Genomic DNA, 178,287 nt, shown 5'->3' on the forward strand with positions numbered 1-178,287 from the left:
CTTCGATGAATCGCTTCATGCCGTGACCCGTTCAGCCGCGTTGCCACAACTTAGGCGATCACCTCAGGCAATCAAGCTGTTTTCACACAGCCTCGGTCGTTCGCGTCAGTTCGCGCAAGGACATAGCGGACGCGCAACCGCGCAACCCGACTGCGATGCACTGGCAGCACGGGTTGTCGCTTGTATACGTCCGGACAGGGCTTCTCCGCATCGAGAAGCAATCCCTCGTAGTGAAAGCGCCGGAACTCGCCGATTCGTCGCGGTCTTGCACCGTCCCGGCCTGACACCCTCCGGCATTGGTGCGGTCTCGGGCTGCCGTACGAGAATGGACAACACTGTCCTCATTCCTGTCCTACTGCATGTCCCGTCGATTCAATGCAATTCGCCAATCCGACGAGGTTTGGCCAGCCATCGAAGCCGTGCTACTTCCCCTCGGGTTCGTCCGGACGGGGCATGTATTCCATCGTCGCTCGGACACGGACCTTGTGCCTCGGCTGGAAGCGATGGCGTTCCGCTTCGAATACAACTTTCGAACCTGCTGGATGCACGCTACCGTGAAGATGCCAGCCTTCATCGAGCTGCTGCATGGCGTCCGGGAGTTTGCATACCGGCCCGAGCTCGCGTGGCAGGTGCCGGACCATGCCAGCCATGTGGCGTGCATGGTGCGGATGTCCGAGATGGGGGCTCAAGGTTCGCCCTTGCACGAGGGCGTTTGCTGGCGGGAAGATGGTCGGCTGCAGCGGCGGCGGCGAACCCCCGGGGCAGTATTGGGTGAGGCGTTCGCCTCCATTGCCCGAGAATATGCGTTGCCGTTGTTCGATCGTCGCCTGACCGTGCAGGGGCTGGCCGGGGCCGCCGATTCTCCAGCGTATCCGAAGAGCGGCGTGGGCGGTGCGTGGTCGCTGGCCGCGCGGCTGGCCCTGCGCGACCTTGACGGCGCGGCGAGGGCCTTCCGGGCGCATCCCTATTCGCTCGGAGACGACTTCTCTCGCGTTGCGGCTGCGAAGGCTTGGCTGATGCGCCAAGGTGTTGAAGTGAGTGACGTAATGTGGTCCGCGGACGCTGCCGATGCCGCCTACCACTGGCAAGCCCAGGCATGGCTCAACGGTGAGGTGGTGCGCTAACCTGATGTCTTGGCTACTTCGCCGCTTAGACCGCCAGCGCCTTACCTCCCAGCTGTGAACTCGCCGTCTGCTCTCGGGCACGCAACCATGGGATCTGACTTCGTCATAGCAGGGCGTCAGTTGAGCTGAGGTTCGCTCTCGCTCGCGGCCGAACCTCGATTGGTGTCGCCGATGCCCAATCGCTTGACTGAACGTTCGGCCGCGTTCCCGAGCGCAGCAGTGTCCGCATTGCAGCAGCGAGCGGCCGGTGGATGGTCCGAAGCGACCGACCGCAACTGCTGCACAGCCGTCAGTGGGAACTCCTCAGTGAACGACAAGCTTGTGTATCTCGAACGCCTCAGCAGTCAGCGTAGCGAACTGCGTAGATTCCGGAGCCCGAAAGCAGCGCTTTAGAGGAGAACACCCCGATGCATCATTGGGGTGTGGGCCGACAGATCGGCCACATTCTTCTCTACCGCGTCGAGTGGCGGCATCAGGTTGTCGTGCGGTGCATTCACGGTGGTCGGGAACTGCGGCAGGGCGGGCAGACGCACACCTTGCCATCGCCACCAATGCAGGGGCCGCGCGACTCAGCCGCGCTTCAGCAGCCCGCTAGGGCAACGCGTCGCGCGTCGCGAAGATGCTTGCCATTTCCGCCGCGTTCCGGGTTCCCCAGGTGCACAGCGGGACGATCGCCTCGGCCAGGCTGCGACCGAGCGGGGTCAGCGTGTAGTCCACGCGCGGCGGCACCTCTTTGTAGTCGTTGCGCGCCAGCACCCGGTTGGCCTCCAGGTCCTTCAACTGCTGGATCAGCACCTTGTCGCTGACGCCCTGGGTCAGGCGCTTGAGTTCGCCGTAGCGCTTCGGGCCGTCGCGCAGGAAGAACAGGATCAGCGGCTTCCACTTGCCCGAGATGACGCGCAACGTCGCATTGAGCCCGCAGCCGGTGTCGCAGATGTCTTCAGAGGGCGTCGTCATTCTTTGGTACTTACCAAAAAGTGCATACTTGTCCTTAGGTTATCAGAACTCCATAGTTGTCCTCAGGCAAGCATTTCCCTCGCTTCCCTGCCATCGCAACTACGGATTCATGACATGACCAGACTGAATGGAAAGACCGCCGTGATCACCGGCGGCGCCACCGGCATCGGCCGCGCTGCGGCCAAGCGCTTCATCGACGAGGGCGCCTTCGTCTTCATCTTCGGCCGCCGGCAGGAAGCGCTGGCCGCCGCGGTGGCCGACCTGGGGCCCAACGCCCGCGCAGTGACGGGCTCGGTCTCCGACGAGGCCGACCTCGACCGGCTCTACGCGGCGGTGAAGGCCGAGCGCGGAACCCTCGACATCGTCTTCGCCAATGCCGGTGCGGGTAGCCCGCTGCCGCTCGGCCAGATCACCGCCGAGCACATCGACGACACCTTCGACACCAACGTGAAGGGCTCGATCTTCACGGTGCAGAAGGCGCTGCCGCTGATGGGCCCGGGCGGCTCGATCATCCTGACCGGATCGAGCGCCGGCACCACGGGCGCGCCGGCCTTCAGCGCCTACAGCGCGAGCAAGGCAGCGGTGCGCAACCTCGCGCGCACCTGGGCGGAGGACCTGAAGGGCACCGGCATCCGGGTCAACGTGCTGTCGCCCGGCGCGACGGCGACCGAACTCGCGAAGCAAGCGCTGGGCGAGGAGGGGCAGAAGGCCTACGGCGCGATGACCCCGCTCCAGCGCATGGCCGATCCGGCGGAGATCGCAGCGGCGGCGGCCTTTCTGGCGTCGCCGGACAGCAGCTTCATGACGGCCAGCGAGCTCGCCGTCGACGGCGGCCTGGCGCAACTCTGACGCGCTGCGCCTGGCCGAAGCGACGTCACGTGCGCTTGAACGTGCTCTCGATCGCCTGCACGGCCGCGCGCACGTGCGGCAGCTTGCGCAGATCGCGGTGGTAGGCGAGGTAGAAGGACTGGCTCGGACCGACGGTCTCGGCCTCGATGCGCACCAGGCCTTCATGGCGCGGATCCCGCTCCAGCATCGCCGCGATGCCGACGCCCTGTCGCACCGCTTCGTCGAGCGCTTCCATCGAACTGGATCGGAACGGAAAGCGCACCGCGCCGAGCGACCGCATCCACTGCTCGTGCGGCAGGCCTTTCCAGCGCGCATCGAGCCCGATGAAGTCCTGCGTCGCCGCGTCCTCGCGGACGAGCCGGCGCGTCGGCAGGCGGCGGCGCACATAGTCCGGCGCGGCATACAGCGCGAAGCGCAGCGTGGCCAGGTGCTTCTCCACCAGCACGTTCGAGGTCGAGCGCACGAGGCGCACGCCGATGTCCGCTTCGCGCTTGGCCAGGTCGGCCATGCGGTTCTCGCCCACCAGCTCGATGTGCACTGGCGGATCCGAGTGTCGGAACGGAAGCAGCGCCTGGGCGGCGGTTCGGGCCATGCCGTCCGGCACCGACACGCGCAGCGTGCTCGCCGAACGCTGGTCACGTTGCCGGGCATCCAGGCCGTGCGCCAGCTCTTCCGCCAGCCGCACCAATCGCAATGCAGCAGGTTCCAGCAAGGTGCCCGACTGCGCGCGGTGCACGAGCCTCTCGCCGAGCGCGGCCTCCAGCGCGTCGAGTCGTCGGCCTGTCGTCGAGGTCGACAAACCCAGGGACCGACCCGCGGCCAGCAGGCTGCCCTCGCGGTGTACGGCGAGCAGAACGCGCAGATCGTCCCAGGACAGGTTTTCCATGATCGGGCATCAGTTTACCGATGGTGCCCGTATTCAGAACACGAACCGCTTCGTACAGTGAGTCCATGGACATCCTCGTCATTGGCGCCGGACGCATCGGCAGCACCTTTGCCTCCCACCTGGCACTCGCCGGCCACCATGTCACCGTCGTCGCGCGCGGCGCGCGGCTCGAAACGCTGCGGCATGACGGTGCCATCGTCATGGTCGACGGCCGCCGCGCGCCGGTGCGCGTGGCCGACGCGCTCGATCCTGCCGTGCCTCATGACCTGGTCATCGTCACCGTGATGGAGTCGCAGGTCGACGTGCTGCTGCCATCTCTCGCGCTCAGCGCGGCCCGAACGGTGCTGCTGATGTTCAACACCTTCCGCGGCACGGCGCCGTATCGGGATGCGATCGGGTCGGCGCGCTTCGCGTTCGGATTCCCCACCATGACGGCCTTCCTGGTCGAGGGGCGCCTGCGGTGTCGCGTCGTGGGGGCTGGCCTGGTGACGACGGTGTCGAGTCCGGCCTGCGCCGAGGTGTTCCGCGCGGCCGGCCTGCCGGCCGCCGTGGAGGCCGACATGGATGGCTTCCTGCGCAGCCACGTGGCCTTCGTGGTGCCGCTGCTCGTCGCCGGGCTGTGGACCTGGAAGCGCGCTGACGGCCTGAGCTGGCACGAGGCGCGGCGGCTGGTGGGCGCCTGGGGCGAGGGCTTCGCGCTGGTGCGCGATCTCGGGCATCGGCTGGTGCCGCGCATCGTGGCCATGGTCTCGGCGATGCCGGCGCCCTTGCTGACGGCCCTGCTGTGGGCCTTCAGTCGCACCGCCGATGCTCGCAATGTCGGCGAGTTCGGGCCGGCTGAAACGCGCTGGCTGATCGATGCGATGGCAGGAGTGGCGCCGGGCCGCACGGCGCGGCTGCGCTCGGTGCGGCCCTGAGGGACGGCGTCCCCGTCTGGCTACGCACCGCGCCTGCATACCGGAGGTGCGCGACAAGCTGAACTCGACCTCGAAGCAGTTCGCATTGCCAGCGCCAACAGGGGCGCGGAACGCATGCCTCGGTTGGCAGGCAGGCGTGGTGTACGCCACGCTGCGCAACAGTTCGATGTCTCCAGGTCGACCATGTCGGCGCACTTCGCCGTCCTGAAAGAGGTCGACCTGGTGCATTCCGAGCTGCAGGGCGAGCTTGCATCGGTGCTGACCCACTTGCGTGAGACGGGCTTGACCTGAGCGTCGCTTGCACGCAGCGGAATTTCAGCGCACGGCGATTCCGGTCAGGGCGCAGAGGCGGACTTGTTCGTTCGACCGGTGCTGTCCTGCGTGCCGTGGCCCGCGTCGATGATGCGCGCCTTGAGGTCCGCCGCCAGATCGTGGTCGGCGTCCTGGTCGAGGATCACGTCGAGGATTTGCATCGCAATGCCGGCGCGGCGATCTTCGATGGCACGAGACGCGAGGTCGAGCATCTGCGTCATCCACACGCTCTCGTCGGCGGCAAGGCAGGGCGCCTCCGCGGCGGCGTCCGACAGCAACAGCTTGGCGGCCAGCCGCCGGCCGAGTTCCGCCGGCGACCGGTCGCGGAGGCTGCCTTCGATCCGGGTTGTGGGCGTGATCAGCACATACGTCAGTGTCAAGCTTGCGTCCCGGCGCATCAGGCGGGCGAACAGGATGTGCGCTGCAGGACTGCGGGTGCCGATCGCAGCCGCTATCGCGTCCGGCGATGCGGCGAGGGCGCCGTCAGCGCCTGCCTTGGCCTCGGCGTCGGACATGCGCTTCAGCCGTGAGTGCACGGCCAGGGCGTAGCCGAGGACGTCCAGTGAGTACCCGAGTTCACGATCATCGCCGTCGGCGCCCGGCTTCCCCCCCGACAGCGGCACGATCGCCAGCAGGCGCTCCGGCGCTGCGTACAGGGCGGGCAGCAGTGCCGCGGCGATGTCGTCATCGGCCTCCGCGTGCGCATCGGCCCGCAGTTGGTAGCCTTTGCGATAGACGGTATGGACCCGTACCGCGTGCGTCTTGCCGCGCCGCATCGCCTGCCGGATCTTGGTGATTGCTTGCGCGACCACTTCTGGCGACACCATCGCCCTGCGCCACACCGTGTCGAGGAGTTCGTCCAGGGTCACCACGCGATGACGATTGCGGTACAGATGCACGAGCACGTCGAACGGTCTTGGCTCGAGTGTCTGGCGCCGTCCGTCGACCCACAGTTCCCGGCGTTCCACGTCAAGCACGCACTGGGAGAATCGATACTCCCGACGCATCACGCCGTTGGGGGGCGCCATCGGCATCGGGTGTTCGCGCCGCGGATCGATGGGCACCGCTGACAGCTCCCGTCCGAGCCGGCGGAAGAGAGGCAGCGCGGCTGGCGCAGTTGCCAGCCGCGCAAGCAATGTCTCGGCTTCAGGTTCCTGCCGGTGCCAGCGTGCGAGCAACGCTCTTGGGTAGAGCAGGTTCGCGGTGGTGGTCTCGTCCTGCAGGTGGGCCTGTGCGTCTGCGCGCTCGAGTTCAGCCTGTGCGGCGGCCAGGCGCCCACAGCGCACGAGAGCCTCGACGAGCCATGGCAGCAGGGGCGCCTCGCCGGCGCGATTGCCTTGTTCGCGGCATTCGGCAGCCGCGCGCAGGAAACAGTCGGCCGCCTCGTCGACGCGACCGGCTGCCGTGGCGGCATGCCCGTGGGCCTGCCACAGATAGCCGGCGTCCTGCATCCGGTCCGGCTGCGGCAGAAGCGACAGCAGCTCCGCCGCGGCATCCGGACGGCCTTGCAGACGATGGAGCAGGCAGTGAATGTTGACCACCGTGCTCAACAGGCCCACATCGACCTCGATCGCCAGCGCGGTGGCGGTGGCCTCCTCCGCACACTCGCGCGCCTCGTCAAGGCGGTCCGCGTACACCAGTTCGCCCGCAAGGTTGAGGCACACGCTCACCAGCGCGGTGTTGGCATTCAGCCTGCGGGCTGCGTTCGCAAGTTTTCTGTTCCAGCGGATGGACTGCTCGGCGTGGCCGGACAGCGAGGTCATGATCGCCCGCAGCCACAGCACGGTCAGCAATCCCCACTGGCTGCCGATGCGCGTGAAGATTGCCTGGGCCTCGTCAAGCCGTGCCTGAACGGAATGCAGCTCGCCGAGGCGGCATTCGACGGATGCCAGCAGCGTCAAGGCGTACCCCTGCCAGTGCGGCGGCATGCAGGCGCGGCCCAGCACGAGGCCGTGCTCCAGACTCTGCGCCGCCTCCCGCAATCGGCCTTTCACGTGGAGCAGCGTCCCGAGATGCTGTTGCCCCTGCGCTTCGAGGCACCGGTCCTGGCCGCGTCTCGCGGTCTCCAGCAACCGGGCCGCGGTGCGAAGCCCGTCATCGCTGCCGCAGACGGCCTGTGCACGCAGCAACTCCAGGTCGAGCCCGGGAAATTCCGGCTCCAGTTGCTGGAGCAGCGCTAGGGCCCGCAGCGCCGCAGGGTGTCGGCTCATCGCAGCGTAGTGCTTGGCACGCGCGAACAATTCGATCGACAGCGGCGAGCAGCCGCTCATCCCATGGGCTGAGGCTCGGCGCTTGCCATCGCCCAGCACCGTCTGCCGCAAGGCCGCGATGGCGGGCAGCACGAGCCCAGCCGGATCGGCAGCGTGGATCGCAATGACGCTCTTCTTGTCCTGGTTGTGGACGTTCAGCTCGAGCGCGAGTTCGCCGCCAGCGAGCCTCAGTGAGCCGACCACGGCACAGTGCGCGCCAGCGGCGCGCAACATCTGCAGCATGCGGACCTGCCCCTCGGGCCAGGACGTTTCCAGCGACAGTGCGTCCTGAACCTGGATGCGTCTGTCGATCGACAGGCCGTGCGCGATGCAGGCGACCAGGCCGTGTGTTGCCCAGTGCAGGCTCGGCCGCCCGGTGTGATTGCGCAGCGGGCCGATGATCACCGAGGGGACGCTCTCGCGCGGCAGCTCCACCGCAGCGGGCTGCGATGCCGGTGCCGAGGGGATGTCGAAGATGTAGCCGACCCGCGGGATCGAGCGGATGATCGGTTGCGGCCCGTCGTCGCCGATGGCCCGGCGGGCCGCGCGGATCGCCTGCCGAAGTGCGCCTTCGGATACCGCCCCCTCGGGACGCAGCGCAGCCGCCAGCTCTTCCTTCGTGACCACTCGGTGGCGGAAACGGGCCAGCCGCTCCAGCACGCGCCACGCCCGAGGCTCCACCTTGACCGCCTCCCCGTCGCGAAGCAGGCGCCCTCCGAGCAGGTCGAGCGACCCGCCGGGCAGCGTGATGACCACCTCGCTCATCGCGCCGGTGCGCGCCCATGAGGGCGTCGCGCTGCAATCGGTCGCAGGGGGGCAGGTCGGGACCCAGGAAGGAAGAGGCTGTGCATCGTCGGCGTCCGGTTTTGAGGCCTCCGCGGCACGGCGCGGCGTCGGTGCCGCCATCGTCGGGCCGCGGCGCGGACCTGCTTGCCGGCAGAAGCCGATGGCATGAATTGTTGCTTGTTGCACACGCAGGTCGTCGGCCTCGGCGGCTGCGTCAGTAACAGTTCTTTTCTGCGCCCGGTCCGTAACGGTTCGATCAGGAATGCGGGCCGACCTGTGTCGAGACTGCAGCGCCATGAACCATTCACACTTCACTTCGCGGCAGCGCGTCGACGCGCCCTTGCCCGAGTCGTTTCCCCTCGTGACCCGGATGCTGCAGGCAGAGCTTGCGGATGTGGTGCCAACCGCGACACGTTGCCTGTCGGCTGGCCTCGTGGCGCTGCTGGTGGGCTGCGGTGGAGGCAACGGAGGCGACACCACCTCGGCCACGTCTGCGCCGCCTGCCGCACCTGCGCCCGCGCCTGCGCCTGCACCTGCACCTGCACCTGCACCTGCACCTGCACCTGCACCTGCGCCTGCGCCTGCGCCTGCGCCTGCACCTGCGCCTGCGCCTGCGCCTGCACCTGCGCCTGCGCCTGCACCAGCGCCCGCGCCTGCACCTGCACCAGCGCCAGCGCCAGCGCCAGCACCAGCACCAGCGCCTGCACCAGCACCAGCGCCTGCACCCGCGGCCACCGTGCCGGCGGCAGTGGGAAGCGTGAAGGCGACCGACGCCGGTGCCCAGGTGACCGTCAGCTGGGCCGCCGTGTCCGGAGCCACCGCGTACCGGGTCTACCGGTCGACGACGCAGGGCCAGCGAGGCACGCTGATCGGCTCGACGTCCTCGACGAGCCTGGCCGACAGCACCGTCGTCAGCGGCACGACGTACTACTTCGTGGTGACGGCCTCGAACGCCACCGGGGAAGGTGCGGCCTCCGCCGCGGCGTCCGTGACCCACGGCACCGCCTGGACCAACGCAAAGTTCGGCGGCGGCGGCTACGTCACCGGTCTCGTCTTTCATCCCACGTCCGCGAACGTTCTCTATGCGCGGACCGACGTCGGCGGCGCCTACCGCTGGAACCAGGCCACGATGGCGTGGGTGCCGATCACCGACGGCTTCAGTGGCGCCGAGGGCTTCCACCACGGCGTCGAAAGCATGGCGCTGGATCCGAACAACGATCAGCTCGTCTACATGGTCACCGGCATGTACAACTCGGCGGATGCCACCGCCCGGCTGTACCGCTCCAGCGATCGCGGCGACCATTGGGCCCACGTCGACCTGCCGTTCTCCGCCGGCGGCAACAACACCGGCCGGGCCATCGGCGAACGCCTGACGGTCGACCCCAACAAGCCCTCGACGCTGTTCTTCGGCTCGCGCACGGCCGGCCTTTGGAAGAGCACGGACTCCGGCACCACCTGGGCCCAGGTCACCGGCCTGTCGACGACCAAGATGACGGCCGACCAGATCAGCACCGCCGGCGGTCACGCGATGGGCGTCGAGGGGATCGCCTACGACACCGGGACCAAGGGCACGGGCACGGCGACCCAGGCCGTGTATGCCGCCATCGCGCCGGACTACGTCAGCGTCGCAGGCCTGAGCTCGAACCTGTACAAGTCCACCAACGGCGGAACCTCGTGGACCGCGGTCCCGACGCCGGTATCGGGCTACCACATCCCGCACATCGTGCGCGCCGCCGATGGCGTGTTCTATGTGGCCTTCACCAAGGGCACGGGGCCGGGTGACGGCGGACCCGCTCGCCTGTACAAGTTCGACGGCAGCACCTGGACCCTGCTCGCCGGCAACAGCTCGGCCGGCTACGGCGGTGTGTCGGTCTTCGGCGCCGGCTCGACCACGCGCATTGCGCTGGGCGTGAGCGGCACCTGGGGCAACTACAGCGGCATGCAGATCGTGCAGCTGTCGGACGACGGCGGCAAGACCTGGCGCGAGATCGAAGCGGGGATGCCCGGGCAGACCGCTTCAGGCTGGGTCGACGATGTCGAGATCGACCCGTCCAACCGCGACCACGTCCTGCACGTCCACGGCGGCGGCATCGTGGAGACCCGCAACGCTTCCTCTGCCACGCCGAGCTGGGCCGCCGCGGTGGACGGCCTGGAGGAGACCTGTGCCCTGGCGCTGGCCACGCCGCCGGCCGGAGCGCCCTACCTGGTGACCTACAGCTCGGGCGACGTCGGCACCTGGGTCTACACGGACCTGACGAAGAAGCCGACGCAGGGCCCGTACAACACGTGGAGCAACGGCAACTCCTCCGACGTGGCGTGGTCCGATCCGCTCTACATCGCCGGCGTCGGCGTGTTGAACGGAAGCAGCAGCGGAGGAACCGGCTTCTGGTCGGGCGACGGTGGCAAGACCTGGGCGACCTTTGCCTCATTCGCTGCCGGCGGCGTGGCCAACACGAGCGAAGCGTCGAACATCGCTGTCACCGCGCGCAACAAGGCCGTGTGGGCGCCGGCCGATTCGGTGCCCTCGTACACCACCGACAACGGCGCAAGCTGGACGGCCACCAACCTGCCGGCGCTGACCGTCATCGGCGGATTCCCTCGCAGCTACCGCCTGGCGGCGGACCGCAGGAACCCGAACAAGGTCTATGCCTACGACTCGGGCGGTGCGTGGTGGGGCACGCCGGGCAAGGTCTACGTCTCGACCGATGGCGGCCGCAACTTCACGCTGAGCCCGGGCTCGGTGTCGGCCAACCTGCGCGCCAATCCCTTCGGGACGACGTCGATGGCGGTCAACCCCAACGCCGAGGGCGACCTCTGGCTGGCTGACGGCAACGCCGTGTATCACTCGGTGGATTCGGGCGCGAACTGGACGAAGCTCAGCACCTTCGCGTCGGTCTGGGGCAGTCGTGACCCCGGTCAGTGGCCCGAGGTGCAGGGCGCCAGCGTGCTGGCATTGGGCAAGGCCAGGGCGGGCGCCGCGTACTCGGCCGCGGTCTACGTGGTGGGTGCGATGAACGGCGCGTGGGGCGTGTACCGCTCCGACGACGCCGGCGCCAGCTGGCAGCGCTTCAACGACGATGCGCACCAGTTCGGCGGCATCAACCTGATGGCGGCCGATCAGAATCTCTACGGGCGGGTCTACACCGCCGGCGGCTGCCGAGGCTTGTTCTACAGCAACTGAACGCATGCGGGCGATGACGGAGGTGCCGCAGTCACGTGCACATGCGCATCCCGCCGCATTGCTGGACATGGCGGGGTCGCGTTGCTGGCGATCGAAAAGCAATTGTCAATGTTGCGGATGCTTCCGAAAAGCAAGGCCGAGAAACTCTGACCTGGCCTGCAGTGCAACGAGGGGCTTCCTTGTCGGGGGGACGCGACTTGAAAAGTACCAGCATGGAGCCGCTGTTGACGGGTGCGAGATTCGATCGCGCCTTGCGAGGGACCGACAAGGTCCGGGCTGCGTTGGCCGGCAAGCGGATCCGGCCCGCTGCGCAGGGGGCAACCCCGGACCAGGCGCGCGGAGCACTGTTCGCCGCCGTCGCCGAAGGCCGCCCCATCCTGTCGACGACCACCCGGGTCCCTGTCGCACGCGAGTCCGAGCTCGGGGTGAAGTCGGCCCTGCTGGATGGCCTGTCCCGGGCCTTCAGACCGCGCGAGACCGCCAGTGCCCAGGTGGGGCGGAACGGCAGGCGCGACACCCTGGCCGTTCGCGAACTCCTGCGCCGCTGGGCGAGCGGGCGGCATGTCGTCAGCATCACCGACTTGCATGTCCGCGGCACGAGGCTCGAGCGCGACATCGACACCGCCGAACTTTCACGATTCAACCTGTTGCCGCTCGGCACGGACGGCATGCGGCGCCAGGAGATGATGACGCTGGTGGTCAGCTCGCGCGGCAACGTCACCGACTCGCATTCCGACGACCCCGACGGAAGCAATCATTGCTTTGTCGGCCGCAAGCTCTGGCTGGCCTGGGACACCTTCGAAGGCCGAAGGGCGGGCCTGCAAGATTGCTCGCGCGACGAGATCGACCAGAATGCCCGCTTCGACCTGGCCGCATTCGCCTCGTTGAAGAGCGCCAGCTGGTGGACGGTGTCGCCCGGAGAGACGCTGTTCCTGCCCGGCCGGCTCTCGCATCGGGTCGTGACCCTGGAGTCCTACCTTGGCATCGGCAGCTTCTATTGCACACCGGCTTCGGGCCTTGAAAACCTGAGTCGCTGGTACCACCACGGGGCCTTGTGGTCGCTGGACGATCCTGACGGCGAGAACCGCGACCTGGTCGACGACATCGCGATGGCATTGACGCGCAAATTGCGGGTCGTGCGACGGCAGACCCGGCGGAGCCAGGAGCGTTGGGGCCTGGACTGCTGCGCTCTCGGGCTGTCGCAGTGGCAGCGACGGTGGTCCCCGGCGCGGCGCAGCAAGCTCCTCGCAAGCCATCCCCATTTCGCTGAACTGGTCGAGGAGATGCAATCCGTCGCCGAAGCCCGTGACACGGGACTCGCGTCAGAGCGGACAGCCGGCACAGCCTGGGCCGGACGCAGTCGCTGAGATCGGGGCATGGCGGCGCTGCGCGCCGGGCCCGCCGTCAATCCAGCGGCAACGCGATGCCTCGCTGCGCAAAGACTTCCTTCGCGGCCGCCAGTCCGTTGAGTGCCGCCGGAAAGCCGGCATAGACCGACATCTGCATCAGCACTTCCACCAGCTCCTGCGGCGTGCAGCCCACATGCAGCGCAGCGTGCAGATGCACGCGCAGCTGCGGGCCGGCGGTGCCCATCGCGCAGAGCGCCGCCACCGTTGCGATCTCGCGCTCGCGCAGGCCGAGGCCGGGGCGCGAGTAGATGTCGCCGAACGGAAACTCCAGCACATACGTGGCGAAGTCCGGGAACGATTGAGCGAGCCCGTCGACCACCGCCATTCCCGCTTCGCCGTCGACGGCGCCGAGTTGCGCCACCCCGCGCAGGTACCGATCAGATTTCGCTTGCATGCCGTTTCCCCGGTTGATGTGAAGGCCTCACTGTAGGAACGCAGTCGCTCATCGTGAAAGACTTGTTTGGTGATACCTTTTCGGTATGAAGAGACGTCTTGATTCGCGCTCGATCGAGCAATTCGTTGCCGTGGCGACCTCGCTCAGCTTCCGGCAGGCTGCCGAGTCGCTGCACATCTCGCAGCCGCCCCTGAGCCGCGCCATCCGCGAGATGGAAGAGCGGCTGGGCGCGCGTCTGTTCGTTCGCGACACCCGCGGCGTTGCACTCACGGAAGCCGGCAAGCGCCTGCTGCCGCTGGCCAGCCGCATGCTTCGGCTGATGGACGAAGCCGAGGCCGCCGTGGCCCAGGCCGATGAACCCTCGCAGCTTCGTGTCGGATTCACGTCGGCCGTCGAGCCCGGCTGGTTCACGGCACTGGCGTCGCGCCTGGGCGCGGCCCGACCGGGGCTCTCGGTGGCGAGCGTTTCCGACAGTTCGCCCCGGCTGGTGCGCGCGCTTCGCAACCACCGGCTGGACGCCGCCTTCATTGCCTTGCCCACCGAAGCGCAGGGCTTGCACGTGACCCCGCTGGAGCGCCAGCGCATGGTGCTCGGCATCGCCGCATCGCATCCGCTGGCCCGCAGGCGCACGATCGGCCTGGTGGAACTCGGTCGCGAGCCGGTCTTCCTGTTCGAGCGCGCGCGGCAACCGGCGTTCTTCGATCACTGCCAGCGCGTGTTCGCGCGCCACGGCTACACGCCGAACGTCGTGAAAGAGCCCACCGACCACCACGTGCTGTTGTCGGGCGTCGCGAGCGGTCGTGCGATGGCGCTGCTGCCCGAATCGTTCATGTCGCTGAAGAGGGCCGGCGTGCGCTATCGGGCATTGAAGGAAGGGGACGAACTGGGCGTGGGCATCGGGCTCGCGGTGCCTGCCGCGTCGTCGGTGTTTCGTGCGCCGCTGCTTGCGTGCGCCGAGGCGGCGAAGGACCACTGACGGCTTTTGCGCCAATTGCCTCAGTCGACGTCGAAATCCGTGGCCCGGCTGACGGACTCCCAGTCCTTCATGTCTTTCAGCAATGCCTCGGCATGCGCGCGCACGGCCTCGACAGCGTCGCCGCCGAGTTGCAGCCGCAAGGGCGTTCGCTCGGCGGCCAGCGCCTGCTCGATCGCCGCGGCCGCCTTGCGCGGATCGCCTGCCTGCGTGTTGTGCATGGTGCGGGCGAATTCGCGCGTGGCGCCGACCACCGACTGGTACGCCTCCATCGCCGGCAGGTGGCGCATGCCCGAGCCCGCGAGCTGCGTGCGGAATTGCCCGGGTTCGACGATCAGCACCTTCACGCCGAACGGGGCCATCTCCTGCGCCAGCGCTTCGCTCGCGCCTTCGAGTGCGAACTTCGATGCCGAGTAGGCACTGAAACCGGCGAACGACAACTGGCCGCCGAGGCTCGAGATGTTGACGATCGCACCCGACCGTTGCCGGCGCAGCACCGGCAGCGCGGCGCGCATGACCGCCATCGCGCCGAAGAAGTTGGTGTCCATCAGCGCGCGAAGTTCGGCGTCCGACGTTTCCTCGAGTGCGCCGACGGCGCCGTAGCCCGCGTTGTTGACCAGCACGTCGATGCGCTCGAACCGTTTCACCGCGGCCTCGATCGCGGCCTCGGCGGCCCCGGGCACGTCGACGTCGAGCGCGACGGCCAGCACGCGGTCGGGCGCCTTGGCGACGAGGTCGGCCAGGCTGTCGGTCCGGCGCGCGGTGGCCACGACCCGATGACCGCTTGCCAGCGCGTGCTCGGCGAAAGCGCGGCCGAAGCCGGAGGAGGTGCCGGTGATGAACCATGTCTGGGGGTGGTGCGTCATGTCGATGCCTTTCGATGCTGGGGGTTGATGCGGCCCTGTGGCGCATGCAGCAACTGTCGTCGCACGGCATTGACCGATCAAGGCGAACAGATCGAATGGGTTGTTCGATATGCTGCATGAATGGATCGAACGCTTCTCGCCCATCTGCCCATCGTCCTGGCGGTCCACCGCCGAGGCGGATTCGCCGCGGCGGCCAACGAGCTGGGCATGAGCACGTCGGCCGTCAGCCACGCGGTGAAGAGCGTCGAAGAGCGGCTCGGGCAGCCGGTGTTCGCACGCACGACGCGCAGCGTGCGCCTCACCGAGGCCGGGACCGCGTTGGTCGACGTGCTCGGGCCCGCGCTCGCTGAAATTTCGACGGCCGTCGATGGCATCGGTGCGGCGCGCGGCACGGTCGGCGGGACGTTGCGGATCAATGCGCCGCGCACCGCGCTGCCGATCGCCGTCACGCCGCTGCTTCAGGAGATGGGCCGCCGCCATCCCGGACTGACGGTCGAGATCACGTGCGACGAAGGCCTCGCCGACATCGTCGCCGGGGGATACGACGCCGGCATCCGGCTCGGCCACACCGTCGCGCAGGACATGGTCGCGGTCCGCCTGACGCCGCCCTTCAAGGCCATCATGGTGGCGTCGCCCGGCTATCTTTCAGCACGCGGCGAGCCCGGCGCGTTGGAAGACCTGGCCGACCACAACTGCATCGGCTATCGCTTCGTGACCTCGGGTGCCGTCTACGACTGGGACCTGCGCGGCCGTGGGGGCGACGTGGCCGTCTCGGTGAATGGGACGGTGCGCGTCACCGACGCGCTCTGCGCGAAGGAACTCGCGCTGGCGGATGTCGGAATCGCGTACCTCTTTGAACCCCTGGTCCGTGCCGAACTGCAGGCGGGGTCGCTGCGGCAGCTTCTGCCGCGAACGGCCATCGAAGAGCCCGGCCTGTTCCTGTACTTCCCGCGCCGCGCGGCGCAGGCCCCCAAGCTGCGCGCCTTCATCGATCTGGCGCGTGAGCTGCTGGCATCGCGACGATAGTCCCTCGCCTTTTGCACCGGCTGAACGGCGACTGTCGTCCGGCTGCGAACCGCTGCGCCGATCGTCTCCCGACGGCGACCTCCCAGGGTTTTCACGATGGACCGTGCGCACATCGGCGGGGCCTCCCGGATGTGCCTTTCCGCCATTGAGTCCCCGGGCAGGCCCGCCAAGACTGGAGCGACAAGAAACAGGAGACACCCATGAGACAGCCCCGGTCCGGCCATCGACTTCTGCCGCTGTTCGTCCTGTCGCTGCTGCTGGCGGGATGCGGCGGTGGCGACAGCGGCGGTGGTGGCGACGCGCCGCCCCCGCCACCGACGTCCACCCCGCTCGCCTGCGCGCAGCTCGAAGGCACCGCCATTCCCGCCAGCGCGATCGGCCTGCCGACCGCCGGCGCCAACGTCGTCTCGGCCACCGTCGTCGCTCCCAGCGGCACCGCGCCGAAGGCGATTCCCGAGCATTGCCTCGTCGTCGCGAAGATCTCGCCGGTCGACCCCACCGCGCCGGACATCCGCTTCAACCTCGCGCTGCCCACCACCTGGAACCACAAGGCGGTGATGTTCGGCGGCGGCGGCTTCGACGGCAGCATCCCCGCGGTGACCGGCAATGTGCCGGTCGGCCCGACCGACCAGCCCAACCCGCTGGGCCGCGGCTATGCCACCTTTGCCAGCGACTCCGGGCACCAGGCCAATGCCTTCGGCTCGCAGGACGGCTCGTTCGCGCTCAACGACGAAGCGGCGGACAACTTCGGCGGCGACGCGATCAAGAAGACGCGCGACGCCGCCGCCTTCCTGATCAAGGCGCGCTATGCGGTCGCGTCGATCAGCAAGGCCTACTTCGCCGGCGGGTCCACCGGCGGACGCGAGGCGCTGGCCGCCATCACCCGCTGGCCCGCCGACTGGGACGGCGCGATCTCGCTGTACCCGGCGTGGAACGACGCCGCCGCGCTGCTGCACGGCCAGCGCGTCAGCCGCGCACTCTCCAGGCCCGGCGCGTATCCGAACCCCGCGAAGCGCGCGCTGGTCTACGCCGCGGCGATGCAGGCCTGCGACGGCCTCGACGGCGTGGTCGACGGCCTCATCAGCAACCAGCAGCGCTGCAACGCGGTGTTCGATCCGGCAACCGCCAGCGTGAACGGCAACCCGCTGCGCTGCCCCGATGGCGCAGAGGCCGGCGACAGCTGCCTGTCCGACGCGCAGATCAGCGCACTGAAGGTGATGAACACCGATTCGCACTTCAACTTCGCGCTGGCCAGCGGCGAGACGCACTACCCCGGCTCCAACGTCTGGGGCGCCGACCTCGGCATCGCCACCAACCCGTCGCCGCTGCAGCCGACGGTCACCTTCCTGGCGCTCGGCACCGCGGCGCCGGCCACGCCGATGCCGCGCAACTCGCCGTACATCGGCACCTTGCTCGACCAGTGGATCAAGTACTCGGTGACACGCGACGCCGGCTACGACTCGTTGTCGTTCGACCCGGAGAACCCCGGCCCGTGGGCCGGCCGCGTCAGCCAGCTGAGCACGCTGCTCGACACCCGCGTCGACCTCGATGCGTTCGCGGCCAAGGGCGGCAAGCTGCTGCTGGCGCATGGCGTGGCCGACATCCTGGTCAGCACCCGCGCCACCGAGGAGTACTACCAGCGCCTGCAGGCCCGCATGGGCCCGTCGGCGGTCGACACCTTCGTGCGCTACTACGAGATCCCCGGGCTCGGCCATGCGGTCAGCACGGCCTTCAATGCCGCGTGGGATTCATTGACCGCGCTCGAGCACTGGGCCGAGGACGGCACCGCTCCGAGCGCCCCGGTGGTGGCCGACACCGCCGGCGTGCCCGGCCGCACCCGGCCGCTGTGCGACTACCCTGCGTGGCCGCGCTACAACGGCACCGGAGACGTCAACATGGCCGCCTCGTTCACCTGCGCCAACCGCGAAGCCGCATCGCCGACGCAGCGCAGCACATCGCTCGGCGACGTGATCGGCACCGACCATTCGGCCACCAGCGGCACCTACGCGTGGAAGGGCATTCCGTATGCGAAGCCGCCGGTCGGCGAACTGCGCTGGAAGGCGCCGGCCGATCTCGACGCCTGGACCTCGCCGAAGGCCACGCAGCAGTTCGGCAACGCCTGCGCGTCGTTCGGCCGCCTCTACGGCCCGGGCTCGAACAACAGGTACGACGCGACCATCGGCACCACCCTCGGCCAGCCGGTCGGGTCCGAAGACTGCCTCTACCTGAACATCTGGCGCCCGACCTCCGGTGCGACGAACCTGCCGGTGATCGTGTTCGTGCACGGCGGCAGCAACGTCACCGGCTACACCGCCGACCCGGTCTACGACGGCGCGGCGCTGGCCCGCACCGCCAACGCGGTGGTCGTCACGGTGAACTACCGCCTCGGCCTGTTCGGCTTCATCAACCTGGCGCAACTGAAGACCGGCGACGCGCTCGACGACTCCGGCAACTTCGCGCTGCTCGACATCGTGCAGGCGCTGAAGTTCGTCAACCGCAACGTCGCGGCCTTCGGCGGCAACCCGGGCAACGTCACGCTGATGGGCCAGTCGGCGGGCGCGGTCAACGTCTATGCGCTGATGACCTCGCCGCTCGTCGTGCAGGCGAATCCGGCGCTGGTGCACCGCGTGCTGCCGATCAGCGGCGGCATCTCGCGGGCCAGCGAGCTGCCGGCCGGCAGCGTCGCGACGCTGGCGTCGCCGACGGACTTCCGCAACCAGGCCGAATTCCTGGTCGCGAACCTGGTGCTGGCCGACGGCCTCGCCGCCGACCTCACGGCGGCCTACGGCTACGTCGCGTCGCGCACGCCGGAGCAGGTCGCGACCTACCTGCGGGGCAAGAGCGCCGCCGCCATCATCGACACGGTGACCGGCAAGCTCGCACCGGTGGGCGCCTCGGGCTCCGGGCCGATCGCCGACGGCAACGTGCTGCCGGCCAGCCCGATCGCGGCGATCCAGGCCGGCCAGTACCTGAAGGTGCCGGTGCTCGCCGGCAACACGCGCGACGAAGGCAAGCTGTTCCCGACGCTGCTGCCGCTGGCCGGCGGCACCGGAAGCGGGCGCCTGCTCGACGACGCCACCGTGTTCTCGATCGCGTTCAACTACCAGCCGAACGGCCCGGCGACGACGACGCTTGCGCAATGGATCCCGCCGTCGTACCTGCCGGTGGATGCGCCGGTCACCGGCTTCACCGCGCGCGCCGACCAGTTGAACAGGATCTTCTTCCTGAACAGCCGCGACAACGTGCTGGCCGCGCTGCAGTCGCAGCAGAACCCGATCTGGTACTACCGCTTCGACTGGGACGAGATGCCGGCCCCGTTCAACGAGATCTACGGTGCCGCGCATGCGTTCGACCTGCCGTTCGCGTTCGGCAACTTCGGGCCGTCGCTGTATGCCAACTTCACGAACACCACCGCCAACGCGCCGGGCCGGCTGGCGCTGTCGGACGCGATGATGCGCAGCATCGGCGCTTTCGCGCGCAACGGCGATCCGAACAACACCGCGCTGGGCATGGCCTGGCCGCAGTGGCCGGCGACGCTGGTGTTCGACGCCTCGCCGGCCGCGAAGCAGATCAGCGTGCAATGACGGGCGGGGGCGCCCTCAGGCCGAGGGCGCGCTCAGGTGCCACAGCCGCAGCGCGATGTGGATCTCCAGTGCGCGCGAGGCCTGGCCCCAGTGCCCGAGCAGCGTCTCGATGGTGGCCAGGCGCTGCCGCACCGTGTTGACGTGGATGCCCAGCCGCTGCGCGGTGGTCTTCGCGTTCTGGTTGTGGTCGAAGTAGCACAGCAGGGTCGGCGCCAGTTCGGCGTTGCGCTTGCGGTCCAGCGAGATCAGCGGGCCGATGGTGGCCTGCAGGAAGCTGTCGAGGCTGGACTGGTCGTGGGTCTCGAACAGTGTCGAGTACAGCGCCAGTTCGTTCTGGTTGACGATCTGGCCCTGCACGCCGATGCGCCGCAGCACCGGCAGCGCGCGGCCCAGCGTCGCGTACAGCGCCGGGATCTCGGCCGGCCCGCCGATCGGGCGCGACAGCACGCCGCGGTGCGCGGCGCGAAGCTCGCCGCGCGCCCACGCCGAGACGGCTTGCCGCGCGTCGAGCGCGCCGGTGGCGCCGCACAGGATCACCAGCGTGCCGTCGAGGTCGTCGACCAGCGCATTGGCCAGCGGCCGCGTCGTCCTGAAGCGCCGCGCGGCATACGCGGCGCTCGGGCCGTCCACCTCCACCAGCATCAGCGCCAGCGGGCGCGACAGGTCCACGCCGTGGTGGTCGGCGCGGCCCATCAGCTCGCTCAGCTCGCCCTGGCGCGGCCACACCAGCGAGCGCAGCAGGTCCGACGCGTCATGGCTCTTCGACGCCTCGAGGCGCTGGCGCGACAACAGCACCACGCCGATCACGCTGGCGCTGCGCTCGAAGGTGCGGATTGCGATCTCTTCCAGCGTACCGCCGTGGAACAGCAGCGCAGCGCCGAGGAGGTCGTCGCCGCCGATCACCGGCATCACGCGGCAGGATTCGTCGTCCTGCTGCCAGGCCAGCACCGAGCGCCCGGTCTCGCGGCTCTGGCGCAGCGCGCGCGCCACCTCGGCGCTGCGCGGGCCGTGCGGCGCGTGGCCTGAAGCGCCGGGGCCCGCATACCCCGGCGCCGCGGCCGCGCTGACCGCCTGCGAGGCCTCGTCCAGCACCAGCACGCTGCCGCCCAGCAGGCGCGCGACCGATTCGCACAGCGTCGACAGCGACGCGCCGCGCGCCAGCAGCGAGGTCAGCTGCTCGTGCGCGTCGGTCGCGGCCTGGATGCTGCGCACATGCCGCTCCAGCTCGGCGCGGGCCTGGTCCGCATCGCGCAGCGCCGCGTTGGCGCGCTCGAAATCGCGGGCATTCTTCAGCGCCACCGCGCCGTGCGTGGCCAGCGTGCACAGGATCGCGATGCTCTGCGCGGTGTGCAGCCGGTGGTAGCGGTCGGCGACGAACAACAGCCCGGTCACCTCGCCGTCCCAGACCAGCGGCACGCCCACCAGCGCGGCGATGCCTTCGTCCTGGAACGCGGCGTCGAGTGCGGCGTCGTGCTCGAAGCGCGCATCGTGCAGGTAGTCGGGCGTCATGAAGGGCAGGCGCGTCGACATCACGACGCTGGCCACGCCGCGGTCGTGCCGCGCCACCATGCCGGAGGTGGCCTGCTGCATCGCGCCGTCGGCGGCCAGCACGTGGAACTCGCCGCGGTCGGTGTCGTAGATCGACAGCCACGCGATGTCGGAGCCCAGCAGGTTGCGCGCCCGTTGCACCAGCGCGGCCAGCAGGCTCTGCAGGTCGAGCCGGCTCGACAGGGCCTGCGCCGAGTCGATCACCGCCAGCATGCCGCGCTCGCGCTGCTGCTGCAGTTCGAGCCGGTTGCGGATCGCCATTGCCATGCGCACCGTCTCGGCCAGCATGGACTTGGCCGCGATGTCGTCCGGCAGCGCCTCGACCTCGGCCAGGCGGCGTGCGAAATCGTCGGCCGGCGCGCCCTGGTGGAGCAGGTGGATCAGCTCCGCGACCCGCTGGCCGGCGCCGTCAACGAAGGGCGGGGCAACGCTCCTCATGGCTTGTCTCCTGGGTACTGCATGTGCGCGGTGGTCGGCGTCTGTGTGCCCACAGGCTACCAGAGGGGCGTGCGCCGAAGCGGGGCGGCCGGGGGCCGCGAAAGACACTGAATCCGGCCGCCGGGTGTGCGCGCCGCACATAGGCCGCGGGCCGCATCGCCGGGAGACTGCCGCCATTCACGCACGGAGCGCACAGAGCGCACAGAGGACCTGCATGCCCCTTCTCGATTCGCTTCGACCCGCGCCGAACCTGCGCGTCCTGGTGACGGCCGGCGCCAACGGCATCGGTGCCGCCATCGCGCGGGCCTTCCACGAGGCGGGGGCGCGGGTGCATGTCTGCGACATCGACCGCAGCGCGCTGGACCGCCTGTCGACCGAGCTGCCGGGCGTCACCGGCAGCATGGCCGATGCGTCGGTGCCGGCCGACGTGGACCTGGTGTTCGACGACGTGCGGGGCGCGTTCGGCGGGCTCGACGTGCTGGTCAACAACGCCGGCATCGCCGGCCCGACCGGACCGGTCGAAGACATCGACGGCGCCGGCTGGGAGCGAACCCTGGCGGTCAACCTGAACAGCCAGTACTACTTCGCGCGGCGCGCGGTGCCGATGCTGAAGCGTTCGTCGGCCGGGCCGTGCCTGATCTCGATGGGCTCGGTGGCGGGCCGACTGGGCTACCCCTACCGCACGCCGTATGCCGCGAGCAAATGGGCCATCGTCGGCCTGACCAAGTCGCTGGCGATCGAGCTCGGCCCGCACGACATCCGCGTCAACGCGATCCTGCCCGGCACCGTCGAGGGCGAGCGCATGAGCGGCGTGATCGCGGCGCGGGCGGCCGCGGTCGGCATCGGCGTCGACGAGATGCGCCAGCAGTACCTGAACAAGATCTCGCTGCGCCGCATGGTGAGCGCCGACGACGTCGCCGCGCTCGCACTGTTCCTGTGTTCGCCGGCCGCCCGCAACCTGACCGGTCAGGCCATCAGCATCGACGGCAACGTCGAGTACCTCTAGACCCCGAATTCCCGTCGACAAAAGAACCCAAGGAGACAAGAGATGACCGTTGTTCGATTCGCTATTCCGATGTTCGCGCTGCTGGCCGGCGCCGCGCAGGCCGCCCCGGTCAAGATCGGCGTGCTGGAGACGCTGTCCGGCCCGCAGGCCTCCACCGGCCAGGCCTACCGCGCCGCGGTGCGCTACGCGGTCGACAAGCTGAATGCGGCCGGCGGCTGGAACGGCCAGCCGGTGCAGCTGCTGGAGTACGACAACCAGGGCGGCCCGGCCGGCGCGTCCGACAAGCTGAAGGCCGCGGCCGCCGACGGCGTGCAGATCGTCGTGCAGGGCGGCTCGTCGGCGATCGGCGGCCAGATCACCGAAGACGTGCGCAAGCACAACCTGCGCAACCCGGGCAAGGAGATCGTCTACATCAACGTCGGCGCCGAGGCGCTGGAGCTGACCGGCGAGAAGTGCAACTTCCACCACTTCCGCTTCGCCGGCAACGCGCAGGTGCGCACCAAGGCGCTGGTGCAGGCGATGAAGCAGGGGCAGGCGCTGGGCACCAAGGTCTATGCGATCAACCAGAACTACTCGTGGGGCCAGGACATGGAGCGCGCCATCGTCGACAACGCTGGTGCCGGCGGGTACCAGGTCGTCGAGAAGACGCTGCACGACGTCAACAAGATCCAGGACTTCGCGCCCTACGTCGCGAAGATCGGCGCGTCGGGCGCCGACACGGTGATCACCGGCAACTGGTCGAACGACCTGCTGCTGATGATGAAGGCGTCGAAGGCGGCCGGGCTCAAGGTGCGCTTCGGCACGGTGTACCTCGACCAGGTGGGCAACATCGCGAATGCCGGCGAGCAGGCGGTCGGCCACTTCGTCGTGCAGGCCTTCAACGCCGAGGCCGCCGGCGCGGACGGCGACCGCTTCATGGCCGACTACAAGGCGAAGAGCGGCCACTGGCCGGTCGCGACCGAGCCGCAGACGGTGTTCGGGCTGGAGATGGTGGCCGACGCGCTGAAGCGCACGAAGCCGGTGAACGACGCGCTCGACGTCAACGCGCTCGCTCGCGCGCTCGAGACCACGCGGCTGAAGACGCCGATGGGCGAGGCCAGCATGCGCGCCGCCGACCACCAGGTGCTGCTGCCGCTGGTGGTGTCGGTGGTGGCGAAGGACGCGAAGTACAAGGCCGACGACACGGAGCTGGGCTTCAAGCCGGTGAAGGTCTTCACTGCCGAGCAGGCCGCGGTGCCGGCGCAGGCCGCCTGCAAGATGCAGCGCCCCGGCTGAGGCGATGGGATCCGCGGTGGACACCCTCGTCTTTTCATTGTTGAACGGCACGGTCTACGGCCTGCTGCTGTTCATGGTCTCGGCCGGGCTGACGCTGGTGTTCGGGATGATGGGCGTGCTGAACTTCGCCCACGCCTCGTTCTACATGCTCGGCGCGTATTTCGCGTACACGCTGCAGGGCCTCGTCGGCTTCGGCCCGGCGGTGGTGGCGGCCACGCTGTTGTCGGGCGCGGTCGGCTTGGTGGTCGAGCGCTGTTTCCTGCGGCGCGTGCACCACCACGGCCATGCGCACGAACTGCTGCTGACCTTCGGGCTGTCGTTCATCATCGCCGAGGCGATCAAGCTGTTCTTCGGCAACCACCCGGTGGACTACCGCATTCCGCCGGCGCTCGACGTCGCCGCGTTCACGCTCGGCCGCCAGCAGTACCCGGCCTACCGCGTGCTGATGGCGGCGGTGGCGCTGGCGATGTTCGGCGTCCTGTGGCTGCTGCTGACGCGCACGCGCATCGGCATCGTCGTGCGGGCGGCGATCCACAAGCCGCGCATGGCGCAGGCGTTGGGCCACAACGTGCAGCTGGTGTTCATGGGCGTGTTCGGTGTCGGCGCGGCGCTGGCCGGGCTGGCCGGTGCGATCGCCGGCGCCTTCTACACCACCAACCCGAACATGGCGCTCGAAGTGGGCGTGATGGCCTTCGTCGTCGTGGTCGTCGGCGGGCTCGGCTCGCTCGGCGGCGCGATGCTGGCATCGCTGCTGATCGGCATCGTCACCTCGCTGGCGGTCGGCGTGGACCGCAGCCTCGCCGACCTGCTGGCCGTCGTCGGCGCCGGCGCGTGGGCCGAAGGCATCGGCGGCTTGCTGACGCTGAAGCTGTCGAGCCTCGCCGCGACGCTGCCGTTCGCATTGATGCTGCTGATCCTGCTGGTCCGGCCGAGCGGGCTGATGGGCGAGAAGGCCTGACGCGATGCGCACGACCTTCTCCCTCCTCGCGGCCGGCATCGCGCTGCTGGCGGCACTGCCGGCGCTGCTGCCCGCCGGGCTGCTGATCGCGTCGATCCAGATGCTCGTCGCCGCGCTGTTCGCCAGCGCCTACGGCATGCTGAGCGGCCGCGCCGGCATGCTGTCGTTCGGGCACGCCGCCTACTTCGGCATCGGCGCGTTCGCGACGGTGCATGCGATGAATGCGCTCGGCGGCACCGGGCTGCTGCCGACGCCGCTGATGCCGCTGGTCGGCGCCGCGGCCGGCCTGGCCGTCGGCATCGTCGCCGGCTGGTTCGCGACGCAGCGCAGCGGCACCAGCTTCGCGATGATCACGCTGGCCATCGCCGAGCTGCTGCACGCGCTGGCGCCGCAGCTGAAGGGCCTGTTCGGTGGCGAGTCCGGCCTGTCGACGATGCGGGCGCCGGCCTGGGGCCTCGGCTTCGGCTCGACGGTGCAGGTCTACTACCTGACCCTCGCGTGGGTGCTGCTGTGCCTCGGGCTGCTGTACTTCCACAGCCGCACGCCGGCCGGCCGCCTGATGCTGGCGCTGCGCGAGAACGGGCATCGGCTGCGCTTCCTCGGCTACGACGTGCACGGCCTGGGGGTGTCGGCCTTCGCGATCTCGGCGATGTTCTCCGGCGTGGCCGGCGCGCTGCAGGCGCTCGGCAACGAGGCCGCGAACTACGCGGTGTTCGATGCCGGCGTGTCGGCCGGCGTGGTGCTGAACAGCACCATCGGCGGGGTCGGCAGCTTCCTCGGCCCGGCACTCGGCGCCGCGCTGATGACCTTCTTCGGCTACGCGGCATCCGATGCGACGCAATCGTGGCTGCTGTACCAGGGCGTGCTGTTCGTGCTGGTGATGATGTTCGCGCCAGCGGGCCTGGCCGGGCTGGTCGCCGCGGGCGCGCGCCTGGTCGAGCGGCGCGGCTGGCGGACGGCGGCATCGGTCGCGCTGCTGGCGGCCGGCGCGACCGTGCTGCTGGGGGCGGGCGGCGTGTTCATCGTCGAGATGCTGCAGCGGCTGTGCTCGCAGGACTACCGCGCGCTGGCGCAAGCGGCCGCGGAGCTGCCGGCGGTCCGCCTGCTGGAGCGGCCCTGGTCGCCGACGGCGCTGTCGACGTGGATGCTGCCGGCGGGACTGCTCGCGTGCGGCACGGTGCTGGCCGTCGTCGCACGGCGCCGCGTCGGGAGCGCGACATGACGAACGACCGCACCGTCATCCCGATCCTCAGTCTTCGCGGCCTGCGCAAATCCTTCGGCGCGGCCGAGATCATCCGCGGCGTCGACCTCGACCTGCGCGCCGGCGAACGCCACGCGCTGATCGGACCGAACGGCGCCGGCAAGTCGACACTGTTCCACCTGATCTCCGGCAACCTGCGGCCGAGTGCCGGCGAGATCGTGCTCGGCGGACAGTCCATCGGCGGCTGGTCGCCGGAGCGCGTGAACCGCCACGGGCTGGCCCGCTCGTTCCAGATCACCAACATCTTCCCGAAGCTGAGCGTGTTCGAGAACGTGCGCATCGCGGTGATGCAGCGCCACCGGCTGCAGTACAACGCCTGGCGCCGCATCGAGCGCATCGGCGCCCTTCGCGAAGAGACCGAGCGGCTGCTCGAACAGGTGCGCCTGCAGCACCAGGCCGCGACGCTCGGCGGCGAGATGACCTACTCGGCGCAGCGCTCGCTCGAACTCGCGATGACGCTGGCCTCGAACCCGCAGGTGGTGCTGCTCGACGAGCCGATGGCCGGCATGTCGAGCGAGGAGACGCAGTACACCGCCGAGCTGATCCGCGAGGTGACGGCCGGCCGCACGCTGCTGCTGGTGGAGCACGACATGGACGTGGTGTTCTCGCTCGGCGAGCGCGTCAGCGTGCTGGTCTACGGCCAGGTCATCGCGACCGGCACGCCGGACGAGATCCGCCGCCACGACGGCGTGCGCGAAGCCTACCTGGGCGAGGAGCACGCCGCATGAGACACCCTGTGTCAACCCCCCACCGTTTGAAGCAGAGCCCTGGCAGCACGAAGGTCCTCCAGTGAGCGGAGCCATCCAACCCTTGCTGCACGTGGACGGCCTGCATGCGCACTACGGCAAGAGCCACGTGCTGCGCGGCGTGACGCTGCAGGTCGGCCGCGGCGAGGTGGTCAGCCTGCTGGGCCGCAACGGCTCGGGCCGCTCGACGACGCTGAAGGCGATGATGGGCCTGGTGCCGCCGAGCGCCGGCCGGGTCGAACTCGGCGGCCGCGCGCTGGCCGGTGCGCCGCCGCATGCCATCTGCCGCGCGGGGCTGGCCTACGTGCCGGAAGAACGCGAGGTGTTCGCCAACCTCACCGTCGACGAGAACCTGCGCATGGGCCAGCAGCCGCCGGTGGCCGGCGCGGTGCGCTGGAGCATCCCGCAGATGTTCGACTGGTTCCCGCGCCTGAAGGAACGCCGCGGCACCAAGGCCGGCAGCCTGTCGGGTGGCGAACAGCAGATGCTGACGATCTGCCGCTCGCTGCTCGGCAATCCGCTCGCGATCCTGATCGACGAGCCGACCGAAGGCCTGGCGCCGAAGATCGTCGCGCAGGTCGCCGAGTGCATCCAGGACATGCGGCGGCAGGGCGTCTCGGTCGTGCTGGTGGAGCAGAAGCTCGCGATCGCGCTGAAGGTCTCGACCCGCGTGTGCGTGATGGGCCACGGCCACATCGTCTTCGAAGGCAGCCCGGCGCAACTGCTGGCCGACCGCGAGATGCAGCAGCAGTGGCTCGCGGTCTGACTCAACCCACCCCAGGAGATCCCGTGGCAATCCCCCCAGACAAGGTCATCATCAGCTGCGCCGTGACCGGCTCGGTGCACACGCCGACGATGTCGCCGCACCTGCCGCTGACGCCGGACCAGATCGCCGAGCAGGCGATCGAGGCGGCCGAGGCCGGCGCGGCCGTCCTGCACCTGCATGCGCGCGACCCGCGCGATGGCCGGCCGACGCCGGACCCGGCGGTGTTCGACCAGTTCGTGCCGCGCATCCGCGCCGCGACCGATGCGGTGATCAACATCACCACCGGCGGCAGCACGCGCATGACGCTGCAGGAGCGCCTGGCCTACCCGTTGCAGGCCCGGCCGGAGATGTGCTCGCTGAACATGGGCTCGATGAACTTCTCGATCCACCCGATGGCGCGCAAATACAGCGAGTGGCGCCACGACTGGGAGAAGCCGCACGTCGAGGGCATGGAGGACCTGATCTTCCGCAACACCTTCGCCGACATCAAGCACATCCTGAAGGTGCTGGGGCAGGACGCCGGAACACGCTTCGAGTTCGAGTGCTACGACGTCGGCCACCTCTACACGCTGGCGCACTTCGTCGACGAAGGGCTGGTCGACGGGCCGCTGTTCATCCAATGCATCTTCGGCATCCTCGGCGGCGTGGGGGCCGACCCGGAGAACCTGTTCACGATGCGCGCGACGGCCGACCGGCTGTTCGGCCGCAAGCACTACCGCTTCTCGGTGCTGGGCGCCGGCCGCCACCAGATGCCGTTGCTGACGATGGCCGCGGTGATGGGCGGCAACGTGCGCGTCGGCCTCGAAGACAGCCTGTACCTGGAGCGCGGCCGGTTGGCGCGCTCGTGCGCCGAGCAGGTGCGCAAGATCCGCCGGATTCTCGAAGAGCTGTCGCTCGACGTCGCGACGCCGGCCGAGGTGCGCACGATGCTGGCGCTGAAGGGCAGCGACGCCACGTCGATCCGATTCACCCGCAACCAACCCCGAAGGGACCCATGAAGAAGCGTTTGCAAGACAAGGTGGCCATCGTGACCGGCGCCGGCGGCGGGCTCGGGCGCACCCATGCGCTGGAGCTGGCACGCCATGGCGCGCGGGTGGTCGTCAACGACCTCGCGGGGCGCGACGACGGTGCCGCGGCCCAGGCGGTGGCCGACGAGATCCGGCGGCGCGGCGGCGAGGCGCTGGTCCAGCTCGGCGACGTGACGCAGCCCGCCGACATGCAGGCGATGGCCGACGCCGCGGTGGCCCGGTGGGGGCGCATCGACATCCTGGTGAACAACGCCGGCATCCTGCGCGACAAGAGCTTCGCGAAGATGTCGCTCGACGACTTCAGGCTGGTGCTGGACGTGCACCTGATGGGCGCCGTCAATGCCACCAAGGCGGTGTGGGCGCAGATGCAGGCGCAGCGCTACGGCCGCATCGTGATGACGACCTCGTCGAGCGGCCTGTACGGCAACTTCGGCCAGTCGAACTACGGCGCCGCGAAGATGGCGCTGGTGGGATTGATGCAGACGCTGGCGCTGGAAGGCGCGAAGTACGGCGTGCAGGTCAATTGCCTCGCGCCGACCGCCGCGACGGCGATGACCGAAGGCGTGCTGCCGCCGGACGCGCTGGTCCGGCTGACCGCCGAGCGCGTCAGCCCGGCGCTGCTCGCGCTGGTGGGCGACGAGGCGCCGTCGCGCATGATCCTGCTGGCAGGGGCCGGCAGCTTCGAGAGCGCGAACATCACGATGACGCAGGGCGTGTACCTGGACGATGCGCACGACGTGGCCGAGCGGCTGTGCGAGCGGCTGGACGAAGTCACCGCGCGCGCCGACGAGATCGTGCCGGCGTCGGGCTGGGAGCAGTACCGGCTGGAGCTGGCGAAGGCGGTGGCCGTCGTCCAGCAGTGATCGCAGCGCACCGGTCGACGTTGCCGCGGGCAGCGCGGGCACAATCCCGGCTCCGTGGATGGAGCGCGCGAACGATGACCGAGCATGCGGTGGTGATCGCCGGCGGCGGCCCGACCGGGCTGATGCTGGCAGGCGAGCTGGCGCTGGCCGGCGTGGACGTCGTCGTCGTCGAGCGCCGGCCCGACCAGCAACTCTCCGGCGCGCGTGCGCTGGGCATCTCCGCGCGCACGATCGAAGTCCTCGACCAGCGCGGCATCGCGGACCGGTTCCTCGCGGCGGGGCAGGTCGCGCAGCTGACCGGCTTCGCCGTCACCCGGCTGGACATCAGCGACTTCCCGACCCGCCACCCCTATGGGCTGGCGCTGCGCCAGAAGCACATCGAGCGCCTGCTCGCCGACTGGGTCGCAGAGCTCGAGGTGCCGATCCTTTACGGCTGCGACATCACCGGGTTCGTGCAGCACGACGCCGCGGTCGACGTCGCGCTGGCCGACGGCCGGTCGCTGCGGGCGCAGTATCTCGTCGGATGCGACGGCGGGCGCAGCCTGGTGCGCAAGACCGCCGGCATCGACTTCCCCGGCTGGGATGCGACCACCAGCAACCTCCTCGCGGAAGTCGAGATGACGGAAACGCCGCCGTACGGTGTGCACCGGTCGCCGGCGGGCACGTACGCCTTCGGCCGCTCGGAGTACGAGCTCAAGGATGGCGAGATCCACTACAAGGAGGTCGGCCCGATCGGGGTCATGGTCACCGAAGCGGACGCGAATGCCCGCACCGAGCCGACGCTGCGCGACCTGAAGGAACGGCTCGTCGCGGCATGCGGCACCGACTACGGCGTGCACAGCCCGACCTGGATTTCCAGGTTCACCGACATGACGCGGCAGGCCGCGGCCTATCGCAGCGCGCGCGTGCTGCTCGCCGGCGACGCCGCGCACATCCACTCGCCGATCGGCGGGCTGGGCCTCAACACCGGCCTGCAGGATGCGGTGAACCTCGGCTGGAAGCTGGCGCAGGTGGTCCGGGGCACGTCGCCGGACAGCCTGCTCGACACCTACCACGCCGAGCGCCACCCGGTGGGCGCGCGCGTGCTCCGGGCCACGATGGCGCAGGTGGCGCTGCACCGCGAGGACGCCCGCTCGCTGGCAGCGCGCGCGATCGTCGGCGAGCTCCTCGCGATGGACGAGCCGCGCCGGCGGATCGCCGCGGAGATGTCCGGCCTGGACATCCGCTACGACCTCGGCAGCGGCCACCCGCTGCTCGGGCGCCGCATGCCCGACCTCGAGCTGGTCGCCGCGGCCGGCCCGCGGCGGGTCTTCACGCTGCTGCACGGGGCCCGGCCCGTGTTGCTCAACCTCGGCGAGCCGGGTCGTTTCGACATCGCTGCGTGGGCCGGGCGGGTGCAACGGGTCGACGCGACCTGCGCCGGACCGTGGGAGCTTCCGGTCCTCGGGCGCGTCGCGGCGCCAGGTGCGGTGTTGATCCGGCCCGACGGCCATGTGGCCTGGGTTGGCGATGCCGCCAGCGACGCCGCCAGCGACGGGCTCGCCGGCGCGCTGACCACCTGGTTCGGGCCGCCTTCGCCACCGCCGTTGAATTTCTGACCTGCCCGCCGCGCGGCGTCGAGGCCCCGCCACGGTAGGTTTTCCCGGGGTGGCCATCAGGGCCACGGCTTGCGCCGCGCCGGTCTTTTCGCCTTCAATCGAGCTTCGATCCACCACCGGGAGAGGCGATGAAACAGGCGATGAAGACAGCGACGATGTCGGCCCTGCTGCTGTCGGCCGGCATGGCCGCCACGGCACAGGCCCACGAGACCTCCGCCGACTTCCGGCTCGATCCGGTGGTCGGCCTGTCGAGCAGCGGGAGTCCGGCGCCGGGCAGCGTCGGCGAGTGGCTGACGCCCAATGCCTACACCGGCTACACGACCGTCTACTACACCTGGGCCGATGGCAGCAAATCGACCAACCAGGACAGCTACACCGCGGCCGGGCTGCCGCTCGCGACGAGGAGCGGCGACCCCTTCGGCCCGCGGCGCGACCAGACCATGCCGGCGCTGGCCGCCGATTCGCCGTCGGCCCACTCGCTGGTCGAACCGGGCCACATGCTGGCCGGCGTGACGCGAGAGCACCCGTGGGACGAGTCCAACGCCAGCGTCACGTGGGAGCGCACGTTCTCGCTGCTGCCCAACACGTCCATCACCTTCTCGGGCACCGCGACCCTCGACGCCGACCAGGCGACCACGAAGAAAACCACCTTCGAGGCCAAGCCCAACCTGAACCCGCAGTACGCGAACCGCGGCGTGCTGTCGTTCCGCAGCTCGCTCGAAGACGGGTGGTCGATCAACGGCATCAGCTTCATCGCCCGCATCATGAATTTCGACCCGCGGCTGCCGGCCGGATCGCCGTCGCTCGGGCGCGTCGGTTCGGTGGACGACTTCGCGTACAGCAGCGACGAGCAGGGCCACCTGTCGCTGACCCTCTTCAACCATTCCAACGAGCTGATGTTCACCAGCCTGTCGATCGGGGTGTTCGCGGTGGCGCCGTTCATCTCGCCGATTCCCGAGCCGGCCGCCTGGTCGGCGATGCTGCTGGGACTGGGCGTGCTGGGCTGGCGCCGCAGGGCTTCGGCCGCCGCGCACAACGCTTCGATCGCCACCGTCGCCGGAGGTGCCGCATGAAGACCCGCCTCTTGCTCATCGTGCTGGCCGCCGTCGGGCTGGCCGGCGCGGCCCAGGCCCAGAACGTCGCCGCCGACTTCCAGCTCGACCCGATCACCGGGCTGTCCATCGACAGCAGTTCGCCGGCCGGCACCGTCGGGCACTGGATCACGCCGAACCGCTTCTCCGGGTCGGCGACCGCCATCCACTACTGGGCCGACCAGTCGACCTCCTTCCGCGAGAACTCGTTCTCGTCGGGCGCCCTCGTCGGCAGCGTCGTCGGCACCCAGCCGTTCGGCAACTACAGCCGGGGCGTGGATCCGGTGGCCGCCGACGCACCGTCGGCCCATGTGGCGGTGGAGCCCGGGCACCTGCATGCCGACGTGTCGCGCCAGAAGAATTCTGACTGGGCCGAGGCGTCTGTCAATTGGCAACGGGCCTTCACGCTCAACCCGAACAGCTCGATCACGCTGTCCGGACTGCTGACGCTCGACTCGTCGGTACCACTCGCGCCGACGGTGAACTACAGCACCTCGCCGAACCCGCTGGACACCATCGCGAACTCGGCCTGGCTCACGTTTCGCGACAACGCGAGCCTGGGCTGGATCAACGGCATCGGCATCATCGCGAACATCCTGAACCAGGACCCGAGGGACTTCCACGCGCCTTTCCTCGGCCGCGCGCCGGGGCCGGACGACTTCGCGTACAGCACCGATCCGGACGGACATCTTTCGCTGACGATCTTCAACCGATCCAACCAGTCGATGTTCGGCAGCTTCGAGGTGTCGCTGCTGGCGTCGGCGATCGAGGTGCCCGGCATCCCCGAACCGAGCACCTGGCTGGCGATGCTGGTCGGCCTGGCCGTGCTGGGGTGGCGCAGCCGGTCGACGGCCTCAGGCGTGCGGTGACGGCGCGAAACGCATCAGCGCATCGATGAACGCCCGCGGCGCTTCGAGCGGCGCGAGCTCGCCGCAATCGGCCAGCACCGCGGCCGTGAGTTCGCGCACGCCGGCCCGGCGCAGGCCGGGCAGGTAGTCGTCGGGCGAGCGGCCGTCGGCGTCGCCGCGCAGGTAGAGCAGCGGCGTCTCGATGGCCTTCGGGCGTGCGTTGTGCTTCGCATCGGCGGCGAGCGCGCGGTACCAGTCGAAACCGGCCTTCAACGCTTCGGGGCGCGCATAGGCCGCGGCGAAGCGCTCGCGGTACGCGTCGGTCACCGCGCTGGCGTGGCCGGCCAGCAGGTCGGAGAAGTAATCGAAGTAGGGCCGCTGCCGTCCCTGCACCATCGTTTCGGGCAGCTCGGGAATCGCGTGGAAGGCGAAGTGCCAGATGCGCGGATCGGCCAGCAGCTTTTCCCACGGGTCGAGCCCGGGGACGACGGTGTTCGTGACGACCGCGCCGCGGATGCGCCGGCCGTGGTCGCGCGCCGCGGCGAACGCGATCATGCCGCCGACGTCGATGCCGGCGACGACGATGTCGCGCGCACCCGCGCGCTCGGCGGCGGCGAGCAGCACGTCGGCGAGCACCGTCTTCTCGGCCGAGCCCGGCGCACCGCGCGACTCGCCGATCGCGGGCAGGTCGGGCGCGAGCACGAAGAAGCGCTCGGCCAGCGCATCGATCACCGGCTCGTACAACGCGTGCGAGTGGGGCCAGCCGTGCAGCAGCAACAGCGCCGGACGGCTCGCGATGCCGGCCAGTCGCATTGCGATCTCGACGCCGTGGTCCGCGAGTTCGATCTTTTCCATCGTCTCCTCCGGAGCTTGCCCCGGCTCGGGGCAATCCGCATGCCCGGTCTCAGGGCTGGCGCGGTGGTGAACGCTGCGCCAGGTGCCGGTACACCGTGCTGCGGTGGACGCCCAGGCGCCTGGCCGCCGCCGCGACGCTGCCGCCGCAGGCCGACAGCGTCTGGTCGATGGTGTTCTCGACGACGTCCGACAGTGCGGGTTCCACCTCGATCTGGACGACGCGGTGCGGGAGTTCCTGCGTCGATGCGGCCGCCGACAGGAAGCGCTCCGGCAGCTGGGCCACGCCGATGGTGTCGCCGTCATCGGCCAGTGCGACCACGCCGCGCAGCACGCTGTTGAGCTCCCGGATGTTGCCGGCCCATGCCTGCGCATCCAGCAGGTCCAGGGCCTCGCGGTCCAGCGCCAGGTGCCTGGTCCGCGCCAGGGCGTCGAAGAGGCGCTCGATGAGTGCGCGGCGATCGTGTCGATCGCGCAATGCCGGCACTGCGACGCGGTAGCCGTCGACGCGGTAGAGCAGGTCGGCCCGGAAGCTGCCCGCCGCACTCATCTGCTGCAGGTCGCGGTGGGTCGCGCAGACCAGGTCGAAATCGACGCGCTGGCCCGGGCCGCCGCCGAGCGGCATCACGATGCGCTCTTCGAGGACCCGCAGCAGCCGGGTCTGCAGCAGCAGCGGCATGTCGCCGATCTCGTCGAGGAACAGCACGCCGCCCGATGCCTCGCGGATGCGCCCCGGCATGCCGCGGCGGCGCGCGCCGGTGAAGGCGCCGGCTTCGTAGCCGAACAGTTCGGCCTCGATCAGGCTCTCCGGAAGCGCCGCGCAGTTGACCGCGACGAACGGCCCCTTGCTGCGCCGCGAGGCCTGGTGGAGCGCGCGCGCAAACACCTCCTTGCCGCTGCCGGTCTCGCCGGTGACGAGCACCGGCAGGCCGTCGTCGAGCACCTTGCAGGCGCGCGCCAGCAGCGGTGCGGTGTCGTCCGCCACGCGCGGCCGCTCGGCGCCCGACGCGGCCGGCGGGCGACCCGGTGCGTACCGGATGCCCGCGCGGGCGCTGCGCTCCACCGTGGCCGCCATCTGCCGCCCACCGGGCAGCGTCAGCAGGCCCGCGCGGCCTTCGAGCTGCGGCCAGCGCCGGCCGATCAGCGCGTCGACCGAGCGGTCGATCAGCCCATCCCATGCGGCACCGAGCAGCCCGAGCGCGACGCGGTTGGCCGCGACGATCCGGCCGTCGTCGATGACGACCAGCCCCTCGCGCGCCGTACCGAGCAGGCCGGGCCGGGGATGGAAGCGCAGCAGGTGGCCGCGCGCCTGTGCCAGCATCAGCCGGTGCTCGACCTGCTGCGTCGCCATGCGGACCAGGCCGAGGGCGTGGTCGTTGACCTGCGCGGCATCGCCGGAAATGTCGATGACGCCGGCGATCTCGCCGCGGCCGGTGAAGATCGGCGAGGCCGCGCAACCGATCGCGCCGTTCTGCGGCAGGAAGTGCTCGCCGCCCAGCACCATCAGCGACTGGCGCTCCAGCAGCGCGGTGCCGATGGCGTTGGTGCCGCGGCTCGTCTCCGACCAGTCGACGCCGGGCGCGAGCGCGATGCGCTGGGCCTTCGGCAGGAACTCGGGGCTGCCGATCTCTTCGAGGATCAGCCCCGCGGCGTCGGTCAGGATCACGATGCAGCCGGTGCCAAGCGCCTGCTCGGCCAGCCCGTCGAGCTCGGGCTGGGCGCAGGCCAGCACCTGCATCGCCTGCTCGCGGCGCTCGCGCAGTTGCGGCAGCACCAGCGGTTGCGGCTCGGCACCGGCGGGGCCGACGTCCTGGCAGCGCCGCCACGAGCGCGAGATGTGCGGCGCCAGGCCTTCGTCGCCCGACAGCGCCTGTCCCTGCATGAAGAACCGGTCGCGGGCGTGCTCGACCCGCAACGCAAGCGCCTGCGCTTCTTTCATGCCTGTCTCCGTGTAGGGTGGGCGTGTCGCAGCACGCGACATGTCGCGCGACATCGTCGCACGGATGTGTCGCAGATCGCGAAACCCGACCTGCGCGTCCGGTTGTGGACGCGGCGGCGGCGACTGCGCCACCGCGGCTGCCACCCCCGGTGCGGCGGCGGGTTCGGGTAAGCACCGAGCCGATCGGGTACGTGCGTTGCAAGCCATGCGCTGCGGCACTGCAGTGGGCGGTGCCGACCCCCCAAGATCGGAGACGCAAGATGGACAAGCTCGACCCTGGCAAATTCGGCACCCCGGTGGCCTTCAAGAAGCGCTACGGCAACTACATCGGCGGCGAGTGGACGGCACCGTCCGGCCGGCAGTACTTCGAGAACATCACGCCGGTGACCGGCCAGGCGTTCTGCGAGATCCCGCGCTCGACCGCCGAAGACATCGAGCGCGCGCTGGACGCCGCGCACAAGGCCAAGGCGGCCTGGGGCAAGACCTCGACGACGGAGCGCGCCAACCTGCTGAACAAGATCGCCGACCGCATGGAGGCCAACCTGCCGATGCTGGCCGCGGCCGAGACCTGGGACAACGGCAAACCGATCCGCGAGACCACCGCGGCCGACCTGCCGCTCGCGATCGATCACTTCCGCTATTTCGCGTCGGCGATCCGCGCGCAGGAAGGCGGCATCAGCCAGATCGACAACGACACGGTGGCGTACCACTTCCACGAGCCGATCGGCGTGGTCGGCCAGATCATCCCGTGGAACTTCCCGATCCTGATGGCAGTGTGGAAGCTGGCGCCCGCGCTGGCGGCCGGCAACTGCGTGGTGCTGAAGCCGGCCGAGCAGACGCCGGTCTCGATGCTGGTGCTGCTGGAGACGGTGGCCGACCTGCTGCCGGCCGGCGTGCTGAACGTCGTCAACGGCTTCGGGCTGGAGGCGGGCAAGCCGCTCGCGTCGAGCAACCGCATCGGCAAGATCGCGTTCACCGGCGAGACCACCACCGGCCGGCTGATCTCGCAGTACGCGAGCCAGAACCTGATCCCGGTGACGCTGGAGCTGGGCGGCAAGTCGCCCAACGTGTTCTTCGCCGACGTGATGGAGAAGGACGATGCCTTCTTCGACAAGGCGCTCGAAGGCTTCGCGATGTTCGCGCTGAACCAGGGCGAGGTCTGCACCTGCCCGTCGCGCGCGCTGGTGCAGGACTCGATCTACGACCGCTTCATGGAGCGCGCGGTGAAGCGCGTGGCCGCGATCAAGCAGGGCAGCCCGCTCGACCCGTCGACGATGATCGGCGCGCAGGCGTCGAGCGAGCAGCTGGAGAAGATCCTCTCGTACCTCGACATCGGCCGGCAGGAAGGCGCCAAGGTGCTGATCGGCGGCGAGCGCAACATGCTGCCCGGTCCGCTGGAAGGCGGCTACTACGTGAAGCCGACCATCTTCGAAGGCCACAACAAGATGCGCATCTTCCAGGAGGAAATCTTCGGGCCGGTGGTGTCGGTCACGCGCTTCAAGGACGAGGAAGAGGCGCTGTCGATTGCCAACGACACGCTGTACGGGCTGGGCGCCGGCGTCTGGAGCCGCGACATGAACACCGCCTTCCGCATGGGACGCGGCATCCAGGCCGGGCGGGTGTGGACCAACTGCTACCACCATTACCCGGCGCATGCGGCCTTCGGCGGCTACAAGCAATCGGGCATCGGTCGCGAGAACCACAAGATGATGCTCGACCACTACCAGCAGACCAAGAACCTGCTGGTGAACTACAGCGAGCACAAGCTCGGCTTCTTCTGAGCGGGAAGCCCGAGATGGACACCGGGATGCAGCACGAGGTCTTGCGCGTGACCGCCACCGAGGCGGCGCTCGCGCTGATCGAGCGGCTGCGGGTCAAGCACGGCCCGCTGATGTTCCACCAGTCGGGCGGTTGCTGCGATGGCAGCGCGCCGATGTGCTACCCGCAAGGGGAGTTCATCGTCGGTGACTACGACCGCCTGCTGGGGCACATCGGCGGCATGCCCTTCTACATCAGCGGGCCGCAGTTCGAGTACTGGCAGCACACGCAGCTGATCATCGACGTGGTGCCCGGGCGCGGCGGCATGTTCTCGGTCGAGGGGCCGGAGGGCGTGCGCTTCCTGACCCGCTCGCGCCTCTTCACCGACGAGGAGTGGGCGCGACTGCGCTGAGGAGCTCGACCAGGCCGGCGGGGGCGCGCTCGCCGAGGCACAGGTCGAGCGTGATGCGCGCCTCGGCGGCCGCCGAGGCGCTGCGCGGGAACAGCGCGGCTTCGTACGCGGCGAGGGCGGCCTCGATGCGGCCGGGGTGCGCGGCGATCGCCAGGCCGAGCTCGGCGCCGTCGAACATCGCCAGGTTCGCGCCGTCGCCGGACGGCGCCATCAGGTGCCCGGCGTCGCCGAGCAGCGTCACGCCGGGCACGCGCGGCCAGCGGTGCCCGTCCGGCAGCGCGTGGATCCGGCGCGGCACCGGCGCGGTCTCGCCGCCGGTGATCAACGCGGTGAGTTCGGGCGCCCAGCCATCGAACTCGGCCGCGATGCGGGCGGTCGCGGTGGCGGCGTCGCCGAAGTCGATGCCGGCGATCCAATCGGCGCTGCACTGCAGCGCGGCGTAGGTGTGCAGCACGCCGCCCGCCTCGCGGTGCGCGATGATCCCCCGGCCCGGAACGAGCGCATACATCGCGCCGCCACCGACCGCGCGGGCGGCGGCGGGGTGCCGGGTGTCGGCGTCCTGCAGCCAGGTCTCGACGAAGGTCACGCCGACGTACTCGGGCCGGGCGTCCGACAGCAGCGGGCGCACCTTCGACCAGGCGCCGTCGGCGCCGACCAGCAGGTCGGTGACCACGGTCGCGCCGTCGTCGAAGCGCAGCTGGTGCCGGCCATCGCCGAGCGGCGAGACGGCGGCGAGTTTCCTGCCCCACCGGACCGTGCCGGCGGGCAACGAGTCGAGCAGGATGCGGCGCAGGTCGCCGCGCAGCACCTCGGGGCGCTGGCCGCTGCCGTCGTCGGGGGCGTCGAGCAGCACCGCGCCCTGCGGGTCGAGCACGCGCGCTGCCTCGCCGCCCGGGTGGATGATCGCGCGGAACTCGGCCATCAGGCCGGCCGCTTCGAGCGCGCGCTGGCCGTCGTGCGCGTGGATGTCGAGCTGGCCGCCCTGCGTGCGCGCCTCGGCCGAGGGCTCTGCTTCGCAGACCGTGGCATGGATGCCGTGGACGTGCAGCACGCGTGCGAGGGTGAGGCCGCCGAGGCCGGCACCGATGATCGTGACGGAGGTCGTCATCGCTTTTTCCTTTGAGAATCAATTGGAACGTCGTTCCATTCGCGCATGTTGGAACATTGTTCCAATCATGTCAAGATGGCGCCCATGGCCACCAGGACACCCCGTGCCGAACGGCGCACCGATGCACTGTCGAAGGAGCGGATCGTCGACGCCGCGATCGAGATCCTCGACCGCGACGGCGAGAACGCGCTGACCTTCCGCGCGCTCGCGGCGCGACTGGCCACCGGCAGTGGCGCGATCTACTGGCATGTCGCGAACAAGGGCGAACTGCTCGCGGCGATCACCGGCGACGTGATCGCCCGTGCGCTGGCCGGCGTGGTCGACCACGCCGACCCTCGGCAGGCGATCCGCGCGCTGGCCGTCGGGCTGTTCGATGCGATCGACGCGCATCCGTGGGTCGGCACCCAGCTTTCGCGCGAGCCGTGGCAGTCCGCGATGGTGCAGATCTGCGAAGGCGTCGGCGGCCAGCTGCAGGCGCTCGGCGTGCCCGAGCGGGCGCAGTTCGACGCCGGCGCGGTGCTGGTGAACTACATCCTCGGTGTCGCCGGCCAGAACGCCGCGAACGCCCGCGCGCACACGCCCGGCACCGACCGGGCGGCGTTCCTCGGCAGCGTCGCCGAGCGCTGGGCCGCGCTGGATCCGGCCGAGTACCCGTTCATGCACCGGGTGGCCGCTCAGCTGCCCGGGCACGACGACCGCGAGCAGTTCCTCGTCGGCATCGACCTGATCCTCGCCGGCATCGCCACGCTGCGGTGAGCGGGCGAGGCACCCGCCCGGGGCTCAGCCGGGCGTTGTCGTCGATGCGGGCCGGACCTCTGGCGAGAGCGTCGGGTCGACGGCTTCGAGGCTCGCCGCCAGCCCGTCGACCATCAGGTCCACCTCGGCCGGCGTCACGGTGAGCGACGGCATGAAGCGCAGCACCGACGGCCGTGGCGCGTTGAGCAGCAGCCCGGTGTTGGCGGCAGTGCCGCCCAGCATCAGCTGCTCGCGCGCGTGGGCGACGACGGCCGCGGCGACGGGCCGGCCGAGGTCCAGCGCGCGCAGCAGCCCGATGCCGCGGGCCTCGCCCAGCCCGTGCTGCGCCGACAGCGCCTGCAGCCGCGCGCCCAGGTGCTCGCCGCTGGCGCGCACGCCGGCCAGGAAGCCGTCGGCCAGCACCGCCTGCAGCACCGCGAGGCCGACCGCGCAGGTCAGCGGGTTGCCATTGAAGGTGCCGCCCTGGTCGCCATGGACGAACACGCAGGCGTGTTGCCGGGCCAGCAGTGCACCGATCGGCACGCCGCCGCCCAGGCCCTTGGCCAGCGTGGCGATGTCCGGCACGACGCCGAAGTGCTGGTAGCCGAACAGCGTGCCGAGGCGGCCGATGCCGGTCTGCACCTCGTCGAAGATCAGCAGCAACCCGTGTTGGTCGCACAGCGCGCGCAGGCCCTGCAGGAAGGCCGGCGTGGCCGCGTTGACGCCGCTTTCGCCCTGCACCGGCTCGAGCAGGATGGCCACGGTGTCGGTGCCGACCAGCGCCTGCACCGACGCCAGGTCGTTGAGCACCGCCTTCGGGAAGCCCGGCACCTGCGGCGCGAAGAGGCGGTCCCAGCCCGGCTTGCCCGACGCCGACATCGTGGCCAGCGTGCGGCCGTGGAAGGCATCGCGGAAGGTGATGATCTCGTGGGCGCCGCCCTTGTGCAGTTGCCCCCACTTGCGCGCCAGCTTGATCGCGCCCTCATTGGCCTCGGCACCACCGTTCGTGAAGAACACCTGGTCGAAGTCGCTGTGCTCGCACAGCAGGTCGGCCAGCGCATTCGCGGGCTGGTTGTGGAAGGCGGGGCTCGGCGTCAGCAGCAACGCCGACTGCCGCGCCAGCGCGTCGCGGATGCAGGCCGGCGCATGGCCGAGCGTGTTGACGGCCCAGCCCTGCACGAAGTCGAGGTGGCGCCGGCCGCGGTCGTCCCACAGCCAGCTGCCGTCGCCGCGCACGAACGACGGCGCGGGCCGGGCGGTGATGTCCATCAGGTGGGTCATGCGGCTTGCTCCAGAAGGTCATCGGCGTCGATCGTCGGCGTCTCGTCCAGCCCCAGCATCAGCGACAGGTTCTGCACCGCGGCGCCCGAAGCGCCCTTGCCGAGGTTGTCGAACACGGCGGTGAGCAGCAGCTGGCCTTCGGCATCGTTGCCGAACACCGCCAGCTGCAGGTCGTTGCTGCCGTTGAGCGCTTGCGGGTCCAGACCGGTCATCGCCTGCGTGCGCTCGGCGTCCAGCACCTGCACATGGCGGTGATCGCGGTAGCGCTGCGCCAGCAGCTCGCGCACCGCCTGCGCCGTGAGCGGCCGCTGCAGCATCGACGCGTGCAGCGGGATGGTCAGCGCGATGCCCTGCCGGAACGCGCCGTACGACGGCACGAAGAACGGCCGGCCGTGCAAGCCCGCATGCTGCCGGATCTCCGGCAGGTGCTTGTGCTGCAACGCCAGGCCGTAGGTCTGGAACGGCAGCGCGGCGGCGGCGCCCGGGCCTTCGTGGGCGTCGATGCCCGCGCGCCCGCGCCCCGAGTAGCCGGAGACGGCGTGGATGCTCAGCGGCGCGTCGGCGCGCAGCACGCCGGCCTCGACCAGCGGGCGCAGCAGCGCTACGGCACCGGTCGGGTAGCAGCCCGGGTTGCTGACGAACCGCGCGTCGGCGATGCGGCCGGCCTGTGGCGGCGACATCTCGGGAAAGCCGTAGGCCCAGGCCGCGTCGGTGCGGTGCGCCGACGACGCATCGATCACCCGCACGCGTGGGTTGCGGATGCTGGCCACCGCCTGGCGCGCCGCGTCGTCGGGCAGGCACAGCACGGCGACGTCGCAGTCGTTGATGGCGGCTGCGCGTGCGGCGGGGTCCTTGCGCAGCGCGTGCGGCAGCGTGACGAGCGCGATGTCGCGTCGCCCGGACAGCCGCGCCAGGATCTGCAGGCCGGTGGTGCCTTGGTCGCCGTCGATGAAAACGCTCGCGCGCATGGGGTGCTCCTGGAGTGAGGAGCGGAGCATGCGGCGGAGCTAAAGATTGGTAAAGTTGAATGTCATGAAGCAGAAGTTCAGAAAACCTGAAGGACCATGAGAGAGCTGAAGCTCGACCAGCTGCGCACGCTGGTGACCATCGCCGAGCTCGGCTCGTTTGCCGCCGCGGCGCGCGCGCTGCACCTGGCCGCGCCGACCGTCAGCCTGCATGTGGCCGAACTCGAGTCGCGCCTCGGCGCGCCGCTGCTGCTGCGCCAGCGCCAGCGCGTGGTGGCCACCGGCATCGGCGAGGGGCTGGTCGAGCGCGCGCGCCGCCTGCTGGTCGATGTGGACGCGGCGCTCGACGAGGTGGCCCACCAGGTCGAAGGCCGCGCCGGCCGCGTGCGGCTGGGCGCCTCCACCGGCGCGCTGGCCTGGCTGCTGCCGCAGGCGCTGGAGACGATGGGCCGGGACCACCCCGGCATCGACGTGCAGGTCGCGGTGCTGACGTCGCAGGAGGCCTTGTCGCGCCTGCAGGGCGGCACGCTCGACATCGGCCTGGTGGCGTTGCCGCAGGCGGCCGTCCCCGGGCTGCAGATCGTGCCGTGGCGCCGCGACCCGGTGATGGCCTTCGTGCCGCGCACCTGGACGCTGCCGCGCGCGATCACGCCGATCTGGCTCGCGGCGCGCCCGCTGATCCTCAACGACGCCACCACCCGCCTGCACCGCATGACGATGGACTGGTTCGCCGCCGCGGGCGAGCAGCCGCAGGCGCGCATCGAGCTGAACTACAACGACGCGATCAAGAGCCTGGTGGCGGCCGGCTATGGCGCCGCGCTGTTGCCGCGCGAGGAGGGCGCGGCCGCGGTGGACGAGCGCATTGCGATCGCGCCGCTCACGCCGCGCCTGTGGCGCCCGCTGGGCCTCGCGCACCGGGCCGGCAGGCCGGAGCCGGCGACGCGGCACATGCTCGACGCGCTGGCGGCGATCCGGCAGCGCTAGGGTCGTCCGCTGCGTCGGACAGCAGATCGCACAGCCGACGGAGAGCGTCAGGCCGGCAGCGCGCGTTCGGTGGTGTCCAGGCGGAACACCGACACCGCACTGACCAGCCGCGCGGCCTGCTGCTTCAGGCTCTCCGCGGCGGCGGCCGATTCCTCGACCAGCGCCGCGTTCTGCTGCGTCACCTGGTCGAGCTGCAACACCGCGTCGTTGACCTGGCCGATGCCGATAGTCTGCTCCTCGGTGGCGCTGCTGATCTCCGACAGCATGTCGTTGACGCGGCGCACCTGCGCGACGATCTCGGTCATCGTGCGGCCGGCGTCGCCGACCAACTGGCCGCCGGTCGCGACCTTGCCCGAGCTGTCACCGATCAGTGCCTTGATCTCGCGGGCCGCCTGCGCGCTGCGCTGTGCGAGCGTGCGCACTTCGCCGGCCACCACTGCGAAGCCGCGGCCCTGTTCGCCGGCCCGCGCCGCCTCCACCGCGGCATTGAGCGCGAGGATGTTGGTCTGGAACGCAATGCCGTCGATCGCGCCGGTGATGTCGGCGATCTTGCGGCTGGCTTCGGCGATCTCGGCCATCGTGTGCACGACCCGCTCGACCGCCTCGCCACCCTCGGCGGCCACGCGGCGTGCCGCGTCGGCCACCTCGCTGGCGGTGCGGGCGGTGTCGGCGTTGTTGCGGACGGTGCCGGTCAGCTGTTCCATCGAGGCCGCCGTCTGCTGCAGGTTCGACGCCTGTTCTTCGGTGCGCTGGCTCAGGTCCTGGTTGCCCATCGCGATCTGGCCCGATCCGGTCGCGATGCCGTCGCTGCTCTGCCGCACCTCGGCGACGATGCGCAGCAGGCTGGCATTCATCGCCTTCAGCGCCTGCAGCAACTGGCCGGTCTCGTCCGTCGTGTCGACGTGGATGTCGGAGCTCAGGTCACCGGAAGCGACCCTCTGGGCCACTTGCACTGCACGGCCGATCGGACGCGTGATCGAGCGCGTGACGATCCAGGCCATCAGCATGGCGAGACCGATGGCCGTGGCGCCGAGCGCCAGCATCACCATCTGGCCCATGCGATACGCCCGGTTGCCTTCTTCGCCGGCCGCCTTGAACTGGTTGCCCAGCTCGGCAAGCAGCGTATCGATCGCCGATTGGTAGCCGTGCTGGTCCTTGCGCATCTTGCCGAGCGCCAGATCGACGGCGGCGTCGTGGTCGCCTGCGGCCAGCAGATCCTTGAACGCCTGTTGATCGGCGACGAAGGCCGTTCGATATTCCTTCAAGTCGGCGAGGACGCGCCGCGTGTCGGGTGCCTGCAATGTGCGATCGAGCTTGTCGACGGACTCGGCGATACGCGCCTGTGCCGCGGCAATGTCGGCGGCGGTCTTGCGCAGGCTCTGCGGGTCCTTGTCGATCAGCATCGCGCGCACGTTGCGCACGATGGCATTGACATCGTTCTTGATGTCGACCGCGAGCAGCACCTTCGGGTAGCGGTTGTCCACGACCAGGTTCAGCTGGTCGCGCAGGTCGGTCAGCCGTTGCAGGCCGGCGCCGACGACGGCCGCGAGCAGCACGAGCACGAAGGCGAAGGCCACCGCGAGGCGCACGCCGATCTTGAGATTGAGAAAGCTCTTCATTGACGGCTCCATCGGGGTGGCCCGAATCGCACGGCGCCATGCCGTGCTATCGGCCGCCGCGGAGCTCGCTTGAGTACGGATGCATCGCTCAAGTTTGGGTTTCGGCCGCCATCACCGCTCGGTCGACCGGCGCACCGTCAGTTCACTGAACCCCGTCGCCGCATCGTGCTCGCGGGCCAAGGTGCCCCGCGGCAGCAGCGCCAGCAGGATCTCCGCGGTGGTCCGGACCACGTTGCCCTGGCCCACGTGGCCGCCGCAGACGCGGCCCGACGCATCCGAGACCGACATGTGCAGGTGCACGCCCGAACGCGTCAGGCTGCCTGACAGCGACACGATCTCCAGCGGGCCGGCGATCGTGGCTTCCGCCGGCTTTCCGGCGTAGCGGAGCCTGGCATCGATCAGGCTGCCGATGCCGCAAACGACGAAGGCGGAATCCGTGCCGGCCTGGTGCAGCGCCGCTTCCAGCTCAGCGCGAAGGTCAGCGCCGGGACGGAGTCGAAGGGGCAGGAATTGCATGGATGCCGCAGGTGGTGGAAGCTGCGGGGCAGCATAGCCCGATCGGCTCGGCTCGCACCGGCGGCCGCCCGCTTTCTTCATTCACCGAGGCCACACCACCATGCTTGAAGGTTCCTGTCTCTGCCGCGCAGTCCGATGGCGCTTCGAAGGCCAGCCCGACGGCGCGACCGCCTGCAACTGCACCGCCTGCCGTCGCTACGGCGTGCTCTGGGCGTACGACTTCGAAGGCGAGGGCATCACGGTGTCCGGCACCACCCAGTCCTATGCGCGAGGGAGGGCGCTGGAGTTCCACTTCTGCCCGTCCTGCGGCTGCATCGCCTTCTGGCGCGGCTTGCAGACCGATCCGCAAGGCCGCCGCCGCATCGCCGTCAACCTGCGCCTGGCCGAGCCCGAGACCGTGGCGCGGATCCCGATCGATCACTTCGACGGTCTCGACTCCTTCGACGACCTGCCGCGCGACGGCAAGTGTGTCGCCGACTACTGGTTCTAGGGGCCGCTGCCGGGCCTACAGCTTGGTGCCGCCGCTGGCGTCGACGACCTGCCCGGTGGTCCATGCGCCGTCCGGCCCGGCGAGGAAGGCCACCACGCCGGCGATGTGCGCCGGCTGGCCGATGCCGGGCAGGGCCTGCACCTGCGCCAGCGTTTCCTTGCCGCCCGGGCCGTGGATCCAGGCGCTCATGCGGGTGTCGATGGCACCGGGGGCGACCACGTTGACGGTGATGCCCCGCGGCGCCAGCTCGGCCGCCAGTTGAAGGGTCAGCGCATCGACGAAGCCCTTGCTGGCCGAGTAGGCGGTGATGCCCGGGAAGGCGATGCGCGTCGCCGCGGTGCCGATGTTGACGATGCGTCCGCCGTCGGGCATCAGCGGCACCACGCCCTGCGTGACGAAGAACAGGCTGCGCATGTTCACGCCGACGAGCGTCTCGAACGCCTCCGCGCGCGTTTCGGCCAGCCCTGCGAACAGCGCGACGCCGGCGTTGTTGACCAGGATGTCGATGCGCGGCAGTTGCAGCGCCGCGAGGCGCTCGACCAGTTGCCGGCCGCCGTCGACCGAGGCCAAGTCGGCCTGCAGCAGGTGCGCGGTTTGACCGGCGTCGCGCAACGATGCGGCCAGCGCCTCGGCTTCAGCCCGGCCGCTGCCGTAGTGCAGCACCAGCTCGGCACCGTCGGCGGCCAGCCGTCGTGCGATGGCGGCGCCGATGCCGCGCGAGGCCCCGGTGACCAGGGCGATTTTTCCTTCGAGGGATCTGCTCATGATGTTCTCCAAATAGACCAATTGGTCAATAATGATGGAAAGAAAGGCCGCTTCTGCGGCCGCAGGGGATGGGGCGGGGGCTCACGCCATGTCGAGGACCCCGAACGTGAGCGCGACGAGGCGCTCCATCTGGGCGCGGCTGCGTCCGGCGCGCGCGGCGACGCGCAGGCCGCTGACCAGCGCGATCAGCACTTCGGCCAGCTCGGCCGACGATGCCGTGCTGCGGATCGAGCCGTCGCGCTGCCCGCGCTCCACCGTCGAGCGCAGCAGTTCGTGGGTCGCTTGCCAGCGGCTCGTCAATGCCCAGGTCAACGGTGCTTCGTCCAGGCCTTCGAGCAGGCCGCCGGTCACGATGCAGGCCTTCTGCGCCGGGTCGTCGCTGGCGCAGCTCTGCACCATGGCATCGAACTGGAGCGCGAGCGCCGCGCGCCCGTCCTTCGCGGCCTGCATCGCCGCGGCGACATGCGCGCCGCGCTGCACTGCGCAGTCGATGGCCTGCAGGTACATGGCCTGCTTGTCGCCGAAAGTGTTGTAGAGGCTCTGCTTGCCCAGGCCGGTGGCTTCCTGCAGCAGCGCCAGGCTGGTGCCGGTGTAGCCGTGCGTGCTGAAGACGTCGGTCAGGCGATCCAGGACTTCGGGTTCGGAGAAGTGGCGTTCGCGGGGCATGGCCGATTCTAAGCGATATTTGACTGATCGGTCAATGTCGAGGGCGGATCGCTCGCTCCCGCGGGCAGCCGGGCTGCCCGGCGGGGGCATCACCTTCTGGATGGCGTGGACAGGGCTTGCGCGAAGCCCGCAAGTGACCTTGAATGCCCACCGGACCATTGAGGGAAGGACCGAAGGCCATGACAGTCAGGCGGATGGACAACGTCTTGATCGTTGTCGACGATCTCGAAGCGGTGAAGGCGTTCTTCCTGGCGCTGGGCCTCCAGCTCGAGGGCGAGACCACGGTCGAAGGGCCTTCCGTCGGCAGCCTCATCGGGCTGGGGGACGTCCGCGCCACCCTCGCGATGCTGCGGACTCCCGACGGGCAGGGCATTGAACTGGACAAGTTCCACACGCCGGACGCCGTCAGGTTCGGGCCGGTGGATGCGCCGGTGAACACCCTGGGTCTTCGGCGCATCATGTTTTCCGTCGACGACCTGGACGCCGTCGTGGCGCAGATGCAGGCCCATGGCGCCGAACTCATCGGCCGGATGCAGTACGGGAACGCGTACCGGCTCGCCTACATCCGCGGGCCCGAAGGCATCATCGTCGGGCTCGCCGCGCAACTCGACCCGGCACGGTCCGCGTCGCCCGGCGAGTGAGGATCGCGGGCGCAGGGAGCAGGGCGTCGATCGGCCTTCCCGTCATGCGGCCGCGCCGGGCAGGGCGGGCGGCTGCACCCGCAGCGCCTCGCGCAAGGCCAACGCGCCCTTGCCGACGAAGTAGAGCACCAGCACGTGGAAGCCGACCGGCAGCCAGTCGGCCGCGGCCAGGTACAGCAGCGCGTCGAGTGCGTACACGGTGCCGCCGACGTAGAAGGCCCGCAGGCTGCCGCGCTGTGCCACCAGGCCCATCGCGAAGAAGAAGGCCAGCACCAGTGCGTCGAGCACCAGGCCGGCGACCGGCAGCCCGGAGAACATCGCGTCGATGACGTTGGTGATGCCCAGGCCGACGACGAAATGGGTGTCGCTGCCCGAATGCTGCATCCCGACATTCACCGCCGACAGCCCGGCGATCCACCAGAACCAGCGCGCGCCCGCCTGCACGAGCGGCATCGATTCGGCCAGCGCACGCGGTGTCGGTGCCACGACAGCGGTGGCGACAGGTGCAGGGGCGCAGGCCACGGCGGGCGTGGCGGTGGGATCGGTCATCGGGTCCTCCTCGTGTGGGTTGTCGATTAGAACAGCGGCCGAACGTCGTGAGGGTGGAGCCTGCGAAGCGCAGAGGCTTCGCCCCTTTTTGACATCACCAAGGAGAACCCCGTGACAAAGATGATCCTCGTGAGCCTGCCGGTCACCGACCTGGGCGCTTCGGTCGCCTTCTACAAGGCGCTGGGATTTGCGCAGAACCCGCAGTTCAGCGACGACACCGCCGCCTACCTGGTGTGGAGCGAGACGATCCACGCGATGCTGCTCACCCAGGCCAAGTGGCGCAGCTTCACCGATCGACCGATCTCGCCGGCCGGCACCAGCCAGGTGATGCTCGCGCTGTCGCTGGACAGTCGGGAGGCCGTCGACCGGATGAACCAGGCCGCAGCCGAACACGGCGGCCAGGCCGACGTGAACCCGGTGCAGGACCATGGCGCGATGTACGGCCGCGACCTGGCGGATCCCGACGGACACCTGTGGGGCGCGCTCTGGATGGACCCGGCCGCGATGCCCGCAACCTGACCACGCCCGGGGGCGCGCCGTCGGCCCGCGATGTGCGCAGTGACTCCTGCTTTTGCAACCGGTTTGAATTGGTATCTTTGAGAAACCGAGGTAGGAATACCAATCCAGTACCAGCACACTCTCTCCCTGGTTTTTGTGATGCATCTCAACCGGAGATCAGAGAGATGAAGAAAACACTGGGAATGAGCATGGTTGCCGTCGCGATCGGCAGCCTGTGGGGACAGGTCCAGGCCGCGTCGGCCCACGACGTGCAGGGGGCGTGGAGCAGCGACGTGCAGCTGGCGCAGTCCAGCGCGCCCGCCTGGCGCGAAGGCGTCACCTACACCGTCGGCACGGTGGTGAGCTATGGCGGGCGCGACTATGTCGCACTCGTCACGCACACCGCGTGGGCCGGCACCAACTGGACACCGGCGACCACGCCGTCGCTGTGGTCGCCGACGAACGGCAGCGCGCCGGCCCCGGCGCCCGCCCCGTCGCCTGCACCCGCACCCGCACCGGCACCGAGCCCCGCGCCCGCACCGGCTCCCGCGCCGAACCCCGGCGGCACCTGCTACCTCGCGTGGGTGTCCGGCACCGCCTACACCAGCGGCGCGACCGTCAGCTACAACGGCGTGAACTACAAGGCCAACTACTGGACGCAGAACAACAACCCGGCGTCCAGCAGCGGCCCCGCCGGCAGCGGCCAACCGTGGACGGCCGTCGGCAACTGCGCCAGTGCCCCGGCGCCCGCGCCTGCGCCGGCTCCGTCGCCCGCACCGGCGCCCGCGCCAGCCCCCGCACCGTCGCCGGCTCCCGCGCCCGCACCGGCACCGGCGCCCGCGCCGGCCCCGGCACCTGCGCCGGGCGGCCGCCAGGTCGGCTCGTACTTCACGCAGTGGGGCGTGTACGGCCGCGGTTATGAAGTCGCCGACATGATCTCGTCGGGCTCGGCCAGCTCGATGACCTTCGTGAACTACGCGTTCGCGAACATCTACCAGAAGAATGGCGGCTACGAGTGCGCGCAAGGCATCGACAAGCTCGAGCCGGGTGCGACGAACCCGAACGATCCGAGCGCCGGCACCGGTGGCGACGCCTGGGCCGACTACGGCCGCACGCCGCTGCGCCTGGTGGGTGCCGCACCCACGTGGGATTCGAAGCTGGCCGGCTCCTTCAACGAACTGAAGGGCCTGAAGGCGAAGTACCCGAACCTGAAGGTGCTGATCTCGCTCGGCGGCTGGACGTGGTCGAAGTGGTTCTCCGCCGCGTCGCAGACCGACGCGCTGCGCAAGCAGCTGGTGAGTTCCTGCCTGAACATCTACATCAAGGGCAACCTGCCGGCGTACAGCGGCCGGGGTGGCGACGGCGTGCTGGCCGGCGTGTTCGACGGCATCGACATCGACTGGGAATTCCCGGCCGTGATCGGGCAGCCGTACAACACCGTGAGCGCGGCGGACCGCCACAACTTCACGCTGCTGATGAAGGAGTTCCGCACCCAGCTCGACGCGATCAACGGCAAGCACTACCTGCTGACTGCGGCGCTCGGCTCGGGCAAGGACAAGATCGACGCCACCGAACCGGGCCAGTACGGGCAGTACATGGACTGGGTCAACCTGATGAGCTACGACTTCCACGGCGGGTTCGAGCCGCAAGGTCCGACCGACTTCCAGTCGAACCTCTATCCGGATGCGTCGGGCCCGAACTACTACGATCCGTTGAAGCCGGGCGTGCGCTCCGTCGCGTCGTACTACAACATCGACGAAGCGGTGGGCATCCTGCTGCAGTCCGGCATGCCGGCGGGCAAGATCAACCTCGGCATTCCGTTCTACGGCCGCGGTTGGACGGGCGTGCCGAACGTCAACAACGGGCTGTACCAGAAGGCCACGTCGCCGGCACGCGGCACCTACGAGGCGGGCATCGAGGACTACAAGGTCCTGAAGAGCGCCCCGGGCACGGTGTATGTGCACCCGGTGACGAAGCAGAGCTACAAGTTCGACGGCACGAACTTCTGGAGCTACGACACGCCGGAAGTCATCCAGACCAAGATCAACTACCTGAAGTCCAAGGGTCTGGGCGGCATCTTCAGCTGGTCGCTGGACGGCGACTTGAATGGCGAGCTGATGAAGGCCACCGCGGCCGCGAAGTAAGCCACGCCGCCGTCGCGCACCCGCATGGGTGTGCGACGCGTTCGTCGAAAGGCCTGCCCTCATGGGGCAGGCCTTTTTCTTTTGGGCCGCCCATCGAGTCGGTTGGAGACAACACCCTGATACACACGAAAGTCCGGACTTACCCTCAGGCGCCCGCCCATCAGGAGTGATCAAATCGCTCGCCTGACTGGAATCGGTTCCACTTTTCGAGGCCTACGGCAGTACGAGTCTTGCAAAGGGACACAGGCATCGATCCGGCGGGCTCATAGATTGGGATGACTTGCCACGCGTGCGGCCTCGCCACGGGCTGCGGTGCACGTGCGGAAGCAGACAACACCTTCAAGGAGAAGAGCACATGCAGTGGAGTACCCGACAGGTCGTCGCGATGGCCGCGATGCTGGGCGCCTTTGGCGCCACGGCAGACGCAGCGACCCTTCGCGCCGTCGCCAACAACAACTTCGTCAGCGCCACCGCGACAGGGACCTCGTTCCTGAACGCGACGGCGCCCGTCGCCAGCACCTGGGAAGACTTCGACGTCATCCGCAACGGCAACGGCACGGTCTCGTTCCGGGCCACCATCAGCGGCAACATCGTGTCCGCCGACATGGGCCTGGGCGCGCCGAACACCAACCGGCTGATCTCGAACCGCGGGGCCATCAACGCGTGGGAGCAGTTCACGCTCGAGGCGCAGGCCAACGGCACGGTCGCGATCCGCTCGGCGACCACCGGCCTCTACGTCAGCGCCGACCTGAACCGCGGCGGCTTCCTGGTCGCCGACCGTCCCACGGTGCAGGCCTGGGAGCAGTTCGTGCTGTCGGACACCAGCACGCCGCCGACCAATCCGCCGACGAACCCGCCGACCGGCACGACGCCCGACTTCGGCCCGAACGTGCACGTCTTCAACCCGTCGACGCCGAACCTGCAGGGGCAGATCAACGACATCTACAACGCGCAGCAGCCGAACCACTTCGGCCCGCGCCGCGATGCGATCCTGCTGACGCCGGGCACCTACAACAACCTGCGGATCCCGGTGGGCTTCTACACGCAGGTGCTGGGCCTGGGCAGCCACCCCGACCAGGTGCACGTCAACGGCGACCTGCGCTCCAACGCCTTCCTCGACGGCGACAACGCGACGCAGAACTTCTGGCGCGGCGCCGAGAACTTCTCGGTCACGCCCAGCCAGGGCATCGGCAACAACACGATGCAGTGGGCCGTCTCGCAGGCGATCCCGTTCCGCCGCATGCACGTGCGCGGCAACATCAAGCTGAACCAGAACAACGGCTGGTCGAGCGGCGGCTGGTTCTCCGACGTGCTGGTCGACGGCAACGTCAACTCGGCGTCGCAGCAGCAATGGATCTCGCGCAACAGCCAGTGGGGCAGCTGGAGCGGCTCGAACTGGAACATGGTGTTCGTCGGCGTGCCGAACGCACCGGCCGGCAACTTCCCGACGCAGGGCCAGCGGTACACCAAGATCGCGCAGACGCCGGTCATCCGCGAGAAGCCGTACCTGTTCATCGATGCCAACGGCAGCTATGCGGTGCGCCTGCCTGCGCTGAGCACCAACAGCGCCGGCATCAGCTGGAGCAACGGCGCCACCACGCCGGGCACCACGCTACCGATCAGCAGCTTCTTCATCGCGAAGCCGAGCGACAGCGCCGCCACCCTCAACGCGCAGCTGGCGGCGGGCAAGCACATCCTGTTCACGCCCGGCACCTACGTGCTGACGCAGACGCTGCAGGTGAACAACCCCAACACGGTGATCCTGGGTCTGGGCTTTGCCACGCTGCGGTCCGACAACGGGCAGCCGCTGATCAAGACGGCCGACGTGGACGGCCTCACGATCTCGGGCCTGTTCCTGGACGCGGGCCGTGCCGAATCGGGCGTGCTGATGGAGGTCGGCCCGAACGGTGCAAGCGCCAGCCATGCGGCCAACCCGATCGCGCTGCACGACCTGTTCTTCCGCATCGGCGGCGCGGCGGCCGGCCGGGTCGGCATCGCGTTGAGCATCAACGCCAGCAACACGATCGTCGACCACACCTGGCTGTGGCGTGCCGACCATGGCGACGGCGTCAGCTGGACCGACAACCCGTCGGCCAACGGCCTGTGGGTGAACGGCAACGACGTGACCATCTACGGCCTGTTCGTCGAGCACTTCCAGCAGCACCAGGTGGTGTGGAACGGCAACGGCGGGCGCGTGTACTTCTACCAGTCGGAGATCCCGTACGACCCGCCGAGCCAGTCGGCCTGGAACAGCACGACCGGCCGCGGCTGGGCGTCGTACAAGGTGTCGAACAACGTGACCAGCCATGAGGCCTGGGGCCTGGGCATCTACAGCGTGTTCACGAATGGCGGCATCCTGCTCGACCGCGCCATCGAGGTGCCGACCACGTCGGGGGTGCGCTTCCACGACATGATCTCGGTCTGCCTGGGCGGCAACGGCGGCATCGTCCACGTCATCAACAACACCGGCTCGCAGACCGGCTGCAATGCGTCGTTCACGCCGACGGTGACGACCTTCCCGTAACCCGACGTTCGTCCGCGAAACGAGCCCCCGGCGCAAGCCGGGGGCTTTTGTTTTTGGGCCTTACGTTTGATGACAGACGGGCAGATCTCCGGAATGCCGCGGTCATCACTGGCTTGCCGACGTCTCCCAGAATCGCGCCACTTTCGGGTGGACCCGAATTCACACAAGGGGATGAGGATGAAGAAGATGAATCGCATGACGATCGTCGCCGCCGCGGCGACGGTGGTGGGCAGCACGCTGGCCGCACCGGCCTTCGCGGCCGACTGGCCGAGCGGCTACACCTTCTGCGCCAGCGAGCGCACCAACTGCGCGGTGGGCTCCAAGCCGCGCCAGGTGTCGTACGGCGCGCAAGGCAAGTGGGTCGTGAAGGCGAAGTCGGGCACGATCGCCTGCACCAATGCGACCTTCGGCGACCCGATCGTCGGCAAGAAGAAGGCCTGCGCCCTCGGCCCGCTGGTGGCGGCCCCCGCGCCGGCTCCGGCTCCGGCGCCCACGCCCGCGCCAGCGCCAGCGCCGACGCCTGCACCGGCTCCCGCGCCCACGCCCGCACCAGCTCCCGCGCCCGCACCGGCGCCGGCGCCGGGGGTGGTCGATCCAGGCAGCACGCTGACCACCTGGGCGGCGCCCGGCGCCACGCCGAAGCCCGCCGTCACGCCCGGCACCTGGCGCGCCGGCGGCCCGAACCCGGACCAAGCCAACTTCCGCCTCGTCAAGGAGTCGGCCCACTTCGCGTTCTATTCCGACGAAGCGGTCTCCGATGCCGACCTGACCCTCGCGGCCGACACGCTGGAGAACACCGTCTGGCAGAACCTGTTCAACACGAACCTGGTGATGCCCGAGCCGTTCTTCGACAAGGCGGACAAGATCAAGCCGGCGATCCACATCCATTCCGACTGGGGTCTGACCGGCGGCGCGTGGGTCGACAACCAGCGCGGGCTGCACCTGGGCATGTGGATCGCCCCGGCCGCGCTGAAGGACCACTGGGGCCTGACGCACGAGTTCACGCACGGCTGGCAGTCGTGGGCCGGCAACAACGGCGGGCTGGCCTGCAACCAGTCGAACACCTGCGGCTGGCTGTTCGAGAGCCACGCGAACTTCACGCCGCACCAGCTGCCCGAGTACCAGGGCAACGCGCACTGCTCGGAGATGCTGCCGAACGCGCCGCACCTGTACCTGGGCTCCACGCGCGACCGCTACTGCAACTGGCAGTTCATGGAGTTCCTGAAGGGCAAGTACGGTCCTGGCGCGGTCACGCAGATCTGGACCACCAGCGGCGCCGATCCGCTGACCAACATCCAGAAGTCGCGCGGCTGGACGCTGCCGCAGCTCAACGACTTCATCGGCGAGTGGGCGATGCACAACGTGGTGTGGGACTACAAGGCCACGCCCGACACCTTCCGCAGCACCTACGGCAACATCACGCTGACCGACAAGGCCGAGCGGCTGCACCGGCTGATGCCGCTGGAGGCGCTGGACACCAGCTGGGGGAGCAACCGCCGCTTCGCGTCGCCGTTCTACGGTGCACCGCAGCGCTTCGGCTACAACGTCGTGCGGCTGTACCCGACCAACGGGGCGAGCACCGTGACGGTGAAGTTCCGCGGCATCAACCAGGCGGGCTCGGACGCCGACTTCCGCTGGGGGCTGGTGGCCACCAACACGCAGTTCACGTCGGCGCGCTACAGCGCGCTGCAGAAGGGGCTGGACGCCGACCTGACCTTCAAGGTGAATGCCGGCGAGCCGCTGTTCATGGTGGTGGCGGCGACGCCGTCGGCGTTCAAGACGGTGGTGTGGGACCAGGCCTACGAAACCATCTGGCGCTACCCGTACATGGTCGAGCTCGCGAACGCCTGGCCGCAGGGCTTCCAGAACGGGCAGCGCGATGCCTGCCCGTCGGGCACGCTGCGCCACGCCAACGGCGGCGGCTGCGCGCCCACCAGCACCGCGGCCAGCGTGTACGTCGGCCCCTACGCCACCATCCTGCCGGGCGGCAGCGCCAGCGGCAATGCACGCATCGAAGACCAAGCCATCGTCGCGAACGGCTCGGTCACCGGCGGCACCGTCGGCGGCCTCAGCGTGATCGGCGTGACCGGCAGCCCGTGGGGCAACAACAGCTTCTCGGTGTCGGGCTCGGCGCAGGTGCGCACCACGTTCTACCCGCTCGGCTTCTTCGAGCCGAACCAGGGTGCGTCGGGCAGCCTGAACCTGCATGGCGACGTGGAGTACCGCGGCGCCGGGCTGAACCTCGGCGCTGGCAACCGCTCGGGGTTCGTCGATGCGACGTCCACCGTCGGCTCGGCCACCGACGTCAACACGAAGACGACGCTGACCTGGCGGCCGTGAATCAAACACGAGCCCGTCAGACCAGAAGCATGAGCTCAAACCCCGTTCGCCCTGAGCTTGTCGAAGGCCCTGCGCGCAGGGAGCCAGGGCTTCGACAGGCTCAGCCCGAACGGAGTGGGGCTCAGCCCGAACGGAGTGGGGCTCAGCCCGAACGGGAGTGGGGCCCTGCCCGAACAAGGAGTACGACGTGATCCGTTTCGAGAAGCTGGCCATCTGCATGGCCATCGCCGGGCTCTGCGCGCCGGCTGTCGACGCCGCGAGCCCGGTGACGCTGACCTACGTGGTCAACAACCAGTGGGGCTCGGGTTACTGCGCGACGCTGCGGGTCACCAACCCGAACAGCGAGGCCGTGCAGTGGAGCGGCGCGCTGACGGTGCCGGGGCAGGTCGGCAACCTCTGGAACGGCGTGTGGAAGCAGACCGGCTCGAGCCTCGCCGTGAGCGGGGTCGAGTGGAACAAGTCGCTGGCAGGCAAGGCGACGAATGAGTCGGTCGGTTTCTGCGCGACCTCGGCGGCGGCGCCGACCCCAGCCCCTGCGCCAGCGCCGACACCCGCTCCCGCCCCGGCGCCTGCTCCCGCCCCAGCGCCGGCACCTGCACCGGCACCTGCACCTGCACCTGCACCGGCACCTGCACCGGCACCGGCACCGGCACCTGCGCCGCCCACCGGCCCGGTCGCCGGCTCACGCCAGGTCGAGCGGCTCGACCGCGGCGTCGTCGCGGTCGCCACCGGCCACGGCGTCTTCGTCAGCTGGCGCATGCTGGGCACCGAGGCCGACAGCGTCGCCTACAACCTGTACCGCAATGGCAGCAAGCTGAACGCGAGCCCGATCGCCACCAGCACCAATTACGTCGATGCCGGCGGCGGTGCCAGCGCGACGTACAGCGTGGCCGCCATCGTCAACGGCGTCGAGCAGGCGCGCAGCAGCGCCACCGCGACCTGGCCGCAGCAGTACCTGACGGTCAAGCTGCAGCGCCCGGCCGGCGGCACCACGCCCGACGGCATCGCCTACGACTACAGCCCGAACGACGTCGGCGTCGGCGATGTCGATGGCGACGGCGACTACGAGCTGATCGTCAAGTGGGACCCGTCCAACTCGAAGGACAACTCCCAGTCCGGCTACACCGGCAACGTGTTCGTCGACGCCTACAAGCTCGACGGCACACGGCTGTGGCGCATCGACCTCGGCCGCAACATCCGCGCCGGTGCGCACTACACGCAGTTCATCGTCTACGACCTCGATGGCGACGGCCGCGCCGAGCTCGCGATGAAGACCGGCGACGGCACCATCGACGGCACCGGTGCCGTGATCGGCAGCGCCACCGCCGACCACCGCAACAGCACCGGCTACATCCTGGGCGGCCCCGAATACCTGACGGTCTTCAATGGCCTGACCGGCAAGGCGATGGCGAGCACCGCCTACCTGCCGGCGCGCGGCGCGGTGTCGAGCTGGGGCGACAGCTACGGCAACCGCGTCGACCGCTTCCTGGCCGGCGTGGCCTACCTGGACGGCCAGCGGCCGAGCCTGGTGATGAGCCGCGGCTACTACACCCGCGCGGTGATCGCTGCATGGGACTGGCGCGACGGCAAGCTCGCGTCGCGCTGGATCTTCGACTCCAACACCGCCGGCAACTCGGCGTACCGGGGGCAGGGCGCGCACAGCCTGGTGATCGCCGACGTGAACGGCGACGGCAAGGACGACATCGTGTTCGGCGCCGCCGCGATCGATTCGAGCGGCAAGGGCCTGTACTCGACCGGCCTCGGCCACGGCGATGCGCTGCACGTCGGCGACTTCGACCCGGCGCGCCCGGGCAAGGAGGTGATGATGGTCCACGAGGAGCCGGGCCACTACGGCGCGCACGGCGTCGAGATGCACGACGCGGCCACCGGCAAGATCCTGTGGAGCCTGCCGGGCGGCGGTGTCGACGTGGGACGCGGCGTCGCGATGGACGTCGATGCGCGCTATCCCGGCGCCGAAAGCTGGGCCACGGTGGGCGGCCTGACCAGCGCGAAGGGCGAGTCGATCTCGGTGCGCCGCCCGTCACGCGTCAACTTCGGCGTCTGGTGGGACGGCGACCTGCTGCGCGAACTGCTCGACGGCACGACCATCGACAAGTGGAATCCGGCGACCGAGAAGCTCGACCGCCTGCTGACGGCGTCGAACGACGGCGCCGCGTCGAACAACACCACGAAGGCGACGCCCAACCTGTCGGCTGACCTGTTCGGCGACTGGCGCGAAGAGGTGATCTGGCGCAATGCCGACAACACCGAACTGATGATCTTCACGACGACGATCCCGAGCACCGAGCGGCTGCGCACGTTGATGCACGACACCCAGTACCGATCGGCGATCGCGAACCAGAACTCGGCCTACAACCAGCCGCCGAACCCCAGCTTCTTCCTCGGGGCCGGCATGGGCAAGCCGGCGCAGCCGAAGGTGTACACGCCGGTCGCGAAGTGATGATCAGCTGAGGATCACTGCGTCGTCGCGGCGGACTCGTTGGCCGTCGGGCCGGCGTAGATGCCGGCATCGTCCGCCGGTGCCGCGGGCGCGGTGTCGGCGACCAGGCCGCCCGACGCGGCGAAGGCGCCGGTGTCGGGGGCGTTGGTCCCGAGCATCGGCGTCAGGCACAGCACGAGGGCGAGCACGCCGGATCCGGCGGCGATCGCGATGAAGCGGCGGGTGAGGTCGTTGGAGGTTTGCATGGTGGGCTCCCTGTTGATGAAGCCCGCAAGGATGCCGACGCGCCGTATCAGCGATGTATCTGCGCCGTTTCAATCGTTGCAGCACATCTGCCGTTACTGAACCCTCGATTGCAGACCTCACTGCCAGGCGCTGCACGGCATCACTGCGCCACGTGGCTGCCGAGCCCGTCGAAGGTGTCGATCGGGAAGCCGGCCCATTCGACGCTCGGGTCCCACGCCGCCGGCGCGCCGGCCGGCACGCTGCCGTGAACGATGCCCGGCTTGCGGCGCAGCGTGCGGTCGAGCGTCGACAGCGTGCCGCCGGTCCACGCGGTGCCCGGGTCGAAGCCGACCTGGCCGAATGCATCGACCACCGTGCCCGATCTCTCGAGCGTCACCGCGTCGTCGCCGTTGAAGTTGGCGACTCCATGCTTCACCGCACCCGGCAGCGTGACGCTGGTCGTGAACGCGGTGTTGATCAGCAGCAGCGTCTTGCCCGACTCCAGCGTGCCGGTCAGCGCCAGCGAACTGGTCGGCGCGACCGCGCCGTTCGCATAGAGCCGCACCGTGTAGGCGGTCAGGTCCACCGTGCCGGCGGTCGGGTTGTAGATCTCCAGCGCCTTGTTGTTGCTGCTGCCTTCGACGTACTCGCTGAAGAACAGCTCCGGCGTGTCGCCGCTGCTCGGCGCGGCGCTGACCACCACCGTGCCGCTGCGCTCGGCGGTCAGGCCGCCCGCGTCGCTCAGCACCAGCTTCAGCGTGAAGCTGCCGGCCGCCGCATAGGTGTGGGCCAGCGTCGTGACGCCGACCGCCGGCGCCTCGGTCGTGCCGTCGCCCCAGTCGACCGACAGCGCGCTGCCGTTGGTCGCCGCGATGCCGGTGATGCTGGCGGCGGTGCCTGCCACCGCGCTGCCGGGCAACGTCGCGGCGAGTGCCGGCACCACCACCGGCGCATCGGCGGTCAGCGTCAGGCCGACCAGCACCGGGTCGTGGTCCGACGAGCGGTACGGGGTCGCGGCATAGCGGTCGTCGGTCTTGAACTCGGTGTTGTAGTCGAGCACCGTCGGCTCGTCGGCGTTGACGTGCCACACGGCGATGCCGTTCACCTGCGCACCCAGCGTCTCGCTCGCGAAGGCATGGTCGAGCGCGCCCGATTCGCCGTTGAACACATAGCTGTAGCGGGCGTCTTCCGGCAGCCGCTTCAGCAGCGCCTCGAAGCCGCCGCCCTCCAGGCTCTTGACCGGGTCCTCGTTCAGGTACGAGTTGAAGTCGCCGACCATCAGCACGTCGGACTCGCCCGAGGCGTCGATCAGCCCGTTGACCCACTTCTGCAGCGCCAGCGCCTGGCGGAAGCGCGAGACGTTCCAGCAGCCCTGGCCCTTGTCGGCATCCAGGTCGTCCACCGAGGCCGGGCACGAGCCCTTGCTCTTCAGGTGGTTGACCACCAGCCAGAAGCCGCCGTGGTTGTCGACCGCGGCGAAGCGCTGCGCGACCGGCGGGCGCAGGCCGCCGTCGACCGCGAAGTCCGGATCGGTCGGAACGACCGCGTTGCCGATCGGCGTCACGCGGGCCGGCTTGTAGATCATCGCGACGGTGATCGCATCGGTGCCCGGCTTGCCGGCGTCGATCCACGCGTAGGTGTTGGCGCCGAGCTTCGCGTTGACCGCGCCGACCAGGTCGGCGAGCGCGGCGGTGCCGTTGTTCTCGATCTCCATCAGCCCGAGTGCATCGGCGTTCAGCCCGACGATGGTCTCGACCAGCTTCGCGCGCTGGCGGGTCAGTTCTTCCGCGGTGTTGGCACCGCGCTGGCCGAGCGTCGTGAAGTAGTTCAGCACGTTCAGGCTGCCGGCGCGCAGCGTGCCGCCGACGGCCGCCGGTGCGGCAGGGCGCGGGTTGGCCGCGGTGAAGGCGGGGGCGGCGACCGGGTGGATGTGGAAGGCATCGGCGGTCCAGGTGACCACGCCGCGCACGCCGGCCACGGTGTCGCCGACGCGGCGCGTGCCGGTGCTGTCGGCGGCCGACAGGTAGGGGATCGGCGTCGGGTTCTGGATGCCGGCGCCGTCGTCCAGCACGATCTTCGCGAGCGCATTGGCGGCGTTCACCTCATCGCGCGTCGCGCTGCCCGGGTGGTTGTTGGCCTGGAACAGCCGGCCGCCGGTGGACAGCACCAGCTCGCCGTAGCGGCCGAGGTTGTAGACCTCCGACACCGTCAGCGTCTGCTTGAATTCGACCAGCATGCCTTCGACCGCTTCGAGGTCGGTGGCGCTGGCCAGCGGCAGCGTGACCTCGCGCGCGGCGATGGCCGGGCCGGCGCCGCAGGTGCTGATCGCGGTGACGGTGGCGAGTTCGGTGAGCCGTTCGGGATCGGTGCTGCCGCTCTTGAACTCGCTGACGGTGCCGCTCGCCTGCACGTAGTCGCCGACCTTCACGTCGGCGCCGCCGGGCGCGTAGACGAACAGGCCTTCGGAGGTCTTCGGGTCGGCATCGGCGACCGGTTGCTGGATGAAGAAGCCCTTCAGCTGGTCGTCACCCTGGAAGTCGGCGGTGACGACGCCGCGCACCGTGACCGCCTGGCCGTCGAACGGGCTCAGTGCGCCGGGGCCTTGCACCGCGGTGATGTCGCGCAGCGTGGTCGGCGCGGCCGGGCAGTCGGGCAGCGTGGTGACCGGCGGATTGCCGCCGCCACCGCCCGGGGCCGGCGAGTCGTCACCACCGCCGCCGCCGCAGGCCGACAACGCGGCCAGCAGGCCGACGATCACGCCGGAGGTCCATGAAGCGTGCCACCTGGAATTCGACATGCAAGTTCTCCCTGTTCACGGAACTTCCGTCCGCAAATTTCGACAAGCAATCCGGCCGACGGGCCGGTCCGGCAAAGCCGCGCAGGTTGACGCGCCGGCGTGTCAGCGTCGTGACACGGGCCGGCGTTGCAAGTTCAGGTCCATGCTTTTGCTGCCAAGCGCACTGCCACCGCGAGTGCCAGGGTCACTGCCAGCGCAGCGTCCAGATGAAGTCCAGCGAGTTGTCCAGCCCCGACTGCGCGCGCAGCGTGAAGCGCTGGGCGATGCGGTAGATCAGCTGCCAGTTGCCGGTGGTCGCGTTCAGGCTGCGTTCGTAGCCGACGTACCAGCGCCGCGACAGCTGCTTGCCGAGCGACACCACCGTCTCGCGCACGTCGGTTGCGCTGTTCGTGTTCTGCGACACCGACAGGTCGTCGATGCCCAGCACCTTCAGCGGGTCGGCGCCGCCGCCTTCGCCGGCCAGCAGCGCCAGCGCCGCGCGCTGCAGCAGCGCGGTGTCGGCCTTGCCCAGCCCGTCGCTGGCGCGGCCGAGCAGCATCCACGACAACTTGTCGATCTCGGACAGGTCCGGCTCGGAGAACAGCCGCACGCGCGGCGTCAATGCGGTGCCGGTGATCGCGACGCCGACCCGCACGTCCAGGTTCGGCCGGGTCGCCTCGATGTCGAGCCGGGGGTTCTCCGGCGTGCCGCTGAAGGTGATGATGCCGCGGTCGATCGTCAGCTTCTGGCCGTAGGCGTTGTAGGTGCCGTCGACCGCGCGCACGCTGCCGTTCAGCGCCAGCTTGCCGCCCGGCGTCGTCAGCTTCAGCTCGCCTTCGAGCCGGGTGTCGATGCCGCGCCCGCGCAGCCGCAGCGCGTCGCCCAGGTTCACCGTCAGGTCGACCGCGACGTTGCGGTTGCTCGGCGCGGCGGCCGGCCCGCTGGCCTCGAGGGCGGCCGTGCGGTTGACCACCACGACGTCGCCCGACAGGCTGGGCGCGTTCGCCAGGCTGAAATCGAACAAACCTTCGTCGACCTTGAAGCTGCCGTCGACCTTCAGGTTGTCGCGGTCGAGATCCACCTGTGCGCGGCCGGTGGTGACGATGCGCCGGTCGACCCGGCCCAGCAGCTGGAAGCGCTCGGCCACCAGCGTCATCTGCGCATGCGGCTTCTCGCCGAACTCGGCGTTGCCGGTCAGCTTGACGGTGCCGTTGCCGGCCCGCGCCTGGAAGGTGTTGATCTTCGCGTTGTCGCCCTGCAGCGCGATGTCGACCTCGCCGTCGGTCACGTTGACGCCCTGCAGGATGTTGCGCGCCGACAGGTCGGAGCCCTTCATGTGGCCGGTGTACTCGATCGCGCCGAAGCGCCCGCCGATGGTGGCGGTGGTGCCGAGCTTGCCGCCCAGGCGCCAGCCGGTGGGCACCCATGCACCCCAGGTGCCGAGGTTCGCGACCTGGGCCTCGAGCACGCCTTGCACCGGCGCGTCGGGCTCGGGCCAGGCGCGCTTCGGCGAGGTGCGCACGACGATCGCGCCGGCCGCCACGCCGAGCTGGTTGCCGGCCAGGCCCTGCGTGAAGTTCCAGACGCCGTCCTGCGCGCTCAGGCCGAGCCGCAGGTCGGTCAGGCCGAGCGGCTGCGTGCCGGTCTCGTCGGTCACCGACAGGTCGCCGCGCACCCGTTCGAGCACGATGTCGGCGCTGAACTCGGCGGCCTGGTGCACGACGATCCTGCCGCCGATCTGCAAGTCGCCGCCCCAGCCGAAATCCGGCTGCAGCCGACGCAGCAGCGGCGCGATCGCGACCGGTTGCAGCTCGGCCTGCACGTCGAGCTGCTGGGTCTGCACGCCTTGGCCGGCCTGCCAGCGGATGGCGTCCCAGCGCAGCCCGGCGCCGAGGATGTCGGCCCGCCCGGCCGACACGCTGGCCCAGGGCGCGTCGCCGGCCTGCACCTCGACGTCGACGTTCTGCGCCAGCAGCCAGGGCGCGCTGCCGGGCTGGTTGCTGCGCACCTCGGCCTGCTGCAGCGTGCCCTTCCAGTTCAGCGGGGTCGACGGCTTGCCGGCGGTGCTGCCGATGGAAGGGCGCAGCGACGAGCCGTCGAACGGCGCGCCGCTCAGGCTGCCGCGCGCGGCCAGCAGCACCAGCGTGCGGCCGGTGGGGGCCGCCGGGGCGGAGGCGGCAGACGCAGCGGACGCAGCCGAGGCGGCCGAGGCGGCCGCGAGAGGCGCGCTGGCGGCCCGCGCGGCCGGCGGCGGCTGCACGTTGTCGACCCAGGCCGGCGGCAGGGCCTTCAGCTCGGTGCGCCAGTTCAGCGTGTGCGCGCGGGCCGTGCCCTGCAACTGCAGCCGGCTGCTGTCGAGGCCCTGGCCGCGCCAGGCGCCCTGGGCGATGTCGGCGGCGAGTTCCAGCGGCGCGTCGGCGCTGGTGCCGGCCTGCCAGCGCAGCTCGGCCTGGCCGACCGCCAGCGCGCCGGCGCGCAGCTTCGCGACCGTGGCCTTGCCCTGCGTCTTCACGTCGGGCCAGCGGCCGGTCAGCTCGGCCTCGCCGTTGAAGCTGCCGTTCAGCCCGTCGAGCAGCCCCGACGCCTGCGCGCCCGGCAGCAGCTTCAGCAGCGGCTGCAGGCGCGCCAGCACCGGCGCGCGGGCGTCGACATGCCAGCGGTCGGCGGCGCCCCGTGCATCGGTGGCGAGCGCGCCTTCGGCGTTCAGCGCGTTGCCGCTGGCATCGAGCTTCACGGTCGCGGCGAACGGCGCTCCGGCGCTCGGGTGGTGCAGCGCAATGTCGCCGCTGAGCGGCACGCCGGCCAGCACGCTGTTGCCGATCACCGCGCTCAGGTCGCCGCGCAGCGCGGCCAGCCGGTCGAGCAACGTGGCGCCGCGCGGGGCCGGCGCGGTCACGCTGTCGGGCACCGTCAGCGCCAGCTCGCCCTTCACGTTCAACCGGTGCGGCCCGAGGTGCCAGCTCGATTCGGGCGGGCCGGGGAACCAGGCCGCCGGGTCGAAGTCGACCAGCGCGCCCTTGGCCTTGCCCTGCCATTGCCCCGTGCCGCGCTCGGCGCCGCCGCTCAGCGTGGCCTGCGCGGCGCCGGCGCTGGCGCGCAGTTCGCGCAGCTCGATGCGCTGCTCGTCGCCTTGCGCATCGACCTTCAGCTGCACCGCGCGCGCCGGCTGCAGCAGCTGGCCCTTCAGGTCGACCAGCGCCTTGAAGCTCGGCGGCCGCGCGCTGCCGTCGGGCAGCGGCGGGTGGGTCTGGCCGGACAGGCTGACCGGCCCGCCGATCGTCATCGCCGGCAGGTTCGGGTCGAGCTCCGCCGGCGCGACCTTGTCGAGCGTCGCGTTCAGCTCGAAGTTGCCGCCGTCGATGCGGCCGGTGCCGCTGATGCTGCCGGCCGGTTTGACGCTGCCGGCCAGCAGCGCCTCGAATGCGGCGAGCTCGAACTGCCGCGGCTGGTCGGCGCGACCGCGCAGGTCGATGCTGAGCTGGCGCAACGGCAGCCGTTGTTCGTCCCAGCGGCCGGGCTTGTCGTTGCGCAGCGTGCCGCGCGCGGCCAGGCCGCCCTTGCCGCCTTGCGCATCGGTCGGTGCGATCGCGATGTTGCCGCTCAGCGCGGTGACCGGTGCGTTCGTCAGCAGCGCTGACAGGTCGAGCGCCTGCGTGCTGGCATCGACCTGCGGCAGCGGCCACGGATCGGCCGGCGCGACGATGGCGGTGGCGTCGAGCGACTGACCCTGCGCGCGCAGCACGGCCTGGGCACTGAAGCGTGCGAGCGGGCCTTTGGCCGACAGGTTCGCGCGCCAGTCGTTGCTGAGCGTCTTCGCCCACGCCGGCAGCGGCGGCAGCGCGGCATCGCTGCCGCTGCCCTGCACGCCGTCGAGCTGCAGCTCGAGCGGCAGGTCGCCGTCGGTGCCGATCTGCGCATGGCCGGTGATCTTCATCGCATCGAGCCGCAGCGTCGCAGCGCTGACGCGGTGCAGCCTGCCGCGTTCGGCGCCGAGTTCGATCTTCGCGGCGATCTCGCGCAGCGGATGCGTTTCCAGGCCCGGCACCAGCAGCGACCCGACCGTCAGCTGGTCGACGTACAGCTCCACCGGCGAGCGCAGCGAGCGCGGCAGGCGCGTCGGCGTGCTGCTGTCGCCCGGGCCGACCTGCACCGTGACGCGCTCGGCCGACATCGAATCGGCATGCACCGCGGCCCAGCTGCGCGGGTAGGGCGTGAACGACAGCGACAGCCCGCGCCAGCGCAGCGCGTCGATCACGATGCGGTCGTGTTCGCCGAGCACGACGACGACCTGCTTCGCGCTGAAATCGCCGACCAGCGACCCGCGCGGCTCGCTGACCTGCAGCAGCGGCAGCGCGCGCACGACGTTGCCGAGCAGCCAGGCGGTGCCGCTTTCGCTGCCGGCGGCCCACAGCGCGGTGCCGACCAGCGCGGCCGGCAGCGCGACCAGCAGCACGAAGCCGGCGATCAGCAACACCGTCCACCAGCGCCGCCGCCGCCCGAGCGGACCCCGTGGAACCGGCTCCGCCGGGCCACTGGGGGCGCCCCCTGGAGGGGGAGGACGCGCAGCGTCTTCGGGGGTGGGTGTCATGACGTCAGAAGGCAATGCCGACGCTCAAATGGAGGCGGTTTTCGTCGACGGCCTGGCCGTGCGCATAGTCGATGCGCAGCGGCCCGACCGGGCTGCGCCAGCGCAGGCCGACGCCGTAGCCGTAGACCGAGTTCACATGGCCCCAGGTGTCGGACGCGTTGCCGCCGTCGGCGAACACCGCCCACCACAGCGAGGGCATGCGCGGCGAGATCGGGCGCGCGATCTCGACGCTGCTGGTCAGCAGGAAGCGGCCGCCGTAGAGCTCGCCGTCCTTGGTCACCCCGAGCGACCGGTAGGCGTAGCCGCGCACCGAGTCGTCGCCGCCGGCGCGGAACAGCAGCGCATCGGGGATGCCGACGTCGGGCTTCGCGAACACGCCGCCGGCCTCGACGCGGGCCTGTCCGTACCAGCGCTGGCCGAGCGGCCAGTAGCCGGTCAGGCGGCCGTAGGTGCGGCCGAACGGGCCGTTGCTGGCGAAGTTGTTCACCGCATAGCCACCGGCCGCCTGGATCGACGCGGTCAGGCCCTTGGTGGGCAGCAGGATGCTGTCGACGTCGCGCCAGACCCAGTTGTAGTTCTGCGAGACCGCGCGGCTGTCCTGTTCGGCGGTGTCGTTGGTCAGCTTGGAGTCCAGCACCTCGACGAAGATCAGCCGCTCGATGTGCTCGGTGTCGAGCGAGCGGCCGACCCGCACGCGTGAGTTCAGCGTGATCGCGCCGGCCGAATCGAGCCGCGAGACGCTGGTGGCGATCAGGTTGCGGTACTGGCCGTCGGTGGGGTTCGACGTCAGGTCGGCGTCCCACGAGCGCAGGTCGCGGCCGAGCTCGAGCTTGTTGTGCAGCTGCGCGTTGAAGCCGAACGGCCGGCGGTGCCGGTGCTCGAAGGTGAAGCGCCCGCCGGTGTTGTCGCTGTAGCCGATGCCGAAGGTGGCCTGCTGCAGCGGTTGCTCGCGCACCCGCACGGTGACCGGCGTCGCGGCGGCCTTGCTTTCGTCGGGATCGATCTCGACCGAGACGCCTTCGAACAGCCCGAGCTTGCCGAGGCGCTCCTGGAAATCGAGGATGCGCTTCTCGGTGTAGGGCGTGCCGGGCCCGAAGTCGGCGAGGTTGCGGATCGCGCCTTCGTCGTAGCGCTGCAGGCCTTCGATGCGGATCTCGCCGAGGTGGAACAGCGGGCCGCTGTCGAGCACCGCGGTGATGCTGGCCTTCTGCGTCGACGCGTCGACGCGCGCCTCGGTGCTCTTCCATTGCGCGGCCGGGTAGCCGTCGGCGCGCAGCCGGGCCGCCGTCTCGTTCTTCGCCTCGCTCCACAGGGCCTGGCGGAACGGGCGGCCGAGCTTCAGCGGCCACTGGTCTTCGAGGCGGTCGAGGGTTTCGCGCGCGGCCGGGTCCTTCGAATCGAGGCCCTTCTTCAGCTCGCCTTCGATCTGCAGGTCCCAATGGTCGACGCGGGTGCGCGGGCCGGCCTGCAGCACCAGCTTGATGACCGGCAGGCCTTCGGCGGTCTCGCTGCGCTCGACGGTGGCCTCGGCGTTGAAGTAGCCCTCGGTCTCGACGAGCGTCCTGGCCTGGGCCGGTGCGGCGGCGGCGAGGCGGTCGAGCTCGGCGCGGGTGATGCCTTCCTGTGTCGACGACTGGAAGCGGCCGAGGTCGAGGTAGGTGGCGAGCAGCGTCTTCAGGTCGTCGGGGGCGTCGACCACGAGCCGGTAGGCGGCGAAGGCCGGCGCGGACGCGGCGCCTGCCGGTGCGGCCGCGGATTCGGGCGTCTTCGCGTCATCGCCTTCGGGCTTGAAGATCGCACAGCCCGACAAGGAGATCGTCAACAGGGACAGCGCGAGCCACCTCATTTGCTCAGCAGCCGCATGGCCCCTTCCAGGCCCTGCAGCGTGAGCGGGAACATGCGCTGGTTCATCAGCTGGGCGACGATCGAGATGCTCTGGCGATAGCCCCAGACGCCTTGCGGTTCGGGGTTGATCCATGCGAATTTCGGGAAGGCATGCGTGAGGCGTTGCAGCCATTCGGCGCCGGCTTCCTCGTTGTTGTATTCGACGCTGCCGCCGGGCTGCAGGATCTCGTAGGGGCTCATCGTCGCGTCGCCGACGAAGATCAGCTTGTAGTCCTTGTTGTACTTGCGGATCAGGTCCCAGGTCGGGAACTTCTCGCTGTAGCGGCGGCGGTTGTTCTTCCACATGAAGTCGTAGACGCAGTTGTGGAAGTAGTAGAACTCCAGGTGTTTGAACTCCGCCTTGGCGGCGCTGAACACCTCTTCGACGCGGTGGATGTGTTCGTCCATCGTGCCGCCGACGTCCATCAGCAGCAGCACCTTCACCTTGTTGTGCCGCTCGGGCACCATCTTGATGTCGAGGTAGCCGGCGTTGGCGGCGGTCGAGCGGATGGTGTCGTCGAGGTCGAGCTCTTCGTCGGAGCCTTCGCGAGCGAAGCGGCGCAGCCGGCGCAGCGCGACCTTGATGTTGCGGGTGCCGAGTTCGAGCGAGTCGTCGTAGTCCTTGAACTGGCGCTGGTCCCAGACCTTCACCGCGCTCTTGTTGCGGGTCTTGTCCTGCCCGATGCGCACGCCTTGCGGGTTGTAGCCGAAGGCGCCGAACGGGCTGGTGCCGCCGGTGCCGATCATGCGGTTGCCGCCTTCGTGGCGCTCCTTCTGTTCCTCGAAGCGTTTCTTCAGCGTTTCCATCAGCTCGTCCCAGCCCATCTTCTCGATGGCGGCCTTGTCCTCGGGGCTGAGTTCGAGTTCGAACTTCTTCTGCAGCCAGTCGAGCGGGATGTCCTGCGTGAAATCGGTGAGCAGCTCGACGCCCTTGAAGTAGGCGGCGAAGGCGCGGTCGAACTTGTCGAAGTTGGCTTCGTCCTTGACGAGCGTGGTACGGGCGAGCAGGTAGAACTTGTCGATGGTGGGGCCGCCGCCGTCCGCGTCGTCGCCATCGATCACACCGGCCTGCAGGGCTTCGAGCAAGGTCAGGTATTCCTTGACGGAGACCTTCAGCTTGGCGGCGCGCAGTGTGAAGAAGAAGTTGGTCAGCATGGCGGGCTGGGAACGGCGTGCCTCGTATTGTGACTTCGTCCGCGCGCACCGTCCGCGTGCGCATACCCCATTGTTGCGGTGCGGCATTCCGGTTGTCCTACGGAGGCTTCGCGCATCATGTCCGGGCCGACACCCCTTGCCTGGCCTTGTGACATGAAGTTTCCGGCGCGCAAGCGAATCCTGATGACGATCCTGATGGCGGGCGGCACCGCGGCCGCGTGGGCCGCGCCGCCGGTGCCGTGCCGCGTCGCGCCGTTCGCCGACGCCGGCGTGTCCGACCGCGAGGCCTTGCTGGCGAAGCGGTGCGGCGGCGACAACATCGACTGGAAGATCGAGACCCCGCGCGCGAACCCGACCGACGTCGGGCCGAGCCAGCTGCGCTCGCGGGTCGAGACCAGCACCACCGAAACGCTGGGCAGTGGCTTGAAGACCTCGTTGCGGATGAGCTGGGCCGGCCTGCGCACCGAGACCGAACCGGGCCTGCGCACCGAGCAGGCGATCGTCGCGGCCGGCGCGCAGGTGCGGCTGGCCGACAGCTGGGCCTTGCAGATGAACCTGGGGCGCGACGTGGCGGGCGTGCCGCGCAACCGCGCCACGTTGTCGAGCGTGTGGCAGCCGCTGCGCAGCGGGACGCTCTATGCCGAATGGGTCGGTACCGGGCCGTCGGCGAGCGAGACCGAGGTCAACCGGGTCGGGGCCCGGTGGTGGCTGGTGCCGCGGCGGCTGTCGTTCGATCTCGGCACCGCGCAGCGGCCGGGGGTGCCGGGGTGGGAGGATCCCCGGTTTGCGGTCACCTGGGATATTTCGAATCTTCTGCGCTGAAGCTACTTCTTGTCGTGAGACGAGAGCCACCCGAAGAACTCCGAATACCAGAGCTTGCTGTTGCGCGGCTTCAGGATCCAGTGGTTCTCGTCCGGGAACCACACGAGCCGCGAGTCGACGCCCCGCGCCTTCAGCGTGTTGTAGTACGCCAGCCCCTGCTGGTCGGGCACCCGGAAGTCGAGCGCCCCGTGGATCACCAGCGTCGGCGTCTTCATGTTCTTCGCGAACGCATGCGGGCTCTGCGAGTTGACCTTGGCCGGGTCGTCCCAGTACCAGGCGCCCAGTTCCTTCGCATGCCAGGTGTAGGCGTCGTCGCTGAACATCGCGGTCCAGTCGAAGCAGCCGGCGTGGCACACATAGGCCTGGTAGCGGCCCGGCTTCACGTGGCCGTTCATCCACGCCACCATGTAGCCGCCATAGCTGCCGCCGGTCGCGAAGACGCGGCCGCGGTCGATGTACGGCGCCTTCAGCATCAGGTCGGTCGTCGCCTCCACGTCCTGCAGCTCCAGCTCGCCCCAGCGGTGCGTGATGCTGTCGAGGAAGCCGTAGCCGAAGCCGCTCGAGCCGTGGTAGTTCACGCAGGCGACCACGTAGCCCTGCGCCGCGAACACATGCGTGTTCCAGCGGTAGTGGAAGGTGTCGCCGGCCGCCGCGTGCGGGCCGCCATGGATGCTGTGCAGCAGCGGGTACTTCTTCTTCGGGTCGAACCCCGGCGGGTAGATCACCCACGCCTGGATCTCGTCGCCCTGCGCACCCTTCAGCCGCACGTCTTCGTACCTGCCCAGCCGGATCGGCTTCAGCAGGTCGTCGTTGAAGCGTTCCAGGCGCTGCGGCGCGTCGGTGGTGCCGTCGATGCCCGCACGGTGCACATGCACCCGCGCGGGATGGTCCATCGCGTCGGCGGCGGTCACGACCACGTCGCCCGCCACGTCGAAGCCCTGCACCCAGCCGCCTTGCGCCACCACCGCGGCAGTGCGCGTCGCGACGTCGAAGCGCCACAGGTGGCAGCGGCCCTGGTCTTCGGCGGTGAAGAAGAGGGCGTCGCCGTCGGCCGACCAGCGGATCGGCGCGTTCACCGCGTGGTCCCACGCCGCGCTCAGCACCTGCTGCTTCACCGGCGCGTCGACGCCGCGCTGCAGCACCGCCGCATGGTCGGGCATCGTGTGGCGCTTGCCCTGGTGGCTCGCGAGGAATGCGATGCGCTTGCCGTCGGGGCTGTAGCGCGGGGCCTCGAAGTCCCACGCCTTGTCCTGCGCGATCACCTCGATGCGGCCGCTGCGCACCGCCACCTCGGCCAGCGACTTGCAGTTGTCCAGCCGCTTCTCCGGCGCCGGGTCGAACGCGAACGCGATGTGGCGGCCGTCGGGCGAGATGTCGAACGAATGCGCGTCGGGGTCGTCGCGCTGCAGCTGATAGCCGCTGCCTTCGAACAGGTCGCGCACCCGGCCGCTCTCGACATCGAGCACCAGCACGTGCGCCACGCGGCCCATCGGCAGGTTGCGGTCCCAGTAACGGTACTGCGCCTCGCTCGTCACGTAGGCGGTTTCCTTGCGGTCCTTGAAGGCCTGGTGGCGCTTGGCCTGCGCCGCGCTGCCGCGAGCATCGGGCCACACCCACGAGACGAACGCGATGCGCTTGCCATCGGGGAACCACTTGAAGGCGTCGACCCCCGGCGCGAAATCGCTGACGCGGCGCGCCTCGCCGCCATCGGGCGCGATCACGTACAGCTGCGGCGTGTCGTCCTTCTTGCCCTGCTGCTCGCGGCGCGCGATGAACGCGATGCGCTCGCCGGTCGGCGACCACGCCGGCTGGCCGTCCTTCTCGCCGGCCTGCGTCAGCCGGCGCGGCTCGCCGCCGAAGGTCGACAGCAGCCACAGCGCCGAGGTGCCCTTGTTGTCCTCCATCGAGTAGCTGCCGACCGAACAGACCGCCTGCGCGCCGTCGGGCGACAAGGCGAGTCCGCCGACGCGCTGCAGCGCCCACAGGTCATCGATGCTCAGGGTGCGGTGTCGGGCCATGTCAGGGGCCGCCTCGTGAGCGGCGTTCGTGGAAAAACGGGATCGCGCGAATCGACGTTCAGCGCGCGCGGGCCGGCCGGAGGCGTCCCTCGGCCAGCGTCATCGGTTGTGCTTCTGCATGAAGACGAGCTTCTCGAACAGCGACACGTCCTGCTCGTTCTTCAGCAGCGCGCCCACCAGCGGCGGCAGGCTGACCTTCTCGTCCTTGCTCTGCAGCACCTCGAGCGGGATGTCCTCGGCCACCAGCAGCTTCAGCCAGTCGAGCAGCTCGCTGGTGCTCGGCTTCTTCTTCAGGCCCGGCAGGTTGCGCACCTCGTAGAAGTTGCGCAGCGCGGCGGCCAGCAGCTCTTTCTTCAGCGACGGGAAATGCACCTCGACGATGCGCTTCATCGTGTCGGCGTCGGGGAAGCGGATGTAATGGAAGAAGCAGCGGCGCAGGAACGCGTCGGGCAGCTCCTTCTCGTTGTTCGACGTGATGAACACCAGCGGCCGGTGCTTCGCCCGGATCAGCTCGCGCGTCTCGTAGACGTAGAACTCCATCCGGTCGATCTCGCGCAGCAGGTCGTTCGGGAACTCGATGTCGGCCTTGTCGATCTCGTCGATCAGCAGCACCACCGGCTGCTCGGCGGTGAAGGCCTGCCACAGCACGCCCTTGACGATGTAGTTGTGGATGTCGTGCACCCGCGCCCCACCGTCGACGTCGGCGAGCTGGCTGTCGCGCAGGCGACTCACCGCGTCGTATTCGTACAAACCCTGCTGCGCTTTCGTCGTGCTCTTGATGTGCCACTGCAGCAGCGGCATGCCCAGCGATTGCGCGACCTCCTCGGCCAGCATCGTCTTGCCGGTGCCGGGCTCGCCCTTGATCAGCAGCGGCCGCTTCAGCGTGGCGGCGGCGTTGACGGCGAGCATCAGGTCGTCGGTCGCAACGTAGTTGTCAGAGCCTTTGAACTTCATGCGGCGCAGGGTTGGAAGGGGTGCGGGCCAGTATAAGGCGGGCCCTATAATCGCCCGCGGTTCGAAGACAAGCCCTCGCCAACTTCAAAAAAGCTGCCATGACAAAGCTGGTTTCCCTGATGAGTCTGACGAAGAATCTGACGAAACTGATCCCGGCGATCGCTGCCTCCCTGGTGCTGGCCGGCACCGCCGCGGCGCAGGACGCGAAGGCCGGCGATGCCAAGGCCGGCGATGTCAAGGCCGGCGATGTCAAGGCCGGCGAGAAGAAGGCCGCGATGTGCATCGGCTGCCACGGCATCCCCGGCTACCAGGCGAGCTTCCCCGAAGTGCACAAGGTGCCGATGATCGCGGGGCAGGGCGCCAAGTACATCGTCGCCGCGCTCGGCGAGTACAAGAAGGGCGAGCGCAAGCACCCGACGATGCGCGCGATCGCGGCGCCGCTGTCCGACCAGGACATGGCCGACCTCGCCGCCTTCTACGAACAGCTCCCGAAAGAGCAACCCAAGCTGGCCGAGAAGGTCGATGCCGATCCGCAGGTGGCCGAGCTGCTGAAGAAAGGCAACTGCGTGTCGTGCCACGGCGAGAACTTCAGCAAGCCGATCGACGGCAGCTACCCGAAGCTTGCCGGCCAGCATGCCGACTACCTGTTCGTCGCGCTGAAGGCCTACCAGACCAACGGCAACCCGCAGATCGGCCGCAGCAACGCGATCATGGTCGGCCAGGTCAAGCAGTTCTCGCATGCCGAGCTGAAGACGCTGGCGCAGTACCTGGCCTCGCTGCCGAGCGAACTGCACACGGTGCCGCAATCGCGCTTCCGCTGAGCCACCTCCCCCGCCTGCAAAACGCCGCTGCCACCCAGCGGCGTTTTTCTTTGGGAGCCCGGACCCCGCGCCGTAGACTGCGGCCTTCCACGCCACCGACCACGAAGGATCGCTTCATGATGAAACGCTGGATTCCGCTGTTGTGCCTGGGCGCGCTGCTGTCCGCCGGCGCCCACGCCCAGACGCTGCGCTGGGCTTCGCAAGGCGATGCGCAGACCCTCGACCCGCATTCGCAGAACGAGCTGCTGACGAACGCGATCAACGGCCAGGTTTACGAGACGCTGGTCAACCGCGACAAGCAGCTCGGCATCGAGCCGGTGCTGGCCACCGAATGGCAGCAGACGGCGCCGACGCAGTGGCGCATGAAGCTGCGGCCGAACGTCAGGTTCCACGACGGCACGCCGTTCACCGCCGACGACGTGGTGTTCTCGGTGCAGCGCGCCCGCGAAGGCACGTCGGACATCAAGGCTTATGCGAACGCGCTCGGCGAGCCGAAGAAGATCGATGCGTTGACGGTGGAGTTCAACCTGCCGGCGGTGAACCCGATCTTCCTGCAGCACGCGACGCTGGTGCAGATCATGAGCAAGACCTGGAGCGAGAAGAACAAGGTCACGAAGCCGCTGGACTTCAAGAACAAGGAAGAGAGCTATGCCTCGTTCAACGCGAACGGCACCGGCCCGTACATGCTGGTCTCGCGCGCGCCCGACGTGAAGACCGTCTTCAAGCGCAACCCGGCGTGGTGGGGCAAGTTCGACGGCAACGTGCAGGAGGTGGTGTACACGCCGATCAAGAGCGACCCGACGCGTGTCGCGGCGCTGCTGTCGGGCGAGATCGACTTCGTGCTCGACCCGGCGCCGCAGGACGTGGCGCGGCTGCGCAACACGCCCAGCGTGAAGGTGATCGACGGGCCGGAGAACCGCATCGTGTTCATCGGCATGGACCAGAGCCGCGACGAGCTGCTGTACGGCAGCGTGAAGGGCAAGAACCCGTTCAAGGACCAGCGCGTGCGCCGTGCGCTGTACCAGGCGGTCGACATCGAGACGATCCGCACCAAGCTGATGCGCGGCCAGGCGGTGCCCACCGGCGGCATCACGTCGTCGCCGCTTGGCGCGTACAACGACCCCGAGATCGAGAAGCGGCTGCCGTACGACCTGGAAGGCGCGAAGAAGCTGATGGCCGATGCCGGCTATGCGCAGGGTTTCGAGGTGACGCTGGACTGCCCGAACAACCGCTACATCAACGACGAGGAGATCTGCCAGACGCTGGCGTCGATGTGGGCGAAGCTGAACGTGAAGATCCGCGTCAACGCGATGCCGCGTGCGACCTATTTCCCGAAGGTGCAGAAGTTCGACACCTCGATGTTCATGCTCGGCTGGGGCGGCTCGATCACCGACGCCGAGGTCACGCTGACGCCGGTGCTGCGCAGCCGGGGCGAGGGCGGGGTGGGAGCCTGGAACTTCGGCGGCACGAAGGACGCGAAGCTCGACGAGCTGGCTGCTGCGTCGAGCAAGGAAGCCGACCCGAAGAAGCGCGAGCAGCTGATCAAGGCGGCGCTTCGGGAGCACAACGAGCAGGTGCTCAATATTCCGCTGCACCGGCAGGTGATTCCGTGGGCGGCGCGCTCGAATGTCGAGGTGGTGCACCGGGCGGACAACTGGCTGGAGTGGAGGTGGGTCACGATCAAGTGAACACTGCGTTGGGGCTTCTCTTCACTGCGTGAGGCTGCGCCGGGTCTCGCCCCGGCGGGCGAGTCACTTTCATTTGTCTTGCCAAATGAAAGTAACCAAAGCAAAGGCGCTTGAACCCGAACACCATACGGTTCGTTCTGCACGCTGCGGACAACACGGCCACGCCGCTATAACCCCACCGTGGTTGGGATTGTTGTGCGTTCTTCCCATCCAGCTCGCTGCGCATCGCCTGGGCCCGAAGTGGCATTCGGGCTGCGTAGCCCGAAGCGGGGCGTGTGAGGAAAAAGGAAGGGCAACAATCCCAACCAAGCCACGATGTGCAGCGGCGTGGCCGTGTTGTCCGCAGCGTGCAGAACGAACCGTATGGTGTGTGTTGAGGCGCTTTGCTTTGGTTACTTTCATTTGAGCCAGCAAATGAAAGTGACTCGCCCGCCGGGGCGAGACCCGGCAATGCCACCCGAAGCGAGACCCGGCAATGCCACGCAGGGCGAAACCTGCCCCCCAGCCCAGCGTTCAGCGCCCCGTCACCTGCACCTCGTTGACGATCGCACTCCAAGATTGCGGCCCCGTCTTGCCCGAGACACGCACGCCGAGCACGCCCGCCAGCGGCGTGCCGCTGAACGCGTAGCTCGCACCGCCGGCGGCCGCGCTGTTCGGATACGCCGGCGCGATCGCCCAGCCCGATTCGAGCCAGCGCGTGCCGTCGGTCGTGTACTGCAGGCTCACGCCCGATTCGAAATAGCCGTTGCCGTAGCTGTCGACCGCGCCATTGACGAACGCGACCTTCGAGACCGTCTTCGCGGCGGTCCAGGTGACGCCGGCCGCCTCCCACTTGCCGGTCTCGCCTTCGCCCGCGGCATTCAGCGTGACGCCGGTGGCCAGCTTGCCGTCGTTGATGCCGGCGCGCGCCTGGCGGTTCGCGTTCGACAGCGCCGTCGTGCCCTTGGTCCACACCTGGCCGGTGCCGCTCGCCTCGATCTGCGTGTCGCCGCTGCCGCCACGCACAGTGAACGCGGCGCGGATCGAATGGCCGGCCTGCACGTCGGCGAAGGTGTAGCTCGACACCGCACCGACCGCCGCGCCGTCCACCGTCACCGCGCCGATGTCGTAGCCGGCATTCGGCACGATGCTGAAGCCCTGGCTGCGGCCTTGTTGCACCTGCACCGCACCGCTCGGCACGATCGTGCCGCCAGTGCCGGCCGACGCGTCGATGCTCAGCGGCGCGGTCGCGCCGTTGTCCAGTCCAGCCTTCACCGCCGACCAGAAGCTCGCGTCTTCATAACCCATCGCCCACACGCTGGTGCCGGCCAGCCCGTAGGCATTCACCAGCGCGGTCTTGGCCTGGATGCTCTGCGCATCGTCGTACCAGAGCGTCGGCTGTTTCGTCGAATTGCTCCATTCGGTGCCGTCCGGCTGCTTGCGCACCGTGCCCCAGGTGGCATAGGGCGTGGCCGACGCCGCATCGCGCTGCAGCACCGCACCGGCATGCGAGGCCAGCACGGCCGGGTAGCTCGACCAGTGCACCACCTGGTTGGTGCTGTAGTCGTAGCCGTAGCTCGGCAGGCCGGCCAGCACCTTCGACGCCGGCACCCGCGACACGGTGTACGACAGGATGGCCTTCTGCCAGTCCAGCCCCGATTCCGGACCCGGCCACACCTCGCCGTTGAAGCCGCTGCTCGCCCAGCCCGGACCGACCTCGTCGTAGGTCATCACCTGGAAGTAGTCGACCGCGGCGCCGATCGCGCTGTAGTCGTAGCCGGTCAGGTAGTCCGGTGCCTTGTCGCTGGTCTTCGGCGGCACGCTGATCACCAGCTTCAGCCCCTGCGCATGCAGGCCGGCGGCGAGCGATGCGATGAACGCGCTGTGGTTCGCCTTGTCTGCCGGCTGCACCGCCTCCAGGTCGATGTCGATGCCGGCGAAGCCGTTCGCGGTCGCGAGGTTCACCAGGTTCGTCACCGCCTTCGTACGGCTGCTGGCGCTGGCCAGCACCGCCTTCGAGATCGCGGGGTCGAAGCCCCCGGTGTCGTTGCTGTAGTCGGAGACCGTCGGGTACAACGGCAGCCCCTTCGACTTCGCGAAGCTGATGATGCTGCGCGTCGTGTTCGTCATGCCCTCGGTACCGACCGTGCCCGCGGCAGTCAGGTTGTAGGCCGAGCCGAGGCCGACGGCGCTCAGTTGCGCGTGGTAGGCCTGCAGGTTGGTGTACGACTGGCCGATCTGGCCGTCGGTGTAGGCCAGCACGAACGGCGCGGCGTCGGCCTGCGACGTGGCGACAAGGCACGCGAAGCTGACGCAGGCGAGCCCGGCGACGAAGCCGGCGCGGTGGGGGCGGAGGTGTGAAAGGGCTTTCATCAGCCGATGGTGGCTCATCTCCGCGCCGACAGTTGTCAGCAAACCGTAGCGTTGGTAACGCCGTGGCGGCCCCCGGCCGGCGATCAGCGCGTGGCGCGGCGGCGCACGCAGTCGATGTACTTGTGGCCGTCGGGCGGCAACCCGCTGCGCTGCGACGCCCAGATCATTTCGCCGAGGCACTCCATCATTTCGTGCTGCGCCTCGTGGGCCGAGCCCCGCTTCGCGGCGAGCAGCGCATAGGCCTGCTTGATGCCGGTCGGCTGGTCGATGCTGACCTGCTCGCTGATCGACAGGTGCATCGACAGGTGCAGGAAGGGGTTGGTGCGGCCGTCTTCGACTTCGTAGACCTTGGCCAGCGCGGCGGCCTCGTCGGCCAGTTCGGCGTGGTACTCCGGGTGGTTCGCGATCCAGTCGCCGGCCACCGCCTCCATCGGCGTCAGCGGCAGGCCGTCGCGCTGCTTGCGGAAGGTCTCGCAAAAGAATCGCCGGACGTCGTGCTGGGTCGGTGCAAACATCCGAGAATTCTCGCCGATGATCACCGACCCCTGGTTCTACGCGGCCGCCATTCCCGCGGTGCTGCTGATGGGCTTGTCCAAGAGCGGCTTCGGCGCCGGCTTCGGCTCGCTCGCGACGCCGCTGATGGCCTTGTCGATCACGGTGCCGCAGGCCGCGGCCATCATGCTTCCGCTGCTGCTGGTGATGGATGCCGTGGGCGTGAAGGCGCTGTTCCAGCAGCGCGACAAGGCGCTGATCCGGCTGCTGCTGCCGGCCGGGCTGCTCGGCACGCTGCTGGGCACGTTGTCGTTCGGGCTGCTGCCGCCGAAGACGGTGGCCGGCATCGTCGGCGCGCTGACGCTGCTGTTCCTGGCGCAGCGGCTGCTGTTCCCGCCGCGCGCCGATGCGCCGCCGCCGCCGCGCTGGCTCGGCTTCGGGCTCGGCATCGCGTCGGGCTTCACCAGCTTCGTCGCGCACGCGGGCGCGCCGCCTGTCAGCGCCTACGTGCTGCCGCTGCGGCTGCCGCCGATGATCTTCACCGCGACGATGGCCACGTTCTTCGCGGTCGTGAATTTGTCGAAGTGGATCCCGTATGCCTTCCTCGGGTTGATCGACCTGCGCAACCTCGGCACCTCGCTGGTGCTGATGCCGTTCGCGCCGGTCGGCGTGTGGATCGGCATCCGGCTCGCGAAGCGGATCCAGCCGACGCTGTTCTATCGGCTGGTGTATGTGGGGATGTTCCTGACCGGGGCGAAGCTGCTGTACGACGCGTTGGTGTGATGCCAATCCGGGGATCGTTCTCCACTTTTACGTGGTTTCTTCCTCCGGCTTCTCCGCAGCACCGCCCCACCCGGCGCGCTGCTTGCGATCCAGCGCCGCGGCGCGCTCCTGCGCGAACAGCGTCTCCAACTGCTGGCGCCCTTCCTTCGCGACCGCGATCAGCCGCTCCTGGTCGCGTGCATGCGGGCGCATCGCCTCCAGCTGGTCGATGCTGTGGCGCCGGAAACGCAGCGCCAGGTTGCGCGCCTGGTGCGGTTGCCAGCCCAACAGCTCCAGCGCGCTGCGCGCCGTCATCAGCGCCGAATCGAGCGTCTCGCGTTCGATCAGCGTGACGCCCAGTTCGCGCAGCCGGTAGTAGTGCCGCACGTTGCGCGCCCGCGCCACGATCGTCAGCTGCGGGAAGTTCTCGCGCACCAGCGTCGCCACCTCCACGCTCTGCTCCACGTCGTCGATCGCCAGCACCAGCACCTTCGCGGTCGCGGCGCCGGCGGTGCGCAGCAGGTCGAGCCGCGTCGCGTCGCCGTAGAACACCGGCCAGCCGAAGCGGCGCAGCGCCTCCAGCGCTTCGGCGTCATGCTCCAGCACGGTCGGCGTCAGCCCGTTGGCGAACATCATCCGGCCGACGATCTGCCCGTAGCGACCGAAGCCGGCGATGATCACCGACGCGTTCTGCTGCTCGCTGAGCTCGGGAATGTCGTTGCGCTTCTGGCCCGCCAGCGTCGGCGTCCACCAGCGGTCGGCCGCCACCAGCAGCAGCGGCGTCAGCAGCATCGACAGGGCCACCGCCGCGACCAGCAGCGACGACGTCGGCGCATCGATCACGCCGGCCTGCGCTGCGGTCTGGAACACGACGAAGCCGAACTCGCCGCCCTGCGCCAGCAGGATGATGAAGACCGGCCGCTCGGCCTTCGGCAGCGGCATCGCGCGGCCCATCGCCCACAGCACGGCGGCCTTCACCGCGAGGAAGCCGCCGACGATCAGCGCCACCAGCAGCGGCCGCTGCATCACGACCGAGAAGTCGATGCTCATGCCGACCGCGATGAAGAACAGCCCGAGCAGCAGCCCCTTGAAGGGCTCGATGTCGGTCTCGAGCTCGCGCCGGTATTCGCTTTCGGCCAGCAGCACGCCGGCCAGGAAGGCGCCGAGGGCCATCGACAGCCCGACCGTCTGCATCAGCGCCGCGGTGGCCAGCACCAGCAGCAGCGATGCGGCGGTGAAGATCTCGGGCGTCGCGCTGCCGGCGATCCAGCGCAGCGTGGGCCGCAACAGCAGCCGCCCGCCGAGCACGATGATCGCGATCACCCCCAGCGCCTTGGCGGCGCCGAGCCAGAAGCTGCCGTGCTCCGGCGCATCGGACGCCGCGGCCAGCAGCGGCACCAGCGCAAGGATCGGGATCGCCGCGATGTCCTGCAGCAGCGCCACGCTGAGCAGGCTCTGTCCGGAGGTCGTCGCCATCAGGTTGCGCTCGCCGAGCACGCCCAGCCCGATCGCGGTTGACGACATCGCGAGGCCCAGCCCGCCGACCACCGCCAGCTGCCACGGTACGCCGGCCGCCACCGCGGCGCCGAGCAGCAGCGCCGCCGAGCCGAACAGCTGCGCGCTGCCCCAGCCGAAGATCGGCTTGCGCAGCGACCACAGCCGCTTCGGCTCCAGCTCCAGCCCGACCAGGAACAGCATCAGCACCACGCCGAACTCGGCGAAATGCAGCATGTCCTGCGGGTCGGTCACCAGCCGCAATCCCCAGGGCCCGATCAGGATGCCCGCGGCCAGGTAGCCGATGATCGATCCCAGCCCCAGCTTCTTCGCGACGGGCACCGCGATCACCGCGGCGCCCAGGTACACCAGCCCGCCCGTCAACCAGCTGCCGTGCTCCATCAGGCGCTCTCCACCAGGGCGGCTTCCACCGCGTCGGCCGGGCGTGCCGATTCGGGCACCTCGCAGTCGATGCAATCGTCCAGCCCGGCCAGCTCCGGCCAGTCGGGGTAGCTGCCCAGCCGGTGCACGAAGGTGTCGGCATGCGCCTGCAGCTCGGCCGCGCCGACGCGGTGCGCGCCGTGCAGCACCAGCGGCGGCAGGAAACGCATGCCGCACAGCGCCGCGGTCTGCTCGTACGGCGGCAGGAAGGCGTCGAAGTGGTAGCGGTTGTAGCTGTCGGGGCGGTACGAGTCGTCGGGACCGCCGGTGGACGACACCAGCCACAGGTCCTTGCCGCGCAGCGCATGGCCGTCGGGTCCGTAGGCCCAGCCGAAGCCGAGCACTTCGTCGACCCACAGCTTCATCAGCGGCGGCATGCTGTACCAGTGGATCGGGTGCTGCCAGACGACGAGCTTCGCCTGCACCAGCAGCGCGCGTTCGGCCTCGATGTCGATCAGGTAGTCGGGGTAGAGGCGGTACAGGTCGCGCACCGTGGCGTGGCCGGATTTCTTGGCCGCCTTGTAGAGCGTGCGGTTGACGCGCGACTGCTCCATCTGCGGATGGGCGGTCAGGACGAGGACTTCCGATGGGTTCATGGCGGGGTAAGTATTGGGTGCCCAACAACGATAGTGTTCGTTAACATAACCGCAAACAAGGATCGTCAGGAGCATTGCATGCCAGTGATCGTGGTGGCCAATCCGAAGGGCGGGGTCGGAAAAAGCACCTTGTCCACCAACATCGCAGGGTACCTGGCCCAGGCGGGCCATGCGGTGATGCTGGGCGATGTCGACCGCCAGCAGTCGGCCCGCACCTGGCTGTCGCTGCGGCCCGCGAACCTGCCCACGATCGCCGGCTGGGAACTGAACCACGACGAGATCGTGCGCCCGCCGAAGGGCACGACCCACGCGGTGCTCGACACCCCCGCCGGCCTGCACGGCAAGCGGCTCGACGAGGTGATGAAGCTGGCCGACAAGGTGCTCGTGCCGTTGCAGCCCAGCATCTTCGACATCCACGCGACGCACGCGTTCGTGCGCGAGCTGCTGGCGCGGCGGCGCGGCGACAAGGTGTCGATCGCGATCGTCGGCATGCGGGTGCGCGACGGCACCATCTCGGCCGACCAGCTGCGCAGCTTTCTCGAGACGCTGCAGGTGCCGCTGCTCGGCTTCCTGCGCGACACCCAGAACTACGTGCACCTGGCCGCGCGCGGCCTGACGCTGTGGGACGTGGCGCCAAGCCGCGTCGAGCGCGACCTCGAACAATGGCAGCCGCTGCTGCAGTGGCTGGAGGCCTGATGAAACGTTTCGAGAAGCTGGCCGACCTGCAGGCCCTGGTGGGCCAGGACATCGGCCTGAGCGGCTGGATCGAGGTCGACCAGCGCCGCATCGACCGGTTTGCCGAGGCCACCGGCGACCACCAGTGGATCCACGTCGACCCGGCGCGCGCGGCCGCCGGGCCGTTCAGGACCACCATCGCGCACGGCTTTCTCACGCTGAGCCTGCTGCCGGAGATGTTCGCCTCGGCCTTCGAGGTCGGCGACACCCGCATGGGCGTCAACTACGGGCTGAACCGGGTGCGCTTTCCGGCGCCGGTGCCGGTGGGCAGCCGGCTGCGCGGCAGCTTCAAATTGATGGCCTACGAGGCGCTCGAGGGCGGCGCGCAGCTGACGATCGAGGTCACGATGGAGCGCGAGGGCTCGGCCAAGCCGGTGTGCGTGGCGGAATCGCTGACACGGCGCTACCTTTGACACGAGCGCTGACACGGCGGTGCCGTTTCACCCTCTTCAGGGGGGGCGGGGCGGCCCGGGCGCTCGGCTAGCATCGGCGCTTTGCCTCGGGCCGACGCTCGGTCTCGAGCCGAGGTCTCACGCCGAGACTGCACGAAAGGGATGTCGCGATGAAAGTGCTGCTGGTCGATGACCATCCGTTGATCCTGTCGGCCTTGCAGACCGTGATCCAGGGCCTGGGCGATCACGTCAGCGTGGTCGGCGCCGGCAGTGCCCGCGCCGCGCGCGAGACGCTGGCCGCCGACAACGACTTCGACCTGGTGCTGCTCGACCTGCACCTTGGCGACGCCGACGGCTTCGACCTGCTGGTCGAGTTCCGCAGCACCTACCCGGCGCTGCCGGTGGTGGTGGTGTCGGCCTCCGACCGCGCGAGCGACGTGATCCGCTCGATCGACCTGGGCGCAATGGGGTTCGTGCCGAAGCGCGCCTCCAACGAAACGCTGTTCGATGCGCTGCGCATGGTGATGTCCGGCGGCATCTACGTGCCGTCGATCAGCATCGGCAACGACCGGCCGTCCGAACGCGCGCAAGACTCGCCGTGGGGCAGCGTGCCGACGGCGGTCAACCAGATCGGCGAGGCGGCGCGCGGCGGCGGCTTCCAGCAGCATCCGTCGATCGCATCGCTCGGCCTCACGCCGCGCCAGACCGATGTGCTGGCGCTGCTGCTGCAGGGCAACCCGAACAAGCTGATCGCCCGCGAGCTGGGGCTGTCGGTCGAGACGGTGAAGGACCACGTGGCCGCGGTGCTGCGGGTGCTGAACGTCAGCTCGCGCACGCAGGCGGTGCTGGCGGTGAGCCAGATGACGCAGGCGCACGGCGGGTTCTCGGCTTGGCGCAAGAGCTGACATGTCGGCCCCGGCATCGCCGCGCGAGCTGACCGAAGTCGAGCGCATCCACGGGCTGTATTCGTACGTGCCGACCACGCTGGCCGGCAACGCGGCCGGCGCGTCGGTGATGGCGCTGCTGTTCTGGGACCACGCGCCGCGCTGGCTGCTGGGCGGCTGGATGCTGATGTTCTGGGGGCTGTGGCTGTTCCGGCTGTGGGCGCTGGGCGCCTTCCGCGGCCGCAACGTGCAGACGGTGGCCGACGCACAGCCGTGGTTTCGCATCTGGGTCGGCGCGACGATGGGCTCGGGCGTGGTCTGGGGCTCGGCCGCATGGCTGTTCTACGGCCACGGCGGCACCACCGAGCGCATCGGGCTGCTGCTCACCGTGTACAGCTTCTGCGTGGCCGGCATGCCGATCCTCGCGCCGATGCGCAAGGTCTACAACACCTTCGCGCTGCTGTGCTTTGCGCCCACCGTGCTGCGCGTGGGGCTGCCGGGCGGCTTCGACGACCTGGTGCTGGCGGGGGTGCTGCTGACCATCGTCGCGATGACGACGCTGCTCGCGAGCGACTACCGGCTCAACTACGAGAACCTGCTGAAGCTGAAGCTGCGCGCCGATGAACTGAGCGCGCAGCTGCGGGCCGAGAAGGCGGCCGCCGATGCAGCGCGCCAGCAGGCCGAGGTGGCCAACCGCTCGAAGACGCAGTTCTTCGCGGCCGCGAGCCACGACCTGCGGCAGCCGCTGCATGCGATGGGCTTGTTTGCCGAGGCGCTGCGCCAGCGCAGCCATGACGAAGAGGTGATCCACCTCGTCAACAGCATCAACGGCTCGGTCGACGCGCTGGAAGGGCTGTTCTCGGAGCTGCTCGACATCACCAAGATCGACACCGGCGGCGTCGAGACGCAGGCCGAGCATTTCAACGTCGGTGCGATGTTCGGGCGGCTGAAGCTGCACTTCGAGCCGACGGCGTTCGAGAAGGGGCTGGGGCTGCGCTTTCGCGGCGGCGCGCACAACGCTTTTGCCGACCCGGTGCTGGCCGAGCGCATCCTGCGCAACCTGGTGTCGAACGCGATCCGCTACACGCAGGACGGCACGGTGCTGGTGAGCTGCCGCAAGCGCGGCGGGCGGCTGCTGCTGCAGGTGTGGGACACCGGCGTCGGCATCCGCGAGCGCGAGCAGGAGCGCATCTTCGAGGAGTTCTACCAGGTGCCGCAGGGCGATGCGCTGGCGCCGCACCAGCGCAAGGGGCTGGGACTGGGGCTGGCGATCGTCAAGCGGCTCGCGGGGCTGATGGAGGCGCCGCTGTCGCTGCGCTCGCGGCCGGGGCACGGCACGGTGTTCTCGCTGGAGCTGCCGCCCGGCAAGGCGCCGCGCGTGGCGGCGGCTTCATTCGGCAGCAAGGCGCCGATCGGGCTGACGCTGGACCGGCGTCGCATCGTGATCGTCGAGGACGAACCGGCGGTGCGCGACGGGCTGGAGGTGCTGCTGAAGGGCTGGGGCGCGAGCGTGCGCAGCTTCGAGACGGTGGCGGCCTGCCGGGCCTGGGCGCAGAGCGACGACGCCGGCCATGAGGTGCCGGACCTGCTGATCGTCGACTACCGGCTGGAGCACGGCCACACCGGGCTGGAGGCGATCCAGGCGCTGCGCGAGCGCTTCGGGCCGGGCGTGCCGGCCATCATGGTGAGCGGCAGCACGATGACCAACCATGAGGTCGAGGCCCAGCTGCACAACTTCCACCTGCTGGTGAAGCCGGTGGTGCCGAACAAGTTGCGGGCGATGATCAGTTTCAAGCTGGGGGTGCGCGGGGGATGAGGCGGGACCCGAGGCGCGAGCGACGCACCTGAGAGTGCGAATCGGCCGGACGGGGTGAAGCTGTTTGTCCCGGCTTGGAACTTGGAAAGCGGATCGGTCACACAGGGGGAGCGCCTGCTTGTGAGTGGTCTGTGTGTGATTGCTGCATGGCGAGGCATCGTTTTATTGCGCTCTGGAGCAAGTTCATGACAATCAGCACCACTACATCCCCCCGTCCGGCAGTTCAGACGGAGAACACTCACGATGCAACAGCGCCGCAAGTGTCCGTGGTACCCGTGAATACAAAGATTGCCGAACAGCGCACACGTGCGGGCCGATACGTGGAACGGCCGCTTAAATATATGGATGAATCATCGGGAAAAGTTTCGGTTCGAAGATGGCACACCTCAGATCGCAGTGATGCGCTGACATTGGCGAGCGAATTTGTGGATCAAGCGATCGTTGGATTGAGTGCACTTGACTTTTCTATGTATGACGAGGCAGCTCTTAAACTCGTCATTGAGGGTAGCTATCTCGCACTTTCCGAGCAGATGCACGCCATTAAATATAAGCCGAATGACAGCAGAGGAAAATCGGAATTCAATGATGAATTCTTGCGGTTTGAGAAGAGTGCAAATAAGGCCATGGAGCAAGGAGAACCTTCCGATTATGAAGAAGCATTGCATAGACTCTACGCATATTTGGCTCATGAGAATTCAGGAGGCAGTCGTTTCGATATCGATGGCGATACTGAAATTGATGACCTGCTTTCTGAAATTGACAATGCCAAATCTGGTGGGGTCCCTGGGTCGGTTCTCCAAGAAGCCGGGCCTGCTTATGGGACGCCGGCTGAGGTATTTCATGACCCGAGCGCTGCTCGCAAGGCGGCGATTCCAAATGAAATTTTAGGATCCGCGCAGTTTAAATGGCCTCTTGCGCCAAGCGAAGAAAATAACTCTGCGGGCATTTATGATTTTCCTAAGAAAGGACCCTCCGAGGAGGATCTGGAGACGATCGATGAATTAATTGATAGCCTTAAGTCCGTGAAAAAGTCGCAGCACTCAATTCATGAAACTGAGGCGAATCCAACGGAGCACGATGTTCGCCCAAATATCGGCCGGAGCAAATCTCGTTTGCTAGATGGGAATGGCAAAAAGAAAAATGATGGGAAGTCGCGCCGCAGGCGTGATGGAGATACTCAAAGAAGTGAAGCGGCAAAGTCCCCGCACACGACCGAGAGAGAAGCCAAGCCCTCAGGACCGCCGGACAGTAAAGTTCCGACTCGCGAATCCGCGAAGACCAAAGATCTGCAAGAGCTGCTTGCGGACCAGGCATTGCGTGAGGCGAAAGCTACGAAATCAAAAGTCAAGGCGACGAGGTCAAATTACAAGCGTGTGTTGGCTCAGACGGCTTCAAGAAAATTTACCACGGGCTCCAAGACTGAATTGGTCAAGCATGCTGCGTCTTCGCTGAAGACCCTGCAAAAAGACCCGAATGCATGGTTTTATCCGGATACACAGCTGAACTATCTCGCAACCATGGATAACGTCTTTGATTGCTGGATAAACTTGACGGAGAAGGAGGAGGCTAAATCATCTTTGACAAGGATGAAGGAGGCTTTCATTGAAAGATCTTTGCCACTTCTTGCGGAAAATAAATTCTCAGAGTTCTCCAGTCTATTCCGGCGAGAACTCATGTTAATGATGGATGATTTTGGTTATGGCGGGGAATTTGTGAGGGTGCTTGATCGAAAGCGTGGTGTTCTTGCTAGTAGTCACGTGACGAAGAAGGATTTCGCAAAAGAAATTAAGGTGATCGCAGACGAAATGCATGGTAGAATTAATCTGAGTGGAAAATATATTTCAAACGAGCTCTCGATGGCGGTGTCGAGGGGTGGAAAATCGGATATTCTGACGATGTATGATCGAATTTTTGATAATTCGAATGGACAACGGAGAATCCAAGTTGGTGAACTTCGCAAGCAGTTCTTTGAGTTTTCCAACATGTGTCTTTTGAAGAGTGACCACGCCGGCTTCAGTAGTTTGTGTCAAAAGCATGCAATTGCTGTTAATAAAATCATCTGATGTCGATTTTAAAGCCATGAAGCATGAGTTTATGGAGGGATTCTTCGGATTCCATTGCTCTCTGATCGGCTGAGTTGGCGCAACGCTGGCCATAAGCGGTCCGAGTTACGGGAAAGCCTGCGGGACGGAGCTTCATATTCGGGGCCCTTGTTATACGGGGCTTTCCCCAACGGGGAAAATCCGTGCCTGCCTCCGTCGCGGTTCCGTGAAAAATCTCCTCGCCCCATCACCCCGAGGAGAGAGACATGGAACGCCGCAGCTTCATCACCCGCACCGGCCTGGCCGGCGTGCTCGCCGCCACCAGCGCTCCGGCCATCGTCCACGCGCAGACGGCCCTGCGCTGGCGCCTTGCCTCCAGCTTCCCCAAATCCCTCGACACGATCTTCGGCGCCGCCGAGGTGTTCGCCAAGAAGGTCGGCGAGCTGTCGGGCGGCAAGTTCCAGATCTCGGTGCACGCGGCCGGCGAGATCATGCCGGCCTTCGGCGTCGTCGACGCGGTGCAGAACGCGACCGTCGAGATCGCGCACACCGCGCCGTACTACTTCTTCGGCAAGGACGAAACCTTCGCGCTCGGCTGCGCGATCCCGTTCGGGTTGAACTCGCGGCAGATGACGGCGTGGATGGTCGAAGGCAACGGCCTGAAGCTGATGCGCGAGTTCTATCACCAGTACAACATCGTCAACTTCCCCGGTGGCAACACCGGCGCGCAGATGGGCGGCTGGTTCCGCAAGGAGATCAAGTCGCTGGCCGACATGAAGGGCCTGAAGATGCGCATCGGCGGCTTCGGCGGCCGGGTGCTCGAACGCATCGGCGCCGTGCCGCAGAACATCCCCGGCGGCGACATCTACCCCGCGCTCGAGAAGGGCACGATCGACGCCGCCGAATGGGTCGGCCCGTACGACGACCAGAAGCTCGGCTTCAACAAGGTCGCTCCCAACTACTGCTATCCCGGCTGGTGGGAAGGCGGCCCGCAGCTCGACTTCTTCATCAACACCAAGGCCTATGACGCGCTGACGCCGGAGTACAAGGCGGTGGTCGAGGCCGCCGCCGCGGTGGCCCACACCGACATGCAGGCCAAGTACGACTACCGCAACCCGGCCGCGCTGAAGCAGCTGGTCGGCAGCGGCACGCGGCTGTTTCGCTTCCCGAAGGAGGTGATGGAAGCCGCCTTCAAGGCCTCGCAGGAAATGTATGCCGAGCTGTCTTCCAAGAACGCGAACTGGAAGAAGGTCTACGAGGATTACGCCAGGGTGCGGGCCGACCAGAACCTGTGGTTCCGCTTCGCCGAGGCGGCGTTCGACGACTTCATGCAGGCGCAGAAGCTGTAGCCCGACTCGCCTCCTCGGCTACTTCTTGCCGGCCTCCTGCTGCAGTGCGCGCTCGACGGCCTTCATCTGCTCGTCGTCGGCACTCGACTTGGAGGACGACGACGAAGCAGGCGCCTGTTCGGCCGGCTGCGGCATCAGCCCGTCCATCGACGGCGCCGGCTTGTCCTGGCGGTCCTGCTGCAGCTGCTGCATGATCTCGTCGTTGTTCAGCTTGTTCTCCTTGCCGAGCCCGCTGGACACCAGGCCGGGGAACGCGATCACCAGCCCGACCATCACGATCTGGATCAGCACGAACGGGATCGCGCCGCGGTAGATCTGCCCGGTCGTCACCTTCGCGACCGGCGCCTTCGTCACCTTGTCGGTGTAGTCGTCGACCGGCGCGACGCTGCGCAGGTAGAACAGCGCGAAGCCGAACGGCGGGTGCATGAACGAGGTCTGCATGTTCACCGCCAGCAGCACGCCGAACCACACCAGGTCGATGCCCAGCGTGTGCGCCACCGGCCCGATCAGCGGGATGATGATGAACGACAGCTCGAAGAAGTCGAGGAAGAACGCCAGCACGAACACCAGGATGTTCACGACGATCAGGAAGCCGAGCTGGCCGCCAGGCAGGCTGGTCAGCAGGTGCTCGACCCACTTCGGGCCGTCCACGCCCTGGAACGACAGGCTGAACACGGTGGAGCCGACCAGGATGAACAGCACGAAGCACGACAGCTTCATCGTGGTGTCCATCGCCTGGCGCAGCAGGCTCAGGTTCAGGCGCCCGCGCGCGAGCGCCATCACCAGCGCGCCAGTCGCACCCATCGCGCCGCCCTCGGTCGGCGTGGCCACGCCGAGGAAGATGGTACCCAGCACCAGGAAGATCAGCGCCAGCGGCGGAATCAGCACGAAGGTCACGCGCTCGGCCATCTTCGACAGCAGGTTCAGCTTCGTCACGCGGTTGATCACCGCCAGCAGGAACGCAAAGCCGACGCCGACGCACATCGACGTGACGATCAGCTCGTCGGTCGGCGTGGTGTCGGGCCGCGTGCGGGCGAAGACCCAGGCCGAGGCGACCGACAGCGCGACCACCACGCCCAGCGAGCGCAGCCCGCTCGAACCGTCGGGCTCGCGGATCGTGCGCGCTTCCTTCGGCAATGCCGGTGCCCAGTGCGGGCGCAACACGGTCACGCCGACGATGTAGAGCACGTACAGGCCGGTCAGCACGAAGCCGGGGATGAAGGCGCCCTTGTACAGGTCGCCGACGCTCTGGCCCAGCTGGTCGGCCATGATGATCAGCACCAGCGACGGCGGGATGATCTGCGCGAGCGTGCCCGAGGCCGCGATCACGCCCGATGCGACGCGCCGGTCGTAGCCGTAGCGCAGCATGATCGGCAGCGAGATCAGGCCCATCGAGATCACCGACGCGGCCACCACGCCGGTGGTCGCGGCCAGCATCGCGCCGACCAGGATCACCGCGAACGCGAGGCCGCCGCGGATCGGGCCGAACAGCTGGCCGATGGTGTCGAGCAGGTCCTCGGCCATGCCCGAGCGTTCGAGCAGCAGCCCCATGAAGGTGAAGAACGGCACCGCGAGCAGCGTGTCGTTCTGCATGATGCCGAACATGCGCAGCGGCAGCGCCTGCATCAGCGCCGACGGCAGCAGCCCGAGCTCGATGCCGATGAAGCCGAACAGCAGCCCGCAGGCCGCCAGCGAGAACGCGACCGAGTAGCCGAACAGCAGGAACACGATCAGGCTGCCGAACATGATCGGCGCCATGTTGGCGGAGATGAACTCCATCATTTCGTGCTCCCTTGCGCGCTCTTCCGGGTGTTCTCGAGGGCCGCCTTCTCGCGCACGGCCACTTCTTGCTGGCGCAGGAACTCGGCGAGCTCCTCTTCGGCCGATTTGCCGCCGCCCTTCTTCATCGGGTCGGGTACCAGGCCCTTCAGGAAGGCCACGCGCTTGATCAGTTCGGACACGCCCTGCAGGCCGAGCAGCGCCAACCCGATCGGCAGCAGCGCCCAGGCGGGCCACAGCACCAGCCCGCCGGCATTGCCCGACACCTCGCCGCTGTTGAACTTGCCGATCACCACCGGCCACACCAGCCGGGTCGCGACGATCACGAAGGGCAGCAGGAAGGCGCAGATGCCGACGATGTCGATCCATATCTGCGTGCGCTTCGAGAAGCGGCTGGAGACGACGTCGATGCGCACATGCTCCTGGCGCAGCAGCGTGTAGCCGGCCGCCAGCAGGAACACCGCGGCGAACAGGTACCACTGGATCTCGAGGTAGGCGTTCGAGCTGACGTTGAAGGCCTTGCGGACGATGGCATTGCCGGCGCTGATCAGAACGGCGGCGAGCACCAGCCATGCGAGCCACTTTCCGACGAACTCGTTCAGCCGGTCGATCAGGCGTGAAAAGGACAAGAGGGGTTGCACGGTGTCTCCAGGACGGGTTCTTTTGGCAGGGTGGAATCAGACCCGAACCCGGCGGCGCGGGCAACGGGTCAAACAGCTAAGTGAAACTACGCGGCGGGCGAGGCTTCGCCGAAATCGCGGCAGTGCTCGACCGCGTACTTGATGAGCTCGGCCTGGCCTTCCAGGTTCAGTTTGCGCTTGATGTTCTGGCGGTGCGATTCGACGGTGCGCACGCTCAGGTTCAGGTCCTGCGCGATCTGCTTGCTGGAGCGGCCCTTGGCCAGGCACGCGAGGATCTCGCTCTCGCGCAGCGACATCACCGGCCGCGGTGTCTGCGCCCGCATCAGCCGGCCCGAGATCGCCGCGCTGAGGAAGGTCTCGCCGGCCTGCACCGCGGCGATCGCGTCGATGATGTCGGTCGACGGCGCGTCCTTCAGCACGTAGCCGCGCGCGCCGGCCTGCATCGCGCGGTTCACGTACTCGGGGTTGTCGTACATGCTGAGCACCAGCACGCGCAGCGCCGGCCGTTCGGCGAGCAGGCGGCGCGTCAGCTCGATGCCGTTGACGTCCTTCATGCCGATGTCCATCAGCACCAGGTCGACCTCGTGCGCGGCCAGCTGCGCGAAGGCCTCGGCCGCATCGCCGGCCTCGCCGACCACGTCGACGCCGGCCACGGTGCACAGCCGTGCCTTCAGCCCTTCGCGCACCAGCGGGTGGTCGTCGACGATCAGCAGGCGGGTGACGATGGCGGCGGCGGTCATGGGGCGGTGGCCGCGAAGCGGCGCAACGCCGCGGCAGGTACGTCGGCGACGACCTCGGTGCGGCCGGCGCGCGACAGCACCTTCAGGTTGCCGCCGATCGACGCCAGGCGCTCGCGCATGTTGCGCAGCCCGATGCCGCGCCGCGGGTGTTGCTGCATCGCGCCGACATCGAAGCCGCGGCCGTCGTCGATCACGCGCAGCCGCACGCCGCCGGCGCCGAAGGCCAGCCGCAGCGCGACGCGCGATGCGGCCGCGTGCTTGTCGATGTTGTTCAGCGCTTCCTGCGTCACGCGGAACAGCACGGTGTTGATCTCGTCGGGCAGGCCCTCGGGCGGCTCGCCGCGCACCCGCACCTGCAGCGGCAGCCGGCGCTGCTCGCCGAATTCTTCGCCGAGGTGGGCGAGGGCGGCCGGCAGGCCCAGCACGTCGAGCTCGGCCGGGCGCAGCCGGTGCGAGATCTCGCGCACCTCGCCGAGCGCGCCGTTCAGCCGCACCAGCGCCTTGGTCAGCGTGGCCGGCGCGCCGGCCCCGAGCTGCGCGACCGACGACTCCATCAGCAGCTTGATCGACACCAGCGTCTGGCTGGTGCTGTCGTGCAGCTCGCGCGACAGGTAGGCGCGTTCGTCTTCCTGCGAGCGCACGACCTGGCGCGCCAGCAGCCGCAGCTTGGCATCGGCGATGCGCTGTTCGCTGACGTTGAGCGCGAGCCCGCAGCCGCCGATCAGCACGATGCCCAGCAGCGCGATGCCGGCGATCCACCACATCGTGTCGGCGATGTTGGCGGTGACCTGCTGGTCGAGCTGCTTCATCGTCGCCTGCACGTCGTCGAGGTACAGCCCGGTGCCGAACATCCAGTTCCAGCGCGGCAGCGCGACCACGTAGCCGAGCTTCGGCGTGATCTGCCCGGTCGACGGCTTGCGCCACAGGTATTCGACGAAGCCGCCGCCTTCGCGCGCCTGCGCGATCAGTCGCTGGATCACCGGCTCGCCGTTGGCGTCGCGCATGTCCCACATGTCCTGGCCGACCAGCTCGGGCTGGCGCGGGTGCATCAGGTTCTTGCCGGCGAGGTCGTAGAGGAAGAAGTAGCCGTCGCTGCCGTAGTCGAGCGACGCGAGGCGGCGGATCGCCTGCTCCTTGGTCGCGTCGTCGTCGCGGCCGGAGGTGTACAGCGGCGCAATCGTGCTCTGCGCGAGATCGACGTAGTGGCGCAGCTCGTTCTGCTTCGAGGCCATCGTCGCGGCCTCGACGACGGCGCGCTCGCGGGCGGCGAGGTCGTTCTCCTTCTGGCGCACCGCGAACGCGATCAGCAGCAGCGATGCGATCAGCGGGATCACCGCCAGCAGGAAGACCTTCAGCCTCAGGCGCATGGACGGCCGCCGCGCTTCGCGGGTCAAGCCGCGTCGACGGCGGCGCGGTAGAGCTTGCCGGAGCGGGTGCCGCTGCGGCAGAACGCGAGGATCGGCTTCGGCAGCGTGGCCAGCAGCTCGCCGAAGCGGGCGATCTGCTCGGGCGTCTGCAGCGCCGGCGAGACCGGCAGGTGTGCATACTGCAGGCCGGCCGCGCGCGCGGCCGCTTCGATCATCGCGCTGGTCGGCTGGTCCGGGCCGCCTTCGAAGTCGGGGCGGTTGTTGATGATGCTCTTGAAGCCCTGCTGCGCGGCCCAGGCCATGGCGGCCGGTTCGAGCTGGGGCGCGACGCAGACGTCGGCGCTGAGCGGCTGGACGACGGGATCGGTCATGGGCGTGCCCCGGTGTGGAGGTGATGCAAGGTCAGCGGCTGAGCGCCTGCTTGACCGCGGCGGACACCAGGCCCATGTCGGCCTTGCCGGCCAGGCGGGTCTTCGCCGCGCCCATCACCTTGCCCATGTCGCCGGGGCCGCTGGCGCCCAGTTCGGCGACGATCCTGCCGACCTCGGCCGCCACTTCGTCGGCGGACAGGCGCTGCGGCAGGTAGCCTTCGAGCACCGCCAGCTCGGCGGTTTCCTTGTCGACCAGGTCGGTGCGGTTCGCGGCGGCGAACTGCGTGATCGAATCCTTGCGCTGCTTGATCAGCTTGTCGACGATCGCGATGACCGCGGCGTCGTCGAGCACGATGCGCTCGTCGACCTCTTTCTGCTTCAGCGCCGCGAGCAGGCCGCGGATCGTCAGCAGGCGGGCGGCGTCCTTCGCACGCATCGCGGTCTTCATGTCTTCGGTGATCTGGTCTTTCAGGCTCATCGCAGGGTCTCGTGAGGAAGGGGAGGGCAGAAACGACAAAGCCCGCTTGCGGCGGGCTTTGGGGAGTCTGGCTTCCAGGGCGCCCGGTGTTCAGGCCGGCAGCGCCGAAGAATCAGTACAGGCGCTTCGGCAGCTGCATGCTGCGAATGCGCTTGAAGTGGCGCTTGACGGCCGCAGCCTTCTTGCGCTTGCGCTCGGCGGTCGGCTTTTCGTAGAACTCGCGGGCGCGCAGGTCGGTCAGCAGGCCCAGCTTTTCAATGGTGCGCTTGAAGCGGCGCAGAGCCACGTCGAACGGCTCGTTTTCTTTGACGCGAATCGAAGTCATAGATCCAGAAGTTTTTGCGCTCGGTGTCTTGCTCGTCGCTTCCTTGGTCGTTCGCCCGGGCTCTCAGGAAGGAGGTTCCGGAATCCAGCCTGGGGCATGGACGAAGATGGCAGGTGCGAATATTGAACGAGATCGCGGCGCGGGTTTGCCAGCAAAGACCGCGATTATAGCCATAGTTCCCAGTCGCGCAAGCGGGGTGTCAGTGGCCGCTTTCAACGGGCTGCAGGCTGTCGCGGCTGTCGGTCATGGCCGTGGCGCAGGCCGCGGCGCTGGCCCAGGCCCACTGGAAGTTGTAGCCGCCGAGCCAGCCGGTCACGTCGACCACCTCGCCGATGAAGTGCAGGCCGGGCATGCGGCGGCTCTCCAGGCTTTGCGAGCTCAGTTCGCGGGTGTCGACGCCGCCGGCCGTGACCTCCGCCTTGCGGTAGCCCTCGGTGCCGTCGGGCGTCAGCTGCCAGCCTTGCAGGCCGGCGGCGAGCTGCTGCAGGTCGCGGTCCTTCAGGTCGGCCACCGGGCGATCCGACAGGCCCGGGCGGGCCTGCAGCCAGGCGGCCGCCAGCCGAGCCGGCAGCAATGTCGCCAGTTCGTTGCCCAGTTGCTTGCGCGAACCGGCCTTGGCGTGCAGGAATTCCGCCGCCAGGTCGCGGTCGGGCGCCAGGTCGAGCTGCAGCGGCGTGCCGGGCTTCCAGAAGCTGGAGATCTGCAGCACGCCCGGGCCGCTGAGCCCGCGGTGCGTGAACAGCAGGTCTTCGACGAAGCGGGCCCGCGCGCGGCCGGTGCCGGTGCCGATCGCCACCGGCAGCGATAGCCCCGCCAGCTCGACGAACGGCGCCCAATCGGCGGTCGCGAAGGTCAGCGGCACCAGCGCGGGCCGGGTGTCGACCAGCTTGTGGCCGAACTGCTTGGCGACGCGGTAGCCGAAATCGCTGGCGCCGATCTTCGGGATCGACAGCCCGCCGGTCGCGATCACGACCCGCTTGCAACGCACCGTGCCGTTCGCGGTGTCGAGCTCGAAGCGCCCGGCCTCGCCGCGCACCGCGCCGACCGCGCAGGGCTGCCAGCGCGTGACCCGGCCCTGCTCGCATTCGCGCAGCAGCATCGCGATGATGTCTTCGGCCGAGTCGTCGCAGAACAGCTGGCCCTTGTGCTTCTCGTGCCAAGCGATGCGGTGGCGCTGCACCAGGCCGATGAAGTCCTGCGGCGTGTAGCGGGCCAGCGCGGAGCGGCAGAAGTTCGGGTTTTCCGACAGGAAGTTGGCCGGTCCGGCATCGCGGTTCGTGAAATTGCAGCGCCCGCCGCCGGAGATGCGGACCTTCTCGGCCACCTTGGCGGCGTGGTCGACCAGCAGCACCCGGGCGCCCCGTTGGCCGGCGATCCCCGCACAGAACAGCCCGGCGGCCCCGGCGCCGATCACCACCACGTCGTACGAATGCATCGCGGGATTATCCGGGCAGCGCAATCTGTGACAGGTGAGGGCGTCGTCGCTTCCTAGAATCGGCCGCTTTCCGTGCCCGCAACCGTTTGCTCCTCGCATCCAACCGCCATGACCCCTGACCCGACCACCATCAGCCGCGCCACCTGGGCCGTGCGCCTGCAGTTCTTCGTGGCGGGCGTGCTGTTCGCGAGCTTCGGCGTGCACGTGCCGACGATCAAGCAGCACTACGCGATCGGCGAGCAGGCGCTGGCGATCGCGATGCTGGCCGCCGGCGTCGGTGCGGTCGCGACGCTGACGCAGGCCGGCCGCTGGGTCGGCCGGCTGGGCGCGCGGCGGGCGGCGCTGCTGTCGGGCGGCGCGACCGCGCTGTGCCTGGCGCTGCTGCTGTCGTCGCAGGCCTACGCGGGGCTGCTGGCGGTGATGGTGGTGTTCGGTGTCGGCACCAGCCTGTTCGACGTGTCGATCAACGCGGCGGCGGGCGAGCTGGAGCAGCGCGCCGGGCGCAGCCTGATGAGCGGCTTCCATGGCATGTTCAGCCTGGGCGGCATGGTCGGCGCGGGCTTGGGCAGCCTGCTGCTGTCGCACGACGTTTCCGGCGCGACGCACCTGGTGGCAATGGCGCTGCTCGGCGCGGCGGCGATCGGCGGGGCGGGCGCGGCGATGCTGCGCACGATCGCCGGGTCCGACGACAAGGGCGGGTTCGAACTGCCGCGCGGGCTGCTGGCGCTGCTCGGCGTGCTGGGCGCGCTGGGGCTGATCGCCGAGGGCGCGATGTACGACTGGAGCGTGCTGTACATGAAGCAGGAACTGGCCAGCGAGGCGAGCTTCGCGGCGCTGGCGTATGCGAGCTTCAGTGCCGCGATGGCGGCGGCGCGCTTCGGCGGCGACTGGATCCGCGAGCGGGTGTCGCCGGCCGTGCTGATGAGCGGCAGCGCGGCGCTGGCGGCGGCGTCGATGGCGGCGGTGCTGCTGATCGGGCACCCGGTGGTGGCGCTGGTCGGCTTCGCGCTGGTCGGGCTCGGGTTCGCGAACGTGGTGCCGGTGCTGTTCAGCGCGGCCGCGAAGGTGGACGCGAACCCGGCGCACGGCATCGCGGTCGTCGCGTCGGTCGGCTACCTCGGGATGATGGCCGGCCCGCCGCTGATCGGCATCATTGCCGAGCACGCCTCGCTGACGCTCGGTCTCGCGACGGTGTCGCTGTTCGCGGGGATTCTGGCCGCGGCCGCGCCGCGAGCGCTGCGGCCTGCGACGGCTTGACGGAAAACCGTTCGCCCTGAGCTTGTCGAAGGGCCTGTTCACATCGAACCAGGGCTTCGACAAGCTCAGCCCGACCCTTCGACAAGCTCAGGGCGAACGGTAAAGAGGCCGCTTCACGGCGAACGGTAAAGAGGCCGCTTCATGGCGAACGGTGAAAAGCCGCTTTAGCGCGAACAGGGGAAAGCCGTTCGCCCTGAGCAGGGACCGAGCTTGTCGAGGGCCCGTGTCGAAGGGTGGGTGCCGGAGCGCTCATCATCCCTTCCAGACAAACGGGAATCTGAGCTGCTTGAAGAACCCGTTCGGCACGTAGTCCCCCACCACCCCGTACTGCTGCGGCCACTTCCGGTCCGACTTCACCGCGGTGCCGAACAGGTAGTCGATGAACGCGAAATGCGCCGCGTAGTTCTTGTCGATCGCCTCGTCGTCCTGCGAGTGGTGCCAGTGGTGGAAGTTCGGCGTCACGATCAGGTAGCGCAGCGGGCCGAGCCGCACGCTGACGTTGGCGTGGTTGAACACCGCCTGGAAGCCGACCACCACGATGTACGCATCGATCACCTCCTTGCTGAAGCCCAGCACGTAGATCGGCGCCAGCACCAGCGTGCGAGTGATCAGCAGCTCGAGGATGTGCTGGCGCGAGCCGGCCAGCCAGTCCATGCTCTTCACGCTGTGGTGCACCGCATGCAGGCGCCACAGCAGCGGCACCTCGTGGTAGCCGCGGTGCGTCCAGTACTGCACCAGGTCGGCCACCAGCACGATCAGGAACAGCGCGACCCAGAAGTTCAGGTTCGCGACCCAGCCGCGGATGCCGTCGTTCGCGGCCCAGCCGAAGAACTTGTGCACCAGCAGGTTGGTCGCCAGCAGCACGAAACCCACCACCATGTGGTTCACGATGAAGTGGTGGAAATCGGTCTGCCATTCGGCGCGGAACACCGGCTGCTCGCGGCGCAGCGCGAACAGCTTCTCGATGAACACGAAGATCAGCGTCGAACCCAGCAGGTCGAGGATGAACCAGTCGAGGCCGATGTACGGCGTGTTGTCGGCGAAGTCGTTGACCGGCACCTTGTGGCCGCCCCAGGCCAGCGTGGCCGCCACCAGCACGAACGATGCGAAGGCCAGCCAGCGCGAGCGCCCGCGGATGATGTTGAACAGCGACAGCGAGCCGGCGATCACCAGCGCGACCAGCATCACCTGCCGGATCACGCTCACGTCGTACGACTGGCGCAGCTGCGGCGTGGTCAGGTACTGCGGGAAGTGGAACGCGATCACGCCGAGGAAGCACAGGATGGCCAGCCCCAGCGAGATCACGCCGGTCACCATGCCATGGCCGCGCTGCAGCGGGCCGTGCGACGCCGTCAGGCGGTTCAGTTTGTCGATCTCGAGCATCAGGTCCTCACTCCGCCCACGTCCAGGCCGGCGATTATGAGAGCCGCGTCGCCGGTTCAGGCGACCCGCGGGACCCCCATTTGGAGGGATTCGCGCACGTTGCCGGGCAACTCGTCGCGTGCCTGCAGGCCGCGCAGCACCTCGCCGACGATGATGATCGCCGGGCTGCCGAGCTGCTCGCGCTCGATCAGCCCGCACAGGTCGTCGAGCGTGCCCACGCCGTGCCGCTGCTGCGGCTGGCTGGCGTGCTGCACCACCGCGACCGGCGTGCGGGCCGGCAGCGCCTGCAGCAGCCCCGATTGCAGCGCGGCCGCCTGCGCCACGCCCATGTAGATCACCAGCGTCAGCCCCTGCGCGGCGGCGGCGGCCAGCGTCGGCCAGTCGGGCGAGGCTCCCGATTCCTTCGCATGGCCGGTCACCAGGATGACGCCGTGCGCATGGTCGCGGTGCGTCAGCGGCACGTCGAGCGAACTCGCCGCGGCCAGCCCCGACGTGATGCCGTTGACCACCGACACCGCGATGCCCTGGGCGCGCAGGTGCTGCATCTCTTCGCCGCCGCGGCCGAACACGAACGGGTCGCCGCCCTTCAGCCGCACCACGCGCTCGCCCTTCAGCGCCTCGGCGGCCATCAGCTTCTCGATGAAGGCCTGCGGCGTGCTCGCGCAGCCGCCGCGCTTGCCGACGTGGACGATGCGGGCCGAGCGCCGCGCATAGTGCAGCACGCCGTCGCCGACCAGGTCGTCGACCAGCAGCACGCTGGCGGCACGGATCGCGCGGATCGCCTTCAGCGTCAGCAGCTCCGGGTCGCCCGGGCCGGCGCCGACCAGGGTCACGCTGCCCAGGGTCGCGCCGCTGCTGCGTGCAGGTTCGTTCATGCTGTCTTTTCCTTCGGATGGGCCCGCTCCAGCGCCGCCAGGCCGTCGAGCAGGCAGGCCACCTGCTGTGTCAGCGGCGCGGGCGCCGGCTTCTCGCCGCTGATGACCGACTGGATGTACAGCGCCGTGGTGGCGGCATCGCAGGTGCGCGGCAGCACCGGCAGCTCGCGCAGCACGCCGTCGTGCGCCGACAGCGACAGCTCGGCGCGCGGCTGGCCGTCGATGAACAGGTCCATGCGCGGCAGCCGGCGCGGGTCGGCGACCGGCTCGCCTTCGGTGCCGCGCATCAGCAGAGCGTTCGCGGTGGTGCGCTGCAGGAAGTCGGTCAGCATCGTGCCGTACTCCGGGTGCGTGTAGTTGACGACGCGCAGCGCCTGGCCCGCCGCGCAGGGGTCGAGCAGCTTCGCGACGGTGTGGCCGGAGTTGCGCAGGCCGATGGTCCAGCGCGCGTCGAGCAGCCGGGCCAGCGGCGGGCACAGCGTGTCGGTGCGGATGAAGACCGGCTCGCGCCGGCGCCACGCCTGGGCCACGTCGTCGGTGTCGCGCGCGAGCGGAAGCCCGAGCACCTGGAAGATGTCGGCGGTGGTGACGCGGCCCGGGTCTTCCGGCATGCCGTGCACCAGCACCGGCACGCCTTCCTGCGCGAGCATCAGCGCGAGCAGCGGCGTCAGGTTGGGCAGCTTGCGCGCGCCGTTGTACGACGGCAGCACCACCAGGGTGCGGTCGCAGGCGATCGGCAGGCAGCGCGCGGCGGTGGCCTGCAGGAAGCCGGCGAGTTCGTCGACCGATTCGCCCTTGATGCGCATCGCCATCGCGAAGGCGCCGAGTTCGAGGTCGCTGACCTGGCCGTCCAGCACCTGGCTCATCAGGTCCTGCGCCTGCTCGCGCGACAACGAGCGGGCGCCTTCCTTGCCGCGACCGATTTCCTTGATGTAGTTCGTGATGCTCATGGGCTCTCCCTGAGCCGGTTTCGCAAGACCCGGGCCAACGCGGTAACGATTTGATGAAGCATGCGTTAAGCCGGACTCAGGGGCCCAGCAGCGCGTTCTTCAGCGGCTCGCGCCAAGCGCGTGCCGCGGGGTCGTAGATGCCGAAGCCGGATGCGAGCTCCCAGTACGCCCAGCTGAAGCCGCGGCGCTCGACTTCATCGCGCATGCGGCGGGTGTAGGTCACGCGCGAGCCCATGTCGGCCTTGCCGTAGGCGCCGAATTCGCCGAGGTAGACCGGGTAGCGGTGGCGCAGCGACCACGCGAGCGCGGTGTCGAGCGGGCCGCGCATCTGCGCGACCTGGGTCGCGTCGCAGCAGGTCGTGCCGAGCCAGGCCGATGCGCCGGAGGCCCATTCGGCACCCTGGTGCGTGAAGTGGAAGGGCTCGTAGTGGTGCACCGTGACGATCAGGTTGGCGTCGTCCGGCAGCACCAGGCTCGACAACGCGTTGGCGCTGTTCCACTGAGTCGGGCCGATCACGACGATGCGGGTCGGGTTGCTGCCGCGCACGACCTGCAGCGCGCGCGCGGCGAGGTCGTTCCAGCTCGCCGTCTGCGCGCCGTGCGGTTCGTTGTACAGCTCGAACACCAGCTTGGGGCCCCGCGTGCTGTAGTGCTGGGCGATCTGTTTCCACATGTTCAGGAAGCGCAATGCATGCAGCCCGGCCGCGACAGGCGCCTCGTCGCCATCGAGCGCATCGCCGTCGAGCTGGCGGTAGTGGTGCATGTTCAGCACGACGACGAGGCCCTTGTCGAGCAGCGCATCGACCGCGGTGTCGACGCGCTTGAAGAACGCCGGGTCGATGCGCGCTTCGCCGTCGACCGACGCATGGTTGCTCCAGCGCACCGGCAGCCGCGCGTGGGCGAAGCCGGCCTCGGCGACCTTGTCGACCAGCGCGTCGTCGTAGCGCAGGCCCCAGGCGCCTTCGGTCGGCGCGTCGAAGATGTTGCCGAGGTTCACGCCGCGGCCCATCGCTTGGGCGGTTTCGAGGGCCTGCGGCGACGCGCCCGGTGCGGAACCGGCGGCCATCGGCGGATAGTCGGCGAGGCTCGCGGGCGTGGTGGCGCAAGCCATGAGCAGACCGCAAACGCAGGCGGCAGCCAGGGCGGCGACGCGCATCATGATCGTCATGCTGTCTCCATCGTTGTTGTTCGATGGCGATTCTAGGCAGCGGCCGACGCCGCCAACCGTGACCGAACCATGCGCTTCAACGCCGGGATGCACGACCCGCAGTTGGTGCCGCATTTCAGCTCCCCCTGCAATTGCGCGAGCTGCTCGTCGGCGCTGCCGTGGCAGCGTTCGAGCTGCGCGGCGATCGCCGGCTCGGCGACGTTGAAGCAGGTGCAGACCTGCTTGCCGCTGGCCGGCACCGCGACCGGCGCACGCGCGCCCGGGCTCAGCAGCAGCCGCCCGTAGGCCTGGGCCGGCAGCTCGTCCTGAAGTAGCGGGCGGATCCACACCTCGGCGCTGGTGTCGCCGGCCAGCAGGAACCCTTCGAGGCGCGCTTCATCGCCGGCGTGACGGGCGAGCCGCATCGCGCGGCGCTGGCCGCGGCGCTTGTCGGCGTAATGCAGCACCTCGGGCGCGGCCAGGCCGAGCAGCGCCTCGATGCGGTCGAGCACCGCGTCGGGCACCGGCTCGTAGGCGGCAGCGCGGAACAGCACGCCGCTGCGTTCGCGGCCGAACGGCACGCAGCTCGCGAACGCGAAGCCGGTCATCAGCGGCTTCAGCGCTTCGCGCACGCGCAGCGCTTCATCGTCCGGCAGCCACGCGACGCCGAGCAGCCGCCACGGCAGCTCGGCCTTCAGCACCTTGACGGCCGCGTGCTTCAGCTCGGGCTGCTTCGAGCGCGGGCAGAAGGCCGAGGTCGTCAGCGCGTTGATGCCGTGCATCGGCGTGCCGCCGGTCTGGCCGCTGACGAACTCGTCGCCCCAGTGCATCGCGACGAAGGCCTGGGCGGGCGCCACCTGGTCGCTGGCCTGCACCGGCAGCACGATGCTGCCGCGGCGCGAGCTGACGTGGACGAGGTCGCCGTCGGCGAGCTTCAACCGCGCGAGGTCCTGCGCATGCATCTCGATGGACGGCTCGGGCACGTGGCCGAACAGCCGGCCGATGGTGCCGGTGCGGCTCATGCCATGCCACTGGTCGCGCAGCCGGCCGGTGGTCAGCGAGAACGGGAATCGGGCGTCGCGCGGCTCGGCCAGCGCTTCGAACGGCGTGTCGGCAAAGCGGGCGCGGCCGGAGTCGGTCGGGAAGCGGCCGTCCTCGTACAGGCGGGCCTGGCCGGTCGCGGCGCCGGCCGGGAAGGGCCACTGCGCCGGGCCGGCGTCCAGCCGTTGGTAGCTGAGCCCGGTGATGTCGAGGTCGCGGCCGCGCGTCGTCTCGCGGTGCTCGTTCCAGACCGACTCGGGCGTGGCATACGGAAACAGCGAGGGCTGCGACGGCCGCAGCCGTGCCTCGAGCCGGCGCGCGAAGTCGGTGGCGGCGGCCCAGTCGTGGCGCGTCTCGCCGGGCGCCGCGATGGCCGGCCGCACGCGGCTGATGCAGCGTTCGCTGTTGGTGACGGTGCCGTCCTTCTCGCCCCAGCTGGTGGCGGGCAGCAGCAGGTCGGCATAGGAGCAGGTGGCGGTCGTGGAGAACGCCTCCTGCACGACGACGAACTCGGCGCGCTCCAGCGCGCGCCGCACGGTGGCCTGGTCCGGCATCGACTGCGCCGGGTTGGTGCAGGTGATCCACAACGCGCGGATCTCGCCATCGGCGGCCGCCTGGAACATCTCGACCGCCGTCTTGCCCGGCACCGCCGGCACGTCGGGCACGCCCCACAGCGAAGCGACCTCCGCACGGTGCGCCGGATTCGCCAGGTCGCGGTGCCCGCTCAGCAGGTTCGCGAGCCCGCCCACTTCGCGGCCGCCCATCGCGTTGGGTTGCCCGGTCAGCGAGAACGGCCCGGCGCCCGGCTTGCCGATCTGCCCGGTGGCCAGGTGCAGGTTGATCAGCGCCGCGTTCTTGAGGGTGCCTGCGCGGCTCTGGTTGAGCCCCTGGCAGTACAGCGACAGCGTGCGCCCGTCGGCGTCCGCGAACCAGCGCGCCGCCTGCACCAGCGCGGCCTCGTCGATGCCGCACAGGCGCGCCGTCTCTTTCGGCGTGAAGTCGCGGACCCGGTCGCGCAACGCGCCGAAGCCTTCGGTGTGCGCCGCGATGTAGGCCTGGTCGACCAGCCCTTCCCACAGCATCAGGTGCAACATGCCGTTGAAGAGCGCGACATCGGAGCCGGGCAGCAAGGGCAGGTGCAGGTCCGCGGCCTCGGCGGTCTCGGTCCGCCGCGGATCGGCCACGATGATCTTCATCGCCGGGTTGGCGCGCCGCGCATCCTCGATCCGCCGAAACAGGATCGGGTGGGCCCAGGCGGTGTTGGCCCCGGCGATGAACAGCGTGCTGGCGAGCCCCAGGTCGTCATAGCACGCAGGCGGCGCATCGGCCCCGAGCGTCAGCTTGTAGCCGGCGACCGCGCTGCTCATGCACAGCCGCGAGTTGGTGTCGACGTTGTTGGTGCCGACCAGGCCTTTCGCGAGCTTGTTGAAGACGTAGTAGTCCTCGGTCAGCAACTGGCCCGACAGGTAGAACGCGACCGAATCGGGGCCGTGCCGTTCGATCGTGCTGGCGAAGCGTTCGGTGGCCAGGTCCAGCGCCGTGTCCCAGGTGACAGGCTGCGGTGCGGTGCCGCGGGCGAACCGTTGCATCGGCTGCAGCAGCCTCGATTGCATCGTGATCGCAGCGCTCGCCGTGTGGTGCAGCGTGCTGCCCTTGGTGCACAGGCGGCCGAAGTTCGCCGGATGGTCCGGGTCGCCCCGGACGCCGGTGATCTGGTCGTTGCTCGACTCGATGATCACGCCGCAGCCGACGCCGCAGTAGGGGCAGGTGGAGCGGGTTTCAGTCATGGCAGACAAACCGTTCGCCCTGAGCTTGTCGAAGGGTTGGACTGAGCCTGTCCTTCGACAAGCTCAGGATGATCGGGATCGTGGCTTCGGACACAACCCTTCGACGAACGGGCCTTCGACAGGCTCAGTCCCTGCTCGGGGCGAACGGAGGCTTCGACAAGCATCAGCCCGCCACCACCGGAATGACCTTGGGGCCCGCGACGGGCCGCACCAGGTCGGTCGCGTGCTGCGCCAGCTCGACCGCATCGAGATGCACCACGCCATTCGAGACATGCACCGCGAACCTCGGCGTGCAGCCGGCGTCCGGCGCGCGCGCGCACCCGTCGTCCAGCCCGATCGTCCAGTTGTGCAGCGGGCACGCGACGCTGGTGCCGAAGACGATGCCCTGGCTCAGCGGGCCGCCCTTGTGCGGGCAGCGGTCGAGCAGCGCGAACACCTGGTCCTGGTCGTTGCGGAAGATCGCGACATCGACGCCGGCATCGCGTGCCACGCGGCGCGAACCCAGCACCGGGATGTCGTCGACGCGGCAGATGGCTTGCCATTGGTTCGTCGTGGCGTTCATCGCGCTGCTCCTTCGGCGGCCGGGTGGGCAACTGCCACCGGCGTGAACTGGCGGGTGTCGACGCGCGCCTGGTCGAAATCGAACCACGGGTCGGGCTCGCCGTCGAGCGAGAACTTGAGGCGGTCCCACAGGGCCCGGCGGCCTTCGGCGTCGTCGAGGATCTTCTTCTTCACGTAGTCCAGCCCGACGCGGCCGATCCAGTGCACCGTGCGCTCCAGGTACCAGGCTTCCTCGCGGTACAGCTGCAGGAAGGCGCCGCTGTATTCGAGCACCTCCTCGGCCGTCTTCAGCTTCACGAAGAAGTGCGCCACCTCGGTCTTGATGCCGCCGTTGCCGCCGACGTAGATCTCCCAGCCCGAATCGACGCCGATCACGCCGACGTCCTTGATGCCCGATTCGGCGCAGTTGCGCGGGCAACCGCTCACCGCCAGCTTCACCTTGTGCGGCGCATACATCCGCCACAGCGCGCGCTCCAGGTCCTTGCCCATCTGCGTGCTGTCCTGCGTGCCGAAACGGCACCACTCCGAGCCGACGCAGGTCTTCACCGTGCGCAGCGCCTTCGCATACGCATGGCCCGACGGCATGCCGATGTCCTTCCAGACGTTGACCAGGTCCTCCTTCTTCACGCCCAGCAGGTCGATGCGCTGGCCGCCGGTCACCTTCACCGTCGGGATCTTGTACTTGTCGACCGCGTCGGCGATGCGCCGCAGCTCGTCGGCCGTCGTCTCGCCGCCCCACATGCGCGGGATCACGCTGTAGGTGCCGTCCTTCTGGATGTTGGCGTGGCTGCGTTCGTTGATGTAGCGCGACTGCGGGTCGTCCTGCGCCTGCTTCGGCCAGGTGCTGATCAGGTAGTAGTTGACGGCCGGCCGGCAGCTCGAGCAGCCGTTCGGCGTGCGCCAGGCCAGGGTCTTGTAGACGCTGTCGATGCTCAGCAGCTTCTCGTGGCGGATCGCGTCGCGCACCTCCTGGTGGCTGTGGTCGGTGCAGCCGCACATCGCCTTCTTCTTCGGCGTGGCCGAATAGTCGCCGCCGGCGGTGAACATCAGCAGCTGCTCGACCAGCCCGGTGCACGAGCCGCACGATGCGCTGGCCTTCGTGTGCTTGCGCACCTCTTCCAGCGTGAACAGGCCCTTCTCCTTGATGGCCTTGCAGACGGTGCCCTTGGTGACGCCGTTGCAGCCGCAGACCTCGTCGCTGTCGGCCATCGCGGCCGCCTTGTTGTGGCCCTCATGGCCGGTGTCGCCGATGTTGGATTCGCCGAACATCAGCTTGTCGCGGATGTCGGCGATGGTGCGGCCTTCGCGAAGCAGCTTGAAATACCACGAGCCGTCCACCGTGTCGCCGTACATGCAGGCGCCGACCAGCTTGTCGTCCTTGATCACCAGCTTCTTGTAGACGCCGCCGAAGGGATCGCTCATCACGATCTCCTCGCAATCGGCGCCCCCCATGAAGTTGCCGGCCGAGAACAGGTCGATGCCGGTCACCTTCAGCTTGGTCGAGGTCTGCGAGCCGGTGTAGCGGCCGATGCCGAACTCCGCCAGGTGCGTCGCGCACACCTTGCCCTGCTCGAACAGCGGCGCCACCAGGCCGTACGCGATGCCGCGGTGCGCGGCGCATTCGCCGACCGAGTAGATGCGCGGGTCGGTCACCGTCTGCATCGTGTCGGTGACGACGATGCCGCGATTGCAATGCAAACCGATCTTCTCGGCGAGTTCGGTGTTCGGGCGGATGCCGGCGGCCATCACCACCAGGTCGGCCGGCACCTCGGTGCCGTCCTTGAACTGCACCGCCATCACGCGGCCGGCCTTGCCGCCGTCGCGGTCGCCGATCAGCGCCTGCGTGTTCGCGCCGATCAGGAACTTCAGGCCGCGCGCCTCCAGCGATTTCTGCAGCAGCTTGCCGGCGGTGTCGTCCAGCTGGCGCTCCATCAGCCACGGCGCCACGTGCACCACGCTGACCTGCATGCCGCGCAGCATCAGGCCGTTGGCGGCCTCCAGCCCGAGCAGCCCGCCGCCGATCACCACCGCATGCTTGTAGCGGGTGGCCGCCTCGATCATGGTGTTGGTGTCGGCGATGTCGCGGTAGGCGATCACGCCCTCCAGGTCCTTGCCGGGGATCGGCAGGATGAACGGGTTCGAGCCGGTCGTGACCAGCAGCCGGTCATAGGCTTCCTCGGTGCCGTCGGCCGCGCGCACGATGCGCTTGCGGCGGTCGACGTCGACCACCTTCTTGCCCAGGTGCAGCCGGATGCCGTGCTCCTCGTACCAGCTCAGCGGGTTCAGCACGATCTCGTCGAGCGTCTGTTCGCCGGCCAGCACCGGGCTCAGCAGGATGCGGTTGTAGTTCGGGTGCGGCTCGGCCCCGAAGACGCTGATGTCGTACAGGTCGGGCGCGATCTTCAGCAGCTCTTCCAACGTGCGCACGCCGGCCATGCCGTTGCCGATCATCACGAGTTTCATCTTCTTCATGCCAGGCTCCAGTTCCAGCTGCGTGCGCAGCGATAAAAGCAAAGGGGGTGCCAGATGGACACGCGGTACGCTCGCGGCCCATGAGCTTCGATGTCGAGATCGGCCACTTCAGCCTCGCGGGCCCTCGGCCGCGCAACGAGGATTTCGCCGCCTGCCTCGCGCCCGACGGCGACGATGCGGCGCGCGGCCTGATCGCGGCGATCGCCGACGGCGTGTCGTCCGGCGGTCTGGGCCAGGAGGCGGCGCAGACCACCGCGATGAGCGTCGTGCAGGACTACTTCGCCGCGCCGGACACCTGGCACACCACCGCGATCCTCGACCGCGTGATCGCCGCGCAGAACCGCTGGCTGGTCGACCACAACCGGCGCCGCCAGCGCAGTGCGCACGACGCGATGGGCATGACGACGCTGACCGCGCTGGTGCTGCGCGGCCACGGCTTCACGCTGGCCCACGTCGGCGACACCCGCGCCCACCTGCTGCGCGGCGACGAGCTGGTGCAGCTGACGCAGGACCACGGCTTCGACCACCCCGACCAGCGCGGGCGCCTGACGCGCGCGATCGGGCTGGACGACGGCGTGCGCGTCGACTACCTGCAGGCCGAGCTGCAGGTCGGCGACCTGTTCGTGCTGACCAGCGACGGCGTGCACGGCCAGCTCGCGCCGCGCCGCCTGGCCGCGCTGGCGCGCGACGGCTCGGCCCGCGACGCGGCCGAGGCGCTGGTGCGCGCCGCGCTGGCCGCCGGCGGACGCGACAACGCGACCGCGCTGGTGCTGCGCGTGCGCGGGCTGGCCGAGGGCCAGTTGAACGATGCGCTGCGCCGCGGCCGCGACCTGCCGGTGCCGCCGCGCCTGAAGGTCGGCGACCGGCTCGACGGCTTCACGATCACCGCCCGCGTCGCCGACAACGGCGTGCACTGCCTGTACCAGGCAAGGGAACACACCAGCGGCGATGAAGCCGGCGAGCCGCTGGTCGCGCTGAAGACGCTGCACCTGTCGCGGGCCAACGATCCGCAGGAGCGCGCGATGCTGGCGCACGAGGCCTGGCTGGCGTCGCGCGTCGGTGCGGCCGACGGCTTCGTGCGGCTGCGCGAACTGCGCGACCCGACCGCCTTCTACGTCGCCTACGACTGGCATGCCGGCCGCACGCTGGCGCAGTGGATCGAGGCGGGCGAGCGCGGCAGCGTCGGCGACGCGGTCGATGGCGCGATCGCGATCACCGCCGCACTGGCGCGCCTGCACCGGCTGGGCGTCGTGCACCGCGACGTGAAACCGGCCAACCTGCACCGCGGCGACGACGGCCAGTGGCGCCTGCTCGACCTGGGCGTCGCCGTCTCGGGCCGCGAGCCGCGCGTGCTGCGCAGCCTGCATGCCGGCACGCCGAGCTACATGAACCCCGAGCAGTGGGCGAGCGACGACAACGCGGCCGGCGAGGCGGCCAGCGCGCGCAGCGACCTGTTCGCGCTCGGCGTCACGCTGTACCAATGGCTGACCGGCCGGCTGCCGTACGGCGAAGTGCAGCCCTACCAGCGCGGGCGCTTCCGCAGCGATCCGAAGCCGCCGTCGCGGCTGCGTCCCGAGGTGCCGATCTGGCTCGACCACGTGGTGCTGAAGGCGGTCGCGCTCGATGCCCGCCAGCGTTTCGAGACCGCCGAGGAACTGCTGCTCGCGCTGCAGCGCGGCGCGTCGCGCCAACTCGCCGCGCCGCCCGCCACGCCGCTCGCGCAGCGCGACCCGCGGCTGATGCTGCGCATCGCGCTCGGCATCTCGGTGCTGCTGAACCTGCTGCTCGTCTACTGGCTGCTGTTCCTGCCGCGGTGAGTTTTTCCCGTTCGCCCTGGGCAGGGCACCGGCGTTGTGCGTGGCCTTCGACAGGCTCGGTCCGAACGGGTTGTTCATCGGCCGGCCTTGTGCGGCTGCAGGCGCGTGGTGCGCAATCCGAGGTCGGCGGCTTGCGCCACCGGCCGCGCGCGCCCGCCTTTCTCGGCCCAGGTGCGGGTCCAGCGGATCTGCAGCGCGCGCATCACCGCCAGCATCACCAGCGCCAACGCAGCGAACAGCGCGAAGCCCCAGGCGTAGGTGCCGAGGTACTGCTTCGACAAGCCCATCGCGTTCGGCACCAGTCCGCCGCCGAGCGCGCCGATCTCGCCGATCATCGAACCGGCCACCGCGGTCGCCATCGGCCAGCGCAGCGGCACCAGCTGGAACAGCGCGCCGTTGCCGGCGCCGAGCGCGGCGAAGCACAGCATCAGCAGCAGCGTGGTGGCGGCCAGCGAGCCGGTGGCCAGGCCCGTCAGTGCCAGGCAGACGGCCACCACCAGCAGCACCACCGTCAGCGTGTTGACGCCGCCCCAGCGGTCGGACAGCCAGCCGCCGACCACGCGCAGTGCGGCGCCCATGAAGGCCGCCAGCATCGTCAGCTGGCCCGCCTGCACCTTGCTGACGCCGAACTGGTCGTGGTAGTACGACGGCAGGAAGGTGGTCAGCCCGATGAAGCCGCCGAAGGTCACCGCGTAGATCAGGCTGAAGGCCCAGCCGTCGCCTTCGAACAGGCAGGCGATGTGCTCGCGCAGGCTCGCATGGCTGTCGACGTCGGGCGGCTCCTTCGCGAACACGATCATCACGAGCATCGGGATCGCGATCGCCGCGGCCGCGACGCCGTACACCGCCTGCCAGCCCAGCCACTGCGCAAGCGGCGGCGCGACCAGCACCGACACCGCGGTGCCGACGTTGCCGGCGCCGACCAGCCCCATCGCGAGGCCTTTGTGCTGCGGCGGGAACCAGCCGGCGCCGAGCGACAGCGCGACGCCGAAGCTCGCACCGGCGATGCCCAGCAGCACGCCCATCGCGAGCAGGTCGTTGAAGCTGTGCACGAAGAAGAAGCCGAACAGCATCGCGACCGCGATCAGCCCCATCTCGACGAGGGTGGCCGACTTGCGGCCGATGTACTGCGCCAGCACGCCGAGCGGGAAGCGCATCAGCGCGCCGGCGATGATCGGCACCGACAGCATCAGGCCCTTCTGCGCCGGCGACAGCGAGAAGGTCTCGCTGATGAACGGCGCCATCGCGCCGTTCAGCACCCAGATGCAGCAGGAGAACGCGAAATACAGGAAGGCCGAGAACAGCGTCGGGCCGTGGCCCGCGCGCAGGAAGCTCTTGAACGAGGTTGACATGTGCAGCGCCGAAGCTGTTGGCACATGAATGCCCACATCGTCATGAGCATCACCCGCGGTGCGGTGGCAAGGTCGGGTGCAGCGTCACACCCGACGCCTTCGTTGCAAGCGCCGTGCCAACGGCATGCGCTGCCGCGCTGGTATGGTTCGGTCCTTGCACGATGCATCACGATTTCTGCTTGTTCTTCCTCTGACGGCGGCTGCGCCACATCGACCTTCCAATGACTTCTGCGCTGATCCTGCTCGGTCCGTCCCAGGGGCTGCCTGCGTTGCAGGCCGACCTGCAATCGAGCGGGATTCACGTGCTTGGTGCGGTGGCCTGCGGCAACTTGGTGCGGGAAGCCGTCCGCCTCGGGCCGGACGTGCTGGTCTGCCACGACGCGCCGGGCGATGCGGCGGTGTTCGACGCCTGCGCGCTGCTGGCCGCGACCGCGCCGCGGCCGGTGGTGCTGTTCACGCAGGACCCCGACGCGCAGAAGATCGAGCGCGCGCTCGCCAGCGGCATTCACGCCTATGTCGTCAACGGCTATGCGCCGGCGCGGCTGCGGCCGGTGCTGCAGCTCGCGCAGGCGCGCTTCGAGCACGAGCAGAAGCGGCAGGCGGCGCTCGACGACGTGACGCACCGCTTCGAGGAGCGCAAGCTGGTCGACCGCGCGAAGGGCATCCTGATGCGGGCGCGCCAGGTGTCCGAGGACGAAGCCTTCCGCGTGCTGCGCACGGCCTCGATGCACAGCAACCAGCGCGTCGGCCAGGTGTCGCAGCAGGTGATCGAGGCGGCGCGCTATGCCGAGGCGGTGAACCGGGCCGGGCAGCTGCGCATGCTGTCGCAGCGCGTCGTCAAGCTGTATGCGCTGAGCGCGCTCGGCGTCGACAGCGGCGCGCACGCCGGGCTGCTGGACGAATCCTGCGCTCGCGTCGATGCGAATGTGATGGCCTTGCGCAAGGCGGTGTCGCAGGCCACATTCGGCGACCTGCTGAGCGCGGTCGAGGTGCCGTGGCAGCGGCTGAAGGCGGCGATCGCCGACCCGCCCGAGCGCGCACGGGTGGCCGACGTCGACGTGCTGGCCGAACGCGTGCTGCAGCAGGCCGACCAGCTCACCAGCAACCTCGAGACCGCCGGGCTGGTCGCGACGCTGCATGTGCTGAACGTCTGCGGGCGCCAGCGCATGCTGTCGCAGCGCTGGGCCAAGCAGGTGCTGCTGGGCGAACTGCTCGTCGGCGACGCGGCGGCGCGGGCCCGGGCGATCGGCGACGAGGCGGGCGGCGCATTCGACGACGCGATGCGCTACCTCGACGACATCCCGCTGAGCACGCACGACATCCGCGAATCGCTGGCCGCGGCCCGCGACGCCTGGCTGGCGCTGACGCGCGCCGGCGGCCAGGTCGCTGCGCTGCCGGGGCGCCGCGCGCTCGGCGAGGCCAGCGAGACGCTGCTCGCGGTGTTCGAGCAGCTGACCAGCCAGTACGAGCGCAGCATGCAGGTGCTGATGGGATAGGGCCCGATGGGACAGTGCGGGGGGTAAAGCTGCTCGAAAACCCCCGATCTCGGGGGGGCGGTGCAACTCCGTGCCGCTATGATGACCAGAAGAGACATGGGAAGCGGCTGAACGGGGGTGAAGAGGACGCCCGGCCGCTTCAAAGCAGCACACCCGACCCATCGCATGACTGAAACCAAGCCCTTGGCCGTGCCTGCCCGCGTGGACAACGCGCGCGCGCTCACTGCGTCGCTCGGGCTCGCGCCCCAGGCGCTCGGGGCCCTGGTGTTCACGCTGGCCGACCGGCTGGACGCCCCGCTGGCCATCAAGGAAATCGCCTCCGGCCGCTACGTCTACGCCAACAGCCGCATGGACACGCTGGTCGGCCGCACCGCCGACGGCCTGACCGACGAAGACTGGCTCGACCCGGGCCAGGCCGCGACGCTGCGCACCGCCGACCAGTCGGCGATGGTGCAGACGCTGCCGCAGGTCAGCGAGCACCGCATCGAACGCAAGGGCGGCCGGCGCGAATTCAGCGTGACCCGCCAGGCGCTCGCGGCGCAAGACGGCGGCGCGCCGCGCTACCTGTGCTGCCTGTGGCTCGACCAGACCACGCAGCGCCAGCACGAGACCCAGCTGCAGCTCGCGCTGCAGCAGCTGGAGCAGCAGCAGCAGGCGAGCGAAGCCTTCCGCCGCGAGATGCAGGACCAGGGGCTGCGCGACACCGTGACCGGGCTGTACCAGCGGGCGCACTTCGACGACCAGCTGCGCCGCGAGGTCGACCTGTCGTCGCGCGAGCACCGCGAGTTCGCGCTGGTGTCGGTGGCGCTCGATCCGCTCGCGGACGACGTCAAGGCCGCGGGCCCCGAAGCGCGGCAGCGCGTGCTGGAGGCGCTGGGCCGGCTGCTGCGCAGCAACACCCGGGCGATGGATGCGTCGTGCCGGTTGGAGGAAGACCTGTTCGCGGTGCTGCTGTCGGGCGTCGGCCTGGCGACTGCCCATGCGCGCATGGAAGGCCTGCGCCGCCAGTGCGCGACGCAGATCGTGATGCTGAACGGCCGCGACCTCGGCTTCACGGTGTCGATGGGCGTCGCGAGCTTCCCGCACACCGCGCACACGCAGGAAGAGCTGCTGAACGCCGCCGACGCGGCATTGGCCGAGGCACGGCGCCGCGGCGGCAACCATGTGACGCTCGCGAGCATCCGCTTCGAGATGTCGTGAGTTCTTCGGGGCCCGGATGCCGATCCGGGTTCAGCTCAATCCTTTGATGCCTTTGTAGAGCATGTAGCTCGCCAGGCTGTACAGCAGGATCGCGAACACCCGCTTCAGCTTCGTGGTGTCGATCCGGTGCGCGGTGCGCGCGCCGAGCGGTGCCGTCGTCACGCTCGCGACCGCGATCACCAGCAGCGCCGGCAGGTAGATGAAGCCCAGCGTGCCCGGCGGCATGTCGTGCAGCGACCAGCCGGCGACGACGTAGCCGACGGTGCCGGCCAGCGCGATCGGAAAGCCCAGCGCCGCCGAGGTCGCGACCGCGGTGCGGATCGGCACGTTGCACCAGGTCATGAACGGCACCGACACGAAGGCCCCGCCGGCACCGACCAGCGACGACAGCGTACCGATCACGCCGCCCGCGCCGAACATGCCGGCGCCCCGCGGCAGCTGGCGCGTCGGCTTGGGTTTCTTGTCGAGGAACATCTGCGTGGCCGAGAAGCCGATGAACGCCGCGAACAGCAGCAGCAGCCAGTGGGCCGGCAGCGCCTTCGCGATCTGCGCGCCGAGCAGCGAGCCGAGCACGATGCCCGGCGCCAGCAGCTTGACGATGTCCCAGCGCACGCCGCCGCGCTGGTGGTGGGCGCGCACCGACGAGATCGACGTGAAGCAGATCGTCGTCAGCGAGGTCGCGACCGCCATCTTCACGATGTAGGCCTCGGGGAAGCCCTTCAACGTCAGCAGCAGCGTCATGAACGGCACCAGCATCGCGCCGCCGCCGACGCCGAGCAGCCCGGCCAGGAAGCCGGTGAATGAACCCAGGAGCAGCAGTTCGAGGATGAGTTGCCAGCCCAGGCCGAAGCTCATGACAGCCCCTCGCTCGATGAGTACATCGAGCGATCCCCCGGGGGGATGCGGGCCGGCTTGGGAGCGGCCCGGCGCTCGGCCCGCGTCATCCGGCGGCCTGCGCCAATTGCTTCAGCACGGCCCGCCATTCGTCGGGCGTGACCGGCGTGATCGACAGCCGGTTGCCCGGCTTCAGCACCAGCATCGATGCGAGCGCCGGCGATTCGCGCATCTCGCGCAGCGACAGCAGCCGCGTCTTGCGCTCGAGCGCGACGTCGACATGCCACCAGCGCGGCTTGTCGGCCGTTGCCTTCGCGTCGACGTACGGGCTGGACGGATCGAACTGCGTCGCGTCGAGGGAGGGCTCTCCAGCCACGCGCGCCAACCCGGCGATGCCCGGCTCGGGACAGGACGAGTGGTAGAACAGCACGCCGTCGCCGATGCGCATCTGGTCGCGCATGAAGTTGCGGGCCTGGTAGTTGCGCACCCCGACCCACGGCACGCGCTGCTGCGGCGCGGTAGCCAGGTCGTCGATCGAACACTCGTCGGGCTCGCTCTTCATGAGCCAGAACTGTTCGGTCATGGTGCTGCAGCAGGAAGAAAAATAAGGTGTCCGTCACGCACCGTGAGCCGCATTCCTGAACCCAGGCAGTTCAGGTGGGCGAGGTCAGCCGGGCTTCGGGTTCATCTGACGCGAGACGATCACACCAACCGGGCGATGTTCCAAGCCCTTGCTCATAAGAGCATCGGTTCAAGGAAATATAAAACTCACGCGAACGCAACGGACCCGAAGAATTCTACGCGCGTCATTCGCTGCGAGTGTGTCGGTTCAAAGCAATTGCCCGTCGGCGCCAAGGGCTTGGTCGACACGGTGGATCAAAGCGTCTATGTCGATGTCGTCGGCGCTTGAAGACGGTGCGGATGACGCCGACGGCGACACCGCGACCGAAGCAGGCGGCGACTTCGGCGCGGCGGGCCGTTCGGCCAGTGCATAGGCCAGGTTCAGCGCCGCCAGCACCGCGATGCGCTCGCGCGCCTTGACGCGGCCGCCGTCGCGGATCGCGCTCATCTCGCGGTCGACGTTGCCGACTGCTTCGAGCAGCGACGATTCGCCGCCTTCCGGGCAGCCGAGGATGTAGCTCTGCCCCATGATCGTCACTTCGATCTGCTTCATTTGGCGCGGGCTCCGGTGTCGGCACCGACCGCGGCCGGATCGGCCGGCAGGCGCTCGAGCAGCGCATCGATGCGGCCGCGCGCCGCGTTCAGCCGCGAGCGCAGGTTGTCGCGCTCATGCGTGACGGTCGCGAGTTGTTGTTCCAGCAAGGCGTTGGTGCGCTTCAGTTCATCGTGCCGCAGCAGCAGCCGCTCGACGCGTTCTGCAAGTTCGTGGATCTTGGCCATGGCGCACCAATGGTGGATGTGTGGGGCGATTGTAGAGGGGGCGCCGAGGCCTGCTTACAATCGCGCCCGTTGGTGCCCGTGCCGGTGTTCACGCCGGCACAGTTAAACGGGAAGCAGAGGTTGCTCGACCGCCCCGGTCGCACGGCCCACCTGCGCTGCCCCCGCAACGGTAAGCGGACGAAGCCGATCGGCTTCAATCCCTGCGCATTTGCCACTGGAGCGTCGCCGCTCCGGGAAGGTCGCGGGGGTCGTTCCGCCAGCCCGGATACCGGCCAACAGGGCGGCGCCGCGTGCAAGCGCGGCGCCATGGGTGCGCACCAGCGGGGAAGCTGGCGCGCACGGCTTGATCGATGGCAGTTCCTCTGATGAATTCTCGTACCCCGCAGCTGCGCGCGCCTGTCGCGCCGAGCCTGCTCGCCGGCGCCTGCGCCGCCCTCTTTGCGTCGGCGTGGGTCGCCCCCGCTGCGCATGCCCAGTCGCAGACGCAGACGCAGACGGTCGCCGTCGCGGCCGACGGTGCGCGCGTCTTCGCGCCGGTGATCGTCACCGCCACGCGCTTTCCGGAAGATGCCGCGAAGCTGCCGTTCGGCGTCAGCGTGATCACCGCGGCCGAGATCCGCGAATCCGGCGTCACGACGGTCAACGAGGCGGTGATGAAGCTGCTCGGCGTGCCGGGCCGGCTCGACCTCTACGGCGGCGGCGACTACTCGCTCGACCTGCGCAACTTCGGCACCACCTCCGACAACAACCAGGCGGTGATCGTCGACGGCATCAAGATCAGCGAGGCCGACCTGGGCGGCACGCGGCTGGCCGGCATCCCGATCGATTCGGTCGAGACCATCGAGGTGATCCGCGGCAGCGCCGCGGTGCTGTACGGCGAAGGCGCGACCGCCGGCGCGATCGTCATCACGACCAAGGCCGGCAAGGGCGTGCAGCGCCGCAGCGGCGGCCAGGCCTATGCCGCGATGGGCAGCCACGCGCTGCTCGACACCCGCGCCGGCGCGACGCTGGCCCTCGGTACGGTGTCGCTCGACGTCGCCGGCAACCACCGCGAGAGCGACAACCACCGCGACAACTTCCGCGCCGAGAACGAAGGTGCGTCGGCCAGCGCGCAGTGGCAGGCGACCGACGCGCTGCGCGTCGGTGCATCGACGAGCTGGGACTCGCTGGAGACCGGCCTGCCGGGCTCGCTGACGGCGGCCCAGTACGACGCCGACCCGCGCCAGACCACCAAGCCGAACGACCACGGCAGCCTGCGCAACCGCCGCCAGGGATTGTTTGCGGAAGCGGCGCTGGGCAACTGGCGGCTCGGCTTCGACGCCGGCTGGCGCGACAAGTCGCTCGACTCCACCGGCAGCTCCAGCTACAGCTACGACATCAACGCGAACACCTACGCGCTGCGGGCGCGCCACACGGCGGCGCTGGCCGGCGGCAGCAACGCGCTGGTGTTCGGCATCGACCATGCCGACTGGGCGCGCGACGTGCACGGCGCGTTCGGCAGCCGCGCCGAGCAGCGCTCGCGCGCGCTGTACGCGAAGGACGACTACACCTTCGCGGGCGGCACGCGCGTCAGCGTCGGCGGCCGCAGCGAGCACATCGAGAAGACGCTGGACGACGGCTTCAGCCCGCTCGCGATCGACGACACGCAGCGCGCGTGGGAGCTGGGCCTGCTGCAGCCGCTGTCGGCCTCGACCGCGGCCTACGGTCGCATCGGCCGCAGCTTCCGGCTCGCCAATGCCGACGAGTTCAGCTTCGCGGTGCGCGAACTGCGCCCGCAGACTTCGCGCGACATCGAACTCGGCCTGCGCTGGCAGGCCGGCGGCACGCGCGCCGAAGTGCGTGCCTACCGCAGCAGGCTCACCGACGAGATCGGCTACGACCCGAACGAGCCGCAGCCGGGCAGCACCTTCACCGGCTCCAACATCAACTTCGAGCCGACGCGTCGCCAGGGCGTCGAGGCCGAGCTGTCCCAGGCGCTGGGCAGCACGGCCAATGTGCGCGTCATCGCGGCGCAGCGCCGGGCCCGCTTCACGGCGGGCCGCAACGACGGCAAGGACGTGCCGCTGACCGCGAAGACCACGCTCGCGCTGCGCGGCGACTGGTCGTTCGCGGCCGGGCACCGGGTCGACGCCGGCGTGAACTACGTGTCCTCGCAGACGCCGGACTTCGCGAACGCCTGCACGATGCCGGCCCACACCACGCTCGACCTGCGCTATGCCTACCAGTGGCAGATGCTGGAGTTCGCGCTCGGCGTGACCAACGCGACCGACAGGAAGTACTACACGCAGGCCTTCCGCTGCGTGAACGGTGCGACCAGTTCGATCTACCCGGAAGACGGCCGCGCCTTCACCGGCTCGGTCCGCATCCAGTTCTGATCGCGTTCGATGGCGAGCCATGAACTGATCCTCGGCGGCCAGCGCAGCGGCAAGTCGCGCTGCGCCGAGTCGCGCGCGATCGCGTGGCTCGCGGTGCCGGGACACGAGGCGGCGCTGCTCGCCACCGCGTTGCCCGGCGATGGCGAGATGCGCGAGCGCATCGCGCAGCACCGGCGCGACCGCGCCGAGCGCGTGCCGCGGATGCCGGCGCACGAGGTGCCGGTCGATCTCGCGCTGGCCGTCGCCGAGCACAGCCGGCGGCAGCGCCTGCTGGTGATCGACTGCCTGACGCTGTGGACCACCAACTGGCTGATGCCGATGCACGGCGTCGCCCCGGCGCCCGAGAGCTGGCAGGCCGCGTCGCAGGCGTTGCTGCGCGCGCTCGATGCCGCGCCCGGCCCGGTGGTGCTGGTGTCGAACGAGATCGGGCTGGGCCTGTCGCCGGTGACGCGCGAGGCGCGACACTTCGTCGACGAACTGGGGCGCCTGCACCAGGCGGTGGCGACGCGCTGCGTGCGCGTGACGCTGATGGTGGCAGGCCTGGAAATGACGGTGAAGCCGGACGCACGATGACGAAGACTGCATGGCTGGCACGGGGAGTTGCCGCGCTGCTGCTGGCGTTGGCCGGCCTGTCGGCGGTGGCTGCACCGGTCGCTGCGATCACGCTGACCGACGACCGCGGCCGTTCGCTGACGCTGGCCGCGCCGCCGCAGCGGGTGATCAGCCTGCTGCCGTCGCTGACCGAGAGCGTCTGCGCGCTCGGCGGCTGCGCGCGGCTGGTCGGCACCGACCGCTATTCCAATTCGCCGGCCGAGGTGCTGGCGCTGCCGAAGCTGGGCGGCATCGACGATGCACAGGTCGAGCGCATCGTCGCGCTGAAGCCCGACGTGGTGCTGGCCGCCACCGCGGCGCGCATCATCGAGCGGCTCGAACAGCTCGGCGTGCGCGTCGTGGTCGTCGAATCGAAGACGCATGCCGACGTGCAGCGCAGCCTGGGCACGATCGCGCAGCTGCTCGGCACGCCGGAGCGCGCCGCGCCGGTGTGGGCGCGCATCCAGCGCGAGATGGCCGAGGCCGCGGCGCGCGTGCCGGCCCGGGTGCGCGGGCAGCGGGTCTACTTCGAGGTCGATGCATCGCCGTATGCCGCCGGCAGCAGTTCGTTCATCGGCGAGACGCTGACGCGGCTCGGCCTCGGCAACATCGTCACGCCCGAGCTCGGACCGTTCCCGAAGCTGAACCCGGAGTACGTGCTGAAGGCGCAGCCCGACATCCTGATCGGCGCGCAGCGCAACGTCAGCGAGATGCCGGCGCGGCCAGGCTGGAGCGCATTGCGCGCGGTGCAACGCGGCCGCGTCTGCGGCTTCGATCCGGCGTCGTACGAGGTGCTGATCCGGCCGGGGCCGCGCATGGGCGAGGCGGCCTTGCAACTGGCCGGCTGCGTGGCCGGCCTCGCGGAGCCGCGCTGACGTGAACGGCGTTGCACTTCGACTGCGACGACGCCTGGTCGCCGCGATGCTGCTGTCGACGCTGCTGCTGGTCGTCGCCGGCCTCGCGTCCGGGAGCGAGGGCTGGTCGCTGCCGTCGCTGTGGGGGCCGGACGCCCCGTTGATCGTCGGCCAGATCCGCGCGCCGCGCACCTTGGGTGCGTGGCTGGTCGGTGCGCTGCTGGGGCTGGCCGGCGCGGTCGCGCAAGGGCTGTTCCGCAATCCGCTGGCCGATCCCTACCTGCTGGGAGCGGCGTCGGGCGCGACGCTCGCGGTGGTGCTCGGCCTGGCCGCGCAGGCGCTGGCCGGGCACTACATCAGCCTGTCGGCCGCCGACCTGCTGTCGCGTGCCGGGTTGGTGCTCGGCGCCTTCCTCGGCGCGCTCGGCGGCGTGCTGCTGACGCTGCTGCTGTCGCGTGGCGCGCAGCACACGACGCGGCTGCTGCTGGCCGGCGTGGTCGTCGGCGTCGTGCTCGGCGCGGCCAGCGACCTCGTCACCACCGTCGCGCCGGATGCGTTGCGCGGCAAGCAGTGGTTCATGCTCGGCAGCACCTCGTTCCTCGGCTGGGACAGCGTGTTGCTGCTGTCGGCCGGCGCATTGGTCTGCGTGCCGCTGGCGTGGCGGCTGGCGCGCGCGCTGGATGCGCTGACGCTCGGCATCGACAGCGCGCTGAGCCTGGGTCTCGACCTGCCGCGGCTGCGACTGGTGCTGGTGGTCGTGCTGGCGCTGGCCACCGGGCTCGCGGTCGCGCAGTCGGGGTTGATCGCGTTCGTCGGGCTCGTCGCACCGCACCTGGTGCGCCGCTTCGCGCCGTCGGCCCAGGGCTACCTGCTGGTCGTCAGCGCGCTGATGGGCGGCACGCTGCTGCTGGCAGCCGACGTGCTGGCGCGGCTGCTGATCGCTCCGCAGGAGCTGCCGGTCGGCGTGCTGACCGCGCTGCTCGGCGGCGGCTACCTGCTGTGGCTGCTGCACCGGCGGGGGATTGAATGAGCGCGCTCTCGTGTGACGGCGTGCGGGTGTCGCTGGGCGGCACGCCGGTGTTGAACGACGTGTCGCTCGCGTTGCAGCCCGGCTGGACGGTGATCGTCGGGCCGAACGGCGTCGGCAAGTCGACGCTGCTGCGCGTGCTGGCCGGCCTGCTGCGGCCGGCGGCCGGCAGCGTGACGCTGCAGGGCAGGGCGCTTGCCGACTGGCCGGCGCGCGAGCGGGCGCAGCGCCTCGCATGGCTCGCGCAGCAGGGCGAGGCGCGCGGCGAGCTGACGGTGCGCGACGTGGTGCACCTGGGTCGTTTGCCGCACCTGGGCCTGTTCACGCCGCCGGGGCCGGACGACGAAGCGATCGTCGACGACGCGATGGCGTCGACCGAATGCAGCGCGTGGCAGCACCGGCCGCTGCAGCGGCTGTCGGGCGGCGAGCGGCAGCGCGCGCTGATCGCCCGCGCGCTGGCGGTGCAGGCGGCGGTGCTGCTGCTGGACGAGCCGACCACCCACCTCGACCCGCCGCACCAGGTGGCGCTGGTGCGGCTGTTTCAGCGCCTCGCGCGCACGCAGACGGTGGTCAGCGTGCTGCACGACTTGTCGCTCGCGTTGCAGGCGGACCGGCTGGTCGTGATGCAGCACGGCCGCATTGCCGCCGAAGGCGCACACGACGACCCGCGCGTGCATGCCGCGCTCGAATCGGTGTTCGACCACGCGGTGCGGGTGCAGCGCGTCGGCGAGCGCTTCCTGACCCTTCCGAACCTGGACGACTGACATGCAGATCGAAACGCCGCCGACGGAACGCCGCAGCGACAAGCCCGACGGCGAGCGCCGCGGCCTCGTCATCGTCCACACCGGCGACGGCAAGGGCAAGAGCACCGCGGCCTTCGGCCTCGCGCTGCGCGCCCACGGCCGCGGCAAGGCGGTGAAGGTCTACCAGTTCATGAAGGTGCCGTCGGCCCGCTTCGGCGAGCACCGGGTGTTCGAGCAGCTCGGGGTGCCGATCGAGGGGCTGGGCGACGGCTTCAGCTGGAAGAGCCGCGACCTCGAGCATTCGGCGCAGCTCGCGAAGGACGGCTGGGCGCGGGCCGAAGCGACGATCCGCGCCGGCGAGCATTTCCTGGTCGTGCTCGACGAGGTGATGTACCCGCTGCGCTACGGCTGGGTGGCGCTCGACGCGGTGCTGGCCTGCCTGCGCGAGCGGCCGGCCCAGGTGCACGTCCTGCTGACCGGGCGCGGCGCGCCCGCCGAGCTGGTCGCGCTGGCCGACACCGTCACCGAGATGACGCTGGTCAAGCACCACTACCAGGCCGGCGTGCCGGCGCAGCGCGGCATCGAGGACTGATGTTCGGCGCCGCGCTGCTGCTCGCGTGGATCGTGGACGCCTGCTTCGGCGAGCCACGCGATGCGCTGCACCCGGTGGCGTGGCTGGGGCGGCTGATGGCGCCGGTCGGGCGGTGGCTGCGGCGGTGCGCGCCGCGCCGCGCGTTCATCGGCGGTGCGCTGGCGTGGCTCGTCATCGCCGGCGGGCTGGCGTCTGCCGCGTGGTGGCTGCAGCGTGCGCTGGCAGCGTGGCCATGGTGGGCCGCCGTGCCGGCGCTCGCGTTGCTGCTGAAACCGACCTTCGCATGGCGCATGCTGCGCGACGAGGTCATCGCGATCGAGGCGGCGCTGGGCGAGGGCCTGCCGGCGGCGCGGCAGCGCTTGTCGCGCGTCGTCAGCCGCGACACCTCGGGGCTCGGCGCGGACCAGATCCGCGAGACCGCGATCGAGACGCTGGCCGAGAACCTGGGCGATTCGCTGGTCGCGCCGCTGTTCTGGTACGCGGTCGCCGGCCTGTCCGGTGCGGTGGTCTACCGGTTCGCGAACACCGCGGATGCGATGTGGGGCTACCGCGGCGAATGGGAATGGGCCGGCAAGTGGGCAGCGCGGGCCGACGATGTGCTGTCGTGGCTGCCGGCACGGTTGACGGCGCTGCTGCTGCGCCCGACGGTCCGCATCGCGGCGTGGCGCGCGCTGCAGGCGCAGTCGCGGCTGACGCCGTCACCGAACGGCGGCTGGCCGATGGGCGCGATCGCGCTGCGGCTGGGCGTGCGCCTCGGCAAGCCGGGCGTGTACGCGCTGAACGCGCAGGCGCGGGCGCCGCAATCGGCGGACGTGGCCGCGGCCTTGCGGGTGGCGGGCATTGCCGCATGGACCGCCGTGGCGGCAGCGGTCGTTGTTTCTTCCTTCGGGAGCCGTCACCCCACGCCCGTTCACCCTGAGCAGGGACCGAGCTTGTCGACGGCCCGTGTCGAAGGGCTTTCATGCGCATGATCCACGGTGGCCCCGATGCCCACGGCGTGCCCCGCCACGACTTCTCGACCAACGCGAACGCCTGCGGCCCCGCCCCGGTCGACTGGCGCGACGCCGACCCGACCCGCTACCCCGATCCGTCGTACACCGCATTGCGCCGCGGGCTGGCCGCGTTCCACGGCGTGGACGAGCGACGCATCGTGCTCGCCGCCAGCGCCAGCGAGTTCATCGCGCGCATCAGCACCGCCGTCGCGCTGCGCTGGCCGAACGCCGGCGTGCACCTGCCGCGGCCAAGCTACGGCGACTACGAAGCCGCGGCCCTGGCGCGCGGCTTGCGCGAAGTCGTGGCCGGCGAGGCGCGGCTCGTCTGGCACGCCTCGCCGAGCAGCCCGTTCGGCCGCTCGATGCCGCTTGACCCGACGCTCGGCGCGGTCCACGTCGTCGACCGCGCGTACGCCCCGCTGAACCTGCAAGGGGACCATACCGCGCCGCCCGACGCCGCCTGGCAGCTCTGGTCGCCGAACAAGGCGCTCGGCCTGACCGGCATCCGCGGCGCCTACGCGATCGCCCCGCACGATGACGACGACATCGCCGCGCAGCTCGACGCCCTCGCCCCGTCGTGGCCGCTCGGCGCGCATGCGGTGCTGATGCTGCAGGCCTGGGCCTCGCCCGCGGTGCAGGCCTGGCTGCAGGCCTCGCTCGCGACGCTGCGCCGCTGGAAGACCCGCCAGCTCGCGCTGTGCGCCTCGCTCGGCTGGCAGTGCGAACCGAGCGACACGCCGTTCTACATCGCCCGCGCACCCGCGATCGCCGACCGCTTGCCGGCGCTGCGCGCGCACGGCATCAAGCTGCGCGATGCCACGTCGTTCGGCCTGCCCGGCGCGGTGCGCGTCAGCGTGCAGCCGCCCGACGCGCAGGACGCACTCGCCCGCGCATGGACGGAGGCCAGCCGGTGAGCGCCCGCGCGGTGATGGTCCTCGGCACCACCAGCGGGGCCGGCAAGAGCTGGCTCGCGACCGCGCTGTGCCGCTGGTATGCGCGCCAGGGCCTGAAGGTCGCGCCGTTCAAGGCGCAGAACATGAGCAACAACGCGCGCGTCGTGCCGGGGCTCGAAGGCCGCCTCGGCGAGATCGGCAGCGCGCAGTACTTCCAGGCGCTGGCCGCGCGTGCCGCGCCCGACGTGCGCATGAACCCGGTGCTGCTGAAGCCCGAGCGCGACACCGCGAGCCAGGTGGTGCTGATGGGCGAGGTGCGCGCCGACCTGGCCGGCATCCCGTGGCACGACCGCAGCGCGCTGCTGTGGCCGCACGCCCGCGACGCGCTGCAATCACTGCGGGCCGGGCACGACGTGATCGTCATCGAAGGCGCCGGCTCGCCGGCCGAGATCAACCTGCGCCACAGCGACTACGTGAACATGCGCACCGCGCAGGCGGCCGACGCCGCCTGCCTGCTGGTCACCGACATCGACCGCGGCGGCGCGTTCGCCCACCTGTACGGCACCCACCAGCTGCTCGCGCCCGACGAGCAGCGGCTGCTGCGCGGCTTCGTGCTGAACCGCTTCCGTGGCGATGCGCGGCTGCTCGAGCCCGGCCCGTCGCAGCTGCAGCAGCTGACCGGCGTGCCGACGCTCGCTGTGTTGCCGATGTGGCGCGGCCACGGCCTGCCGGAAGAAGACGGCGTGTTCGACGACACGCCGAGCGGCGATGCCGACGGGCTGCGCATCAGCGTGCTCGCGCCGCCGCGCATCAGCAACCTCGACGAATTCCAGCCGCTGCGCCACCTGCCCGGCGTGCGGCTGCGCTGGGCGCGCACGCCGGCCGCGCTGGCCGATGCCGACTGGATCGTGCTGCCCGGCTCCAAGCACACCAGCAGCGACCTCGCGTGGCTGCGCGCGCAGGGCCTGGCCGACGCGGTGTGCCGGCATGCCGCGGCCGGCCGCCCGGTGCTCGGGCTGTGCGGCGGGCTGCAGATGCTCGGCGAATCGCTGAGCGATCCGTTCGGCATCGACGGCGACGCGGCCGGCCTCGGGCTGCTGCCGCTGGCCACGCGCTTCGAGCGCGACAAGCGGCTCAGCACCGTGAGCGCGCGCTTCGAGATGCTGGCCGGGCCGTGGGCCCCACTGTCGCAAGCCAGGCTGCGCGGCTACGAGATCCGCCACGGCCGCACGCAGGCCACCGCGCCGCTCGCGGTCGCGCTGCGCAATGCCGGTGGCGAGCCGATCGGCTGGCAGCGCGGCAACGTGCTCGGCCTCTACGCGCACGGCGTGTTCGAATGCGACGAGGTGCTGCGCGCGCTGTTCGGCCAGCGCGCGCGCACGCTCGACGACGTGTTCGACGGCCTCGCCGATTTCGCCGACGCGCACTTCGCGCCCGGCGCGCTGATGCAACTCCTCCAACCTTGACAGGCCCTCACCGATGCGCTTCGAACTGCCCTCCATCGCACCGATCCACGACACCGCGCTCGCGCAGCGCCTGCAGCAACGGCTGGACCGCAAGACCAAGCCGCAGGGCTCGCTCGGCCGCCTCGAATCGCTCGCGCTGCAGCTCGGGCTGATCCAGCGAAGCGAGGCGCCGAAGCTCGAGCTGCCGCAGATGCTGGTGTTCGCCGGCGACCATGGCCTCGCGGCACGCGGCGTCTCGGCGTTTCCGAGCGACGTCACCTGGCAGATGGTCGAGAACTTCCTCGCCGGCGGCGCGGCGGTCAGCGTGCTCGCGCGCCAGCACGGGCTCGCGCTGACGGTGGTCGATGCCGGCGTCGCGCACGACTTCGCGCCGCGCGCGGGGCTGGTCGACCGCAAGGTCGCGCGCGGCACGGCCGATGCGCTGGCCGGGCCGGCGATGAGCGACGCCCAATGCCGGCAGGCGCTGGCGGCGGGCATGGCGGTGGTGCACGAGCTGCCGGGCAACGCGGTGCTGCTGGGCGAGATGGGCATCGGCAACAGCTCCAGCGCGGCGCTGCTGCTGGCGCGGCTCGCCGGCCAGCCGATCGACGCCTGCGTCGGCCGCGGCACCGGGCTCGACGATGCCGGGTTGGCTCGCAAGCGCGCGGTGCTGGCGCAGGTGCTCGAACGCCATGCCGGCGCAGAGCAGCCACTGGACGCGCTGGCGGCTTTCGGCGGCTTCGAGGTCGCGATGCTGGCCGGCGCGGCCTTGCAGGCGGCGGCCGAGCGGCGCGTCGTCGTCGTCGACGGGTTCATCGCGAGCGCCGCGGTGCTGGTGGCCGTGCGGCTCGCACCGGCGCTGGCTGGTTACTGCGTGCTCGCGCACCGCTCGGCGGAGCCGGGCCACCAGCTGATGGTGCGCGAGCTGGTGCACCAGGGGGCCGCGGAGCCGCTGCTCGACCTCGGGCTGCGCCTGGGCGAGGGCTCGGGCGCTGCGCTCGCATGGCCGCTGCTCGGCAGCGCGGTGCGCGTGCTGGCCGAGATGGCGAGCTTCGAATCGGCCGGCGTCTCCGACCGCAGCGAGGCCTGAGCCATGCTGAACGCGCTGTGGCACGAATTGCGGCTGGTCGCGATCGCGCTGCAGTTCTTCACGCGCGTGCCGGTGCCGCAGCGGATCGGCTTCGAACCGGAATGGCTGAACGCCAGCGCGCGGCATTTCCCGTTGGTCGGTTTCTTCGTCGGCGTCATCGCGGCGCTGGTGCTGGCCGTCGGCAGCCAGGTCCTCGGCATTGCGATCGGCGTGTGGCTGTCGATCGCGGCGACCGTGTGGCTGACCGGCGCCTTCCATGAAGACGGGCTGGCCGACACCTGCGATGCGCTCGGCGGCGCGGTGAGCCGCGAGCGGGCGCTGGAGATCATGAAGGACTCGCGCATCGGCAGCTATGGCGCGGTCGCGCTGGTGCTGGTGCTCGGGCTGAAGGCGGCGACGCTGTCGGCGCTGCCGATGGCGTTGGCGGTGCCGGCGCTGCTGCTCGCGCACACCGCGTCGCGCGCGGCCGCGGTGCTGCTGATCCGCGTGCTGCCGTATGCCGGCGAGGTGTCGCTGGCCAAGGCGAAACCGCTGGCGCAGCGGGTGTCGTTCGCCGGGCTCGTGGTGGCGCTGGCGTGGGTGCTGGCGGTGGGCGCCGGCTTGCTCGCGGTGCGCTGGGCGTGGTGGCCGTACGTGGCGATCGGGCTCGCCGGCGTGGCGCTCGGCACGCTGGTCTGCGGGCGCTGGTTCCACAGGCGGCTCGGCGGCATCACCGGCGACACGCTGGGTGCCACGCAGCAGATCACCGAGCTGCTGTGCCTGCTGGGCTGGGTGCTGGCCTTGCGATGGGCGTGACGGCGTTCCACGCGTGGCGCCACCCGCGGCCGCAACACGTGGCCGGGCGTTGCATCGGGCGCACCGACGTGGCGGTCGACCGGCGCAAGGCGAAGCGGCTGGCGCATCGCATCCGGGCGGCGGCCCGGCGCGAAGGCTGGGCGCACGTGGTGTGGAGCTCGCCGCTGCGCCGCTGTGCCGATGTCGGCCGCTGGCTCGCGCGCTGGGGCTGGCGGCATCGCATCGATGCGCGGCTGTGCGAGCTCGATTTCGGCGACTGGGACGGCCGCCGCTGGGACGACATCGGCGCCGCGCCGGTCGATGCGTGGTGCGCGGATTTCCTGCACGGCGCGCCGGGCGGCGGCGAGTCGGTCGCGCAGCTGCTGTCGCGTTGCCGCGCGCTGTTGCACGAGCTGCCGGCGCAGGCCTGCATCGTCGCGCATGCCGGGTGGCTCAACGCCGCGCGTTGCGTGCACGACGGCGTCGCGCCGGCCCGCGCGGCCGACTGGCCGGCGGCGCCGGCTTACGGCGCGCGGGTGTCCTTGCCGTCGCGGGTGTAGATCGGGTTCGGTCCGCCGGGCCGCGAATCGCAGTACGGCATCACGCCGCATTCGAAGCACAGCGGCTTGCGCGCCTGGCACACGTAGCGGCCATGCAGGATCAGCCAGTGGTGCGCATCGACGAGGTAGGCCTCGGGCACGCGCTTCAGCAGGCCCATCTCGACCTCGAGCGGGTTCTTGCCCGGCGCAAGCCCGGTGCGGTTGCTGACGCGGAAGATGTGCGTGTCGACCGCCATCGTCGGCTCGCCGAATGCGACGTTCAGCACCACGTTGGCGGTCTTGCGGCCGACGCCCGGCAGCGCCTCCAGCGCCTCGCGCGAGCGGGGCACCTCGCCGCCATGTTCCTCGATCAGGATGCGGCACGTCTCGAACAGGTTCTTCGCCTTGTTGCGGTACAGGCCGATGGTCTTGATGTGCTGGGTGATGGCGTCGAGCCCGAGCGCGCGCATCTTCTGCGGCGTCGGCGCCAGCGCGAACAGCTTGCGCGTCGCCTTGTTGACGCCGACATCGGTGGCCTGGGCCGACAGCAGCACTGCTGCCAGCAGTTCGAAGACGTTGGTGTATTCGAGTTCGGTGTTGGGCTGCGGGTTGGCAGCCTGGAGCGTCGCGAAGAAGGGCGGGATCTGGTCGGCGTTCATCGCCGGGGATTGTGTCAGCACCGCGGTGCAGCACCGCGGTGTCGACCCCCGCACCTCAGCGCGGAATCCCGGCGCGCCCCTCGTTCACGGCGGTGCGCTGGCCGCCGGCGGGCGGTCGGTGGTCGGCTTCGGCGTGCCCGAACCGAGCTTGTCGCAGGCGGTGAGCGACAGCGTGGCGCCCATGCTGGCCACGAGCAGAAACGCCAACAGCAGGCGATGCATGGCGGTACTCCTTTGTCGATGCGGGATCAGTAGCGCGACTGCAACTCGCGGATCTGTTCCTGTGCCTCGTCCTGGTAGGCGCCGTGGCGGCGCTGCAGCTTGCCGGCGTGGCGTTCGCGCTGGCCTTGTTCGATGTCGTTCTTGTTGCCGGTCATGCGGCCCCAGTTCTCGCGGGCGTGGCCCTTGATCTCCTTCCACTGGCCCCGGATGCGATCGTGATGCATTGCAGCTCCTTGCGCGGTGTGTCGGGCGGCCGTCTTCGGCAACCCGTGGCGCAAGCGTAGGCGGGCCGGTCCGCCGCCCTCGTCGGTTCCAGCCCGAGGTCCGGATAGGACACGGCTGATTTCAGCTGTAGGAATTCGCCGACACGCCGCCGCCGGCGTCAGCCGGGCTTGCGCTGGCGCGCGCGGGCCAGCGCGGCTTCGATGACGCTCGCCTTGACGGTCGTCACCTCGCTGCCCGCCACCGAAGGCGCGCTGCGGGCGGCCATGCGGGCCTGGCGCTCCTGCTCGTCGCGCGCCAGCCGCTCGCGGTGGAAATCGAAGCGCTCGCGCGCCTCGTCGGCCTGCGCGGGGCTCCAGGCGTCCCAGCCGGTGCGGCCGGCACTCGCGTCGACCAGCGAGATGCAGTCGACCGGGCAGACCGGGATGCAGAGTTCGCAGCCGGTGCACAGCGGATCGATCACGGTGTGCATCGACTTCGGCCCGCCGACGATGCTGTCGACCGGACAGGCCTTCAGGCACAGGGTGCAGCCGATGCACCAGGCCTCGTCGATCACCGCGAGGCGGCGCGGGCCTTCGCTGCCGTTCAGCGGGTTCAGTGCGAGCGCCGGCCGGCCGGTCAGGCGCGCGAGGCGGGCGATGCCTTCGGCGCCGCCGGGCGGACATTGGTTGATCGCCGCCTCGCCATCGGCGATGGCCTCGGCGTAGCGTCGGCAGTCGGGGTAGCCGCAGCGCGTGCACTGCGTCTGCGGCAGTGCGGCGTCGAGGGCGTCGGCGAGCGTGGCCCGGTCCACGGCGCCGTCAGGCCGCCTTGCGCGCAGCGGCCTTGCGGGCGGCCGGCCGGGGGGATCTTGCCGCCTGCTTCACTTCCGCCTGGTGCGACGCGATGAAGTCGCGCACCTGCGGGTAGACCTTCTCGCGCCAGCGGCGGCCCGAGAAGATGCCGTAGTGGCCGGCGCCTTCGACGTCGTAGTGGAACTGGCGCGACTTCGGGATGCCGGTGCACAGCTCGTGCGCCGCCTTGGTCTGCCCGGCGCCGGAGATGTCGTCGAGCTCGCCTTCGATGGTCAGCAGCGCGCTGGTCGTGATGTCCTGCGGGCGCACCAGCTCGCCGTCGACCTCCCAGGTGCCGTTGACCAGCGCGAAGTCCTGGAACACCGTCTTGATGGTGTCGAGGTAGTACTCGGCCGGCATGTCGAGAACCGCGTTGTACTCGTCGTAGAAGGTGCGGTGGAAGTCGGCGTTGTCGTCGTCGCCGCGCATCAGGTCCATGAAGTAGTCGTAGTGCGACTTCAGGTGGCGGTCCGGGTTCATCGCGATGAAGCCGCTGTGCTGCAGGAAGCCCGGGTACACGCGCCGTCCGGCGCCGGGGTAGTTGACCGGCACGCGGTAGATCACGTTGTTCTCGAACCAGTCGTAGCTCTTGTTCATCGCCAGGTTGTTGACGGCCGTCGGGCTTTTGCGGGCGTCGATCGGGCCGCCCATCATCGTCATCGTGCGCGGCGTGGGCTCGCCGCGGCTGGCCATCAGCGAGATCGCGGCCAGCACCGGCACCGTCGGCTGGCACACCGAGATCACGTTGACCTCGGGACCGACGTGGCGGATGAACTCCTGCACGTAGGCGACGTAGTCGTCCAGGTGGAACGCGCCGGCGGCCGGGTCGACCATGCGGGCATCGGTCCAGTCGGTGATGAAGACCTTGTGGTCCTGCAGCAGCGCCTTCACGGTGTCGCGCAGCAGCGTCGAATGGTGGCCCGACAGCGGTGCGACGACCAGAACCGTCGGCTGGTCCTTCATCGCGGCCAGCACCGGCGAATCGTCGGTGAAGCGCTTGAAGCGCAGCAGCCGGCAGAAGGGTTTCTCGAGCGCCACCTGCTCCTGCACCGCGACATCGACCGCGCCGACGCGCACCGAGGTGATGTTGAACTGCGGTTTCTCGTATTCCTTCGACAGCCGGTGCATCAGGTCCAGCCCGGCCGACACGCGCTGCGCCATCGGCGTGTGCGTGAACGGCGACAGCGGGTGGCTGTACAGCTTCGAGGAGGCGCTGGCGAACTCGGAGAACGGGCTCAACAGCGCGCGCTGGGCTTCATACCACTGGTACAACATTCGGGTTTCCTTTGCGACCGCTTCGCGCAATCGCTTTCACACAAGTTGTGCGTTGCAGCATTCTAGGCAGGCGATGTGGATCGTGCCCGTGGACTGCTTTGGTGCAAACCCGGAATAGCGTCGGAATCACCCTCCAACATGGTGCGGCTGTCGCGAAGGCGACAGCTGCACCCGCTTTGTCAGATGACCTTGGCGATCGCCGACACGACCGCGTCGATGTTCTTGCTGTTCAGCGCCGCGACGCAGATGCGGCCCGAATCGACGCCGTAGATGCCGAATTCGCTGCGCAAACGCTGCATCTGGTCCTTGTCGAGGCCCGAATAGCTGAACATGCCCTTCTGTTGCGTGATGAAGCTCATGTCCTGCTGGATGCCGGCGGCCTGCAGCTTCTGCAGCAACGCGGTGCGCATCTGCTTGATGCGCACCCGCATGCCGGCGAGTTCTTCTTCCCACATTGCGCGCAGCGCCGGCGTCGTCAGCACGGTGGCGACGACCTGGGCGCCATGCGTCGGCGGGTTCGAGTAGTTGGTGCGGATCACGATCTTCAGCTGGCTCAGCACGCGGGTCGCGTCGTCCTTCGAGCTGCACAGCACGCTGAGCGCGCCGACGCGTTCGCCGTACAGCGAGAAGCTCTTCGAGAACGAGGTCGCGACGAAGAAGTCGATGCCGGCGGCGACGAACTGCGCGATCACCGCGCCGTCTTCGGCGATGCCTTCGCCGAAGCCCTGGTAGGCCATGTCGAGGAAGGCCACCAGGCCGCGCGCCTTGACGGCGTCGATCACCTTCGCCCAGTCGGCCGGCGTGATGTCGTAGCCGGTCGGGTTGTGGCAGCAGGCGTGCAGCACGACGACCGTGCCGGCCGGCGCGGCGTTCAACGCGGCCAGCATGCCATCGACGTCGACGCCGCGCTTGGCCGCGTCGTAGTACGGATAGGTCTCGACCGTGAATCCGGCGTTGGTGAACAGCGCGCGGTGGTTCTCCCAGCTCGGGTCGCTGATCAGCACCTTCGCGGCGGGATTCACCCGCTTCAGGAAATCGGCACCGATCTTCAGGCCGCCGGTGCCGCCCAGGCCCTGCACGGTGGCGACGCGGCCCGCCGCCAGCACCGCGCTGTCGGCGCCGAACACCAGGCCCTGCACCGCCTTGTCGTAGGCGGCGATGCCGTCGATCGGCAGGTAGCCGCGCGGTTTCGGCGATTCCTGCATCTGGCGCTCGGCCTCGGCCACGCACTTCAGCAGCGGGAGTTTGCCGTTGTCGTCGTAGTAGACCCCGACGCCCAGGTTCACCTTGGCGGGGTTCGGGTCGGCGTTGAACTGCTCGTTCAGGCCGAGGATGGGGTCGCGAGGTGCCATTTCGACAGCGGCGAACAGCGAGGTCATGGACAGTCCTTGTCAGTAGAGCGAATGCGGGATTTGGGCTAGGCTTGCCGATTTCCCTGTGCACTTCCGGTACAGGAAAACCCGAGGATTTTAATCGCCATGGCAGACCTGCCCCGTCAACAGGCCCCCAAACAGGTCGCGAAGCCCGCGCCGAAGCTTGCACCGAAGGCGCCTCGGGGCGGCCCCGACATCGTGCTCGCCGACACGCCGGTGATCGAGCCAGCCGAAGGCGAGTTCGTCGCCTTCCCCGACTCGCCGTTCCAGCTGTTCCAGCCCTATGCGCCGGCCGGCGACCAGCCGACCGCGATCGCCGCGCTGGCCGAAGGCATCGAAGACGGCCTGACTTATCAGACGCTGCTCGGCGTCACCGGTTCTGGCAAGACCTTCACGATGGCCAACGTGATTGCCCGCATGGGGCGCCCGGCCATCGTGTTCGCGCCGAACAAGACGCTGGCGGCGCAGCTGTACAGCGAATTCCGCGAGTTCTTCCCGAAGAACGCGGTCGAGTACTTCGTCAGCTACTACGACTACTACCAGCCCGAAGCCTACGTGCCGCAGCGCGACCTGTTCATCGAGAAGGACAGCTCGATCAACGAGCACATCGAGCAGATGCGGCTGAGTGCCACCAAGAGCCTGCTGGAGCGGCGCGACGTGGTGATCGTCGCCACCGTCAGTGCGATCTACGGCATCGGCAACCCGAGCGACTACCACCGCATGGTGATGACGCTGCGCACCGGCGACAAGATGGGCCAGCGCGACGTGATCGCGCAGTTGATCCGCATGCAGTACCAGCGCAACGAGATGGACTTCAGCCGCGGCACCTTCCGCGTGCGCGGCGACACCATCGACGTGTTCCCGGCCGAGCACTCCGAGCTGGCGATCCGCATCGAGCTGTTCGACGACGAGGTCGAGACGCTGCAACTGTTCGACCCGCTGACCGGGCGCATCCGCCAGAAGATCCCGCGCTTCACCGTCTACCCGTCCAGCCACTACGTGACGCCGCGCGACCGCGTGGTCGCGGCCATCGACACCATCAAGGCGGAACTGCGCACGCGGCTCGACGAGCTGGTGAAGGACGGCAAGCTGGTCGAGGCGCAGCGGCTGGAGCAGCGCACCCGCTTCGACCTGGAGATGCTGCAGGAGATCGGCCACTGCAAGGGCATCGAGAACTACACGCGCCACCTGTCGGGTTCCGCGCCGGGCGACCCGCCGTCGACGCTGGTCGACTACCTGCCGCGCGATGCGCTGATGTTCCTCGACGAATCGCACGTGCTGATCGGCCAGCTGGGCGGCATGTACAACGGCGACCGCGCGCGCAAGACCACGCTGGTCGAGTACGGCTTCCGGCTGCCGTCGGCACTCGACAACCGGCCGCTCAAGTTCGAGGAGTTCGAGCGCAAGATGCGCCAGGTGGTGTTCGTCTCGGCGACGCCCGCCGACTTCGAGAAGCGCAACGCCGGCCAGGTGGTCGAGCAGGTGGTGCGGCCCACCGGGCTGGTCGACCCGGTCGTCGAGGTGCGGCCGGCCACGCACCAGGTCGACGACGTGCTGCAGGAGATCCGCGACCGCGTCGAGATCCACGAGCGGGTGCTGATCACGACGCTGACCAAGCGCATGGCCGAGCAACTGACCGACTACCTCAGCGACAACGGCGTCAAGGTGCGCTACCTGCACAGCGACATCGACACGGTGGAGCGGGTCGAGATCCTGCGCGATCTGCGCCTGGGCACCTTCGACGTGCTGGTCGGCATCAACCTGCTGCGCGAAGGGTTGGACATTCCGGAGGTGTCGCTGGTGGCAATCCTCGATGCCGACAAGGAAGGCTTCCTGCGCGCGGAGCGGTCGCTGATCCAGACCATCGGCCGCGCGGCGCGCAACATCAACGGCAAGGCGATCCTGTACGCCGACAAGATGACCGACTCGATGCGCCGTGCGCTCGACGAGACCGAGCGGCGCCGCGCGAAGCAGATCCAGCACAACCTGGAGCAGGGCATCACCCCGCGCAGCGTGAAGAAGCAGATCCGCGAGCTGATCGACGGCGTCTACAGCGAGAAGGGCGCGAAGGACGACCTGAAGAACGCCGCCGAGACCGCCGAGGTCGAGGCGATGAGCGAGAAGGACCTCGGCAAGCGCATCAAGCAGCTCGAGAAGCAGATGCTCGAGCACGCCCGCAACCTGGAGTTCGAGAAGGCCGCCCGCGTGCGCGACCAGCTGGCCCACCTGCGCGAACAGGCCTTCGGCGCGCCCGGCACCGACAACGTGGTGGTGCTGCCGGCGGCCGGCGCCGGCAAGGCATGACGGCGAAGCCGCTGCGGGTGCTGATGGTCTGCATGGGCAACATCTGCCGCTCGCCGACCGCTGAGGCGGTGCTGCGCCACAAGCTGCGCGCGGCCGGCCTGGGCGATGCCGTCGCGGTCGACTCGGCCGGCACGCACTCGTGGCATGGCGGCGAGCCGCCGGATCCGCGCTCGATCAAGCACGCGGCCCGGCGCGGCTACGACCTGGCGAATCTGCGGGCGCGGGTCGTGACGGCCGCTGATTTCGAGCGTTTCGACCTCATCTTGGCGATGGACTGGGACAACCTTGCCGAACTGGAGGAGCGCTGCCCGCCGCAGCACCGCGCCAAGTTGGGGCGGCTGACGCAGCATGGCGTGCGCTTCGCCAGCCCGGCCGTGCCAGATCCCTACCAGGGAGGACCGGACGGCTTCGATCATGTGCTCGACCTGGTCGAGGACGCCTGCGACGGGCTTGTCCAGCATCTGTCCTCGTCAACGATGGAATAACCCCACGGAACTTTCGGCACCAATGCCGACCAAAAAACTAGGTTTCATCTATACTTGAGTAATCCTCTCGGGATCAACCGAGGGTTACCCCGGGGAAGGCAAGCGGGGACTCGACAAGCGTGAAATCGCCCTCATCTGCTTCGTTGACACAGTTGGCCGCCATCGGCTTCAGGAGAATTTCATGCGTCTGACCACCAAAGGCCGTTTTGCAGTGACCGCGATGATCGATCTGGCTCTGCGTGAGCTTTCGGGCCCGGTCGCGCTGGCAGCGATCAGCGCCCGTCAGCAGATTTCGCTGTCCTATCTCGAGCAGCTGTTCGGCAAGCTGCGCCGCCATGGACTCGTCGAAAGCACCCGCGGCCCCGGCGGCGGTTATTCGCTGGGTCGCAAATCCGAGGAAATCACCGTCGCCGACATCATCGTCGCGGTCGACGAGCCGATCGATGCCACCGGTTGCGGCGGCAAGGAAAACTGCATGGGCGAGGACTCCGGCCGCTGCATGACGCACGACCTGTGGGCCAGCCTGAATTCCAAGATGATCGAATACCTCGACTCGATCTCGCTGCGCAAGCTGGTCGACGAGCAACTGGCCAAGGGCATCTCGATCGAGGAACAGCCGGTCAAGCGTGCGATCTCGACGCAGCCGGTCGTGAAGCCGATCAAGATCACCGCGCCGAATTCGGTCTTCGCACTCGGCGGCGCTGCCTTCTCGAAGTAAGCCCATCCAAATCTCGTTCATTCGCTGCAGCTGATTCCCATGGACATGACCCCCCATTTCCCGATCTACATGGACTACGGCGCGACGACGCCGGTGGACCAGCGCGTGGTCGACGCGATGATCCCGTGGTTGCGCGAGCATTTCGGCAACCCGGCGTCGCGCAGCCACGCGTGGGGGTGGGAGGCGGAAGCGGCCGTCGAGAAGGCGCGCGAGCAGGTCGCGGCACTGGTCGGCGCCGATCCGCGCGAGATCGTCTGGACCTCGGGCGCGACCGAGTCCATCAACCTGGCGCTGAAAGGCGCGGCGCAGTTCTACAAGACGCGCGGCAAGCACCTGATCACGCTGAAGACCGAGCACAAGGCGGTGCTCGACACGATGCGCGAACTGGAGCGCCAGGGCTTCGAGGTGACCTACCTCGACGTGCAGGAAGACGGCCTGCTCGACCTCGACAAGCTGCGCGCGGCGATGCGCGCCGACACGATCCTGGTCTCGGTGCTGTTCGTCAACAACGAGATCGGCGTCATCCAGGACATCCCGGCGATCGGCGCGATGTGCCGCGAGCGCGGCATCATCTTCCACGTCGATGCGGCCCAGGCCACCGGCAAGGTGGAGATCGACCTGGCGTCGCTGCCGGTCGACCTGATGAGCCTGGCATCGCACAAGACCTACGGCCCGAAGGGCATCGGCGCGCTGTACGTGCGCCGCAAGCCGCGCGTGCGCATCGAAGCGCAGATGCACGGTGGCGGCCACGAGCGCGGCATGCGCTCGGGCACGCTCGCGACGCACCAGATCGTCGGCATGGGCGAGGCCTACCGCATCGCGCGCGCCGAGATGGGCGCCGACAACGAGCGCATCCGCATGCTGCAGCAGCGCTTGATCAACGGCCTGAAGGACATCGAGCAGACCTTCCTGAACGGTCATGCCGAACGGCGCGTGCCGCACAACGTGAACATGTCGTTCAACTTCGTCGAAGGCGAATCGTTGATCATGGGCATCAAGGGCATCGCGGTGTCGTCGGGGTCGGCCTGCACGTCGGCCAGCCTGGAGCCGAGCTATGTGCTGCGCGCGCTGGGCCGCAGCGACGAGCTGGCGCACTCCAGCCTGCGCATGACCATCGGTCGTTTCACGACCACCGAAGAAATCGATTACGTGATCACGACGCTGAAAGACCGCGTCGCCAAATTGCGTGAACTCTCGCCGCTGTGGGAGATGTTCAAGGACGGCATCGACATCAGCACGATTCAGTGGGCTGCCCACTGAAGTTGCAGACAGGAAGTACGGAGCACTGAAATGGCTTACAGCGAAAAAGTGGTTGAACACTACGAGAACCCGCGCAACGTCGGCTCGTTCGAAAAGGGCGACGACACCGTGGGAACCGGCATGGTCGGCGCACCCGCTTGCGGCGACGTGATGAAGCTGCAGATCAAGGTCAACCCGGTGACGGGCCTGATCGAAGACGCGAAGTTCAAGACCTACGGCTGCGGTTCGGCGATCGCGTCGAGCTCGCTGGTGACCGAATGGGTCAAGGGCAAGTCGCTCGACGAGGCGCTGACGATCAAGAACACCCACATCGCCGAAGAACTGGCGCTGCCGCCGGTCAAGATCCACTGCTCGATCCTGGCCGAAGACGCGATCAAGGCGGCGGTGAACGACTACAAGGCCAAGACCGGCGCCGCGGCGCCTGCCACCACGCACTGACGCCATGGCCGTCACGCTGACCGAAGCCGCGGCACGCCATGTGTCGCGCTACATCACCAAGCGCGGCAGGGGCGTCGGCGTCCGGCTGGGCGTCAAGACGACCGGCTGTTCGGGCCTGGCCTACAAGCTGGAATACGCCGACGACGTGGCGCCCGAAGACGCTGTGTTCGAAGACCGCGGCGTGAAGGTGCTGGTCGACCCGAAGAGCCTGCCGTACATCGACGGCACGCAGCTCGACTTCGTGCGCGAGGGCTTGAACGAGGGGTTCAAGTTCCGCAACCCGCGCGAGAAAGACCGCTGCGGTTGCGGTGAGTCCTTCCGCGTCTGAGTGACGACGGCCCCTCGGCGGAAGGGTACTTCCGCCGATCCCCCGAGGGGATGCGGGCCGGCTTGGGGCGGCCCGGCGCTCGGCCCGCTGCGCCTTTCCCCACCGAATCTGCATGAAGCTCGATAGCGACGATTTCGAACTGTTCGGCCTGCCGCGGCGTTTCGCGCTCGACCGCGACGAGCTCGATGCCCGCTGGCGCGCGTTGCAGGCCGAGGTGCACCCCGACCGCTTCGCCAGCGAAGGCGCGTCGGCCCAGCGCATCGCGATGCAATGGGCGGTGCGCGTCAACGAGGCCTGGCAGCGGCTCAAGAACCCGCTGCAACGCGCCGCCTACCTGTGCGAGCTGAACGGCGCGGCGATCGACGCCGAGAACAACACCGCGATGCCGGGCAGCTTCCTGATGCAGCAGATGGAGTGGCGCGAAGCGCTCGACGATGCCGGCGCGCTGCCGGCCGTCGAAGCCCTCGCCGACGACGTGGCATCGCATCGCAGGCAGGCGCTCGCTGCGCTGCAGGCCACGCTCGACGAGCGCCACGACTGGGCGGCCGCGGCACAACAGGTCAGAGCCCTCATGTTCGTAGAGCGCTTTGCCGACGATGTCGATCGGCGCCTGGAAGCGCTGGGACAATAGAACCATGGCCTTGCTGCAAATTTCCGAACCCGGGGGCACCCCCGATCCCCATCAGCGCCGCATCGCGGTCGGCATCGACCTCGGCACCACGCATTCGCTGGTCGCGGCGGTACGCAACGGCGTGTCCGAATGCCTGCCGGACGAAGCCGGCCACGTGATCCTGCCGTCGGCGGTGCGCTACCTGCCTGAAGGCCGGCGCGAGATCGGCCACGGCGCGCTGGCGCAGGCTGCGGTCGACCCGGCCAACACCATCGTGTCGGTCAAGCGCTTCATGGGACGCGGGCTGCGCGACATCGCGCATGCCGACAAGCTGCCCTACGATTTCGTCGATGCGCCCGGCATGGTGCAGCTGCGCACGGTCGACGGCGTGAAGTCGCCGGTCGAGGTGTCGGCTGAGATCCTCGCGACGCTGCGCTACCGCGCCGAGGACACCTTCGCCGACGACCTGTTCGGCGCGGTGATCACGGTGCCGGCCTACTTCGACGATGCACAGCGCCAGGCCACGAAGGACGCCGCGCAGCTGGCCGGCCTGAACGTGCTGCGGCTGATCAACGAGCCGACCGCCGCGGCGATCGCCTACGGCCTGGAGAACGGCTCCGAAGGGCTGTACGCGGTGTACGACCTGGGCGGCGGCACCTTCGACATCTCGCTGCTGAAGCTGACGAAGGGCGTGTTCGAGGTCGTCGCGACCGGCGGCGATTCGGCGCTCGGCGGCGACGATTTCGATCGCGCGCTGGCCGACTGGGCGCTGGCCGAAGCCGGGCTGCGTGCCGACACGCCGCAGGACAAGCGTGCGGTGCTGGTGGCCGCGCGCGCCGCGAAGGAGAAGCTGTCGTCGGCCGACCATGCCACGCTGGCGAGCCCGCTGTCGTCCGGCGAGCTGGCGGTGCGCGTGACGCGCGAGCAGTTCGAATCGCTCGGCGCCGCGCTGATTGCGCGCACGCTGGCGGCGGTGCGCAAGGTGCTGCGCGATGCGCAGGCCACGAAGGACGAGGTGCGGGGCGTCGTGATGGTCGGTGGTTCGACGCGCATGCCGATGGTGCAGGCAGCGGTGGCCGGGTTCTTCGGCAAGGCGCCGCTGACCAACCTGAACCCCGACGAGGTCGTCGCGCTCGGCGCCGCGATACAGGCCCATGCGCTGGCCGGCAATGCCGGTGCCGACGAACTGCTGCTGCTCGACGTGATCCCGCTGTCGCTCGGGCTCGAGACGATGGGCGGCCTGGTCGAACGCATCATCCCGCGCAACAGCACGATCCCGACGGCGCGGGCGCAGGAGTTCACGACATTCAAGGACGGCCAGACCGCGCTGGCGCTGCATGTGGTGCAGGGCGAGCGCGAACTGGTCAGCGACTGCCGTTCGCTGGCGCGCTTCGAGCTGCGCGGCATGCCGCCGATGGTGGCGGGCGCGGCGCGCATCCGTGTCAGCTTCCAGGTCGATGCCGACGGGCTGCTGAGCGTCAGTGCGCGCGAGGAAGTGTCGGGCGTCGAGGCCGCCATCACCGTGAAGCCGAGCTATGGCCTGTCCGACGACGAGGTCGCGCGCATGCTGACCGAGAGCTTCAGCACCGCCGATGCCGACATGCATGCGCGCAGCCTGCGCGAGTCGCGCGTCGAGGCCGAGCGCATGCTGCTCGCGACGCGTTCCGCGCTGGCCGCCGACGGCGACCTGCTGGGCACGGACGAGCAGGCCGTGATCGCCCAATTGCTCGCGGCGCTCGAAACGAGCCGCGAATCCGAAGATCACCACGAGATCGACGCCGCCGTCGAGGCGCTGGCCAAGGGCACCGAAGCCTTTGCGGCCGAGCGCATGAACCGCGGCATCCGGCAGGCGCTGGCCGGCCGGCGCGTCGAGGAAGTCTGAGCCCATGACCGTCATCAAGATCCTGCCCCACCCCGAGTACTGCCCGAACGGCACGCAGATCACCGCATCGCCGGGCACCTCGGTGTGCGAAGCGCTGCTGGAGAACGGCATCGAGATCGAGCACGCCTGCGAACTGAGCTGTGCCTGCACGACCTGCCACGTCGTGGTGCGCGAGGGCTTCTCGTCGCTCGGCGAGATGGACGAATCCGAAGAAGACCTGCTGGACCGCGCCTGGGGGCTGGAGCCGCAATCGCGGCTGTCGTGCCAGGCGATCCTGTCGCAGACCGACGTGACGATCGAGATCCCGAAGTACACGATCAACCACGCGAAGGAAAACCACTGATCCGGGCGTAAAAAAACCGCCTGATCCATGCGGATCAGGCGGTTCGGAAAGGGCTGGGCCCTACTGAGGAGATAGACGACAAGCGCATCGCTCTTGCCGATTCAGTTCTAGCAGGAGTTGTGCCAGCGTGTCTGTGCTGCGCGGCAAAGGCGCGGGTGGGGAGGCTGTGGCGCGCCGGACGAGGCGGTCTTCGCCCCTCGCGGGGCGAAGACTTCCCTCCGCTGATTGGTTTCATGGCCCGTCGCCGAAACTCCCGTCACTCACTTCGTTCGTTGTGGTCAAACAGTCGGCGACAGTCAGTTCACGATCGCGCTTCGCGCGGGGCCATGAAACCAGTCAGCTCCGGCGCCCCGTCCTTATTGGCGCTCCACAGCCTCCCCACCCGCGCCTTTGCAGACACCGCAGCTTTTTGCGGGAGGTGGAAAAGACTGAAGTGACCGACGAGCGTGCCGGCGCTCGCATGCTCGTCGGTCACTTCAATCTTTTCCCCCCAACAAGAGCGGCTGGTGCTTAGCGGCGGGTGAGGGGATGGGGTGGGGGCGATTTCTGGGGCGACGAAGAAGATCGGCTTCGGGGGTGGCGTGCGCAGCACGCTTCGTGGACTGACTCATCGGCACTGTTTGACCACAACGAACGAAGTGAGTGGAGGGAGTTTGCCGATGCACCCCCGAAGCCGAGCTTCTTCGTGGAGTCGGCCCCCGGGCCGACCGCCCCAGCATGAGCCCCCGCCCCATCCCCTCACCCGCCGCGACGCGACGCGACGCGAGACTCAAGCCGCAGAAGCCACGACTCCGTGGCGGGTGTAGAGGAAGTCCAGCACCTCCTTGCGGTAGTGCACGTACCCGGAATCCTCTGCCAGCTCAACCCGGTTGCGCGGCCGTGGCAGTTCGATCGACAGGATCTCGCCGATCGTCGCGGCCGGTCCGTTGGTCATCATCACGATGCGGTCCGACAGCAGCACCGCCTCGTCGACATCGTGCGTCACCATCACCACCGTGCTGTGCGTGCGGGCGACGATCTTCAGCAGTTCGTCCTGCAGGTGCGCACGGGTCAGCGCATCGAGTGCACCGAAGGGCTCGTCCATCAACAGCACCTTGGGCTCCATCGCCAGCGCGCGCGCAATGCCGACCCGCTGCTTCATGCCGCCGGAGATCTCGTGCGGTCGCTTCGCCGCGGCGTGCGCCATGTTGACGAGGCCCAGCGCCGCGAGCGAGCGTTCCTTCAACTGCGCCTTGGATTCGCTTGTGCCGAACACCCGTTCGACCGCCAGGTGCACGTTCTCGTAGCAGGTCAGCCACGGCAGCAGCGAATGGTTCTGGAACACCACCGCGCGCTCCGGCCCGGGTGCGGCGATCTCGCGGCTGTCGCAGATCAGCGAGCCGCCCGTGGGCAGCGTGAGCCCGGCGATCAGGTTCAGCAGCGTCGACTTGCCGCAGCCCGAATGCCCGATCAACGTGACGAACTCGCCCTTCGCGACGGACAGGTTGATGTCGCGCAACGCGTGGAAGCGGCCCTTCTTCGTGCTGAAGACCATCTCGGCCTGGTGCACCTCGATGAAGCTGGAGTTCGATGCCATGGTCAGACCTCGTCGTAGGTGAAGCGTTTGGCGATGGCGACCAGCGCCCATTCGAGCAGCAGGCCGACGATGCCGATCACGAAGATCGCGATCAGGATGTGCGTGACGTTCAGGTTGTTCCACTCGTCCCACACCCAGAAGCCGATGCCGACGCCGCCGGTCAGCATCTCGGCCGCGACGATCACCAGCCAAGCCGTGCCCACGCTCAGCCGCACGCCGGTCAGCATGTACGGCAGCACGGCCGGGAACAGGATGCGCGTCATCACCTTCCACTCCGACAGGTTCAGCACGCGCGCCACGTTCAGGTAGTCGGTCGGCACGCGCTGCACGCCGACCGCGGTGTTGATGACCATCGGCCAGATCGAGCAGATGAAGATCGTCCAGATCGCCGCCGGGTTCGCGGCCTTGAACACCAGCAGCCCGATCGGCAGCCACGCGAGCGGCGACACCGGACGCAGCAGGCTGATCAGCGGCGACACCATGTGGTTCAGGAAGCTGAAGCGCCCGATCAGGAAACCCGCCGGGATGCCGACCAGCGCCGCCAGTCCGAAGCCGATCGCGACGCGCTGCAGCGAGAACAGGATGTTCCAGCCGATGCCCTGGTCGTTCGGGCCCTTGCTGTAGAACGGATCGGCGAACAGCTTGACCGCTTCGGCGAAGGTCGCCGCCGGGGTCGGGAAGCTGCCGCCGTTCATCGTCAGCAAGGCCCAGATGCCGACCAGCAAGCCGACGCCGATCAGCGGCGGCAGCACCTTCAGCAGCAGTCCGTTCCAGTCGTAGGGCTTGCGTGGCCGACGCGCGACCGGAGCCGGCGCGGCTGCCGGCGCAGCGGTGGATGTCGAGGCGGCAGGCGCCTCGTCGTCGAGGCCCCCGAGCGGCGAGTGAAACACGGCACTGACCATGGCGTTCTCCTGGCGGCCCTCAGGCCTTGATCTTGAAGCTGTCGGCGTACTTGACCGGGTCCTTGCCGTCCCAGACGATGCCGTCGATCAGCTTCGCGCTGCGCAGCGGCTCCTTCGGCACGCTGATCTTCATCGCGCCGGCGGCCTGCTTGTAGAGCTCGACCTGGTTGATCTGCTTCGCGACGCCCAGGTAGTCCGGATGCTCCTTCAGCAGGCCCCAGCGCTTGTGCTGCGTCAGGAACCACATGCCGTCGCTCAGGTACGGGTAGTTCACCGCGCCGTCGTTGAAGAACTTCATGTGGTTGGGGTCGTCCCAGGTCTTGCCCAGGCCGTTCTGGTAGCGGCCCAGGATGCGCTGGTTGATCGCGTCGACCCCGGTGTTCACGTACGACTTGTCGGCCACCGTCTCGGCCATCTTCAGCTTGTTCTGCAGGCTCGCATCGATCCAGCGGCTGGCTTCTATCACCGCCATCATCACCGCGCGCGCGGTGTTGGGGTACTTCTTGACGAACTCGCCGGTCGTGCCGAGCACCTTCTCGGGATGGTCCTTCCAGATGTCCTGCGTGGTCACCGCGGTGATGCCGATGCCGTCCACGATTGCGCGGTGGCCCCAGGGCTCGCCGACGCAGTAGCCGTCCATGTTGCCGACCCGCATGTTGGCCACCATCTGCGGCGGCGGCACGGTGATGACCTTGGCATCCTTCATCGGATTGATGCCGACGCTCGCGAGCCAGTAGTACAGCCACATCGCGTGCGTGCCGGTCGGGAAGGTCTGCGCGAAGGTGTACTCGCGCTTGTCGGCGGCCATCACCTTCGCGAGCGATGCGCCGTCGACCGCGCCCTTGTCGGCCAGCTTCTTCGACAGCGTGATCGCCTGGCCGTTGTTGTTCAGCGTCATCAGCACGGCCATGTCCTTCTTCGGCCCGCCGACGCCCAGGTGCACGCCGTAGACCAGGCCGTACAGCACGTGCGCCATGTCGAGCTCGCCGTTCACCAGCTTGTCGCGCACGCCGGCCCACGAGGCTTCCTTGGTCGGGATGATCTTGACGCCGTACTTCTTGTCGAAGCCGAGCACCGAGGCCATCACGACCGACGCGCAATCGGTCAGCGGGATGAAGCCGATGCGCACCTCTTCCTTCTCGGGTTTGTCGGAGCCTTGTGCATGCACGGCGCTTTGCAGCCCGGGCACCAGGCCGGTCGCACTGCCGGCGGCAGCGGCCTTGATCAGGGTTCGGCGGCTCATCAGGTTCTTTCGCGTGAGTGGGCTTGTCATGGCGTGGCTCAGGTTCTCGGAAAGCAAAAAAAAAGCGTCCGCACGGTGCAGGCTCAGCCTGTCACGTGGGGACGCCATCGTCCGACCCGCCTCGCGCCAACCTTGGTGCGTGCGGATGTCTGTGGAAGATCGCCGTTGACCTTCCGCAAGGGCTTACGCAAGCGGCGTGCCACGGCCTTTCACCTGGGGACGGGCAGGGCGCCGATGCTGCGACGCACCAACTGCGTCGCCCGCCGCACTGCCGGAGTGCGTTCAACCCAGGAGGTCGGACACGTCGAGGATGCGCTGCGCCACGTCGGCCAGGCGCAGGCCCTTGTCCATCGCGGCCTTGCGCAGCCGCGCATAGGCGGCTTCTTCGCTCAGCCCCTGGCGCGACATCAGCAGGCCTTTCGCGCGGTCGATCCGCTTGCGGTCCGAGAGCTCGGTGCGCGCATCGGCCAGCTCGCGGCGCAGGCCTTCTTCATGCCGGAAGCGCGCCATCGCGACATCGAGCACCGGCTTCACCCGCTCCGGCGCGAGCCCGGCCACCACATAGGCGGTGACGCCAGCGGCGATCGCGTCGGGCACATGGCTGGTGTCGTCGTCATCGGTGAACAGCACGATCGGGCGGCGCGCGTCGCGCGTGGCCATCACGACGTGCTCGAGCGTGTCGCGCGCCTGGCTTTCGGCGTCGATGATGATCATGTCGGGCTGGATCTGCGCCAGCCGCTCCGGCAGGAACACGTCGGCCGGCAGCACCGCGACGATGTTGTAGCCGTTCTCCAGCAGCCCGATGCGCAGCGCCCGCGAGCGCTCGGCCTCGATCGGGTCGGGCGCACCTTCGCTGCCGTCGGCGGCCAACGAGTCGGGGGCAACGATGACGATGCGCAGGACCGGGGCGGTCGGCGCGCGCGGCGGCTTCATGGGCAAGGTCGCAGCAACATCCGCGCCACGCATTGGCGCGGCCGGACCCCGAGGCCCGCGAACCAGCGCCGGTTCAGCGTTCGTGCGGCGTCGTGTGCAGCGCGCGGCGGATCCAGCCCCCCAGCGGCCGCAGCGAGTCGAACACCGAATCGGCCTGCGGCTCGTCGAATTCGCGCTCTTCCAGCAGGCCTTGCGCCTCCAGCGCGTCGATGAAGAGTTGCACCTCCTGGCGCTTCAGCCCGGCGATGGAGGCCAGCTGCTCCAGCGTCATGTGCCGGTGCGACATGTCGCTCAGCATCCGGCGATACGCGGTGCGATGGAACGGCGCGGGTAGCTCCGTCCAGGCCAACAGGCGGTATTCCTTCATGGGGTTCCCTAACGAATTTGTTGTTGTAGTTGGCAGTTGCTTCGTGGCACTGCTCGGGCACCGAGGGTAGTCGGCCGCGGCCGATCGCGGAAGGGGGCCGGATAGGAATCAAGGGTAAACCCTTGTGTCGGACGTGACGGATTTGGCGCCGACGGGGTGGGTGGGCGCGCTGGCTACACTCGCCGGATGAAGGTCCTGGGCGTGGAATCATCGTGCGACGAAACGGGTGTGGCTCTGGTGGAGGCTGGCCCGACCGGGGTTCCGACGCTGCGGGCCCATGCGCTGCACAGCCAGATCGCGATGCACCAGGCCTATGGCGGCGTGGTGCCCGAGCTGGCGTCGCGCGACCACATCCGGCGCGTGCTGCCACTGACGGAGCAGGTGCTGCGCGAGGCCGGTGCGTCGCTGGCCGATGTCGACGTGGTGGCGTTCACGCGCGGGCCGGGGCTGGCCGGTGCGCTGCTGGTCGGTGCCGGCGTCGCCTGTGCGCTGGCGGCGGCGCTCGGCAAGCCGGTGCTCGGCGTGCACCACCTCGAAGGGCACCTGCTGTCGCCGTTCCTCGCGAGCGACCCGCCCGAATTCCCGTTCGTCGCGCTGCTGGTGTCCGGCGGCCACACGCAGCTGATGCGGGTCGACGACGTCGGGCGCTACGAGTTGCTCGGTGAAAGCATCGACGATGCGGCCGGCGAGGCCTTCGACAAGTCGGCCAAGCTGCTCGGGCTCGGCTACCCGGGCGGGCCGGCGCTGGCGCGACTGGCCGAGTCGGGCCGGCCCGATGCCTATGCGCTGCCGCGGCCGCTGCTGCACAGCGGCGACCTCGATTTCTCGTTCGCCGGGCTGAAGACCGCGGTGATGACGCAGCTGCGCAAGCTGGGCGACACGCCGACCGACGTGCAGCGCGCCGACGTGGCCGCGTCGACGCAGGCCGCGATCGTCGAGGTGCTGCTGAAGAAGTCGCTCGCGGCGCTGAAGCAGACCGGGCTCAAGCGGCTGGTCGTCGCCGGCGGGGTCGGTGCCAACAGCCGCCTGCGCGCGCAGTTGAACGCCGAATGCGCGAAGCGCCAGGTCAGGGTGCATTACCCCGAACTGGCGCTGTGCACCGACAACGGCGCGATGATCGCGCTCGCCGCCGCGATGCGCCTGCAGCGCGGCACGGTGGCCGGCCACGACTACGGCTTCGACGTGCGGCCACGCTGGCCGCTGGCGTCGCTGGCCGCGGCGGCCGTCTGAGCGATCAGCTGATGCTGATCTGCGTCGCGCCGGTCGGCACGCGCTTCGCGAGCGTCAGCGTCAGCACGCCGTTCTCGAACTTCGCGCTCGAGTTCGCCTGGTCCACTTCGGCCGGCAGCGCGACGGTGCGGGCGTAGTGCGCGGCGGCACGTTCGCGGTACAGCACGCGCTCGCCGTCCTTGACCTCGGCCGTCTTCGCATCGCCGGCTTCCAGCGTCACGCGGCGGCCTTCCACCGAGACCTTCAGCTGGTCCTTCGCGAGGCCCGGCAGGTCCAGCGTCAGCGTGTACGCGGTGTCGCTCTCGACGACGTCGAGGGCCGGCACGCGCGGCTGGGCCGGGGCCGGCGGCAGGCGGTCGGCGAACAGGTGATCGAAAGCGCGCTCCAGCGAGGTGGCACGGCGCGACGACAGCGAGGGGGTCAGAACGAACATGATGGCTCCTACAATCCATTCAATCGCTGCACAGCGCAGCAACCATGCCGCTGAAACTTGGAGCGGCATTTTTGTTTTCAAGTGGGTTGAAAAATGCGGATCGCGGATTGGGTGAAGCGCTGCGGCGCGCTGCTGGCGTGGTGTGCGGTGGCGGGGCAGGGCGTCGCAGCACCTGCACCCGAGCCGGTGCGCGTCGCGCTGATCGAAGGCCTGTCCGGTTCGTTCGCGAATGCCGGCGAGGCCGTCTCGCGCAACCTGCTGTGGGCGGTAGAGCGGGTGAACCAGCGCGGCGGCGTGAGCCTGCCGGACGGCCGCCATCCGCTCGAGCTGGTGCGCTTCGACAGCAAGGGCAGCAACGAAGAGGCGCTGTCGCTGCTGCGCGCGGCCATCGACCAGAAGATCGGCTTCGTGATGCAGGGCAACAGCTCGGCCACCGCGGCGGTGCTGATCGACGCGCTGAACAAGCAGAACCAGCGCGAGCCGTCGCGCCGCGCGATCCTGCTGAACTACTCGGCCGTCGATCCGGCGCTGACGAACGAGAAGTGCAGCTTCTGGCACTTCCGCTTCGACGCCCATGCCGACATGCGGCTGCAGGCGCTGACCGACGTGCTGGCGGCCGACAAGCAGGTCAGGAAGGTCTACCTGATCGGCCAGGACTACAGCTTCGGCCAGAGTGTGCTGCGCCAGGCGCGCGCAATGATCGCGGCCAAGCGGCCTGACATCGAGATCGTCGGCGACGAGTTGCACCCGCTCGGCCGCATCAAGGACTTCCTGCCGTACGCCGCGAAGATCAAGGCGAGCGGCGCGCAGGCGGTGCTGACCGGCAACTGGGGCAACGACCTGACGCTCTTGATCCGCGCCGGGCGCGAGGCGGGGCTCGACGCGCGCTTCTACACCTTCTACGGCAACGCGCTCGGCGCGCCGGCGGCGATCGGCGAGGCCGGCGTCGACCGCGTGCTGGCGGTGGCCGAATGGCATCCGAACCTCGGCGGTGCGGCGTCCGACAGGTTCTATGCGAGCTTCCGCGAGCGCTTCCCGAACCCGCAGGACGACTATGTGCACATGCGCATGCAGGCGATGGTCGAGATGCTGGCGGCCGCGATCGAGAAGGCCGGCAGTGCCGACCCGCTGGCGGTGGCGCGTGCGCTCGAAGGCCTGAAGCTGGACTCCAGCCACCTCGGCGGCTTCCACCATGGCACGATCCGCGCCGCCGACCACCAGTTCGAGCAGCCGCTGGTCGTCAGCGTGCTGCAGCGCGCCGGCAGCCCCGGCGTGCGCTTCGACAACGAGGGCTCCGGCTACGGCTTCAAGACCGTGCTGCAGCTCACCGAACGCCAGACCGAGATGCCGCACCGTTGTGCGATGGAGCGCCCATGAGAGACATCATTGCCCAACTGCCGGCATCGAAGATCCGCGAGGTCGCGAACGCGGCGATCGGTCGTGCCGACGTGCTGCCGTTCTGGTTCGGCGAGAGCGACGAGCCGACGCCGGACTTCGTCACCGAAGCGGCGGTCGCGTCGCTGCGCCGTGGCGAGACGGCCTATGCGCACAACCTCGGGCTGCCCGAGCTGCGCGAGGCGTTGGCGGGCTACGCGAGCGCGCTGCACCGGCCGGTCGATGCCGGCCGCATCGCGGTCACGTCGTCGGGCGTCAACGGGCTGATGATCGCGACGCAGGCGCTGGTCGGCGCCGGCGACGAGGTGGTCGCGGTGGTGCCGGTGTGGCCGAACATCACCGCGCAGCCGGCGATCCTCGGGGCCGACGTGAAGCGGGTGTCGCTGCAGGTGCGCGACGGCGCGTGGCAGCTCGACCTCGACCGGCTGCTGGCCGCGATCACCGGCAAGACGCGGCTGCTGCTCGTCAATGCACCGAACAACCCGACCGGCTGGACGATGACCCGCGCCGAGCAGCAGGCGGTGCTCGACCACTGCCGCCGCACCGGCACCTGGATCGTCGCCGACGAGGTCTACGAGCGGCTGTACTACGAGGCGGGCCAGGTTGCGGCGCCGAGCTTCCTCGACATCGCCGAGCCCGGCGACCGGCTGGTGGTTGCGCACAGCTTCTCGAAGAGCTTCCTGATGACCGGCTGGCGGCTCGGCTCGCTGGTCGTGCCGGCCGCGCTGACGGCCGACATCGGCAAGCTGATCGAGTTCAACACCTCGTGCGCGCCGGTCTTCGTGCAGCGCGCCGGCATCGCGGCGCTGCAGGGTGCCGCCGACTTCGTGCCGGGGCTGATCGGCCGGCTGAAGGCCTGCCGCGACACGCTGGTGCCGCGCCTGCAGGCGCTGCCGGGCGTCACGCTCGCGCTGCCGGCGGGCGGCATGTATGCCTTCTTCCGCGTCGACGGCGAGGACGATTCGCTGACGCTGGCCAAGCGGCTGGTCACCGGCGTCGGGCTGGGCCTGGCGCCCGGCGCGGCCTTCGGCGACGAGGCCGAGGGCTGGCTGCGCTGGTGCTTCGCATCGCGCGACCCCGAGCGGCTGGTCGACGGGGTGGAGCGGCTGAAACGCGCGTTGAGGCTATAATCGACGGGCTTTGCGTCCTGATCCGTCCAGAACGGGTATCCAGAACGCCAGGCAAGTCGCACGGCGCGGGTCAGTTTCACCCGCGACCGCAAGTAGCAACCTCCCGCCCATGAACCGTGGCGGGAACACCAGGAAACTGACATGTCCGTCGCAGATCTGAACAAGGCCGAGATCGTCAAGGCCAATGCCCGCAGCGCCAACGACACCGGCTCGCCCGAAGTGCAGGTGGCCCTGCTGACCGCCCGCATCAACGAGCTGACCCCCCACTTCAAGCTGCACCTGAAGGACCACCACGGTCGCCGCGGCCTGCTGAAGATGGTCAACACCCGCAAGAGCCTGCTGGCCTACCTGCGCAAGACCGATGCCGACCGCTACACCGCGCTGATCCAGAAGCTGGGTCTGCGCAAGTAATCCGCGAATGAAAGCCGAGAGCCTGTCTGGATCCTCCAGCACAGGCTCTTTGCGCTTTTGGAGCTGAGCACCCACAGATGACGATGTGTCATTCCACCCGCGTTCCGTCGCACGAGCGCCGCTGGAATGGCATCGCGCCAGGTTGCCGCAGTTCCGGGTGCAAAGGCGCCGCCCTCACCTGGCGCTGACAACAAACCGGAGAAAAGACATGAGCATGTTCAACAAAGTCACCAAGACCTTCCAATGGGGCCAGCACACGGTTCGCATGGAAACCGGCGAGATCGCCCGCCAGTCGAGCGGTGCCGTGCTGGTCGACATCGAGGACACCGTGATCCTCGCCACCGTGGTCGGTGCCAAGAACGCGAAGCCGGGCCAGGATTTCTTCCCGCTGACCGTCGACTACATCGAGAAGACCTATGCCGCCGGCAAGATCCCCGGCAGCTTCTTCAAGCGTGAAGGCCGCCCGAGCGAACTCGAGACGCTGACCTCGCGCCTGATCGACCGCCCGCTGCGCCCGCTGTTTCCCGAAGGCTTCTACAACGAAGTCCAGGTCGTGATCCACGTGCTGTCGCTGAACCCGGAAGTCTCGGCCGACATCGCCGCGCTGATCGGCTCGAGCGCCGCGCTCGCGATCTCCGGCATTCCGTTCAACGGCCCGATCGGCGCCGCGCGCGTCGGCTACGTCAACGGCCAGTACGTGCTGAACCCGGGCAAGACCCAGTTGCTCGATTCGCAGATGGACCTGGTCGTCGCCGGCACCGAAGCGGCCGTGCTGATGGTCGAATCCGAAGCCCAGCAGCTGAGCGAGGAAGTGATGCTTGGCGGCGTGGTCTACGGCCACGACCAAAGCAAGATCGCCATCGCCGCGATCAACGAACTCGTGCGTGACGCCGGCAAGCCAGCCTGGGACTGGGCCGCGCCCGCCAAGGACGAGGCCTTCATCGGCAAGGTCACCGCCCTGGCCGAAGAGAAGCTGCGCGCCGCCTACCAGATCCGCTCGAAGCAGGCCCGCACGCAGGCCACTCGCGAAGCCACCGCTTCCGTGGTCGCTGCGCTGACCGCCGACGGCGTCGAGTTCGACAAGGTCAAGGTCGACAACGTGCTGTTCGACATCGAAGCCCGCATCGTGCGCAGCCAGATCCTGTCGGGCGAGCCGCGCATCGACGGCCGCGACACCCGCACCGTGCGCGCGATCGAGATCCGCAACGGCGTGCTGCCGCGCGTCCACGGCTCGGCGCTGTTCACGCGTGGCGAGACGCAGGCGCTGGTCGCCGCGACGCTCGGCACCGACCGCGATTCGCAGAAGATCGATGCGCTCGCCGGCGAGTTCAGCGAGCACTTCATGCTGCACTACAACATGCCGCCGTTCGCCACCGGCGAAACCGGCCGCGTCGGCACGCCGAAGCGCCGCGAGATCGGCCATGGCCGCCTGGCCAAGCGCGCGCTGGTCGCGGTGCTGCCGGACCGCGTCGAGTTCCCGTACTCGATGCGCGTGGTCTCGGAGATCACCGAATCGAACGGTTCGTCGTCGATGGCCTCGGTGTGCGGCGGCTGCCTCGCGCTGATGGACGCCGGCGTGCCGCTGAAGGCGCACGTCGCCGGCATCGCGATGGGCCTGATCAAGGACGGCAACCGCTTCGCGGTGCTGACCGACATCCTCGGCGATGAAGATCACCTGGGCGACATGGACTTCAAGGTGGCCGGCACGACCGCCGGCGTGACCGCGCTGCAGATGGACATCAAGATCCAGGGCATCACGAAGGAAATCATGCAGGTCGCGCTGGCGCAGGCCAAGGAAGCCCGCCTGCACATCCTCGGCAAGATGACCGAAGCGATGGGCGAAGCCAAGACCGAGGTCTCGCAGTTCGCGCCGCGCCTGTACACGATGAAGATCAACCCGGAGAAGATCCGCGACGTGATCGGCAAGGGCGGCGCGACCATCCGTGCGCTGACCGAAGAAACCGGCACGACCATCGACATCGGCGAAGACGGCACGATCACCATCGCGTCGGCCGACTCCGACAAGGCCGCCTACGCGAAGAAGCGCATCGAAGAGATCACCGCCGAAGTCGAGGTGGGCAAGGTCTACGAAGGCCCGATCACCAAGTTGCTGGAGTTCGGTGCGCTGGTCAACCTGCTGCCGGGCAAGGACGGCCTGCTGCACATCAGCCAGATCGCGCACCAGCGCGTCGAGAAGGTCACCGACTTCCTGAAGGAAGGCCAGATCGTCAAGGTCAAGGTGCTCGAGACCGACGAGAAGGGCCGCGTCAAGCTGTCGATGAAGGCGCTGATCGACCGCGACCAGGCGCCTTCGCAGGAATGATGCCGAAGCCGCCAGGCCGCTGCGTCTCGACGCGGTGGCCGTGCGGCGGCGTCCTGCCAAACTGACCGACCCCGATGAAGGCGATCGCGATCACCTCTCCCGGCGCGCCCGACGTGCTGCGCGCCATCGAGCGCGCGGCACCGGTGCCCGCGGCCGGCGAGTTGCTGATCCGCGTCGCCGCATCGGGCATCAACCGGCCCGACGTGCTGCAGCGCAAGGGGCTGTACCCGGTGCCGCCGGGCGCGTCCGACCTGCCGGGGCTGGAGGTCGCGGGCCAGGTGGTCGATGGCGATGCGGCGGCGCTGGCCGCGGCCAGCATCGCTGTCGGCGACCGCGTGTGCGCGCTGGTGGCCGGTGGTGGCTACGCCGAACTGTGCGTCGCGCCGGTCGGCCAGTGCCTGCCGGTGCCGCGCGGCCTCAGCGACATCGAGGCCGCGAGCCTGCCGGAAACCTTCTTCACCGTCTGGTCGAACGTGTTCGAGCGGGCGCACCTGCAGCCCGGCGAGACGCTGCTGGTGCAGGGCGGGACCAGCGGCATCGGCGTCACCGCGATCCAGTTGGCCAAGGCCTTCGGCGCGCGCGTGATCGCCACCGCCGGCAGCGACGACAAGTGCGCCGCGTGCGTGGCGCTCGGCGCCGACCACGCGATCAACTACCGCACGCACGACTTCGTCGCCGAAGCGAAGCGGGTGACTGATGGTCGTGGCGTCGACGTGATCCTCGACATGGTGGCCGGCGACTACATCGCCCGCGAGTTGCAATGCCTGGCCGACGACGGCCGCATCGCGCTGATCGCGGTGCAGGGCGGCACCGCCGCGCAGATCGATGCCGGCGCGGTGCTGCGCCGTCGCCTGACCATTTCGGGTTCGACGCTGCGCCCGCGTTCGGTCGCGTTCAAGACCGCGATCGCGAAGGCGTTGCGCACGCACGCATGGCCGTGGCTCGAAGCCGGCCGCGTGAAGCCGGTGATCCACCAGGTGTTCCCGGCCGCGCAGGCGGCCGAGGCGCACACGCTGATGGAATCGAACCAGCACATCGGCAAGCTGGTGCTCACATGGTGAGCGCTCAACAAGGAGCTTCGGGCATGCGTCGCAAACTCGTCGTCGGCAACTGGAAGATGAACGGCGGCCGCGTGGCCAATGCCGAGCTGCTGGCCGGGCTGGTCGAAGCCGGCCCGTTCGATGCCGACGTCGCGGTGTGCGCGCCGTTTCCGTACCTCGGCGAGGTCGCGCTGTCATTGCAAGGTCAGCGTCTCGGCTGGGGTGCGCAAGACTGTTCGAAACACGAGAGCGGCGCCTTCACCGGCGAGGTGTCGGCGTCGATGCTGGCCGAGTTCGGCTGCCGCTACGTGATCGTCGGCCACTCGGAACGCCGCGCGCTGCATGCCGAATCCGATCAATTGGTGGCCGACAAGGCGAAGGCGGCGTTGGCCCACAAGCTGACGCCGATCGTCTGTGTCGGCGAGACGCTGGCCGAGCGCGAAGCCGGCCAGACCGATGCGGTGGTCAAGCGCCAGCTGTCGGCGGTGATCCACACGCTCGCGCACTGCATCTCGCAGGTCGTCGTGGCCTACGAGCCGGTGTGGGCGATCGGCACCGGCCGCACCGCATCGCCCGAGCAGGCGCAGGCGGTGCATGCGCTGCTGCGCGCGCAACTGCACGCGGCGACGCAGAAGTCCGACGAGATGTCGTTGTTGTACGGCGGGAGTGTCAAAGCCGACAACGCCGCCAGCCTGTTTGCCCAAGCCGACATCGACGGCGGGCTGATCGGCGGGGCGTCCCTGAAGGCCGCGGATTTCGCGGCCATTTGCAAAGCCGCGGCGTGACCGCGCGAATGATTTTTCTGGAGCAAGAACAATGCAAGTGCTGTTGAATTTCGTCGTGGCCATCCAGATGCTGGCGGCCCTGATCATGATCGGCCTGGTGCTGGTGCAGCACGGCAAGGGAGCCGACATGGGCGCCTCGTTCGGCAGCGGCTCGTCCGGCAGCCTGTTCGGCGCCACCGGCAGCGCGAACTTCCTGTCGCGTTCGACGGCGGTGTGCGCTGCGGTCTTCTTCGTCTGCACGCTGACGCTCGCGTACTTCTCGCACGAGCGCGCGAGCGCCTCGCCGTCGTCGAGCTCGACCATCCTCGACCGCGCGCCCGGCATCGCTGCAAGCGCTCCCGTGGGTGGTGCGTCGAGTGCGGCTTCCGGTGCCTCGACCCCGGCGGAAGCCGCCTCGGCGGTGGTCGTGCCGGCCGCGCCGGTGCAGGCCGCGTCGGGCGCGGGCGCGATCCCGACCAAGTGATTCGCCGCTGAGGTGAGGCCTCGGGATCCGCGGTATCCGACTGTCGTGCTGCACTGCGGCGCACAGCGCGTAAACCCGAGGTCTTTGAGGTTAGAATTTGCGGCTGCCCGGTAAGCCAGTCCTCATGCCAACCGAGCAGCAAAATTGAGTGCAAGCCGTCGTGGTGAAATTGGTAGACACGCTATCTTGAGGGGGTAGTGGCGAAAGCTGTGCGAGTTCGAGTCTCGCCGACGGCACCAGATCTTTGAACGAGGCACTTACCCAGTGCCTCGTTTGTTTCAAGACCGCTCAAACCACACCATGAACCTCGCTCCCTACCTGCCCGTCATCCTGTTCATCCTGGTCGGCGCAGGGGTAGGCGTAGCGCCTCAGGTGCTCGGTTTCCTGCTAGGTCCGCACAAGCCGGACACCGCGAAGAATTCCCCCTACGAATGCGGCTTCGAGGCCTTCGAAGACGCGCGCATGAAGTTCGACGTGCGCTACTACCTCGTCGCGATTCTCTTCATCCTGTTCGACCTCGAGATTGCATTTCTCTTTCCGTGGGCGGTGTCGCTCAAGGAAATCGGTCCGGCGGGCTTCTGGTCGATGATGGTGTTCCTGGGAATCCTCGTCGTCGGCTTTGCCTACGAGTGGAAAAAAGGCGCCCTTGACTGGGAGTGAGCTATGAGCATTGATGGCGTTCTCAAGGAAGGCTTCGTCACCACCAGCGTCGACACGCTGATCAACTGGTCGAAGACCGGTTCGCTGTGGCCGATGACCTTCGGTCTGGCCTGCTGCGCGGTGGAAATGATGCATGCGGGCGCCGCCCGCTACGACATCGATCGCTTCGGCATGCTGTTTCGTCCCAGCCCGCGCCAGAGCGACCTGATGATCGTCGCCGGCACGCTGTGCAACAAGATGGCGCCGGCGCTGCGCAAGGTCTACGACCAGATGGCCGAGCCGCGCTGGGTGCTGTCGATGGGCTCGTGCGCCAATGGCGGCGGCTACTACCACTACAGCTACTCGGTGGTGCGCGGCTGCGACCGCATCGTGCCGGTCGACGTCTACGTGCCCGGCTGCCCGCCGACCGCCGAGGCGCTGCTGTACGGCGTGCTGCAGTTGCAGACCAAGATCCGCCGCGAAAACACCATCGCCCGCTGAAAGCCCGCATGAGCAAATTGGACACCCTGCAGGCGGCGCTCGAAGCGGCCTTCGCCGGCAAGATCAAGCGCCTGGTGCGCGACCGCGGCGAACTCACGCTGACCGTCGCCGCCGAGCACTACGCCGCGGTGGCGCTCGCGCTGCGCGACGACCCGACGCTGCGCTTCGAGCAGCTGGTCGACCTGTGCGGCCTCGACTACTCGTCGTACAAGGACCAGCCGAACGAAGGCCTGCGCTACTGCGTCGCGTCGCACCTGCTGTCGATCACGCACAACTGGCGGCTGCGCCTGAAGGTGTTCGCACCCGATGACGACCTGCCGATGGTGGCATCGGTCAACGAGGTCTGGAACTCCGCCAACTGGTTCGAGCGCGAGGCCTTCGACCTCTACGGCATCCTGTTCGACGGCCACGTCGACCTGCGCCGCATCCTGACCGACTACGGCTTCATCGGCCACCCGTTCCGCAAGGATTTCCCGACCTCCGGCCATGTCGAGATGCGCTACGACCCCGAGCAGAAGCGGGTGATCTACCAGCCGGTGACGATCGAGCCGCGCGAGATCACGCCGCGCATCATTCGCGAAGACAACTATGGAGGCCTGCACTGATGTTGGCTTCCGTCCGTGGCGTGCGTAGCGCGGTCTCCTCAAGCAACGCCCGCGGAACCGGCTTTGCCGGGCCGCTGGGTGGCGCCCCTTGGGGGCAGGAGCGAAGCGACTGGGGGGCCCAATAAATGGCTGAAATCAAGAACTACACGCTGAACTTCGGTCCCCAGCACCCGGCAGCCCACGGCGTGCTGCGGCTCGTGCTGGAACTCGACGGCGAAGTGATCCAGCGCGCCGATCCGCACATCGGCCTGCTGCACCGCGCGACCGAGAAGCTGGCCGAAAGCAAGACGTACATCCAGTCGCTGCCCTACATGGACCGCCTCGACTACGTGTCGATGATGGCCAACGAGCATGCGTACTGCCTGGCCATCGAACGCCTGCTGGGCGTCGACGTGCCGCTGCGCGCGCAGTACATCCGCGTGATGTTCGCCGAGCTGACCCGCATCCTGAACCACCTGCTGTGGCTCGGTGCGCACGGGCTCGACTGCGGCGCGATGAACATCCTCATCTACTGCTTCCGCGAGCGCGAGGACATCTTCGACATGTACGAGGCGGTGTCGGGCGCGCGCATGCATGCGGCCTACTTCCGCCCGGGCGGCGTCTACCGCGACCTGCCCGACGCGATGCCGCAGTACAAGGCCTCGAAGGTCCGCAACGCGAAGACCATCGGTCGCCTGAACGAGAACCGCCAGGGCTCGCTGCTCGACTTCATCGAAGACTTCAGCAAGCGCTTCCCGAAGAACGTCGACGACTACGAGACGCTGCTGACCGACAACCGCATCTGGAAGCAGCGCACCGTCGGCATCGGCGTGGTGTCGCCCGAGCGGGCGCTGAACCTCGGCTTCAGCGGCGCGATGCTGCGCGGCTCGGGCATCGCCTGGGACCTGCGCAAGAAGCAGCCGTACGACGTCTACGACCGGATGGACTTCGACGTGCCGGTCGGCGTCAACGGCGACACCTACGACCGCTACCTGGTGCGCGTCGAAGAGATGCGCCAGGCCAACCGCATCGTGCAGCAGTGCGTCGACTGGTTGCGCGCCAACCCGGTGGGCCCGGTCATCACCGCGAACCACAAGGTGGCGCCGCCCGGACGCGTCGAGATGAAGTCCAGCATGGAAGAGCTGATCCACCACTTCAAGCTCTTCACCGAAGGCTTCCACGTGCCCGAAGGCGAAGCCTACGCGGCGGTGGAACACCCGAAGGGCGAGTTCGGCATCTACATCGTCAGCGACGGTGCGAACAAGCCGTACCGCCTGAAGATCCGCGCCCCCGGCTTCGCCCACCTGGCAGCCCTTGACGAGATGGCCCGCGGCCACATGATCGCCGACGCCGTCGCGGTCATCGGCACGATGGACATCGTGTTCGGAGAGATCGACCGATGATTTCGGACAGCACCCGCGTCCGCTTCGACCGCGAAGTGGCCAAGTACCCCGCCGACCAGAAGCAGTCCGCCGTGATGGCCTGCCTGGCCATCGTGCAGCAGGAGCAGGGCTTCGTCTCGGCCGACAGCGAGAAGCTGGTCGCCGAGTACCTCGGCATGCCGCCGATCGCGGTGCACGAGGTGACGACCTTCTACAACATGTACAACCAGCAGCCGCGGGGCAGGTTCAAGCTCAACGTCTGCACCAACCTGCCGTGCCAGCTGCGCAGCGGCCAGACCGCGCTCGAGCACCTGTGCAGCCGGCTCGGCGTCGACGAAGGCGGCACCACCGCCGACGGCCTGTTCACCGTGCAGAAGAGCGAATGCCTGGGCGCCTGCGCCGATGCGCCGGTGATGCTCGTCAACGACCGCCAGATGTGCAGCTTCATGGACGAGCAGCGCCTCGACGAACTCGTCGACACGCTGCGCGCGGCGAAGTAAACGGAACCCACCATGTCGCAACCCCTGTTGGACCTCTCGAAGTTCCAGGCCACCGGTGCCGAGACCTGCTTCCACGGCCGCCACATCGGCGCGCAGATCTATGCCGACCTGAACGGCCGCAACTGGTCGCTGAAGGACTACGTCGCACGCGGCGGGTACCAGGCGCTGCGCAAGATCCTGACTGGCGAATTCCAGGGTGCCACCGGCGAGCCGATGACCCCCGAGCAGGTCATCGCCGAAGTGAAGACCTCCGGCCTGCGCGGCCGCGGCGGCGCGGGTTTCCCGACCGGACTGAAGTGGAGCTTCATGCCGCGCCAGTTCCCGGGGCAGAAGTACCTGGTCTGCAACTCGGACGAAGGCGAGCCGGGCACCTGCAAGGACCGCGACATCCTGATGTTCAACCCGCACATCGTCATCGAAGGCATGGCGATCGCCGCGTTCGCGATGGGCATCTCGGTCGGCTACAACTACATCCACGGCGAGATCTTCGAGGTGTACGAGCGCTTCGAAGCCGCCCTGGAAGAAGCACGTGCGGCCGGTTTCCTCGGCGACAAGATCCTCGGCTCGAACTTCAGCTTCCAGCTGCACGGCGCGCACGGCTTCGGCGCCTACATCTGCGGCGAAGAAACCGCGCTGCTCGAATCGCTCGAAGGCAAGAAGGGCCAGCCGCGCTTCAAGCCGCCGTTCCCGGCCAGCTACGGCCTGTACGGCAAGCCGACCACGATCAACAACACCGAGACCTTCGCCGCGGTGCCGTGGATCATCCGCAACGGCGGCCAGCCGTATCTGGAGATCGGCAAGCCGAACAACGGCGGCACCAAGATCTTCTCGGTGGTCGGCGATGTCGAACGTCCCGGCAACTTCGAGGTGCCGCTGGGCACGCCGTTCTCGAAGCTGCTCGAACTCGCCGGCGGCGTGCGCCAGGGCCGCACGCTGAAGGCGGTGATCCCCGGCGGCTCGTCGGCCCCGGTGCTGCCGGCGGCCATCATGATGGACACGACGATGGACTACGACGCCATCGCGAAGGCCGGCTCGATGCTCGGCTCCGGCGCCGTCATCGTGATGGACGACTCCCGCTGCATGGTCAAGAGCCTGCTGCGCCTGTCGTACTTCTACATGCACGAGAGCTGCGGCCAGTGCACGCCGTGCCGCGAAGGCACCGGCTGGCTGTTCCGCATGGTCGACCGCATCGAGCACGGCCAGGGCCGCATGGAAGACATCGAGCTGCTGAACTCGGTGGCCGACAACATCCAGGGCCGCACCATCTGCGCGCTCGGCGATGCGGCGGCGATGCCGGTGCGCGCGATGATCAAACACTTCCGTGATGAGTTCATCCATCACATCGAGCACAAGACCTGCGCGGTCAAGGTGCACGCCTGACCTGCTGGGCTTCCTCACATGATTGAAATCGAACTCGACGGCCAGAAGGTCCAGGTCACCGAAGGCAGCATGGTGATGCATGCCGCGGACAAGGCCGGCACCTACATCCCGCACTTCTGCTATCACAAGAAGCTGTCCATCGCGGCCAACTGCCGCATGTGCCTGGTCGACGTCGAGAAGGCGCCGAAGCCGATGCCCGCGTGCGCGACGCCGGTGACGCAGGGCATGGTCGTTCGCACCAAGAGCGACAAGGCGCTGAAGGCCCAGCAGGGCGTGATGGAGTTCCTGCTGATCAACCACCCTCTCGACTGCCCGATCTGCGACCAGGGCGGCGAATGCCAGCTGCAGGACCTGGCGGTCGGCTACGGCGGGTCGTCGTCGCGCTACACCGAAGAAAAGCGCGTCGTCTTCCACAAGGACGTCGGCCCGCTGATCTCGATGGAAGAGATGAGCCGCTGCATCCACTGCACGCGCTGCGTGCGCTTCGGCCAGGAAGTGGCGGGCGTGATGGAGCTCGGCATGATCCACCGCGGCGAACACTCCGAGATCACGACCGTCGCCGGCGACACCGTCGACAGCGAGCTGTCGGGCAACATGATCGACATCTGCCCGGTCGGCGCGCTCACCAGCAAGCCGTTCCGCTACAGCGCCCGCACCTGGGAGCTGTCGCGCCGCAAGAGCGTCAGCCCGCACGACGGCACCGGCGCGAACCTGATCGTGCAGGTCAAGAACAACAAGGTGCTGCGCGTCGTTCCGCTGGAGAACGAAGACGTCAACGAATGCTGGCTGGCCGACCGCGACCGCTTCTCGTACGAAGCCGTCAACAGCGAGCAGCGCCTGACCGTGCCGATGATCAAGCAGGGCGGCGAATGGAAGACCGTCGACTGGACCACCGCGCTCGAGTACGTCGCCAAGGGCCTGTCGCAGATCAAGGCCGACCACGGCGCGAAGAGCATCGGTGCCGTCGGCTCGGCGCACGCCACCGTCGAAGAGCTGCACCTGCTCGCGAAGCTGGTGCGCGGCCTGGGCAGCGAGAACATCGACCACCGCACGCGCCATGCCGATTTCCGCAGCGCGGGCGAAGCCGGCGTGCGCTGGCTCGGCACCAGCATCGCATCGCTGTCGGCGCTGCAGCGCGTGCTGGTCGTCGGCTCGTTCCTGCGCAAGGACCATCCGCTGTTCGCGCAGCGCATCCGCCAAGCGGCCCGCAAGGGCGCCAAGGTGCACAGCCTGCACGCGCTGGCCGATGACTGGCTGATGCCGATGGCCAGCCAGCAGGCGGTGGCGCCGAGTGGCTGGGTCGGCGCGCTGGGCGCGATCGCCGCGGCCGTGGCGGCCGCGAAGGGCGTCGCTGCACCGTCGTCGTTCGTGGCGACCGATGCCGCCAACGCGGTTGCCGCCTCGCTGCTGAGCGGCGAACGCAAGGCCGTGCTGCTCGGCAACGCCGCCGCGCAGCATCCGCAGGCCACCGAACTGCTGGCGCTGGCCAACTGGATCGGCGCGCAGACCGGTGCCAGCGTCGGCTACCTGACCGAAGCCGGCAACAGCGTCGGCGCGCAGCTCGTCAACGCGCTGCCGGGGGCCAGCGGCCTGAATGCCAGCCAGATGCTCAGCGGTTCGCTGCGCGCCTGCCTGCTGCTGAACGTCGAGCCGGAATTCGATGCCGCCAACCCGGTGGTCGCGAAGACGGCGCTGCAATCGGCCGACATGGTCGTCGCGCTGACCTCGTTCAAGGACGCCGCGCTGGACGTCGCCGACGTGCTGCTGCCGATCGCGCCGTTCACCGAAACCTCGGGCACCTTCGTCAACGCCGAAGGTCGCGTGCAGAGCTTCCACGGCGTCGTCAAACCGCTGGGCGACACCCGCCCGGCCTGGAAGGTGTTGCGCGTGCTGGGCAACCTGCTGGGCCTGAAGGGATTCGACCAGGAGACCTCCGAAGAGGTGCGGGCCGAAGCGCTGGGCGACGTCGCCACGGTGGCCGCGCGCCTGAGCAATGCGACGACGCAGACCGCATCGGCGACCGCAGCGGCGAGCACCGGCACCGAGCGCATCGCCGACGTGCCGATCTACGCGACCGACAGCCTGGTGCGCCGCGCCACGTCGCTGCAGCTGACCGCCGATGCCCGCCCGCCGGTCGCGTCGATCGGCAGCGCGCAGTGGGCACAGCTCGGCCTGCAGCACGGCGACGCCGTGCGCGTCTCGCAAGGCGGCACCGCGATCACGCTGCCGGCGCGCCTCGATGCGAGCCTCGCGGCCGGCACCGTGCGCGTTCCCGCCGGCCATGCGCTGACCGCCGCGCTCGGCGCGATGTTCGGCCCGCTGTCGATCGAGAAGGCCTGAGCACACCATGATCGATACCTTCAACCTCTACGGCACCCAGTACCTGGGGGCGGCCTGGCCGGTGGTCTGGACGCTGATCAAGATCATCGTCGTCGTCGCGCCGCTGATGGGCTGCGTCGCCTACCTCACGCTGTGGGAGCGCAAGGCCATCGGCTGGACGCAGATCCGCCCGGGCCCGAACCGCGTCGGCCCGTGGGGCCTGCTGACGCCGATCGCCGATGCGGTCAAGCTGATCTTCAAGGAGATCATCCTGCCGACCGCGGCGAACCGGCCGCTGTTCCTGATCGGCCCGGTGATGACGATCATGCCGGCGCTGGCCGCCTGGGCCGTCGTGCCGTTCGGCCCCGAAGTGGCGCTCGCCAACATCAACGCCGGCCTGCTGTTCCTGATGGCGATCACCTCGCTCGAGGTCTACGGCGTGATCATCGCCGGCTGGGCGTCGAACTCGAAGTACGCCTTCCTCGGTGCGCTGCGCGCATCGGCGCAGATGGTCAGCTACGAGATCGCGATGGGCTTCGCGCTGGTCGTCGTGCTGATGGTCAGCGGCAGCCTCAACATGACCGACATCGTGATGGGGCAGGGCAAGGGCTTCGCCGCGACCCACGGCTTCACGCTGTTCTCGTGGAACTGGCTGCCGCTGCTGCCGATCTTCGTCGTCTACTTCATCTCGGGCCTCGCGGAAACCAACCGCCACCCGTTCGACGTCGTCGAAGGCGAATCGGAGATCGTCGCCGGCCACATGGTCGAGTACTCGGGCATGTCGTTCGCGATGTTCTTCCTGGCCGAATACGCGAACATGATCCTGGTGTCGATCCTGTGCGTCACGCTGTTCCTCGGCGGCTGGCTGTCGCCGCTCGATTTCGCGCCGTTCACCTGGATCCCGGGCTGGATCTGGCTGGGCCTGAAGACCTTCGTCGTCGTGACCATGTTCCTGTGGGTGCGCGCCACCTTCCCGCGCTACCGCTACGACCAGATCATGCGGCTGGGCTGGAAGATCTTCATCCCGGTCACGCTCGTGTGGCTGGTGGTCGTCGGGCTGTGGCTGCAGTCCCCGCTCAGCCTCTGGAAGTAAGGAGAGAAGACCATGTCTGCAGTGGCCTCCATCAAGGACCTGTTCTCGAGCTTCATGCTCACCGAGCTGTTCAAGGGCCTGGCCCTGACCGGCCGGCATTTCCTGTCGCCGCACATCACCGTGCAGTTCCCGGAAGAAAAGACGCCGGCGTCGCCGCGCTTTCGCGGCCTGCATGCGCTGCGCCGCTACGACAACGGCGAAGAGCGCTGCATCGCCTGCAAGCTGTGCGAGGCGGTGTGCCCGGCGATGGCGATCACGATCGAGTCCGACATCCGCGAGGACGGCTCGCGCCGCACGACGCGCTACGACATCGACCTGACCAAGTGCATCTTCTGCGGTTTCTGCGAAGAGAGCTGCCCGGTCGACTCGATCGTCGAGACGCACATCTTCGAATACCACGGCGAAAAGCGCGGCGACCTGTACTTCACGAAGGACATGCTGCTGGCCGTCGGCGATCGCTACGAGGCCGAGATTGCCGCCAACAAGGAGGCAGACGCCCGCTATCGCTGACCGTCTTCGGACGGTCGGCACGGTGCTCGACAAGAATATGGACATCCCGACCGCGCTCTTTTACATCTTCTCAGTCGTGCTGCTGGGAGCTTCGTTCCGCGTCATCACCGCGCGCAGCCCGGTGCATGCCGCGCTGTTCCTGGTGCTGGCCTTCTTCTCGGCCTCTTGCGTGTGGATGCTGCTGCATGCCGAGTTCCTCGCGATCTCGCTGGTGCTCGTCTACGTCGGCGCCGTGATGGTGCTGTTCCTGTTCGTCGTGATGATGCTCGACATCAACGTCGACGCGCTGCGCCAGGGCTTCTGGACCCACTTCCCGGTCGCGGCGCTGGTCGGCGTGATCATCGCGCTGGAGATGGCCGCGGTGCTGATCCCCGGCTTCGACGTGCGCAGCGCGCCGGTTCCGGATGCCGCCGCGCTGCAGATGGGCAACACCAAGCTGCTCGGCATCCAGATCTACACGCACTACCTGTACCCGCTGCAGATCGCGGCCGTGCTGCTGCTGGTGGCGATCGTCGCGGCGATCGCGCTGACGCTGCGCCAGCGCAAGGATTCGAAGGCGATGGATCCGTCGCTGCAGATCCGCGCGAAGAAGGCCGACCGCGTGCGCATCGTCAAGATGAAGGCCGAGGTCGAGGCCCCGCCGGCACCGCCCGCGTCGCTGGACAGCGCACCGCTGGTCGCCGGAGAAGCCAAGAAAGAAGCCAAGTCATGAGCACCTTCGCCCTCGGCCCGGTCACGCTGGGCCACTACCTGACGCTGGGCGCGATCCTGTTCGCGCTGTCGGTGATCGGCATCTTCCTGAACCGCAAGAACCTGATCGTGCTGCTGATGGCCATCGAGCTGATGCTGCTGGCGGTCAACCTGAACTTCGTCGCGTTCTCGCACTTCCTGGGCGACATGGCGGGCCAGGTGTTCGTGTTCTTCATCCTGACCGTCGCCGCCGCCGAATCGGCGATCGGCCTCGCGATCCTGGTCGTGCTGTTCCGCAATCGCGCGACGATCAACGTCGACGAGCTCGACTCTCTCAAGGGCTGATCGCACATGTCGGCAACACTCTCCCAGAACATGCTGCTCGCGGTGCCGCTGGCGCCGCTGGTCGGTGCCGTCGTCGCCGGGCTCTTCGGCAAGCAGGTGGGCCGCCGCGGCGCGCACACCGTGACCATCCTCGGCGTGCTGATCGCCTTCATCATCTCGGCGATGACGCTGAAGGCGGTGGCCGTCGACGGCGCACGCTTCAACGCCACCGTCTACGAGTGGATGACGCTCGGCTCGCTGAAGATGGAGATCGGCTTCCTGGTCGACGGCCTGACCGCGATGATGATGTGCGTCGTGACCTTCGTGTCGCTGATGGTGCACATCTACACCATCGGCTACATGGAAGAAGACCCGGGCTACCAGCGCTTCTTCTCGTACATCTCGCTGTTCACCTTCTCGATGCTGATGCTCGTGATGAGCAACAACATGCTGCAGCTGTTCTTCGGCTGGGAGGCGGTGGGCCTGGTGTCGTACCTGCTGATCGGCTTCTGGTTCACGCGGCCGACCGCGGTGTTCGCGAACATGAAGGCCTTCCTGGTGAACCGGGTCGGCGACTTCGGCTTCATCCTCGGCATCGGCCTGCTGCTGGCCTTCGGCGGCACGCTGAACTACAACGAGATCTTCGCGAAGGCGCCCGAACTGGCCAAGGCGGTGTTCCCCGGCACCGAATGGATGCTGCTGACGGTGGCCTGCATCTGCCTGTTCATCGGCGCAATGGGCAAGAGCGCGCAGTTCCCGCTGCACGTCTGGCTGCCCGACTCGATGGAAGGCCCGACCCCGATCTCGGCGCTGATCCACGCGGCGACGATGGTCACCGCCGGCATCTTCATGGTGGCGCGCATGTCGCCGCTGTTCGAGCTGTCCGACGTCGCGCTGAGCTTCGTGCTGGTGATCGGCGCGATCACTGCGCTGTTCATGGGCTTCCTCGGCATCATCCAGAACGACATCAAGCGCGTGGTCGCGTACTCGACGCTGTCGCAGCTCGGCTACATGACGGTGGCGCTCGGCGCGTCGGCCTACTCGGTCGCGGTGTTCCACCTGATGACGCACGCGTTCTTCAAGGCGCTGCTGTTCCTCGCGGCCGGCTCGGTGATCATCGGCATGCACCACGACCAGGACATCCGCAACATGGGCGGCCTGCGCAAGTACATGCCGATCACCTGGATCACGTCGCTGCTGGGTTCGCTGGCGCTGATCGGCACGCCGCTGTTCTCGGGCTTCTACTCGAAGGACAGCATCATCGAGGCGGTGCATGCAAGCCACCTGCCGGGTTCCGGCTTCGCGTACTTCGCGGTGATCGTCGGCGTGTTCGTGACGGCCTTCTATTCGTTCCGGATGTATTTCCTCGTCTTCCACGGCAAGGAGAACTTCCGCCACAAGCCGTTCCCCGGCGAGCACGACCACCACGACGACGAGCATGCGCACGATGCGCATGACGCGCACGGCCACGATGCTCACGGACACGCGCCGCACGTCCACGTGCCGCACGAATCGCCGTGGGTCGTCACCGCGCCGCTGCTGCTGCTGGCGATCCCGTCGGTCGTGATCGGCTTCATGACGATCCAGGGCATGCTGTACGGCGGCTTCTTCGAGGACGCGATCTTCATCAACCCGGAGAAGCACCCGGCGATGGAAGAGATGAAGAACGAGTTCCACGGTGCCGTCGCGATGGCGCTGCACGGGCTCGCGTCGCTGCCGTTCTGGCTGGCGCTCGCCGGCGTCGTCACCGCCTACGTGTTCTACATGGTCAAGCCGGCGATTCCCGCCTGGTTCAAGTCGAAGTTCGGCTTCGTCTACACGATCCTCGAGAACAAGTACTACTTCGACTGGTTCAACGAGAACGTGTTGTCGGCCGGCGCGCGCCTGCTGGGCCGCGGGCTGTGGAAGGGCGGCGACCAGGCCGTCATCGACGGCGTGCTGATCGACGGCTCGGCGCGTGCGGTCGGTGCGTTCGCGTCGGTGGTGCGCGTCGTGCAGACCGGCTACCTCTACTGGTACGCGCTGGTGATGATCCTCGGCGTGATCCTCCTGATGACCTGGCAGCTGTGGGGGCCGCTGATGAGCGCCGCCAGCAGCCTGTTCGGCAAGTAAAAGCGGCACCGGAGAACAAGAACATGGGTTTGTTGAGCCTTGCCATCTGGCTGCCGATCATCGCGGGCATCGTCCTGCTGCTGGTCGGCCGCGACGAGCACGCCAATGCGGTGCGCTGGATCGCGCTGGTCGCCGCGATCGCGAGCTTCGCGGTCACGATTCCGCTGATCACCGGCTTCGATGCCGGCACCGCCGCGATGCAGTTCCAGGAGAACCTCGCCTGGATCGAGCGCCTGAACGTGCACTACCACCTGGGGGTCGACGGCATCTCGGTGTGGTTCGTGCTGCTGACGGCCTTCATCACGATCATCGTCGTGATCGCCGCGTGGCAGGTCATCACCGAGCGCGTCAACCAGTACATGGGCGCGTTCCTGATCCTGTCGGGGATCATGGTCGGCGTGTTCAGCGCGCTCGACGGCCTGCTGTTCTACGTGTTCTTCGAAGCCACGCTGATCCCGATGTACATCATCATCGGCGTCTGGGGCGGCCCGCGCCGGGTCTATGCGGCGTTCAAGTTCTTCCTGTACACGCTCGCCGGCTCGCTGCTGATGCTGATCGCGCTGATCTTCCTGTACTTCAAGTCGGGCGGCAGCTTCGAGATCCTCACGTGGCACAAGCTGCCGCTGAACATGAACGCGCAGACGCTGCTGTTCTTCGCGTTCTTCGCGGCGTTCGCGGTCAAGGTGCCGATGTGGCCGGTGCACACCTGGCTGCCCGACGCCCACGTCGAGGCGCCAACCGGCGGCTCCGTGGTGCTGGCGGCCATCATGCTGAAGCTCGGCGCCTACGGCTTCCTGCGCTTCTCGATGCCGATCGCGCCCGACGCGAGCCATGCGTACGACTGGTTCATCATCGCGCTGTCGCTGATCGCGGTGGTCTACATCGGCCTGGTCGCGCTGGTGCAGCAGGACATGAAGAAGCTGGTGGCCTATTCGTCGATCGCCCACATGGGCTTCGCGACGCTCGGCTTCTTCATCTTCAGCGAGCTCGGCGTCTCGGGCGCGCTGGTGCAGATGATCTCGCACGGCTTCGTGTCCGGCGCGATGTTCCTGTGCATCGGCGTGCTGTACGACCGGGTGCATTCGCGCGAGATTTCCAGCTACGGCGGTGTCGTCAACACGATGCCGAAGTTCGCCGCGTTCGCGGTGCTGTTCGCGATGGCCAACTGCGGCCTGCCGGGCACCGGCGGCTTCGTCGGCGAATGGATGGTGATCCTCGGCACCGTGAAGGCCAACTTCTGGCTCGGCGCGCTGGCGTCGACCACGCTGGTGTTCGGCGCTGCCTACACGCTGTGGATGGTCAAGCGGGTGTACTTCGGCCCGGTGGCCAACGAAGACGTGCGCGCGCTCGACGACATCAACGCCCGCGAATTCCTGATGCTCGCGCTGCTGGCCGTGGCCGTGCTGTGGATGGGCGTGTACCCGAAGCCCTTTACCGACACCATGCACGTCAGCGTGACCGAACTGCTGAAGCACGTGGCCGTCTCGAAACTGAATTGAAGCGGCGGCAATGATGATCAAAGACATGAACTGGCTGGCCGTCTACCCGGAACTGGTGCTGCTCGCGATGGCTTGCGTGGTCGCGATGGTCGACCTGTGGGTCACCGACCCGAAGCGCACGCCCACCTACTGGCTGACGCAGGCGACGCTCGCCGTCGTCGGCGGCATGCACCTGCTGTACTTCGACGCCGGCTTCACCGTCTACGGCATGCAGCGCATGATGGTGACCGACCCGCTCGGCCACCTGCTGGGCTTCTTCGCGGCGCTGGCGGTGATGATCACGCTGGTCTACGCGCGGCCGTATGCCGAGAGCCGCGAGATGCTGAAGGGCGAGTTGTTCACGCTGTCGCTGTTCTCGCTGCTCGGCATCTCGGTGATGCTGGCGGCCAACAACTTCCTGGTGATCTACCTCGGCCTGGAGCTGATGTCGCTGTCGCTGTACGCGCTGACCGCGATGCGCCGCGACCATGCGCAGTCGACCGAAGCCGCGATGAAGTACTTCGTGCTCGGCGCGCTGGCCAGCGGCTTCCTGCTGTACGGCCTGTCGATGATGTACGGCGCGACCGGCTCGCTCGACATCCCGAAGGTGTTCAACGCGATCGCGACCGGCCAGCTGAACCCGACCGTGCTGGCGCTGGGCCTGGTGTTCATCGTCGCGGGCCTGGCGTTCAAGCTCGGCGCGGTGCCGTTCCACATGTGGCTGCCCGACGTCTACCACGGCGCGCCGACGGCGGTCACGCTGCTGATCGCCGGCGCGCCGAAGCTCGCGGCCTTCGCGATGACCTTCCGGCTGCTGGTCGAGGGCCTGTCGGGCGTGGCCGGCGACTGGCAGCAGATGATGATGGTGCTGGCGATCGCGTCGATGTTCCTCGGCAACCTGGCCGCCATCGCGCAAAGCAACCTGAAACGCATGCTGGCGTACTCGACGATCGCGCAGATGGGCTTCATGCTGCTCGGCTTCACGACCACCGTGATCACCGGCAACACGCTGTCGGCATCGAACGGCTACAGCTCGGCGCTGTTCTACATGGTGACCTACGTCTTCACGACGCTCGGCACCTTCGGCGTCGTGATGCTGCTGTCGCGCCAGGGGTTCGAGTCGGAGAACATCGACGACCTGAAGGGCCTGGCCAAGCGCAACCCGTGGTACGCCGGCGTGATGGCGATCTTCATGTTCTCGCTGGCGGGCATCCCGCCGACGGTGGGTTTCTACGCGAAGCTCGCGGTGCTGCAGGCGCTGATCACGACCAACGTCACGTTCTACATCGTCGTTGCGGTGCTGGCGGTGCTGCTGTCGCTGGTCGGCGCGTTCTACTACCTGCGCCTGGTGAAGGTGATGTACTTCGAAGACCCGGTCGACACCCAGCCGATCGTTGCCGCGAGCGACGTGCGCCTGGTGCTGTCGCTGAACGGCGCGGCCGTGCTGGTCTTCGGCATCCTGCCGGGCGGCCTGATGGCGCTGTGCTCGCAGGCGATCCTGAAGGCGCTGTCGACCTAGGATGAGCCACCCCCGGAGGCGCTGCGCGCCTCCTTCTCAAGGGGGCGCCCCCGGTGACTCGGCAAAGCCGGTTCCATCGGAGCCGCTGGATCGTTGCGGAATTGGCGTGCTGTCCGACGGGACATCTTGCAAACGATCCCTGCATGGCTGGCGTCTGCTGATAATGCACGCATGAAAGTGCTCAACCTGTGCTGCGCGCAAGACCACCGCTTCGAAGGCTGGTTCGGCTCGGAGGCCGATTTCCAGTCGCAGTTCGATGGCGGGCTGGTCGAATGCCCGTTGTGCGGTGACAAGACCGTCGCCCGGCTGCCGAGTGCACCGCGCCTGAACGTGTCGGGCGCGCGCGAGCCGAAGGCTGCGGCACCCGCACCGGCCGAGCCGGCGCTGCCGGCCACGCCGGAGGCGATCACGATGCAGGCGATGTGGCTGAAGGCGGTGCAGCACGTGATGGCGAACACCGACGATGTCGGCGAGCGCTTCGCCGAAGAGGCCCGCCGCATGCACTACGGTGAAGCCGAGGAGCGCGCCATCCGGGGCCGCGCAAGCCGCGAAGACGCGCAGGCGCTGGCCGATGAGGGCATCGACGTGATGCCGCTGCCGCTGCCTGCCGCCGCGAAGGGTCGGCTCCAGTAGAGCTTGCATGGTTCTGCGCGAGCAAAGGCGCGGGCGGGGAGTGTGGGGCGCGCCAATCAGGAGGGAAGTCTTCGCCCCGAGAGGGGCGAAGACCGCCCCCGACGGCGCGCTACAGCCTCCCCGCACACGCCTTTCGCGCAAGCCCCGCGTATGCCGACCCTACACGACCCTGCCGGGATTCATCAGGCCGTCCGGATCCAGCGCCCGCTTGATGCTGCGCATCAGCTGCAACGCGACAGGCGACTTGCGCAACGCCAGCTCGTCGCGCTTCAAGGCCCCGATCCCATGCTCGGCCGAGATCGACCCACCGCTCGCCCCGACCGCGTCGTAGACGATCGTGTTGACCTCGGCCTCGTGCCGCTGCAGGAACTGCTTCGCATCGCCGCCCTCGGGCGCCTGCACGTTGTAGTGCAGGTTGCCGTCGCCCAGGTGGCCGAAGTTGACCAGCCGCACGCCCGGCAGTGCCGCGCGCAGCGCCGCATCGGTGGCGGCGACGAAGTCGACGATGCGCGACACCGGCAGCGAGATGTCGTGCTTGATGTTCAGCCCTTCCTCCGACTGCGCCAGCGGAATCGATTCGCGCAAGTGCCACAGCGCGTTCGACTGCTCGATGCTCTCGGCCACCGCGGCATCGGTGATCAGGCCCTGCTCCAGCGCGCTTTCCAGCAAGCCTTCGAACAGCGTGCGCGCATGGGCTTCGTTCTCGGTGTCGGACTGCTCCAGCAGCACCGTCCACGGCGACGGCGGCAGCGGCTGGCGCAGCTGCGGGTAGTGCCGCCGCACCAGGCCGAGCGCGAACTCGCCCATCACCTCGAAACCGGTGAGACCCGCGCCCAACCGCGCCTGTGCCAGCTGCAGCAGTGCGACGGCCGCCGGCAGCGAAGGCAGCGCGGCCAGCGCCGTCAGCGTGGCAGCGGGCTGCGGGTACAGCTTCAGCGTGGCCGCGGTGATGATGCCCAGCGTGCCCTCGCTGCCGATGAACAGGTCGCGCAGGTCGTAGCCGGTGTTGTCCTTGCGCAGGCCCGACAGCCCGTGCCACACCTCGCCCTGCGCGGTGACGACTTCCAGCCCCAGGCACAGCTCGCGCGCATTGCCGTAGCGCAGCACCTGCGTGCCGCCGGCATTGGTCGCGAGGTTGCCGCCGATCGTGCAGCTGCCTTCGGCCGCGAGGCTCAGCGGGAACAGCAGCCCACCGGCCGCCGCCGCTTCCTGCACCGACTGCAGCACGCAGCCGGCCTCGACCGTCATCGTCAGGTTGGCGGCGTCGATGCTGCGCACGCGGTCCATGCGCGACAGCGTCAGCAGCACCTGGCTGCCGCTGTCGTCCGGCACGCCGCCACCGACCAGCCCGGTGTTGCCGCCCTGCGGCACGATCGCGGTGCCGTGCCGCGCGCACGCGGCCACCACCTGGGCGACCTCGTCGGTCGAGCCCGGCCGCACGACGGCCAGCGCCTTGCCGCGGTAGCGCTTGCGCCAGTCCTGTTCGTAGCCGGCCAGGTCGCCGTCGGTCAGCACGTTGGCCGGGCCGACGATCGCGCGCAGCGATTCGAGCAGCAGCGGCTTCATGCGGCCTTCCCGGGGCGGCTCGCATGCCCGAGCCGCCAGCGCACCTGCAGCCCGCAGGCGGCGAACAGCAGCACGCACAGCAGCACCTCGACGAGCCCGAGGCTCGCGCCGAGGCCGCGGTCGCTGCCGGCGCGCACGACGCCTTCGGTGAAATACAACCACACCAGCAGGCTGACCCAGCGGTAGGTGTACAGGCGGTGGCGCAGCAGGCCGACCAGCGCGAAGGCCAGCGGCAGCACCTTCAGCGCGAGCCAGGTGCCGCCCGGCCGCAACGGCGCGAGCCACAGCTCCCAGGCCACGCCGAGCACGATCAGGCCGGCGATGCTGCCGACGGCGAGCGCTCGGGTCCACAGCACGACGGGGGGAAGGGCGGCCGCAGCGGCGGGGGCGGCAGAAGTGTCGGAAGGGGCAGGGGGCGCAGTCATCGCTGGCTATGATGCCATCGATGAATCTTCCGACCTCCGCCGAAGCCCATGCCTTGAAGCAGACATGGCGGGAGCAGTTGTCGCGCCTGGTGCAGACACTGCAGACCTGGCCGTGGCTCGAGACGCTGATCACGCTGCGCCAGCGCTTCCGCGAGGACCGCCTGGGGCTGACGGCCAGCAGCCTGACCTTCACGACGCTGATCTCGCTGGTGCCGCTGGTCACCGTGATGCTGGCGGTGTTCACCGCGTTCCCGATGTTCTCGAGCTTCCAGGACGCGCTGCAGAAATACTTCCTGCAGAGCCTGGTGCCCGATGCGATCGCGAAGCCGGTACTGGGCGCGCTGACGCAGTTCGCGAGCAAGGCGAACCGGCTCGGCACGTTCGGCCTGGTGGTGCTGGTGTTCACCGCGCTCGCGCTGATGCTGACGATCGACCGCACGCTGAACGCGATCTGGCGCGTGCCCAAGCCGCGGCCGATCGCGCAGCGCGTGCTGGTGTACTGGGCCGCCGTCACGCTCGGGCCGCTGCTGCTGGGCGTCAGCCTGTCGCTCACGTCGTATGCGATCTCGGCGTCGCGCGGGGTGGTCGGCGTGATGCCGGGCGGCGTCAGCTTCCTGCTGAACGTGCTCGAGTTCGCGTTGCTGTCGGCGGCGATGGCCGGGCTGTTCCACTACGTGCCGAACACGCTGGTGCGCTGGCGGCATGCGGCGGCCGGCGGGGTGTTCGTCGCGGCCGGCTTCGAGGTCGCGAAGAAGGGGCTGGCCTGGTACCTCAGTTCAGTGCCGACCTACACCACGCTGTATGGCGCGTTCGCGACGGTGCCGATCCTGCTGATCTGGATCTATCTCGGCTGGGTGATCGTGCTGCTGGGCGCGGTGGTCGCGGCCTATGCGCCGAGCCTGCAGATGCGCGTGATCCGCCGGCCGTCGACGCCGGGCTACCTGTTCCAGCTGGCGGTCGGCATGCTGCGCGAGCTGGCGCAGGCGCGTGCGCTCAGCACGCACGGCATCAGCGCGGCGCAGCTGTCGCAGACGCTGCGCACCGACCCGCTGCAGATCGAGCCGCTGCTCGACACGCTGGTCGCGATCGACTGGGTCGGCCGGCTCGATGAAGACGGCAACGCGCGCTACGTGCTGCTGTGCGACCCGGCGACCACGTCGGCGCAGCCGCTGATCGCGCAGGTGCTGCTCGACCCGACACCGACGCTGCGCGGGTTCTGGCACCGGGCGCAGTTCGGCAACATGATGCTGAACGATGTGATCGCGGCGGACTGACGTCAATCCGGCGACGCGTGCCGTACGCAGTTCTTGCCCCGGCGCTTCGCGCAGTACATCGCATCGTCGGCCAGCTGCAGCAGCCGTTGCGGGTTCTGCGCATCGCCGGGCGCGAGCGCATAGCCGATGCTCGCACTGATGCCGTGCCGGTCGACGCCGGCCACCGCCGCCAGCATGTGCAGCGCGAGCGCATGCGCGCCGGCGGTGTCGCGCACCGGCGCGAGCACCAGGAATTCGTCGCCGCCGAAGCGGCCCACCGCATCCTCGGCACGCACCGAGATCTGCAGCGCGCGCGCCACCGCCACCAGCAGCTCGTCGCCGACGCGGTGGCCGAGCCGGTCGTTGACCGCCTTGAAGCCGTCGAGGTCGACGAAGAACAGCGCCACCGGCAGCTGCGCCGCGTCGAGCAGCGCCGCCTCGATGCGGTCCATCATCGTGCGCCGGCTCAGCACGTCGGTCAGCGCGTCGCGCTCGACGCTGCGTTTCAGCTGCTGCTGCGTGATCGTCAGCTCGTGCACGTCGACCGTCACGGTGTAGACGCCGATCACCTCGCCGCAGGCGTCGAAATCGGGCACGTAGCTGGTGCGCATCCAGCGCTGGCCGAGCGTCGCCAGGTCGACCATGCGGGCGTACTGCACCGTGTGCCCGGCCAGCGCCTTCGCGAAGTACGGCTGGTGCTCGGCCCAGCGCTTGGAGCCGCGCACGTCGCCGATCGGCCGGCCGAGCAGCTGCTTCGGCTGCTGGCCGGTCGCCTCCACATAGGCCTTGTTGACGAAGCGCAGCACGAAGTCGCGGTCGACATACGTCAGCGGGAACGGGATGTTCTCGGTGAAGCGGTCCAGCCGCTGGCGCGCGGCGACCAGCGCCTCGCGCTCCAGCACGTCCTGGTGGATGTCGATCGCGATCGTGAAGATGCCGTCGACGCGTCCGGTCGGGTCGAGGTGCGGCAGCACCTGGATGCGTGCCCAGCGGCCGCTGTGGCAGCCGTGCTTCAGCCGCCGCTCGTAGTTGACGGTGCGCCCCTGCGCGGCCTCGGCGAAGGCCGCGCGCGCGCGCTCCCAGGCCTCGTCGCCGTACAGCTCGGCCAGCGTGCGGCCCAGCAGGTCTTCGCGGCTGCGCTGCGCCCAGCTCAGGTAGGGTTGGTTGCAGAACACCAGCCGGTGTTCCAGGTCCCAGCGGCCGATCGGCAGGTCGATCGCATCGATCAGCCGCTCGATGTGTGCGAGCTGCTCGAGGACCGGCAGGTCTTTGGCGTCCATCGGCGAAGTCCTGGTGTCGACTTCTCTAGAAGGGGATCTTGCCGAGCCAGATGTCCTTGTACATGACCCAGTCGCCCATGAAGCTGTACAGCGGGCGCTTGAACGAGGCCGGCCGGTTCTTCTCGAACACGAAGTGCCCGACCCACGCGAAGCCGTAGCCGCACAGCAGCGCATACACGACGTACAGCGGCTGGCCGCGCAGCAACCCGGTCGCGAGGCACGCGAGCGCCAGCGTGGAGCCGACGAAGTGCAGGCGGCGGCAGCTGCGGTTCGAATGCTCGCCGAGGTAGTACGGGTAGAACGCTGCAAAGGTTTTCAGCGACCTGACCGACGCGGGATCGGGATGAACGGTACTGCTGTTCATGGGGCTTCCTCCGGAATGAAGGTCTGGATGGCATTCAACACGCCGTCGGGCACCTCTCCCATCAGGGAATGCCCGGCAGACAGTTGCAGAACCTTCGCATGCAGCGCCTGTGCCAGCGCCGCGCTTGCCTTCGGCGGCGTCATCTGGTCGTGCGCGCCGACGATCATCAGGCTCGCGCAGCGCACGCGCGCCGCCGCTTCGAGGCCCCCCGCGTACTGGTTGCACACCTGGAAGTCGTGGTGGAACAGGTTGCCGTGCCCTGCGGCGGCGTGCGACGCCTGCAGCCGGCGCATCAACGCCCGGTTCATGCCATGCAGCGAGAAGCCCGGCGCCGGGGCCGAGGGCTTGGCGGCATGGCCGGCATGCGAGAACGCGTTGACCATGTCGATCGCCTTCAGCGGCTCGGCCTGCGACGTGGACAGCAGCGTGTCGGACACCTTCATCGGGTAGGCCGGGCCGAGCAGCACCAGCCCGGTCGCGCGCTCGCCGAGCCGGGCCGCGGCCTCGAGCGCAATCAGCGAGCCCATGCTGTGGCCGATGAACGCCGCGCGCTCGATGCCAGCCGCGTCCAGCACCGCGAGCAGCCAGTCGGCGCAGGCCTCGACGCTGGCCGGCGCCGGGCCATCGCTGCGGCCGTGGCCCGGCAGGTCGGGCGCCAGCACCGCGCGGCGGTGGTGCGCCAGGTAGCGCGTCTGCAGCCCCCACACGCTGTGGTCGTGCATCGCGCCGTGCACGAACACCAGCGCCGGCAGCGTGGTGTCCAGCGGCTTGCCGCCGGTGTAGACGAAGGCCGCGCGGCCCTGCACGTCGAACTTCATGCCGAACCTGCCTTCTGCGCGGCCCGCAGCGCGCGCGACAGGTCGTCGATCAGGTCGTCGGCGTCTTCCAGCCCGATCGACAGCCGGATCGTGCCCTGCGTGATGCCGGCCTGCGCGAGCGCGGCATCGTCCATCCGGAAGTGCGTGGTGGTCGCCGGGTGGATCACCAGCGAGCGGCAGTCGCCGACGTTGGCCAGGTGCGAGAACACCTTCAGCGCCTCGATGAAGGCACGGCCCTGCGCGCGCTGGCCCTTCAGGTCGAAGCTGAACACCGAGCTGCTGCCTCGCGGCAGCAGGCGCCGCGCGAGTTCATGGTCCGGGTGGGTCGGCAGGTCGGGGTGGCCGACGCGCGCGACCATTGGATGCGCGGCCAGGAAGGCCACCACCTTGCGGGCGTTCGCGATGTGCCGCTCCATCCGCAACGACAAGGTCTCGACGCCCTGCAGGATCAGCCACGCGGTGTGCGGGCTCATGCAGGCGCCGAAGTCGCGCAGCCCCTCGCGGCGGGCGCGCAGCAGGAAGGCGCCGACGGTGCTTTCCTCGCTGAACACCATCCCGTGGAAGCCGTCGTAGGGGCGGGTCAGCTCCGGAAACCGGCCGGAGGCTTCCCAGTCGAACTGCCCGCTGTCGACCAGCACGCCGCCGATCACGGTGCCGTGGCCGCTGAGGAACTTGGTGGCCGAGTGGTAGACGAGGTCGGCGCCATGGTCGAACGGGCGGATCAGCCACGGCGAAGTCAGCGTCGAGTCGACCAGCAGCGGCAGCCCGTGCTCGTGCGCGATCGCGCCGACGGTGGGAATGTCGAGCACGTCCAGCCCGGGGTTGCCGACGGTCTCGCCGAACAGCAGCCGGGTGTCGGGGCGGATCGCGGCGCGCCAGCCGTCGATGTCGCCGGGGCGCACGAACGTGGTCTCGATGCCGAAGCGCGCCAGCGTGTAGTGCAGCAGGTTGTGCGAGCCACCGTACAGCGCGCTGCTCGCGACGATGTGCGAGCCCGCGCCGGCCAGCGTGCAGATCGCCAGGTGCAGCGCCGCCTGGCCGCTGGCGGTCGCGATCGCGCCGGCGCCGCCTTCCAGCGCCGCGACGCGTTCCTCGAGCACCGCGGTGGTCGGGTTCGAGATGCGGCTGTAGACGTGGCCGGAGCGCTCCATGTTGAACAGCGCCGCGGCATGGTCGCTGCTCTCGAAGACGAAGCTGGTGCTCAGGTGGATCGGCACCGCGCGGGCACCGGTGGCGGGGTCGGGGCCGGCGCCCGCATGCAGCGCGAGCGTGTCGAAGCCGGGGTCGGAAGGGCCGGGCATGCAGTCTCCTCGGGGCCGGGCGGCGCCTCATGGGTGTCGCCGGGGATGTTGTTGCGGGGCATTGTGGGCTATATTGCCTCGACACATTCCCCAAGGAGGACCCCATGAAAGTCGCAGACATCCTGCGTGTCAAGGGCGGCACGCTGTTCACTGTGTCGCCGGACCAGCCGCTGGCGCATGCCGTGCGGACCATGGCCGAGCGCGACATCGGGTCCCTGGTGGTGATGGAGCACGGCGACCTGGCCGGCATGCTGACCTTCCGCGAGGTCATCCTGGCCATCGTCGGCAACGGCGGCACGGTCGGCACGACCATCGTGCGCACCGTGATGGACGATCACCCGCTGACCTGCACGCCCGAGACCGAGATCGACGAGGTGCGCCGCATGATGCTCGAGCGCCACGCCCGCTACATGCCGGTGATGACGCAGCGCACGCTGATGGGCGTGATCTCGTTCTACGACGTCGCGAAGGCGGTGGTCGACAGCCAGGACTTCGAGAACCGGATGCTGAAGGCCTACATCCGCGACTGGCCGGTCGAAGACCAGCAGCCTGTTCAGAACTGATAGAACGGACCCACCCCCCGAGGCGCTGACGCGCCTCCCCCTCAAGGGGGCGCCGCCAGCGGCCCGGCAAAGCCGGTTCCGCGGCGTCTGTTGGGGTTGTTTCGCTGGACGCTCGCCAACGAAAAAAAGCCCGCTTGTCGCCAAGCGGGCTTTTGCTTTTCAGCTGCCGAATCAGAAGCTGTGGCGGATGCCTGCGGTGAACTCGGTGATGTCGCGGTCGTCGGCGGTGGTCAGGCCGGCCGGGACGGCGCTGGCCCAGCGGTTGGCGTAGCCGTCGCCTTCGTTCTTGAAGCGGGTGACGGCGCTGTACAGGGCCGTGCGCTTGGACAGGTCGTACTGGTAGCCGACGCCGAAGGCCTGGGTCTTGCCTTCGTTGACGTTCTTGGCCTTGTTCTGCACGTACTGCGCACGCACCAGGTTCTGGCCGAAGCGGTAGTCGCCGCCGACCCAGAAGCCCTGGCCGTCGGCATCGACCGCGCTGCGGTCGTTGACGGCGATCACGCCGGCGGTGCCGTGCCAGTCGCCGTAGGTGTAGCCGACCGCGCCCGAGGTGGTGCGCACGTCCTGCGAGGTCAGGTCCTGCTTGTCGTCGACGAACGAGACCATCGCATCGAAGCCGTAGCCGCTGTAGCGGGCGTAGACGTCGGCCACGCGCTGCTCGTTGGTCGAGCCGGTGGTTTCGCCGAAGCCCCACAGCGCACCGGCCTTGAAGCCGGCGAAGGTCGGCGACTCGTACTTGACCGAGTTGTTGACGCGGGCCGGGCCGCCGTTGCC

156 protein-coding genes, 1 tRNA gene, 1 other RNA gene, 2 pseudogenes and 1 riboswitch are annotated in these 178,287 nt (G+C 69.0%); of the genes and pseudogenes, 93 read left to right on the forward strand and 67 right to left on the reverse strand.

Annotated features, from left to right (window positions below; all coding sequences use genetic code 11):
* Positions 1–359: 359 nt before the first annotated feature.
* Positions 360–1,124 carry a hypothetical protein gene (locus FHT26_RS26250; protein ID WP_168563049.1) on the forward strand — a complete coding sequence of 255 codons (765 nt, stop codon included), beginning with the start codon at positions 360–362 and terminating at the stop codon, positions 1,122–1,124.
* Between the two features lie 591 nt (positions 1,125–1,715).
* Here FHT26_RS26250 and FHT26_RS26255 read toward each other — a convergent pair.
* Complete coding sequence (locus tag FHT26_RS26255; RefSeq protein WP_168563050.1) at positions 1,716–2,081, reverse strand: winged helix-turn-helix transcriptional regulator; 366 nt, start codon at positions 2,079–2,081, stop codon at positions 1,716–1,718.
* Between the two features lie 114 nt (positions 2,082–2,195).
* On the opposite strand from FHT26_RS26255, the gene FHT26_RS26260 reads away from it, so the two are divergent.
* Positions 2,196–2,930: an SDR family NAD(P)-dependent oxidoreductase gene (locus tag FHT26_RS26260; RefSeq protein WP_168563051.1), complete on the forward strand. Its 735-nt coding sequence runs from the start codon at positions 2,196–2,198 to the stop codon at positions 2,928–2,930.
* 25 nt (positions 2,931–2,955) lie between these two features.
* Here the strand turns inward: FHT26_RS26260 and FHT26_RS26265 are convergent, their stop codons facing one another.
* A complete protein-coding gene (locus tag FHT26_RS26265) occupies positions 2,956–3,816 on the reverse strand; it encodes a LysR family transcriptional regulator (protein WP_168563052.1) in 861 nt (286 codons plus the stop codon).
* A 20-nt stretch (positions 3,817–3,836) separates the two neighbouring features.
* On the opposite strand from FHT26_RS26265, the gene FHT26_RS26270 reads away from it, so the two are divergent.
* Positions 3,837–4,733: a ketopantoate reductase family protein gene (locus FHT26_RS26270; RefSeq protein WP_210427607.1), complete on the forward strand. Its 897-nt coding sequence runs from the start codon at positions 3,837–3,839 to the stop codon at positions 4,731–4,733.
* 335 nt (positions 4,734–5,068) lie between these two features.
* On the opposite strand, the gene FHT26_RS26280 is transcribed toward FHT26_RS26270, so the two are convergent.
* Positions 5,069–8,059: a winged helix-turn-helix domain-containing protein gene (locus FHT26_RS26280; RefSeq protein ID WP_168563053.1), complete on the reverse strand. Its 2,991-nt coding sequence runs from the start codon at positions 8,057–8,059 to the stop codon at positions 5,069–5,071.
* 476 nt (positions 8,060–8,535) lie between these two features.
* On the opposite strand from FHT26_RS26280, the gene FHT26_RS26285 reads away from it, so the two are divergent.
* From FHT26_RS26285 to FHT26_RS26295, 3 genes are all read left to right on the forward strand, one after another.
* Positions 8,536–8,841: a hypothetical protein gene (locus FHT26_RS26285; protein WP_168563048.1), complete on the forward strand. Its 306-nt coding sequence runs from the start codon at positions 8,536–8,538 to the stop codon at positions 8,839–8,841.
* Complete coding sequence (locus tag FHT26_RS26290; RefSeq protein ID WP_210427608.1) at positions 8,838–11,261, forward strand: dockerin; 2,424 nt, start codon at positions 8,838–8,840, stop codon at positions 11,259–11,261. The genes FHT26_RS26285 and FHT26_RS26290 overlap by 4 nt, the downstream gene beginning before the upstream one ends.
* Positions 11,262–11,473: 212 nt before the next feature.
* Entirely contained in the window at positions 11,474–12,628 is a 1,155-nt protein-coding gene (locus FHT26_RS26295; RefSeq protein WP_168563054.1) for a cupin domain-containing protein, read from the forward strand.
* A gap of 37 nt (positions 12,629–12,665) precedes the next feature.
* Here the strand turns inward: FHT26_RS26295 and FHT26_RS26300 are convergent, their stop codons facing one another.
* Positions 12,666–13,064 carry a carboxymuconolactone decarboxylase family protein gene (locus FHT26_RS26300; protein WP_168563055.1) on the reverse strand — a complete coding sequence of 133 codons (399 nt, stop codon included), beginning with the start codon at positions 13,062–13,064 and terminating at the stop codon, positions 12,666–12,668.
* A gap of 85 nt (positions 13,065–13,149) precedes the next feature.
* On the opposite strand from FHT26_RS26300, the gene FHT26_RS26305 reads away from it, so the two are divergent.
* Positions 13,150–14,040 (forward strand): LysR family transcriptional regulator, encoded by an 891-nt coding sequence (locus FHT26_RS26305; RefSeq protein WP_168563056.1) that lies wholly within the window; start codon positions 13,150–13,152, stop codon positions 14,038–14,040.
* Between the two features lie 20 nt (positions 14,041–14,060).
* Here the strand turns inward: FHT26_RS26305 and FHT26_RS26310 are convergent, their stop codons facing one another.
* The gene (locus FHT26_RS26310) at positions 14,061–14,903 is read right to left on the reverse strand and encodes an oxidoreductase (RefSeq protein ID WP_168563183.1); all 843 of its coding nucleotides are present in this window, start codon (positions 14,901–14,903) and stop codon (positions 14,061–14,063) included.
* 120 nt (positions 14,904–15,023) lie between these two features.
* Here FHT26_RS26310 and FHT26_RS26315 point away from each other — a divergent pair, with 120 nt between their 5' ends.
* The 3 genes and pseudogenes from FHT26_RS26315 to FHT26_RS30185 all read left to right on the forward strand — a co-directional run.
* A complete protein-coding gene (locus FHT26_RS26315) occupies positions 15,024–15,929 on the forward strand; it encodes a LysR family transcriptional regulator (RefSeq protein WP_168563057.1) in 906 nt (301 codons plus the stop codon).
* Between the two features lie 200 nt (positions 15,930–16,129).
* A pseudogene (locus tag FHT26_RS30180) lies at positions 16,130–17,848 on the forward strand (tannase/feruloyl esterase family alpha/beta hydrolase); the annotation flags it as partial.
* 81 nt (positions 17,849–17,929) lie between these two features.
* Positions 17,930–19,513: pseudogene (locus FHT26_RS30185) on the forward strand (carboxylesterase/lipase family protein); the annotation flags it as partial.
* A 15-nt stretch (positions 19,514–19,528) separates the two neighbouring features.
* Here the strand turns inward: FHT26_RS30185 and FHT26_RS26325 are convergent.
* Entirely contained in the window at positions 19,529–21,499 is a 1,971-nt protein-coding gene (locus tag FHT26_RS26325) for a helix-turn-helix domain-containing protein (protein ID WP_168563059.1), read from the reverse strand.
* Between the two features lie 214 nt (positions 21,500–21,713).
* Between FHT26_RS26325 and FHT26_RS26330 the strand changes: the two genes are divergently transcribed.
* The 11 genes from FHT26_RS26330 to FHT26_RS26380 all read left to right on the forward strand — a co-directional run bounded on the left by FHT26_RS26330 (position 21,714) and on the right by FHT26_RS26380 (position 32,960).
* The gene (locus FHT26_RS26330) at positions 21,714–22,505 is read left to right on the forward strand and encodes an SDR family oxidoreductase (RefSeq protein WP_168563060.1); all 792 of its coding nucleotides are present in this window, start codon (positions 21,714–21,716) and stop codon (positions 22,503–22,505) included.
* 42 nt (positions 22,506–22,547) lie between these two features.
* Positions 22,548–23,780: a branched-chain amino acid ABC transporter substrate-binding protein gene (locus FHT26_RS26335; protein WP_168563061.1), complete on the forward strand. Its 1,233-nt coding sequence runs from the start codon at positions 22,548–22,550 to the stop codon at positions 23,778–23,780.
* A gap of 4 nt (positions 23,781–23,784) precedes the next feature.
* Positions 23,785–24,738, forward strand: a complete 954-nt coding sequence (locus tag FHT26_RS26340; RefSeq protein ID WP_168563062.1) for a branched-chain amino acid ABC transporter permease — start codon at positions 23,785–23,787, stop codon at positions 24,736–24,738.
* Positions 24,739–24,742: 4 nt separating this feature from the next.
* The gene (locus tag FHT26_RS26345) at positions 24,743–25,960 is read left to right on the forward strand and encodes a branched-chain amino acid ABC transporter permease (RefSeq protein ID WP_168563063.1); all 1,218 of its coding nucleotides are present in this window, start codon (positions 24,743–24,745) and stop codon (positions 25,958–25,960) included.
* Positions 25,957–26,727 (forward strand): ABC transporter ATP-binding protein, encoded by a 771-nt coding sequence (locus tag FHT26_RS26350; RefSeq protein ID WP_168563064.1) that lies wholly within the window; start codon positions 25,957–25,959, stop codon positions 26,725–26,727. The genes FHT26_RS26345 and FHT26_RS26350 overlap by 4 nt, the downstream gene beginning before the upstream one ends.
* A gap of 61 nt (positions 26,728–26,788) precedes the next feature.
* The gene (locus FHT26_RS26355) at positions 26,789–27,511 is read left to right on the forward strand and encodes an ATP-binding cassette domain-containing protein (RefSeq protein ID WP_168563065.1); all 723 of its coding nucleotides are present in this window, start codon (positions 26,789–26,791) and stop codon (positions 27,509–27,511) included.
* A gap of 23 nt (positions 27,512–27,534) precedes the next feature.
* Positions 27,535–28,509, forward strand: a complete 975-nt coding sequence (gene kce, locus FHT26_RS26360; protein WP_168563066.1) for a 3,5-dioxohexanoate:acetyl-CoA acetone transferase — start codon at positions 27,535–27,537, stop codon at positions 28,507–28,509.
* Complete coding sequence (locus FHT26_RS26365; protein ID WP_168563067.1) at positions 28,506–29,402, forward strand: SDR family NAD(P)-dependent oxidoreductase; 897 nt, start codon at positions 28,506–28,508, stop codon at positions 29,400–29,402. The genes kce and FHT26_RS26365 overlap by 4 nt, the downstream gene beginning before the upstream one ends.
* A 74-nt stretch (positions 29,403–29,476) precedes the next feature.
* Positions 29,477–31,000: an FAD-dependent monooxygenase gene (locus tag FHT26_RS26370; protein WP_168563068.1), complete on the forward strand. Its 1,524-nt coding sequence runs from the start codon at positions 29,477–29,479 to the stop codon at positions 30,998–31,000.
* Between the two features lie 140 nt (positions 31,001–31,140).
* Positions 31,141–32,073, forward strand: coding sequence for a PEP-CTERM sorting domain-containing protein (locus FHT26_RS26375; RefSeq protein ID WP_168563069.1), 933 nt, complete (start codon positions 31,141–31,143; stop codon positions 32,071–32,073).
* Entirely contained in the window at positions 32,070–32,960 is an 891-nt protein-coding gene (locus tag FHT26_RS26380) for a PEP-CTERM sorting domain-containing protein (RefSeq protein WP_168563070.1), read from the forward strand. The genes FHT26_RS26375 and FHT26_RS26380 overlap by 4 nt, the downstream gene beginning before the upstream one ends.
* Here the strand turns inward: FHT26_RS26380 and FHT26_RS26385 are convergent.
* Both FHT26_RS26385 and FHT26_RS26390 read right to left on the reverse strand, forming a co-directional pair.
* On the reverse strand, positions 32,946–33,794 hold the full coding sequence (locus FHT26_RS26385) for an alpha/beta fold hydrolase (protein ID WP_168563071.1): 849 nt from the start codon (positions 33,792–33,794) through the stop codon (positions 32,946–32,948). The two genes, FHT26_RS26380 and FHT26_RS26385, sit on opposite strands and share 15 nt — an antisense overlap.
* Before the next feature lie 49 nt (positions 33,795–33,843).
* A complete protein-coding gene (locus FHT26_RS26390) occupies positions 33,844–35,730 on the reverse strand; it encodes a sigma-54-dependent Fis family transcriptional regulator (RefSeq protein ID WP_168563072.1) in 1,887 nt (628 codons plus the stop codon).
* Positions 35,731–35,990: 260 nt separating this feature from the next.
* Here FHT26_RS26390 and adh point away from each other — a divergent pair, with 260 nt between their 5' ends.
* Together adh and FHT26_RS26400 are read left to right on the forward strand one after the other, a co-directional pair.
* Positions 35,991–37,511, forward strand: coding sequence for an aldehyde dehydrogenase (gene adh / locus FHT26_RS26395; RefSeq protein ID WP_168563073.1), 1,521 nt, complete (start codon positions 35,991–35,993; stop codon positions 37,509–37,511).
* A gap of 14 nt (positions 37,512–37,525) precedes the next feature.
* Positions 37,526–37,900 (forward strand): DUF779 domain-containing protein, encoded by a 375-nt coding sequence (locus FHT26_RS26400; protein WP_246868116.1) that lies wholly within the window; start codon positions 37,526–37,528, stop codon positions 37,898–37,900.
* Here the strand turns inward: FHT26_RS26400 and FHT26_RS26405 are convergent.
* Complete coding sequence (locus FHT26_RS26405; RefSeq protein ID WP_168563074.1) at positions 37,869–39,008, reverse strand: FAD-dependent oxidoreductase; 1,140 nt, start codon at positions 39,006–39,008, stop codon at positions 37,869–37,871. The genes FHT26_RS26400 and FHT26_RS26405 overlap by 32 nt on opposite strands.
* Positions 39,009–39,092: 84 nt before the next feature.
* On the opposite strand from FHT26_RS26405, the gene FHT26_RS26410 reads away from it, so the two are divergent.
* A complete protein-coding gene (locus FHT26_RS26410) occupies positions 39,093–39,764 on the forward strand; it encodes a TetR/AcrR family transcriptional regulator (RefSeq protein WP_210427609.1) in 672 nt (223 codons plus the stop codon).
* 24 nt (positions 39,765–39,788) lie between these two features.
* Here FHT26_RS26410 and FHT26_RS26415 read toward each other — a convergent pair whose 3' ends face one another.
* Positions 39,789–41,024: an acetylornithine transaminase gene (locus FHT26_RS26415; RefSeq protein ID WP_168563076.1), complete on the reverse strand. Its 1,236-nt coding sequence runs from the start codon at positions 41,022–41,024 to the stop codon at positions 39,789–39,791.
* A complete protein-coding gene (gene argC / locus FHT26_RS26420; protein ID WP_168563077.1) occupies positions 41,021–41,992 on the reverse strand; it encodes an N-acetyl-gamma-glutamyl-phosphate reductase in 972 nt (323 codons plus the stop codon). Before argC ends, FHT26_RS26415 begins: the two co-directional genes overlap by 4 nt.
* A 96-nt stretch (positions 41,993–42,088) precedes the next feature.
* On the opposite strand from argC, the gene FHT26_RS26425 reads away from it, so the two are divergent.
* Entirely contained in the window at positions 42,089–42,973 is an 885-nt protein-coding gene (locus FHT26_RS26425) for a LysR family transcriptional regulator (RefSeq protein ID WP_168563078.1), read from the forward strand.
* Positions 42,974–43,020: 47 nt separating this feature from the next.
* Here FHT26_RS26425 and FHT26_RS30430 read toward each other — a convergent pair whose 3' ends face one another.
* Complete coding sequence (locus tag FHT26_RS30430; RefSeq protein ID WP_210427610.1) at positions 43,021–44,592, reverse strand: methyl-accepting chemotaxis protein; 1,572 nt, start codon at positions 44,590–44,592, stop codon at positions 43,021–43,023.
* 111 nt (positions 44,593–44,703) lie between these two features.
* The gene (locus tag FHT26_RS26435) at positions 44,704–45,108 is read right to left on the reverse strand and encodes a PPC domain-containing DNA-binding protein (protein WP_168563079.1); all 405 of its coding nucleotides are present in this window, start codon (positions 45,106–45,108) and stop codon (positions 44,704–44,706) included.
* 100 nt (positions 45,109–45,208) lie between these two features.
* On the opposite strand from FHT26_RS26435, the gene FHT26_RS26440 reads away from it, so the two are divergent.
* The gene (locus FHT26_RS26440) at positions 45,209–45,598 is read left to right on the forward strand and encodes a GFA family protein (protein WP_168563080.1); all 390 of its coding nucleotides are present in this window, start codon (positions 45,209–45,211) and stop codon (positions 45,596–45,598) included.
* Between the two features lie 15 nt (positions 45,599–45,613).
* On the opposite strand, the gene FHT26_RS26445 is transcribed toward FHT26_RS26440, so the two are convergent.
* Together FHT26_RS26445 and FHT26_RS26450 are read right to left on the reverse strand one after the other, a co-directional pair.
* Entirely contained in the window at positions 45,614–46,363 is a 750-nt protein-coding gene (locus tag FHT26_RS26445) for an SDR family NAD(P)-dependent oxidoreductase (RefSeq protein ID WP_168563081.1), read from the reverse strand.
* 81 nt (positions 46,364–46,444) lie between these two features.
* Positions 46,445–47,029, reverse strand: coding sequence for a TetR/AcrR family transcriptional regulator (locus FHT26_RS26450; protein WP_168563082.1), 585 nt, complete (start codon positions 47,027–47,029; stop codon positions 46,445–46,447).
* 179 nt (positions 47,030–47,208) lie between these two features.
* On the opposite strand from FHT26_RS26450, the gene FHT26_RS26455 reads away from it, so the two are divergent.
* A complete protein-coding gene (locus tag FHT26_RS26455; RefSeq protein ID WP_168563083.1) occupies positions 47,209–47,670 on the forward strand; it encodes a VOC family protein in 462 nt (153 codons plus the stop codon).
* 42 nt (positions 47,671–47,712) lie between these two features.
* Here the strand turns inward: FHT26_RS26455 and FHT26_RS26460 are convergent, their stop codons facing one another.
* Complete coding sequence (locus FHT26_RS26460) at positions 47,713–48,219, reverse strand: hypothetical protein (RefSeq protein ID WP_168563084.1); 507 nt, start codon at positions 48,217–48,219, stop codon at positions 47,713–47,715.
* 120 nt (positions 48,220–48,339) lie between these two features.
* Between FHT26_RS26460 and FHT26_RS26465 the strand changes: the two genes are divergently transcribed.
* The 5 genes from FHT26_RS26465 to FHT26_RS26485 all read left to right on the forward strand — a co-directional run bounded on the left by FHT26_RS26465 (position 48,340) and on the right by FHT26_RS26485 (position 58,186).
* Positions 48,340–48,738 (forward strand): VOC family protein, encoded by a 399-nt coding sequence (locus tag FHT26_RS26465; RefSeq protein ID WP_210427616.1) that lies wholly within the window; start codon positions 48,340–48,342, stop codon positions 48,736–48,738.
* A gap of 182 nt (positions 48,739–48,920) precedes the next feature.
* Entirely contained in the window at positions 48,921–50,861 is a 1,941-nt protein-coding gene (locus FHT26_RS26470) for a glycosyl hydrolase family 18 protein (RefSeq protein WP_246868117.1), read from the forward strand.
* A 355-nt stretch (positions 50,862–51,216) separates the two neighbouring features.
* Positions 51,217–53,385 carry a pectate lyase-like domain-containing protein gene (locus FHT26_RS26475; RefSeq protein ID WP_168563086.1) on the forward strand — a complete coding sequence of 723 codons (2,169 nt, stop codon included), beginning with the start codon at positions 51,217–51,219 and terminating at the stop codon, positions 53,383–53,385.
* A gap of 177 nt (positions 53,386–53,562) precedes the next feature.
* Positions 53,563–55,725: a DUF6055 domain-containing protein gene (locus tag FHT26_RS26480; RefSeq protein WP_210427620.1), complete on the forward strand. Its 2,163-nt coding sequence runs from the start codon at positions 53,563–53,565 to the stop codon at positions 55,723–55,725.
* A 187-nt stretch (positions 55,726–55,912) separates the two neighbouring features.
* Positions 55,913–58,186: a rhamnogalacturonan lyase family protein gene (locus FHT26_RS26485; RefSeq protein ID WP_349238229.1), complete on the forward strand. Its 2,274-nt coding sequence runs from the start codon at positions 55,913–55,915 to the stop codon at positions 58,184–58,186.
* A 14-nt stretch (positions 58,187–58,200) separates the two neighbouring features.
* Here FHT26_RS26485 and FHT26_RS26490 read toward each other — a convergent pair whose 3' ends face one another.
* The 5 genes from FHT26_RS26490 to FHT26_RS26510 all read right to left on the reverse strand — a co-directional run bounded on the left by FHT26_RS26490 (position 58,201) and on the right by FHT26_RS26510 (position 68,814).
* A complete protein-coding gene (locus tag FHT26_RS26490; protein ID WP_168563087.1) occupies positions 58,201–58,431 on the reverse strand; it encodes a hypothetical protein in 231 nt (76 codons plus the stop codon).
* Between the two features lie 140 nt (positions 58,432–58,571).
* Positions 58,572–61,208, reverse strand: a complete 2,637-nt coding sequence (locus tag FHT26_RS26495) for an ExeM/NucH family extracellular endonuclease (protein ID WP_168563088.1) — start codon at positions 61,206–61,208, stop codon at positions 58,572–58,574.
* Positions 61,209–61,392: 184 nt separating this feature from the next.
* Positions 61,393–65,661, reverse strand: coding sequence for a translocation/assembly module TamB domain-containing protein (locus tag FHT26_RS26500; protein WP_168563089.1), 4,269 nt, complete (start codon positions 65,659–65,661; stop codon positions 61,393–61,395).
* 118 nt (positions 65,662–65,779) lie between these two features.
* On the reverse strand, positions 65,780–67,597 hold the full coding sequence (locus tag FHT26_RS26505; protein ID WP_168563090.1) for an autotransporter assembly complex protein TamA: 1,818 nt from the start codon (positions 67,595–67,597) through the stop codon (positions 65,780–65,782).
* A 20-nt stretch (positions 67,598–67,617) separates the two neighbouring features.
* A complete protein-coding gene (locus FHT26_RS26510; protein WP_168563091.1) occupies positions 67,618–68,814 on the reverse strand; it encodes a vWA domain-containing protein in 1,197 nt (398 codons plus the stop codon).
* A 153-nt stretch (positions 68,815–68,967) separates the two neighbouring features.
* On the opposite strand from FHT26_RS26510, the gene FHT26_RS26515 reads away from it, so the two are divergent.
* Entirely contained in the window at positions 68,968–69,636 is a 669-nt protein-coding gene (locus tag FHT26_RS26515) for a hypothetical protein (protein WP_168563092.1), read from the forward strand.
* Positions 69,637–69,638: 2 nt separating this feature from the next.
* On the opposite strand, the gene FHT26_RS26520 is transcribed toward FHT26_RS26515, so the two are convergent.
* Positions 69,639–71,654 carry a S9 family peptidase gene (locus FHT26_RS26520; protein ID WP_168563093.1) on the reverse strand — a complete coding sequence of 672 codons (2,016 nt, stop codon included), beginning with the start codon at positions 71,652–71,654 and terminating at the stop codon, positions 69,639–69,641.
* A 99-nt stretch (positions 71,655–71,753) separates the two neighbouring features.
* A complete protein-coding gene (locus FHT26_RS26525) occupies positions 71,754–72,608 on the reverse strand; it encodes an AAA family ATPase (RefSeq protein WP_047503055.1) in 855 nt (284 codons plus the stop codon).
* Positions 72,609–72,733: 125 nt separating this feature from the next.
* Between FHT26_RS26525 and FHT26_RS26530 the strand changes: the two genes are divergently transcribed.
* The gene (locus FHT26_RS26530; protein ID WP_246868123.1) at positions 72,734–73,429 is read left to right on the forward strand and encodes a c-type cytochrome; all 696 of its coding nucleotides are present in this window, start codon (positions 72,734–72,736) and stop codon (positions 73,427–73,429) included.
* A gap of 119 nt (positions 73,430–73,548) precedes the next feature.
* Positions 73,549–75,117 (forward strand): ABC transporter substrate-binding protein, encoded by a 1,569-nt coding sequence (locus FHT26_RS26535; RefSeq protein WP_168563188.1) that lies wholly within the window; start codon positions 73,549–73,551, stop codon positions 75,115–75,117.
* A 513-nt stretch (positions 75,118–75,630) separates the two neighbouring features.
* Here FHT26_RS26535 and FHT26_RS29585 read toward each other — a convergent pair.
* Positions 75,631–77,469, reverse strand: coding sequence for a glycosyl hydrolase family 18 protein (locus FHT26_RS29585; protein ID WP_210427611.1), 1,839 nt, complete (start codon positions 77,467–77,469; stop codon positions 75,631–75,633).
* A gap of 83 nt (positions 77,470–77,552) precedes the next feature.
* The gene (locus tag FHT26_RS26545) at positions 77,553–77,984 is read right to left on the reverse strand and encodes a DUF1841 family protein (protein WP_168563095.1); all 432 of its coding nucleotides are present in this window, start codon (positions 77,982–77,984) and stop codon (positions 77,553–77,555) included.
* 16 nt (positions 77,985–78,000) lie between these two features.
* On the opposite strand from FHT26_RS26545, the gene FHT26_RS26550 reads away from it, so the two are divergent.
* Positions 78,001–78,744 (forward strand): sulfite exporter TauE/SafE family protein, encoded by a 744-nt coding sequence (locus FHT26_RS26550; RefSeq protein ID WP_168563096.1) that lies wholly within the window; start codon positions 78,001–78,003, stop codon positions 78,742–78,744.
* A gap of 27 nt (positions 78,745–78,771) precedes the next feature.
* Here the strand turns inward: FHT26_RS26550 and kefC are convergent, their stop codons facing one another.
* Positions 78,772–80,619, reverse strand: coding sequence for a glutathione-regulated potassium-efflux system protein KefC (kefC, locus tag FHT26_RS26555; protein ID WP_168563097.1), 1,848 nt, complete (start codon positions 80,617–80,619; stop codon positions 78,772–78,774).
* The gene (kefF, locus tag FHT26_RS26560; RefSeq protein ID WP_168563098.1) at positions 80,619–81,254 is read right to left on the reverse strand and encodes a glutathione-regulated potassium-efflux system oxidoreductase KefF; all 636 of its coding nucleotides are present in this window, start codon (positions 81,252–81,254) and stop codon (positions 80,619–80,621) included. The genes kefC and kefF overlap by 1 nt, the downstream gene beginning before the upstream one ends.
* Before the next feature lie 78 nt (positions 81,255–81,332).
* Here kefF and FHT26_RS26565 point away from each other — a divergent pair, with 78 nt between their 5' ends.
* The 6 genes from FHT26_RS26565 to FHT26_RS26590 all read left to right on the forward strand — a co-directional run bounded on the left by FHT26_RS26565 (position 81,333) and on the right by FHT26_RS26590 (position 88,472).
* Positions 81,333–81,950, forward strand: a complete 618-nt coding sequence (locus FHT26_RS26565; protein WP_168563099.1) for a ParA family protein — start codon at positions 81,333–81,335, stop codon at positions 81,948–81,950.
* Entirely contained in the window at positions 81,950–82,402 is a 453-nt protein-coding gene (locus FHT26_RS26570) for a MaoC family dehydratase (RefSeq protein WP_168563100.1), read from the forward strand. The genes FHT26_RS26565 and FHT26_RS26570 overlap by 1 nt, the downstream gene beginning before the upstream one ends.
* A gap of 149 nt (positions 82,403–82,551) precedes the next feature.
* Positions 82,552–83,286, forward strand: a complete 735-nt coding sequence (locus FHT26_RS26575) for a response regulator (protein ID WP_056808059.1) — start codon at positions 82,552–82,554, stop codon at positions 83,284–83,286.
* A 1-nt stretch (position 83,287) separates the two neighbouring features.
* A complete protein-coding gene (locus FHT26_RS26580; RefSeq protein WP_168563101.1) occupies positions 83,288–85,081 on the forward strand; it encodes an ATP-binding response regulator in 1,794 nt (597 codons plus the stop codon).
* 185 nt (positions 85,082–85,266) lie between these two features.
* The gene (locus tag FHT26_RS26585; RefSeq protein ID WP_168563102.1) at positions 85,267–87,144 is read left to right on the forward strand and encodes a hypothetical protein; all 1,878 of its coding nucleotides are present in this window, start codon (positions 85,267–85,269) and stop codon (positions 87,142–87,144) included.
* A gap of 245 nt (positions 87,145–87,389) precedes the next feature.
* Positions 87,390–88,472: a TRAP transporter substrate-binding protein gene (locus FHT26_RS26590; RefSeq protein WP_168563103.1), complete on the forward strand. Its 1,083-nt coding sequence runs from the start codon at positions 87,390–87,392 to the stop codon at positions 88,470–88,472.
* Positions 88,473–88,490: 18 nt separating this feature from the next.
* Here the strand turns inward: FHT26_RS26590 and FHT26_RS26595 are convergent, their stop codons facing one another.
* From FHT26_RS26595 to FHT26_RS26630, 8 genes are all read right to left on the reverse strand, one after another.
* Entirely contained in the window at positions 88,491–90,251 is a 1,761-nt protein-coding gene (locus tag FHT26_RS26595; RefSeq protein ID WP_168563104.1) for a TRAP transporter large permease, read from the reverse strand.
* The gene (locus tag FHT26_RS26600; RefSeq protein ID WP_168563105.1) at positions 90,251–90,892 is read right to left on the reverse strand and encodes a TRAP transporter small permease subunit; all 642 of its coding nucleotides are present in this window, start codon (positions 90,890–90,892) and stop codon (positions 90,251–90,253) included. The genes FHT26_RS26595 and FHT26_RS26600 overlap by 1 nt, the downstream gene beginning before the upstream one ends.
* Positions 90,893–90,978: 86 nt before the next feature.
* Entirely contained in the window at positions 90,979–91,632 is a 654-nt protein-coding gene (locus tag FHT26_RS26605; RefSeq protein WP_168563106.1) for a response regulator transcription factor, read from the reverse strand.
* On the reverse strand, positions 91,629–92,999 hold the full coding sequence (locus FHT26_RS26610; RefSeq protein WP_168563107.1) for a cache domain-containing protein: 1,371 nt from the start codon (positions 92,997–92,999) through the stop codon (positions 91,629–91,631). The genes FHT26_RS26605 and FHT26_RS26610 overlap by 4 nt, the downstream gene beginning before the upstream one ends.
* A gap of 23 nt (positions 93,000–93,022) precedes the next feature.
* The gene (locus tag FHT26_RS26615) at positions 93,023–93,370 is read right to left on the reverse strand and encodes a protein tyrosine phosphatase family protein (RefSeq protein WP_168563108.1); all 348 of its coding nucleotides are present in this window, start codon (positions 93,368–93,370) and stop codon (positions 93,023–93,025) included.
* Between the two features lie 31 nt (positions 93,371–93,401).
* A complete protein-coding gene (locus FHT26_RS26620; protein ID WP_168563109.1) occupies positions 93,402–93,848 on the reverse strand; it encodes a GatB/YqeY domain-containing protein in 447 nt (148 codons plus the stop codon).
* Between the two features lie 112 nt (positions 93,849–93,960).
* Positions 93,961–94,173, reverse strand: a complete 213-nt coding sequence (rpsU, locus tag FHT26_RS26625) for a 30S ribosomal protein S21 (RefSeq protein WP_047503026.1) — start codon at positions 94,171–94,173, stop codon at positions 93,961–93,963.
* Positions 94,174–94,372: 199 nt separating this feature from the next.
* A complete protein-coding gene (locus tag FHT26_RS26630; protein ID WP_168563110.1) occupies positions 94,373–95,608 on the reverse strand; it encodes a BaiN/RdsA family NAD(P)/FAD-dependent oxidoreductase in 1,236 nt (411 codons plus the stop codon).
* Between the two features lie 108 nt (positions 95,609–95,716).
* Between FHT26_RS26630 and FHT26_RS26635 the strand changes: the two genes are divergently transcribed.
* Positions 95,717–96,865: an MFS transporter gene (locus tag FHT26_RS26635; RefSeq protein ID WP_168563111.1), complete on the forward strand. Its 1,149-nt coding sequence runs from the start codon at positions 95,717–95,719 to the stop codon at positions 96,863–96,865.
* A gap of 252 nt (positions 96,866–97,117) precedes the next feature.
* Here the strand turns inward: FHT26_RS26635 and FHT26_RS26640 are convergent, their stop codons facing one another.
* From FHT26_RS26640 to nirB, 7 genes are all read right to left on the reverse strand, one after another.
* Positions 97,118–98,248 (reverse strand): sterol desaturase family protein, encoded by a 1,131-nt coding sequence (locus FHT26_RS26640; protein WP_168563112.1) that lies wholly within the window; start codon positions 98,246–98,248, stop codon positions 97,118–97,120.
* 56 nt (positions 98,249–98,304) lie between these two features.
* Positions 98,305–99,123: a uroporphyrinogen-III C-methyltransferase gene (cobA, locus tag FHT26_RS26645; RefSeq protein ID WP_168563113.1), complete on the reverse strand. Its 819-nt coding sequence runs from the start codon at positions 99,121–99,123 to the stop codon at positions 98,305–98,307.
* A complete protein-coding gene (ybiB, locus tag FHT26_RS26650) occupies positions 99,120–100,073 on the reverse strand; it encodes a DNA-binding protein YbiB (protein ID WP_168563114.1) in 954 nt (317 codons plus the stop codon). Before ybiB ends, cobA begins: the two co-directional genes overlap by 4 nt.
* A gap of 76 nt (positions 100,074–100,149) precedes the next feature.
* Positions 100,150–101,241, reverse strand: a complete 1,092-nt coding sequence (locus FHT26_RS26655) for a glycoside hydrolase family 5 protein (protein WP_210427612.1) — start codon at positions 101,239–101,241, stop codon at positions 100,150–100,152.
* Between the two features lie 32 nt (positions 101,242–101,273).
* Positions 101,274–104,048 (reverse strand): nitrate reductase, encoded by a 2,775-nt coding sequence (locus FHT26_RS26660; protein WP_168563115.1) that lies wholly within the window; start codon positions 104,046–104,048, stop codon positions 101,274–101,276.
* A gap of 163 nt (positions 104,049–104,211) precedes the next feature.
* Positions 104,212–104,610 carry a nitrite reductase small subunit NirD gene (gene nirD / locus FHT26_RS26665; protein WP_168563116.1) on the reverse strand — a complete coding sequence of 133 codons (399 nt, stop codon included), beginning with the start codon at positions 104,608–104,610 and terminating at the stop codon, positions 104,212–104,214.
* On the reverse strand, positions 104,607–107,081 hold the full coding sequence (gene nirB, locus FHT26_RS26670) for a nitrite reductase large subunit NirB (RefSeq protein ID WP_168563117.1): 2,475 nt from the start codon (positions 107,079–107,081) through the stop codon (positions 104,607–104,609). Before nirB ends, nirD begins: the two co-directional genes overlap by 4 nt.
* Before the next feature lie 80 nt (positions 107,082–107,161).
* On the opposite strand from nirB, the gene FHT26_RS26675 reads away from it, so the two are divergent.
* Positions 107,162–108,898, forward strand: a complete 1,737-nt coding sequence (locus FHT26_RS26675; RefSeq protein WP_168563118.1) for a bifunctional protein-serine/threonine kinase/phosphatase — start codon at positions 107,162–107,164, stop codon at positions 108,896–108,898.
* Between the two features lie 74 nt (positions 108,899–108,972).
* Here the strand turns inward: FHT26_RS26675 and FHT26_RS26680 are convergent, their stop codons facing one another.
* Positions 108,973–110,250 carry an MFS transporter gene (locus tag FHT26_RS26680; RefSeq protein ID WP_168563119.1) on the reverse strand — a complete coding sequence of 426 codons (1,278 nt, stop codon included), beginning with the start codon at positions 110,248–110,250 and terminating at the stop codon, positions 108,973–108,975.
* Positions 110,251–110,471: 221 nt separating this feature from the next.
* On the opposite strand from FHT26_RS26680, the gene FHT26_RS26685 reads away from it, so the two are divergent.
* Together FHT26_RS26685 and FHT26_RS26690 are read left to right on the forward strand one after the other, a co-directional pair.
* Positions 110,472–111,746, forward strand: a complete 1,275-nt coding sequence (locus tag FHT26_RS26685; protein WP_168563120.1) for an ANTAR domain-containing protein — start codon at positions 110,472–110,474, stop codon at positions 111,744–111,746.
* Positions 111,747–111,935: 189 nt separating this feature from the next.
* Positions 111,936–112,946: a sensor domain-containing diguanylate cyclase gene (locus tag FHT26_RS26690; RefSeq protein WP_349238233.1), complete on the forward strand. Its 1,011-nt coding sequence runs from the start codon at positions 111,936–111,938 to the stop codon at positions 112,944–112,946.
* A 30-nt stretch (positions 112,947–112,976) separates the two neighbouring features.
* On the opposite strand, the gene FHT26_RS26695 is transcribed toward FHT26_RS26690, so the two are convergent.
* From FHT26_RS26695 to FHT26_RS26715, 5 genes are all read right to left on the reverse strand, one after another.
* Positions 112,977–113,801: a sulfite exporter TauE/SafE family protein gene (locus FHT26_RS26695; RefSeq protein ID WP_168563122.1), complete on the reverse strand. Its 825-nt coding sequence runs from the start codon at positions 113,799–113,801 to the stop codon at positions 112,977–112,979.
* Between the two features lie 85 nt (positions 113,802–113,886).
* Complete coding sequence (locus tag FHT26_RS26700; protein WP_168563123.1) at positions 113,887–114,363, reverse strand: EVE domain-containing protein; 477 nt, start codon at positions 114,361–114,363, stop codon at positions 113,887–113,889.
* Between the two features lie 25 nt (positions 114,364–114,388).
* Positions 114,389–114,569, reverse strand: a non-coding RNA gene (ssrS, locus tag FHT26_RS26705) — 6S RNA.
* 40 nt (positions 114,570–114,609) lie between these two features.
* Entirely contained in the window at positions 114,610–114,954 is a 345-nt protein-coding gene (locus tag FHT26_RS26710; protein WP_168563124.1) for a cell division protein ZapA, read from the reverse strand.
* Positions 114,951–115,181 carry a cell division protein ZapB gene (locus FHT26_RS26715; protein ID WP_168563125.1) on the reverse strand — a complete coding sequence of 77 codons (231 nt, stop codon included), beginning with the start codon at positions 115,179–115,181 and terminating at the stop codon, positions 114,951–114,953. Before FHT26_RS26715 ends, FHT26_RS26710 begins: the two co-directional genes overlap by 4 nt.
* A gap of 54 nt (positions 115,182–115,235) precedes the next feature.
* Positions 115,236–115,472, forward strand: a riboswitch (cobalamin riboswitch).
* Between the two features lie 74 nt (positions 115,473–115,546).
* Between FHT26_RS26715 and FHT26_RS26720 the strand changes: the two genes are divergently transcribed.
* From FHT26_RS26720 to FHT26_RS26775, 12 genes are read left to right on the forward strand one after another with little or no spacing between them, the layout of a single operon-like run.
* Entirely contained in the window at positions 115,547–117,556 is a 2,010-nt protein-coding gene (locus FHT26_RS26720; protein ID WP_168563126.1) for a TonB-dependent receptor, read from the forward strand.
* Positions 117,557–117,565: 9 nt separating this feature from the next.
* Entirely contained in the window at positions 117,566–118,129 is a 564-nt protein-coding gene (locus FHT26_RS26725) for a bifunctional adenosylcobinamide kinase/adenosylcobinamide-phosphate guanylyltransferase (protein ID WP_168563127.1), read from the forward strand.
* Positions 118,126–119,022: an ABC transporter substrate-binding protein gene (locus FHT26_RS26730; protein WP_168563128.1), complete on the forward strand. Its 897-nt coding sequence runs from the start codon at positions 118,126–118,128 to the stop codon at positions 119,020–119,022. The genes FHT26_RS26725 and FHT26_RS26730 overlap by 4 nt, the downstream gene beginning before the upstream one ends.
* Positions 119,023–119,068: 46 nt before the next feature.
* On the forward strand, positions 119,069–120,031 hold the full coding sequence (locus FHT26_RS26735; protein ID WP_168563190.1) for a FecCD family ABC transporter permease: 963 nt from the start codon (positions 119,069–119,071) through the stop codon (positions 120,029–120,031).
* The gene (locus FHT26_RS26740) at positions 120,028–120,792 is read left to right on the forward strand and encodes an ABC transporter ATP-binding protein (protein ID WP_168563129.1); all 765 of its coding nucleotides are present in this window, start codon (positions 120,028–120,030) and stop codon (positions 120,790–120,792) included. The genes FHT26_RS26735 and FHT26_RS26740 overlap by 4 nt, the downstream gene beginning before the upstream one ends.
* A gap of 1 nt (position 120,793) precedes the next feature.
* Positions 120,794–121,363, forward strand: coding sequence for a cob(I)yrinic acid a,c-diamide adenosyltransferase (gene cobO, locus FHT26_RS26745; RefSeq protein ID WP_168563130.1), 570 nt, complete (start codon positions 120,794–120,796; stop codon positions 121,361–121,363).
* Positions 121,363–122,334, forward strand: coding sequence for an adenosylcobinamide-phosphate synthase CbiB (gene cbiB / locus FHT26_RS26750; RefSeq protein WP_168563131.1), 972 nt, complete (start codon positions 121,363–121,365; stop codon positions 122,332–122,334). Before cobO ends, cbiB begins: the two co-directional genes overlap by 1 nt.
* Entirely contained in the window at positions 122,325–123,269 is a 945-nt protein-coding gene (locus tag FHT26_RS26755; RefSeq protein ID WP_168563132.1) for an aminotransferase class I/II-fold pyridoxal phosphate-dependent enzyme, read from the forward strand. Before cbiB ends, FHT26_RS26755 begins: the two co-directional genes overlap by 10 nt.
* The gene (locus FHT26_RS26760) at positions 123,266–124,714 is read left to right on the forward strand and encodes a cobyric acid synthase (RefSeq protein ID WP_168563133.1); all 1,449 of its coding nucleotides are present in this window, start codon (positions 123,266–123,268) and stop codon (positions 124,712–124,714) included. The genes FHT26_RS26755 and FHT26_RS26760 overlap by 4 nt, the downstream gene beginning before the upstream one ends.
* Before the next feature lie 13 nt (positions 124,715–124,727).
* Complete coding sequence (gene cobT / locus FHT26_RS26765; RefSeq protein WP_168563134.1) at positions 124,728–125,783, forward strand: nicotinate-nucleotide--dimethylbenzimidazole phosphoribosyltransferase; 1,056 nt, start codon at positions 124,728–124,730, stop codon at positions 125,781–125,783.
* A gap of 3 nt (positions 125,784–125,786) precedes the next feature.
* Positions 125,787–126,578: an adenosylcobinamide-GDP ribazoletransferase gene (gene cobS / locus FHT26_RS26770; protein WP_210427613.1), complete on the forward strand. Its 792-nt coding sequence runs from the start codon at positions 125,787–125,789 to the stop codon at positions 126,576–126,578.
* Positions 126,575–127,117 (forward strand): histidine phosphatase family protein, encoded by a 543-nt coding sequence (locus FHT26_RS26775; RefSeq protein ID WP_349238231.1) that lies wholly within the window; start codon positions 126,575–126,577, stop codon positions 127,115–127,117. The genes cobS and FHT26_RS26775 overlap by 4 nt, the downstream gene beginning before the upstream one ends.
* Here the strand turns inward: FHT26_RS26775 and nth are convergent.
* The 6 genes from nth to FHT26_RS26805 form a co-directional block, all read right to left on the reverse strand.
* Positions 127,081–127,755, reverse strand: a complete 675-nt coding sequence (nth, locus tag FHT26_RS26780) for an endonuclease III (protein WP_168563136.1) — start codon at positions 127,753–127,755, stop codon at positions 127,081–127,083. The two genes, FHT26_RS26775 and nth, sit on opposite strands and share 37 nt — an antisense overlap.
* A gap of 84 nt (positions 127,756–127,839) precedes the next feature.
* Positions 127,840–127,977, reverse strand: coding sequence for a hypothetical protein (locus FHT26_RS26785; protein ID WP_168563137.1), 138 nt, complete (start codon positions 127,975–127,977; stop codon positions 127,840–127,842).
* 26 nt (positions 127,978–128,003) lie between these two features.
* A complete protein-coding gene (locus FHT26_RS26790; RefSeq protein WP_168563138.1) occupies positions 128,004–128,201 on the reverse strand; it encodes a CsbD family protein in 198 nt (65 codons plus the stop codon).
* Between the two features lie 158 nt (positions 128,202–128,359).
* Positions 128,360–128,992, reverse strand: coding sequence for an electron transport complex subunit RsxB (rsxB, locus tag FHT26_RS26795; RefSeq protein WP_349238232.1), 633 nt, complete (start codon positions 128,990–128,992; stop codon positions 128,360–128,362).
* Positions 128,993–128,999: 7 nt separating this feature from the next.
* The gene (locus FHT26_RS26800; protein ID WP_168563139.1) at positions 129,000–130,307 is read right to left on the reverse strand and encodes a polyhydroxyalkanoate depolymerase; all 1,308 of its coding nucleotides are present in this window, start codon (positions 130,305–130,307) and stop codon (positions 129,000–129,002) included.
* 179 nt (positions 130,308–130,486) lie between these two features.
* On the reverse strand, positions 130,487–131,686 hold the full coding sequence (locus FHT26_RS26805; RefSeq protein WP_168563140.1) for an amino acid aminotransferase: 1,200 nt from the start codon (positions 131,684–131,686) through the stop codon (positions 130,487–130,489).
* Between the two features lie 99 nt (positions 131,687–131,785).
* On the opposite strand from FHT26_RS26805, the gene uvrB reads away from it, so the two are divergent.
* The 9 genes from uvrB (at position 131,786) to fdx (ending at position 140,048) form a co-directional block, all read left to right on the forward strand.
* Positions 131,786–133,984, forward strand: coding sequence for an excinuclease ABC subunit UvrB (gene uvrB, locus FHT26_RS26810; RefSeq protein WP_168563141.1), 2,199 nt, complete (start codon positions 131,786–131,788; stop codon positions 133,982–133,984).
* Positions 133,981–134,469, forward strand: coding sequence for a low molecular weight protein-tyrosine-phosphatase (locus FHT26_RS26815; RefSeq protein ID WP_168563142.1), 489 nt, complete (start codon positions 133,981–133,983; stop codon positions 134,467–134,469). Before uvrB ends, FHT26_RS26815 begins: the two co-directional genes overlap by 4 nt.
* A gap of 181 nt (positions 134,470–134,650) precedes the next feature.
* Positions 134,651–135,187, forward strand: coding sequence for a Fe-S cluster assembly transcription factor (locus FHT26_RS26820; RefSeq protein ID WP_056807984.1), 537 nt, complete (start codon positions 134,651–134,653; stop codon positions 135,185–135,187).
* Positions 135,188–135,232: 45 nt separating this feature from the next.
* The gene (locus tag FHT26_RS26825) at positions 135,233–136,447 is read left to right on the forward strand and encodes an IscS subfamily cysteine desulfurase (protein WP_490362814.1); all 1,215 of its coding nucleotides are present in this window, start codon (positions 135,233–135,235) and stop codon (positions 136,445–136,447) included.
* A 30-nt stretch (positions 136,448–136,477) separates the two neighbouring features.
* Positions 136,478–136,885, forward strand: a complete 408-nt coding sequence (gene iscU, locus FHT26_RS26830; protein WP_168563144.1) for a Fe-S cluster assembly scaffold IscU — start codon at positions 136,478–136,480, stop codon at positions 136,883–136,885.
* 4 nt (positions 136,886–136,889) lie between these two features.
* Positions 136,890–137,213, forward strand: coding sequence for an iron-sulfur cluster assembly protein IscA (gene iscA / locus FHT26_RS26835; protein ID WP_168563145.1), 324 nt, complete (start codon positions 136,890–136,892; stop codon positions 137,211–137,213).
* Between the two features lie 112 nt (positions 137,214–137,325).
* Positions 137,326–137,844: a Fe-S protein assembly co-chaperone HscB gene (hscB, locus tag FHT26_RS26840; protein ID WP_168563146.1), complete on the forward strand. Its 519-nt coding sequence runs from the start codon at positions 137,326–137,328 to the stop codon at positions 137,842–137,844.
* A gap of 4 nt (positions 137,845–137,848) precedes the next feature.
* Positions 137,849–139,705: a Fe-S protein assembly chaperone HscA gene (gene hscA, locus FHT26_RS26845; RefSeq protein WP_168563147.1), complete on the forward strand. Its 1,857-nt coding sequence runs from the start codon at positions 137,849–137,851 to the stop codon at positions 139,703–139,705.
* Between the two features lie 4 nt (positions 139,706–139,709).
* Complete coding sequence (fdx, locus tag FHT26_RS26850; RefSeq protein ID WP_168563148.1) at positions 139,710–140,048, forward strand: ISC system 2Fe-2S type ferredoxin; 339 nt, start codon at positions 139,710–139,712, stop codon at positions 140,046–140,048.
* Between the two features lie 769 nt (positions 140,049–140,817).
* On the opposite strand, the gene FHT26_RS26855 is transcribed toward fdx, so the two are convergent.
* The 5 genes from FHT26_RS26855 to FHT26_RS26875 all read right to left on the reverse strand — a co-directional run bounded on the left by FHT26_RS26855 (position 140,818) and on the right by FHT26_RS26875 (position 145,069).
* Complete coding sequence (locus tag FHT26_RS26855) at positions 140,818–141,630, reverse strand: ABC transporter ATP-binding protein (protein WP_168563193.1); 813 nt, start codon at positions 141,628–141,630, stop codon at positions 140,818–140,820.
* Complete coding sequence (ntrB, locus tag FHT26_RS26860) at positions 141,627–142,526, reverse strand: nitrate ABC transporter permease (protein ID WP_168563149.1); 900 nt, start codon at positions 142,524–142,526, stop codon at positions 141,627–141,629. Before ntrB ends, FHT26_RS26855 begins: the two co-directional genes overlap by 4 nt.
* A 19-nt stretch (positions 142,527–142,545) precedes the next feature.
* On the reverse strand, positions 142,546–143,769 hold the full coding sequence (locus FHT26_RS26865; RefSeq protein WP_490362813.1) for an ABC transporter substrate-binding protein: 1,224 nt from the start codon (positions 143,767–143,769) through the stop codon (positions 142,546–142,548).
* Positions 143,770–144,051: 282 nt separating this feature from the next.
* Positions 144,052–144,702 carry an ANTAR domain-containing response regulator gene (locus FHT26_RS26870; protein ID WP_168563151.1) on the reverse strand — a complete coding sequence of 217 codons (651 nt, stop codon included), beginning with the start codon at positions 144,700–144,702 and terminating at the stop codon, positions 144,052–144,054.
* 73 nt (positions 144,703–144,775) lie between these two features.
* Positions 144,776–145,069: a hypothetical protein gene (locus tag FHT26_RS26875; protein ID WP_168563152.1), complete on the reverse strand. Its 294-nt coding sequence runs from the start codon at positions 145,067–145,069 to the stop codon at positions 144,776–144,778.
* Positions 145,070–145,255: 186 nt separating this feature from the next.
* Between FHT26_RS26875 and tsaD the strand changes: the two genes are divergently transcribed.
* Positions 145,256–146,299: a tRNA (adenosine(37)-N6)-threonylcarbamoyltransferase complex transferase subunit TsaD gene (tsaD, locus tag FHT26_RS26880; RefSeq protein ID WP_168563153.1), complete on the forward strand. Its 1,044-nt coding sequence runs from the start codon at positions 145,256–145,258 to the stop codon at positions 146,297–146,299.
* 4 nt (positions 146,300–146,303) lie between these two features.
* On the opposite strand, the gene FHT26_RS26885 is transcribed toward tsaD, so the two are convergent.
* Positions 146,304–146,732, reverse strand: a complete 429-nt coding sequence (locus FHT26_RS26885; protein WP_168563154.1) for an Hsp20/alpha crystallin family protein — start codon at positions 146,730–146,732, stop codon at positions 146,304–146,306.
* 93 nt (positions 146,733–146,825) lie between these two features.
* Here FHT26_RS26885 and FHT26_RS26890 point away from each other — a divergent pair, with 93 nt between their 5' ends.
* The 23 genes from FHT26_RS26890 (at position 146,826) to FHT26_RS27000 (ending at position 169,943) form a co-directional block, all read left to right on the forward strand.
* Positions 146,826–148,109 carry a branched-chain amino acid ABC transporter substrate-binding protein gene (locus FHT26_RS26890; RefSeq protein WP_168563155.1) on the forward strand — a complete coding sequence of 428 codons (1,284 nt, stop codon included), beginning with the start codon at positions 146,826–146,828 and terminating at the stop codon, positions 148,107–148,109.
* Positions 148,106–149,257 (forward strand): pyridoxal phosphate-dependent aminotransferase, encoded by a 1,152-nt coding sequence (locus FHT26_RS26895; protein ID WP_168563156.1) that lies wholly within the window; start codon positions 148,106–148,108, stop codon positions 149,255–149,257. The genes FHT26_RS26890 and FHT26_RS26895 overlap by 4 nt, the downstream gene beginning before the upstream one ends.
* A gap of 141 nt (positions 149,258–149,398) precedes the next feature.
* On the forward strand, positions 149,399–149,668 hold the full coding sequence (rpsO, locus tag FHT26_RS26900; RefSeq protein WP_047502936.1) for a 30S ribosomal protein S15: 270 nt from the start codon (positions 149,399–149,401) through the stop codon (positions 149,666–149,668).
* 208 nt (positions 149,669–149,876) lie between these two features.
* Complete coding sequence (gene pnp / locus FHT26_RS26905) at positions 149,877–151,991, forward strand: polyribonucleotide nucleotidyltransferase (RefSeq protein WP_168563157.1); 2,115 nt, start codon at positions 149,877–149,879, stop codon at positions 151,989–151,991.
* A gap of 74 nt (positions 151,992–152,065) precedes the next feature.
* Positions 152,066–153,052, forward strand: a complete 987-nt coding sequence (locus FHT26_RS26910; protein WP_168563158.1) for an NAD(P)H-quinone oxidoreductase — start codon at positions 152,066–152,068, stop codon at positions 153,050–153,052.
* Positions 153,053–153,075: 23 nt separating this feature from the next.
* Positions 153,076–153,816 (forward strand): triose-phosphate isomerase, encoded by a 741-nt coding sequence (gene tpiA / locus FHT26_RS26915; protein WP_168563159.1) that lies wholly within the window; start codon positions 153,076–153,078, stop codon positions 153,814–153,816.
* Positions 153,817–153,847: 31 nt separating this feature from the next.
* On the forward strand, positions 153,848–154,279 hold the full coding sequence (secG, locus tag FHT26_RS26920; protein WP_168563160.1) for a preprotein translocase subunit SecG: 432 nt from the start codon (positions 153,848–153,850) through the stop codon (positions 154,277–154,279).
* Between the two features lie 154 nt (positions 154,280–154,433).
* Positions 154,434–154,518, forward strand: a tRNA-Leu gene (locus tag FHT26_RS26925).
* A gap of 61 nt (positions 154,519–154,579) precedes the next feature.
* Positions 154,580–154,939: an NADH-quinone oxidoreductase subunit A gene (locus tag FHT26_RS26930; RefSeq protein WP_168563161.1), complete on the forward strand. Its 360-nt coding sequence runs from the start codon at positions 154,580–154,582 to the stop codon at positions 154,937–154,939.
* A gap of 3 nt (positions 154,940–154,942) precedes the next feature.
* Entirely contained in the window at positions 154,943–155,419 is a 477-nt protein-coding gene (locus tag FHT26_RS26935) for a NuoB/complex I 20 kDa subunit family protein (RefSeq protein WP_047502926.1), read from the forward strand.
* Between the two features lie 8 nt (positions 155,420–155,427).
* The gene (locus FHT26_RS26940; protein ID WP_168563162.1) at positions 155,428–156,024 is read left to right on the forward strand and encodes an NADH-quinone oxidoreductase subunit C; all 597 of its coding nucleotides are present in this window, start codon (positions 155,428–155,430) and stop codon (positions 156,022–156,024) included.
* A 125-nt stretch (positions 156,025–156,149) separates the two neighbouring features.
* Positions 156,150–157,406, forward strand: coding sequence for an NADH-quinone oxidoreductase subunit D (locus tag FHT26_RS26945; protein ID WP_168563163.1), 1,257 nt, complete (start codon positions 156,150–156,152; stop codon positions 157,404–157,406).
* Positions 157,403–157,885, forward strand: a complete 483-nt coding sequence (gene nuoE / locus FHT26_RS26950) for an NADH-quinone oxidoreductase subunit NuoE (RefSeq protein ID WP_168563164.1) — start codon at positions 157,403–157,405, stop codon at positions 157,883–157,885. Before FHT26_RS26945 ends, nuoE begins: the two co-directional genes overlap by 4 nt.
* Positions 157,886–157,897: 12 nt before the next feature.
* Positions 157,898–159,265 (forward strand): NADH-quinone oxidoreductase subunit NuoF, encoded by a 1,368-nt coding sequence (gene nuoF / locus FHT26_RS26955; RefSeq protein ID WP_168563165.1) that lies wholly within the window; start codon positions 157,898–157,900, stop codon positions 159,263–159,265.
* A gap of 18 nt (positions 159,266–159,283) precedes the next feature.
* Complete coding sequence (gene nuoG, locus FHT26_RS26960) at positions 159,284–161,605, forward strand: NADH-quinone oxidoreductase subunit NuoG (RefSeq protein ID WP_168563166.1); 2,322 nt, start codon at positions 159,284–159,286, stop codon at positions 161,603–161,605.
* A gap of 7 nt (positions 161,606–161,612) precedes the next feature.
* Positions 161,613–162,677: an NADH-quinone oxidoreductase subunit NuoH gene (gene nuoH / locus FHT26_RS26965; protein WP_168563167.1), complete on the forward strand. Its 1,065-nt coding sequence runs from the start codon at positions 161,613–161,615 to the stop codon at positions 162,675–162,677.
* A 12-nt stretch (positions 162,678–162,689) separates the two neighbouring features.
* Positions 162,690–163,187 (forward strand): NADH-quinone oxidoreductase subunit NuoI, encoded by a 498-nt coding sequence (gene nuoI / locus FHT26_RS26970; protein WP_168563168.1) that lies wholly within the window; start codon positions 162,690–162,692, stop codon positions 163,185–163,187.
* Between the two features lie 37 nt (positions 163,188–163,224).
* A complete protein-coding gene (locus FHT26_RS26975; RefSeq protein ID WP_168563194.1) occupies positions 163,225–163,899 on the forward strand; it encodes an NADH-quinone oxidoreductase subunit J in 675 nt (224 codons plus the stop codon).
* On the forward strand, positions 163,896–164,222 hold the full coding sequence (gene nuoK / locus FHT26_RS26980; protein ID WP_056807921.1) for an NADH-quinone oxidoreductase subunit NuoK: 327 nt from the start codon (positions 163,896–163,898) through the stop codon (positions 164,220–164,222). Before FHT26_RS26975 ends, nuoK begins: the two co-directional genes overlap by 4 nt.
* Positions 164,223–164,228: 6 nt before the next feature.
* The gene (gene nuoL / locus FHT26_RS26985) at positions 164,229–166,313 is read left to right on the forward strand and encodes an NADH-quinone oxidoreductase subunit L (protein ID WP_168563169.1); all 2,085 of its coding nucleotides are present in this window, start codon (positions 164,229–164,231) and stop codon (positions 166,311–166,313) included.
* Positions 166,314–166,336: 23 nt separating this feature from the next.
* Positions 166,337–167,812 carry an NADH-quinone oxidoreductase subunit M gene (locus FHT26_RS26990; RefSeq protein ID WP_168563170.1) on the forward strand — a complete coding sequence of 492 codons (1,476 nt, stop codon included), beginning with the start codon at positions 166,337–166,339 and terminating at the stop codon, positions 167,810–167,812.
* Positions 167,813–167,825: 13 nt separating this feature from the next.
* Complete coding sequence (nuoN, locus tag FHT26_RS26995; protein WP_168563195.1) at positions 167,826–169,310, forward strand: NADH-quinone oxidoreductase subunit NuoN; 1,485 nt, start codon at positions 167,826–167,828, stop codon at positions 169,308–169,310.
* Positions 169,311–169,481: 171 nt separating this feature from the next.
* Positions 169,482–169,943 carry a DUF1178 family protein gene (locus FHT26_RS27000; RefSeq protein ID WP_168563171.1) on the forward strand — a complete coding sequence of 154 codons (462 nt, stop codon included), beginning with the start codon at positions 169,482–169,484 and terminating at the stop codon, positions 169,941–169,943.
* A 159-nt stretch (positions 169,944–170,102) separates the two neighbouring features.
* Here the strand turns inward: FHT26_RS27000 and FHT26_RS27005 are convergent, their stop codons facing one another.
* Positions 170,103–171,509, reverse strand: a complete 1,407-nt coding sequence (locus FHT26_RS27005; protein ID WP_168563172.1) for an FAD-binding oxidoreductase — start codon at positions 171,507–171,509, stop codon at positions 170,103–170,105.
* Positions 171,506–171,934 (reverse strand): DUF2069 domain-containing protein, encoded by a 429-nt coding sequence (locus tag FHT26_RS27010; protein WP_168563173.1) that lies wholly within the window; start codon positions 171,932–171,934, stop codon positions 171,506–171,508. The genes FHT26_RS27005 and FHT26_RS27010 overlap by 4 nt, the downstream gene beginning before the upstream one ends.
* Before the next feature lie 20 nt (positions 171,935–171,954).
* On the opposite strand from FHT26_RS27010, the gene FHT26_RS27015 reads away from it, so the two are divergent.
* The gene (locus FHT26_RS27015; protein ID WP_168563174.1) at positions 171,955–173,208 is read left to right on the forward strand and encodes a YihY family inner membrane protein; all 1,254 of its coding nucleotides are present in this window, start codon (positions 171,955–171,957) and stop codon (positions 173,206–173,208) included.
* 2 nt (positions 173,209–173,210) lie between these two features.
* Here FHT26_RS27015 and FHT26_RS27020 read toward each other — a convergent pair whose 3' ends face one another.
* The 4 genes from FHT26_RS27020 to FHT26_RS27035 are packed head-to-tail and all read right to left on the reverse strand — an operon-like array spanning position 173,211 to position 176,950.
* Positions 173,211–174,467 carry a diguanylate cyclase domain-containing protein gene (locus tag FHT26_RS27020; protein ID WP_168563175.1) on the reverse strand — a complete coding sequence of 419 codons (1,257 nt, stop codon included), beginning with the start codon at positions 174,465–174,467 and terminating at the stop codon, positions 173,211–173,213.
* Positions 174,468–174,492: 25 nt separating this feature from the next.
* Positions 174,493–174,831 (reverse strand): Mpo1-like protein, encoded by a 339-nt coding sequence (locus FHT26_RS27025; protein WP_168563176.1) that lies wholly within the window; start codon positions 174,829–174,831, stop codon positions 174,493–174,495.
* Complete coding sequence (locus FHT26_RS27030) at positions 174,828–175,649, reverse strand: alpha/beta fold hydrolase (protein WP_168563177.1); 822 nt, start codon at positions 175,647–175,649, stop codon at positions 174,828–174,830. The genes FHT26_RS27025 and FHT26_RS27030 overlap by 4 nt, the downstream gene beginning before the upstream one ends.
* Entirely contained in the window at positions 175,646–176,950 is a 1,305-nt protein-coding gene (locus tag FHT26_RS27035; protein WP_168563178.1) for an O-acetylhomoserine aminocarboxypropyltransferase, read from the reverse strand. Before FHT26_RS27035 ends, FHT26_RS27030 begins: the two co-directional genes overlap by 4 nt.
* A gap of 104 nt (positions 176,951–177,054) precedes the next feature.
* Between FHT26_RS27035 and FHT26_RS27040 the strand changes: the two genes are divergently transcribed.
* Entirely contained in the window at positions 177,055–177,513 is a 459-nt protein-coding gene (locus FHT26_RS27040) for a CBS domain-containing protein (RefSeq protein ID WP_168563179.1), read from the forward strand.
* A gap of 171 nt (positions 177,514–177,684) precedes the next feature.
* On the opposite strand, the gene FHT26_RS27045 is transcribed toward FHT26_RS27040, so the two are convergent.
* The coding region (locus tag FHT26_RS27045; RefSeq protein ID WP_168563180.1) for a porin at positions 177,685–178,287 on the reverse strand (603 nt) is incomplete at its 5' end.

The sequence above is a fragment of the Rhizobacter sp. SG703 genome (genome assembly GCF_012275445.1).
Classification (GTDB): Bacteria; Pseudomonadota; Gammaproteobacteria; order Burkholderiales; family Burkholderiaceae_C; genus Rhizobacter.

What these genes read in the sequence shown, in the direction of transcription:
- FHT26_RS26250 (WP_168563049.1), top strand. Translation starts at nt 360, where the DNA reads ATGTCCCGTCGATTCAATGCAATTCGCCAATCCGACGAGGTTTGGCCA.
- FHT26_RS26255 (WP_168563050.1), bottom strand. Translation starts at nt 2,081, where the DNA reads ATGACGACGCCCTCTGAAGACATCTGCGACACCGGCTGCGGGCTCAAT.
- FHT26_RS26260 (WP_168563051.1), top strand. Translation starts at nt 2,196, where the DNA reads ATGACCAGACTGAATGGAAAGACCGCCGTGATCACCGGCGGCGCCACC.
- FHT26_RS26265 (WP_168563052.1), bottom strand. Translation starts at nt 3,816, where the DNA reads ATGGAAAACCTGTCCTGGGACGATCTGCGCGTTCTGCTCGCCGTACAC.
- FHT26_RS26270 (WP_210427607.1), top strand. Translation starts at nt 3,837, where the DNA reads ATGGTGCCCGTATTCAGAACACGAACCGCTTCGTACAGTGAGTCCATG.
- FHT26_RS26280 (WP_168563053.1), bottom strand. Translation starts at nt 8,059, where the DNA reads ATGAGCGAGGTGGTCATCACGCTGCCCGGCGGGTCGCTCGACCTGCTC.
- FHT26_RS26295 (WP_168563054.1), top strand. Translation starts at nt 11,474, where the DNA reads ATGGAGCCGCTGTTGACGGGTGCGAGATTCGATCGCGCCTTGCGAGGG.
- FHT26_RS26300 (WP_168563055.1), bottom strand. Translation starts at nt 13,064, where the DNA reads ATGCAAGCGAAATCTGATCGGTACCTGCGCGGGGTGGCGCAACTCGGC.
- FHT26_RS26305 (WP_168563056.1), top strand. Translation starts at nt 13,150, where the DNA reads ATGAAGAGACGTCTTGATTCGCGCTCGATCGAGCAATTCGTTGCCGTG.
- FHT26_RS26310 (WP_168563183.1), bottom strand. Translation starts at nt 14,903, where the DNA reads ATGACGCACCACCCCCAGACATGGTTCATCACCGGCACCTCCTCCGGC.
- FHT26_RS26315 (WP_168563057.1), top strand. Translation starts at nt 15,024, where the DNA reads ATGGATCGAACGCTTCTCGCCCATCTGCCCATCGTCCTGGCGGTCCAC.
- FHT26_RS26325 (WP_168563059.1), bottom strand. Translation starts at nt 21,499, where the DNA reads ATGAGGAGCGTTGCCCCGCCCTTCGTTGACGGCGCCGGCCAGCGGGTC.
- FHT26_RS26330 (WP_168563060.1), top strand. Translation starts at nt 21,714, where the DNA reads ATGCCCCTTCTCGATTCGCTTCGACCCGCGCCGAACCTGCGCGTCCTG.
- FHT26_RS26335 (WP_168563061.1), top strand. Translation starts at nt 22,548, where the DNA reads ATGACCGTTGTTCGATTCGCTATTCCGATGTTCGCGCTGCTGGCCGGC.
- FHT26_RS26340 (WP_168563062.1), top strand. Translation starts at nt 23,785, where the DNA reads ATGGGATCCGCGGTGGACACCCTCGTCTTTTCATTGTTGAACGGCACG.
- FHT26_RS26345 (WP_168563063.1), top strand. Translation starts at nt 24,743, where the DNA reads ATGCGCACGACCTTCTCCCTCCTCGCGGCCGGCATCGCGCTGCTGGCG.
- FHT26_RS26350 (WP_168563064.1), top strand. Translation starts at nt 25,957, where the DNA reads ATGACGAACGACCGCACCGTCATCCCGATCCTCAGTCTTCGCGGCCTG.
- FHT26_RS26365 (WP_168563067.1), top strand. Translation starts at nt 28,506, where the DNA reads ATGAAGAAGCGTTTGCAAGACAAGGTGGCCATCGTGACCGGCGCCGGC.
- FHT26_RS26370 (WP_168563068.1), top strand. Translation starts at nt 29,477, where the DNA reads ATGACCGAGCATGCGGTGGTGATCGCCGGCGGCGGCCCGACCGGGCTG.
- FHT26_RS26375 (WP_168563069.1), top strand. Translation starts at nt 31,141, where the DNA reads ATGAAGACAGCGACGATGTCGGCCCTGCTGCTGTCGGCCGGCATGGCC.
- FHT26_RS26380 (WP_168563070.1), top strand. Translation starts at nt 32,070, where the DNA reads ATGAAGACCCGCCTCTTGCTCATCGTGCTGGCCGCCGTCGGGCTGGCC.
- FHT26_RS26385 (WP_168563071.1), bottom strand. Translation starts at nt 33,794, where the DNA reads ATGGAAAAGATCGAACTCGCGGACCACGGCGTCGAGATCGCAATGCGA.
- FHT26_RS26390 (WP_168563072.1), bottom strand. Translation starts at nt 35,730, where the DNA reads ATGAAAGAAGCGCAGGCGCTTGCGTTGCGGGTCGAGCACGCCCGCGAC.
- adh (WP_168563073.1), top strand. Translation starts at nt 35,991, where the DNA reads ATGGACAAGCTCGACCCTGGCAAATTCGGCACCCCGGTGGCCTTCAAG.
- FHT26_RS26400 (WP_246868116.1), top strand. Translation starts at nt 37,526, where the DNA reads ATGGACACCGGGATGCAGCACGAGGTCTTGCGCGTGACCGCCACCGAG.
- FHT26_RS26405 (WP_168563074.1), bottom strand. Translation starts at nt 39,008, where the DNA reads ATGACGACCTCCGTCACGATCATCGGTGCCGGCCTCGGCGGCCTCACC.
- FHT26_RS26410 (WP_210427609.1), top strand. Translation starts at nt 39,093, where the DNA reads ATGGCCACCAGGACACCCCGTGCCGAACGGCGCACCGATGCACTGTCG.
- FHT26_RS26415 (WP_168563076.1), bottom strand. Translation starts at nt 41,024, where the DNA reads ATGACCCACCTGATGGACATCACCGCCCGGCCCGCGCCGTCGTTCGTG.
- argC (WP_168563077.1), bottom strand. Translation starts at nt 41,992, where the DNA reads ATGCGCGCGAGCGTTTTCATCGACGGCGACCAAGGCACCACCGGCCTG.
- FHT26_RS26425 (WP_168563078.1), top strand. Translation starts at nt 42,089, where the DNA reads ATGAGAGAGCTGAAGCTCGACCAGCTGCGCACGCTGGTGACCATCGCC.
- FHT26_RS30430 (WP_210427610.1), bottom strand. Translation starts at nt 44,592, where the DNA reads ATGAAGAGCTTTCTCAATCTCAAGATCGGCGTGCGCCTCGCGGTGGCC.
- FHT26_RS26435 (WP_168563079.1), bottom strand. Translation starts at nt 45,108, where the DNA reads ATGCAATTCCTGCCCCTTCGACTCCGTCCCGGCGCTGACCTTCGCGCT.
- FHT26_RS26440 (WP_168563080.1), top strand. Translation starts at nt 45,209, where the DNA reads ATGCTTGAAGGTTCCTGTCTCTGCCGCGCAGTCCGATGGCGCTTCGAA.
- FHT26_RS26445 (WP_168563081.1), bottom strand. Translation starts at nt 46,363, where the DNA reads ATGAGCAGATCCCTCGAAGGAAAAATCGCCCTGGTCACCGGGGCCTCG.
- FHT26_RS26450 (WP_168563082.1), bottom strand. Translation starts at nt 47,029, where the DNA reads ATGCCCCGCGAACGCCACTTCTCCGAACCCGAAGTCCTGGATCGCCTG.
- FHT26_RS26455 (WP_168563083.1), top strand. Translation starts at nt 47,209, where the DNA reads ATGACAGTCAGGCGGATGGACAACGTCTTGATCGTTGTCGACGATCTC.
- FHT26_RS26460 (WP_168563084.1), bottom strand. Translation starts at nt 48,219, where the DNA reads ATGACCGATCCCACCGCCACGCCCGCCGTGGCCTGCGCCCCTGCACCT.
- FHT26_RS26465 (WP_210427616.1), top strand. Translation starts at nt 48,340, where the DNA reads ATGATCCTCGTGAGCCTGCCGGTCACCGACCTGGGCGCTTCGGTCGCC.
- FHT26_RS26470 (WP_246868117.1), top strand. Translation starts at nt 48,921, where the DNA reads ATGAGCATGGTTGCCGTCGCGATCGGCAGCCTGTGGGGACAGGTCCAG.
- FHT26_RS26475 (WP_168563086.1), top strand. Translation starts at nt 51,217, where the DNA reads ATGCAGTGGAGTACCCGACAGGTCGTCGCGATGGCCGCGATGCTGGGC.
- FHT26_RS26480 (WP_210427620.1), top strand. Translation starts at nt 53,563, where the DNA reads ATGAAGAAGATGAATCGCATGACGATCGTCGCCGCCGCGGCGACGGTG.
- FHT26_RS26490 (WP_168563087.1), bottom strand. Translation starts at nt 58,431, where the DNA reads ATGCAAACCTCCAACGACCTCACCCGCCGCTTCATCGCGATCGCCGCC.
- FHT26_RS26495 (WP_168563088.1), bottom strand. Translation starts at nt 61,208, where the DNA reads ATGTCGAATTCCAGGTGGCACGCTTCATGGACCTCCGGCGTGATCGTC.
- FHT26_RS26510 (WP_168563091.1), bottom strand. Translation starts at nt 68,814, where the DNA reads ATGCTGACCAACTTCTTCTTCACACTGCGCGCCGCCAAGCTGAAGGTC.
- FHT26_RS26515 (WP_168563092.1), top strand. Translation starts at nt 68,968, where the DNA reads ATGAAGTTTCCGGCGCGCAAGCGAATCCTGATGACGATCCTGATGGCG.
- FHT26_RS26520 (WP_168563093.1), bottom strand. Translation starts at nt 71,654, where the DNA reads ATGGCCCGACACCGCACCCTGAGCATCGATGACCTGTGGGCGCTGCAG.
- FHT26_RS26525 (WP_047503055.1), bottom strand. Translation starts at nt 72,608, where the DNA reads ATGAAGTTCAAAGGCTCTGACAACTACGTTGCGACCGACGACCTGATG.
- FHT26_RS26535 (WP_168563188.1), top strand. Translation starts at nt 73,549, where the DNA reads ATGAAACGCTGGATTCCGCTGTTGTGCCTGGGCGCGCTGCTGTCCGCC.
- FHT26_RS29585 (WP_210427611.1), bottom strand. Translation starts at nt 77,469, where the DNA reads ATGAAAGCCCTTTCACACCTCCGCCCCCACCGCGCCGGCTTCGTCGCC.
- FHT26_RS26545 (WP_168563095.1), bottom strand. Translation starts at nt 77,984, where the DNA reads ATGTTTGCACCGACCCAGCACGACGTCCGGCGATTCTTTTGCGAGACC.
- FHT26_RS26550 (WP_168563096.1), top strand. Translation starts at nt 78,001, where the DNA reads ATGATCACCGACCCCTGGTTCTACGCGGCCGCCATTCCCGCGGTGCTG.
- kefC (WP_168563097.1), bottom strand. Translation starts at nt 80,619, where the DNA reads ATGGAGCACGGCAGCTGGTTGACGGGCGGGCTGGTGTACCTGGGCGCC.
- kefF (WP_168563098.1), bottom strand. Translation starts at nt 81,254, where the DNA reads ATGAACCCATCGGAAGTCCTCGTCCTGACCGCCCATCCGCAGATGGAG.
- FHT26_RS26565 (WP_168563099.1), top strand. Translation starts at nt 81,333, where the DNA reads ATGCCAGTGATCGTGGTGGCCAATCCGAAGGGCGGGGTCGGAAAAAGC.
- FHT26_RS26570 (WP_168563100.1), top strand. Translation starts at nt 81,950, where the DNA reads ATGAAACGTTTCGAGAAGCTGGCCGACCTGCAGGCCCTGGTGGGCCAG.
- FHT26_RS26575 (WP_056808059.1), top strand. Translation starts at nt 82,552, where the DNA reads ATGAAAGTGCTGCTGGTCGATGACCATCCGTTGATCCTGTCGGCCTTG.
- FHT26_RS26580 (WP_168563101.1), top strand. Translation starts at nt 83,288, where the DNA reads ATGTCGGCCCCGGCATCGCCGCGCGAGCTGACCGAAGTCGAGCGCATC.
- FHT26_RS26585 (WP_168563102.1), top strand. Translation starts at nt 85,267, where the DNA reads ATGACAATCAGCACCACTACATCCCCCCGTCCGGCAGTTCAGACGGAG.
- FHT26_RS26590 (WP_168563103.1), top strand. Translation starts at nt 87,390, where the DNA reads ATGGAACGCCGCAGCTTCATCACCCGCACCGGCCTGGCCGGCGTGCTC.
- FHT26_RS26595 (WP_168563104.1), bottom strand. Translation starts at nt 90,251, where the DNA reads ATGGAGTTCATCTCCGCCAACATGGCGCCGATCATGTTCGGCAGCCTG.
- FHT26_RS26605 (WP_168563106.1), bottom strand. Translation starts at nt 91,632, where the DNA reads ATGACCGCCGCCGCCATCGTCACCCGCCTGCTGATCGTCGACGACCAC.
- FHT26_RS26610 (WP_168563107.1), bottom strand. Translation starts at nt 92,999, where the DNA reads ATGCGCCTGAGGCTGAAGGTCTTCCTGCTGGCGGTGATCCCGCTGATC.
- FHT26_RS26615 (WP_168563108.1), bottom strand. Translation starts at nt 93,370, where the DNA reads ATGACCGATCCCGTCGTCCAGCCGCTCAGCGCCGACGTCTGCGTCGCG.
- FHT26_RS26620 (WP_168563109.1), bottom strand. Translation starts at nt 93,848, where the DNA reads ATGAGCCTGAAAGACCAGATCACCGAAGACATGAAGACCGCGATGCGT.
- rpsU (WP_047503026.1), bottom strand. Translation starts at nt 94,173, where the DNA reads ATGACTTCGATTCGCGTCAAAGAAAACGAGCCGTTCGACGTGGCTCTG.
- FHT26_RS26630 (WP_168563110.1), bottom strand. Translation starts at nt 95,608, where the DNA reads ATGCATTCGTACGACGTGGTGGTGATCGGCGCCGGGGCCGCCGGGCTG.
- FHT26_RS26635 (WP_168563111.1), top strand. Translation starts at nt 95,717, where the DNA reads ATGACCCCTGACCCGACCACCATCAGCCGCGCCACCTGGGCCGTGCGC.
- FHT26_RS26640 (WP_168563112.1), bottom strand. Translation starts at nt 98,248, where the DNA reads ATGCTCGAGATCGACAAACTGAACCGCCTGACGGCGTCGCACGGCCCG.
- cobA (WP_168563113.1), bottom strand. Translation starts at nt 99,123, where the DNA reads ATGAACGAACCTGCACGCAGCAGCGGCGCGACCCTGGGCAGCGTGACC.
- ybiB (WP_168563114.1), bottom strand. Translation starts at nt 100,073, where the DNA reads ATGAGCATCACGAACTACATCAAGGAAATCGGTCGCGGCAAGGAAGGC.
- FHT26_RS26655 (WP_210427612.1), bottom strand. Translation starts at nt 101,241, where the DNA reads ATGACGATCATGATGCGCGTCGCCGCCCTGGCTGCCGCCTGCGTTTGC.
- FHT26_RS26660 (WP_168563115.1), bottom strand. Translation starts at nt 104,048, where the DNA reads ATGACTGAAACCCGCTCCACCTGCCCCTACTGCGGCGTCGGCTGCGGC.
- nirD (WP_168563116.1), bottom strand. Translation starts at nt 104,610, where the DNA reads ATGAACGCCACGACGAACCAATGGCAAGCCATCTGCCGCGTCGACGAC.
- nirB (WP_168563117.1), bottom strand. Translation starts at nt 107,081, where the DNA reads ATGAAGAAGATGAAACTCGTGATGATCGGCAACGGCATGGCCGGCGTG.
- FHT26_RS26675 (WP_168563118.1), top strand. Translation starts at nt 107,162, where the DNA reads ATGAGCTTCGATGTCGAGATCGGCCACTTCAGCCTCGCGGGCCCTCGG.
- FHT26_RS26680 (WP_168563119.1), bottom strand. Translation starts at nt 110,250, where the DNA reads ATGTCAACCTCGTTCAAGAGCTTCCTGCGCGCGGGCCACGGCCCGACG.
- FHT26_RS26685 (WP_168563120.1), top strand. Translation starts at nt 110,472, where the DNA reads ATGACTTCTGCGCTGATCCTGCTCGGTCCGTCCCAGGGGCTGCCTGCG.
- FHT26_RS26695 (WP_168563122.1), bottom strand. Translation starts at nt 113,801, where the DNA reads ATGAGCTTCGGCCTGGGCTGGCAACTCATCCTCGAACTGCTGCTCCTG.
- FHT26_RS26700 (WP_168563123.1), bottom strand. Translation starts at nt 114,363, where the DNA reads ATGACCGAACAGTTCTGGCTCATGAAGAGCGAGCCCGACGAGTGTTCG.
- FHT26_RS26710 (WP_168563124.1), bottom strand. Translation starts at nt 114,954, where the DNA reads ATGAAGCAGATCGAAGTGACGATCATGGGGCAGAGCTACATCCTCGGC.
- FHT26_RS26715 (WP_168563125.1), bottom strand. Translation starts at nt 115,181, where the DNA reads ATGGCCAAGATCCACGAACTTGCAGAACGCGTCGAGCGGCTGCTGCTG.
- FHT26_RS26720 (WP_168563126.1), top strand. Translation starts at nt 115,547, where the DNA reads ATGAATTCTCGTACCCCGCAGCTGCGCGCGCCTGTCGCGCCGAGCCTG.
- FHT26_RS26725 (WP_168563127.1), top strand. Translation starts at nt 117,566, where the DNA reads ATGGCGAGCCATGAACTGATCCTCGGCGGCCAGCGCAGCGGCAAGTCG.
- FHT26_RS26730 (WP_168563128.1), top strand. Translation starts at nt 118,126, where the DNA reads ATGACGAAGACTGCATGGCTGGCACGGGGAGTTGCCGCGCTGCTGCTG.
- FHT26_RS26735 (WP_168563190.1), top strand. Translation starts at nt 119,069, where the DNA reads ATGCTGCTGTCGACGCTGCTGCTGGTCGTCGCCGGCCTCGCGTCCGGG.
- FHT26_RS26740 (WP_168563129.1), top strand. Translation starts at nt 120,028, where the DNA reads ATGAGCGCGCTCTCGTGTGACGGCGTGCGGGTGTCGCTGGGCGGCACG.
- cobO (WP_168563130.1), top strand. Translation starts at nt 120,794, where the DNA reads ATGCAGATCGAAACGCCGCCGACGGAACGCCGCAGCGACAAGCCCGAC.
- cbiB (WP_168563131.1), top strand. Translation starts at nt 121,363, where the DNA reads ATGTTCGGCGCCGCGCTGCTGCTCGCGTGGATCGTGGACGCCTGCTTC.
- FHT26_RS26755 (WP_168563132.1), top strand. Translation starts at nt 122,325, where the DNA reads ATGCGCATGATCCACGGTGGCCCCGATGCCCACGGCGTGCCCCGCCAC.
- cobT (WP_168563134.1), top strand. Translation starts at nt 124,728, where the DNA reads ATGCGCTTCGAACTGCCCTCCATCGCACCGATCCACGACACCGCGCTC.
- cobS (WP_210427613.1), top strand. Translation starts at nt 125,787, where the DNA reads ATGCTGAACGCGCTGTGGCACGAATTGCGGCTGGTCGCGATCGCGCTG.
- nth (WP_168563136.1), bottom strand. Translation starts at nt 127,755, where the DNA reads ATGAACGCCGACCAGATCCCGCCCTTCTTCGCGACGCTCCAGGCTGCC.
- FHT26_RS26785 (WP_168563137.1), bottom strand. Translation starts at nt 127,977, where the DNA reads ATGCATCGCCTGCTGTTGGCGTTTCTGCTCGTGGCCAGCATGGGCGCC.
- FHT26_RS26790 (WP_168563138.1), bottom strand. Translation starts at nt 128,201, where the DNA reads ATGCATCACGATCGCATCCGGGGCCAGTGGAAGGAGATCAAGGGCCAC.
- FHT26_RS26800 (WP_168563139.1), bottom strand. Translation starts at nt 130,307, where the DNA reads ATGTTGTACCAGTGGTATGAAGCCCAGCGCGCGCTGTTGAGCCCGTTC.
- FHT26_RS26805 (WP_168563140.1), bottom strand. Translation starts at nt 131,686, where the DNA reads ATGACCTCGCTGTTCGCCGCTGTCGAAATGGCACCTCGCGACCCCATC.
- uvrB (WP_168563141.1), top strand. Translation starts at nt 131,786, where the DNA reads ATGGCAGACCTGCCCCGTCAACAGGCCCCCAAACAGGTCGCGAAGCCC.
- FHT26_RS26815 (WP_168563142.1), top strand. Translation starts at nt 133,981, where the DNA reads ATGACGGCGAAGCCGCTGCGGGTGCTGATGGTCTGCATGGGCAACATC.
- FHT26_RS26820 (WP_056807984.1), top strand. Translation starts at nt 134,651, where the DNA reads ATGCGTCTGACCACCAAAGGCCGTTTTGCAGTGACCGCGATGATCGAT.
- FHT26_RS26825 (WP_490362814.1), top strand. Translation starts at nt 135,233, where the DNA reads ATGACCCCCCATTTCCCGATCTACATGGACTACGGCGCGACGACGCCG.
- iscU (WP_168563144.1), top strand. Translation starts at nt 136,478, where the DNA reads ATGGCTTACAGCGAAAAAGTGGTTGAACACTACGAGAACCCGCGCAAC.
- iscA (WP_168563145.1), top strand. Translation starts at nt 136,890, where the DNA reads ATGGCCGTCACGCTGACCGAAGCCGCGGCACGCCATGTGTCGCGCTAC.
- hscB (WP_168563146.1), top strand. Translation starts at nt 137,326, where the DNA reads ATGAAGCTCGATAGCGACGATTTCGAACTGTTCGGCCTGCCGCGGCGT.
- hscA (WP_168563147.1), top strand. Translation starts at nt 137,849, where the DNA reads ATGGCCTTGCTGCAAATTTCCGAACCCGGGGGCACCCCCGATCCCCAT.
- fdx (WP_168563148.1), top strand. Translation starts at nt 139,710, where the DNA reads ATGACCGTCATCAAGATCCTGCCCCACCCCGAGTACTGCCCGAACGGC.
- ntrB (WP_168563149.1), bottom strand. Translation starts at nt 142,526, where the DNA reads ATGGTCAGTGCCGTGTTTCACTCGCCGCTCGGGGGCCTCGACGACGAG.
- FHT26_RS26865 (WP_490362813.1), bottom strand. Translation starts at nt 143,769, where the DNA reads ATGAGCCGCCGAACCCTGATCAAGGCCGCTGCCGCCGGCAGTGCGACC.
- FHT26_RS26870 (WP_168563151.1), bottom strand. Translation starts at nt 144,702, where the DNA reads ATGAAGCCGCCGCGCGCGCCGACCGCCCCGGTCCTGCGCATCGTCATC.
- FHT26_RS26875 (WP_168563152.1), bottom strand. Translation starts at nt 145,069, where the DNA reads ATGAAGGAATACCGCCTGTTGGCCTGGACGGAGCTACCCGCGCCGTTC.
- tsaD (WP_168563153.1), top strand. Translation starts at nt 145,256, where the DNA reads ATGAAGGTCCTGGGCGTGGAATCATCGTGCGACGAAACGGGTGTGGCT.
- FHT26_RS26885 (WP_168563154.1), bottom strand. Translation starts at nt 146,732, where the DNA reads ATGTTCGTTCTGACCCCCTCGCTGTCGTCGCGCCGTGCCACCTCGCTG.
- FHT26_RS26890 (WP_168563155.1), top strand. Translation starts at nt 146,826, where the DNA reads ATGCGGATCGCGGATTGGGTGAAGCGCTGCGGCGCGCTGCTGGCGTGG.
- FHT26_RS26895 (WP_168563156.1), top strand. Translation starts at nt 148,106, where the DNA reads ATGAGAGACATCATTGCCCAACTGCCGGCATCGAAGATCCGCGAGGTC.
- rpsO (WP_047502936.1), top strand. Translation starts at nt 149,399, where the DNA reads ATGTCCGTCGCAGATCTGAACAAGGCCGAGATCGTCAAGGCCAATGCC.
- pnp (WP_168563157.1), top strand. Translation starts at nt 149,877, where the DNA reads ATGAGCATGTTCAACAAAGTCACCAAGACCTTCCAATGGGGCCAGCAC.
- FHT26_RS26910 (WP_168563158.1), top strand. Translation starts at nt 152,066, where the DNA reads ATGAAGGCGATCGCGATCACCTCTCCCGGCGCGCCCGACGTGCTGCGC.
- tpiA (WP_168563159.1), top strand. Translation starts at nt 153,076, where the DNA reads ATGCGTCGCAAACTCGTCGTCGGCAACTGGAAGATGAACGGCGGCCGC.
- secG (WP_168563160.1), top strand. Translation starts at nt 153,848, where the DNA reads ATGCAAGTGCTGTTGAATTTCGTCGTGGCCATCCAGATGCTGGCGGCC.
- FHT26_RS26930 (WP_168563161.1), top strand. Translation starts at nt 154,580, where the DNA reads ATGAACCTCGCTCCCTACCTGCCCGTCATCCTGTTCATCCTGGTCGGC.
- FHT26_RS26935 (WP_047502926.1), top strand. Translation starts at nt 154,943, where the DNA reads ATGAGCATTGATGGCGTTCTCAAGGAAGGCTTCGTCACCACCAGCGTC.
- FHT26_RS26940 (WP_168563162.1), top strand. Translation starts at nt 155,428, where the DNA reads ATGAGCAAATTGGACACCCTGCAGGCGGCGCTCGAAGCGGCCTTCGCC.
- FHT26_RS26945 (WP_168563163.1), top strand. Translation starts at nt 156,150, where the DNA reads ATGGCTGAAATCAAGAACTACACGCTGAACTTCGGTCCCCAGCACCCG.
- nuoE (WP_168563164.1), top strand. Translation starts at nt 157,403, where the DNA reads ATGATTTCGGACAGCACCCGCGTCCGCTTCGACCGCGAAGTGGCCAAG.
- nuoF (WP_168563165.1), top strand. Translation starts at nt 157,898, where the DNA reads ATGTCGCAACCCCTGTTGGACCTCTCGAAGTTCCAGGCCACCGGTGCC.
- nuoG (WP_168563166.1), top strand. Translation starts at nt 159,284, where the DNA reads ATGATTGAAATCGAACTCGACGGCCAGAAGGTCCAGGTCACCGAAGGC.
- nuoH (WP_168563167.1), top strand. Translation starts at nt 161,613, where the DNA reads ATGATCGATACCTTCAACCTCTACGGCACCCAGTACCTGGGGGCGGCC.
- nuoI (WP_168563168.1), top strand. Translation starts at nt 162,690, where the DNA reads ATGTCTGCAGTGGCCTCCATCAAGGACCTGTTCTCGAGCTTCATGCTC.
- FHT26_RS26975 (WP_168563194.1), top strand. Translation starts at nt 163,225, where the DNA reads ATGGACATCCCGACCGCGCTCTTTTACATCTTCTCAGTCGTGCTGCTG.
- nuoK (WP_056807921.1), top strand. Translation starts at nt 163,896, where the DNA reads ATGAGCACCTTCGCCCTCGGCCCGGTCACGCTGGGCCACTACCTGACG.
- nuoL (WP_168563169.1), top strand. Translation starts at nt 164,229, where the DNA reads ATGTCGGCAACACTCTCCCAGAACATGCTGCTCGCGGTGCCGCTGGCG.
- FHT26_RS26990 (WP_168563170.1), top strand. Translation starts at nt 166,337, where the DNA reads ATGGGTTTGTTGAGCCTTGCCATCTGGCTGCCGATCATCGCGGGCATC.
- nuoN (WP_168563195.1), top strand. Translation starts at nt 167,826, where the DNA reads ATGATCAAAGACATGAACTGGCTGGCCGTCTACCCGGAACTGGTGCTG.
- FHT26_RS27000 (WP_168563171.1), top strand. Translation starts at nt 169,482, where the DNA reads ATGAAAGTGCTCAACCTGTGCTGCGCGCAAGACCACCGCTTCGAAGGC.
- FHT26_RS27005 (WP_168563172.1), bottom strand. Translation starts at nt 171,509, where the DNA reads ATGAAGCCGCTGCTGCTCGAATCGCTGCGCGCGATCGTCGGCCCGGCC.
- FHT26_RS27010 (WP_168563173.1), bottom strand. Translation starts at nt 171,934, where the DNA reads ATGACTGCGCCCCCTGCCCCTTCCGACACTTCTGCCGCCCCCGCCGCT.
- FHT26_RS27015 (WP_168563174.1), top strand. Translation starts at nt 171,955, where the DNA reads ATGAATCTTCCGACCTCCGCCGAAGCCCATGCCTTGAAGCAGACATGG.
- FHT26_RS27020 (WP_168563175.1), bottom strand. Translation starts at nt 174,467, where the DNA reads ATGGACGCCAAAGACCTGCCGGTCCTCGAGCAGCTCGCACACATCGAG.
- FHT26_RS27025 (WP_168563176.1), bottom strand. Translation starts at nt 174,831, where the DNA reads ATGAACAGCAGTACCGTTCATCCCGATCCCGCGTCGGTCAGGTCGCTG.
- FHT26_RS27030 (WP_168563177.1), bottom strand. Translation starts at nt 175,649, where the DNA reads ATGAAGTTCGACGTGCAGGGCCGCGCGGCCTTCGTCTACACCGGCGGC.
- FHT26_RS27035 (WP_168563178.1), bottom strand. Translation starts at nt 176,950, where the DNA reads ATGCCCGGCCCTTCCGACCCCGGCTTCGACACGCTCGCGCTGCATGCG.
- FHT26_RS27040 (WP_168563179.1), top strand. Translation starts at nt 177,055, where the DNA reads ATGAAAGTCGCAGACATCCTGCGTGTCAAGGGCGGCACGCTGTTCACT.